Annotated in this window: 157 protein-coding genes, 2 tRNA genes and 1 pseudogene; 68 read left to right on the plus strand and 92 right to left on the minus strand. The window is 64.9% G+C overall.

The annotated features are described in order from the left end of the window. Positions 1–111 precede the first annotated feature (111 nt). Positions 112–624, minus strand: coding sequence for a DUF3145 domain-containing protein (locus M2432_RS16695; RefSeq protein WP_280827942.1), 513 nt, complete (start codon positions 622–624; stop codon positions 112–114). Positions 625–833: 209 nt separating this feature from the next. Between M2432_RS16695 and M2432_RS16700 the strand changes: the two genes are divergently transcribed. Continuing rightward, the gene (locus tag M2432_RS16700; protein ID WP_280827943.1) at positions 834–2,252 is read left to right on the plus strand and encodes an NCS2 family permease; all 1,419 of its coding nucleotides are present in this window, start codon (positions 834–836) and stop codon (positions 2,250–2,252) included. On the opposite strand, the gene M2432_RS16705 is transcribed toward M2432_RS16700, so the two are convergent. Continuing rightward, entirely contained in the window at positions 2,242–3,063 is an 822-nt protein-coding gene (locus M2432_RS16705) for a serine hydrolase domain-containing protein (protein WP_280827944.1), read from the minus strand. The two genes, M2432_RS16700 and M2432_RS16705, sit on opposite strands and share 11 nt — an antisense overlap. A 133-nt stretch (positions 3,064–3,196) precedes the next feature. Here M2432_RS16705 and M2432_RS16710 point away from each other — a divergent pair, with 133 nt between their 5' ends. Genes M2432_RS16710 through M2432_RS16720 form a run of 3 tightly spaced genes read left to right on the plus strand, consistent with a single transcriptional unit; the run spans position 3,197 to position 6,013 of the window. Continuing rightward, positions 3,197–4,285, plus strand: a complete 1,089-nt coding sequence (locus tag M2432_RS16710) for an S-(hydroxymethyl)mycothiol dehydrogenase (protein ID WP_280827945.1) — start codon at positions 3,197–3,199, stop codon at positions 4,283–4,285. After that, complete coding sequence (locus M2432_RS16715) at positions 4,282–4,905, plus strand: MBL fold metallo-hydrolase (protein WP_280827946.1); 624 nt, start codon at positions 4,282–4,284, stop codon at positions 4,903–4,905. Before M2432_RS16710 ends, M2432_RS16715 begins: the two co-directional genes overlap by 4 nt. 52 nt (positions 4,906–4,957) lie before the next feature. Beyond that, positions 4,958–6,013 carry an SAM-dependent methyltransferase gene (locus M2432_RS16720; RefSeq protein ID WP_280827947.1) on the plus strand — a complete coding sequence of 352 codons (1,056 nt, stop codon included), beginning with the start codon at positions 4,958–4,960 and terminating at the stop codon, positions 6,011–6,013. A 6-nt stretch (positions 6,014–6,019) separates the two neighbouring features. Here M2432_RS16720 and M2432_RS16725 read toward each other — a convergent pair whose 3' ends face one another. After that, a complete protein-coding gene (locus tag M2432_RS16725; RefSeq protein WP_348536314.1) occupies positions 6,020–7,048 on the minus strand; it encodes a dihydrodipicolinate reductase in 1,029 nt (342 codons plus the stop codon). A gap of 98 nt (positions 7,049–7,146) precedes the next feature. Next, positions 7,147–7,692: a hypothetical protein gene (locus M2432_RS16730; protein ID WP_280828084.1), complete on the minus strand. Its 546-nt coding sequence runs from the start codon at positions 7,690–7,692 to the stop codon at positions 7,147–7,149. Between the two features lie 52 nt (positions 7,693–7,744). Here M2432_RS16730 and M2432_RS16735 point away from each other — a divergent pair, with 52 nt between their 5' ends. Beyond that, the gene (locus tag M2432_RS16735) at positions 7,745–8,497 is read left to right on the plus strand and encodes an SDR family oxidoreductase (protein WP_280827949.1); all 753 of its coding nucleotides are present in this window, start codon (positions 7,745–7,747) and stop codon (positions 8,495–8,497) included. A gap of 74 nt (positions 8,498–8,571) precedes the next feature. Then, positions 8,572–11,064: a glycogen/starch/alpha-glucan phosphorylase gene (locus M2432_RS16740; protein WP_280828085.1), complete on the plus strand. Its 2,493-nt coding sequence runs from the start codon at positions 8,572–8,574 to the stop codon at positions 11,062–11,064. A 9-nt stretch (positions 11,065–11,073) separates the two neighbouring features. Here the strand turns inward: M2432_RS16740 and M2432_RS16745 are convergent, their stop codons facing one another. Further along, positions 11,074–11,418, minus strand: a complete 345-nt coding sequence (locus M2432_RS16745) for a DUF732 domain-containing protein (RefSeq protein WP_280827950.1) — start codon at positions 11,416–11,418, stop codon at positions 11,074–11,076. 299 nt (positions 11,419–11,717) lie between these two features. Here M2432_RS16745 and M2432_RS16750 point away from each other — a divergent pair, with 299 nt between their 5' ends. From M2432_RS16750 to M2432_RS16760, 3 genes are read left to right on the plus strand one after another with little or no spacing between them, the layout of a single operon-like run. Beyond that, a complete protein-coding gene (locus tag M2432_RS16750; RefSeq protein ID WP_280827951.1) occupies positions 11,718–12,146 on the plus strand; it encodes an MmpS family protein in 429 nt (142 codons plus the stop codon). Next, entirely contained in the window at positions 12,143–15,064 is a 2,922-nt protein-coding gene (locus M2432_RS16755; RefSeq protein ID WP_280827952.1) for an MMPL family transporter, read from the plus strand. The genes M2432_RS16750 and M2432_RS16755 overlap by 4 nt, the downstream gene beginning before the upstream one ends. A 29-nt stretch (positions 15,065–15,093) precedes the next feature. Continuing rightward, on the plus strand, positions 15,094–15,546 hold the full coding sequence (locus M2432_RS16760; protein WP_280827953.1) for a DUF5078 domain-containing protein: 453 nt from the start codon (positions 15,094–15,096) through the stop codon (positions 15,544–15,546). Here the strand turns inward: M2432_RS16760 and M2432_RS16765 are convergent, their stop codons facing one another. Further along, a complete protein-coding gene (locus M2432_RS16765; protein ID WP_280827954.1) occupies positions 15,547–17,016 on the minus strand; it encodes an acyl-CoA reductase in 1,470 nt (489 codons plus the stop codon). Further along, positions 17,013–18,449, minus strand: a complete 1,437-nt coding sequence (locus M2432_RS16770) for a hypothetical protein (protein ID WP_280827955.1) — start codon at positions 18,447–18,449, stop codon at positions 17,013–17,015. The genes M2432_RS16765 and M2432_RS16770 overlap by 4 nt, the downstream gene beginning before the upstream one ends. Before the next feature lie 125 nt (positions 18,450–18,574). On the opposite strand from M2432_RS16770, the gene M2432_RS16775 reads away from it, so the two are divergent. Further along, positions 18,575–19,150: a TetR/AcrR family transcriptional regulator gene (locus M2432_RS16775; protein WP_280827956.1), complete on the plus strand. Its 576-nt coding sequence runs from the start codon at positions 18,575–18,577 to the stop codon at positions 19,148–19,150. A gap of 12 nt (positions 19,151–19,162) precedes the next feature. On the opposite strand, the gene M2432_RS16780 is transcribed toward M2432_RS16775, so the two are convergent. Together M2432_RS16780 and M2432_RS16785 are read right to left on the minus strand one after the other, a co-directional pair. Then, the gene (locus tag M2432_RS16780; protein WP_280827957.1) at positions 19,163–19,729 is read right to left on the minus strand and encodes a helix-turn-helix domain-containing protein; all 567 of its coding nucleotides are present in this window, start codon (positions 19,727–19,729) and stop codon (positions 19,163–19,165) included. Beyond that, on the minus strand, positions 19,729–20,742 hold the full coding sequence (locus M2432_RS16785; protein WP_280827958.1) for a TIGR03617 family F420-dependent LLM class oxidoreductase: 1,014 nt from the start codon (positions 20,740–20,742) through the stop codon (positions 19,729–19,731). The genes M2432_RS16780 and M2432_RS16785 overlap by 1 nt, the downstream gene beginning before the upstream one ends. Positions 20,743–20,890: 148 nt before the next feature. Between M2432_RS16785 and M2432_RS16790 the strand changes: the two genes are divergently transcribed. After that, positions 20,891–21,787, plus strand: coding sequence for an SDR family NAD(P)-dependent oxidoreductase (locus M2432_RS16790; RefSeq protein ID WP_280827959.1), 897 nt, complete (start codon positions 20,891–20,893; stop codon positions 21,785–21,787). On the opposite strand, the gene M2432_RS16795 is transcribed toward M2432_RS16790, so the two are convergent. The 4 genes from M2432_RS16795 to M2432_RS16810 all read right to left on the minus strand — a co-directional run bounded on the left by M2432_RS16795 (position 21,784) and on the right by M2432_RS16810 (position 27,066). After that, positions 21,784–22,683: an alpha/beta fold hydrolase gene (locus M2432_RS16795; RefSeq protein ID WP_280827960.1), complete on the minus strand. Its 900-nt coding sequence runs from the start codon at positions 22,681–22,683 to the stop codon at positions 21,784–21,786. The two genes, M2432_RS16790 and M2432_RS16795, sit on opposite strands and share 4 nt — an antisense overlap. Then, the gene (locus tag M2432_RS16800) at positions 22,680–23,705 is read right to left on the minus strand and encodes an alcohol dehydrogenase catalytic domain-containing protein (protein ID WP_280827961.1); all 1,026 of its coding nucleotides are present in this window, start codon (positions 23,703–23,705) and stop codon (positions 22,680–22,682) included. The genes M2432_RS16795 and M2432_RS16800 overlap by 4 nt, the downstream gene beginning before the upstream one ends. Before the next feature lie 92 nt (positions 23,706–23,797). Beyond that, positions 23,798–25,516 (minus strand): hypothetical protein, encoded by a 1,719-nt coding sequence (locus M2432_RS16805; protein ID WP_280827962.1) that lies wholly within the window; start codon positions 25,514–25,516, stop codon positions 23,798–23,800. Positions 25,517–25,596: 80 nt separating this feature from the next. After that, positions 25,597–27,066: an alpha/beta hydrolase-fold protein gene (locus M2432_RS16810; RefSeq protein ID WP_280828086.1), complete on the minus strand. Its 1,470-nt coding sequence runs from the start codon at positions 27,064–27,066 to the stop codon at positions 25,597–25,599. A 154-nt stretch (positions 27,067–27,220) separates the two neighbouring features. On the opposite strand from M2432_RS16810, the gene M2432_RS16815 reads away from it, so the two are divergent. The 6 genes from M2432_RS16815 to M2432_RS16840 all read left to right on the plus strand — a co-directional run bounded on the left by M2432_RS16815 (position 27,221) and on the right by M2432_RS16840 (position 31,174). After that, entirely contained in the window at positions 27,221–27,607 is a 387-nt protein-coding gene (locus M2432_RS16815; protein ID WP_280827963.1) for a hypothetical protein, read from the plus strand. Between the two features lie 208 nt (positions 27,608–27,815). Further along, complete coding sequence (locus M2432_RS16820) at positions 27,816–28,160, plus strand: DUF732 domain-containing protein (protein ID WP_280827964.1); 345 nt, start codon at positions 27,816–27,818, stop codon at positions 28,158–28,160. Beyond that, a complete protein-coding gene (locus M2432_RS16825) occupies positions 28,157–28,504 on the plus strand; it encodes a DUF732 domain-containing protein (RefSeq protein ID WP_280827965.1) in 348 nt (115 codons plus the stop codon). Before M2432_RS16820 ends, M2432_RS16825 begins: the two co-directional genes overlap by 4 nt. A 144-nt stretch (positions 28,505–28,648) precedes the next feature. Beyond that, positions 28,649–29,011, plus strand: a complete 363-nt coding sequence (locus M2432_RS16830; RefSeq protein ID WP_280827966.1) for a hypothetical protein — start codon at positions 28,649–28,651, stop codon at positions 29,009–29,011. Positions 29,012–29,433: 422 nt separating this feature from the next. Further along, positions 29,434–30,831 (plus strand): ammonium transporter, encoded by a 1,398-nt coding sequence (locus M2432_RS16835; RefSeq protein WP_280827967.1) that lies wholly within the window; start codon positions 29,434–29,436, stop codon positions 30,829–30,831. 4 nt (positions 30,832–30,835) lie between these two features. Beyond that, positions 30,836–31,174: a P-II family nitrogen regulator gene (locus M2432_RS16840; RefSeq protein ID WP_280827968.1), complete on the plus strand. Its 339-nt coding sequence runs from the start codon at positions 30,836–30,838 to the stop codon at positions 31,172–31,174. A 177-nt stretch (positions 31,175–31,351) separates the two neighbouring features. On the opposite strand, the gene M2432_RS16845 is transcribed toward M2432_RS16840, so the two are convergent. Then, positions 31,352–31,615 carry a hypothetical protein gene (locus tag M2432_RS16845; RefSeq protein WP_280827969.1) on the minus strand — a complete coding sequence of 88 codons (264 nt, stop codon included), beginning with the start codon at positions 31,613–31,615 and terminating at the stop codon, positions 31,352–31,354. Positions 31,616–32,110: 495 nt separating this feature from the next. On the opposite strand from M2432_RS16845, the gene M2432_RS16850 reads away from it, so the two are divergent. Beyond that, positions 32,111–32,518 (plus strand): transglycosylase family protein, encoded by a 408-nt coding sequence (locus M2432_RS16850; RefSeq protein WP_280827970.1) that lies wholly within the window; start codon positions 32,111–32,113, stop codon positions 32,516–32,518. 22 nt (positions 32,519–32,540) lie between these two features. Here the strand turns inward: M2432_RS16850 and M2432_RS16855 are convergent, their stop codons facing one another. The 3 genes from M2432_RS16855 to M2432_RS16865 form a co-directional block, all read right to left on the minus strand. Further along, a complete protein-coding gene (locus M2432_RS16855; RefSeq protein ID WP_280827971.1) occupies positions 32,541–32,681 on the minus strand; it encodes a hypothetical protein in 141 nt (46 codons plus the stop codon). 504 nt (positions 32,682–33,185) lie between these two features. Further along, positions 33,186–34,412, minus strand: coding sequence for a hypothetical protein (locus tag M2432_RS16860; protein WP_280827972.1), 1,227 nt, complete (start codon positions 34,410–34,412; stop codon positions 33,186–33,188). Between the two features lie 990 nt (positions 34,413–35,402). After that, positions 35,403–35,476: transfer RNA gene (locus tag M2432_RS16865), tRNA-Ile, on the minus strand. Between the two features lie 566 nt (positions 35,477–36,042). On the opposite strand from M2432_RS16865, the gene M2432_RS16875 reads away from it, so the two are divergent. Then, positions 36,043–36,405, plus strand: coding sequence for a heme-binding protein (locus tag M2432_RS16875; RefSeq protein WP_280827974.1), 363 nt, complete (start codon positions 36,043–36,045; stop codon positions 36,403–36,405). An 11-nt stretch (positions 36,406–36,416) separates the two neighbouring features. Here M2432_RS16875 and M2432_RS16880 read toward each other — a convergent pair whose 3' ends face one another. From M2432_RS16880 to M2432_RS16890, 3 genes are read right to left on the minus strand one after another with little or no spacing between them, the layout of a single operon-like run. Then, on the minus strand, positions 36,417–37,682 hold the full coding sequence (locus tag M2432_RS16880; protein ID WP_280827975.1) for a divalent metal cation transporter: 1,266 nt from the start codon (positions 37,680–37,682) through the stop codon (positions 36,417–36,419). After that, the gene (locus M2432_RS16885) at positions 37,679–38,569 is read right to left on the minus strand and encodes a hypothetical protein (protein WP_280827976.1); all 891 of its coding nucleotides are present in this window, start codon (positions 38,567–38,569) and stop codon (positions 37,679–37,681) included. The genes M2432_RS16880 and M2432_RS16885 overlap by 4 nt, the downstream gene beginning before the upstream one ends. Positions 38,570–38,605: 36 nt before the next feature. Further along, positions 38,606–39,211 (minus strand): HdeD family acid-resistance protein, encoded by a 606-nt coding sequence (locus M2432_RS16890; protein ID WP_280827977.1) that lies wholly within the window; start codon positions 39,209–39,211, stop codon positions 38,606–38,608. A gap of 383 nt (positions 39,212–39,594) precedes the next feature. On the opposite strand from M2432_RS16890, the gene M2432_RS16895 reads away from it, so the two are divergent. From M2432_RS16895 to M2432_RS16910, 4 genes are all read left to right on the plus strand, one after another. After that, positions 39,595–40,248 carry a Bax inhibitor-1 family protein gene (locus M2432_RS16895; RefSeq protein WP_280827978.1) on the plus strand — a complete coding sequence of 218 codons (654 nt, stop codon included), beginning with the start codon at positions 39,595–39,597 and terminating at the stop codon, positions 40,246–40,248. Between the two features lie 21 nt (positions 40,249–40,269). Next, positions 40,270–41,040 (plus strand): hypothetical protein, encoded by a 771-nt coding sequence (locus tag M2432_RS16900; protein WP_280827979.1) that lies wholly within the window; start codon positions 40,270–40,272, stop codon positions 41,038–41,040. A gap of 78 nt (positions 41,041–41,118) precedes the next feature. After that, positions 41,119–42,363: a phytanoyl-CoA dioxygenase family protein gene (locus M2432_RS16905; protein WP_280827980.1), complete on the plus strand. Its 1,245-nt coding sequence runs from the start codon at positions 41,119–41,121 to the stop codon at positions 42,361–42,363. A gap of 34 nt (positions 42,364–42,397) precedes the next feature. Beyond that, positions 42,398–43,201, plus strand: coding sequence for a thioesterase family protein (locus M2432_RS16910; protein WP_280827981.1), 804 nt, complete (start codon positions 42,398–42,400; stop codon positions 43,199–43,201). A 3-nt stretch (positions 43,202–43,204) separates the two neighbouring features. Here the strand turns inward: M2432_RS16910 and M2432_RS16915 are convergent, their stop codons facing one another. Beyond that, the gene (locus M2432_RS16915) at positions 43,205–44,026 is read right to left on the minus strand and encodes a carboxymuconolactone decarboxylase family protein (RefSeq protein ID WP_280827982.1); all 822 of its coding nucleotides are present in this window, start codon (positions 44,024–44,026) and stop codon (positions 43,205–43,207) included. A 35-nt stretch (positions 44,027–44,061) separates the two neighbouring features. On the opposite strand from M2432_RS16915, the gene M2432_RS16920 reads away from it, so the two are divergent. After that, positions 44,062–45,087: a beta-eliminating lyase-related protein gene (locus M2432_RS16920; protein ID WP_280827983.1), complete on the plus strand. Its 1,026-nt coding sequence runs from the start codon at positions 44,062–44,064 to the stop codon at positions 45,085–45,087. Here the strand turns inward: M2432_RS16920 and M2432_RS16925 are convergent. Both M2432_RS16925 and M2432_RS16930 read right to left on the minus strand, forming a co-directional pair. Beyond that, a complete protein-coding gene (locus M2432_RS16925) occupies positions 45,071–46,441 on the minus strand; it encodes a metallopeptidase TldD-related protein (protein ID WP_280827984.1) in 1,371 nt (456 codons plus the stop codon). The genes M2432_RS16920 and M2432_RS16925 overlap by 17 nt on opposite strands. Then, complete coding sequence (locus M2432_RS16930; protein WP_280827985.1) at positions 46,438–47,958, minus strand: TldD/PmbA family protein; 1,521 nt, start codon at positions 47,956–47,958, stop codon at positions 46,438–46,440. Before M2432_RS16930 ends, M2432_RS16925 begins: the two co-directional genes overlap by 4 nt. Before the next feature lie 61 nt (positions 47,959–48,019). Between M2432_RS16930 and M2432_RS16935 the strand changes: the two genes are divergently transcribed. The 3 genes from M2432_RS16935 to M2432_RS16945 are packed head-to-tail and all read left to right on the plus strand — an operon-like array spanning position 48,020 to position 50,986. After that, complete coding sequence (locus M2432_RS16935) at positions 48,020–48,865, plus strand: sugar ABC transporter permease (RefSeq protein ID WP_280828087.1); 846 nt, start codon at positions 48,020–48,022, stop codon at positions 48,863–48,865. Next, a complete protein-coding gene (locus tag M2432_RS16940) occupies positions 48,852–49,664 on the plus strand; it encodes a carbohydrate ABC transporter permease (RefSeq protein ID WP_280827986.1) in 813 nt (270 codons plus the stop codon). The genes M2432_RS16935 and M2432_RS16940 overlap by 14 nt, the downstream gene beginning before the upstream one ends. Beyond that, positions 49,661–50,986, plus strand: a complete 1,326-nt coding sequence (locus M2432_RS16945) for a sugar ABC transporter substrate-binding protein (RefSeq protein WP_280827987.1) — start codon at positions 49,661–49,663, stop codon at positions 50,984–50,986. Before M2432_RS16940 ends, M2432_RS16945 begins: the two co-directional genes overlap by 4 nt. Positions 50,987–51,003: 17 nt before the next feature. Here M2432_RS16945 and M2432_RS16950 read toward each other — a convergent pair whose 3' ends face one another. The 5 genes from M2432_RS16950 to M2432_RS16970 form a co-directional block, all read right to left on the minus strand. Further along, positions 51,004–51,774, minus strand: a complete 771-nt coding sequence (locus tag M2432_RS16950) for an SDR family oxidoreductase (protein ID WP_280827988.1) — start codon at positions 51,772–51,774, stop codon at positions 51,004–51,006. Between the two features lie 46 nt (positions 51,775–51,820). Beyond that, positions 51,821–52,636 carry a mycofactocin-coupled SDR family oxidoreductase gene (locus M2432_RS16955; protein WP_280828088.1) on the minus strand — a complete coding sequence of 272 codons (816 nt, stop codon included), beginning with the start codon at positions 52,634–52,636 and terminating at the stop codon, positions 51,821–51,823. A gap of 14 nt (positions 52,637–52,650) precedes the next feature. Beyond that, positions 52,651–53,643 carry a hypothetical protein gene (locus M2432_RS16960; protein ID WP_280828089.1) on the minus strand — a complete coding sequence of 331 codons (993 nt, stop codon included), beginning with the start codon at positions 53,641–53,643 and terminating at the stop codon, positions 52,651–52,653. Between the two features lie 91 nt (positions 53,644–53,734). Further along, a complete protein-coding gene (locus M2432_RS16965) occupies positions 53,735–54,871 on the minus strand; it encodes a sulfotransferase (RefSeq protein ID WP_280827989.1) in 1,137 nt (378 codons plus the stop codon). Between the two features lie 3 nt (positions 54,872–54,874). Continuing rightward, complete coding sequence (locus M2432_RS16970; RefSeq protein WP_280827990.1) at positions 54,875–55,750, minus strand: SDR family NAD(P)-dependent oxidoreductase; 876 nt, start codon at positions 55,748–55,750, stop codon at positions 54,875–54,877. A 139-nt stretch (positions 55,751–55,889) separates the two neighbouring features. Here M2432_RS16970 and M2432_RS16975 point away from each other — a divergent pair, with 139 nt between their 5' ends. Beyond that, a complete protein-coding gene (locus tag M2432_RS16975) occupies positions 55,890–56,843 on the plus strand; it encodes a LysR family transcriptional regulator (RefSeq protein WP_280827991.1) in 954 nt (317 codons plus the stop codon). Between the two features lie 165 nt (positions 56,844–57,008). Here M2432_RS16975 and M2432_RS16980 read toward each other — a convergent pair whose 3' ends face one another. Beyond that, the gene (locus tag M2432_RS16980; protein ID WP_280828090.1) at positions 57,009–57,854 is read right to left on the minus strand and encodes an energy-coupling factor transporter transmembrane protein EcfT; all 846 of its coding nucleotides are present in this window, start codon (positions 57,852–57,854) and stop codon (positions 57,009–57,011) included. Then, positions 57,854–59,881 carry an ABC transporter ATP-binding protein gene (locus M2432_RS16985; protein WP_280827992.1) on the minus strand — a complete coding sequence of 676 codons (2,028 nt, stop codon included), beginning with the start codon at positions 59,879–59,881 and terminating at the stop codon, positions 57,854–57,856. The genes M2432_RS16980 and M2432_RS16985 overlap by 1 nt, the downstream gene beginning before the upstream one ends. Positions 59,882–59,985: 104 nt before the next feature. On the opposite strand from M2432_RS16985, the gene M2432_RS16990 reads away from it, so the two are divergent. Together M2432_RS16990 and M2432_RS16995 are read left to right on the plus strand one after the other, a co-directional pair. After that, complete coding sequence (locus tag M2432_RS16990; protein WP_280827993.1) at positions 59,986–60,465, plus strand: MarR family transcriptional regulator; 480 nt, start codon at positions 59,986–59,988, stop codon at positions 60,463–60,465. Between the two features lie 60 nt (positions 60,466–60,525). After that, positions 60,526–62,457 (plus strand): acyl-CoA dehydrogenase, encoded by a 1,932-nt coding sequence (locus M2432_RS16995; protein ID WP_280827994.1) that lies wholly within the window; start codon positions 60,526–60,528, stop codon positions 62,455–62,457. 44 nt (positions 62,458–62,501) lie between these two features. Here M2432_RS16995 and M2432_RS17000 read toward each other — a convergent pair whose 3' ends face one another. From M2432_RS17000 to M2432_RS17015, 4 genes are all read right to left on the minus strand, one after another. After that, positions 62,502–62,990, minus strand: a complete 489-nt coding sequence (locus tag M2432_RS17000) for an LppP/LprE family lipoprotein (RefSeq protein WP_280827995.1) — start codon at positions 62,988–62,990, stop codon at positions 62,502–62,504. 4 nt (positions 62,991–62,994) lie between these two features. Then, positions 62,995–65,895: an MMPL family transporter gene (locus M2432_RS17005; protein ID WP_280827996.1), complete on the minus strand. Its 2,901-nt coding sequence runs from the start codon at positions 65,893–65,895 to the stop codon at positions 62,995–62,997. Continuing rightward, on the minus strand, positions 65,892–66,323 hold the full coding sequence (locus M2432_RS17010; protein ID WP_280827997.1) for an MmpS family transport accessory protein: 432 nt from the start codon (positions 66,321–66,323) through the stop codon (positions 65,892–65,894). The genes M2432_RS17005 and M2432_RS17010 overlap by 4 nt, the downstream gene beginning before the upstream one ends. A 400-nt stretch (positions 66,324–66,723) precedes the next feature. After that, positions 66,724–66,796 (minus strand) — tRNA-Asn (locus M2432_RS17015). Between the two features lie 159 nt (positions 66,797–66,955). On the opposite strand from M2432_RS17015, the gene M2432_RS17020 reads away from it, so the two are divergent. Further along, positions 66,956–67,198: a hypothetical protein gene (locus tag M2432_RS17020; RefSeq protein ID WP_280827998.1), complete on the plus strand. Its 243-nt coding sequence runs from the start codon at positions 66,956–66,958 to the stop codon at positions 67,196–67,198. Positions 67,199–67,219: 21 nt separating this feature from the next. Here M2432_RS17020 and M2432_RS17025 read toward each other — a convergent pair whose 3' ends face one another. The 3 genes from M2432_RS17025 to M2432_RS17035 all read right to left on the minus strand — a co-directional run bounded on the left by M2432_RS17025 (position 67,220) and on the right by M2432_RS17035 (position 70,798). Then, on the minus strand, positions 67,220–67,501 hold the full coding sequence (locus M2432_RS17025; protein WP_280827999.1) for a hypothetical protein: 282 nt from the start codon (positions 67,499–67,501) through the stop codon (positions 67,220–67,222). 134 nt (positions 67,502–67,635) lie between these two features. Beyond that, the gene (gene dnaG, locus M2432_RS17030; protein WP_280828000.1) at positions 67,636–69,525 is read right to left on the minus strand and encodes a DNA primase; all 1,890 of its coding nucleotides are present in this window, start codon (positions 69,523–69,525) and stop codon (positions 67,636–67,638) included. Positions 69,526–69,529: 4 nt separating this feature from the next. After that, entirely contained in the window at positions 69,530–70,798 is a 1,269-nt protein-coding gene (locus tag M2432_RS17035; protein ID WP_280828001.1) for a deoxyguanosinetriphosphate triphosphohydrolase, read from the minus strand. Positions 70,799–70,893: 95 nt separating this feature from the next. Here M2432_RS17035 and M2432_RS17040 point away from each other — a divergent pair, with 95 nt between their 5' ends. Continuing rightward, positions 70,894–72,885 (plus strand): TPM domain-containing protein, encoded by a 1,992-nt coding sequence (locus tag M2432_RS17040; RefSeq protein WP_280828002.1) that lies wholly within the window; start codon positions 70,894–70,896, stop codon positions 72,883–72,885. A 21-nt stretch (positions 72,886–72,906) separates the two neighbouring features. Here the strand turns inward: M2432_RS17040 and M2432_RS17045 are convergent, their stop codons facing one another. Both M2432_RS17045 and M2432_RS17050 read right to left on the minus strand, forming a co-directional pair. Next, a complete protein-coding gene (locus M2432_RS17045; protein ID WP_280828003.1) occupies positions 72,907–73,746 on the minus strand; it encodes an SDR family oxidoreductase in 840 nt (279 codons plus the stop codon). Between the two features lie 58 nt (positions 73,747–73,804). Next, on the minus strand, positions 73,805–75,187 hold the full coding sequence (locus tag M2432_RS17050; RefSeq protein ID WP_280828004.1) for a glycine--tRNA ligase: 1,383 nt from the start codon (positions 75,185–75,187) through the stop codon (positions 73,805–73,807). A gap of 159 nt (positions 75,188–75,346) precedes the next feature. Between M2432_RS17050 and M2432_RS17055 the strand changes: the two genes are divergently transcribed. The 3 genes from M2432_RS17055 (at position 75,347) to M2432_RS17065 (ending at position 76,661) form a co-directional block, all read left to right on the plus strand. Beyond that, a complete protein-coding gene (locus M2432_RS17055) occupies positions 75,347–75,706 on the plus strand; it encodes a metalloregulator ArsR/SmtB family transcription factor (RefSeq protein ID WP_280828005.1) in 360 nt (119 codons plus the stop codon). Beyond that, complete coding sequence (locus tag M2432_RS17060) at positions 75,703–76,092, plus strand: Fur family transcriptional regulator (RefSeq protein ID WP_280828006.1); 390 nt, start codon at positions 75,703–75,705, stop codon at positions 76,090–76,092. The genes M2432_RS17055 and M2432_RS17060 overlap by 4 nt, the downstream gene beginning before the upstream one ends. 113 nt (positions 76,093–76,205) lie before the next feature. After that, positions 76,206–76,661: a hypothetical protein gene (locus M2432_RS17065; RefSeq protein WP_280828007.1), complete on the plus strand. Its 456-nt coding sequence runs from the start codon at positions 76,206–76,208 to the stop codon at positions 76,659–76,661. A gap of 71 nt (positions 76,662–76,732) precedes the next feature. On the opposite strand, the gene M2432_RS17070 is transcribed toward M2432_RS17065, so the two are convergent. From M2432_RS17070 to recO, 4 genes are read right to left on the minus strand one after another with little or no spacing between them, the layout of a single operon-like run. Next, complete coding sequence (locus M2432_RS17070; RefSeq protein ID WP_280828008.1) at positions 76,733–77,137, minus strand: NUDIX domain-containing protein; 405 nt, start codon at positions 77,135–77,137, stop codon at positions 76,733–76,735. After that, on the minus strand, positions 77,134–77,544 hold the full coding sequence (locus M2432_RS17075) for a hypothetical protein (RefSeq protein WP_280828091.1): 411 nt from the start codon (positions 77,542–77,544) through the stop codon (positions 77,134–77,136). The genes M2432_RS17070 and M2432_RS17075 overlap by 4 nt, the downstream gene beginning before the upstream one ends. 48 nt (positions 77,545–77,592) lie before the next feature. Beyond that, positions 77,593–78,480, minus strand: a complete 888-nt coding sequence (locus M2432_RS17080; RefSeq protein ID WP_280828009.1) for a decaprenyl diphosphate synthase — start codon at positions 78,478–78,480, stop codon at positions 77,593–77,595. After that, positions 78,425–79,270, minus strand: a complete 846-nt coding sequence (gene recO / locus M2432_RS17085; protein ID WP_280828010.1) for a DNA repair protein RecO — start codon at positions 79,268–79,270, stop codon at positions 78,425–78,427. The genes M2432_RS17080 and recO overlap by 56 nt, the downstream gene beginning before the upstream one ends. A gap of 79 nt (positions 79,271–79,349) precedes the next feature. On the opposite strand from recO, the gene M2432_RS17090 reads away from it, so the two are divergent. Next, positions 79,350–80,771: an amidase gene (locus tag M2432_RS17090; RefSeq protein WP_280828011.1), complete on the plus strand. Its 1,422-nt coding sequence runs from the start codon at positions 79,350–79,352 to the stop codon at positions 80,769–80,771. Between the two features lie 18 nt (positions 80,772–80,789). On the opposite strand, the gene era is transcribed toward M2432_RS17090, so the two are convergent. The 5 genes from era to M2432_RS17115 all read right to left on the minus strand — a co-directional run bounded on the left by era (position 80,790) and on the right by M2432_RS17115 (position 84,980). Further along, on the minus strand, positions 80,790–81,701 hold the full coding sequence (gene era / locus M2432_RS17095) for a GTPase Era (protein ID WP_280828012.1): 912 nt from the start codon (positions 81,699–81,701) through the stop codon (positions 80,790–80,792). Next, the gene (locus tag M2432_RS17100; protein ID WP_280828013.1) at positions 81,694–83,034 is read right to left on the minus strand and encodes a hemolysin family protein; all 1,341 of its coding nucleotides are present in this window, start codon (positions 83,032–83,034) and stop codon (positions 81,694–81,696) included. The genes era and M2432_RS17100 overlap by 8 nt, the downstream gene beginning before the upstream one ends. Next, positions 83,031–83,567, minus strand: a complete 537-nt coding sequence (ybeY, locus tag M2432_RS17105; RefSeq protein ID WP_280828014.1) for an rRNA maturation RNase YbeY — start codon at positions 83,565–83,567, stop codon at positions 83,031–83,033. Before ybeY ends, M2432_RS17100 begins: the two co-directional genes overlap by 4 nt. Positions 83,568–83,571: 4 nt before the next feature. Continuing rightward, complete coding sequence (locus M2432_RS17110) at positions 83,572–84,642, minus strand: PhoH family protein (RefSeq protein ID WP_280828015.1); 1,071 nt, start codon at positions 84,640–84,642, stop codon at positions 83,572–83,574. 140 nt (positions 84,643–84,782) lie between these two features. After that, positions 84,783–84,980, minus strand: coding sequence for a hypothetical protein (locus M2432_RS17115; protein WP_280828016.1), 198 nt, complete (start codon positions 84,978–84,980; stop codon positions 84,783–84,785). Positions 84,981–85,244: 264 nt separating this feature from the next. Here M2432_RS17115 and M2432_RS17120 point away from each other — a divergent pair, with 264 nt between their 5' ends. From M2432_RS17120 to M2432_RS17130, 3 genes are read left to right on the plus strand one after another with little or no spacing between them, the layout of a single operon-like run. Next, positions 85,245–86,942, plus strand: a complete 1,698-nt coding sequence (locus M2432_RS17120) for an EspA/EspE family type VII secretion system effector (protein ID WP_280828017.1) — start codon at positions 85,245–85,247, stop codon at positions 86,940–86,942. An 18-nt stretch (positions 86,943–86,960) separates the two neighbouring features. Then, positions 86,961–87,275: an ESX-1 secretion-associated protein gene (locus tag M2432_RS17125; RefSeq protein WP_280828018.1), complete on the plus strand. Its 315-nt coding sequence runs from the start codon at positions 86,961–86,963 to the stop codon at positions 87,273–87,275. 3 nt (positions 87,276–87,278) lie between these two features. Then, positions 87,279–87,914: a hypothetical protein gene (locus M2432_RS17130; protein WP_280828019.1), complete on the plus strand. Its 636-nt coding sequence runs from the start codon at positions 87,279–87,281 to the stop codon at positions 87,912–87,914. Between the two features lie 2 nt (positions 87,915–87,916). On the opposite strand, the gene M2432_RS17135 is transcribed toward M2432_RS17130, so the two are convergent. The 3 genes from M2432_RS17135 to hrcA are packed head-to-tail and all read right to left on the minus strand — an operon-like array spanning position 87,917 to position 90,895. Next, on the minus strand, positions 87,917–88,654 hold the full coding sequence (locus tag M2432_RS17135; RefSeq protein WP_280828020.1) for a 16S rRNA (uracil(1498)-N(3))-methyltransferase: 738 nt from the start codon (positions 88,652–88,654) through the stop codon (positions 87,917–87,919). 16 nt (positions 88,655–88,670) lie between these two features. Then, entirely contained in the window at positions 88,671–89,822 is a 1,152-nt protein-coding gene (gene dnaJ, locus M2432_RS17140) for a molecular chaperone DnaJ (RefSeq protein WP_280828021.1), read from the minus strand. Between the two features lie 41 nt (positions 89,823–89,863). After that, positions 89,864–90,895, minus strand: coding sequence for a heat-inducible transcriptional repressor HrcA (hrcA, locus tag M2432_RS17145; RefSeq protein WP_280828092.1), 1,032 nt, complete (start codon positions 90,893–90,895; stop codon positions 89,864–89,866). A 156-nt stretch (positions 90,896–91,051) separates the two neighbouring features. On the opposite strand from hrcA, the gene M2432_RS17150 reads away from it, so the two are divergent. Further along, on the plus strand, positions 91,052–91,378 hold the full coding sequence (locus M2432_RS17150; RefSeq protein WP_280828093.1) for a type II toxin-antitoxin system VapB family antitoxin: 327 nt from the start codon (positions 91,052–91,054) through the stop codon (positions 91,376–91,378). Between the two features lie 14 nt (positions 91,379–91,392). Here the strand turns inward: M2432_RS17150 and M2432_RS17155 are convergent, their stop codons facing one another. From M2432_RS17155 to M2432_RS17190, 8 genes are read right to left on the minus strand one after another with little or no spacing between them, the layout of a single operon-like run. After that, positions 91,393–91,605, minus strand: coding sequence for an MbtH family protein (locus tag M2432_RS17155; protein ID WP_280828022.1), 213 nt, complete (start codon positions 91,603–91,605; stop codon positions 91,393–91,395). Beyond that, positions 91,583–92,884, minus strand: coding sequence for an NADPH-dependent L-lysine N(6)-monooxygenase MbtG (gene mbtG, locus M2432_RS17160; RefSeq protein ID WP_280828023.1), 1,302 nt, complete (start codon positions 92,882–92,884; stop codon positions 91,583–91,585). The genes M2432_RS17155 and mbtG overlap by 23 nt, the downstream gene beginning before the upstream one ends. Then, positions 92,881–97,272 carry an amino acid adenylation domain-containing protein gene (locus M2432_RS17165; RefSeq protein ID WP_280828024.1) on the minus strand — a complete coding sequence of 1,464 codons (4,392 nt, stop codon included), beginning with the start codon at positions 97,270–97,272 and terminating at the stop codon, positions 92,881–92,883. Before M2432_RS17165 ends, mbtG begins: the two co-directional genes overlap by 4 nt. Next, a complete protein-coding gene (locus M2432_RS17170; protein WP_280828025.1) occupies positions 97,269–102,395 on the minus strand; it encodes a non-ribosomal peptide synthetase in 5,127 nt (1,708 codons plus the stop codon). The genes M2432_RS17165 and M2432_RS17170 overlap by 4 nt, the downstream gene beginning before the upstream one ends. A gap of 1 nt (position 102,396) precedes the next feature. Further along, positions 102,397–105,315 (minus strand): mycobactin polyketide synthase MbtD, encoded by a 2,919-nt coding sequence (gene mbtD, locus M2432_RS17175; protein ID WP_280828094.1) that lies wholly within the window; start codon positions 105,313–105,315, stop codon positions 102,397–102,399. Further along, on the minus strand, positions 105,315–106,631 hold the full coding sequence (locus tag M2432_RS17180) for a polyketide synthase (RefSeq protein ID WP_280828026.1): 1,317 nt from the start codon (positions 106,629–106,631) through the stop codon (positions 105,315–105,317). The genes mbtD and M2432_RS17180 overlap by 1 nt, the downstream gene beginning before the upstream one ends. After that, complete coding sequence (locus M2432_RS17185) at positions 106,621–107,355, minus strand: thioesterase domain-containing protein (protein ID WP_280828027.1); 735 nt, start codon at positions 107,353–107,355, stop codon at positions 106,621–106,623. The genes M2432_RS17180 and M2432_RS17185 overlap by 11 nt, the downstream gene beginning before the upstream one ends. After that, complete coding sequence (locus tag M2432_RS17190) at positions 107,352–110,855, minus strand: amino acid adenylation domain-containing protein (RefSeq protein WP_280828028.1); 3,504 nt, start codon at positions 110,853–110,855, stop codon at positions 107,352–107,354. Before M2432_RS17190 ends, M2432_RS17185 begins: the two co-directional genes overlap by 4 nt. Before the next feature lie 93 nt (positions 110,856–110,948). On the opposite strand from M2432_RS17190, the gene M2432_RS17195 reads away from it, so the two are divergent. Together M2432_RS17195 and M2432_RS17200 are read left to right on the plus strand one after the other, a co-directional pair. After that, on the plus strand, positions 110,949–112,577 hold the full coding sequence (locus M2432_RS17195) for an AMP-binding protein (protein WP_280828029.1): 1,629 nt from the start codon (positions 110,949–110,951) through the stop codon (positions 112,575–112,577). A 38-nt stretch (positions 112,578–112,615) separates the two neighbouring features. Continuing rightward, the gene (locus M2432_RS17200; RefSeq protein WP_280828030.1) at positions 112,616–113,332 is read left to right on the plus strand and encodes a VC0807 family protein; all 717 of its coding nucleotides are present in this window, start codon (positions 112,616–112,618) and stop codon (positions 113,330–113,332) included. On the opposite strand, the gene M2432_RS17205 is transcribed toward M2432_RS17200, so the two are convergent. The 4 genes from M2432_RS17205 to M2432_RS17220 form a co-directional block, all read right to left on the minus strand. After that, positions 113,316–114,206, minus strand: a complete 891-nt coding sequence (locus M2432_RS17205) for an alpha/beta hydrolase (protein WP_280828031.1) — start codon at positions 114,204–114,206, stop codon at positions 113,316–113,318. The two genes, M2432_RS17200 and M2432_RS17205, sit on opposite strands and share 17 nt — an antisense overlap. A gap of 65 nt (positions 114,207–114,271) precedes the next feature. After that, positions 114,272–114,655, minus strand: coding sequence for a DUF1330 domain-containing protein (locus M2432_RS17210; RefSeq protein WP_280828032.1), 384 nt, complete (start codon positions 114,653–114,655; stop codon positions 114,272–114,274). Between the two features lie 37 nt (positions 114,656–114,692). After that, complete coding sequence (locus tag M2432_RS17215; protein ID WP_280828033.1) at positions 114,693–115,775, minus strand: zinc-binding dehydrogenase; 1,083 nt, start codon at positions 115,773–115,775, stop codon at positions 114,693–114,695. After that, positions 115,775–116,335, minus strand: a complete 561-nt coding sequence (locus tag M2432_RS17220; RefSeq protein WP_280828034.1) for a 2,4'-dihydroxyacetophenone dioxygenase family protein — start codon at positions 116,333–116,335, stop codon at positions 115,775–115,777. The genes M2432_RS17215 and M2432_RS17220 overlap by 1 nt, the downstream gene beginning before the upstream one ends. A 167-nt stretch (positions 116,336–116,502) precedes the next feature. Between M2432_RS17220 and M2432_RS17225 the strand changes: the two genes are divergently transcribed. The 3 genes from M2432_RS17225 to M2432_RS17240 all read left to right on the plus strand — a co-directional run bounded on the left by M2432_RS17225 (position 116,503) and on the right by M2432_RS17240 (position 120,946). Then, positions 116,503–117,510: an AraC family transcriptional regulator gene (locus M2432_RS17225; RefSeq protein WP_280828035.1), complete on the plus strand. Its 1,008-nt coding sequence runs from the start codon at positions 116,503–116,505 to the stop codon at positions 117,508–117,510. Between the two features lie 99 nt (positions 117,511–117,609). After that, positions 117,610–119,022: an acyltransferase gene (locus M2432_RS17230; RefSeq protein ID WP_280828036.1), complete on the plus strand. Its 1,413-nt coding sequence runs from the start codon at positions 117,610–117,612 to the stop codon at positions 119,020–119,022. 739 nt (positions 119,023–119,761) lie between these two features. Further along, entirely contained in the window at positions 119,762–120,946 is a 1,185-nt protein-coding gene (locus M2432_RS17240) for an acyl-CoA dehydrogenase family protein (RefSeq protein ID WP_280828037.1), read from the plus strand. Positions 120,947–120,949: 3 nt separating this feature from the next. Here M2432_RS17240 and M2432_RS17245 read toward each other — a convergent pair whose 3' ends face one another. Together M2432_RS17245 and hemW are read right to left on the minus strand one after the other, a co-directional pair. Further along, positions 120,950–122,299 carry a salicylate synthase gene (locus M2432_RS17245; RefSeq protein ID WP_348536315.1) on the minus strand — a complete coding sequence of 450 codons (1,350 nt, stop codon included), beginning with the start codon at positions 122,297–122,299 and terminating at the stop codon, positions 120,950–120,952. Positions 122,300–122,397: 98 nt separating this feature from the next. Further along, on the minus strand, positions 122,398–123,549 hold the full coding sequence (hemW, locus tag M2432_RS17250) for a radical SAM family heme chaperone HemW (RefSeq protein ID WP_280828039.1): 1,152 nt from the start codon (positions 123,547–123,549) through the stop codon (positions 122,398–122,400). Positions 123,550–123,874: 325 nt separating this feature from the next. Between hemW and M2432_RS17255 the strand changes: the two genes are divergently transcribed. From M2432_RS17255 to M2432_RS17270, 4 genes are all read left to right on the plus strand, one after another. After that, a complete protein-coding gene (locus M2432_RS17255; protein ID WP_280828040.1) occupies positions 123,875–125,539 on the plus strand; it encodes a nitrite/sulfite reductase in 1,665 nt (554 codons plus the stop codon). Further along, on the plus strand, positions 125,536–126,276 hold the full coding sequence (locus M2432_RS17260) for a phosphoadenylyl-sulfate reductase (RefSeq protein WP_280828041.1): 741 nt from the start codon (positions 125,536–125,538) through the stop codon (positions 126,274–126,276). The genes M2432_RS17255 and M2432_RS17260 overlap by 4 nt, the downstream gene beginning before the upstream one ends. A gap of 8 nt (positions 126,277–126,284) precedes the next feature. Then, on the plus strand, positions 126,285–126,986 hold the full coding sequence (locus M2432_RS17265; RefSeq protein ID WP_280828042.1) for a sirohydrochlorin chelatase: 702 nt from the start codon (positions 126,285–126,287) through the stop codon (positions 126,984–126,986). Between the two features lie 310 nt (positions 126,987–127,296). Continuing rightward, positions 127,297–129,213, plus strand: a complete 1,917-nt coding sequence (locus tag M2432_RS17270; protein WP_280828043.1) for a potassium transporter Kup — start codon at positions 127,297–127,299, stop codon at positions 129,211–129,213. Between the two features lie 28 nt (positions 129,214–129,241). On the opposite strand, the gene M2432_RS17275 is transcribed toward M2432_RS17270, so the two are convergent. From M2432_RS17275 to M2432_RS17295, 5 genes are all read right to left on the minus strand, one after another. Then, the gene (locus tag M2432_RS17275) at positions 129,242–130,315 is read right to left on the minus strand and encodes a TOBE-like domain-containing protein (RefSeq protein ID WP_280828044.1); all 1,074 of its coding nucleotides are present in this window, start codon (positions 130,313–130,315) and stop codon (positions 129,242–129,244) included. A 22-nt stretch (positions 130,316–130,337) separates the two neighbouring features. After that, positions 130,338–131,150, minus strand: a complete 813-nt coding sequence (gene cysW / locus M2432_RS17280; protein WP_280828045.1) for a sulfate ABC transporter permease subunit CysW — start codon at positions 131,148–131,150, stop codon at positions 130,338–130,340. Next, a complete protein-coding gene (gene cysT, locus M2432_RS17285; RefSeq protein WP_280828046.1) occupies positions 131,147–131,980 on the minus strand; it encodes a sulfate ABC transporter permease subunit CysT in 834 nt (277 codons plus the stop codon). The genes cysW and cysT overlap by 4 nt, the downstream gene beginning before the upstream one ends. After that, the gene (locus M2432_RS17290) at positions 131,977–133,002 is read right to left on the minus strand and encodes a sulfate ABC transporter substrate-binding protein (RefSeq protein ID WP_280828047.1); all 1,026 of its coding nucleotides are present in this window, start codon (positions 133,000–133,002) and stop codon (positions 131,977–131,979) included. Before M2432_RS17290 ends, cysT begins: the two co-directional genes overlap by 4 nt. Before the next feature lie 345 nt (positions 133,003–133,347). Next, entirely contained in the window at positions 133,348–133,542 is a 195-nt protein-coding gene (locus tag M2432_RS17295; RefSeq protein ID WP_280828048.1) for a hypothetical protein, read from the minus strand. A 68-nt stretch (positions 133,543–133,610) separates the two neighbouring features. On the opposite strand from M2432_RS17295, the gene M2432_RS17300 reads away from it, so the two are divergent. The 3 genes and pseudogenes from M2432_RS17300 to mddA all read left to right on the plus strand — a co-directional run bounded on the left by M2432_RS17300 (position 133,611) and on the right by mddA (position 136,761). Continuing rightward, positions 133,611–135,647: a glycoside hydrolase family 15 protein gene (locus M2432_RS17300; RefSeq protein ID WP_348536313.1), complete on the plus strand. Its 2,037-nt coding sequence runs from the start codon at positions 133,611–133,613 to the stop codon at positions 135,645–135,647. 53 nt (positions 135,648–135,700) lie between these two features. After that, positions 135,701–135,865, plus strand: a pseudogene (locus M2432_RS17305) (aminotransferase class V-fold PLP-dependent enzyme); the annotation flags it as partial. Between the two features lie 128 nt (positions 135,866–135,993). Further along, entirely contained in the window at positions 135,994–136,761 is a 768-nt protein-coding gene (gene mddA, locus M2432_RS17310) for a methanethiol S-methyltransferase (RefSeq protein WP_280828049.1), read from the plus strand. A gap of 11 nt (positions 136,762–136,772) precedes the next feature. Here the strand turns inward: mddA and M2432_RS17315 are convergent, their stop codons facing one another. The 3 genes from M2432_RS17315 to lepA form a co-directional block, all read right to left on the minus strand. Beyond that, entirely contained in the window at positions 136,773–137,324 is a 552-nt protein-coding gene (locus M2432_RS17315) for a class I SAM-dependent methyltransferase (RefSeq protein WP_280828050.1), read from the minus strand. A 13-nt stretch (positions 137,325–137,337) separates the two neighbouring features. Continuing rightward, positions 137,338–138,093 (minus strand): 3-oxoacyl-ACP reductase family protein, encoded by a 756-nt coding sequence (locus tag M2432_RS17320; protein ID WP_280828051.1) that lies wholly within the window; start codon positions 138,091–138,093, stop codon positions 137,338–137,340. 117 nt (positions 138,094–138,210) lie between these two features. Further along, on the minus strand, positions 138,211–140,130 hold the full coding sequence (gene lepA / locus M2432_RS17325; protein WP_280828095.1) for a translation elongation factor 4: 1,920 nt from the start codon (positions 140,128–140,130) through the stop codon (positions 138,211–138,213). Positions 140,131–140,180: 50 nt separating this feature from the next. On the opposite strand from lepA, the gene M2432_RS17330 reads away from it, so the two are divergent. After that, a complete protein-coding gene (locus tag M2432_RS17330) occupies positions 140,181–140,783 on the plus strand; it encodes a type II toxin-antitoxin system PemK/MazF family toxin (protein ID WP_280828052.1) in 603 nt (200 codons plus the stop codon). A gap of 43 nt (positions 140,784–140,826) precedes the next feature. Here the strand turns inward: M2432_RS17330 and M2432_RS17335 are convergent, their stop codons facing one another. The 4 genes from M2432_RS17335 to M2432_RS17350 form a co-directional block, all read right to left on the minus strand. Then, positions 140,827–141,258 (minus strand): CBS domain-containing protein, encoded by a 432-nt coding sequence (locus tag M2432_RS17335; protein WP_280828053.1) that lies wholly within the window; start codon positions 141,256–141,258, stop codon positions 140,827–140,829. A 74-nt stretch (positions 141,259–141,332) separates the two neighbouring features. Beyond that, positions 141,333–142,172: a transglutaminase family protein gene (locus M2432_RS17340; RefSeq protein ID WP_280828054.1), complete on the minus strand. Its 840-nt coding sequence runs from the start codon at positions 142,170–142,172 to the stop codon at positions 141,333–141,335. Continuing rightward, on the minus strand, positions 142,172–143,149 hold the full coding sequence (locus M2432_RS17345; protein WP_280828055.1) for an alpha-E domain-containing protein: 978 nt from the start codon (positions 143,147–143,149) through the stop codon (positions 142,172–142,174). Before M2432_RS17345 ends, M2432_RS17340 begins: the two co-directional genes overlap by 1 nt. Next, entirely contained in the window at positions 143,149–144,717 is a 1,569-nt protein-coding gene (locus M2432_RS17350) for a circularly permuted type 2 ATP-grasp protein (protein ID WP_280828096.1), read from the minus strand. Before M2432_RS17350 ends, M2432_RS17345 begins: the two co-directional genes overlap by 1 nt. A 347-nt stretch (positions 144,718–145,064) precedes the next feature. Between M2432_RS17350 and rpsT the strand changes: the two genes are divergently transcribed. Then, positions 145,065–145,325 carry a 30S ribosomal protein S20 gene (gene rpsT / locus M2432_RS17355; protein ID WP_280828056.1) on the plus strand — a complete coding sequence of 87 codons (261 nt, stop codon included), beginning with the start codon at positions 145,065–145,067 and terminating at the stop codon, positions 145,323–145,325. Between the two features lie 110 nt (positions 145,326–145,435). Here rpsT and holA read toward each other — a convergent pair whose 3' ends face one another. From holA to M2432_RS17375, 4 genes are all read right to left on the minus strand, one after another. Further along, positions 145,436–146,413 (minus strand): DNA polymerase III subunit delta, encoded by a 978-nt coding sequence (gene holA, locus M2432_RS17360; protein WP_280828057.1) that lies wholly within the window; start codon positions 146,411–146,413, stop codon positions 145,436–145,438. A gap of 60 nt (positions 146,414–146,473) precedes the next feature. Continuing rightward, positions 146,474–147,844: a ComEC/Rec2 family competence protein gene (locus M2432_RS17365; RefSeq protein WP_280828097.1), complete on the minus strand. Its 1,371-nt coding sequence runs from the start codon at positions 147,842–147,844 to the stop codon at positions 146,474–146,476. Positions 147,845–147,930: 86 nt separating this feature from the next. Beyond that, positions 147,931–148,731 (minus strand): ComEA family DNA-binding protein, encoded by an 801-nt coding sequence (locus M2432_RS17370; RefSeq protein ID WP_280828058.1) that lies wholly within the window; start codon positions 148,729–148,731, stop codon positions 147,931–147,933. Positions 148,732–148,850: 119 nt separating this feature from the next. Continuing rightward, on the minus strand, positions 148,851–149,741 hold the full coding sequence (locus tag M2432_RS17375) for an SDR family NAD(P)-dependent oxidoreductase (RefSeq protein WP_280828059.1): 891 nt from the start codon (positions 149,739–149,741) through the stop codon (positions 148,851–148,853). Between the two features lie 156 nt (positions 149,742–149,897). On the opposite strand from M2432_RS17375, the gene M2432_RS17380 reads away from it, so the two are divergent. The 6 genes from M2432_RS17380 to M2432_RS17405 all read left to right on the plus strand — a co-directional run bounded on the left by M2432_RS17380 (position 149,898) and on the right by M2432_RS17405 (position 155,569). Then, positions 149,898–150,341 carry a nuclear transport factor 2 family protein gene (locus M2432_RS17380; protein ID WP_280828060.1) on the plus strand — a complete coding sequence of 148 codons (444 nt, stop codon included), beginning with the start codon at positions 149,898–149,900 and terminating at the stop codon, positions 150,339–150,341. A gap of 35 nt (positions 150,342–150,376) precedes the next feature. Next, positions 150,377–151,534: a sulfotransferase gene (locus M2432_RS17385; RefSeq protein WP_348536316.1), complete on the plus strand. Its 1,158-nt coding sequence runs from the start codon at positions 150,377–150,379 to the stop codon at positions 151,532–151,534. Beyond that, positions 151,534–152,787, plus strand: coding sequence for a hypothetical protein (locus tag M2432_RS17390; RefSeq protein ID WP_280828062.1), 1,254 nt, complete (start codon positions 151,534–151,536; stop codon positions 152,785–152,787). The genes M2432_RS17385 and M2432_RS17390 overlap by 1 nt, the downstream gene beginning before the upstream one ends. A gap of 1 nt (position 152,788) precedes the next feature. After that, the gene (locus tag M2432_RS17395; RefSeq protein WP_280828063.1) at positions 152,789–153,625 is read left to right on the plus strand and encodes an oxidoreductase; all 837 of its coding nucleotides are present in this window, start codon (positions 152,789–152,791) and stop codon (positions 153,623–153,625) included. Continuing rightward, positions 153,625–154,446 carry a mycofactocin-coupled SDR family oxidoreductase gene (locus M2432_RS17400; RefSeq protein WP_280828064.1) on the plus strand — a complete coding sequence of 274 codons (822 nt, stop codon included), beginning with the start codon at positions 153,625–153,627 and terminating at the stop codon, positions 154,444–154,446. The genes M2432_RS17395 and M2432_RS17400 overlap by 1 nt, the downstream gene beginning before the upstream one ends. A 73-nt stretch (positions 154,447–154,519) precedes the next feature. Continuing rightward, on the plus strand, positions 154,520–155,569 hold the full coding sequence (locus tag M2432_RS17405; protein WP_280828065.1) for a dihydrodipicolinate reductase: 1,050 nt from the start codon (positions 154,520–154,522) through the stop codon (positions 155,567–155,569). 1 nt (position 155,570) lies between these two features. Here M2432_RS17405 and M2432_RS17410 read toward each other — a convergent pair whose 3' ends face one another. The 8 genes from M2432_RS17410 to M2432_RS17445 form a co-directional block, all read right to left on the minus strand. Continuing rightward, positions 155,571–156,407 carry a DegV family protein gene (locus M2432_RS17410; RefSeq protein ID WP_280828066.1) on the minus strand — a complete coding sequence of 279 codons (837 nt, stop codon included), beginning with the start codon at positions 156,405–156,407 and terminating at the stop codon, positions 155,571–155,573. 2 nt (positions 156,408–156,409) lie between these two features. Continuing rightward, positions 156,410–157,207 carry a diglucosylglycerate octanoyltransferase gene (gene octT / locus M2432_RS17415; RefSeq protein ID WP_280828067.1) on the minus strand — a complete coding sequence of 266 codons (798 nt, stop codon included), beginning with the start codon at positions 157,205–157,207 and terminating at the stop codon, positions 156,410–156,412. Then, the gene (gene gpgP, locus M2432_RS17420) at positions 157,197–157,853 is read right to left on the minus strand and encodes a glucosyl-3-phosphoglycerate phosphatase (RefSeq protein WP_280828068.1); all 657 of its coding nucleotides are present in this window, start codon (positions 157,851–157,853) and stop codon (positions 157,197–157,199) included. Before gpgP ends, octT begins: the two co-directional genes overlap by 11 nt. Continuing rightward, positions 157,850–158,266, minus strand: coding sequence for a ribosome silencing factor (rsfS, locus tag M2432_RS17425; protein WP_280828069.1), 417 nt, complete (start codon positions 158,264–158,266; stop codon positions 157,850–157,852). The genes gpgP and rsfS overlap by 4 nt, the downstream gene beginning before the upstream one ends. After that, complete coding sequence (gene nadD, locus M2432_RS17430; RefSeq protein ID WP_280828098.1) at positions 158,263–158,877, minus strand: nicotinate-nucleotide adenylyltransferase; 615 nt, start codon at positions 158,875–158,877, stop codon at positions 158,263–158,265. The genes rsfS and nadD overlap by 4 nt, the downstream gene beginning before the upstream one ends. Before the next feature lie 147 nt (positions 158,878–159,024). Then, positions 159,025–160,473 (minus strand): VWA domain-containing protein, encoded by a 1,449-nt coding sequence (locus tag M2432_RS17435; RefSeq protein ID WP_280828070.1) that lies wholly within the window; start codon positions 160,471–160,473, stop codon positions 159,025–159,027. 42 nt (positions 160,474–160,515) lie between these two features. Continuing rightward, on the minus strand, positions 160,516–161,400 hold the full coding sequence (locus tag M2432_RS17440; protein ID WP_280828071.1) for a MoxR family ATPase: 885 nt from the start codon (positions 161,398–161,400) through the stop codon (positions 160,516–160,518). 51 nt (positions 161,401–161,451) lie between these two features. Next, positions 161,452–162,693 carry a glutamate-5-semialdehyde dehydrogenase gene (locus M2432_RS17445; protein WP_280828072.1) on the minus strand — a complete coding sequence of 414 codons (1,242 nt, stop codon included), beginning with the start codon at positions 162,691–162,693 and terminating at the stop codon, positions 161,452–161,454. Between the two features lie 55 nt (positions 162,694–162,748). Between M2432_RS17445 and M2432_RS17450 the strand changes: the two genes are divergently transcribed. Further along, positions 162,749–163,609, plus strand: coding sequence for a ribokinase (locus M2432_RS17450; protein ID WP_280828073.1), 861 nt, complete (start codon positions 162,749–162,751; stop codon positions 163,607–163,609). 32 nt (positions 163,610–163,641) lie between these two features. Then, positions 163,642–164,454, plus strand: coding sequence for an enoyl-CoA hydratase/isomerase family protein (locus M2432_RS17455; protein ID WP_280828074.1), 813 nt, complete (start codon positions 163,642–163,644; stop codon positions 164,452–164,454). A gap of 3 nt (positions 164,455–164,457) precedes the next feature. Here M2432_RS17455 and M2432_RS17460 read toward each other — a convergent pair whose 3' ends face one another. After that, the gene (locus tag M2432_RS17460; RefSeq protein WP_280828075.1) at positions 164,458–165,246 is read right to left on the minus strand and encodes a GntR family transcriptional regulator; all 789 of its coding nucleotides are present in this window, start codon (positions 165,244–165,246) and stop codon (positions 164,458–164,460) included. 86 nt (positions 165,247–165,332) lie between these two features. Here M2432_RS17460 and M2432_RS17465 point away from each other — a divergent pair, with 86 nt between their 5' ends. Genes M2432_RS17465 through M2432_RS17485 form a run of 5 tightly spaced genes read left to right on the plus strand, consistent with a single transcriptional unit; the run spans position 165,333 to position 169,971 of the window. Next, complete coding sequence (locus tag M2432_RS17465; RefSeq protein ID WP_280828076.1) at positions 165,333–166,745, plus strand: MmgE/PrpD family protein; 1,413 nt, start codon at positions 165,333–165,335, stop codon at positions 166,743–166,745. 11 nt (positions 166,746–166,756) lie between these two features. Next, on the plus strand, positions 166,757–167,623 hold the full coding sequence (locus tag M2432_RS17470; RefSeq protein WP_280828077.1) for an isocitrate lyase/PEP mutase family protein: 867 nt from the start codon (positions 166,757–166,759) through the stop codon (positions 167,621–167,623). 4 nt (positions 167,624–167,627) lie between these two features. Continuing rightward, the gene (locus M2432_RS17475) at positions 167,628–168,875 is read left to right on the plus strand and encodes an aconitase/3-isopropylmalate dehydratase large subunit family protein (RefSeq protein WP_280828078.1); all 1,248 of its coding nucleotides are present in this window, start codon (positions 167,628–167,630) and stop codon (positions 168,873–168,875) included. Beyond that, positions 168,872–169,432, plus strand: a complete 561-nt coding sequence (locus tag M2432_RS17480) for a 3-isopropylmalate dehydratase (protein ID WP_280828079.1) — start codon at positions 168,872–168,874, stop codon at positions 169,430–169,432. The genes M2432_RS17475 and M2432_RS17480 overlap by 4 nt, the downstream gene beginning before the upstream one ends. Continuing rightward, the gene (locus M2432_RS17485) at positions 169,429–169,971 is read left to right on the plus strand and encodes a YbhB/YbcL family Raf kinase inhibitor-like protein (RefSeq protein ID WP_280828080.1); all 543 of its coding nucleotides are present in this window, start codon (positions 169,429–169,431) and stop codon (positions 169,969–169,971) included. Before M2432_RS17480 ends, M2432_RS17485 begins: the two co-directional genes overlap by 4 nt. A 30-nt stretch (positions 169,972–170,001) precedes the next feature. Here M2432_RS17485 and M2432_RS17490 read toward each other — a convergent pair whose 3' ends face one another. Together M2432_RS17490 and M2432_RS17495 are read right to left on the minus strand one after the other, a co-directional pair. After that, complete coding sequence (locus M2432_RS17490) at positions 170,002–172,800, minus strand: CocE/NonD family hydrolase (RefSeq protein ID WP_280828081.1); 2,799 nt, start codon at positions 172,798–172,800, stop codon at positions 170,002–170,004. Between the two features lie 128 nt (positions 172,801–172,928). Further along, positions 172,929–173,588, minus strand: coding sequence for a hypothetical protein (locus M2432_RS17495; RefSeq protein WP_280828082.1), 660 nt, complete (start codon positions 173,586–173,588; stop codon positions 172,929–172,931). 51 nt (positions 173,589–173,639) lie between these two features. Here M2432_RS17495 and M2432_RS17500 point away from each other — a divergent pair, with 51 nt between their 5' ends. Then, positions 173,640–173,927: a hypothetical protein gene (locus tag M2432_RS17500; protein ID WP_280828083.1), complete on the plus strand. Its 288-nt coding sequence runs from the start codon at positions 173,640–173,642 to the stop codon at positions 173,925–173,927. The last annotated feature ends 32 nt before the right edge of the window (positions 173,928–173,959 follow it).

Below are 173,959 nucleotides of genomic sequence, written 5' to 3' on the forward strand. Positions count from 1 at the left end.
CGACTCCGTGCCCGATGTCGTCGGCTACCCGACTCCGTGCCCGATGTCGTCGGCTACCCGACTCCGTGCCCGATGTCGTCGGCTACCCGACTCCGTGCCCGATGTCGTCGGCTACCCGACTCCGCGATTCAGCCAGATGACCTCGCCAGTGTCGCCGCCGCCGCGGTAAGGCTCCAGCGCCTCATCCCACGCGGTGCCCAACACCGAATCCAGATCGGAAGCCAGCATGTCGGCCCCGGCTGACATCAACGACCGCAGACGCTGCTCGCCGATCATGGTGTCGCCGTTGGCGCTCATGGTGCCGCTCCACAGACCCAGCGTCGGGGTGTGACACCACCGGTGTCCGTCGACACCGGCGCTCGGGTCCTCGGTCACTTCGAAGCGCAGCACGGACCACGACCGCAACGCGCTGGCCAACTGGGCACCGGTACCGACCGGCCCCATCCAGTTGGTCACGGCACGCAGCTGCCCGGGCATGGCAGGTTGGGGCGTCCACTTCAGGTTCGCCCGCGACGACAGGGTCGACGAAAGTGCCCACTCCACATGCGGGCATACCGCCGCTGGAGAGGCGTGGACGTAGACCACGCCTGTCGTCGCGTCGGCGAATTGGTTCGACGCACGCATCATCTGCTCCTTCGGTTCCGCGAGGGACGTCTTCCCCAACGACCTGCAGATCCGATCAAGCATCACAAATTGTGTGCCGCGCGTGTCTATTGTGCCCTGTGGGACTGATGTTGCGCTAGTCTCCGCCGAATTCTCTCAGGACCAGCTCAGAAACGCCACGCCGAAACAATCGCCGGGCGCACCGGGTTGGGTCATTTTATGGTCTACGCGTGACTGCCCTGGACCGGTTCTTCGAGATCTCCGCACGGGGGTCGACCATCGCCACCGAGCTGCGCGGCGGGGTCGTGACGTTCATCGCGATGGCATACATCCTCGTGCTCAACCCGATCATCTTGTCCGGCACCGCCGATATCGCCGGCCACAAACTGGCCTTCCATCAGGTTTCGGCGGTGACGTCCCTCGCGGCCGGGGTCATGACCATCATCTTCGCCGTGGTCGCCCGGATGCCGTTCGCGTTCGCCGCCGGGCTCGGCATCAATTCGTTTCTGGCCAGTTCAGTGGTGAGCATTGTCACCTGGCCTGAAGCCATGGGCCTGGTGATCGTCGAAGGTCTCATCATCGTCGCACTCGCGCTCACCGGCCTGCGGCGGCTGATCTTCGACGCCGTGCCCATGCCGCTCAAGCTCGCGATCACCGCCGGTATCGGGTTGTTCATCATGTTCATCGGTCTGGTCGACGCTGGGTTCGTGGCCTCAACCGGTCATCCGTCGCCGCCGCTCGGTCTCGGCTCGCATGGGACCGGTTCGGTCAGCGCAGTGCCCACCCTGGTGTTCGTATTCACTCTGCTGGTGACCGGAATCCTGGTGGCGCGCAAGACGCGCGGCGCCATCTTGATCGGGCTGATCACCGGAACCGTGGTGGCTGCTGTCATCGAGGCGATCTGGCACCTCGGGTCGGTGACCGAGCATCCCGGCGGCTGGAGCCTGTCCGTGCCAACGCTCTCCGGGTCGCCGTTCGCCATGCCCGACCTGGCCCTGGTCGGACAGTTCAACCTGGACAGCTTCGAACGAATCGGTGTGCTGGCCGCCTGCATGTTGGTCTTCACCCTGCTCTTCACCAACTTCTTCGACGCCATGGGTACCTTCACGGGGTTGGGCCGACAGACGGGCCTGGCCGACGAGCACGGCAACTTCCCGCGACTGCAGTCCGCACTGGTTGTCGAGGGCACCGGCGCCGTGCTGGGCGGGGCGGCCTCGGCGTCGTCGAACACGGTGTTCGTCGAATCGGGCACCGGCATCGGCGAGGGTGCCCGCACCGGACTGGCCAGCCTGGTCACCGGCGGATTGTTCTTGGCCGCAATGTTTTTGACGCCACTGGCGGCTATCGTGCCGTCCGAGGTGGCCGCGGCCGCGCTGGTGATCGTCGGCACTCTCATGGTGTCGGTGCTGCACGATATTGATTTCTCGGAGTTCTCCGTAGCACTGCCGGTGGTGCTCACGGTCGCGGTGATGCCGTTGTCCTACTCCATCGCCAACGGGATCGGCGTCGGCTTCATCGCCTGGGCGGTGCTGAGGTCAGCATCAGGTAAAGCGCGTGAGGTCAGCCCGCTTTTGTGGATCGTGGCCGTCGGCTTCGTGTTCTTCTTCGCGCGCGGGTGGATCGACAACGTGATCGGTTTCATGCGCTGAATTCGGCCAGTACGGCCTCGGACAAATGCGGCCACAGCTGGTGCGTCCACTCGCCGAAGTCCCGGTCGGTCAGCACCACCAGCGCCAGGTCTGCCGCCGGATCAACCCAGATGAAGGTGCCGGACTGGCCGAAGTGCCCGAACGTCCGCGGCGAATTGTCGGTAGCAGTCCAGTGCGGAATCTTGCCGTTGCGAATCTCGAAGCCCAGGCCCCAGTCATTGGGTCGCTGTCGGCCGAATCCGGGCAGTACTCCGTCCAGACCCGGGAACTGCACGGAGGTGGCCTCCTCGTGCATCTGCGCCGAGACCAGGGACGGCCGGAGCAGCTCCCCAGCAAAGCGGGCCAGATCGTCGACGGTCGACTCACCGCCGTATCCGGCGGCTTCAGCACCGCCGATCAAGACCGACGACGCCATCTGCAGCGGTTCGAAGACCGCGTCGTTCAGATAGTCACCGAACTCGATACCCGCGGCTTGTTCCAGCGCGACGGCCAACAGGCTGAATCCGGCATTGGAGTAGATCCGCCGGGTTCCGGGTGCGGCGATCACGTCGGTGGACTGCATGGCCACCCCGGAGGCGTGCGCCAGCAGGTGGCGCACCGTCGATCCGGCCGGGCCGGCCGGCGTCTCGAGGTCGAAGACGCCCTCCTCCACCGCGACCTGCGCAGCGCGCGCGACGAGCGGTTTGGTGACGGACGCGAGCCGAAACCGGCGGGCGGTATCGCCGCGGGTCGCCAGCACGCCCGACGGCCCGGTGACCGCGGCCGCCACAGCCGGAACCGGCCACCGAGTCAGGGCTTCGAGCGCACTCACACGTGTAAATCTATCCAAGTCACGGCCAGTGAACTGGGGTAGGCAGCACCGGGGTTCCCGTTCGGCAACCCAGAAATCAGACATCAGTTTGGACACCATTCCAACTACGCGCGAGAGGCATTAAGTTATAGCCATGAGTCAGACAGTGCGTGGTGTGATTTCCCGGAACAAGAAGCAGCCCGTCGAGCTGGTCGACATCGTCATTCCCGATCCGGGACCCGGCGAGGTCGTGGTGGACATCATCGCTTGCGGCGTGTGCCATACCGACCTGACCTACCGCGAAGGCGGCATCAACGACGAGTACCCGTTCCTGCTCGGCCATGAGGCTGCCGGCACCATCGAGTCGGTCGGCGAGGGCGTAACCCACGTCGCGCCAGGCGATTTCGTGATCCTCAACTGGCGGGCCGTGTGCGGCGAGTGCCGAGCCTGCAAGCGCGGCCGCCCCCACCTGTGCTTCGACACCTTCAACGCCACCCAGAAGATGACGCTGACCGACGGCACCGAGCTGACCCCGGCGCTGGGCATCGGCGCCTTCGCCGACAAGACCCTGGTCCACCAGGGCCAGTGCACCAAGGTCGACGCCGCAGCTGACCCGGCCGTCGCGGGCCTGCTGGGTTGCGGCGTGATGGCCGGTATCGGTGCGGCCATCAACACCGGCAACGTCAGCCGCGACGACACCGTCGCTGTCATCGGCTGCGGCGGCGTGGGTGATGCGGCCATTGCCGGCGCGGCACTGGTCGGCGCTAAGCGAATCATCGCGGTCGACACCGACAACAAGAAGTTGCACTGGGCCCGTGAGTTCGGGGCCACTCACACAATCAATGCCAAGGAACTCGACGTCGTCGAGACCATCCAGGACCTGACGGACGGCAACGGCGCCGACGTGGTGATCGACGCCGTCGGCCGGCCGGAGACCTGGAAGCAGGCGTTCTACGCCCGCGACCTGGCAGGAACCGTTGTGCTGGTTGGCGTTCCGACTCCGGACATGACACTGGAGATGCCGCTGGTGGACTTCTTCTCCCGCGGCGGCGCGCTGAAGTCGTCCTGGTACGGCGACTGCCTGCCCGAGCGCGACTTCCCCACCCTGATCAGCCTGTATCTGCAGGGCCGGCTGCCGCTGGACAAGTTCGTCAGCGAGCGCATCGGCCTGGAAAGTATCGAAGACGCGTTCCATGCCATGCACGGCGGCGAGGTGTTGCGTTCGGTGGTGGTGCTGAAATGAGCGCCATCCAGCGCGTGGTCACCAGCGGCACGTTCACCCTGGACGGCGGCACCTGGGACGTCGACAACAACATTTGGCTGGTCGGTGACGACAAGGACGTCGTCGTGTTCGACGCCGCGCACACCGCCGCGCCGATCATCGAAGCGATCGACGGCCGCAACGTGGTCGCGGTGGTCTGCACGCATGGTCACAACGACCACATCACCGTCGCGCCGGAGCTGTCCAGCGCGCTCGATGCGCCGGTGCTGCTGCATCCGGCCGACGAGATGCTGTGGCGGGTTGTCCATCCCGACAACGACTTTCACATGGTCGCGGAAGACCAGGTGCTGACCGTCGGGGGCGTGGAGATCCGAGCCATCCACACTCCGGGGCACTCCCCCGGTTCGGTGTGCTGGCACATCCCGGACCTGGATGCGGTGATCTCCGGCGACACCCTGTTCCACGGCGGACCCGGGGCGACCGGCCGGTCGTTCTCGGACTTCCCGACCATCCTGGCGTCCATTTCGGAGAAGCTTGGCAAACTGCCCCAGGACACCGTCGTCTACACCGGCCACGGCGACACCACCACCATCGGCGGCGAGTTGGTCAACTACGACGAATGGGTGGCGCGCGGGCACTGATTCTGCCGCCGTTTCGACAGGTAACCGCCAGTCATCGGCGTTACCGTTGGGCATGCCGCAGTCCAGCGCGTTACCACCGCTTGAGCCGACCGACAGCTCACGATGGTTGCGCGCTGGATTGCGCACGGCGACCGCCCTTTTCGAGCAAGCCGCCGACGTCGTGCCCATCCCGACGCCGCCGCACCCGATCGTCGTCGCCGAGTACGGTGCCGGCGACGGGCACAACGGCCTGGCACCGATCGCGACGGGCGTCGCCGCCCTGCGTCGACGGACCCGTCCCGAGCACGCCATCGCGGTCATCCACACCGACACCGCCGATAATGACTTCACCGCGCTTTTCCATACCCTGCAACATCATTCGGACAGCTACCTGCGCACCGACCGGGCCACCTTCTGCTCAGCGGTGGGCCGGTCCTTCCTGACTCAGGTACTGCCGGCGGAGAGCGTGCACCTTGGTTGGTCGTCATGGGCCATCCATTGGCTCAGCCAGGTACCCGCACCGATCCTGGATCATCTGCAGGTGTCATTCAGCGCCGACCCCTCGGTCCGCGCTGCCTATGCCCGACAGGCTGCGCACGACTGGCACGAATTCATCGCGTTCCGGGGCCGCGAGCTGTGCCCCGGTGGCCGCTTGGTGATCCTGGCGATGGGTCAACACGAGAACGACACCTTCGGGCTGGGGCCGTTGCTCGATGCACTCACCGCGATACTGTCCGATCTGCGCACGCAAGGCCTGATCTCCGATGAGGAACGCCGCGCCATGAGCATCCCGGTGGTGGGCCGCTGCGAGCGCGACTTCCTGTCACCGTTCGCACCGTCCGGGCGGTTCGAGCGACTTCGGATCATCCACCTCGAGGTGACCGACGCTCCGGACCGGTTCTGGGCCCAGTACCAGATCGACGGTGACGCAGAAGCTTTCGCGACGAACTGGACGGCGTTCGCGCAAGCGGCCGTGTTCGGCACCTTCGGCGCAGCACTGGCGTCTCCCGAACAACGCGCCCATATCCTCCAGCGGGTGCAGACCATGCTCATCGAACGACTGGCGGCTGCACCCGAACCGATGCCGATTCCGATGGCCTACCTCGTGGTGGAGAAGCAGCCCCGCTGAATGCAGCTACCGGATGGTGCCGGCCCCCGCGATCAGCGGCAGATCCAGTGGGGTGACCCAGCCCGGCGGTAAGTCGTTGACCGCAGGCACTGCATTGAGTGCGCGCAGCCCGGTGGACAGGCAGCCGGCCGCGGCGGCGTCGCGCCCCGAGCCGTCGGTGAATCGGAAGGCGGTCTCCTGGAAGATGCTCGGGGTGCCCTCGATGTCCACGCGGTACACGTCATTGTCATTGCCTGAAGGCCAGTCCGGGGCGGCATCCTGGCCGATCCGGTTGACATGCTCCAGCTGAATTCTGGTTTCGCCCTTGTAGATACCGTTGATGGTGAACCGCACCGCTGCCACGTTGCCGGGCTCGATGACGCCCTTGACGGTCTTGCGCGGAGTGTCGGTCACCCACTTGTCCCAGGTGGTGGTGATCTCGTCGAGCTCGATGCCGGCGGCGTGTGCGATCATCGGAACCGTTGCGCCCCAGGCGAAAATCAAAACCTCGGGGGTCTGCAGCAGGGGCCGGTGCTCGGGCGGACGCCCGATGCCCATCTCGAACTCGTAGTCGCCCTCGTAATTGGTGTAGTCCAGCAACTCGGACGCGCGAACCTTCCGCACCTCCGAGCACAAGCCCATGAGCGTCATCGGGAAAAGGTCGTTGGCGAAGCCTGGGTCGATACCCGTTGTGAAACACGATGATTGGCCCTCCGCGCAGGCCTGCTCGATGGGCTGGGTCCAGACCGGCGGGTTCAGGTGCATGGCCGGCCACACCCACGGCGTCATTGCGGTGGAACATACGTCGATACCGGCCCGCAGGAATCGGGTGATCAGCTTGATGTTGTCATCGGCATGCGCGGCCGTCGGGCCATAGTGCACCAGGGCGTCGGGCTTGAGGGCGATCAGCGCATCGACATCGTCGGTGGCCGTGAGCCCCAAAGGTGCTCCCAGTGCACAGATTTCGCCGATATCGCGGCCTACTTTGTCAGGGTTGCTGACACCGACGCCGACCAGCTCGAACAACGGGTGCTTGACGACCTCGGCGATCACCATTTTGCCGACGAACCCGGTACCCCAGATGACAACTCTCTTCACGGCTTCACCCTAGGCCGGTAATCAACGCGCCGTTGGGCTTTCGCGACAGAGCACGATCAGCTGCAGCGGCGCAGCGCGTCGTCCGGCCGGCAGTACAGCGGGAATTTGTCGACGGGGATCGGCAGCGGCTCTTTGAAGGTCAGGGTGAACGGCACCTTCTTGATGGCAGGCTGCACGGCACCGCCACATTCTTCGGTGTTGGTGATGGTGCGGGTGCCCTGCCAGGTGGTGTCATCGAACGCATATGTCTCGGTGATGGCCGCCTTGCTACCGTCGGGGCAGGTCAGCCCGTCCCCCCGGGGCTGGGTGAACGTCCACAGCCCACCGGTCAGCCGGGCGTCGCCGCCGTTGACGAGTTCGCTGGGGTTAGGGGCGATGTGGATGGTGCAGCCCAGCGGCAGTTCGTAGTTGACGCGCAGGTCTCCGACCGTTTGCGCGCAGGTCGGGTAGATGGTCCACTCAACCGGCGGCAGACCGTCCTGGTGATAGGTGTAGACGCCCTGCACGAAATTCTCGGCGTGCGCGGGAGCCGCCGTCCCGAGGACCACTCCAGCGACAACACAGCCGACACCCGAAACCGCCGACACGGCGCGCTTGATCATCACTCGACGAGTATCGCAGGCGATGAATGTGCGACGTGAGAAAGTCGCGGGTATGGGTTCACTCAGTGGGAAAGTTGCATTGATCACCGGCGCGTCCGCGGGCCTGGGCGCCGCCACCGTCAAAGTTTTCGCCGAACGCGGCGCATCGGTCTTCGGTATCGCGCGCGATGCCGACCGCATGGCAGCCGTGTTCGCCGAGGCTTACGGCGATCAGCCCGGCGGCAATTATTCATCGGTAGACATCTCCACCGCGCAGGCCTGCCGTGACGCGGTCGACGCCTGCATCGACGCATTCGGACGGCTAGACGTCCTGGTCAACGTCGCGGGATTCCACGAGATGCGGCACACCGTATCGACGACCGACGATGACTGGGACCGCGACCTCGCCGTGAACCTCAACGGCCCGTTCTATCTGTGCCGGGCGGCGCTGCCGCACCTGCTGACCAGCAGCGGCAACATCGTCAACGTGGCATCGATCGCCGGAGTGGAGGGCGAGGTTTACTCAGCTGGTTACTGCGCCGCCAAGCACGGGCTGGTCGGCCTGACCCGCGCCTTAGCCGTCGAGTTCACCAAGGAAAAACTGCGGGTCAACGCGGTGTGCCCGGGCGGCATGCTGACCGCACAGGTCACCGATTTCGCCGCACCCGCAGATGCCGACTGGGACCTGATCATGCGCATCGCAGCACCGCGTGGATTCATGGACCCGCAGGACGTCGCGAAAGTCATCGCGTTCCTCGCCAGTGACGACGCCGCGGCGATCCACGGATCGGTGTACCGGGTCGACCACGGCAAGGGCGCAGGCTGACCGAAACCCGTCAGCAGACGTTCACGCGATAGACGTGCGGGCGAGGTTCAATCCGAAGGGTGACCGATTCCTGGTTGTCCGAATCCGCCCACACCCACACTGACTCGGTTGATGACGAGGACATTCGAACCGGATTGCGCACCGACGAGTTGCGCCAGGCGGTCGAGGACCACCTGCTCTACTCCATCGGCCGGCCCACTTCGGTGCTGACTCCCGAGCACTACTTCCGGGCACTCTCGCTTGCTGTGCGCGACCGCATGCAAGAGCGCTGGATGGCAAGCACGCATGCCTTCCTGGACCTCTCCCGCAAGGTGACCTGTTACCTGTCGGCCGAGTTCCTGATGGGCCCCCAGCTGGGCAACAATCTTCTGAACCTGGGCATCGAGCAGCAGGCGCGCGAGGCGTTGGCGGCGCTGGGCTACGACCTCGACGACGTGCTGGCATGCGAGCCGGAGCCTGGGCTGGGCAACGGCGGTCTCGGCCGTCTCGCAGCCTGCTACCTGGATTCACTGGCGACCCTGGAGCGCCCGGCCATCGGTTATGGCATCCGCTACGAGTTCGGCATCTTCAAGCAGGAGATCCACGGCGGCTGGCAGGTGGAGAAGACCGACAACTGGCTGGCCAACGGAAACCCTTGGGAGATCGCCAAACCCGATGTGAACTACCCCGTCAACTGGGGCGGCTACACCGAGTCCTATCTGGACGAGCACGGCAACTACCGGGTGCGCTGGATTCCCCGGCAGGTGCTCAAGGGCATCTCGTTCGACACTCCGATCCAGGGCTACGGAGTCAACACCTGCAACACCCTCACCCTCTGGAGCGCGCGGGCCATCGAGGCCTTCGCGCTGGACGCGTTCAACAGCGGTGACTACTACCGGGCCGTCGAGGACGAGGTGAAGTCCGAGACCGTCACCAAGGTGCTCTACCCCAACGACGAACTCGAGGCCGGAAAACATCTGCGGCTGCTACAGCAGTATTTCTTCGTGTCCTGCTCGCTGCAGGATGTACTGCACATCTTGGAAGATTTGGCGCACCTTCCGGCGACCGCCCTGCCGGAGCAATTCGCCCTGCAGCTCAACGACACTCATCCGTCTATCGCCGTCGCCGAACTCATGCGGCTGTTGGTCGACGAGCGCGGGCTGAGCTGGGACGCGGCCTGGAACATCACGGTTGCCACCTTCGGCTACACCAACCACACCCTGCTCCCGGAGGCGCTGGAAACCTGGCCCCTGGCGATGTTCAAAGAGTCACTGCCGCGGCACCTGGAGATCATCTACGAAATCAACCGCCGCTTCCTCGACGAGGTCGCCGCGAAGTTCCCCGGCGACACCGACCGGCTGCGCCGGATGTCGTTGATCGGCGAGGACAACGGCAAGAGTGTGCGCATGGCGCATCTGGCCACGGTCGGCAGCCACGCCATCAACGGAGTCGCTGCTCTGCACAGCGAATTGCTGAAATCTAGTGTGCTCAAAGACTTTTACGAGCTGTGGCCCGAGCGCTTCAGCAACAAGACCAACGGCGTGACGCCGCGCCGGTTCCTCGCCTTGTCCAATCCCGGGTTGCGCGAACTGCTCGACGACACCCTCGGACCGGGCTGGCTGACCGACCTGAGCAAACTCCGAGAACTGGAGCCCTACGCCGACGACCCCGGTTTCGGCGAACAATGGCGGGCGATCAAGCGGGCCAACAAGGCTCGGCTGGCGGACTACATCCGCACCACCACCGGCATCGAGCTGAATCCCGACTGGCTATTCGACATCCAGGTCAAGCGCATCCACGAATACAAGCGCCAGCACCTCAACGTGCTGCACATCGCCACGCTGTACCGCCGGCTCAAGGCAAACCCGGACCTGCAGATCGCGCCGCGGGCGTTCGTCTTCGGCGGTAAGGCCGCGCCAGGGTATTTCATGGCCAAGCGCATCATCCGGTTGATCAATGCGGTGGCCGACACGGTCAATGCCGACCCTGCGGTGAATCGCTGCCTGAAGGTGGCATTCGTCCCCAACTTCAACGTGCAGAACGCCCACCTGATCTACCCCGCCGCCGATCTGTCCGAGCAGATCTCCACTGCGGGCAAGGAAGCGTCCGGCACCGGCAACATGAAGTTCATGCTCAATGGCGCGCTGACCATCGGAACGCTCGACGGCGCCAACGTCGAGATGCGCGACGAGGTCGGTCCGGAGAACTTCTTCCTCTTCGGATTGACCGAGCAAGAAGTCGAGGCGGTCAAGCGGGGCGGCTACCGGCCCGGCGACTATCTGGAGAAGGACGCCGAACTGAGCTCGGCACTGAACCTGATCGCCGACGGCACGTTCTCCGGCGGCGACACCGACGTGTTCCGGCCCCTGGTCGATTCACTGCGGTTCAATGACCCGTTCCTGGTGCTCGCCGACTACGCGTCGTACGTGGCCTGCCAGGACCGGGTCGACGCCGCGTGGCAGAACACCGCGGCCTGGACCCGGATGTCGATCCTGAACACCGCGCGCAGCGGCAAATTCTCCTCAGACCGCGCGATCACCGAGTACTGCGACGACATCTGGGATGTCTCGGCAGTGACCGTGCGCTAACTCACAGCCCTAGTGGGCAAGGGCGGCCAGCATGTCGTGCCGCTCCGGACAGTAGGTGTTGAAGGCGGCGTTGACGAACTGATACGCCTGCTGCTCGCTGTTGCTGCTGCGCGGCAGCTGATTCTTCACGAACGCGGCGGAGTCGGTGGCGGTGTGGTCGACACCGTTGTCCAGACGCTGGCAGGTGATCTTGCCGATCCAGGCGTTGTAGTCCTTGGGCCCATAGATGCCGTAGGTGTGGAGTTCGTTGGCGAAATCGGTGTCCGGATCAGCGTGCGCGGGGATCGCCAGCGCGACCGCGGCCACCACAGCGCCTGCCGCACCCGCGGCCCTGACCAGCATGCTTGCCTTCATGCCCCGGATTGTATGCCAGCTCATGGCCATCTGCGTCAACTCCCTGAAACACTGTTTGTTCGACTGCTCAATGCTGTTGGACCGCTACGTATTTGGTCCGATCCGCTGCGCACCAGCGGACCAAGGTGCTAGGCGCCGCTCGCTTCGATAGGCTCCCGTGATTAACTTAACTGGTCTAATCTATCAGTTAAATAATCTAATCTGTCGCAGTTGGAAATTCAGAGGAACGGGGAACAGATGGTGGCGATGCGCCGCTTGCGCAAAGAGCGGACGACCGAATCCACCGGAGCGTCCGCCGCATGACCCACGTCATCAAGCGCTTGTGGATCCCACTGCTGATCCTGGTCGTGGCCCTGGTCGCCGGATTCACCGTGCAGCGCGTACGCACGTACTTCGGGCAAAATCCGGTCATCGTCACCCCGCGCAACTTCGCCGACGACGCGAAACCGTTCAAACCCAAGGTCGTCACCTACGAGATCTACGGCGACGGCAGCTACGCCGACATCAACTACCTGGATCTGGATGCCAAACCCCAGCGCGTCGACCACGCCCCACTACCGTGGAAGCTGACCTTGTCCACCACTGCCCCGGCCGCGTCCCCCAACATCGTCGCCCAGGGCGACGGTAGCTCCATCAGCTGCCGCGTGACCGTCGACGACGAGGTCAAAGACAACCGGACATCCAATGGCGTGCACGCCCAGACCTTCTGCCTGGTGAAATCTGCATGAGCGTCTACAGCCGTAACCACGCCGACGAACCGACCGTCACCTTCCCGAAGGCGGAGAAGCCGCCCCGTCCCGCGATCCCGCGGCTGATCCGCACGCTGGCGGTACCGGTCATCCTCGGCTGGATCGCCATCATTGCAGTGCTGAGCACCGCCGTCCCGACGCTGGACGCGGTCGGCAAGATGCGCTCGGTGTCCATGGCACCGGACCAGGCCGCATCGGTGATTGCCACCAAGCACGTCGGTGAGGTGTTCAAGGAGTTCAAGTCGAACAGCGCGGTCATGATCGTGCTCGAAGGCGAGCAGCCACTCGGGCATGACGCGCACGCTTTCTACGACGAGATGGTCCAGAAGCTCAACGCAGACACCAAACATGTTGAGCACGTCCAGGACTTCTGGAGCGACCCGCTGACCGCTGCCGGCTCGCAGAGCAACGACGGCAAGGCCGCCTACGTGCAGGTCTACCTGCGCGGAAACCAGGGTGAAGCGCTGGCCAACGAGTCGGTCGAGGCCGCCCAGAACATCGTCAAGGGCATCAAGACGCCACCCGGCATGAAGGCCTACGTCACCGGCCCGGCGGCGCTCGCGGCCGACCAGCACATCGCCGGTGACCGCAGCGTCAAGCTGATCGAGGCCGTCACCTTCGCGGTCATCATCCTCACCCTGCTACTGGTGTATCGCTCGTTCATCACGGTATTGCTGACACTGGTGATGGTGGTGCTGGAGCTGTCCGCGGCACGAGGTGTCGTGGCCTTCCTGGGCTTCTACAACATCATCGGGCTCTCGACGTTCGCGACCAACCTGTTGGTGACGCTGGCCATCGCGGCCGCGACCGACTACGCCATCTTCCTGGTCGGGCGCTATCAGGAGGCGCGCGGTGCCGGCGAGTCCCGCGAGGACGCCTATTACACGATGTATCACGGCACCGCACATGTGGTGCTGGGCTCGGGCCTGACCATCGCCGGCGCCACCTTCTGCCTGCATTTCACCCGGCTGCCGTATTTCGTCTCGCTGGGTGTGCCCCTGTCCATCGGCATGGTGGTCGTGGTGTTCGCGGCCCTGACCCTGGGCCCGGCAGTGATCTCGGTGGCCAGCCGGTTCGGCAAGACTCTCGAGCCGCGGCGTGCCATGCGGGTGCGCGGCTGGCGCAAGGTGGGCGCCGCGGTGGTCCGCTGGCCGGCTCCGATCCTGGTCGCCACCATCGCGCTGTCGCTGGTCGGCCTGCTGACCCTGCCCGGTTACGAGACCAACTACAACGACCGCAACTACCTGCCCAAGGATCTGCCGGCCAACGAGGGCTACGCTGCGGCCGACCGGCACTTCACGCAGGCCCGGATGAACCCCGAACTGATGCTCATCGAGAGCGATCACGACCTGCGCAACTCAGCCGACTTCCTGGTGATCGACAAGATCGCCAAAGCGGTATTCCACGTTCCGAGCATCTCGCGGGTGCAGACCATCACCCGCCCTGAGGGCAAGCCGATCGAGCACACCTCGATCCCGTTCATGATGAGCATGAACGGCGTCACTCAGAAGATGAACGAGAAGTACATGCAGGACATGATGGCCAACATGCTCAAGCAGGCCAATGACATGCAGGTCAACATCGACACGATGACCAAGATGCAGAGCATCACCACGCAGATGGCCGCCACCACACACAGCATGGTCACCAAGATGGTCGGCATGACGCTGGACGTCGCTGACCTGCGTGATCACATCGCGGATTTCGACGACTTCTTCCGTCCGATCCGCAACTACCTGTACTGGGAACCGCACTGCTACGACATCCCGGTCTGCTGGTCCATGCGCTCGATCTTCGACACCCTCGACGGCATCGACACCATGACCGACGACATTCAGAACCTGATGCCGGACATGCTCAAGCTGGACAAGCTGATGCCGCAGATGGTCGCTCTCATGCCCGACATGATCGCGACCATGAAGAACATGAAGCAGTACATGCTGACCATGTATCAGACCCAAAAGGGCCTGCAGGATCAGATGCAGGCAGCGCAGAACAACGCGTCGGCCATGGGCGAGGCGTTCGACGACTCGCGCAATGACGATTCGTTCTATCTGCCGCCCGAAGTCTTCGACAACGCCGAGTTCAAACGCGGCATGAAGAACTTCGTCTCGCCGGACGGCCACGCGGTGCGAATGATCATCTCGCACGAGGGTGACCCGATGACCGCCGAGGGAATCAAGCACATAGACGAGATCAAGAACGCCGCCAAGGAAGCCATCAAGGGCACGCCGCTGGAAGGTTCCAAGATCTATCTCGGTGGTACCGCCGCGACGTTCAAGGACATGCAGGACGGCGCGAACTACGACCTGCTGATCGCCGGAATTTCGGCGCTGGCGTTGATTTTCGCCATCATGTTGATCATCACCCGTTCGGTCGTCGCCTCCGCCGTCATCGTCGGAACCGTGGTGTTGTCCCTGGGCGCATCGTTCGGTCTGTCGGTGCTGGTGTGGCAGCACCTGATCGGCCTGAACCTGCACTGGATGGTCATCGCGATGGCGGTCATCGTGCTGTTGGCCGTCGGCGCGGACTACAACCTGCTGCTGGTGTCCCGGTTCAAGGAAGAGATCCACGCCGGCCTCAATACCGGCATCATCCGCGCCATGGGCGGCACCGGTTCGGTGGTGACCTCAGCCGGTCTGGTGTTCGCGTTCACCATGATGTCCATGGCGGTCAGCGAGCTGCACGTGATCGGCCAGGTCGGAACGACTATCGGTCTGGGTCTATTGTTCGACACGTTAATTGTGCGATCCTTGATGACTCCGTCGATCGCGGCCCTGATGGGTAAGTGGTTCTGGTGGCCGCAGGTAGTGCGGCAGCGGCCGCCACCCGAGCCGTGGCCGTCGCCCAAGAACACCGCGTCCACCAACGAGCTGCAGCCCAGCTTACGTATCTAGGAAACAGGAGAAGGACTATGGTCGAGATCATGCGTGGTCTTACCCGCGTCGGGGCCGCTGTGGCGGCCCTGGGCGCTTTCGCGACAACTCTCGCCGGCCAAGCAGCCGCCGATGCCACCGATGATTACCCGATTCCGCACCGGATCATCATCACGCAGTGCGACACCGAGCAGTACCTGGCCGCGGCGCGCGATACCAGCCCGGTGTATTACTCGCGGTACATGATCGACAAGAGCAACCGGCCCGCCGACATCCAGCAGATGGCAGAGGACCGGATCCACTGGTTCTTCTCCCTCGATGCCGCCGGACGTCGTCAGTACTCCGAAAACACCGCCACCAACGTGTACTACGAGCAGGTGGCCACCCACTGGGGTAACTGGGCCAAGATCTTCTTCAACAACAAGGGCGTCGTCGCCAAGGCCACCGACATCTGCATGAACTACCCTCGCGGCGACATGTCCGTGTGGAACTGGAACGGCTAGTCAGGGTTGAGCGATCTCGGCGAGGCGCCACAACGGGATGACCTCGCCGGGATCGCACTCTTCTTCGACAATCCACTTGCACATCCGCCGGATCGGCTCGATGGCATCCTGCGGCGCGGCCACCGCCACGCTGCACGCATAACCGAGGCTCGTCAGCCGCTGCGCACCAAATAATGGAAGTGTGTCGCGCAGTCGGCGTTTCAATGATTCCGGATAGATCCCGATGGTCTGGGTATAGGCGTTGACCGCGTCGGTGACCTTCTCGATCGAATCGACCGGCACAATGTTGGCCACCCGCCCGGACAGCATCGCCGAATAGTCCACGGGCGCATCGAACTGCGATACCACGATGGCCCCCTCTTGGCGTTCGCCGCCGATCACCCGGTAGAAATCCTCGGTGAGCCGGGACGCATCGAGATGCTCGAACAGCTCGCGGTTCGGGAAAAGCGGTGCGGTGCTGATGAATTCGGGTAGCGCGACGAGTTCCTGATAGATCAGTTCACCGAGCCGATTGGCATTGGCCAGGCCAGCTTCGTCGGTGCCGCTGAGCACGTAGATCACCCGGGCATTGGCGCAGCCCTCCTGGTTGGCCACCCCGATGTCGACGGCGGCCCTTTTCGCTACCTCGCGCGTCGTCTCGTCATCGACGAACGCCTCCGGGCCGATGATCGTGGCACTGCGTTTGGGGTCCAGTGCGATAAGTTCCAGGCCGGGCTGAATATAGCGGGTGACGTGTTTGACCGAGGCCAAGCCGCCCCAGGCAACAATCTTTTCGATGTTCTTGGGCTGGTAGAGCTGCTCTTCGACGGCGGTGTCTCCGCCCTTCCAGTACCCGACCGTCAGATGTCTGGTGATCGGATGGTCAGGTGCGACGTCGGCGAGCGTTCGGGCGATCGCGACCGCGGTGAGCGGATCGTTCGACGGCGCCTTGATGATGACGTCGCTGCGGGTGATCACCGACCGCAGGATGGTGACGGCGGAGACCAGTCCCCCATTGCCGGCCGGAATGTGCAGAGTGCGTGCACCGAATGCTCGGACACGAAGTTCCCGGCCGTCCCGCTGGCGCTGCGCCACCCAACCGTTCAGATACTCCAATCCCACTTGACTGTCGGCGATTTCGCGGACGTTGCCGCGGGCGAACAGCGGCTGCAGCACCCGATAACTGTTCTTGAGCATGTCCGCCGGCAGCACGTTGGCGACCAGCGAGGCCTCGTACGCCTCCTGCAGGTGGACATTGGTGTCGAAATCCAGTGCGCCGCCCAGGGCTTCGAGCACGTCCAGTATTTCGTCGAAGGGCAGCCGGTACAGGTCAGCCAGCTCGCCCGCGCTGCGGAGCGGCAGTCGGTCGACGTATCTGGCCATGTCGGGCGCCCGGAATTGCGTTTGACCCGTTCGGGTTTGGAAATCGATCAAGTTGTCGGTGATGACCTCGCCACGCAGGAACAGCGGAACGACGTAGGCGGCCGTCACAAGTAAACACCTTTCATGAAGTCGATGGCCTCGTTGTGCACTTCATGGGTGGCCGCGCAGGTGATCCGGTCGTCGTCGACGCCCTGCTTCTCGCTGTAGCGCATGATCGCATGCTCGAAGGCAACGCTCGTCTGCCCGCACGGACACTGCAGATCCCAGTCGATGGTCACCTCATCGCCCGAGATAGCGCCACCCCAATGCGCCTGCAGCAGAACGTCATACACCGCAGCCCTGCCGGTCTGCCGCCCGGTGCGGGGCAACGGCTCACTGGTCTGCGGATCGAGGATGAACGGAATCACCCACGGCTGAACGTGATAGCGGCCTTCAGTGCAGCCCCAGTGAAAGGCACTCTGTTCGGAGAACCCGTAGCCCTCTTGAATCCGTTCCACCCCAAGGAATTCTCGGATGACGTCCATGTAGTTGTCCGGCAGGACAAAGCCCTTGCTGCCGCCACCGGTGAGGATCGCCGAGTCTTTGGCGAAGACATTTCTGATGCCGCGGTCCAGCCCGGCTTTGGCGACGTCGTACATCAGGTTGTAGGTGCCGAGCATGAAAACCTTTTTGCCACTGAGCTTGTCGGTGATGGTGGCGAAGAACTCCTCCAGGTCCTGGGGCTGACGCATTTGGATGGCGATGAACTCGTCCTTGCGGGCGGCCAGCGCCGGATCGATGACCAACTTGTCCAGTTCGCCGCGCGAGGCCGCCGCGCGCATCTTGGACGCCAGGAACATCAGATCGGTCTCGATCGAGCCCGGGTACAGGGCATGGAATTTGGACTCGTCACCGCCGGTGAACCCACCGCGGATCATGTTCGCGATCCGCAGGTGTCCGAGCTTGCCGTTGGCGTAGTTGGGCCAGATGACGTCGACCTGTGGATTGAGCTGCTCGTCGGTGGGTTCGGTGCCGAACTGCTGAAACAGGCAGATCTTCCAGAGCACCATGCCTTCTCGCGCGCCGTGCTTGTCCTTCGGGATGATGGACACAGTGCCAGTGGTGCCGCTGGAGGTGATGACCTCCAGCGGGGTCTGTGCATCGAGTCGCTCGATCCAGTCGTCCAGTCCCTGACAGCCTTCGGTGTCGAGTTGAGAGAGATCGTGGCTGGTGAGGTTGGCCAGCCATTTGGTCAGCAGGTCGAAGCGCTTGTTGTCGATCAGCGCCGCCGGATACGACTTGTAGGCGGTGTGCGGCAGCAGCAGCGGGACGATGTCGTCGAATTGGGTGACATCGTCGACGCCGAGGCGATCGGTGAGTTTCTTTATGATGCCGATGGATTGGCGATGCTGGGCGAACCGGATGCGCATGGCCTGACGCTGCAGTTCCTCGAGTTCGGCCCGCGGCATGCTGTGCATCCGCGTGTAGGACTGGCCGAAGAAGTTGATCGGGTCGTTCATGAACTGCTCGACCGACTCCCGGTCCGTAACGGTGCTGCTCATCGCTCATCCCATCGCCTGTGGACCCATCCCCGTTGACGGCCCCAGTGCGCTCGACACTACGACGGTATGCACATTCACGCAATAATGCAGTTGTCTGCAAATCTTCGCGACTTATACTGCGGCACATGACCCGGACAGATCGTCGCAAGCAGGAGATGACTGCACGCATCCTCGACGCCGCGTTCGAACTGTTCCTGGACCAGGGCGTCGCGGCCACCACCATCGAGCAGATCTGCGAGCACGCGGACGTCGCCAACCGGACCTTCTTCAACCACTTCGCCACCCGTCAGGCCATGGTGCAGGCCCTGGCCGAACGACGCTTCTCCAACCTGCACGACGTTGTGTTCTCCCGCGAAGAACAGCCCATCCCCGAACGGATCGTCGGCGTATTCGACGACATTGCAACGTCATTGACGCAATCGAGCGATACCTACCGGGAGATCATCGGCGAGATGATGTCGACGGCACGTTATGGCGCGTACCGCGGATCCGGACTGCACGAAACGTTTCTTGAGCTGGTGCGCGACGGCATGGCCCGCGGCCAGGTCGGCTCCCGACATGATGCGCAGACCCTGGCCGACCTGATGGCCTCGATGCTCTCCGGCGGTATCGCCAACTGGGCCGTCGACAGCACCTACGACCTGGAACCCAACCTGCACAATGCCGCGGTCGCCCTCGCCGACCTGCTCACCCCAAGGTGATTCGTGCACTAATCACTGGTTGGCGTCGGCGCGGATGCCGGCCAGAATCCACTTGATCGTCATCGGAAAGTTGCGCTCGATGCGGGTCTTCTCCGACGCCGTGGCTGCCGAATAGTCGGGATCACGCAGAGCGCGAACCTCGGCGATGGTGTGGTTGATGGTCAGATTGACCAGTGAGCGCGCACCCTCGACCGCTAACCGGCGTGGAATCCCTTCCTGCAGAGTCACTTTGACCAACTCATTGATGTAATCGACCACCGCCTCGCGGTCCTCGATGCTCATCAACTCGGTCAGGTAGCGGTGCGCACGCAGGGTGTCATGCAATTCCATGCACCAGCGCAACGCGGTCTTCTCCCAGGTGTCGTATTCCTTGAAATCCAGCCGCAACTGGGAGAAATGCCGCGCTACCAGCGCGCGAATCAGCTGCTCCCGGTTACCGACCTGCTGATAGAGCGTCCGCGTCGAGATCCTCAGCTCGGTCGCCAGCCGCCTGGCACTGAGCGCGTCGGCACCTTCGGCGTCGAGCAGCTCCAGCGCCCGGTCGTAGATGACATCGGCAGCGATCAGCGGCCGGGCCATCACGGGACCCGGTGCAGTGCCGCAACCAGATCGCTGATATTCGATGCTCCGGGCTTGTAGCCCGGGAAATAGCAACACACTTCGCCCGCGTGGGCGCCGAACCGCCGACCGATCTCGGCCGCACACTCCTCCGGGGTTCCGACGATGCCTATGGTCCGCACCATCTCATCGGTGATCAGTGCCCGCATGCCGGCGTAATCGCCGACTTTGGACATGGTATTCAGAGAGGGCTGCAGTTCGGCCCAGCCTTCGGTCTGTAGCACCGGCACGTAGGCCGGCGTGGAGCCGTAGAAGGCGATCAGCGTTGCGACGCCGTTGATGGCTGCCGTCAGCTCCTCTTCGGTCCGTCCCACCGCCACCATCGCCTGGGCGATGATCTGCAGGTTCTCTGGTTTGCGGTCGGCCCGCTGCAACCCGTCGCGCACTGCGGCCATGGTGCGGTCTGCGAAATGCCGTGCGCTGTGGAACGGCATGACCAGAAGTCCGTCGGCTACCTCTGCGGCGGTACGGGTCATGATCGGCCCGAGCGCACCCATCAGAACCGCAGGTGGCCCATAGGGGTTTGGGCCTGGATTGAAGTTCGGCGGCATCAGGGTGTGGGTGAAGTGCCGGCCGCGGAAGTTCAACGGCGCTTTGCCTTCCCAACAATCGAAGATCGCCTTGATCGCGGTGACGGTCTCGGCCATCCGCTCGGCCGGCTTGGCCCACTGCGCCCCGTAGCGCTTCTCGATGTGCACCTTGATCTGCGACCCCAGGCCCAGCCGGAATCGTCCGCCGCTGTACTCCTGCAGGTCGTAGGCGGCGTGTGCCAGATGCAAGGGGCTGCGCGGACCGGCGATCGCCACATTGGTCATCATGTTCAGCTCGGTCTTTCCAGCGGCCGCGACCAGCGGCAGAAAGACGTCGTGCGGGCCTTCGAAGGTGAACACCCCGTCGACGCCAAGATCGGCGAGTTCGCGGGCATGGTCGGCCGCCCGCCGCGGGGCACCGTCAATCTGGAGTTGCACGCGCATGTCTGGACCCCTCATGGCCGGAAACAGAATCAGAAACCATTGTTTTTGTATCGCATCGACGGTGCCGCTGACAACTGCACCCCCGTCCTGATACGTTCAAAAAAACATCGTTGTTCGAAGCGATGCGTTCCGCAAGAGAGGTGGCTTGGTGTTCGGTCCGGAGAGTACCGCCGAAGACGTCCTTGCCGACATCGACCTGTCCGGCCGGACGGTCGTGGTCACTGGCGCCGCCGGCGGTCTGGGCCTGCACACTGCCGCTACCCTGGCCGGCGCGGGTGCTGAAGTCATTGCCGCCGTGCGAAATCCGGCCACCTTCGAACAGTCCCCGGAGTTCGCCCAAGTGGTGGCCCTGGATCTGGGATCGCTGGACAGCGTGCGCGCGGCCGCGGCCCAGATCGCCGCTGCTCATCCGCGCATCGACGTCCTGATCAACAATGCCGGCGTCATGTTCACCCCCCAGAACACCACCGCCGACGGTTTCGAGTTCCAGTTCGGCGTCAACCACCTCGGCCATTTCCAGCTCACCACTGCGCTCCTGCCCCAGCTGCGGGTCGCCGCCGCAGCGAACGGTCAGGCGCGCGTGGTGACGGTGTCCTCCGAGGCGCACCGGGCCTGGCCACTGGACATCACCGACCTCAACTTTGAACAGCGGCCCTACGACACGTTCCTGTCCTACGGGCAGTCGAAATCGGCCAACATCCTGATGACCATTGAGCTGCAAAATCGTTACGGGGGCGACGGCATCATCGCACTGGCGGTACACCCGGGCACCTGTGCCACCGACCTGATCCGCTACATGGACCGCGATACATTCAAGAAGCTGTTCGCCCTGCCCTCCCGCGGTGAACTCGCGCCGGAGAACCTCAAGTCCGTGGCGCAGGCCTCGGCCACCACCGTCTGGGCCGCCACCGCACCGCAGCTTCGCGCCAATGGCGGTGCCTACCTTGCTGATTGCCAGATCGCCACCGCCACTGATGCCGCCACCGATCCGGAGACGGCAGCTGCGCTGTGGAAGCTGTCCGAGCAGATGGTGAGCCCGAGCTAGCCGCCGATATAGTCCAGGATCGCCGCGGCCACTTCGGCAGGCCGATCGATCTGCAGGAAATGCCCTGCGCCGCTGACTGTCCGAACCACCGATCCCGCCGGCAGCACGTCCATCAACTGCTCGGTGTAACCCACCAGCATTGCGCCGTCCTTGACGCCATGCAGGTACAGGATCGGAATGCGCGGCAGCGCTTGCAGATTCGCATTGAGCTCGGCGTAGTCGGCTGCCACCGCACCCGGCCGTGCAATTGCTCGGTAGTACCCGATCGCGGCGGCCCGCTGCTCGGCAGTGGGCAGCGCCTCCAGAGTCCTTTCGACGTCGGCACTGACGTCGGTACCGCGTGGCGACCAGTCCTGCCAGAGCCGTGGGATGACCCGGTGCAGGGTGCGTTCCGGCAATACGGGCAGCTGGAAATAGATGATGTACCAACTCATCCGCAGCTGGATCAGGCCCATCCGGATGGTCCGCGCCAATCCGAACCGGGCCCGACTGATCGCCTTCACTGGTGGCACCGCCATGGCCACCACCGTCTTGAACGGCGAATCCGGATGTGCGGCAATGGCGTTAGCAGCAAACGCGCCCCAGTCGTGGCCCACGAGGACGGCATCGGTAGGTGCACCGAGCGCAACGTGCAGGTCCAGCGCATCGGTAGCGAGAGCACCCACGTGGTAGTCCCGGTCAGCGGGGATCTCGCTCGGGGCATACCCGCGCATGAATGGGGCCACTACTCGGTAACCGGCCTCGGCCAGTCGCGGACCGACAAGGCGCCAACCGTCCGCGCTATCGGGAAAGCCGTGCAGGCACAACATAAGTCGACCGTCAGCCGGGCCCCAAGCCAGCGCTTTCATGTGCAGCCGGGGCAGCGGCAGATCCAGAACCTCCGGCGCTGACGTCATGGCGTCAACGTCACCTTGATGCAGTCCGCAGTGCGTGCTGCCACCGCGGCGTAGGCCTGCGGCGCTTCGTCCAGCTTCATGGCATGGGTGAAGATGCCATTGACGTCAAGTCGTCCGGCCTGCAGCAACGGCACAAGCTCGGGCCAGGTCTGCTGCACCGGAGCGGTCGTCATCCGCAGGGTGATGCTGCGGATGAGCGACAGGGTGGCCGGGAACGGGAACGGATTCAGGTCGTGCACACCAACCACCGAGACCGTTCCACCCGCCCGCACGCAGGTCAGCGCGGTGGTCATGGTGGTGTCGTTGCCGACCGCGTCGATCACCGAGGCCGCTCCCCTGCCTCCGGCGGCCTCGTACACCATGCCGATCTGGTCTGGGGCGATCGCGATGGCACCGCTGCGGGCGGCCAGCTCGCGACGACCCTCGACCGGATCGACGGCATAGACCGCGCCGGCGCCCTGCGCGATGGCGCAGCGCAGCGCGCACAGCCCGACCGCGCCCAAACCGATCACTACGACGGTGCCGCCGAACGGAATGTCGGCACGCTTGGCTGCCGCCCACCCGGTGGCCAGGTTGTCGGTGAGCAGCAGAGCCTGCTCGGTGTCGATATCGCTTGGCAGTTTGAGCAATTGGAAATCAGCGGCGGGAACAGCCAGCAGTTCGGCCTGAGCGCCGCTGAGCGCGCCGGCCCCGAAGATCTGCGGTCCCGAGACGCAGGTGATCGGGTCGCGGGTGTCGCAGCCGACGCAGTGGCCACAGCCGGCCACCGACGAAATCAGTACCGCGTCACCGACTTTGACGTTGCGCACGTCGAGCCCGACCTCGACCACGGTGCCGATGGCCTCATGCCCCAGCGAGATCGGCGTGACCAGCGGGTAGTCGCCTTCGTAGAAGTGCAGATCCGATCCGCAGATCGCCGCCGTGGTCACCTGGACGATGGCGCCGTCAGGGCCGGGCAGCACCGGGTCCGGCACGGTACCGACGTACACGCTGCCAGGGGTGTCGATCAATACGGTTCTCAACGCTGTCCGCCTCCGGTCGGTGGCTCCGTAACGGTGTTACAGAGCCACCATACGGAGTGCCGCGACCATGCTGTCGGGCCCCCTCCCGAACGTCAGACCTCGCGGCGCCGACGCCCGATGTAGAAGCTCAGACCGACCGCTCCCAGGCTCAGTACGCCACAGGTCACCGCGGCGATGATCAGGTAGTTGGTGTTGTCGTCCAGGCCCTTCTGATCCGAGACCAGTTGCATCTTGTAGTCGCCGGGTAGCGGCGCCTCGCGAGGCTCGTCCAGGCCAGGGAACTGTTGCGTCTTGTGGACCTCGAATTGCCTTTCACCACTTGGGTTCTGGGTCCACTGTCCCCAAGCCGGGGTAACCCCGTCGAGTAGCACCTTGTGTTCGCCGTATTGGGTGTCGTCGCCGACGTCGACGATGCGCTGCACCCGGAACGGCTGGTAGGTGGCGTCCGAGTAGCGGACCTGAACCGGCACGTTGTCGTAGCGCAACACCGGCGGAGGCGGCGGGGGCGGCGGCATCCCGACGCCCGGGTAGTAGCCACCGCCGAAGAAGCTGCCCACCGCGACGTTCGCGGCAGTGTTGACGGCATTGACCACGACTGCGGTGAAGCTGTACGCCGCGAGATCGGCGACCTCCATCACGATGCGCTGCATCGGCGGGATATACACGATGCGCGGCTCGTTCCGGTACACGTACACCACTCGGACGGTGTCGTGGTAAGGGTTGCACAGCACTGGGCGGTAGTACTCGTCGTATTGCACCCAGTCGGGCTGCCACTGCCGGACGCGGTTGTCCCAGTCGTGGCGGTCCCAGTCCCGCCGATCATCGCGGTGGTCCCAGTCCGGCCGGTTGTCGTGCTGGAAACTGGCGACGTTGACCACCTTGGCCAAATCCCGCACGTCTTGTGCCGGTGCCGGCGGCGGCTTCAGTTCGACCGGCGGTGCCGCCTTGGCCACCTCGATGTCGGCGTGCGGCGCGTCGAGCGTCTGTGGCTTGAGAGTTTCGATCCGGCGGACCTCGCTGCCCGCCGTGGTCGGCCCGATGGTGGGCGTCGATACGTGGGCCGTCGGGGTCGATGCGCCGCCCGTCTCACCCGCAGGCTCGACCGCCGGATCATCGCGGGATGCGGTCGGCCGGTGCGGACGGTCGACATCGGCCGCAGGCGGTGCCGACGGAGACTCTGTTGACGGCGGCGCTTCGGCTGCGGTTCTCGTCGGGCTGATAGACGTGACTGTCGGGCTTTGGGTCGCCGAAGTAGAGGGGTGCATCGGCTCCGTCGGCTCCGCCGCCGGCGCCGAAGGTGTCGGCGCTTCCGCCTGCGCAGACTTCGTGGTCGGCACCGCAGCGTCGGGGGTCTTCTCGGGCGTCTTGGGCTCAGAGGCCTTAGTTTCAGGCGCTGCGCTTTCTTGCGCTTTGGTCTCCGGTGCTTTGGTCTCCCTGGTCTCAGGCGTCCGTGTTTCCGGGGGCGCCGCGGGCGGCTCAGCCGGCGGTTGGGCCCGCACGGCCGGTGCCTCCACTGGCGTCGGTTGAATCCGAGCATCAGCGTCCGGCGTGCGGTTCCGCTGCTTGGGTCCGCTCTGACCACCACCGCCACTCTGATCGGAGCCACCCTGGCTCGAGGAGTCCTGCTTGGACTGCGCGGGCGCCGGGGCCGCTGTGGTGCTCGGTGTGTCCGAGCCGCCGCCGCCAGGCTTGGCCGATACCGGAGCAGCGCCCACCGCAAGCGCAGTCAATGTCGTCGCCAGGCCGGCGGCGATCGCTCCTGCCGTCCGCCCATACCGGCGTCCCTGCTGTTCGTCTGTCTGAGTGCCCATTGCAATCGACTCCCTGCTGTGCCCCAACGATCTCACCCAGTCCATCTACTTAGACCAGCTTGGTGTTACAGAGAGGACTGCTAACGGCCCGGTGTCGGGCTCGGCCCGGCCGCCATCGATGTGGCGGGACTGCCGGAGGATGCCGGTGACGTGGACCCGGCCGGGAAGCCGACCTTCGGGACGCCGGGCGTCCCCACCTGGCCGGCCAGCCACGGCAGACTCGTTTGGAACGCCGTCACGGCGAATGGCCAGTCGTGTTTGCCCGGCTGCTTGACGATCGCGCAATCGATGCCCAGTCGGCTACCGAGTGTGCACAGCGAGTTGGCCGCTTCGGTCTGGTCACCCGGGTTGCCCGCACCGTCCCGGCCACCAAGCCCCACGGCGTCGGGGTGCGAATCGCCCCAATGCTGCTGCTTGGACGGAGCATCGGAGGAAATCGCAAACCACCCCGAAACACCTTGGTACGGGCCGTGTTTGGTCATGACCGTGGTCGGGTCGAAGGCCGCCCACTGGGCGGCATCGCCGCCGTAGAGCCGGGCGATGGTCTGGTCTTTGGTGCCCGCGTTGGGGCCCATGTCGCCGGCAATGTCCACGAAGGTGCTGAACAACTCGGGGTGCATGACGACGAGGTCTACGGAGCACGTGGCACCCATGGACCAGCCGACAATGCCCCAATTGGCCGCTGCGGCACTGACTCCGAACGTCGACGTCATATAGGGCACGACATCCTTGGTGAGGTGGTCGGCTACGTTGCCGCGCGGCCCGTTGACGCATTCGGTGTCGTTGTTGAACGAGCCGCCGGTGTCGACGAAAACGAAGACCGGGGAGCTTCCACCGTGCGTGGCCGCGAAGTTATCGGCGATGCTCGCAACGTTGCCGATGCGCAGCCAGTCCGCGGGGGTGTTGAACTCGCCGGCGATCATCATGATGGTGGGCAACGAAGGCGCGGTGTGCGCGAACCACGCCGGCGGCAGGTACACGATCTCGGTGCGGTGGTTGAAGCCCGAACCGGTGTCCGGGATGTCGACCTGGACCACCTGTCCATGCGATGGGACGGTGCCCGCGGTCTTCATGGCGGTGACGGTCGACATGTCGGTCTGATCTGTCAGCGGACCGGCCGTCAGCTCGCCCCACGCGGTCTGGACCGTCGGGAAGTATCCGACCCAATTGTTCAATGCCACGCCGGAGCCCAGCAGACACAGCGGGACAGCCAGCACCGCTACGCCACGCCGCCACCACGGCGCACCACGCCAGCCGAGCAACAGGACGCCGACGGCCAGGCCGGTCAGACCAACCCAAATCCACAACGAGTTCGGCGCCGGATTACCCGCCAAGCCCTGGGAGTTGGTGAACCAAATAGCCCAGGCTGCGGCGATCACACCGATGATGACCGCGACGGGCAGCCACAGAAAGCGCCAGCGCCGGCCGCGCCAGCCGATGGCCAGCAAGAGGACGATCGCAGCCACCGCCTGGATTGTTATCGGAAGCCAGCCGTAGAGCAGCGACAGTCCGTGGTGGTTGGGGGCAACCACCGGCGGAATCGCCGGCACGGCAGGGGCGTCGGCAAGAAACGTGATCGTCACAGAACTCGATGATGGTGCTGGTTTCTGTGAGCCAACTGTATTGAGCGTGTGTGGCCAATTTGTTCCCTAAGCCACCTGGGATATCCCCGGTAAATCCCGCACGTTTACGCACCAAATATGTGTGAGTTCCGCTCTGCCCACCGGGGTCATCTGGCACGCCAAACGCGTCCACGGCGCCGACGTGACGCTGGAGGACCTGACGCCGGAGCACCACCGGCGAGTGGTGAACGCCCGGCTCAAATACCTGCAGGCCAGCGCCGTCAAGGCGGCGCGGGCACGCCAGCGCAAGTGTGCGGAGAAGCTGCGTCAGCGCCTCGCCGCCATTGAGCAGGCGACGGACAACGAGGAACAGGCCGAGCGGGCAGCTGCGGGCGAAGACCCTTTGCCCCGAGCGCGGTGTCAACCACTGGTGCCACCAGTACGAGTCAGCCGCCCCTGGCGGGGGCAGCTGCCGCAACGGCAATATTTGCCTGTTTTTTCTGTTAATTACCGGATAGTTTCCGCATAAGTTTCCGTAAACACCAGCACATCACCACGTCGGTTGACGTAACCTCCAACTTCCGTTGAAGCAGCTGGGAGCAGCTGGACGAGGAGCACATGCACGCGGTGCTGGACAAGTGAGGCACCAAGTGGTCCGGCAGTGTGCCGGGCCACTTGGTGGAGGGGACACCGATTTCTCGAGGGGAAGACAAACCGATTTCCTGAGGAGAAGAACAATGGGAAAGACGACGGCCATCACTGTCGCCGGTACAGCGGCAGCGCTGCTGTTGGGAGCTGTGCCGGCCCATGCCGACACTGTCGGCTTCCTCAACGCCGCGCACAGAGACGGAATCACCGACTACTTCCATGGGGACGAAGCGTTACTGAATGGCGCAAACAGGGCCTGCGCCGGGCTCGACGTCGGGGTAACGCTCCGATCCATTCTCAGGGGGGTCATGAGAGACAACCCGGCGATGCCGCCCCAGCTCGCCGGCAACCTGCTGGGGGACACGATCACCTACCTCTGCCCCTCCCACATCTCGCAAGGGCTCGACGAAATTCGCAAGGCGGGTGTGACATGAGGAAGGCGAGGGCCATCGCTGTCGGCGGTACGGCGGCAGCCCTGATGTTGGGAGCCGCACCAGCACACGCTGACACGACGGATTTCATCAACGATGAGCACTGGCACGGACTCACCAACACCGGCGGGGACGAGGGCCTGGTCCGCAACGGATGGACCGTCTGCCGCAAGCTCGACCGCGGACTGACTCCGCGCTCCGTGCTCATGCAGATCACGGAGCAGTGGCCCCACCTGAGCGGCGACGGTGTTGCCAACATGGCCCACGACGCGGTGCACGACCTATGCCCCTTGCACAGTGCACAGGCCGTCGACGAGGTGCGCCCCAACTACGGAGCGGAGTACTGACATGGACTGGACCGACACCAGCACGCTGACGTGGACGTACTGGACGTATGTAGCCAGCTAGCCTCGCCACGGATCAATCCGGAAGCCATCGGAATGACTGGACACACCTGATGGTGAGCGGTACACGGGCGCGAGACTTATCGTTTGAAAAACTCATCCGGAGCCCATCGCCCAAAGGAGTCGGAGACGGCCAACGCAGGCAAGACCCCACCCACCGAACCGCTCACGGCTCGGGAACGCCGGACCGTGCTCTCGGTGATCGGCATCGTCGGCGCGACCCTGGTCGTAGCAGCCGCGGTGGCATTCGTCGTCGGCGAGCGGTCGCCCGATCCTGCGAACGCTGGTGACCAATGCGTGACGGTAGGCGTTGCCAGTTCGATGGGCGGCGGCGTCGAGCACAACTGTGGCGCCGCCGCCCGCGCCTGGTGCAGCGCGGCGTATCAGAAGCAAGATGTGCACGCCGAGGCCATCCGGCAAGCCTGCCTGGCCGCGGGAATCGGGCCGTAATCGGTCTATTTTCGACTGACCCGTTTTTCGAATATCCAGACTGCAGGTGCGGTTGCCGTCGCGAGCCGTACCCTCGAAATACCGCTGGCCACCGCACACGCCAAATTGGGCGACGACGTGTATTCGCGCGCGCGACCACCTCTACTTTGTGTAACGCGAGCTAACTGACCCGCTTAATAAGTTGCGCCACAGCATATTTGGCACGCCCGTACAGATCGCACCAACCCGCACATCTGGTGTGAAAATACTGTGCAATCGCCGACCGTTAGCCGTGTGAATTCCGACAGATTCCTGAATGCCAATACCCGCCAGTCCGAGAAATCTGAAATTAACAGCGGAAACATGCGGAAGAAACTATCCCGAGTGAATATTTTGCGACCCCAAAGACGGGTTACAAAATCGGCATCGAAGGGCGGTCCCGCATGAATCCATATCCGGACTGGCTTAATCCAGGAGACAACGCCTGGCAGCTCGTTGCTGCGACGCTAGTGGGCTTGATGAGCCTTCCTGGCATTGCAGTGCTCTACGCCGGCATCGTCCAGAAAAAGTGGGCGGTGAACACGATGCTGATGGCCTTTACCGGGTTCTCACTGGTGCTGGTGGTCTGGGTGCTGTGGGGCTTCAAGATGGGCTTCGGCGAACCCATGAAGCTCGGACCAGGCATCCTGGAATCGGCGATCGGCAAGCCGCGAAGCATTCTGGGCACCGCCAACCAGCACCAAGCGAGCATCCCGCTGCTGGACGGATTGATGCCCAAATTCAGATTCTCCGAGACCGCCCTGGCGTACTTCCAGTTCGTGTTCGCCGCGATCACGCCACTACTGTTTCTGGGCAGCGTGGTCGGCCGGATCAACTTCAAGGTGTGGCTGATCTTCGTGCCGCTGTGGACGACATTCGCCTACTGCGTCAACGCATTCCTCGTCTGGGGCGGTGGCTTCTGGGCCCAGGCGCACACGGGTGTAAGCAGCCTGTTCTCTACCGGTGCGCTCGATTACTCCGGCGGCTACGTGATCCACTTGGCGGCGGGCACCAGCGGCTTCGTCGCCGCGGCGGTTATCGGGCCCCGATTGAACCGCGACCGCGAACGCGCAGTGCCCAACAACCTGCCGCTGGCTGCGGTCGGTGCCGGAATTCTGTGGTTGGGCTGGAACGGATTCAACGGTGGTGACCCCTACTTCTCGGGCGCCAACGCATCGCTGGCCGTGCTGAACACCAACCTGGCCACCGCGGTTGCATTGCTGACCTGGGTGATCTGGGACATTTTCGCCAGCCGCGAGAAGAAGCCGACATTCCTCGGCGCGATCAACGGCATGATCGTCGGATTGGTCGGCATCACCCCCGCCGCCGGCTTCGTCAACAGCTTTGGCGCCATGATCATCGGCGTCGTCGCGTCATCCCTGGTGTGGATGTCGTGGAACTGGCTGGGGCGCACGAAGTTTTTCGCCAAGGTCGACGACACCCTCGGGGTGGTCCACACCCACGGCATCGCTGGGCTGATCGGCGGCCTGCTGGTCGGCGTGCTGGCCGACCCGAATGTCATCCAATACATCGGCAACGGCAAGGACGTCAGCGACGTCACCGCCGCCGGTTGGCTCTGGGGCCATCACCCGGCACAAATCCTGGTTCAGCTCTGCGCCGCGCTGACCATCATCGTGTGGGACGCCCTGGTGACGTTCGCCATCCTGAAATTCCTCAGTCTGTTCATGAAGCTGCGCGCATCCGAAGCAGACCTGGAACTCGGCGATATCGGCGTACACCAGGAAGAGGCCTACCCGGACGAAGCTCTGGTCGGCGGCCGTCTCGACACGGTGAAGGTGTAACGCGATGAAACTCATCACCGCCGTGGTCCAACCGTTTACCGTCTCCGACATCCGCGCCGCAGTAGACCTAGCCGGCTTCCACGGCATGACGGTCTCCGAAGCCCAGGGCTACGGGCGCCAGAAAGGGCACACCGAGGTCTATCGCGGCGCCGAATACAACGTCGATTTCGTTCCCAAGGCACGGGTTGACATCGTCGTCGACGACGATCATCTGGAAGCCGTGCTTGACGCCATCGTCGGCGCCGCCCGAACGGGCAAGATCGGCGACGGCAAGGTGTGGGTGACCAACGTCGAGTCGCTGACCCGGGTACGCACCGGCGAACAGGGCGTCGAGGCGCTCTAGGACTCAGATTCCGAAAGCAATAACCACTCCGAAGTCCAGGCGCCCGGGTAGAGATCGCACTCGTCGATCTCTATCCGGGCTCTGCGTATGGTCTGCCCAGTGGTTCAGGGCGTTACGAATTCGCCAAACGCCCAAGTGATGAAAGATCCCAAGTGATGAAAGATAGGGACCGAGGGCTCACATACCGAGCCCGATGCCCACTCCGAAGTTGAGCTCCGGCACCACATTCCAATAGGGCGGCCGATCTACCCCGCCAGGTTCGCCCGGATTGCCGACACAAACGTCCTCTTCCACGCCGTCGACGGTGCGACTGTGGCAGTTGGCCACGTCAGCCTTCGTGATTGAGGTGACCGGGTGCACCCAAGCTGCCAGCAGCCCCGCACCGATCAGCAGCAGCGCGGCGAAAAGAAGCCGCACCGCCCCGACAATCGGGACGCTCACCGTTCCCTCGGAGTGTGGTTTAACTCCATGGCGTCGCACCCTTCAGCGTCGGCTCGAAGTTTACGCCCAGACGTGCACAAACGTCCGGAATCTCAGTTCCGGTTTCACTCCAGTCACACCAGCAACAGAAATCCCACAGGCATCATTAATGCTGTTTAACAACTCAAACAACATTAATAACAATTACATCAATTGACGCTTTAGAAACACACCCATCAACCGAATCCCACGTCGCCCTGGTGGCAATAACCACTTCATAAACTCCACCTCCATGAGAATGCCCTGACCTGCGGTGATGCCGCAGTAAAGAGAGAACCCACCAATCCCATAAGTCACAGAAATATGCAGGAATACTAAATTTCCTCGAAGAATAACAATTAACTCATTAGCACGGCTGATTAACTTACTTCTCGTCTGTACAGTGGGCCCCACGAGCCAATTGCGAACCACCAACCGCAGGCCGGGCCAATCCCGCGCCACAGGATCGAGGTCGACATGAGCATGCGCACACTGCTTCGAGCAGTCGCCATTTCAGTCGTGCTCGAGTTCTCCCAACTGGCACTGGCAGCCCCAGAGGCCAGTGCCGAACCCAACTGGGACGCCATCGCGCAGTGCGAGTCTGGCGGCAACTGGGGGGCCAACACCGGCAATGGGTTCTACGGCGGGCTGCAGTTCACGCCGGCCACCTGGGCATCCAACGGCGGCATTGGCGCACCGAATCAGGCCAGCCGCGACGAACAGATTCGAGTCGCACGAAATGTGTTGCGAACTCAGGGATTAGGAGCGTGGCCGGTATGCGGCGGGCCGGCCGGACAAGCGAGCGGCATGTGCCATGCGCTGGCATTCATCCCGCTGTCCAACCTGCCATATCTATGCCGGACGGTGCTGCGGATCTTCAGCTGACGGCCTGAAGGAGCAGCACGGGCTACATGCCCAGAAGCGCCAACTCCTGCGGCGTCGCCAGCCGTTCCTTTTCCGCTGGATAGGCCCAACGGTCATCGTGGCGGCGGGCCAGAGCGGCGGCGAGTTTCGAAACGACGCGTTCGACCTTGTGAGCTGTAGACATGGGACCCTCCCAAACCACGGATTCAGTTACTTGATTGCACTCAAGTCACTCTGATCACACTGAATCACACGGGTCACATTTGGAACACGGCTGCGTCACATGTCGCACACTATGGCGCGCCTTGCGTGTTGCCCCGCGGTTGCTGTGAGAAGGTGCTCGGCCGTTTGGAGCCGCGGAGGACGCGCCCAGGCCAATACGCGGCTACGTGCGGCAAACTACATGCGAACCCCGACGGCATCCCGGCCGGCGCACTCGTATTCACCAGCGATCCCCGATTCGACAACGGCAATGGACACGTGATGCTCCTCCAGGGCGACGGCACCTATCTGACCGCGAATTACTATGTCGCACCGAAGATTCGGGTAGTTCCACTCAACTCCAACGATCGTCAAGACCGCTTTCTGGGTTGGGCGGTCGTCTGAACATGTTGCCGTACAACAATTTTCACGGAGCCGTGCTAGCAAATTGATTTGCGCCAAGGTGGCCTGGCGCCCTCCCTATGTGTCAGGGAACGTCGACAAACTGACTGAAGGATTGGAAGCGGGCGGCGACGATACCCGCCTCATGGCATAGCCGTCCGATGTTTCGCACGTTCGTCGGCGTCACCTCTGCGGCAACGGCCTCTTTGTAGGCTCCCGCCCACGAGATGACGGTACGTTCGATGTCGCACCCCCACGATGCGCCCACACAAAGTCCTGCTTCGTCGCCGAAGTTGTAAGGCTTCTCGGAGCCACCAGTCCACAGCCCATCTCGGCGTAAGCCCTTGAATTCGCCGTTGGCTTCCCCAACGACATTCAGAAGATATCCGCCACGAGCTTCGACTTGCTCTCTGATGAACGCTTTGGGCTCGCTGTCATCGATGATGACCTTGGACTGCAGGTCCAGTTCTTTGCCGGGGTCTATGACATCAAGGTCAATAGGACCCGTCACCGCGGAAACGATGATGTTCGCCTCGCGCAGGACACTAGCGACGTCTGCTGCATGTCTGAGACTCGGAGTTTCTGGCCGTTCGAGAAGCCTCTCTTCGAGAAGGCGACCGCGAACGTCGTACAGGAGGACCGGTACGTCATTGAAGGCGTCCTGCGCATTCACGACGGTGGACCATCCGATAGATCCTGCCGCGCCTACGATGCCGAGTGTTAGATGGCTATCGCGGAAGGTTGCGGTGGTGAGTAGTCCTCGGATGGTTTCAAGAATCAGGTGGACAGTCCCGGCGTGACCAGTTGTGGTGGCTAACCCCGACATGTCGAACTCCGGGTGATTCTTGAACCCAAGGCCGTACGCACTGATCTTCGGGAGGGTTGCGCCCAATCCGAGGACTCGGGCCCCGAGTCGAACATGTGCAAGCTCAGCCGCTCGCTGCATGATCACAGACACGGTGCGAAAGAGTTCCGCTCGGTTGGCGGGTGCGCCCGGCTGCGGGCCGAAATCTGCTGTCATTGTGGAGAACAACGGTACGAATAGCGTTGCTCCGCGTTCCCCTTCACGTTGACTCTGAAGGTTCGTCTCGATGACGCTCGGTGGAACACCCAGTACCGAGCGAAGTTGAATCTCGGGTGTCACTCCGAATTCACGACTCGCGAGTGGAAAGAACGCGTCGGTATCGGTGGCGTAGATATCGCTACGCCCGTCGGCGCGTAGCGGCACCGCGAAGACGCTATCGATCGGATACCCGAGGATCGCCTCGCCAACGAGGCCATAGGCCCGAAATGCCGCCTCGGCGAACCTCACGCTGGACTCATACGCGGCTTGCACAACCGCGGGATCTGAATCGGTCTCGCTCAGAATCGATTGGCACAGATCATCGAGTTGGCCAAACACCCTGCTGCGAGACATAGTCTCGTAGTTGCGCCGGCCAATCCAGAATCCCCCCTTTGACCTAAGGGAATTTGCCAGAGCAAATCTCTCCTGGTGCGTCCTCACCGGCGCCCTAGAGGCGGTACGTCGGATGATTGATCGCAATCGCGTAGCGTCACTCCGCCTGCGCAACTCGCCTTCAGGAGTGCAGCCTCTAGCTTATCCACCCCTGGGCTACCGCACGCCCAGGCAATCGGGTAGCACAAGTACCAGACGCCTCGCCCGATAACATATAGCGGATCAACCTTGGGCACCATCGGTTCCTCCGTTATCGCAGTCCTGAGCGGTGCGGGTGTGAAGTTTCACGCTGTCACCGACGGAGGTGAATTGCGATCCGCCGTTCGGCTGACAGTCGCCCTGAATCATGTTGGTAGACAGGTGATTTAGATCACAGACCGCCGGGCGTTTGGCATTGATCCGAAGGGCGCGAGTCGGCCAGCAGTCGTTCCCCGGCATCGGCCATTGCCGATCTAACGGCCGCTTAGCACGTGAGCCGCACTTCAGTCACTCGCATGTACCTTCCCATGACCTACTCGGCGCGGGCATCGAACACGTTACCCTCAGCAACTGCGGACACGACTCGACGCCGTGCTCCTCATGCAGCTGCCGGAGTCACGGCCAATTCACTGTCGAACCCACATTTAAGTGGCATCGAGGAAAATCCTCCGCACTGCCGCGGCCTGCTGACAGCAATCCGCCGTGCGTGCAGTCGTTGTCGTTCCGGGACTGCATCCGGAGCCGACCAACCCCACGACATGATCTAGCGTCACGCCGACCCCGCACCCGTTGAATAGTGCGCTGCCAGCCGTCCCACTGATACGCTGCAGACCGTTAACCTGCGTTTTTGTCACGTAGGCCTGTGTGTAGGGCGGGCGGGGCTCGAACCCGCGACCAATGGATTATGAGTCCACGGCTCTAACCGACTGAGCTACCGCCCCAGTGCGATGCCGAAGCAATCGCGGCCCCTAGTTTCCCATGCCGCCCCAGGGGCGCTCCCAGGGGCCGCCCGCTCCCGGCAAAAGGACGACTCACGAAGAAATAACGATCGCGGAATTCGCGATTTCCCTCCTGCAACACAGCGTCCAATTACGCTCTGCTGCATACTGTTCACGCGCATCGCCAACGGGCCGACCGCGCGGGACCACAAGCCAGGAGGTAGCAGTCATGCGGCTGAAGCGAAGTTGCCTGAGTTCGGTTCTGGTACTTGCGTTTACAGTCGGCGGCATCGAGGTCGCTTCGCCCGCGGCGGCAGACTGCGACGGCAACGGCGTAGCGACCGTTTGCGCCCAGGGCGACGTCCGCGGCGGTGGCCCCACTCCCCCAACCGCCGGGTACCCGTCATATTGCGCCGACCCGTGGTACTGCGACGACGGCTGGGGCCTCGACGTAATCGTTCCAGTGCCACCTCGGCCAATACGGCCCCGACCCCCGGGTGGCGGAGGTGGTGGCGGTATTGGACCACGCTGACTTTGACCCTGTTCACCTACGAGAATTGGAGCCTCACATGATCTTCCGTACCTTCATCGGCGCCGGCCTGATCGCCGGTGCGACGCTCGTGGGCAGCACAGCGACCGCAGCTGCCGATCCGCCGAACTGCACCGCCGCCGACCTCGCCGGGGTGATGTCCGGCGTCAACGCGGGGATGTCGTCCTATCTGTTCACCCACCCTGACGTGAACGCTTTCTTCACCAGCCTCAAAGGCAAGCCTCGGGATCAGATGCGCACCGAAGTCACCAACTACATGCAGGCCAACCCACAGATACGAGACGAGATTCGTGGGGTAAGGCAGCCCGCCGCCGACTTCCGGGAGCGCTGCAACGCACCCATGCCCGAGGGCGGGCCCATGGGTGATGGGCCTATGAGCTGACAGGCAGCGCGTCAGCCCAGACCGAAGACCGTCTCCACAAGGACGACGAAGGACAACAGCCCCACCACCGCGACGCACACAGTGGCAAGCGCTTTGAAGATGGGGCCGTTCTTCGCTGTCCCGAGGACGGTCGATCTGTTGGCGAGAATGAGGACGTAGGTCAGCAGTAGTGGCGTGATGATCCCGTTGAGCACTTGGGCATTGACGACGAGCGCGACCAAGTTGCCCGGCGCCAGCGCCACCGCCGCACCGACGATGATCTGCAGCGTGAAAACGCCGTAGAACAGCGGCGCCTGACGCAGGCTCGCCGATACCGAGCGGGGCGTGCCCGTCGCGTCAGCGATGGCGTACGACGTCGACAGTGGGACGATCGAGGCGGCCAACAGGGATGCGCCGAGCAGGCCGGCGGCGAAAAGGGCAGGCGCCGCTGGGCCAACGGCCGGCCGCAAGGCTTCTGCCGCTTGCGCCGCCGACTGCAGTGGACCGCTGCCGCCGATCGCGGCGGCAGTGGCGACGATGATGAAAATTGCGATCACATCGCTCCAGATCGCCCCACTGACGGTATCGATCCGTTCGCCGTGATAGTCCGCTGGCTTGATTCCCTTGTCCACCACCGCCGATGCCACATAGAACTGCATGTACGGAGTGATGGTCGTGCCGATCAACGCCACCGCGAGCACCAGATAATCGTGACTTCCGACAAAGTGCGGCCACACCAGGTTGGCTGCCACCTGCTTGCCGTCGGGGTGTCCGAGAAACGCCGCGACGGGGTACGCAAGAAACGCCAATGTCAGGATCATGAATAGCCGTTCGGCTCGGGAGTACGAACCGAGCACGGTCAGACACCACACCAGGATTGCCGCGATCGGCACCGAAATCGCCGGCGGCACACCGAAAATCTGCATTGCGGCACCAACACCGGCGAATTCACTGACCGTCAGACCCGCATTGGCGACGAGCAGCAGCAACAAGGCGATGAACGTGCTACGCGCAGAAAACTGTTCGCGGATCAGTCCACCGAGACCTTCGCCGGTATAGACGCCGAGCCGGGAGCACATCTCTTGGACAACGACCAACGCGACGGTCACCAGCACCATCAAAAATAGTGTGCGATAAGCGAATTGCGCTCCCGCGCTGGCATACGTCAGGATGCCGCCTGCGTCGTTGCCTGCGTTGGCGGCAATCAGTCCCGGTCCCAGAACCGCGAGCACCGCCAGTATGCGTTTGCGCCAAGGCTGCCCCGGCTGCTTCGTCACCTCACCAGCAGGAGCGGTCATGAGACCTCCTCAGCGAGCAGTGCGGTCAGCCGATTGCGGTCGTCCGCACTCAATTCCGCCAGGATGGCTTCGCGCTGAGCGGGTTCCAGTTCCCGCAACGCGCCGGCCGCGGCGGAAGGCTCGACGTGGGCGGCTACCTGGGCTTGTTGCTGGCGACCCAGCCCTTCCAACAACGACGCAATATCGGACGCGTGGAGTTTGGTCAATTCAGCTGCAGGACGGGACAATTGAACGCTGCCACCGATCTGTCCGGCAGCATCCGCCGGGCCCTCCGAATCGGTGTGACCGGAGTCCGGGTAACGCGGCACGAACGCTTGCAACTCCGCCCAGTCGATCACCCGATTGGGCGGCGGACAGTTACGGGCCTTGGGTAACAGCCGGCGGAGGAACGCCGTGACCCCCACGTCGACACCGCCGAGCTCCCAACCGGCGGCGCCGTTGAGCACGTAGACGTCGGCGGCCCGGACCACCTGGACCCCCGCGATATCGACCAGCTGATGGTCCAGAATGTCAGCCGCCAGTTCGACGTCGCCAGGCTGCCGAACCAGCCGCGATACGCGGTGCACATCTGAACGCAGACACACCTCATGCTGTTGCAGTGTCACGTCGGCACTGTCGACCAACACGTATCCCGCGCCGGCACGAACCAGAATTCCGGTAACCATGGGGTGGTCGGCGCCGGCGGTCCAACGCACCACAACATCGCTGACCCGCCCCAGCCTGGTACCGGCATCGTCGCGGACAGGTCGGCCGAGCAGGTGCGCTATTGACACGACTTGTCCGGCGATCGCCCGACGCGTGGCGATCTGCTCACTCAGCCGTGCCGATATCCGTAACCGATTACCGCGGTGCCGGTCATCATCGGACCGAGTGCGCTTGGCGGCCATGTCACTACCAGGTTGTGCGCACTCGGTCGACGCGCATCATTTGGACTCCGCCGGTTCACCTGTCGACACCAGCCCATGCAGCTTCTTCACATCGTGACGCATGCTCAAACCGCCGATCACCTCGGTGATTCCGAGCACGATCAACCAAACTCCGGTGACCAGCGCCAGCGTTGCGATCGAGTCAAAGGGATAGGCCAAAACCACAATTCCGGCAATGCCGCTGATGATGCCGAAGAAGATCGCCCAGCCGCGACCGGGAAAGTGCTTGTCGGCCAATGCCGCCGCAAATGCCGACACTCCGCGAAAGATGAATCCGATTCCGATCCAGATGGCCAGTAGCAGTATCGCGTAACCCTCACCGAAATGGCGAAATGCCAAGACCCCCAAGATAATTGAGATCGCACCGCTTAGAACGCTCAAGAATTTGCTGCCCGCAGAGGCCGGCAGGCTGAAGGCGGCGAAGATCATCACCACACCCGACACCACCAGGTACACGCCGAATACTGCGGCGGCGGTGACAATCGAAAGCCCCGGCCACGCCAGGATCAGGACACCAAGAATGATGGCTAGCACTCCGAACAGCACAGTCGAGGACCACACGCGGTGGATGAATCCCTCAACTGGATGGTGATTCTCGGTCATTGTCGCTCCTCAGCTGATGTGAGTTGTGGTGGACACGGATGCACATACAACAGTTCGATCATCGCCCAGACCTGGCTTAACGCCGTTGTATATATTGACAGGAATGCAGGTTCTGCGCTATCCCTTCTAACAATTCGCCGTTCGCGCGAAGGGTGTAGAAGGGCTGAAGGCAGACGGGACTGCGAAACGCAGCGCCGTCGATAACTTGGGTTTCGGATAGGTCGCTTTGTACGAACACGATTGGCGACCAAGGCGGTCAGAATCGGCGGACGAATGTTCCAGCCGCAGGCGATCAATCACAACATAGTTGCGCTATGTACCGATGAATGTAGAACGCGTCCAGTCAATCCCGGCGCTGCTTTTCACGGATTGGAGCGAATACGATGACCGCACGAGACTACGGCGGGGTTGGGGTAGACAACCGGACCCGCACTCTGTTCGGACAAGTCATGTGGTTCGTGGCCGCCACCGCCGGCTTTTTCGCACTCGGCTCCTATCTGGGCCGAAACCTCGCCGGCGGTTGGACCTTTGTGTTCTATCTCCTGGCGTTCGGCTGCCTGATCGGGATGCGGTTTGCCGTACGCAGCTCCCCCGCCGGTAGCGTCGCGCTGCTCTTCGGTGTCGGGCTGCTCCTCGGCCTGGCGATGTCGCCAACTCTGGTGTACTACGCCAACGCGGACCCGCAGGCGCTATGGGAAGCCGGAGGCGCCACCGCGCTGTTCATCGCCGGCTGCGGCGCGTTTGGCTACGCCACTCGTACCGATCTGTCGGGCCTTGCCCGGGTGGGCTTTTGGGCGCTGATCGCACTGATCGCGTTCGGCGTTGTCTTGATCTTCGTCCACATCCCGGGCGGTGCCGTCATCTACTCGGTCTTGGGTCTGGTTGTGTTCGCAGGCCTGACGATGTACGACTTCCAACGCCTGCGCCGAACCACCGATCTCGATTCCGCGCCGTTCATCGCCTCGTCGATCTTTTTGGACGCACTCAACGTGTTCTCGTTCTTCCTACAGCTTTTCGGCGGTCGAGGCCGAGACTGATCGCCGACGGCAGGCAAGCACGTGATAAATCCAGACCCCAACCGGCTCGGCGGACTCGAATGGGCCCGGCGGACCCGCGGTGCTCTGACCTCGGCGGAGCGGCGCCGATTGATCGGCGCAATCGCGGTCAGTCAAGTCGCCAACCTCATTGGTCGGACGAAATTGGCGCTGGGAAAGCTGCCCGAAGGCGCGACAGACGTCGATGTGCGCGACTTCGAGGCGCCCGACTCGCAGCTGGCACGTGAGGCCGAAGCAGCCTGCGCCGAGCAGTCCGATCTGCTTGCCGCACACTCATACCGGACCTGGCTGTGGGGAATGGCACTGGCTGCCGTAGATCGCCAGCGGCTCGATCGAGAGCTGTTCTACTGTGCCGCGTTGGTTCACGACTGGGGAGCCACGACCACCGTCGTCGGCGAGGACTTCACGATTCGCGGCGCAGAGCGCGCGCTGGCCTGCGCCGATGCAGCGGGCATCGATCCCGCCCGGGCCAATCTGATCGCCGACGGCATCTGTTGCCACACCACGCCTGGGGTGACCGTCGAGAGGGACGGCGCGATCGCGTACTACGTGCAATACGGCGCTATGGTCGATGGCGCCGGCTTACGTGCGTGGGATGTCGCGCCCCACAACATCAAGGAGACCCTTCGGCGCCATCCCCGCGGGCCCGGCTTCAAGCGCGGACTTAGTGACATCGTCAGAGCTGAGGCGCGTGCGATGCCGGAAGGGCGTTTTGGACTGGCCCGGCGATATGGCATGACGCTCGCCGTGCACCTGGCGCCGTTCGACAGCTGATCGGCTTGATGGCCGTTACTGTGCCTTCAGTGCGGGTCGGTGTGGGCCGTATCTTTGGCTGTAACGCGAAGGGACAGAATGGCTACCGACGAGTTAGGCACTGGACTGCCGTGGGTCGATGCCATCGCGGCGTCGTTTCCACAGCATTCGTTTGATGAGTTCCACACCCGCGAACTCCCCGCTCTCAGCGCACGGCACGGTGCCCTCGTCATCGAAGACCTTGCCGGGGTACCGCCACTTGCCTTCCAGTTCCCTGACGGCACCACCTACACCTGGCGCGCGACGCCATCGGGTGTGGAGGCAAGCCGCGGCGACAGCGACGCCGCCACCTTGGTCGAGCTCGACGCGACCACCTTCTCGGCGTTCCTGAACAGACTGCTGTCCGCATCCGGCGCCGTCCGCACTGACCGGGCGCGGCTGCATCGCGGAACCCTGCAGACCTGGCAACGCTGGGAGCCCGCCATCCAAACCCTGCTGACCGGAACCCCGATCTACACCGCCGCGGTGCGGGACAGTCTCGTTGACCGTGCCGGCAAGCCGCTCGATCTGCACCAGACATTCACGGTTGACGACGATCTCGAAACGATGCGCCACTTTTTCAATGTCGCCGGCTACCTGCATATCAGTGGCGTCTACAGCCCCGCCGAGATCGCCGCGTGGGGCGCGGAGGTTGAAAAAGTACGCACCATGAGTTCCCCCGGTGACCCGTTTTCGTGGTGGTCGTTGAACTCCAGCGGTACCGAAATCGTCACCCGCATCAACTATCTGGGCCGCTACTCCACCGTCCTGCAAGCGTTGTGTACAGAACCACGAATGACCGCGTACGCCCGACTCGCGGGCCCCGAACTTCGGGTCTGCGACGACCGGCTCGACGGGCCAATGGTTTTCATCAAGAACTCCGATGTGGTCAAAGGCGACGGCGATCTGGGCTGGCACGTCGATGACGGCATCGGCGGACACCCCGTCATGTGCCCACTGATCCAGGCGGGCATCCAACTCGATTACGCAAACGCGGCCAACGGCCAATTGATGGTTCTGGCCGGGTCGCATCGCTACACCAAGCACTGGGTCCAATGGGGGCAAGAGGGCGACCTACCCGTCGTCAAGCTGGATACCGAACCTGGCAATCTGACACTGCATTACGGCGACATCATGCACAGCACTCCCCCGCCGACCGCGCCTAATGCCGGGCGCAGAGTCTTGTACTACAAGTTCGCCGAAGAGAAGACCTTCGGATGGGTTCCGGCGGGATGCCACTACAACGATGCGCTCTTCCGCGTCGATGCCGCCGGCAAGGTATCCAGCCGGGCGGCGACGCACTGAGGACACCCGACCAACACGAGGCATCATGTTGAGCGTGACCGGCACTCACTCGTTCGATAAAGCCCTGCAACTGCAGCCCGTCGATGACACCCGCATGCGTGGCAGGACTCAGCCGGAATGGGCGAACATGGTCGGCCCATTCGGCGGGGTCACTGCGGCGACACTACTGCGCGAGGCAGAGATGCGGCCGGATCGCATCGGTGAACCGCTGGCGCTCACCGTCAACTTCGCGGCGCCCATCGCCGACGGCGAGTTCGACATCTCGCTTCGACCCGCCCGCACCAACCGGACCAACCAGCACTGGATCGCCGAACTCAGCCAACAAGGCGACGTCACGACAACTGCCACCATGGTCTTCGGCGTCCGTCGAGACACGTGGTCGGACAACGAGACCCGGATGCCGACCGTGGTGCAACCCGAGGGACTCGCAACCAGCGGCCCTCCACTGACGTGGGTCAGCCAATATGACACGCGGTACGTCGAAAACCCTTTTCCGGCAGAGGGTTCCGCGCCCGGTCAGTCATCCAGGACGACGTTGTGGGTGCGTGACGCCCACCAGCGCGGCCTTGACTTTGCCGCGCTCGCTGCGATGTCCGACATCTTCTATCCTCGCGTTTTCCTACGGCGTGGCCAATTTTCCCCGGCCGGGACAATTTCGCTCACCACGTACTTTCATGCCAACGGGCAGGAGCTCGAAGAACTCGGCGGTGACTTCGTGTTAGGCAGTGCACACGCAAACCGCTTCTCAGACGGGTACTTCGACCAGAGCGCACATGTTTGGGCCCGCGACGGCGCGCTGTTGGCCAGCACCCATCAGCTCGTGTATTTCAAGAGCTGAAGCTCAGGAGAACACCGGCTGGCCGTCCGCACCCAGCAGATAACGCTCGGTCCCTTCAGCCACACGTGGCGCGTCCCCGCCTAGCGCCACGGCGATCTTGTTGATGGCGTTGCGCATGACGTCGAGCGTGATCTCCGTGGCCTCGGCGTCGGAGAAATGCGCACGCACGCCGGCGACCACATCCGCCGAAATCTGCCACGGCGTCCAGACCAGCGCGTCGACGTAACGAAGCGCGGCCTTGTGCCGCTCGTCCAGCAACTGCGATGACTCGTACAGCTCGATATCGGAGTACATCGACTCGTTGCCACCCGCATCCAGCGCGGTGCCCTCGCGCAGCGACTTGCACAGCCGGCAGTTGTGCGCCGCGGCCCCGCGCAAGCGCACTACCTCGGTCATCACCGGGTCCAACTCGCGGAGCGCGCCGACGGTGCTCGCGAACCGATTCAGCAGCAGGTCCGTCGGATCGGTGTCGCGGTCCCAATCACCCGGATCGGAAACCGGCGGCAGCCCCAACGCAGCGAATCCAGCACGAACCCGTGGCACGAAGTCGGCGATGAACATCAGCGCTGCCACACGAAAAGCATTGCGGCCCAGCGCTGCCAAAAATTCCTCGCGCTGAGCGGCGGTGATCGCCGACACGTCAGTGCTGAACTGTTCGGCGAACTCGGCGACCAGCGGCTCCAAGTCAGCGGACGGACCGACCGCCACTTCATGGGGCAGTGCCACCAACCTCAGCGTCTTTGCCGATTTCTCACGCATCACTGCATTGAGCCGGCGATCAGCAGATGGTGACAACGCGATCAGAGACGTCAGTAGCTGCTCCACGCTCCGGATTATCGCCTTGATGAGACCATCGACGCATGGGTTCGACCATCTCGGCCGCATTCGCATCGGACAACGCCGCCCCGGCCCACCCTCACGTAATCGAAGCCATCATCAGCGCCAATCAAGGCGCCGTGAGCTCTTATGGAGCCGATCCCAGCACCGATCGTGCTGCGTGTGCCCTCCGAGAGGCATTTGATGCGCCCGATGCCGAGGTTCTTTTCGCGCTGACCGGTACCGCTACCAACATCATCGCGCTGGGCGCCGCGGCGCAACCCTGGCAACAAATACTGTGCAGCGACATCGCGCACTCGTTGCTAGACGAAGCCGGCGGCCCGGTCCGGCTGTCCGGTGCACAGTTGACGCCGCTGCCCAGTGACGATGGCCTCATCGCACCGCAGTCGCTGGATCAGCACATCGCCCGTCGCGGCGATGTACACCACTCCCAGCCACGTATCGTCACCATCACCCAGTCCACCGAGAACGGCCGCGTCTGGTCTCCCGGCGCACTGGCCGAATTCATCGATTACGCCCACAGTCACGACCTGCTGGTGCATGTGGATGGTGCCCGCCTGGCCAATGCCATTGCTGCGCTGGGCGTGCATCCTCGCGATGCCGTCGGCGACGCCGATATCGTCACAGTCGGCGGCACCAAGAACGGTTTGTTGTTCGGTGACGCAGTGGTGGTCCGCCGGCCCGAACAATTCCGTGGAATTCGCTTCCTGCAGAAGCAGATCGGCCATCTGGCCAGCAAACACCGGTTTGTCTCGGCTCAGTTCGAAGCGATCTTGCAAGACGGCCTTTGGTTGCAGACCGCGGCCCACGCCAACCGCATGGCAGCCGCATTGAGCGACGGAATGCGGGCGGCAGACGTGCGACTGGCCGCCCCGACGGAGGCCAACGAAGTGTTCGTCGTCCTTGATGCGCAGACCGTGGCGCGAGTCCGAGAACACTTCGCCGTGCACGCTCCCGACCCACTGCTACCGGTGATCCGATTCGTCTGCTCCTGGGCTACCACCGAGGAGGATGTGGCAGCTGCGCTGAGCCTTATTGCGCCTGGCTGACCGACGACATGTGAAAGTCCGGAATCCGCAGCGTCGGCATCTGCGCGCGGGTCGCCCAGTCCCCCCATTCGCGGGGCAGGGTCTGCTCGCTGATGCCGGCCTCGGTGGCCCGACGCAGCAGGTCCAAAGGGCTCTCGTTGAACCGGAAGTTGTTGACCGCTGCCGTCACTTCGCCGTCCTCGATCAAGTAGACCCCGTCGCGGGTCAGCCCGGTGAGCAGCAGCACGGTCGGGTCGACCTCGCGGATGTACCAGAGCGTGGACAACAACAGCCCACGCTCGGTGGCCGCGATCATATCGGCCAGCTCGGCCGTGCCGCCGGTCATCAGCAGGTTGTCGGCGGGCACCGCGACGGGTGCACCGAATTCCACTGCGGCAGAACGCGGATAGGCCAGGGCATTGATCGCGCCATCGCGAATCCAGTCCACCCGGCCGATGTCAAGGCCGTTGTCGAACACCGACACCCGTTCCGACGAACTCGATGTGGCCACGAACGGCTGGCAATTCAGCCCTGCGGCAAGGGGATCCGAGTACAGCGTCAGCCCCAGGTCGGTCAGCTTCTCCCCCACCCGGGTACCCCCCGGCGCCGACAACGCGGTGCGCCCTTCCTGCGCGCCACGGCCGTCCATGCTCCAGCCCAGATAGATCATCATGTCGGCGACGGTGGACGGCGGCATCAGGGTCTCGTAGCGGCCAGCCGGCAATGCCACGGTGCGCGACGCCCACCCCAACCGCAACGACAGGTCATCGAGCATGGAATCGATTGGCACATCAGTGAAGTCGGCAGTACTGACACCGACCCAGGCGCTCGCGCCATTGCGTTTGGCATTGATTTCCACCGACCCCGTCGGCTGGCTGAACCGCCGCCGAATGCCTCCAGAGGTAGCGAGGTAGACGGTGTCAAGTTCGTGCCGGGCGAAGCCGTACAGGGCGTCGGCCCCCTGAAACCCGGCGGCCAAACCGTTTGCGACACCGCCGAATACCCCGGCACCGGTCAGTGGCGAGGGCGCGTCCCAGTCATCGGGGCATTCCGCACCGGACAGCGCAGGCGCGCTGTCCCGCGCCTCCGGCGCCGACCGAGCCGACTCCTGCGACGCGGCAACCAGCCCGGCGATGGTGTCCGGATCCACTTCACTGGACTTCACCGAGCCGACATGTGCCGCATTCTCTTGGCGGACAATCGAGATGACCGTGGTTTCCCGGCTGACAGATTCGCCGTTTGTGGTCATCGAGTTGCCGGCCCAGCGCAGCGACGCGGTAGACCGGTCGGTCACCAGCACGATGGTTTCGTCGACGCCGCCGCGACGGACAGCCTCAGCCAGCACCAGTTCGACGACCTGTGGTGCACTGATCATGAACGCCCCGATTCGGTTCGCGTGTTGAGCACATTGATGCCACGGAACAACGCCGACGGACAGCCGTGACTGACCGCGGCTACCTGACCGGGCTGAGCCTTGCCGCAGTTGAACGCCCCGCCTAGACGCCAGGTCGACTGTCCGCCAACGGCTTCCATCGACCCCCAGAAATCCGTGGTGGTTGCCTGGTAGGCGACGTCGCGGAGTTGCCCGTCGAGCTTGCCGTCGCGGATGCGGAAGAACCGCTGCCCGGTGAACTGAAAGTTGTACCGCTGCATGTCGATTGACCACGATTTGTCGCCGACGATATAGATGCCGTCCTGGACCCTCGAGATCAGGTCGTCGGTGCTCAGGTCCTCGGGGCCGGGCTGCAGTGAGACATTGGCCATCCGCTGAATCGGGACGTGGTGCGGGGAGTCGGCGTATGAGCAGCCGTTGGACCGAGCCACCCCGAGCTTGGGTGCGAATACTCGATCCAGTTGGTAGCCCACGAAAACTCCGTCGCGCACCAGGTCCCAGCTCTGCGCGCGCACACCCTCGTCGTCAAATCCGATGGTGGCCAGGCCGTAGTCGACCGTGCGATCGGCAGTGACGTTCATTATCGGCGATCCGTACTGCATGGTCCCGAGTTTGTCCGGAGTGGCGAATGAGGTGCCCGCGTAGGCCGCCTCGTAACCGATGGCACGATCGTATTCTGTTGCGTGACCGATGGATTCGTGGATGGTAAGCCACAGGTTGGTGGGGTCGATAACCAGGTCGGTCGGCCCGGGTGTCACGCTGGGCGCCTTGACCTTCTCAGCCAGCAGTGCCGGCAGCTGCGCCAGTTCTGTTGTCCAGTCCCATACCTCGTCGCCTGCAACGGCCTCCCAGCCGCGTGCAGTCGGCGGGGCCAGGGTCTGCATGTTCTCGAAGCTGCCTGCATCGGTGTCGACGGTGACGGCCTCCAGCGACGGCATCACGCGGACCCGCTGCTGGGTAATCGACGAGCCGAACGCGTCGGCGTAGAACACCTGCTCCTTGACCGCTTGCACGCTCGCCGATACGTGATTCACTCCGTCGGCCGCGAGCAGACGGCCGGTGTATTCGCCCAGTACCGCGATCTTGTCGGCGGTGGGTACGTCGAACGGATCGATGCGGTAGTCCGACACCCACAACACATCGCTGTACACCGGCTCGGGTGCCAGCTCGATGCGTTCGGCATTCAGCGGCGCCAGTGAGACCGCCACCTGCACCGCACGCCGGGCGGTCTCGGCGGCCACGGCCGGGCTCAGCTCAGCATGCGATGCGAAACCCCAGGTGCCGTCGACGATCACCCGCACCGCCAGACCGATCTCCCGGGTCACCACCGAAGTCTCCAATTCGCCGTCGCGCAACTGGATCAGTTCGGTGGTGATGCGGTGAATCCGCAGGTCGGCGTAGCTCGCACCAGCCGTCAATGCAGCCGACACCGCGGCCTCGGCCAGCTCATGACGCGGTAATGCCAGGAAATCGGCGTCAACCCGCCTCAGCACAGTCACGGCTCCACCGTAGTGGGCGCGCTTTAATTAACTCGTGCAGCACCACCGGTTTCGCGACACCATGACTGGCTATGCGCTGCTCGCACCCAGCCTGTTCGGCGTGGCGCTGTTCCTGCTGCTGCCCATGCTGGTCGTCGGCTGGCTGAGCCTGCAACGCTGGGACCTGTTGGGGCCCATCCGGTTTGTCGGACTGGATAACTGGCATTCGGTGTTGACCGACCCCACCTTCGGCCGGTCCATGGCTGTGACACTGACATTCGTCGCAATGGTAGTGCCGGTGCAGACCGTGTTGGGGTTGCTGGCCGCCGCGCTGTTGGCGCGTGGCCTGCCGGGCACCGGGTTCTTCCGCACGCTGTACGTATTGCCGTGGATTTGTTCCCCGTTGGCCATCGGTGTGTTGTGGCGCTGGATTCTGGCCCCCACCGACGGTGCGGTCAGCACGGTGTTGGGCCATCGCATCGAATGGCTGACCGACCCGGGGTTGGCGCTGCCGGTGGTCTCGGCGGTGACGGTGTGGACCAACGTCGGATACGTGACGCTGTTCTTCCTGGCGGGCATCCTGGCCATTCCGCATGACGTGCACAACGCGGCCCGGATCGACGGCGCTACCAGTTGGCAGCGGTTCCGTCGAATCACCCTGCCGATGCTGCGACCCACCATGTTCTTTGTGCTGGTGACCGGCATAGTCAGTGCCGCGCAGGTTTTCGATACCGTCTACGCGCTGACCGGCGGCGGTCCGCAGAACCGCACCGATCTGATCGCGCATCGCATCTACACCGAGGCATTCGGCACCGCTGCGGTGGGTCGCGCCGCGGTAATGGCATTGATCCTGTTCGTGGTGCTGCTCGGGGTCACCGTTGTGCAGCATCTCTACTTCCGCCGACGGGTCAGCTATGACCTTACGTAACGGACTGATCTACACGGCACTTGTACTCGGGGCCGTCGTCACGCTGTTGCCGTTCGGTCTGGGGCTGATGACATCGTTCACCACGGCGCAGCAGTTCAACACCGGCTCACCGCTGTCGCTGCCGGACCCGCCGACGCTGGACAACTACACCGCACTGGCCGACGCCGGATTCGGCCGCGCAGCCCTGGTCACGGCGCTGATGACAGCGGTGATCCTGGTGAGCCAGATGACCTTTTCGGTGACGGCCGCCTACGCGTTCGCCCGCCTCGAATTCCCCGGTCGGGAGGTGTTGTTCTGGCTGTATCTGGCCACCCTGATGGTGCCGGCGACGGTCACCGTAGTGCCGCTGTATCTGATGATGGCCGAGGCCGGCCTGCGAAACACGTTCTGGGCCCTGGTGTTGCCGTTCATGTTCGGCTCGCCATACGCGATCTTCCTGCTGCGTGAGTACTTTCGGTCGATCCCAGAGGATCTGCTGCGGGCGGCCCGTATCGACGGCGCCGGGACGGCCGACGTCATCGTGCATGTGGTACTGCCGGCCAGTCGGTCAATCCTGGTGACGCTGGGTCTGATCACCGTTGTCTCACAATGGAACAGCTTCATGTGGCCGCTGGTGATCACCAGCGGCCAACACTGGCGGGTACTGACGGTAGCCACCGCCGGTCTGCAGTCCAGATTCGACGCGCAGTGGACGGTAGTGATGGCGGCGACGACCGTGGCGATCGTTCCACTGGTGGTGGTGTTCAGCGCGCTGGGCCGGCACATCGTCCGCTCGATCGTGGTCACCGGCATCAAATGAAGTTCTCGACGCGAATCCTCGCCGCACTGGCTGCGTTGATGACCGTGCTGCTGGTGGCTGCGGTGCTGTTGGGCCGTTCCGATGAACCGTCCGGCAAAACCGTTGTGACGGTGCGGCTGTGGGATGAACAGGTCGCCGCGGCCTACCGGGATTCCTTCGCTGAGTTCATGCACCGACATCCCGATATCGAGGTTCGGGTCAACGTGGTGGCGTTCGCGTCGTACTTCGACTCGCTACGCACCGATGTTGCCGGTGGCGGCGCCGACGACATCTTCTGGCTCTCGAACGCGAACCTGGCCGGCTATTCCGACACGGGCCACCTGCTCGACATCGGAAAGTTGATGGGTCCCGATGCCGCGGACGGCTGGGACCGATCGGTCACCGAACAATTCACCCGGGACGGAGTGCTCTGGGCCGTGCCGCAGTTGACCGATGGTGGCATCGCCGTGTTCTACAACGCCGATCTGCTCGCTGCTGCCGGTGTGGACCCCGCCGAATTGGACACCATGCATTGGTCCCCCGACTCCGACGACACTCTGCGCCCGCTACTGGCCCGGCTGACCGTCGACCGTAATGGAAACCAGGCAGGTACAACGGGTTTCGATCCTGGACAGATCCGGCAGTGGGGCTACAACGCGGCCAACGACCTGCAGGGCATCTACCTGAACTACATCGGCTCGGCCGGTGGGGTGTTCACCGACGGTGACCGATTTGCGTTCGACAACCCGCAGGCGCAGCAGGCTTTCGGTTACCTGGTCCAGCTGATCAACACCGACCATGTGGCCCCGTCGGCCGCTGACACCAACGACAACGGCGACTTCTCCCGCAACCAGTTCCTGGCGGGCCGGATGGCGTTGTTCCAGTCGGGCACCTACAACGTGGCCGCGATCGCCGACCAGGCGCGGTTTCGCTGGGGTGTCGCCATGCTTCCCGAAGGCCCGCGTGGACGGGTCAGTGTCACCAATGGGATTGCCGCCGCAGCCAATTCGGCCACCCGATATCCGGGCGCGGTGCGGGCAGTACTGGACTGGATGGGCCGCGAAGACGGCAATGCCTTCTTGGGCGCCGGAGGCTCGGCGGTGCCCGCGGTGCTGGCCGCGCAGCAGGTCTACTTCGATTACTGGGCTCGGCGCAACATCGATGTGCAGCCCTTCTTCAAAGTGCTTGATGGGCCACGCATCGCGGCACCCGGCGGTGCCGGATTCCCGGCCGGATTCCGCGCCCTCAAGCCATATTTCGACGAGATGTTCCTTGGCCGGGCCGAGGTGGCGACGACGCTGGCCGAGGCGCAGCGGGCCGCCAATGCGGCGGCGAGCCGCTGACCTGGCATCAGAACCGCCTACTGGCGCATGTGTGAAGCGCCGCCGATGTACCACACCTGTCCGTTGATCCATTCCGCTTCGTCGGACAACAGGAACGCGGCGACGGCTGCCAGGTCGCTGGGCCTGCCCAGGCGCGTGGTTTTGGCCGCCATCAGAAACATCTGCTGCATTCGTTGATCGTTCTGACGTTCCTGTGTTTCACCCATGACCAGGCCGGGCATCAGTCCATTGCAGCGAATCCCTTGGCTGCCATAGTTATTGGCGATATGGCGAGTCAGCTGGTTCACTGCAGCTTTGGCGGCGTTGTACGCCACGTGCATCGGGTCGGTGCCGAGTGATCCACCCGACGACGTGTTGACAATGCTGCCGCTGCCCTGGGCCAGCAGGTGCGGCAGCACCGCGCGACTGGTTCTGACATAGCCGAGGAGGTTTACGTCCAGGGTCCGCTGCCAGACGTCGAAGTCGGTGTCCAGCAGGGTGGTATCGCGGCCCAGGTTGTGCTCGGACAGATCCGCTCCGACGTTGTGCAGGCCATGTACGCCGCCGAACTCCGCGATCGCCGCATCGACCAGGTCGCGGACTGAAGCGTCGTCCGACAAGTCGAACTCGACGGCGATCGCCCGGCCGCCGGACGCTGCGATCCCGTCAGCTGTCTGCTTGGCACCGGCGATGTTGATGTCCCCTATGGTGACCAAAGCACCTTCGGCGGCAAGCCGTTTCGCGGTTCCGGCGCCGATACCGGTCGCGCCCCCTGCGACGATGACGGATTTTCCAGCCAAGCCCTGCATGCGTTGTCCTCCTGAAGTAGCCGGTCGTGAGGTAGACGAAGTGGGGTCAGCAGTACCCGATGCCGATGTCGACCGAGATTTGTGATCCCGTCACGAATTTCGACTGACCCGAGGCCAACCACGCCACGGCATCGGCGATGTCTTCAGGCATGGCGATTCCGTCGGGCAGCAGCGGGGTATGCAGATCACGCAGGTGCGGGTTTGTGTCAGCGGCATCCTGCATGGCTTGTCTCATGCCTCCGGTGGTGACCATCGGGCTGGCGACGGCACCGGGGTGCAGACTGTTGACCCGGATGTTGTGCGGCCCGAGCTCGGCGGCGAATGCTCGCGCCATGCCGGTGATCGCGTGCTTGCTGGCGGTGTAGTGCACCATGAAGGCCTGCATCCTGACTCCGGCCGCCGAGCCGATCAGGATGATCGAACCGCCGTTGCCGGAGGCGATGACGTGTGGTGCACTGGCCATCACCGTGTTCCAGGTGCCGACGACGTTGGTGTCGATGGTGTCCCGAAAGGCCTGCGCGGTGATCTGATCCCACGGTGCGGGGCAACAGATTCCGGCGTTGGCCACCACGACGTCCAGGCGGCCCAGCTCCGTTACGCCGGCTTCGACGGCGTCTCTCATCGCATCAAGGTCTCGGGTGTCCACGGCGGCGGCAACCACGCGCTGGCCGTTGGACTCGACCAGGCGCGCCGTTTCGTCCAGATCGTCCTGGGTGGCCGACGTGTAGGGCACGCTGGGCGGCAATGGTCCCGCGATGTCGACGGCGATAATGTCAGCGCCTTCGGCGCTCAAGCGTTGGGCGTGGGCCCGACCCTGGCCGCGGGCTGCGCCGGTGACAATGGCGACTTTGCCGGCCAGCAATGGTGTGCTCACGGCTAGTTCCTGCTGATCTTCTCGATCGGGTTGGAGCGCTCGAGCATTCCGTAGGTCTCCTCGCCGTCCCAACGGTAGCGGACACCGGCCTGTTGCAGCGCAGGAAAGCTCGGCATCTCCTGACGCATGGCGTGCACCGAATAGGAGTCGTCGTCGTGGTGGATGTCGTGCGTCGAGAAGACGGTCTCGCCCTCGATGTGCACAGTGCCGTCAGCGGTTTCGAGCACCAGGGACACGTCTTCACCCAGTGCCTGCAGGCGGGTGAGCCACGGCGCCTGCACCACGCGAGCCGGAATCAGCGGGCCGTCGCCGGTAAAGATGTAACCCTCATTGAAAGTGGGTTGGCCGTCGTCCCGTGGCGGGTAGGCAATGTAGCCGAAGGCTTTTCCGCTGGGGAACACCGCGGACTGCCAGGCATGGCCCCAGAACCCAGAGAGCTTGCGGACGCCTTGACGGCGGATTCGCAGGCCCGATCCGGTGAACTTTTCGGTGCTGACACCATCGATGGTGATGCTGCCGGTGGCCCGGAACAACTGTTCGTAGCGGGGGCCGCCCATGAGGTCACCCTCGATGGATTCCTTCAGTTGCTGCCGTGCATCAGCATGCAACGCGCCTTGAATCCACGGTGGAACAGCCATTGTCGCCTCGACTGTGAAGTTGACGTCCACCAGCGGTCCGTCTTTCTTGCCGGCAGCCAGATCGGCCGACGAGGTCTGCACGGCCTTGCCCGCATAGGTCATGGTCCAGACCTCGAACGGCCGCACGCACTGAAATGCCAGCCCGCCCGCACCCAGGATCGATGGGCGACCCTCGGTATCGAGCGCGGGCAGTGAGGCGCCGTTCTCCCGCAGCCGGTAGGCGCGCCCGTCGGGAAAGGCGATGTTGACCTGGATGTCGTGGTTGTCCCAGTTCGCAGCGACGGCCTCCACACCAATCCGGGGCAGGCCAACCCTGCCCCGGTCATCGACGACCCAGAAGCTCACCGAATCGCGCATCTCTGGGTTGTCGGGTCGTTCGGCGAATACGTACTCGCGGTCGGCCGGAAGCCCTCCGGTCAGGTCGACTGTCATCGAATCACCCTGTCTGTTAAGTGGTTTGGTGAGTTGTCCATGAATGTGCCTGTTCCACGTAGCGTCCGAATCGGGGCCGGACGGTGTCGAAGTCGATACCGAAAGCAACCGGATCAGCGTGGCTGGCGGGTTCGCGTTCAGCGGCGGCTTCGGACCACCAGCTGTCCATCCGGTCGGCGAACTCGTCGCTGACCGGTTGGCCCAACCAGCGATACAGGCCGGTGACCTCCCCGATCGGATCGCCTTGCATGGCGCGGAAGTCAATGTCATAGAACCGATCATCGGCGCCGGCCTCCCTGAACTGCAGGGCGCGATCCATGCCTGCTGACCAGTGCTCCACATTGAGCTGACCGATGTAGGGCCGGTCGATGTGGTCGGTGAAGGAACCGATGATGTCCGCGTACAGGTCGGCCACCGACAGGATCACGTCGGTCGGATCACGATGGGTCATAACGAATTTCGCATCGGGAAAGACCGCATTGAGGGCATCGAGCCAGAGTACGTGCGACGGACACTTGAGTCTCCAGGACCGGGTCGGCTCACCCCAGGCCAGCAGCTTCATCACCCGGCGCTGGTAGTGCAGCGTGGCACCGAGGTCGGCGTCGTTGATCAACCACTTTGAGTACGTGGGGATCTGGGCGAGTGATTGAAACAGGTGAGAGGCGAAATTCAGGGCCATCAGCTCGTGGCATTCCATCGGGCCGTGAGTGGACGCCGGCACGTGATAGCGGGTGCCGATCATCTCGCCCTTGCCATGCGGGATGCGCGGATCGACGCCCGTCACTGTCGACGGTGGCGGGCACGGCTCGGTGGACTCCCAGCGGCGCAGGTAACGCACGTCGGGGTCTTGGGCCAGCAGCATCGACAGCGCCGTCGACCCGGTGCGGGGCAGGCCGAGGCCGATCAACGGCTCGGTGACGGGCACACCGTCGATCTCGGGGTGGCGCCGATACCAGTCCTCAACTTGCAAGCGCTGCACCAGGTATCCCGTGATGCGCGGGTAGATGAAGGCCTCGCCGCGAGCATTGAGCTGCGCCTCGCTGTGCAGGGACTCCAGCAAGATCGCCAGACCCTCGCGGTACGAGGCGTCACCGAAGTCGTCCAGTCCGGTCTTTTCCCGCGCGGCGTTCTCTATTTCGTTGACAGTGGCCATGTTTCAGCCCATCCACTGGCCGCCGGCGACATCAATGGTCTGGCCGCACATGTAGCTGGCGGCCTCGGAGGCCAGGTAGGCGACCATGTTCGCCGCTTCCTCGGGCAACGAGGCGCGTCCCAGCTGCACCTGAGTGGTGATGGCCTCCAGGATGGCTCCTCGCCCGGCCCGGTGCTGGTCGTTCTGCGGTGCGTACAGGTACTGCTTCATCTGCTCTTTGATCATGATTCCGGGAGCCACGCAGAAGACGTTGACCCCGCGCGAGGCCACCTCGTGGGCGAGGTTGCGAGTGAATCCGATGACTCCGGCCTTGCAGGCGTTGTAGGCAACCAGGCCGCGCTGCTGGATACGCCCGCCGACGGAACCGATGTTGATGATGGTGCCCGAGCCTTGCGGCAGCAGGTATTCCAATGCAGCGTGCGCGCCGTACATCATCATGGTCAGACTGCCCAGGACCGTGTAGTCGATGTCTGCCTTCGTCTGATTCTCGAACGGGCCGGCGGCCACCATCACCGGGTTGTTGATCATGATGTCCAACCCGCCGAGTTCCTCATGGGCTTTGCGGACACCGTCGTGCACCTGGTCCCAGTCCGACATGTCGGCCTGGATCGGGACCGTGTTGACGCCCCAGCGCTCCTTGATCTCTTTGGCCCTGCGCTCCAGCGGTTCAAGGGTGCGGCCGACCAAAGCGATATCGGCGCCGGAACCGGCGAGGCGGTTGGCGATCGCGTGCCCCAGCCCGTCACCGCCCGCGCCGGTGACGAACGCCTTCTTGCCGGTCAGATCCAACAGGTCGGCCAGTCGTTTGTTGATGATGTGGGTGGGCAACTTGTCCAGATTCAGCGCGCGGACCGCGGCTTCGTCATCGAATGTCGTCATCGGAGCTCCCTCTGCTCGACCACCGACCGTCATGCCGATGGCGCATGGCGTAAGGCTATGGAGCAAAGCAATTGGTGCGGTAATACCAATCTCGGCATTCAGTCATGCCGAATTTTGATACCTGGTTAGCTGGGAGCCGATGGACACCCACCGGCTCAAGTATTTCCTGCGTATCGCCGAGGAAGGCTCGATCACCCGCGCGGCGCGCTCGTTGGGTATTGCTCAGCCGGCACTGAGTCGCCAAATCCGACTGCTCGAAGAGGACCTCGGGATCACCCTGTTCCGGCGCACACGCCGCGGTGTCGAACTGACCGCCGAGGGCGAACGGTTGCGGGCATCGACGGCCAGTCCGCTGCGGATGCTCGAGTTGGCCGTGCAGTACGCTGCATCCCCCTTGGCTCGCCTGGAGCGGGGCATCCGCGTGGGTCTGATCGACACCGCAGTCGACGTCCTGGCCGGTCCGTTGATCGCGAGCCTGTCGGCGGCGTTCCCGGCAGTGACGTTTGCCATCGCCACCGGCAGCACCGAGACCCTCATCGAGGCGATGCTCAAGGGCGCAGTCGATCTGGCGCTGATCAACCCCGTCGCCGATGACCGGCTGTTCTATCGTGATCTGATCACCGAGGATCTCTATGTCATCGGCTCTGCGACAGCAGATTTCGATCGCGACAAGGCAATCCCGTTCACCGACATAGCTGCACTGCCGTTGATAGTTCCACGCTCGTCGGCGGGTATCGGGGTCGCCCTCGAAAACGCGGCACTGCGCACAAAAGTGGCCATCGACCACCGGATCACCACCGATTCTCTTGCTGTCACCAAACGCCTGGTCGAGGCCGGCCTCGGATATGCCGTCCTTCCGCTGTCTGCGTGTATGGCTGAGATCAATCGTCAGCAATTGCGCTGCGCCCCAACAGGTGAGCCGGCGCTGACCCAGGCGCTCGGCGTCGCCGCGACCGCGCAGCTGGAACTGCCCCGCGAACTCGGCCAGAAGCTGGGCGACATCCTGCGCAGCGAAGTGGTGCACCTGGTCACTGCGGGAAATTGGCCCGCGCGATTGGTATCGCCCCAGCCCTGGGACCCGTCTCGCCCCTGAACTCCAACAGCGGAAGACGGCTACCTCAAGGTCACCAAGCTAGAATCACCAGCGGTCGCACGCCACGCTTGTCGAGTTCCCCGGCCTGGGGCACGCGCCTCAGATACAGAACCCTCAGGCCTTTCACAAAGCACTACTCGCGGGGCTGGCCGCCCCGGTGCACAGCTAGTGCGCGCTGGTCGCGAGCGGGGTGCACACCTCCACCCAAATCGCCAACGCGCACATCACCGTGACCACAGCCAGCGCCACGAGGTCGGACCTGCCCGGACGAGAAGGATGCGCCGAAATCTGGCCGGTACCACCGCGTGCGGTGATGGCATCACCCATCTCGTCACCGCGACGCAGCGCCACTGTGATGGCGGCGGCGGCGAGGTCGACGATCTCGGTGGCCCACTGCTTGCGACGGGCACGGCGGGTGTCCGGACGATCCCGTGGACGTAACCGACGGGCGGCGAACAACACTCGGTACTCGTCGATCAACATCGGGAATGCGCGCAACGCCAACGCAAGTGCGACCGCCCATTCGTCGACCGGGACCCGCAGCCAGCGCAGGGGACGACCCAAAGTGGCTACCGCAGGGGCGATTTCAGCGACATTAGTCGTCCACGACACCAGGGCACCGAGCCCGAGCAGCACGATGGACAGCACCGTGATCTGCAAGAAGTTCAGCAGGCCACCCAACCCGAGGTGCGTCGACCCGACGGTGACAAACGGCTTACCCCCGGCCAGCGCCGCGGTAACGGCGCCGAGCAGCAATAGAATCCAGACCGCACGAGGTATCGACGGCAGCGCGCCACGCGGAATCCGGGCCAGCCACGCCGTCACCAACACCACCAGCGCCACCAGTGCGATGGGAACCCAGCCCGGGTAGATGGTCAGCACCACTCCGATCAGCGCGACCACAATCAGCTTGGTACCCGCCCACAGCTGGTGGATCACCGAAGTGCCCGGAATCGGTTGCAGGAGCACCACAGACCGACGCGGGCCGGCCGGCTTGGTCGCAGTTCGCATCATGCGCGTCCTCCCGCAGCGATCGGCGCGTCGACCAAATGACCGCGGTGCAGCCGCAGAATGCGCGGGCAGAGTTCGTCGAGCCCGGCGAAGTCATGCGAGATGACCACGACGGTCAACCCGGTGGTGCGGCGCAATTCGGCGAGCAGCTTCACCAGACCGCGCTGGCTGGCGGCGTCAAGCCCGGCCAGCGGCTCGTCCAGAATGAGCGCCCGCGGACGACCGGCCAACAGTCCGGCCAGCACCACCCGGCGCATCTGACCGCCGCTGAGCTGATCGATGCGGCGGTCGGCCAGGTGCGGGTCCAGGCCGACCATGGTCAGCGCCTCGGCGATGCGTGCCCGGTCACGCCGGGAGAAGCCGGCGGCTGACGCAATCTCGTGGCCCACCCGCGAGCGCATCAACTGAAGGCGCGCCGCCTGAAATGAAATGGCGACCGCACCGACCTGATCGGACACGGGTGACCCGTCGAGCAGGCAGCTGCCGGTGGTGGGCACGGTCAGTCCGGCCATAATCCAGGCCAGCGTCGACTTGCCGGAGCCGTTGAGCCCGTGGATCAGCACGCCTTCACCCTCGTGCACGGCGAAGCTGATGTCACTCAAAGCGGTTGATTCCCAGGGTGTTCCGCTGCCGTACCGATGGCCGACGCCCCGCACGTCAAGGACGACCGCGCCGTGCGGTTCAGCTCCGACCGCCGCCACCGGGACCGCGGCGGTCTCGACCATCTCGACATTGTCGTGAGCACCGGAAAGGAGGACCACCCGGTCGGCCGAATCGGCTTCGTCGGTGTAGTGCGTGATGTGCACCAGAGAAGTGCGGTGATGCCGGCTCAGCCCGGACAGCACCGACAGCAAGCTGTCGCGGCCTTGCTGATCAACCATGCTGGTGACCTCGTCGGCGATCAGCAGCGCCGGCTCGCGCGCCAATGCGGCGGCCACGGCGAGCCGTTGCAACTCACCGCCGGACAGCCCGCCGGTGTCGCGGTTGGCCAGTCCGTCCAAGCCCACCTCGGCCAGCAGTCGCTCGACGTCAATGGTCTGACCGGGTGGCAGGCCCCAGACCACGTCGTCAGCCACCCGGCTGCCCAGGACCTGACTCTCGGGGTGCTGCATGACGACCGCGGTGCCACCGGGATGCCCCAAGCCGACCGCGCCCGGCCGCTCGATGGTGCCCGCGGTGGGGGCACGGCCGGCGAGCATGAGCATCAATGTGGTCTTGCCCGAGCCGTTGGCACCGGTGATGGCGACGTGCTCGCCTTCGTCGACGGTCAAGGTCAATGGGCCGAGGGCATCGCGATCCGTGCCGGGATAGCGGAATCTGACGTCGCGCAGACGGGTCGGGACCGGTGACACGACCGCATCCGATTCGACGGCATCGAGCTTGTGGACATCCGGGATGCCGAGCAGTCGGGTCAGCACCCGGGACAGCGCCCACCAGCCGATCAACGTGACGATCACGATGTGGATGACCACTGACAGCATCACCGGCACCGGCCAGTAATGCAGGAAGGCGGAGAATCCGGTTCGCATGTCGTGCGCCATACGCTCGCCGCCGGGCAGTACCGCGACAGCGTTGGCCAACCCGTTGATGTTGGCGGTCATGGACGCGAAAATCAGCTGCCGCAAACGCGACACCAGCAACAGGAAGCCGATGATGTACGCACCGAACACCACACCGGCACCGATCGCCGCCCAGATGACGGCGTGAACGCCGCGCCCTTTACGCTTGACGATGCCGGTCAGCCCGCCGATATAGGCGCAGAACACCACGGTCATCAGGCCACCGAGGCCGGCGATGAGAAACGCGATGGCGCCGCCCGCAATGGTCGCAGCGAGCAGCGCCCGCAGTCGGTACCGATACGCCAGCAGTCCCATCGGGACGGTGCCCAACATGCCGAGCCCCGCAGCAAACGGAACCACGATGGCGATGATGGCGGTGGCCGCGCACAGCGCCGCCATGACCGCGGCCTGGGCAAGCTCACCTGGATTGAGGGCGCCGGCTGAACGATGCGGGCCGGCTTCAGTCATTTCACAATTCTGCCAGCGTTTCCCGGCAGTAGGCTTGTACGTACTGTGAGCGCCACCACCCGGTGGCGCGACCTGCATAGAAGGTCTATGCAATTATGGCCACCATGTCTCCAAGCGCCGCGTCGGGCACGTCAGCGGAATCCGCGGTCGCGGCCAACCCGACGCTGGCCGCAGATCTGCTCTCCGTGGTCGCTCGGCTGAACCGCTTGGCCAACCAGCGGGTGCGGCTGCCGTTGCCAGTCGCCCAGGCCCGGCTGCTCTCGACCATCGACGACCAAGGCGAGGCTCGGATTTCCGATCTGGCCGCACTGGACCACTGCTCGCAGCCGACCATGACCACTCAGGTGCGCCGCCTGGAGGACTCCGGGTTGGTGTCACGCTCGACCGACCCCGATGATGCGCGCGCCGTGCGGATCAGAATCACGCCAGAAGGCGTGGCTGCGCTGGCGCAGGTACGTGCCGATCGCGGCAAAGCCATCGACCCTTATCTGGAACGCCTCGACGAATCCGACCGCGACACCCTGGCTACGGCCATCGGCATCATGCGCAACTTGCTGCGTGAGGCACACCAACAGCACCGCTGACTGGCATCCGGTTCGCCGGGACCAACGCGCGGATCAGCCTGAGGGGTTAGCGTCGGAACCATGGCCCAGTCCACTTACACATCCCTTTCCGACCACCTGCGCGACACCCTCGACGGTCGCTGGCACGACGCGAAAAACCGGATGCGCGAAGTGCTCTCGAATGAGATCTTCCGGCCGCACTACACACCCAACACGGTCATCGCCCGAACCAAGGTGGCCGAACAACTCAAGATCATGGCGGCCAAAGGTGCCGCCGAGGACGGTTTCGCCAAGGCCCATGGCGGTACCGGGGACGTCGGCTCTGCGGTCACCATGATCCAGATGTTGGCAATGAGCGATCTGTCCCTGATGGTCAAAGCCGGCGTGCAGTGGGGGCTGTTCGGCGGCGCCGTCGAGAACCTGGGAACCGCACGCCACCACGAGGCATACGTCCGCCGGATCATCGACCTGGAGCTACTCGGCTGCTTCGCCATGACCGAGACCGGGCACGGCAGCGATGTGCAGTCGCTGGAGACCACCGCCACCTACGATCCGGCCACGCAAGAGTTCGTGATCGACTCCCCCACTCCCACCGCGCGCAAGGACTACATCGGCGGTGCCGCCGAAAGTGCGACGGTGGCAGCGGTTTTCGCCCAGTTGATCACCGGCGGCGAAAGCTACGGCGTGCACTGCTTCGTGGTACCCATCCGCGACGCCGACGGCAACGACCTGCCCGGGATCAGCACGTCGGACTGCCATTACAAAGGCGGCCTACCCGGGGTCGACAACGGCCGCATCCAGTTCGACCACGTCCGCGTCCCGCGGGAGAACCTGCTCAACAAATACGGCGATGTCAGCACCGACGGCACCTACAGCTCACCGATCGAGAGCACCGGCAAACGCTTTTTCACCATGCTCGGCACCCTCATTCGCGGCCGGGTGTGTGTCGGCGGCAGTGCCGCCCAGGCCGCGCGGGTGGCGCTGGACATCGCCACCCGATATGCGTTGCAGCGCAGGCAGTTCGAGGAACCAGAATCTGATGAAGAGGTGCTGATCATGGATTATCTGGTGCATCAGCGGCGACTGCTGCCGCTGATCGCCGAGTCCTATGCACTGCAGTTCGCGCAGAACGAGCTGGTGACCAAATTGCACGAATTGCAATCCATCGAGGACCCGGACGCCGAGGAGCAACGGGAACTGGAATCCCGCGCGGCCGGTCTGAAGGCCGCCAACAGTTGGCATGCCTCGCACGCCATTCAAGAAGCCCGCGAGGCCTGCGGCGGTGCCGGGTATCTGGCCGAGAACCGCTTGATCGCGCTGCGCGCCGACACCGACGTGTTCACCACCTTCGAGGGCGACAACCATGTGCTGACCCAATTGGTGGCCAAGGAACTGCTGACCGCCTACGCCGATGACATCAAGGGCATGAGCCCATTCGAGTGGGTTCGCTTCGCCGCCAACACCGTTGGTGACCGAGTGCTCAAGCGCACCGCCGCCGAGACCATCATCCAGACCGTCCTGGACACCCGTCAGGACAACGAGGAAGAGGGCAGCCTGTTCAACCGCGGCACCCAGATCACCATGTTCGAGGACCGCGAAGAATACCTGCTCAGTTCGCTGGCGCGGCGCATGCAGGCCAAGTTCAAGGAGATGTCTGCATTCGAGGCGTTCAACTCGGTGCAGGACCACGTGCTGCACGCGGCGTCGGCACATATCGATCGAATTGTGTTGGAGGCCTTCGTCGCCGGTATCTCATCGTGTCAGGACGAAGAAGCCGGCAAGGTGCTCTCGATGGTGTGCGACCTCTATGCACTCTCGGTGATCGAGAAAGACAAAGCCTGGTACATCGAGCACCGGTACCTGTCCACCGAGCGGGCCAAGGCCGTCACGCGCGGTATCAACGACGTGTGCCGGCGGCTGCGCTCCTATGCCGAGGCGCTGGTCGACGGCTTCGGTATACCTGAACAGCTGCGATACGCCGAGATGCTGCATCCGGAACACATCGCTGATTGATCGGTTGATCGAACGTGCGCACGTTGGCACGTTCGACGGAGTGACTACGGCCCCGGAATCGGGTCGAGTGCCTTGAGCTTGCCGTCGGCGACGGTGAACCGGACCGAGCCGATGCCGGTCGGCCTGCCCGGCTGGTCGCTGGCCTGCTGCCACTGGTACTGCACCGTGGCGGTGTCAGGGGTGGCCGTGGTGACCGTGATGTACGGCCGCGGGTTGGGTGTCGCCGTGCCCAGCGGGGTGTTCTTGTTGAAGAACAGCACCTGCTGCAGGCTGTCGGGCTGCGCATCCGCAGGGCCGACCTGCACCCAGTACAGCGCACAGTTCGACGTGTGACCGCTGGCCTTCTGCACCCACGATCCGGATGGCAGGGCCTTGATCGCGCTGCTGACGACGTCGGGCGCCGGTGCGTCGGCAGTGGTGCAGTTGTCGGGTTGCCGCGGGCCGGGGCCGTGCGGGCTCCAGCCGCAGCCTGCGGACAGCAGCGCGGTAGCTGCGGTGAGGGTCAGGGCAGTTGTAACGCTGGTGTGGCGCATGGTGTCAGCCTACGGATTGGCCACCCACGGACCCAACCGCGACGTCTGTTCGCGTCAGGTCCACTCTGGAATCCGGAAGCACGTTGTGTGCGCGCTGGGGAACCGCGGGCCGGGTACGCACCCGCAGCGGCCACCAGAACCAGGGTCCGAGCAGCGCGGCGACCGATGGCGTCATCAGGGACCGCACCACCAAGGTGTCGAACAGCAGCCCGAGGCCGATGGTGGTGCCGGCCTGGCCAATAGAGCTCAGACTACTGGCGGCCATCGACATCATGGTGAAGGCGAAGACCAGGCCCGCAGTGGTGACGACGCTGCCGGTTCCACCCATCGAGCGGATGATGCCGGTCCGCAGGCCCGCGCCGATCTCCTCCTGGAACCGCGAGACCAGCAACAGGTTGTAGTCGGATCCCACGGCGAGCAGAATGATCAATCCGAAAACCGGTGCTATCCAGTTCAATTCGAGGCCGAACAGATGTTGCCACACCAACACTGAGAGCCCGAACGCCGCACCCAACGACAGCAGTACGGTGCCCACGATCACCACCGAGGCGACGAGCGCTCGGGTGACGATCAACATCACGACGAAAATGAGTGTGAGAGCCGCGATCCCGACAATCAGCAGGTCGTATTGAGAACCCGACTGGATGTCACGGTAGATCGCGGCAGTCCCCGCCAGGTAAAACTTGGCATCGGTCAGGCTTGACCCCTTCACAGCGTCATGTGCGGCATCCAGTTCCGGCTCGACAGCAGCGATACCGGCTGGGGTCGCCGGGTCTGCGGCGTGGGTGATGATGAACCGCGCGGCCTTGCCGTCGGGGGAAAGGAAGAGCTTCAGCCCACGCTGAAAGTCGGGGTTGTCGAACGCTTCCGGAGGCAGGTAGAAGTAATCCCCGCTCTGAGCTGAGTCGAAGGCCTGCCCCATGGCGCTCGCAGTCTCGGTCATCGTCGACATCTGTTTGACCAAGCCGGAGAAGCTGCTGTGCAGGGTCAACAAGGTCCCGCGCATGGAATCCACCACGGCGATCATCGACGGGAACTGTCCCGCCATCTGCGGCAGGATCGCGTCAGCGCCGTCCATGTCGTTGGCGAGCGCATTGATGTTGTCGCTGAACGTATCCACGTTGTCGATTGCGTCGAACACCGAACGGGTTGCCGAACAGACCGGTATGTCGAAACAGTGTTGTTCCCAGTAGAAGTAGTTGCGCAACGGCCGGGCGACATCATCGAAGTCCGCCAGGTGGTCTCGCATCTCCTTCATGGTCGACTCCATGACACGGACATCACCGGCCATGCGATGCGTCGCGTTGCTCATCTGACCCACCAGGGTCTGCATGCGCTTCATCGATCCGCTCAACGCACCGAGATCGTCACTCATGGTGAGCATGTCTGCCATTCGATCTTTCATGAACTGCAGGTTCTGCTGGATCGGAATCGACTGCGCACTGATCTGGAACGGTATGGAGGTGTGCTCGGTCGGTCCACCGAACGGCCGCGTGATGCCCTGCACCATCGCGATTCCGCGGAGCTGAAAGATGTTCTTGGCCAACCGGTCCAGGATGATCATGTCCGCCGAGTTCCGCATGTCGTGATCGCTCTCGACCATGAGAATGTCGGGATTCATTGTGGCAGCGCTGAAATGGCGCTCTGCGGCTTCATATCCGGCATTGGACGGCAGGTCACGAGGGATGTAGAAACGGTCGTTGAAGCTGAGCCTCATGCCCGGCATGATCAGGATGCCGACGAGGGCCATCGCCAGCGACGCCACGAAAATCGGTCCGGGCCAGCGGACTGTGGCCGTTCCCAGTCGCCGCCAGCCTCGGGTCTTGATCTGCTGTTTCGGGTCCAGCAGAGCTCGGCGAGTGGCTACCGCGACGACCGCCGGCGCCGCGGTCAACGCTCCCGCAACGACGACAACCAAGCCCACCGCAGACGGAATGCCCAGCGCCTTGAAGTACGACAACCGCGCCAGATGCAGACACAACGTGGCACCGGCGATGGTCAGCCCGGAGCCCAAGATGATGTGGAACGTCCCGCGAAACATGGTGTAGTACGCGGCTTCCCGGTCCTGTCCGGCCTGCCGCGCCTCCTGGTATCGGCCGACGAGGAAGATCGCATAGTCCGTACCCGCCGCGATCGCCAACGAGGACAACATAGCGACGACGAATGTCGAAAAACCTAGTAGGCCATGGTCTCCGAGAAGCGCCACCAGTCCCCTGGCCGTGCCCATCTCGAAACCGACCATGACCAGAATCAGCAGAACCGTGCTGGCGGAACGGTAGGCGAGCGCCAGCATGATGATGATGACCACACCGGTCACGCCCATCATGGTCAGCATGCTCTTGTCCGCTGCCTCGTTCATATCCGTGGTCAGCGGTGCCGGACCGGTGACGTAGGCCTTGAGTCCGCTCGGCGGCGCTGACTGGTCGACGATGTGTCGAATCGATTCGACCGACTCGTTGCCCAGCGTGCTGCCCTGGTTGCCGGCCAGATTCAGTTGGACGTACGCAGCTTTGCCGTCTCGGCTCTGCACACCAGCGGCGGTGAGCGGATCGCCCCACACATCGTGAACGTGCTGCACATGCTTCGAGTCGGCCTGCAGCTTTTTCACCAGACCGTCGTAGTAGCGGTGAGCTGCGTCGCCGAGTTCCTTGTCGCTCTCCAGGACGATCATGGCGATGCTGTCCGAGTCTGACTCGTGGAACACCGCGCCGATCCGGTTGGCGGCGATCATGGCCGGCGCATCTTGCGGCGACATGGTGACGGCGTGGTTTCTCGCCACTGATTCAATCGGCGGCACAAAGACGTTCAGCGCAACGGTGAGCAGCAGCCAGCCGATGATGATCGGCCAGGCGAACCGGTAGACGAACCGCATGAATGTGGGGCGGGCCTGTTTGTCGGTGCTCATGCGGCCTTGACCAGACACGACGTTTGGGCATGCCGACCGGTAGCGGCCTGCTGGTCTCGCACCTGGTCGTTGACGGTGATGCGGCACCCGATGTTGTTGCTGTTGCCCTGCGCGACCACGTTGGCAAGCACGGCCGACACCGTTGTGGTGATTGTGTAGGTCCAGGGCAGGCGGGTGAAGCTCGCCTGTTCCGGCTGCGCGTTCTGGTTCAGGTAGCTCACGCTGCCGGCGGTGTCGCCGGGCCCGTAGATCTCGTAGGTGACCCGCTTGACGTAGGTGGGCGCCAGCGGTTTGGCGGTGCCGCCGGTCGCGGTGAAGATCACCTCCGAACCGAAAGCGTCACGAAGCTGCACGACGGCGACCCCGCCGAGGGCAATCGCGACAACAACAACGACCGGTATCCAAATTTTTTTGAGCACAGTCGGCATCGGCTTGCCCCTTTCCGCACATCCAAAAATACCCCTTGGGGTATATGAAGCCTACGGTAGATGCGTTGCGCGGTCAAAGGCGACAGCCGGAGCGGGCATCCCGATTACGCTCCTGATGCGCGAAAGTTGTTACAGACCAGCAAGATTCCGGGAGCGGACCTGAAGCGCGGTGCCTCGACAGCGCGTCGGGGCAGGCATGGCATGTGCGACGTCGAACTGGGCCCAGGCGACGAGCAGATTGGCCGCGCCCCGTCGCGAGCCAAGCATCGCCCAGCCCCAGGCGACATTTGCGCACATCTGTTCGATGATGGTCAGGCGGGCAGCAGCCGGGCGGGGCATTTTCGATTGACAACTACCCCAGAAAGCAGTGTGACCAGCACTTACGTGCTGGTCACTGTTGCTCCCCCGATTGGACTCGAACCAATAACCGCCCGATTAACAGTCGGGAGCTCTGCCAATTGAGCTACAGGGGAATGCTCTCGGCTCCGGGATTTACTCCCTGAACCGAAGCAAGACTCTAGCGCACGAACCGCCAAACCTTTGAATCGGGTGGTACCGGCACCCGTCTGACGCATGACACCGCCATCGTGAGGCAGGATAGAGACAAGCACCGTCTTTCCGGGAGGGGTTCTGTGATCCGCACCGTCGCCGTTATGGCCGTTGGCTACGTATTGGGCGCCAAGGCCGGCCGTCGCCGCTACGAGCAGATCGCCGCCACCTATCGCGCCATCACCGAGAGCCCACGGACCAAGGCCGTGCTGGATGCCGGGCGGCGCAAGCTCGCCGACAAGGTGTCACCGGACCCGAATATGGTGCGGTTGACGGCGATCGACACCAAGACCACGGTGCTGCACCCCGAATCGGTCAACGACTGACCCGGGTTCAGCACTCGACGGTCAGTTCAGGGGCTGGTTCCAGGTTTGACCAGGCAGCAGCGGGCCGGTATTGATTCCACCGCCGCTGGGTCCCCAGATGCCCCACGGCGTTCCGGCGTTGATCGGCTGACCGTTCGACCGGCCCACGCAGTTGCCGTCGTCCTTGTTGCCGATCCAGGCCAGGCAACGACCGTCAGCCATGTGCTGCTCGCCGGGAGAGCTGAAAGCAACCATGACGGGCACAGCCGCCGCGGCGGCCGCCAGCGCGGCAGCAACACACAGTCGGGATGCTCGGATGGTCATGGTCGGTCCTCCCCTACGCGTTTGGTACCGCCCTCACCATAACGTGTGCAGTGAACCCGCGTGGTCGTCCAGATCGACGAAATGGCCGGATCTACTCGCACAAGGCGGCCCGTTAGTCCGTTTGGGCGGAGATTTCAGGTGATGTCGTCACCGCTGGCCTGCTGCAACAGGCTGCGTCGGTACTGCTCCATGGCTACCAGATCGCCGAACAGCGCGTGATAGTCATCGCTCTGCTCAACGGGCGACATGCGCTGCAGCTTGGACTTCAGCTCGGCGATCTCGCGGCCCACCCAGACTTCCTGCAGCCGGGCCAGCACACTGGCGATGTAGCGGGGCAGGCGCTCTTCATCGACCTTGAACGCCTCGACGGACAGTTCGGTGATCAGGGCCCCGGCGGTCGACGTCGCATCACGCACGACGTCGATCCATTCGGCACCGCCCAATCCCCGTGCGGTACCCCCGGCTGTGGTGATCGCCTCACGCACCGCGGCGTAACCGGCGTGGGTGAAACTCTCGGGCGGCAGCGCGTCGAACACCGGGCCGGCCATGGCCGGGTATTGCAGGGCCGACTTGAGCGCCTCGCGCTGCGGCCACAGCGTGGGGTCCCGCGGGTCAGGCCGGCCGACGGCCGGTGCGGCCGCCACCGGCGCCTTGCGAGCCGCGTCGCGCCGCGGTGCACCCGATCCGGACTTGGCGGTCTCCCGGACCCGCGAGATCACCTGCGCCACGTCGTCCCAACCGACCCAGCCGGCCAACTGGCGAGCGTACTCGTCGCGCAGGGTGGAGTCTTTGATTCGGGCGACCAACGGCACACAGCGGCGAAGCGCGGCCACCCGGCCCTCGGCACTGTCCAGGTCGTGGTCCTCCAACGCGGTGCGAATCACGAACTCGAACAACGGAGTTCGGCGTGCCACCAGATCACGCAGCGCGCCGTCACCGGACTTGAGCCGCAGATCGCACGGGTCCATGCCGTCGGCAGCCACCGCCACGAATGACTGCCCGGTCAGATTCTGTTCGCCCTCAAAGGCTTTCACCGCAGCGGCGCGCCCAGCTGCGTCACCGTCGAACACGTAGATCAGCTCGCCTCGAAAGAAATTGTCGTCCATCATCAAGCGCCGCAACATGGACAGGTGCTCATCGCCGAACGCGGTGCCGCAGGACGCCACGGCCGTGGTCTCCCCGGCCAGGTGCATGGCCATCACGTCGGTGTAGCCCTCGACCACGATGGCCCGATGCGACTTGGCGATGTCCCGTTTGGCCAGGTCCAGCCCGAACAGCACGTGAGATTTCTTGTACAGCACCGTTTCCGGTGTGTTGACGTACTTGGCCTCCATCTGGTCATCGTCGAACAGCCGGCGCGCACCGAACCCGATCACCTCACCCGTGGCACCCCGAATCGGCCAGAGCAGCCGGCGGTGGAACCGGTCCATCGGCCCCCGGCGTCCTTCGCGCGAGAGCCCGGCAGCTTCCAGTTCCTTGAAGGTGAAACCTTTGCGCAGCAGGTGCTTTGTCAGGGTGTCCCAGCCCGACGGGGCGAATCCGCAGCCGAACCGTTTGGCCGCCTCGGCGTCGAAGTTCCGGTCGACCAGGTACTGCCGGGCAGCGGCAGCCTCCTCGGACTGCAGCGCTGCGGCGTAGAACTCCTGGGCCGCGGTGTTGGCGGCCAGCAGCCGACTGCGGCTGCCGCGATCGCGCTGCACGTTCGCAGCCGACGCCCCCTCGTAGCTGACGGTGTAGCCGATGCGGTCGGCCAGTAGCTCCACCGACTCCACGAACGACACGTGCTCGATCTTCTGCACAAAGGCGTAGACGTCGCCGCCCTCGCCGCAGCCGAAGCAGTGGAACTGACCGTGATTGGGCCGGACGTGGAACGACGGCGACTTCTCGTCATGGAATGGGCACAGGCCCTTGAGCGAATCGGCCCCGGCCCGCCGAAGCTGCACGTGCTCGCCCACCACGTCCTCGATGCGGGTGCGTTCACGAATGGCCGCGATGTCGCGATCAGGGATGCGGCCGGCCGGCATCGACTCAGTCTAGGGGCCGAGGCGTGCGCGCTTCGTGCACCCGCTCCAACCGGCTCTCGGTGTACGACGCGATCTGGTCGACCACCACCCGCAGCCGGGCACCGTCATCGCCCGCGGCATCGAATTCCGCCGCGAATTGCGGGTCCAAGCTCGCCGGCGCCTGCCCCCACAGCGCCAGCGCGACCTCATGGATCAGGGTGCGTTGGTCCGCCTGAATCTGCAGGTGCCGATGGTCGGACATGATGAACTGCAACGCCAGCGTCTTGAGCAACACCACCTCGGCGCGCACCAGCGGCGGCACGGCCAGATCGGCGGCAAAACGCTGCAACGGCCCGTCACCGGCCCGCGCCCGGGTCGCCGTGATGGCCGCGTTGGCGAACCGGCCCACCAGCTCACTGGTCAGTCGCTTGAGGGCCACCGATGTGGCCAGGCTGCCGTCGTACGGACCAACCGCGGCCACGACCGGCAACTGGGACAGTCGGTGCGCGGCGGCCAGCAGATCGTCATGTGCCACCTTGGGATACGAGCCTGCACCCAGTCGGGCCAAGGTCTCGGCCGCGTCCGGGTCGGCCAGCACCCGCAGGTCGATTCGCCCTGAGATGACGCCGTCCTCCACGTCATGCACGGAATAGGCGACATCGTCGGCCCAGTCCATCACCTGGGCTTCCAGACACAGCCGTTCGGCTGGAGCACCGTCGCGCACCCACCTCGCGGCCGCGAGGTCGTCGTCGTAGAAGCCGAATTTCTTGCGCTCGCCGCGCTGCCACGGGTATTTGGTCACCGCATCCAACGCCGCCCGGGTCAGGTTCAACCCCGCCGAACGTCCTTCGCGGTCAAGGGCTTTGGGCTCCAGCCGAGTCAGAATCCGGAAGTTCTGCGCATTGCCCTCGAAACCGCCGAATGGGTTGGCGATCTCGTTGAGCGCGCGTTCTCCGTTGTGTCCGTAAGGCGGATGGCCGATGTCGTGTGCCAGCCCGGCCAGGTCCACCAGGTCGGCATCGCAACCGAGCCCGATGGCCATGCCGCGCCCGATCTGCGCGACCTCCAACGAATGGGTCAGCCGCGTGCGCGGGTTCTCACTCTGCCGCGGCCCCACGACCTGGGTCTTGTCGGCCAGTCGACGCAACGCAGCGCTGTGGAGGACGCGGGCCCGATCCCGGGCGAAGTCGGTGCGGTGGTAGGTGACGGTGCCGGGCAACGTGGCCACCTTGGCACCCTCTTCGACCAGCCGTTGCCGATCGAAGTCGCTGTACCCGTCGCTTGCAGTGCCCACCGGCCGACAGTCTGCCAGCCACGCGGACAAATCCGTGCAGCGGCATGTGCATATCAAGCCGCGCGGCCCGACCCCGGGTCACTAGATTGGTGAGCATGCGCATTGTGCGATTGCTTCTGTTGCTGATGTCGGTTCTGACGGCGGCAACTCTGCTCGCCCCTTCGGCCGTCGCCGATCCCCCGATGCGGCTACACGACTACGTCACGGACAACGCCGACGCGTTCACCTCGCAGCAGCACACGCAGGTGACCCAGGCCGTCCAGCTGCTGTACGGCCAGCGCGGAACCCGGCTCTGGGTGGTGTACGTCAACGACTTCTCCGGCTCGGACGCCCAACAGTGGGCCGAAAACACCTGGCGCCGGAGCGATCTGGGTGACCATGACGCCATCCTTGCGGTGGCGACCCAGGACCGGGCCTACGCACTGCTGGTGCCCACAGCCGCCGCCGGCCGCGTGGACGTGAACCAACTGCGCCGCAGCGCCGTCGAACCCAAACTTCACAACGGCGATTGGGCCGGAGCTGCCGTGGCCGCGGCCGACGGACTGCGCACGCCCGCGGCGAACACCGGCGCGGCGAACACCGGCGCGGGGGGCAGCGGCGGCTTCGGATGGGTCGGACTACTGATCGCGCTGGCGATCATCGGCATCGTGCTGGCCGTGCTGTTCTGGTGGGTACGTCGGCGACGGAATCAACGACGGGAAGCCAGCCTGGCCGCCGCCAAGAACGTCGACGCCACCGATCCCGGCGCCCTGGCCGACATGCCGCTGGACACCCTCGAAGACCTCTCCAAGTCCATCCTGGTCGAGGTGGACAACGCGGTGCGCACCAGCGACAACGAACTGTCCCTGGCAGTCGGAGAGTTCGGTGACCGCGACACCGCACCGTTCACCGCAGCCGTGGAGAACGCCAAAGCTGCACTGGCTCAAGCCTTCACGGTGCGTCAGACGCTCGACGACGCCATCCCTGAAAGCCCTCAGCAGCGCCGGGACCTACTGACCCAGGTGGTCGTCTCGGCCTCCCGAGCAGACAAGGAACTGGAGAACCAGCGCGCCGCGTTCCACCAGATGCGCGATCTGGTGATCAACGCGCCGACGCGACTGGACGCGCTGACTCAGCAGATGGTCGGCCTGACCGCGCGGGTCGACCCGTCGCAGCAGACCTTAACCGGGCTGCACTCACAGTTCTCCGATACCGCGCTGGCCTCGATTGCCGGCAACGTCGACACTGCCAAGCAACGGCTCGCCTTCGCCGACCAGAACATCAGCACCGCCCGCGGCCTGGTCAGCAAACCCGCCGACAGCCAGGGAGAGCTGGTCAACGCCATCCGCGCCGCCGAATCCGCACTGGGCCAGGCCCAGAAGCTGCTGGACGCGGTCGACAGCGCGTCCGGTGACATCAACCACGCCGTCGCGGCGTTGCCCGCGGCCATTGCCGATATCCAAAACGGGATCAACGCCGCTGCGGCGCAGCCCGACGGGCCACATGCAGCAGCGTTGGCGAAGGCCAAAGATGCTGCGGTACAAGCAGTTTCACTCGCCAAGTCATCGGGTGCCACCGATCCGCTGGGCGCCTTCAACCAGCTCACCGCGGCCGACGGCGACTTGGACAAGCTGCTGGCCACCATCGCCGAGGAGACCGCCGCGGCGCAGCGCTTGCAGCAGTCGTACGACCAGGCGCTGATGGCTGCGCAGTCGCGGGTGCGCGGGGTGTCTGATTTCATCGACACCCGCCGCGGCAGCATCGGCTCTGAGGCACGCACCCGACTGGCGGAGGCCAAGCGTCATCTCGATGCCGCACAGGCCGCGGTGGGCACCGACCTGCCGGGCGCCATCAACCACGCGAACAGCGCCGCCGACCTGGCCGCCCAGGCCCAGTCACTGGCCGACGACGATGTCCGGTCGGCTCAACGCGCCTACGCCGACATGCACCGCGGATCGGACAACGGTGCGATGCTCGGCGGCATCATCATCGGCAACATCTTGTCCGGCGCCATGCGCGGCGGTGGTGGAGGCGGCGGGGGCGGTTGGAGCTCAACGACGTTCGGTGGTTCCAGCGGCGGGTTCTCCGGCGGCGGCGGCCGGTTCTAGCCGCTGCGCGAGCAGGAAAAATCAGCCCTTCGCCGCGGCAACCCGGGCACGTTCCCGGATCGAGGCGATCACGCCGCCGTCGTTGAGGATGTCGGTCCCGGTCAGGTACGCGGCCTGGTCGCTCACGCAGAATGCGAACAGCGCGGCCATCTCCTCGGCCTTACCCCAGCGCGGCACCGCGGCGTCGACGACCATCGCACCGGCTCCGGCGTCCGCCTCGAGGCGGCCCATCTCGGTGTCCACCGAACCCGGGGAAACCGAGACGATACGCAGGCCCTTGCCATTGAACCGTTCGGCCTGTGCGCTGCTGTACCACTTCACGAAGTTCTTGCTGATCGAATAGGCCAACCCGGAGCGCATTTCCTCGGGCGCTATCTCGCACGCTGCCAACAGGTCGGCCAGGAACGCATCCTGGTCGGTGAGCGCCAGTGGGAACTTGGCCGTCGGGATGATCTCGTCGGGCAGCATGTGCGCCGCCATGGATGCCACGTTGACGATCGCCGACCCGTCGGCGGCGACATCGAAGAAGGCCTCGTTGACATTGACAGTGCCGATGGCATTGGTACGCATCACGTAGTCGGCCGCACCCATGCTGGGGCTCACGCCAGCGGTGTGGATCACTGACGCGATCTGCCCGAGACCCGTTGCGGTCTGGAACAATTGGTCTACCGCAGCCCGGTCGGTGACATCGGCGTTGACGATCGTCGCCGTGATGCCGAGCCCTGCCAACTCAGCCGCAGCGGCATCGAGTCGCTCCTGGCGGACGTCAGCAAGCACCAACGTATGGTCCCGCCCGAGGATCTTGGCCGTCTCCACACCCATACCGCCGGCGCCGCCGGTGATCACCGAAACCCGAGTCATACCGGCACCGTATACCGAAAGCCCAACGGGATACGCCACGGGGGTCGATGTCAGGCGCTCAGCAGCCCTTGAGGCGCACCGCGAGGTAGTCGCTCACCGCGTCGATGGTCACGCGCTCCTGCGTCATGGCGTCGCGCTCGCGGATGGTTACGGCGTGGTCTTCGAGCGAGTCGAAGTCCACGGTGATGCAGTACGGCGTACCGATCTCGTCCTGGCGGCGATAGCGCCGGCCGATGGCGCCGGCGTCATCGAACTCGACGTTCCACGACTGCCGCAGTTCGGCAGCCAGGTCGCGGGCCTTCGGCGACAGGTCGGCGTTACGCGACAGCGGCAGCACCGCGGCCTTGACCGGAGCCAGGCGCGGATCGAGCTTGAGCACGGTGCGCTTGTCCACACCGCCCTTGGCGTTGGGAGCCTCGTCCTCTGTATAGGAGTCGACCAGGAACGCCATCAGCGAGCGGGTCAGGCCGGCTGCCGGTTCGATGACGTACGGCACGTAGCGAGTGTCGCTGGCCTGGTCGTAGAACGACAGGTCGACGCCGGAATGCTCTGAGTGCGTGGACAAATCGAAGTTGGTGCGGTTGGCGATGCCCTCCAGCTCACCCCACGGGTTGCCGGCGAAACCGAACTTGTACTCGATGTCGGTCGTGCCGGCGCTGTAATGCGACAGCTTTTCCAACGGATGCTGGTACAGCCGCAGGTTCTCCGGGTTGATACCCAGGTCGATGTACCACTGCAGCCGGGTGTCGATCCAGTACTTGTGCCACTCGGGGGCCGTGGAGGGCTCGACGAAGAACTCCATCTCCATCTGCTCGAACTCACGGGTGCGGAAGATGAAGTTGCCCGGGGTGATCTCGTTGCGGAAGCTCTTGCCGATCTGGCCGATGCCGAACGGCGGCTTCTTGCGCGCGGTGGTCACCACGTTGGCGAAGTTCACGAAAATGCCCTGCGCAGTCTCCGGGCGCAGGTAGTGCAGTCCCTCGTCGGACTCGATGGGGCCGAGGTAGGTCTTGAGCATCATGTTGAAGTCACGCGGCTCGGTCCACTGACCCTTGGTACCGCAGTCCGGGCAGACGATGTCGCTCATCGGCACGTCGTCGGGGTCGCCACCCTTCTTCAGGGCGACGGCTTCCTGCATGTGGTCCTGCCGGTGCCGCTTGTGGCAGTTCAGGCACTCGACCAGCGGGTCGTTGAAGACCGCGACGTGGCCGGAGGCCACCCAAACCTGGCGCGGCAGGATGATCGCGGAGTCCAGGCCGACCACATCGTCACGGCTGGTGATGACAGACCGCCACCACTGCCGCTTGATGTTCTCCTTGAGCTCGACACCGAGTGGCCCGTAGTCCCACGCAGACCGGGTGCCGCCGTAGATTTCGCCGGACTGGTAGACCAGGCCACGGCGTTTGGCCAGGTTGGCAACGGTGTCGATGAGGGACGCCACGATGTTCGAGCACTCCTGTGTCAGGTGGATGCAACCTGAACAGCCTAATGGCGGGCCATCTACCGATAGATGTCGCACCCACCGACGAACCCTTTGACATGCGTAACCGCGCATGCAAAGCTAAATGAAAATAGTTTCCAATAACGGGGAGGGTACCCAGTGCAGTCTGCCGCCGCCGCTCATGACGAGTCCGGCCATCAGCACCGCGATGTCACCTACCCGCCGTCCCCACCGCGGGAAGTCCTCGACGCCGCCGGTGATCTGCTGCGGGCCCTCGCCGCGCCGGTGCGCATCGCGATCGTGCTGCAACTGCGCGAGTCGCAGCGCTGCGTGCACGAATTGGTCGACGCGTTGGACGTCCCGCAACCGTTGGTCAGCCAGCACCTGCGGATCCTCAAGTCGGCCGGCGTGGTGGCCGGTGAGCGCGCCGGCCGCGAGGTGATGTACCGCCTGGTCGACCACCACCTGGCCCACATCGTGGTCGACGCCGTCGCGCACGCCGAGGAAGAGCGTCCGTGAGCGCGCCCACCCGGTCCACCAAGCAGCGGGCCGCCATCGCCGCGCTGCTGGACAGCGTCGAAGAGTTCCGTTCGGCCCAGGAGTTGCACGACGAACTGCGTCGCCGCGGCGACGGCATCGGACTGACCACGGTGTACCGCACCCTGCAGTCGATGGCCGCCGCCGGCCAGGTCGACAGCCTGCGCACCGATACCGGCGAATCGCTGTACCGGCGTTGTTCGCAGGAGCATCACCACCATCACCTGGTGTGCCGGCAGTGCGGCGCCACGGTCGAGGTAGCCGGGCCCGAGGTCGAGACCTGGGCCACGGAAGTGGCTGCCGCACATGGCTTTTCCGACGTCAGCCACACCATCGAGATATTCGGGGTGTGCGCGAAGTGCGGTTGACCCGCTAGTGACTAACGGCCGTCTGCGGCTTGCCGCTGGTCTGCGGGTCCCCGCCGATCGACAGCATTTGCCGCGGGCCCGTGTACCCGTTACAAGCCCACCAGACGGAGTAATTGCCGGCCGGCACGTTGGTCATCGTGAAAGTGATGGTGCTCTGCGGAGCGGTCGTCGTGTACGGGGTGTCGTACTCCGAGAATCCGTACAGCCGCGCACCGCAGCTCGTCGATTCGTCGCGATGGTTGGTGATGCTCACGACGGCCGTGTTCGGATTCGGCGTTGAAATCTCCACGGTCGGTGTCGTGGACGCCTGTGCGACGGCGCTGCCCATCGTGAGCGCGGCACTGACTGACGAGACGACGACGGCCGCGCGGGTGGCGTTGCGCATGGCGAGCTTCCTTCCGGTGACGGTAATATTTGCTGCACTCAAAGTGAGCAAGCACGAAGGTATTGCACACAAGGCCCTCTCACCATGCAGTAAAGCCAAATTCAACCGTTTGACTGACAGTCAGCAATCGCCGGGGTGGTTCGCCATGTACGGCGTTCAGGCTGCGTTGAGCTTGTCGGCCTAACGATTGAAGATCTTGACGAGATCACCAAGCTGATCCACAGCGCGTGGCCAGAATCTATTCAACGCTGGAATTCAGCCGTTCGACCGACAACCGCCGCGCACCCAATCCAACACAGCCTCCGCAGTCAGCGGAGCCAGCACGATGTCGCCGGGATTGTGCGGATCGATCCACACCATCTCCTCGATTTCCGCCTGCACGGCCGGTGCACCGGCCAACTCCACGGCGAACAGTTCAGCGTCAACCGTGTGCCCCGGCTCGTTGGCCGCCACCGCGGTGTGGTACCCCAACTCCCGCACGTCGACGACGCCCACGCCGAGTTCCTCACGAACCTCGCGGACCAGTGCGTCTGCCGGCGTCTCCCCCGGCTCGATCTTGCCGCCGGGCTGCATGAACGCCGTCGTGCCACGCTTGCGGACCACCAGCAGCAGCCCGTCGGCATCAAGCACCACGGCGGCCACGATCCGGATGACGGTCACATCAAGTCGCGACGGATGTCGGCCCCGGTCGAGAGCACCAGCGTTATCAGCGTGCTCAGCGCGTCGTCACCGAGTCCGGCGGCCGGGAAGTTGTACCGCAGCATCACATCGGCGACCTTCTTTACCGACGATCCATTGGCCCGCGCGTCGGCGACCCGCTCCACCAGCACCACGGTGCCCAGCATGGTGCGTCCGGCGTGCCTGGCCACCCGGTCTCGAATCTTGTTGTCCAACTTCAGATCCCAGGCCAGCGGCTGGGTCAGCGAGACCAGTTCCAATCCTTCGGCGATGGTCACCACCCGCAGCGAGGCCACCGTCCCATCGTGCGTCACGGTCAGGGCGTCGTCCTCCTCCTCGACGACGCTCATCACCTCGCCGAGTACGGAAGCCAAGCGCTGCAACAACATCAGGCCCTGCCCCTCAGGCACATCATTCGGCCCTGCCCCTCAGGCACATCATTCGGCTCTGCCGAAACGTCGATTGCGGTTGACGTATTCCTCGCACGCCGCCCACAGGTCGCGGCGGTCGTAGTCAGGCCAGAGCTTGTCCTGGAACACGTATTCGGCGTAGGCCGCCTGCCACAGCATGAAGTTGCTGGCCCTCTGCTCGCCGGAAGTGCGGATGAACAGATCCACATCGGGGATGTCGGCCCGGTGCAGATGCTTGGCGAAGGACGCCTCGGTGATCCGGCTCGCGTTGATCTTGCCTTCGGCAGCTTGCTCGGCGAGTTCCTTTGCCGCCTCGACGATCTCGGTGCGCCCGCCGTAGTTCACGCAGTAGTTGACGGTGATGACGTCGTTGCCGACCGTCATCTGCTCAGCGATGTCGAACTCCTTGATGACGCTGCTCCACATCCGCGGCCGGGAACCGACCCAGCGCATGTTGACGCCCATGGCGTTGAGATTCTCCCGCCGCCGGCGCACCACCTCACGGTTGAAGCCCATCAGAAAGCGCACCTCTTCGGTGCTGCGTTTCCAGTTCTCGGTCGAGAACGCGTACACGGACAGATGCTTGATGCCCAGTTCGATGGCACCGCAGGTGATGTCGATCAGCACCGCCTCGCCCATCTTGTGGCCTTCAGTACGTCCCAGTCCGCGCTGGGTGGCCCAGCGGCCGTTGCCGTCCATCACTACGGCGACGTGATTGGGCACCTGGTCGGCGGGGATCTGTGGCGCGGCGGCCTTGGACGGATGCTGCGGCGGCCGGGCGAAGCGGCCGTTGGAGTTCGGTGGGAGTTCGGGAAAGACCACCGGCCACGTCGAGGTGTCCGGGAACACCGGGTAGTCGTCAGGCGCCGGTGGCAGCTGTGGATAGCTGGTCTTGCGCGCCCGGTTGAGTGCCATGGGCAACATCCTGCCTGAACGCCGCCGCTCGCTGGCTGGCGACCGCGGGATCAGGCCGATAAACCCGCTCCACCAGAGGCAGTGTTCGCAGCTGACGCTCCAGATGCCACTGCAGGTGCGCCGCCACCAATCCACTGGCCTGGCTGCGGTGACCCGCCGGCGAAGCTTGCGCGAACTCCCAGTCACCGTCGTGCAGCGCGGCCATCAAGTCCAGCACTCCCTGCGGCGGTGTGACCGACCCTGACGGCCGGCAGTGCACGCACACGCTGCCGCCGGCGGCCACATGAAATGCCCGGTGCGGACCGGGCGCAGCACATCGGGCACACTCGGTGATCGCCGGCGCCCAACCCGCGATACCCATGGCCCTCAGCAGGTACGCGTCGAGCAGCAGCTCCCGCGGCCGACTGCCGTCCGCAACCGCGCGCAGCGCACCGATGGTGAGCCGGTGCAACGCCGGCATCGGATTGCGTTCCTCACCGGCGAGACGTTCGGCGGTTTCCAGAATGGCGCAGCCACAGGTGTAGCGACCGTAGTCGCTGACAATGTCGCTGGCGAACGCATCAATGGCCTGGACCTGAGTGACGATGTCGAGGTTTCGCCCCGGGTGCAGTTGCACATCGATGTGGGCGAACGGTTCCAGTCGAGCACCGAATTTGCTGCGGGTACGCCGTACGCCCTTGGCCACCGCACGGACCAGACCGTGCTCACGGGTCAGCAAGGTGACGATCCGGTCGGCCTCGCCGAGTTTGTGCTGGCGCAGCACTACTGCTCGGTCTCGGTACAACCGCATCACAGTATTGTTCCATTGCTATCCGACAACACGGGTTAAGCAGCGCCTGGCGTTTTGCCGATCTATTCTCAGAACCGTCATGGCCGCGCCCTCACCGACACCACGCTTCGACACCCTGACCCAGCAGTTGTACCGGCTCGCCAGCCGCGCGACCACGTCCCAGCAACTTGTCCAAAAGTCGCTGGACGCCATCGCCTCCAGCCAGCCGACGCTCAACGCGTTCAGGGTGGTCTTCACCGAACAAGCACTCGCCGATGCTGCAGAGGCAGATCGATTGCGTGCCGCCGGCAAACAACTTCCGCTGCTCGGCGTGCCCATCGCCATCAAGGACGATGTCGACGTCGCCGGGGTGCCCACCCACTTCGGCACGGTAGGTCCGGTTGCGCCGGCCACCGAGGACGCCGAGGTGGTCCGGCGGCTGCGGGCCGTCGGCGCCGTCATCGTCGGCAAGACAAATACCTGTGAACTCGGGCAGTGGCCGTTCACGAGCGGCCCGGGGTTCGGGCACACCAGGAACCCGTGGTCACGCGAGCACACCCCGGGTGGCTCGTCCGGTGGCAGCGCCGCGGCCGTCGCGGCCGGATTGGTTACCGCGGCGATCGGCTCGGACGGTGCCGGCAGCGTGCGCATCCCCGCGGCCTGGACCCATCTGGTCGGCATCAAGCCGCAGCGCGGGCGCATCTCTACCTGGCCGCTGCCGGAGGCCTTCAACGGGATCACGGTCAATGGAGTGCTGGCCCGCACCGTGACCGACGCGGCACTCCTGCTGGACGCGGCGTCCGGTAACGCTGTCGGCGACCTGCACCAGCCGCCGCCGATCCAGGCGGCCCAAGCACTCGGCCAGGCACCGGGACCGCTACGCATCGCGCTATCAACCACGTTCCCGTTCACCTTCTTTGGGGCTCGGTTGCATCCGGAAATCTATGCCGCCATGAAAACCGTTGCGGGACATCTCGAAGAGCTCGGACACACGGTGCGGCCGTCCGACCCGGACTACGGGTTGCGGTTGTCGTGGAACTTTCTGGCCCGCTCGACGGCGGGCCTGCTGCCGTGGCATTCACGGCTCGGTCCGGACGTGATGCTGGACAAGCGAACCAAAAGCAACATCCGCACCGGGTGGCTGTTGTCCGAGTACGCATTACGCGACGCACGCAAGCGGGAGGTCGAGAGCCAGCGTCGAATCGGCTGGATTTTCAACCTGGCCGACGTGGTGCTGGCCCCGACCACTGCCCTGCCACCGCCGCGAGTCGATGCGTTCGACCGCCTCGGCTCGGTCGGCACCGACCGCGCGACGATCGCGGCCTGCCCGGGGTGCTGGCCGTGGAATGTGTTGGGTTGGCCATCGATCAACGTCCCGGCCGGCTTCACGTGCGACGGCCTGCCGATCGGCTTACAGCTGATGGGACCGGCCAACAGTGAACCGCTGCTGATCTCGCTGGCCGCCAGCCTGGAAGCGATCGGCGGCTGGGCCGGCAAGCAGCCCGACAACTGGTGGTCGTGACTGCTGCCTGCAGGCGGCTCAAAAACCAAGCTTGCCAAGCTGTTTGGGGTCACGCTGCCAGTTCTTGGCGATCTTGACCCGCAGGTCCAGATAAACCTTGGTGCCGAGCAGTTTTTCAATCTGGGTACGTGCGGCGGTACCGACCTCGCGCAGCCGGGAACCGCCCTTACCGATGACGATGCCCTTCTGGCTGTCGCGTTCGACGTAGATGATGGCGTGCACATCGACCATCTCACCCTGCTCGGGCGTGCGGCCCTGGCGTTCGCTGATCTCGTCGATCACCACGGCCAGCGAGTGCGGCAGCTCGTCGCGCACCCCTTCAAGCGCGGCCTCGCGGATGAACTCCGCCATCAGTACTTCTTCAGGCTCATCGGTCAATTCGCCATCCGGATAAAACGCCGGGCCCGGCGGCAGCTTCCCGGCCAGCACGTCGATCAGCACATCGACCTGCTCACCCTTGACCGCCGACACCGGAACGATCTCAGCGCTGCCACCGGTGAGTTCGCTGACCGCCAGCAGCTGCGCCGCGACCCGATCGCGCGGCACCTTGTCGGTCTTGGTGACCACCACCAACAGCGTGGTTCTCGGTGCGACAGTACGGATCTGCTGATAGATCCAGCGGTCACCCGGGCCGATGTTCTCGTCGGCCGGGATGCACAAGCAGATGACATCGACCTCGGAATAGGTGTCCTTGACCAACTCGTTGAGCCGCTGCCCGAGCAATGTCCGCGGGCGGTGCAGACCAGGGGTGTCCACCAGAATGATCTGGAAATCCTCGCGGTGCACGATGCCGCGGATGGTGTGTCGAGTGGTCTGCGGACGGTTCGAGGTGATGGCCACCTTGGTGCCCACCAGTGCATTGGTAAGCGTGGACTTGCCCGTATTGGGCCGGCCCACCAAACAGACGAAGCCGGAATGAAATTCACTCATCGGTCTCTCCTTCATCCACGGCCTCAACAGGTTCCGGCTCTACCGGGGTCACCAGGACCGTGCCGATGCGGACCCGGCCCCGGTGATCCCGGCCGCCCTCTGCACGCAACTGCACGTATTTCCCCTCCGGGGATCGTTGCGACGGGAAGGACACCGTGACCTCGGCACCCGGCAGCGGCACCCGGCCCAACTCGTGCGCGAGTAGGCCGCCGACGGTATCCATGTCCAGGTCATCATCGAGTTCCAGCTCGTAGATTTCGGCCAGATCCTCCAGCGGCAGCCGGGCTGCCACCCGAAAGCGATTGTCGCCCAGTGCCTCTATCGGCTGCACTTCGTCGGTGTCGTATTCGTCGGCGATCTCACCCACGATCTCCTCGAGCACGTCTTCGATCGAAACCAGCCCGGCGATCGCACCGTATTCGTCGACCAGCAGCGCCATATGGTTGTGGGTGCGCTGCATCTCGTTGAGCAGATCGTCGAGCGGTTTGGAATCCGGCACGAACACCGCCGGCCGCATCAGTTCGGCGACCATGGTGCCGCGGCCACCGTTGGTCGAGTAATAGGTCTGTTGCACAAGGTCTTTGAGATAGACCACGCCGACGACGTCGTCGACGTTCTCGCCGATCACCGGAATCCGGGAGTGGCCGCTGCGGACCGCGAGCGAGGTGGCCTGCCCGGCCGACTTGTCGCTTTCGATCCACACCATCTCGGTGCGCGGCACCATGACCTCGCGGGCCGCCGTGTCGCCGAGTTCGAACACCGACTTGATCATTCGCCGTTCGTCGTCGGCCACCACGCCACGCTGCTGAGCCAGGTCCACCACCTCCAACAGCTCGATCTCGGAGGCGAACGGGCCGTTGCGGAAACCACGACCCGGAGTCAGCGCGTTGCCGATGAGCACCAGCAGCCGGCTGATCGGGGTCAACAATACCGAAATGGCCTGCAGCGGAAGCGCCGACAGCAATGAGACGGAATACGCGTGTTGCCGACCCAGGGTTCGGGGTCCCACACCCATCGCCACGAAGCTGACCACCACCATGATGGCCGCCGCGGCCAGCAACGCCGATCCTCGACTGAGCAACCCGTCGAGATAATCGACAAGCAGCACCGTCGCCGTTATTTCGCAGGAAATACGCAGCAGCACAACAAGATTCACATACCGCGGACGTTCGTGGACGATCCGCGCCAAGCGGATTGCCCCCGGTCGTTCCTCGCGGATCAGCTCATCGACTCGAGCGATGGACACCGTGCTGATGGCGGCGTCGATCGCGGCGAACAGCCCGCCGAGGCCGATCAGCACGAGGGCGCCGATCAGCGGCGTCAATCCGGTCACGGCTGGTCGAAGAACCGCGACTTATCCAGCAGCTGACGGTCTTTCTCGGTCTGCCGGTCCTTGTGGTAGGCGTGCACCTGATCGGCCACCCACTCCTCGAGCAGTTGCCGCTGCAAGGCGAACATCTCCTTTTCCTCATCCGGCTCGGCGTGGTCGTAGCCCAGCAGATGCAGCACACCGTGCACGGTGAGCAGCGCCAGCTCGTGACCGAGTGAATGTCCTGCTGTTTCAGCCTGTTTCGCCGCGAACTCCGGACACAGCACAATGTCACCGAGCATCGACGGCCCCGGCTCCGGCGCATCCGGACGACCGCCCGGTTCCAGCTCGTCCATCGGGAAACTCATGACATCAGTGGGACCGGGCAGGTCCATCCACCGCATGTGCAGATCGGCCATCGCGGATTGGTCCACCAGGACCATCGACAGCTCAGCTGCCGGGTTGACGTCCATCTTGGCGATGACGAACCGCGCCACACTGATCAGTTCGTCCTCAGATACGTCTACACCGGACTCGTTGGAAACCTCGACCGTCACGCTGTTACCGCCTCGTCCGGCCGCCGGCTCGGCGCTGCGAGCGGTTGGCCAGACCGTGCTCGCTCATCTTGGCTTCCGCGGCTTCGTATGCATCGACGATCTCCGAAACCAGCTTGTGCCGCACCACATCTGCGCTGGTGAGTTCGGCGATGTGGATGTCCTCGATACCGTCGAGGACATGAATCGCCGCCCGCAGCCCCGACCGCGCCCCACCGGGCAGGTCGATCTGGGTCGTGTCACCGGTGACGACGATCTTGGTCCCAAAACCCAAGCGAGTCAGGAACATTTTCATCTGCTCAGCGGTGGTGTTCTGCGCTTCGTCGAGGATGACGAAGGCGTCATTAAGGGTCCTACCACGCATGAATGCCAGCGGCGCAACCTCAATGACCCCGGCTGCCATCAGCTTTGGGATCATCTCCGCGTCCATCATGTCGTGCAATGCGTCGTACAGCGGCCGCAGATACGGATCGATCTTCTCGTTGAGCGTGCCCGGCAGGAAGCCCAACCGCTCCCCGGCCTCAACCGCCGGGCGGGTCAGGATGATCCGGCTGACCTGTTTGGTCTGTAATGCGCTGACCGCCTTGGCCATTGCCAGATACGTCTTGCCGGTGCCCGCAGGCCCGATACCGAAGACGATGGTGTGCGCGTCGATCGCATCGACGTAGTGCTTCTGATTGAGCGTCTTGGGCCGAATAGTCTTGCCGCGCCGCGACAGGATGTCCAGGCTCAGCACCGCGGCCGGCGACTCCGTCACCGGGCCGGTTAGCATGCCGACACTTCGGCGGATGACGTCGGGGGTCAGCACCTGGCCGCTGGCGACGATCGCGACGAGCTCGCTGATGGCGCGTTCCGCCAATGCCACTTCGGCGGGCTGACCGGACAACGACACAGCGTTGCCACGCACGTGGATGTCCGCTGCGAGCAGGTTTTCCAGGGCCCGCAGATTCTCGTCGGCGGAACCCAACAGGCCCACCACGAGGTCAGGCGGAACATCAATGCTGCTTCGAACCGATGAATCGGGGACATCGTGCTCAGATGAGCGCGACGAGGCAGCGTTCGTCTCGCGGGGCGTCACGTGGTTTTCGTAGCCTGCTTTCTGGGGTTGTGCTGAGGGCGTTCAGTCTACCGCCGAGGCGCCGCGGCGCCCAACGAGTTCGCTGGTCATACGCAATGCGGGCGGTACCGATCCGGTACCGCCCGCGTGTTCGTCGAAGTTCACCGACTCTGGTGCACGGTGGTGTCGACCTTGGGTGCCTTCGCCTGGTAGTGGATCTCATCCAGCCAGTTCAGGTTAGAGACGCTGGCCTTGACGACGACCGTTTGCGAGGGTGCTGCTGCAGCCGGGATGGCCAAACCCACTGCGCCTGCCACCAGGCCACCAACGACCACTGCTGCGTACCCGAAATTCTTCATTACCGACTCCTACTAACGTTTCGCGCCCAACACTCGTCGGCCTGTTCCTGCCGACATAGGGTGAAACATAGGTATCCGGCAAATAATTCCGGCCATCCGAAATCTCTTCGACGATGACTAGAAATCAGGTGTTTCGTATCCGCGTCTGCGACCACAACGCGGCCGAAATTGCCGCAGATCGGGGCTCCTTGGCGCTGTTAGAGTCATGTTCCGACCGGCGAGGGTCCGCCGCGAATCGATTGTCTTTACCGGGGAGGGTCCTCTGTGCCACCGATAACACCGCCTCTCAAGGGTGGCACCCCCTCAGGTAGCCACGGTGGCGGCAACCACGGAGCACACCCCGCACCACAGCACCCGTCGACACCACCACCAGCCCCACACCCCGCACCACAACACCCGTCCGGACCACCACACTCACAGACGCCGCCGCGTCCGCAGACCTCACCCCACCCGCAAAACCCAGCGCACCCCAAGCCCCACCACGATGAGGACTCCAAGCCCAAGGGCCCCCTCGGCAGAATCAAGGAGGCCGCCGGCAAGGTCAGAGACCTCGTCGACAAGGCCGGTGAGGCGCTCGACACTGCCGAGGACATCGCCGGGAACGTCAAGAAGCTGATGGAAGGCAACCCGATGGGTGCCGTCGGGTTGCTGAACGATGCAGGCCAGCTCGCGCAGCTGCTGGCACCGGAGGCCCTCGAGACCCCCATCATTGCGGCGGGCCTGTCGACTCTTTCGGTGATGTCAGAAGGGTTCGGAGAGGGCAACCCCGATGATGGCCAGGCATTCTCCGACGGCGCCGGGCAGTTCCAGGCAGTCGGCGACGGGCTCAGCGGCGCATACCCCAACGAGTGGCACGGTACCGGTTCTTCGGCGTACTCCAATAGAAATGCCGACCAGATCGGTAGCGCCGAGCAGCTTTTGCAAGCGGACAACCTGGTTGTACAGATCCTGAGCACACAGGCTCAGCAGGTTGGCGCCGGCCGGGATCAGATGGACACCATCTCCACCGCTCTGGGCGCGATGGTTCCGATCTGCTTTGCGCTAGAACTCGACATTTTCGGCGGCACCGAAGCATCCCTTGTGCTACAAGGGATTTCAGTTGCCACCGCTCTCGCGGCGGCCGGTGTGACGATGAATACCATGATTTCTGAATCATCAAGCAACGCAGCGCAATTGCAGCGTGCGGCCACCATGTATCGAACCGCATCGGAGGCCCCGCCGTTGAACACCATGCCTCCCCCACCGACCTCTGGCAACAAAGGGGGCACCGGCGAACCGTCCAGCCCTTCCGGACCCGGCGGTAGGTCGGAGAACGGCTCCGGGAACGGATCATGTGCAGGTACCGGTGGCGGATCCAGTCCTGGCGCCGGATCTGGTGCGGGCGGTGGCAGCGGCAGCGCATCAGGCGCGGGTGGCGGGTCCGCACCAGGTGCGGGGAACGCACCGAGCATGCCGTCGATGCCACAAACGCCCAGCATCCCTACCGGAGCGAGCACCGGCGGGGGCATGGGTGCCATGCCCTCCCTACCCCAGATGGGTGGCGGTTCCGGTAGTGGTTCAGGTGGCGGTTCAGGAGGGGGGCTGCTCAGCAGCCTCGCCGGGATCGCAAGTCAGGCAGTTCAGGCCGCGACGCAGGCGGCACAGCAGGCCAAGCAGCAGGACACCACCGCGCAAGACCCGAACGCACAAGACCCGAACGCGCAGGATCCAGACAGGGACAAAGCCGTCGACCCAAGCGCCGACACAGAGGATTCAGAAGCGCAACCCGGTGACCCGAACCATTCGGGAGCTTCGGCAGGGACGGCATCGCAGGCTGGCCGTGCCCCCATCCAAGTCTCGTTCGACGACGGCGCCCGCCACGTCGAGATTTCCGTTGTTCCCGAGACGGCCAGGGGTCCCGTTCATGTGAGTCTCGATCCAGCGAACCTCTCCGCGCCACCGCGCATCACGACTGAAACGTAAGTCCGAAAGGAGCCACGAATGTCCGGTCAACTCCAGGTGATAACCTCGGAGCTAGGCGAGCTGTCCACCAAACAATCCGATGCCGCCGCGGGATTCAGCGCGGCCGGGGACACGACTTCCTATGTCGAATGGAATGTGCTGTCCACCCATGGGTTGTTGTGCATCTCGGCGCAGCAGGCCCTGTGCGCGGCCAACGAGGCCCGTAAATCTGCCTGCGAGAAAATGATGAACAAGTCCAACGATCTGGCCCAGAACCTGACCACGGCTGCGTCGCAATACGATCAAACCGACTCGCAAGAAGCGAGCGACCTCAGCAAGCGGATGAATATCTGATCAATGCCTGACAATTCTTGGGACGGCCCCGACGGCGAGTATTCAGACAGCGATCCAGATTTGTTCGGCTACCTGCCGGACTCCGACGCGGAAGACGAAAACGAAGGCGCGTCGGACCTCGACGTGTTCGGCGGCCACGCAGCCGCCGAGACAACGGCGGGCTACGACGACACTCACGAATTCGAAGATCGAAGTGGCACTGAACATTTCGACGCACATTTCAGCCTGACGCTGGACACCGATTCGTGCGCTGAGGCACTCGAGGCGCATGACACCGCATCGGCAGCCGAGGACCAGTCGCCCGGTCCGGTGTTGTTCGCGGTAGCCCATCCGACGGGCACCATCACGGCCCAGGCCACCATTGCCGGCGCCATTCGACGTGTCACGCTTACTCCGCAGGCCACTTCGATGTCCGAGGCCGAACTAGCCCGCAACATCATGGTCACGGCGAAGCTGGCCAACATGAAGGGCCGAGCGGTGCAGCGCGCGCTGATCGAAGGAATCCTGGAGTCCCAGGGCCTCGATCACGAAGAAGTCGAGGCCCTTGTCGAGATGAACGCCGCCGGCCTGCCGACGCCGCGCCAGGCTGACGCCGCGGTGGCCGAGGCCGAGGCGGCTCACCTGCGTGGCGAGTATTGACCTCAGACCTGCCAGCGGCCGGTCAGCACACCTAACGCACCCAGAGCCACTGCCGCTGCGGTGGATGTCCGCAGCACCGACGGCCCGAGCCGCACCACGATTGCGCCTGCAGAAACCAGGGCCGTCACTTCACCATCGGTGATGCCACCCTCTGGTCCGACGATCAGAGTCACCGAATCAGCTTGTGCCACAGGTATTTCAGTGAGTGGTACGGTGGCCGACTCATGCAGGACCAGCGTCACGCCGGAGCCTATAGAGGCGACCAACTCGGCGGTGGACACCGGACCCGAGACGGTCGGTACGTGCGGCCGTCGCGACTGCCGCGCCGCTGAGCGCGCTACCGCGCTCCATCGCCGCAAGCCCTTGTCCACCTTCGCGGCGCCGTCCCAGCGCGCCACGCAACGATCCGACTGCCACGCCACGAATGCGTCCGCACCGGCCTCGGTGGCCAATTCGATTGCCAGTTCGGATCGTTCGGACTTGGGCAGCGCCTGCACCACTGTCACCGACGGAACGGGAGGCGGAACTGAAGCCAGCGACAGCACCCGCGCGGTCAGCCGGCCCTTCACCGCGTCCTCAATGACGCAGTGCGCCAACGCTCCTGCACCGTCCGACAGGTCGAGTTCCTCGCCGGGACGGATGCGGCGAACCGTCGCCGCATGAAATCCCTCGTCCCCCTCGACGGTCACCAGCTCACCGGGGTCCGGTAGGGAGTCGACGTAGAACAGCGCGCGACTCACTAGACGCCCCGAAGACTCAACGCCCGCTGAATGTTTCGCGTAGGCGGCTGAACAGTCCGCCGCTGGCCGCAGCGGCCCGGGTCGACCGAACCTCCGTCACATCGCGAACCCGCTGCTCTTTGAATTTGCGCAGCAGGTCCATGTCGCGGCTCTCCAGTCGTGACGGGACCACGACGTCGATGTGCGCATGCAGATTGCCGCGTACGCCGGAGCGCAGATGCGGCAGGCCCTTGCCGCGCAGCGTGGTGACCGAGCCGGGCTGAGTGCCGGGAGCGATGGTGATCTCGGTCGGCCCGTCCAAGATTGCGTCGACGGAGATGGTGGTGCCGAGTGCAGCGTCGACCATCGGTACCGACACGGTGCAGTGCAGGTCATCACCGTCGCGTACGAAGATGTCGTGCTGCTGTTCATGCACCTCGACGTACAGGTCGCCGGCCGGGCCGCCACCGGGGCCGACCTCACCCTGGGCAGCCAGTCGCACCCGCATACCCTCGCCGACACCCGCCGGGATCTTGACGCTGACCTCGCGGCGCGCCCGCACCCGGCCGTCGCCGCCGCAGCGGTGGCAGGGATCGGGGATGACCTCGCCGACACCGCCGCACACCGGACACGGTCGCGACGTCATCACATTGCCCAGCAGGGAACGCTGGACGCTCTGCACCTCGCCCCGGCCGTGGCAGGTATCGCAGGTCACGGGCTTGGAGTCCGCGTGGGTGCCCTTGCCTTGGCACAGATCGCACAGGATCGCGGTGTCGACGGTGACCTGCTTGGTCACGCCGGTCGCGCAGTCCTCCAAATCGAGGCGCATCCGCAGCAGCGAGTCCGAACCAGGCCGCACCCGGCCGATCGGCCCGCGCGACGTGGCGCCGCCGCCGAAGAACGCCTCGAAGACGTCGCCCAGGCCCCCAAAACCGGAGAAGCCGGCTCCAGCCCCTGCGCCCCCGCCGGCACTTTCCAGCGGATCGCCGCCCATGTCGACGATGCGCCGCTTATCCGGGTCACTGAGCACCTCGTAAGCGGTGCTGATCTCCGCGAAGCGGGCCTGCGCGCCCTCGTCAGGGTTGACGTCGGGGTGCAGTTCCCGGGCCAGCCGCCGGTAGGCCTTCTTGATCTCCGAATCGCTGGCGCCCTTGCTCACGCCGAGCAGCCCGTAATAGTCGCGTGCCACGCCTAAAACCTTGCCTAATCTCTCGAAGCCACCGCGCGCCCTTATCGGGTGCCCAGGACTTCACCTATGTACAGGGCAACAGCCGCGACGTTGGCAATGGTTCCCGGATAGTCCATCCGGGTGGGTCCCACCACGCCCATACCGCCGTAAACCTTGCCCGAGCTGCCGTAGGTCGTGCTCACGACGGACGTTCCTGCCATCTGCTCGGCCTCGGTTTCGTGGCCGATGCGTACGGTGACTTTACCTGCTTCCTGCTGGGCAGCCAGCAGCCGCAGCACCACTACCTGCTCCTCCAGCGCCTCCAGCACAGACCGCAACGATCCACCGAGATCGGCGCTGTTGCGGGTCAGGTTCGCGGTGCCACCGAGAAGCAGCCGCTCTTCATGGTGTTCGACCAAGGTCTCGACCAGCACCGTCGCCGCGCGACCCACCGCGTCACCCAGGCCGCCGTGGCCGTCCAGCTGGGCTGCCAGGTCTGCCACAGCAACCGATGCCGCGGACAAGGGTTTGCCTTCCAGCGCCGCTGCGAGCCGCTCGCGCAGCTGAGATAACTCGTGGTCATTGATAGCGTCACCAAGCTCGACCACACGCTGATCGACACGGCCGGTATCGGTGATGACCACCAGCAGCAACCGCGCCGGGGTCAGGGCGACGACCTCCAGGTGCCGCACCGTCGAGCGGGACAACGTCGGGTACTGCACGATGGCGACCTGCCGCGTCAGCTGAGCCAGCAGGCGCACTGCCCGCCGCAGCACGTCATCGAGGTCAACGCCGGATTCCAGGAACTTCAGGATGGCTCGCCGCTCGCTGGATGACATGGGCTTGACGTCATCGAGGCGGTCGACGAATTCGCGGTAGCCCTTCTCGGTGGGCACCCGGCCCGAGCTGGTGTGCGGCTGGGTGATGTAGCCCTCGGCCTCCAGCACAGCCATGTCGTTACGCACGGTGGCACTCGAAACGCCGAGGTTATGGCGTTCGACGAGGGCCTTGGAACCGATCGGTTCCTTGGTGGAGACGAAGTCCGCGACAATGGCGCGCAGTACCTCGAAACGACGGTCGTCGGCACTACCCAATTCGTCACCTCCCAATCACCCCCATTTTACTGTGACGCCACAGTTAGACAGGCCGGAGTGCTCAGGTGTGGCCGCAATTACAGCGCCAAGCCGTTAGTGTCGAGGAATGCCGATGCAGTCATCGCGGACCCGATCGGCCTCACCGGAGCCCGCGACATGATCTTCAAAGGGGTCCGCGACGGGAAACCCTATCCCGATCACGGGCTGACACACCGTGAGTGGGCCCAGATTCCGCCGCGCCAACTGCGGCTCGACGAACTGGTCACCACCACCACAGTGCTGGCCTTGGATCGGTTGCTGTCTGAGGACTCGACGTTCTACGGCGACCTGTTCCCGCACGCAGTCAAATGGCAGGGCGACATTTACCTCGAAGACGGCCTGCACCGTGCAGTGCGGTCGGCCCTGCGGAACCGCGTCGTGCTGCACGCGCGGGTGTATGACATGGATGTCCCTCTGGCCCAGCAGATTTCGGATGCGACGTAGTTATACGCGGTGAATCAGCAGCGCAGCGAATCCCGCAGTGTCTTGGGCCGGATGTCGGGCCAGTTCTCCTCGACGTAGGCCAGGCAGTCGGCTCGGGTGCCCTCGCCGAACACCACCCGCCAACCGGTCGGCACCTCGGCGAACACCGGCCATAGGCTGTGCTGTTCCTCGTCGTTGATCAGCACGTAGAAGGTGCTGTCCTCGTCATCGAACGGGTTGGTGCTCATCGATTCTCCTGTTGGTCGTGGTGGTCGGTGTGGACAGGTGAGCGCCCAGCACCCGGTCACTGAGCAGGCCCAGGCAACTCAGGTTGGGGAAACCTGGCCCCTGGGTGAGCCAGGACAGGCTGGGCAGGAACAACTTTGGTGTGACGCCGCTGACCGACAGGTCATGGCCGATGGATCGCTGCAACGCATCGGAGGTCAGTGGCTGACCGATGCCCAACTCGAGCAGGTCAAGAGCGTCCTGGCTCAGCAACGGTGCGAACCACATCGCGTCGGCACCCGAGCCGTCGATCACCAGATCGAAACCGTGGACCGTCTCCAGACATGCTGTCTCGCGTTCGGTCTGCAGGGTCAACCGAATTCTGTCCTTTAGTGGCACGGCGTGGGCGACGCGTCCGCGCAGATGCCGGATGCGGTCGTCGGCCAGCAGCGACTCCTGCACCCGGGACGAGAACACGCCCCGGTCGGTGCGGGCCATGGCATCGCGGCGCTCGGTCAGGGTGAGCCCCGCCCAGCCGGTGGGGTCGGAGAACAGCGTGTTCTCGAAGTAGCCTTCGCCCCGGGTGAACAGCGTAACCTGCGGCGAGATCACCGTGATGGTCGAAACCCGGTGTGAGAAGAGTTCATCCAGCATGGTGGCCGCAGTCTCGCCGCCGCCGATCACGGCGACCCGCTCGGCGCTGACGCGTTCGTCTTGGGCGACCCGATGCCAGAACTGGGCGATGGACAGCACCCGCGGATGTCCGGGCAGGATGGACCGTTCAGCCTGGCCCGGGCCGGTGATCATCACCCCGTCGGCGCGCACCTGCCGTCCTCGGGCGTGCAGCATCCATTGGCCACCGTCCAGCGACAGCCGGGTGACTTCGTCTGTAACCACCTGCATACCAACGGTTTCGGCGACCCAGCTCAGGTACTGGCTCCACCTGCGATGGGTGGGCGCCGGTCGGCCACGGTCTACCCATTCCGCGAACTGGCCTGTGCTGATCAGGTACGACTGCCAGCTGTGCCGCATCATCCGCTCGTCCAGTTCGGCGTTGCGACGCGGTACCAGCGCTGACCGGTACGGGAACCCGACATCTTTCTCCGGGCCAGTACCCAATCGATGACGGCCGTCGGTCCACCCACCGGCGGCCTGCCAATTCGCCCCGATGCCAATGCGTTCCACTGCAACGACGTCGGGTGCTTCGACTCCCATGGCACGCAGTTCTGCGGCCTTGGCGGCGACCGCGACCGCTTTGGCCCCAGCTCCGATTATGGCCAAAGTGTTTCGAGCCTTGGTCATTTCACCACTTCCCTGAGCTGTTCGTGCCAGAGCTGTTGCAGCCCGGCCACGTCATCGGCGCTGAGAATGTCTGGCAGCGTGCGCCACTGGACGCCAAGGGCGGAGCCGCCCTCGGAGTCCATGACGGCGGCCATCAGGGTCAACTCATGCCGTACTGCGTTGTTCGGCTCAGGCACCGGTGACAGCTTGTTCAGCAGCGCACCGTCGAGGCGCAGTGCGTCTGCACTGGCTCCGAGATGAACCCGACCCAGATAGTTCAGGAGCACCTGCGGTTCCGGATGCGCTGACAGTTTTTCGGCGGTGTCAGCCCGCAGATAGCGCAGCAGCCCGAAGTCGATGCCGCTGCCGGGAATAGCCGCGATCTCGGCGCTGACCTGATAGGCAGACTCAGAACCGATCCGGACCGGATAGATGGCGCTGAACAGCCCGACCGTGTCACCGGTGTCGATATCGTGGTGCGGCCCAGCCGATACCGCCGTGTCTGCGCGGCCATGGGTTTCCATGGCCAGCAGCGGCGGCGGGGTCGGCTGTCCTCGCCGTTGCCGCCACCGGGTGACGGTGCGTGCTGTCGCGACGGCCAGCAGGTCGGTGACCGGAAGGTCCGCAGACAGCAGTCGGGCAGTCAGATCGGTGTCGACGATCGTCATCGACACCACCACATCACCGCAGCGGTCCGTCGCTGGGGCCAGCCGGCGGTTTCCAATCAGCGGATCAGGGCCTGCGATCTGCCGCGCCCAGAAGTCGGCGCTGTCCAGCCCCCGGGCCCGCTCGGCCAGTAGGCGCGACCATCGACGATAGCTGGTGTGTTCACGCATCGGTGCCGGTTCATGTCCTGATGCTATTGACTGCCAACCATTTTCAATCTCGCCGAGAATGATGCGCCAGGACGCCGGGTCGGCACCCAGGACGTGCGCGCTGAGCACGAGGACCTTCTGGTCGGGTGTATGCAGCAGTACGGCCTGCAGCATCCGACCGTGCTGCGGGTCCAGCTTTTCGACGACCAAGTCGGTTTGCTCGGCGATCGCGGTCGTGAGGTCGCCGGCGACGATGACCTCTGTCAAAGCCGCTGACGTCAAGTCCCCCACCGCGTGCTCGACCAGCGTCATGGTGGCGCGGTCCAGTCGGCTGCGAAGCGCCGGATGTCCGGCGATGACATTGTGCAGCAACGTGCTCAACTGCTCGGCGGTCATGGCGTCAGGCAGCCGCAGAGCCTCGGTCTGCGCAAGCCGCCTCGGATCACCGTACTGATACAGCCAGTGCACGTTCGGCAGCACGGGCACCGGGCCGGATTCCTCGAAGCCGGCCACGTCGACCTGGTTCTGAGTGTCCAACTGGTGGGCCAGCTCGCGAATGGTCTTGCAGTCCAGCATCATCCGAGCTCGGAGTGCGAACCCGCGGCGGCGTGCGAGTTGCACAACCGACAGCGCCACGATGCTGTCCAGTCCAAGGTCCAGGAAATCCGCTGTGACGTCGACCCTTTTCACATCGGCGATCTGCAGTAGGTCGGCGATCAGTTGCGCCACTGCTGTTTCGGTATCGGTGGCTGCGGTCTCCGGTACTCCAGCCACGCCGATGTCGACGGTCGCCAGGGCGGCGTCATCGACCTTGCCGTTGATGGTCAACGGAATCTCGTCCACCGTAATGATGTGGTGCGGCACCAGGTATTTGGGCACCCGATCCGCGAGCATGCTGCGCAATTCGGGCACCGCCACGGTTCCCGCGACATAGGCGACCAGGCGCGGACCGCTGCAGTGGTGACGAACTGTTACATGCGCTTGCCGCACCCCCGGGTGTTTACGCAGGATAGCGGCGACTTCGCCTGGTTCGACCCGGAAACCCCTGATCTTCACCTGATCATCCGAGCGGCCTTGGAACAGCAGGCCGCGGGTGGTCGGGTCGCGCCGCACCACGTCGCCCGTGCGGTACATGCGGGCACCGGCTACGAATGGGTCGGCAACATAACGGGACGCGGTCTCGCCGGGGCGCCCCAGATAGCCGCGAGTCACCTGACCGCCGGCGAGGTACAACTCACCGGTGACTCCGTCGGGTACTGGCCGGAGCCACGCGTCGAGCACGTATGCCCGCGTCGAGTCGGTCGGATATCCGATGGACGGCGTCTGGTGCTGGGAGAATGCGGCAACAACAGCTTCGACGGTGGTTTCCGTTGGGCCGTAACAGTTGTAGGCCGCCATATCGTTACGGTGGCATTCGCCGCGGATGGCTGCCCAGGTGGCCGGGTCGACCGCTTCACCGCCTAGCGCCAGCGCCCGCAGCGGTACTGCGGTCAACAGTCCCTCAGCTTGCAGCTGGGCGAACATCGACGGTGTGGTGTCGATCAGATCGATGCCCTCGCGGCCGATGGTGGCCACCAAATCGGCAGCATCGCGCTGTGATTCGTCATCGACGATGTGCACCATGTGACCGTCCAGCAGGGCGGCCAAAGGTTGCCAGGCGGCGTCGAACGTGAACGACCAGGCATGGGCGACCCGCAGGGGTCGACCCGCTTTCGTCGCAGCAGGTCGCAGTACCCGAGCGGCATGGTCGGCGGCGTAAGTCAAGACGGCGCTGTGGGTGCCGACCACTCCCTTGGGCTTACCGGTTGTCCCGGAGGTGAATACGACGTAGGCACCCTGTGCAGGATGGGTTGGTACCTCAAAGAATTCTGTGTTTCTTGCCGCGGCCACCATGAACGCGTCGTCGATGACGATGTCAGCCCCAGTCTGACGACGAATCTCAGCAATGCGTTCGGCGGGCATGGCCGGATCGAGCGGAACGATCAGCCCACCGGTCCTGAGCACGCCCAGCATCGCCGCCACATAATCCGGCCCACGGCGCAACAGCACCGGTATCGGCGTCTCGGTACGCACGCCGCGCAGTGCTAATTCGGCCGCCACCTGCCCGGCGGCTGCGTCCAGTTGGCGGTACGTCAGCTGTCCACCGGTGTAGGTCAGCGCGACGTCGTCTGGGCGGAGTCGTGCTGTGTCGCTGAATTTTTCGTGTATGCCGCCCTGGTGCTCCGGATGCGGTGCGGCGAGGATCGCAGGACGGTCAACCATCACGACATCGCGCAGCGGCCGGTCCCAGCACGCGATCAGCCGGTGCATCACCGTCAGGAGCCAGCGGCCCACCGCGTCTGGGCTCAGCAATCCGGTTGCGCCATCCTTGGTCTCGACCAGCAGTGTCAGTTGTTCGTCGATGACGTGCGCGGCGATGGTGACCGGGAAGTGCGCCAGACTTTCCAGCGCCTTGGGCCGGAAGGTCACGCCCTGGATATCGAACCCGGCGTTGCCGACCAGGACGCCGGCCGGGAAGTTCTCGTAGACCAGGAGTGTGTCGAACATTTCGCCGACTCCGCCGAGCGTGCGTAGCTCGGCATGCGGCAGGTATGAGTGGTCGCGAAGGGCCGCGGCGTCGCGCTGCAGGGCCAGGCATTGCACGCCAACCCGTTGCCGCGGGTCTAGTTGCACACGCAGTGGCACGGTGTTGATGAACAACCCGACCATTGACTCGACACCAGACAGCTCGCCGGGACGGCCGGACACCGTCACTCCGAACACCACGTCGCGACGATCAGTGATCACCGATAAGATTGCGGCCCAAGCCATCTGGACCAGGGCGTTCAGTGTTATGCCCCGCGTGCGGGCCGCGTCCATCAGCTGGACGGTCTCTTCGCGGGCGACCGGAACTGCGGTGCGCCGGGGTAGACCGTCGCCGAGTTCGCCGGCCCCGAGCGCCGGAGCCATCAACGTCGGACCATCCAGCCCGCATAGATGTTCCTGCCACAGCGCGCGACTGGCCCCTTGGTCCCGCTCAGCCAGCCAGCCGATGTAGTCCCGGTACGGGCGCGGTGCGGCCGGCAGGGCGGCGAGGTTGCCGCCCGCGGCGTACAGGGCGACCAGTTCGCCGACGAACAAGGGCAATGACCAACCATCGATCACGATGTGGTGCGCGACCACCACGAATCGCCAACAGTCGCCGGGCATTTCGATAAGCAGGAAGCGGATGGCCGCGCCGCGTTCGAGTGTGAACGGCCGGCGACGTTCCTCTGCCTCTAGAGCGTCGGCATCGTCAGTCGAGGCGGCCCTGACCTGCCGCCATGGTAGTTCGACGGCACTCGGGATCACCTGCACCGTGTGGGTGTTGGCCTGCACGAACCCGGCCCGTAGGTTCGGGTGACGCACCAACAGCGCTGCGGCAGAGTCCCGCAGCAATGTCGTGTCGACATCGCCGTCGATGTCGGCGGACATGCCAATCAGATACGGATCGTGATCGGTGGCTCCGGTCAGGCTGGCCATCGAATACAGGCCCTGCTGCATCGGGCTCAGGGCCAACACGTCCTCGATTGTTGGCGGGACCGTCGCCCGTGCGGCCTTCTCGACAGTTGTCACGGCATCTCCTGCGCAGCGGTCCACGACGCGGTCAGTTCGGCCAGATCATCGGCAGAGAGCCCCGACACACTCATCGGCTCGTGGTGGGCGTCGCCCGGCTGTGGTCCGGAGTCGGCCAATCCATCCAGTACCGAGGCCAGTTCGTGAACCGTCGGGTGTTCGAACACCATGCGCGCAGTCAGTCGCAGTCCTGCATCGCGGGCCCTGGCAGCAACCTGCACGGCCTTGATGCTGTCGCCACCGAGGCTGAAATAGTCATCGTTGCGGCCGATCTCGGTGCCCCTGTCAGTGTCGAGCACCTCAGTAAGCAACGCAACCAGCGTCCGCTCGGTGTCGGTGCGCGCTGGTTCGGCTACCGCAGGACGGGATGCACCATTGCGCAGCGGAGTCTCCTGGATGAATTCCAGCTGTCCGTCGGTCCGCCAACGGCCACGCTCACCGGTCCGGTACAGCCACGAGTCCTGTTGACCGGAGAGATGATCGGCGACGAATCGATCGGGTTCGCCGGATTCGGCGCCCGGTCGGTCAGCAGCGTAATAGACCTCGCCTACGATGCCGACTCCCACGGGTTGGAGCCACTCGTCGAGTACGTACACGCCATCGGTGCCCGCCGTGGGCGGGTCCATTCGCAGATCCCGCAGATGCTGATCGGAGTCCTCGGCGAACGCGGACAGCACCCGGACCAGCCGGTCGGCCAGCCGCCGAGCGGTCGTTTGCTCATACAGATCCGTGCGGTAGATCAGATGGCCGCGGTAACCGCCCTGGGCACCAAAGAAATTCACGGACAGATCTGCGTGCGCCACATCGAACGTCGGTTCCCGGGCGGTGAACGCACTGTCGCCGTCCGGTCCCGAATCGATCACATGGTCGGTAGGCAAGCCCTCGCGGACGTGGACCACGACGCCGAACAAGGGATTGCGCGCCAGGGACCGTACCGGGCTCACCGCGTCCACGACGTGGTCGAAGGGCAGGTCCTGATGCGCGTACGCAGCCAACGCCGTGTCCCGGCCCCGGCGCAGCACCTCGCGCAGGGTGGGGTTGCCCGATAGGTCGTTCCGCAACACCAGAATGTTGATGAAAAAGCCCACCAGCGAATCCAGTTCGGGCTCGGTCCGGCCGGCCACCGGCGTGCCCAGCGGAATATCGAATCCCTCACCCGAGGCCGATAGTGTGACCGCGACCGCGGATTGCAGCAGCATGAAATCGGTGACGCCGAGCTCACGAGTCAATGCCGTCAGCCTGGCCCAGGTGTCGGCATCGATGGCGAAGGGTTCCGAGGCGCCTTCACCAGACAGTACGGGCGGTCGCGGAAAGTCCGGCCGCAGACCAGGATCTGCGGGTGGTTCGGCGAGCTGACCTCGCCAATAGTCACGTTGGGCTGCAATGGTTCCCGACTCGGCTGCCAGCAGCCCAGCCTGCCAGGCTGCGTAATCGGTGTACTGCACCGGCAGCGGGGTGAAGTCGGGCTCCTGCCCAGAGCGGCGGGCGCGGTATGCGGCAACCAGATCAGCGAACAGCACCCCGCCCGACCAATGGTCCGCGGCGATGTGGTGCACCACGACGGACAGCACGTGCTGGCCGGGGATGGACAGGACCGCGGCCCGAATAGGCCACTGGGCCTCCAGGTCGAACACGTATCGGCGTTCGTTGTCGAGCTCGGACTGCAGCCACTGCTCATCCGCACCCCGGGCGCGGCGTACCGGCAGCGGCGCAGCATCATCGACGAACTGGTATGGCACACCGTCTATTTCGCGGTAGCTGGTGCGCAGCACGTGGTGCCGCCCGACCACGTCAGCCAGCGCGGCGACGAAAGCATCGACGTCACACGGACCAGTGATCCGTGCGGCGAAGGGAATGTTGTTGACAGGGCCGGGACCATCGATCCGGTACTGAAACCATTGGCGCAGCTGCGATGCCGACATCTGACGCGGACCGTCAGTGTCGATTGGGACCAGCGGTGGGCGGTCGGGGTCGCGCGGTGAACCGCTGTCGATCCGTGCCGCGATCTGCGCGACGGTGCCCAGCTCGAAAATCTCCCGCACCCCGAGCTCCGCGTGGCAGCATGCCCGGATACCGGCAACGAGCTTGGTGGCCAACAACGAATGACCACCGAGTTCGAAGAAAGAATCGTCGGCGCCCACTCGATCCACGCCCAGCAGGTCGCTGAACATCTGCGCGACCCGCCGCTCGGTCTCGGTATCCGGCTCCTGGAATGCGTTGCGTGACTGGATTTCCGGATCAGGCAGCGCGGCGCGATCGATCTTGCCGTGCGCGGTGATCGGGATTTCATCGAGCACGACGTAACCGTCCGGCACCATGTACTCCGGTAGAGCGGCAGTAATGCGGACCCGGATCCGTTCCACATCAACCGATTCCAGATCACCGTGCTCGATTGGGGTCAGGTACCCGACCAGTCTCTTGCCCAATCCGGGCAGGTCGCGGACTGCCACGACCGCCTGACCCACACTCGGGTCAACCGTGATGGCAGCGGCAATCTCACCCAATTCGACCCGGAAACCGCGAATCTTGACCTGTTCGTCGGCACGGCCGACGAACTCGATGTCACCGTCGGCGTTCAACCGGGCCAGATCACCCGAGCGATAGAGCCGGCCACCCGGGCTGTTCGGGTCGGCGACGAACCGCTCGGCGGTCAGTCCCGGCCGCCGATGGTAGCCGTATGCGACATGTGTTCCGCCGATGTAGATCTCACCGATGACCCCGACCGGTACCGGTCGCAGCGCATCATCGAGCACGTGGATCTGGGTGTTGATCTTGGGCGTGCCGATCGGCACGATCCGGGTGCCCTGCGCGCCTTCGACGCGGTACCGGCTGGCATTGATCACCGTTTCGGTGGGGCCGTAGAAGTTGTGCAGCAATGCGTCGAAGGTGGCGTGGAACTTGTCGGCGATCTCGCCGGGCAGAGCCTCCCCACCGATCGGTACCCGTTTTAGGCTGCGCCACTCGTTCACGCCTGGCAGCGACAGGAACAACCCGAGCAGTGAGGGCACGAAGTGCATCGAGGTGATGCCCTCGGTGCGCAAGAGTTCGGTCAGATAACCGATGTCGCGAAGTCCGTCAGGACGCGGAATCACCAGGCGCGCACCACAGGCCAGCATCCCGAACACCTCGGCGATCGAGATGTCAAAACTCGGCGAGGCGACCTGCAGCAGCCGTTCGTCGGCGTCGATCTGGTACTCGTCGGCGAACCACACGAAGTACTCGGCAACCGGTCTGTGCGGCACGGGTACTCCCTTGGGCAGACCGGTGGAGCCTGAGGTGTAGATCAGGTAGGCGGTATTGGCTGGGGTCAGTGTGCGCAACCGGTCCGCGTCGGTCGGGTTGTCACTGGGTTGCCCACCCAGTCCGGTAACCGGTTCGCGGATAACCAGTTTCGGATCGGAGTCGCCCAGGATGAACTCCAGCCGATCAACCGGGTAAGTGGGGTCGACTGGAACGTAGACGGCTCCCGCTTTGATCACGGCCAACGCTGTGATCACCAACTCGGGCGACTTGTCCAACAGCACAGCGACCCGGTCCTCGGTGCCGATGCCTTGCCCGATCAGCCAGTGCGCCAACTGGTTCGCCGCGGCATTGAGTTCCCCGTAGGTATAGCGGCGCTCCTCATACGCCACCGCGACTGCCTCCGGTGTACGGGCGGCCTGGGCTTCAACCAACGCTGTCAGCGTGGTGTCCGGCACGCTGAAGTGCTCGCCAGCGGCAACTTGCCGCAGCCACGCATTATCTTGCTCGTCCATCAGATCGAGTTCAGCCAGGGATTTGTCGGGCGCGGTCAGCACGCCCTGCAGCAGTACGCCGTAGTGCCGCAACAACTGCCGGACCGCCTGGGCGTCGAGAATCTCGATGAGGTACTCGGCCTCGACCAACGCGCCGGCGTCGTCGAACTCGATCATGAACCCCAGGGGCAGCTGGGTCAGATGTCCGCGGAACTCGGCGCGTTGGCAGCTGATCCCGGGCGGGCAAAACCCGGCGGCATCAGCGCTACGGGCGCCGAAGCTGACTCGGGTCATCCGCTCTGCACCGTACCGACGATCCGGATTCAGTTCGCGCACCACGCGATCCAGATTGATCTGCTGATGGGCGAATGCCCCGTGCGTTGCGTGCGTTGCCTGGTCAAGGAATTCACGAAAGCTCGCCCGGGCCCGCGGCCGTAGCCGTATCGCCACGGTGTTTCCGTAATAGCCCAGGGCTCCTTCGGTGCCACCCGCCCGGTTCAGCACCGGTGTGGCAACCAGGAAATCAGAGGCGTGGGTGTAGCGGTGCAGCAATGCCCCGAAAGCCGCCAACAGCACCGTGTAGGCCGTTGACCCGGTACTGCGCGCCAACTCAGTCACCTGGGTCATGACATCCGTTGTCAGTCGCAGGGATTCGCGTTGTGTCCGCCAGGCGATCGGTGACGCCGAACCGTTGGGCCCCGGAAGCTCCAGCGGTTCAGGCGGATCGGCGAGCGCGCCGCGCCAGTAGTCCAGTTCCGCGTCGTACGACGATGTCGGCTCTTCAGGCGGGATGATCTCTGGCAGTGTCTCGCCGCGGTATGCCCGGGTCAGATCGTCGAAGAACACCTGCCAGGACGCGTCGTCCCAGGCGATGTGGTGGGCGACCAGCAGCATGATGTGCTCGTCCGGTGCAACGCGAATCAGATTGAGCCTCAAGGGCGAATCTGCGGTTAGGTCGAATGGTGCGGAGAACTCGCGTTGCGCCAGTACCTCGAGGCGAAGCGTGCGCGCGTGGTCGGTCAGGTCGGTCAGGTCGTGGGTCACCCAGCCCGGCATGAGGTCGGCATGCACGGTCGGGCCGGGCTCGCCGGCCGCGTCCGCGTGGTAGGTGGTCCGCAGGACGCGGTGCCGGTTGGCGACCGCGGTCACCGCATCGCGCAGTCGCTGCAGGTCCAGTTCACCGGTGAGCGCGAAGGACACGCAGACGTTGAGCAGGGCCCCCGACGGATCGGCGCTCTGCACGAACCACATTCGGCGCTGGCCGTCGGACAGAGCGGGAACCGCCGCCGGTGCCGGGGATTGCCGGTTCTGCAGGCCACGCTCGGCAAGTTTGTGACGCAACAGTTCGAGCCGCGCATCTTCGCTCGCCCGGATATCGGTATCAGTCATGCTAGGTATCCACCTTTTCTGATCGATCGGTTGCATCGGCTTCGAGCAGTGCGACCAGTTCCGTGCCAGTGATGCCGCCCAAGAGGTCAGCCAGTGGCAAGGACCGCCCGCAGGCCCGTCGTAGTCGTTTGCGGAGGTCGAGAGCCAGCAGGGAGTCCAGTCCAAGGTCGAACAGCGCTGCCGTCAAGTCGATTCCGGCCGGATCGGGATGCCTGAGTACCGCGGCAAGCTCGGAACGGGTAAGACTTTCCGCGTCAAGTGGACCGTTCTGCGGGTCCGGAGCCGCTTGTGGCTCGTCACCGCGTGACTCGTCGCCGAGGAACGTCCGCAGTCGCGCAGCGTCCGCACTGAACACCAGCGGGTCCTGTAGATGGTCCCGTAGCGCCGCCTCGATTGCCGCGTCGGCATCCATCGCCTGCAGGCCGGCTCGTTCGATTCTGGCCACTTCGGTGGAGTCGGCGATACCAGCGCCGGACCACAGGCCCCAGCGCACCGCAATGGCGGCTTGTCCATTGGCGCGCAACTGTCCGGCCATCACGTCCTGCATCCGGTTCACCGCTGAGTAGGCGGCGTGGCCACGACCACCCCACAAGCCGGAGACCGACGAGCACAAGAGGATTCGGCCTTCTGGTCGAATCGGCCACAGCGCGGTGATCCGGGCCAGGCCATTGAGTTTGGCGGCCGCGGTGTTGGCGAATTCTTCAGGGCTGACGGTGGTATCGAAGGTGACGGCCCCGGCAGCGTGGATGACCAGCGTCGCGCCGTCGCCGCCGTGCGCTGCGGCCGCCGCGGCGAGTTGGTGCGGCGTGGTTATATCGCAAGGCACGGAAAGCACTTCGGTGCCGCTGAATTCGGCGAGCGTGGCGTCGTCAACCGGATTGCGGCTCAGCAGCACGATGCGGCGCGCCCCGGATGCGACCAGGTAACGGAGGAAGTGCATTCCCACAGCACCGTTGCCTCCGGTGATGACGACATCGTCGAACGACGACCTATCCCAAGGCGCCGGTTCCGGCTCCTCCCCCAGCGCACGAAGGTGCCGGACCGAATCCCGAAGCGCCACTTCGGTACCTGGGCACAACATGGTGTCGATGGCCGCCATTGCGGCACTCTCGTCCAGTTCCCAGGAGGACAGATCGAGATGTCTGAACGCGAGTTCTGGATGGTCGAAGCCGATGCTGCGATGCGCGGCGCCCAAGGCGGCCTGAGCGGGCAAGGCGACTGGTTCATCGGCGCTGGCCTGCTCGCCACCGACGGTCACCAACCACACATCACGGCACTGCGGGCCAATGGCATCGGTATAACCGAGTAACCCACTGCCGATCAGTTCGGCGATGTCGGCCACGGCCGATTCCACGTCAGGATGGTCCAGCATCGGCGCGACGACAACCAGCAGGTCTGCGTCGGCTTCATCGGCCGGCAAGGTGCTCGGGTTGGCGCGGACCGCGGCACGCAGTTGATCGGCCAGCCCGCTGCCGGGGCCGGGCAGCTCGATCACCCAGACTTGTCGAATGATTAGCGGGACAGCGGTTTCCGGCTGTGCCACCCACTGCTCAACGGCCGTGGTCAAGCCGACGATCTTCGGCAACGGCTGCGGATATGCCCACAGGTGGGTGGCGTTCATCGGAGCATTCGGGAAGCCACGCAACAACGACCGGCCGGGCTCCAGGTATCGGGCCCAATCGTATTCGGGGTCGGCCAGCGCAATCGAAGCGACGTTGCTGGACAGCACATCCACCAGGGATTCGTCGCGACGTCCGGAGCCGCTCAGCACCGCCTCACCCTCGGCCGCACCATCTGCGAGCGCGAACAACAATGCCGGGTGCGCCGACATCTCGACAAAGGCGTTGGCCCCCATGTCCCGTACCGCCGTCGCGGCCCGGTCGAATCGCACAATGTGCCGCAAGTTCCGGTACCAGTACTCACCGAAGTCGGTGTCAGGGCTGACCACATCCGCGGTCACCGAACCGACGAAAGGCACCGTCGCGGGCTCGAACCGACCCTCGGGCAGGCCCGCCAGCAGCCGGTCTCGCAGGGGTTCCAGTGCGCTGGTGTGCGCCGGGAAGTTCATCGCGATGACTCGGGCGAAGCGGCCGCCCGCAGCCACGTCGGCAACCAGGTCGGTGACTGCACTCCGGTCACCGGAGACCACGACAGATGCGGCGGCGTTCACCACCGACAATTCCAGCCAACCCCGTGCTGTCGAAATCCGTTGCTGCGCTTCGTCCGGTGTCATTCCGAGGGTGGCCGCGGCATAGTCGCCGGCCAGGCTGTCCAGTGCGCCCGCCCGGGCAATAACGACAGCGACCGCGTCGCTCAGGGTCATAGCGCCGGCCAGGTACGCGGCGGCGATCTCACCGAGGCTGTGACCCAGCGTCAAACTCGGCATGACTCCGAGCGACTGCCACACCGCGGCCAGTGCCACCGCATGAGTGAACTGTGCGCTCTGGCTGTGCATTTGGGACCAGATGCGGTCGCCGCCATCGTTGAGGAAGATCAGTGGTGATTCGATACCGGCGGCCATGAACGCCAATGCGCACTGATCAGCGTGGTCGCGGTACACCGGTAGCAGTCGGTAGGCGTCGTCGCCCATTGTGGGCCATTGATTTCCGTTCCCGGGAACCACGAAGGCCGTACGCAAGGGCTGTGTGTGCGACGACCGCGCGACCAGCGGGTGGTCGGCGCCGCCGGCCAAGGCCCGCAAGCCCGCACGCAGTTCAGTACAGTCTGCGGCCCGGACCATCGCGCGGTACCGGCGCCGACGGCGCAATCGCAGTAGCGTGCCCCCCACCGCCGCAACGTCCGAAACTGATTGCTGGTCAAGATAATCAGCAACCGAGATCGCCTCAGTGGACAGTAAGTCTTCGGTGTGGGCACTCAACAGCACCGGAACCCGATTATCAGGGAATCGAAGTGCAACCATCATGCCACCACCCCGTCGGGGATGGCCACAATGACGTGCGCGTTGGTGCCGCTCATGCCGAATGCCGACACCGCGGCCAGTCGTTCACCGGCTACCGCAGGCCACGGCGTCACATCGGTGGCCAGCCGCAGTCCCTGGGCATTCCAGTCGATTTCATCGCTTGCCTGCTCGGTGTGCAGGCTGGCGGGAATGGCACCGTGTTCTGCCGACAGCAGCACTTTGGCCAGGCCGAGGGCTCCGGCCGCGGCCTGGCTGTGCCCGATATTCGACTTCACCGAGCCCAGCACGGCGCCATTGCCCGGCAATGTGGCGCCGTAGGTCTGTGCCAGAGAATTCAGTTCGGTGCGGTCACCGAGTGTGGTTCCGGTGCCGTGTCCTTCGATCATGCCGATCTCATCGCACTGGGCGCCGGCGATGCTCAGTGCCTTGTTGAACAGCCGGGCCTGTGCGGCGCCACTGGGTGCGGTCAGCCCGGTGGTGCGGCCATCCTGATTCAGGCAACTGGCGCGGACCTCGGCCAGGATCGTCCGCCCGGCCCGCACGGCCGACGACTTGCGTTCCAGGGCGAATGTGCCTGCGCCTTCGGCCCATACCGTGCCACTAGCCTGGGCGCTGTAGGGCCGGCAGTGGCCGTCATCGGACAACGCGTGCTGTTTGGAGAACTCGACGAAGTACCCCGGAGAACCCATTACGCAGACGCCGCCGGCCAGCGCCATCGAGCAGTCACCGGTGCGCAGCGCTTGTACCGCGGCATGCAGTGCGGCCAGCGCCGATGAGCAGGAGGAGTCGATTGTCAGCGCCGGACCGTCGAGGCCCAGCAGGTAGGAGATTCGCCCGGAGATCACCCCCAGTGAGGTGCCGGTGATCAGATGTCCACTCAGATCGCAGTACTCGGCCAGATCCGGGCCGTAGCCGGTGCCAGAGGCGCCGATGTAACAACCCACGTCGTGACCCGACAGGTCATCAGGGTTGATCCCGGCGTTCTCCAACGCCCGCCAGGTCACCCGCAGCGCAACGCGCTGCTGCGGGTCCATGGCAACGGCTTCCCGGGGCGAGATTCCGAAGAACTCCGGGTCGAACAGCGCTGCACCGGAAAGGAATCCGCCGCGATCGTGAATTCGTTTGAAGCCCTCCCGGCGAGAACCGGCCAGCAGCTCACGCACCGGCCAGCCACGGTCGGTCGGAAACGGTGTGAGCGCCTCGCGTCGGGACACCAGCAGGTCCCAGTAGCCCTGCGCGGTATCCACGCCGCCCGGAGCCTCCACCGCCATCCCGACGATCACCACCGGGTCCTCCCGGTGGCCGTCAGCAGTCATCGACCAGGCCTGCAATGGTGTCCAGGTGGTCGTTCAGATAAAAGTGCCCGCCGTCGAACTCGGTCACCTTGAATGCGCCGGCAGTGTGGGTTTCCCACCGCCGCAGCATGTCCCGGGTGATCCGATGGTCACTCCGGCCGCCGAGCGCGTGTACCGGCGCGGTGATCCGGCCACCGCCGGTGTAGCGGTTGAGAGCCTGGTAGTCGGCGCCGATCGCGAGCAACAACAGCTCGACGAAATCGATGTCGGACAGTAGCCGTGGGTCGGTGCCACCTAGGTCGACCATGTCGGCGAGCATGTCGCGCGGTTTGGTGGGCAACGGCGGCGATTGCACCACGTCGCACGGCGCCTGGCCGGCTGACGCCCAGAGGCTGTGCACCGGAACCCCATTGCTCTCCGCGACAGTCGCGAACTCAAAGGCCACCAACGCACCCATGCAGTGCCCGAACAGCTTTAGCGGTCCGGCCTCCTGCCATTCCCCGGCCGCGAACAGATCGACGGCCAACTGCTCCACACTCTCGTGTGCCGGATGCGCCAGCCGGTCGGCCCGCCGTGGATATTGGACGACGTAGGTATCGATTCCCGTGTCGGCCAAAGCTGTTGCCAGCCCCCGGTAGGCCACTGCGGCACCTCCGGCATGTGGGAAGATCACGGCTGCACCGGGCCCGCCGGAGCCAGGGTAACGCTTGACCCACGGCGCGAATCGCACTTGCGGCACGGTCATGAGGCCTCCGAACCAGACGCAGAATCAAGCACCGAATCAAGCTCGCCGAGCACCTCGACGTAGTCCATATCGGCAACCTCCAGATACAACTGGGCCACGAGTTCCAGCCGCTCGCTGGCGTTTTCGCGGTCGATCATCCGGCGGGCCAGGGCATGCACGGTCCGGGTGGCGAAGATGTCCGGCACGCCCACGGTCGGGGTGTCCAGCCAGGTACGGATACGCGTCACCACGGCAGTCGCCCGCACCGAGTCGCCGCCGAATTCGAAGAAGTCATCGTCGGTACCCATCGGGGTGTCGGCATTGAGCACCTCGGCGACGATGGTCGTCAGCGCCCGCTCCAGGTCTGTTTCCGGCAGGCACCGCTGCTCTCTGTTACCGGCGGTCAGAGCGGCCAACTGCGCCGCGGCGGCCCGCCGGTCGGTCTTGCCGCCGACGGTGAACGGGATCGCATCGACCAGTGCAATATTGCGCGGAACCATATGCGGCGGAACAAATTCAGCCATCGCGGAACGAATCTGCGACTCGCTAACAGTGTGGTCGCCGAGGCTGACCAATGCCGCCAACATGTCGCCACGCCGCGATTCCGATGACGGCAGCACACCTGCAACCGCAGCACGAACGCCCGGAATGCGTTGCAGCGCCGCTTCGACGTCACCGAGTTCGATGCGGTACCCGCTGATCTTCACCCGGTGGTCGGCCCGCCCGACGAATTCCAGTGTGCCGTCTGGCCGGTAGCGCGCCAGGTCACCCGAGCGGTACCAGGTGCGTCCGGCATAGCGGACAAACCGGTCCGCAGTCAGCTCCGGCCTGCCCCGGTAACCCGACGCGATGCCCCGGCCGGCGACCCACAATTCACCCGGCACCCAGTCCGGGCAGTCCTGGCCCGACGCGTTGACCACTCGGCACGCGTTGTTGGCGAACGGTACACCGTACGGCACCGCCGAATAGTTCTTCGGTAGCTCGCGGGCCTCGTACATCGTTGCGTGGATGGCAGTTTCGGTGGCGCCGCCGAGGCCTGCCAGCCGCACACCGGGCGCCTGGGCCTGCAGTCGTCGCACCATGGCGGCACGCACCCAGTCGCCGCCGGTCAACACGACGCGGACGGTGTCCAGCCGCCCGGAGCCGACCTCGACCAGCATCTCCAGCCAACCCGGCAGGAAGTTCAGCACCGTCACGCCATGCTGGTGAATCAGGCCGGCCCAGTGGTCGGGGTCGCGCCGGTGCACCTCGTCGACCACAACGATGGTGCCGCCGGTGCCCAGCGTGGCGAACATGTCGAGAACCGACAGGTCGCACTCCAGGGTTGCCAGGGCCAGGCACCGGTCACCCGGCCCGATATTGAAGTGTTCGTAGAGGAATTCGGCGGTATTCATCGCCGCGTCGTGCGTGACCTCGACGCCCTTGGGTTCGCCGGTGGAACCTGACGTGAACAGCACGTAGGCCAGCGCGTGCGGGTCGGTGGCGACGGGGACGAAGGGTCCATCGACGCCCCTACCGATACGCAGCGCCTCGGTGATCGACAGTGCTGGCATCTGCGGCGGTTCGGTTTCGCCGCAGCACAATGCCATCCGGACCCCGCCGGTGGCAAGGATTTTCGCGGTGCGCTCGGCCGGTTGATCGATGCCGATCGGCAGGTAGACAGCACCCGCGGCCAGAATCGCAAGCAGGGCAATGATCTGTTCGGCACCCTTGGGGCCGAGCACCGCGACCGTGTCACCTGGCGTGATGCCCTCCAGCTGCAGAGCCGCGGCAACCCATGAAACCTGCTCGCGCAGTTCGGCATAAGTCCACTGGGTGGACAGGTCGATCATGGCCGTGGCGCGCGGTCGGGCCTGCGCGGTGCGGAAGAATCCGGTGTGCAGCGCCGCGCCGCTCGGCGCGGCGGTGCTGCTGTTGACGAGGTCGCGCACCGCCCGCTGGGACACCGAGAGCGGTTCGGGGGTCGGCGACTCCCAGGCTGCGTCATCGGTGGCGAGGCGCTGCAGCTCGCCGAGGTGACGGGCGAACATAGCGTCGATCACGCCATCCGGGAACGCGTCCTCGCGGACGTCCCAGTTGACCAGTACACCGCCATTGAATTCGGTCACCTGGGCGTCCAGCAGCACCTGCGGCCCTTGGGAATTGATCCATCCGGGCGTACCGAACGACTCGGTGACAGCCGTCCCGAACAGCTCACCGAGGCCCAACGCACTGGTGAATACCACGGGCGCCAGCACCTGCGTCCCACGGTGGCGACTGAGGTCGCGTAGCACCTCCAGCCCCGAGTAGCCCGAATGCGCAGCCGCACTGCGGAATGCCTCCTGCACAACACCGCAGCGCCGGGTCGCGGTGCCGGCACCCTCGAAATCGATGTCGAGCAGCAGCGACGAGGTGAAATCGCCCACGAGCCGGTCGACATCCGGGTGCCGCTGCTCGCGTCCGAACAGCGGCACGTTCAGGAGGAACCGCTGCGCGGTCGACCAGCAGGCCAGGGCATCTGAGAACGACGCGGCCAGCGCCATCGCCGGGGTGATCCCGCGTCGGCGGGCAGCCGCAAACAGCGCGTCGCGGACCTCGGGGGCCAGCCAGTGCCAGCGCCGGGTGGTGTGGCGCGGGTCGCTCTGCTCGGCGAGCGGCACCATGGGCAGCTGCGGCGGGTCGGGCAGTTCCGGCAACCGATCGGCCCACCACCGTCGGTCAGCATCCGCTGAGGAGTCAGACGATGGTGCGGCCATTCGGTATTCGCGATAGGTGTACGTCAGCGGCGCCAACTCAGTGCCGCTGTACAGGTCGGCCAGGTCGGCCATCAGGGTGCGGTAGCTCATCGCGTCCGCAGCCTGCATGTCCAGGTCGACGTGCAGTCGGGTGGCACCGCCCGGCAGCAGGGTCAGGGCCAGCTCTAAGACCTGCCCATTCAACTGCTGGTGGGCCTTGCTGACCTGAGTGTGGGCCAGTTGTTCGCCGATCTGGTCGGCCGGCACATCACGCAGATCGATGACAGTCACGGGAAAAGCGTTGGTAGCCGGGATGATTTGTTGGGTGCCGTCGGGCAGGAACTCGACCCGCAGCATGGGGTGCCGGACTGCCAGCGCGGTAGCGGCGGCAGTCAGCCGCTGTGGGTCGATGCCGTGGCCGTCGAATTCGACGTAGAGATGCCCGGCAACGCCGCCGAGTTGTTGGTCGGCTTCGCGGCCGACCCACATCGCGTGTTGCATCGGGGCCAGCGGGAATGGTTGATCGTGGTGTGAATCATCCTGTGGCGCAGTTTCTTCCGCGCGGGCCAGGCGGCCGGACCCGGACAGCAGCTCGGACCAGGAACGAACCGACGCCGCCGCGGCCAGTGCGGCGAAGTCGATGTCGATGCCCTGCTTGCGCCACCGACCGGCCAGCGACATCATCCGAATGGAGTCCAAGCCCTGGCCGACCAGATCGGAATCGATGTCGACAGCGTCAGGGCCGATACCGAGCAATTCGGCGACCTCGGCACAGATGGCCCCCGAATCCACGGTAACGATGTCCACCACATCCCCCATCTCATAAACACAGGCTGTCCTAATTTTGCTTAGGCTACCCTATATTGCACAAACGGTAGCGCCTACCCCGAGGGACCCCACGTGACACGCACCTATGCCGAGACCGATTTGCTGGACGGCTTCACTCCGTTCTCTGTCGAACGCGCCTACGGCTACCGCACCGCAGGTTACTGGGCTGGAAAACCACTGTGCAGCCTGCTGACTGAGGCCGCAGTGCGGTGGCCATCGCATACCGCGGTCGTCGATCAGACTCAATCCCATACCTTTGCCGAACTCGACAGACTGGCCGATGCCGCCGGCGCCGGGTTCGCTGCACTCGGCATCCGGCCTGGCGACCGGTTCCTCCTGCAATTGCCCAATTCGGTCCGGTTCGCCATCACTCTGTTCGGCCTGCTGCGCGCCGGCGCGGTGCCGGTGATGTGTCTGCCCGCGCATCGTCACGCTGAACTCAGCCACTTCGTCGCGGTCAGCGGCGCCGTGGGACTGGTCATCGCCGACCAGGCAGCTGGATTCGACCACCGCGAACCTGCGCGCACACTGGTTGCCGAGCACCCCGGGCTGCGTCATGTGATCGTCGATGGCGATGCAGCCGAATTCATCAGCTGGTCTTCGCTTTTCACCGACGGAACCGCGAAACCACCGGTGCTCCCGATCGATACAACCGAACCCGCTCTGCTGCTGGCATCCGGCGGCACGACCGGCGCACCCAAGCTGATCCCCCGCACCCATGACGACTACCTGTACAACGCGACCGCCAGCGCCCACGTGTGCGAAATGTCGCACCGAGACACATATCTCGTCGTGTTGCCGGCGGCACACAACTTTCCACTTGCCTGCCCGGGACTGCTCGGCGCGATGTCCGCCGGCGCTACCACTGTGTTCACCGCCGACCCCAGCCCGGAGTCATCCTTCGCGGTCATCGCCCGTCACGGGGTGACCGCCACCGCCCTGGTGCCCGCGCTGGCCAAGTTATGGACCCAGGCCTGCGACTGGGAGCCACAGCGCCCCAGCACATTACGACTGCTTCAGGTCGGTGGTGCCAAGCTCGCAGCGACAGATGCTGCAGCCGTGCGTGACACCCTCACCCCGGGCCTGCAGCAGGTGTTCGGAATGGCCGAAGGCTTGGTCAACTACACCCGCCCGGGCGACTCAGTCGACCTGTTGGACCACACCCAGGGCGCGCCGCTGTGCCCCGCCGACGAACTGCGGATCGTCGATGAGGATGGGACCGAGGTCGCCCCAGGCCAGGAAGGCGAGCTACTGGTCCGCGGGCCGTACACACTCAACGGCTACTACCGTGCGCCACGGGAGAACAAACGCTCATTCAGCCCCGACGGGTTCTACCGCACCGGAGACCGGGTACGACGCCTTACCAACGGCTATCTGGAGGTCACCGGCCGGATCAAGGATGTCATCCACCGCGGCGGCGAGACCGTCTCGGCACCGGACATCGAAGAGCACTTACTGACACATCCCGCCATCGCGGCAGCGGCGGCCGTCCCGGTACCCGATCCGTACCTCGGCGAAAAGATTTGTGCGGCCGTAGTTTTCCGTGGCCCATCGGTCGACCTGCCCGAACTGCACAGCTACCTCGACGGCCGCGGCCTGGCCCCGCACAGTCGGCCCGACACGCTGCTGGCGCTGCCGTCGCTGCCGCTCACCGCGGTCGGCAAGGTCGACAAGAAGGCCATCATCGCAACCCTGAGCTGACCACCCCCAGCCGAATAAACCACAGGAGGCACCGCCCCATGTCCGACTCCCCGAAAACCTTGGCCGAATACGTCAAGAACACCGCGATCAACACCCTTCCCCCGCTGGCGGCGTATTACCTGCTGCGGGCCTTTGACCTCGCGCCTTACCTGGCGTTGGTCGGCGCCATCGTCACCGCAGCCGCTCAGGGCCTGTTGACCGTGGCACGCAAACGCACCATCGAACCGGCGAACATCTTGGTGCTCGTCGGTTCGGCATGTTCCCTGACCATTGCGCTGGTCACCAAGAACCCGCGTGTGGTGCAGTCCCTCGAACTCGTTCCCATGTCGCTACTGGTGTGGTCGTTCTTGCTGAGCGGCCTACTGCGCAAACCGAATTCGAAGAAGGTTGCCGGGGTGATCTCGCCGGCGCTCGCCGATTCGGCGCTGCCGCAACGCGGTTGGACCGAACAAGACATCCAGGACTGGCATCAGCTGCACACCCGGCTGTGCGTCTGGCTCGGGTTACTGTGCGGTCTCTACCCGGCATTCGCGTTGTTCATGATCTTCAACTTTCCGGTGGACATCTCGCAGATCGTCATCGTCGCTACCGGCCCCACACTGGTGGTTCTGTCCATCGCCGGGGCCGTGACAGTGCTACGCGGCTTTGTCCGGCAACGCGACCAGCTTGCCTCCGGACGCTCCGAGGACCTCACCGGTGTGAGCGACGAAGGCCTTGGGGCCGTTGATGACACGGAGGTCAGGCACGTTCGCTGAGGAGGCTGCTAAGTTCGGCCAGCACCAACTCTGGCTCTTGTTCGGCAATCCAGTGGCCGACCCCGGGTGCGAAGTTGAGTTTGAAGTCGTCGACTCGACCGACAAGTCGACGCAGCAATACGGGTGTGATCACCGGGTCGGCACTGCCGTGCAGCCAGCGGACCGGAACCTTGACGTGTTCGTCGGCAAATTCGCCACGCAACCATCGGTAGAATTCTCGACGGAGGAAGGTTCGATACCACCGTGACCCGGCTACGGCGTGGCTCTGATCCTGCAAGATACCTGCATACAGTTGGAAGTCGTGCTCTGGCAACAGATATCCTGCGCCCACCCACTTCACGACCAGCCGAAGGTAGCGCGCCTTTGGGTCAGCGATGATGCGGGGTCCGACGATCGGAAGTGCCAGGGGTATCTGATACCAGAACCGCCACAGATGCCGGATCAGCGGTCCGTCCATACTCACCCATGGTGCGCCGGTATTGAGTCCGAGGAAGCCTGCGACCTTTGCCGGGTGGCGCAGCATCATGATGAATGCCACGAACCCGCCCCAATCGTGGGCGACCAGAGTTACCGGACCCGAGTTCAACCGATCGAGCAGGGTGGCTAGATCGTCGGCCATGTCGTTTTTGCGGTACGCGTCCGCCGGCGCGGAACTCCAGCCCGCGCCGCGCAGGTCAGGACAGAACACGCGATAGCCGCCGGCGGCCAACGGGCCGATGACTTCTCGCCACTCCCACCAGTGCTGCGGGAAGCCGTGGACGAGCATCACGGGCCGGCCGTCGGCTGGTCCTGCCTCTGCGACGTGGATCGTGATGCCGTTGCCAAGGTCAACGAAACGGTGTGTGACACCGTCGAGTTCGGGAAGCGCCGTCATTGTTTGTGTCTTTCGGAGATGCGCGGTGATGACTGGATGGCGGGCTGATGACCGCGAGCGCGGCGCTAGTCCCCGATTGACCACGTCGACGTCGCAATCAGATCACCGCGGTCCAGTGCCGCAGCGCGGTGCTTGTGGACCGCGGCGTAGGACTCGGAGGTCACCATGTCGATGAAAGCTGCCGGCGTGGGGTACTCGACGATGAGAATGGCATCCCACCATGGACGTTCGCCGTCGCCGATGATGTTGGCCGGAGCAGTCCCGCCGTACCGGATGGTTGCGCCGACGCGCTCCAGGTGCGGGGCGACCTCCTCGCCGTACTGCAGGTAGCGCTCCCATCCGCCGTCCTGCTTGAACTTCAGCAGGTTGACCATCACCACCGGTGCGTCGGTGGGCCGCGACATGAGGGCAGTAATCTGTGCCGGGGTGGTTTCGAAAGTGGTGCTCATGTGTATCTCCTTGTCTGGGTTAGTGGTTGAGCCGTAATTACCGGGTTGGGTCGAGCAGAATTTTCGCGTCAGAGGGTGAGTTCGCCAGTCGGTCGAATGCATCGGCCACCTCGTCCATGCCGACGGTGCCGGTGAGCAATGGCGCGACGTCGAAATCGCCGGCCGCCAAGCGGGCGAAGGTTTCGGCGAATTCCGCTGCGGAGTACATCATCGCAAAGCGGACGTCGATTTCCTTGAGCACGGCCTGCGCCGGGTGGATGGTGTCGGCCGTCATGCACAGACCGGGCACTACGATCCGCGAACCGGGCGGCGAGCCGGTGATGATCTGGTCGATAACACCAGGCGCGCCAACGCATTCGAAGGCCACGGTTGGGCACAGCGGCAATTGACCGGCCGCCGGAGTGGGTGGCGCCATGATCGTCGAGTCGTCCGTCACCGCTGCCGAAAGCCATGCCGCATAGGGTGACTCGACTGCCGGGTCGACGACGATGTCGGCACCCAGTCGCCTGGCCAGCGCGCGGCGCTCGGGCGAGAAGTCGGCGGCCACGATCCGCCGGTCGTCGCGCAGTCGCAGTACCGCGATCACCGCCAGTCCGATGGGGCCGCACCCTACGACCAGCGCAACGTCGTGATCACCGAGGTCGGCCTTGCCCACCGTCCGATAGGCGACGGCGAGTGGTTCGGTCAGCGCCGCAATGTCAGTGGGTAGGTGATCGGGAACCTGGATCATCAGCGCCTCGGACAACAGGATTCGCTCGGCATAGGCGCCGGGGATTTCGGGACCGCCGAAGCCCAGGAAGGTGGTCTGCCCGCGCAGCAGCGCGGGCATCGCGACCACGCGACTGCCGACCGGGATGTCTTGGGAGGTACCGGGACCGTAGGCCGCGACGCGTCCAACGAACTCGTGACCGAACACCACGGGGCGAGACAGATCCATCAGCTCCACGCCCAGTGCGACGCTGGTGGCGGCATTGAGGTCTGGGGCATGGGCGAGGCAGTGCAGATCGGAACCGCATATGCCGCAAGCCAATACGTCCACGAGTGCTTCACCCGGGCCGGGAACCGGCTCGTCGATCTCCTCGACGCGCAGCTTGGCGTCCTGCATTACCACGGCGCGCATCACGCCTGCCGCGCCATGAATCCGGCGGCGCCACCGCCGAGGAAATCGACAGGCCCGGCGTGCTGGGCCTCGCCGATGACCGAAACGAGGTGGCGGATCGTCACCGCGTCAAGGACGGAGTGGAACTGGCCGTCTTCGGTGAAGTTGATGTTGGCGCCCTCGACGCGGATGAAGATCACGGTGTCCTCAGTGTTGGACTCCGGACAAACGAATGTGTGAACGGACCCTGCGGGCTCGTAGAGGTAGGACCCGGCGGTCTGTGGTTGGTCCGGGTACTCGAGGTAGTGCCAGCTGCCCGAGATTGTGTATCCCTCAGCAACACCGGTGTGGTAGTGCAACGGCAGACGAGCACCGGGGCTCAGCACCGCCAGCACGGCCCAGGTACCGGCCTCCATGTCGATCCGGAGCGGCTTGAAGTGCACGCCCGGACCCAGTGCATCGCGCAGCAGGGGGTTATCGGCTTCGTTGATCGTCAGCAGCTCGCCTTGGGGAAGGGCCACTAGCGGCAGTGGCGCGCCGGAAAGCGTCGTCGTGCCCGTGGGCTCGGCGGTGAGGGTCATCGTTCTTCCTTGGTTCGCAACAACTTCCGTCGTAATTCGGCGGAAGCGCGGGTGGATAACCGCTGATACAACGATGTCGGTCGGCGGGTACCGAAGTCTTGATCGATTGCGACACCCTTTTAGCTTTTGGCGACATTTCACTTGAAGTCCGATTAGCATGCGTGGACATGTCGCTGGTGCGGGGCACGGCGCTGTCGAACTATCCGAGTCTGGTCAAGACGCTTGGCGCCGACCCGGCGCCGCTGCTGCGTAAGGCGGGTATCCGCCCGCAAGACATCGGACAGTACGACGTGTTCATCTCCCTGCGGGCTGCGATTGATGCGGTGGAGTCGGCTGCTGAGGCGACCGCCACAACGGATTTCGGTCGCCGTCTCGCGCAGCGGCAGGGCATCGAAATCCTCGGTCCGGTCGGGGTGGCCGCACGCACGGCCGCAACTGTGGCCGATGCGATGGAAATCTTCGCGAACTTCATGTCCGCTTACAGCCCAGCTCTGTCGGCCCGCGTCGCACCGCTGACCGCGCGACCCGATTGTTCGTTCTTCGAGTTCAGCATTCAGCTGGAGCGCGTGCCACCGCACCCTCAAACGACTGAGCTTTCCCTCGGTGTCACGCTCAAAGTGCTGAGGCTTCTGCTCGGAGCGCCGTACAACCCGCTGTCTGTGCATCTGCCTCATAAGCGCGTCGCCGCCGTCGACGAGTACTCCGAATATTTCGGTTGCCAACCCCGATTCCAGGAACCAGCGGCCGGATTCACCATCCGAACCGCCGAACTGGGCCGACCGCTTAGCCATGACGAGCTGGCACATCGCGCTGTCGTCGAGTACCTCACCAGCCTGATCGGACAACAGGGACCGACGATGAGTCAGTCGGTTCGTACGATCGCACGACAGCTGCTGCCCACCGGGGCGGCCGGCCTCGATGTGATTGCCGCACAGTTCAACATCCACCCCAAAACCTTGCAACGGCGCCTAGCCGCTGAGGGCACAACGTATTTCGCGCTTGTCGACAGCCTGCGCCGCGACACCGCAGAGCATTATCTGCGCGCCACCGACATCGATCTTTTGCACCTGACCCGCGAACTGGGCTACACCGAGCAAAGCGTGCTCACCAGGTCGTGCAATCGGTGGTTCGGGACCGGGCCCGCCGCGTACCGCCGCGCCGCCCGAGTCCCCTGACCGTCCCCTGTACCGGCCGATGACTAGGTGAATTCGACACATTGGTTGACTAATGACGACACTCAACCGCAGCGCCCCGATCTCGGGCATGCTTGAGGTATGCCGAGACTGCTGCCCGCCCTCAGCACCGTCATCGACGGCACCGCGCCGGACCGTGACCGCAGCATCGACGTAGCGCGCCTCAGCGCGCTGCTGGTGGTGATGTTCGGCCACTGCGCCATGCTGCTGGCGACCATCGACGCCGATGGCGTCCACATCGGCAACACCCTCGGCGCGATACCCCGGCTGGCACCAGTCACTTGGGTGCTCCAGGTGATGCCGTTGTTCTTTTTCGCCGGGGCGGCCGCCGGTATCTTCAGCTGGCGGGCCGGGATGTCCTGGGGCAACTGGCTTTTCACCCGGTCCCAGCGATTGTGCCGGCCGGCGTTTTGGTACCTGGGCGCGTGGACGGTGGCGCTGATTGCGGTGCGACTCGTCATGGGAGCTGAGTCTGCTGCGGCATTGGGCAATGAATCGGTTGCGTTGTTGTGGTTCCTTGGCACGTATCTGGTGGTGCTGGCGTTCGTTCCGGCACTGGCCCGGCTGCGGTCGGGTCGCTCGGCGGCGCTGGTGGTCGCTGTGCTCATTGCGGTCGCGGCCATCGGCGACGTGGCCCGGATCGCCACTCACAACGCAGCGGCTGGCGCGGCGAATCTGCTTGTGGCGTGGCTGATCCCGATGGTCATCGGCGCGGCCTATGCCCGCCGGCTGGTCACGGTCCGCGCTGCGTTGACGGTGGCTGCCGTCGCTCTGGCCGCCCAGGTGGCGCTCGCGGTCTTCGGCCCGTACGACGTGTCGCTGGTGGTGACCGGCGCCGAGCGGATGTCCAATGTGACCCCGCCAACGCTTCTGCTTGCGCTGCAATGCATCTGGATGCCCGCGGTCTTCATCGCAGCAGCCGGCACGGTGCGCCGCTGGGTGCAGTATCCCTGGGTGTGGTACCTGGTCGCGGTCGGCAACGGCGGCGCCATGACGTTGTATCTGTGGCATATCGCCGCTATCGCGATCGCCACCTTCAGCCTGCATGCAGCGCATCTGGATGCCTACGACCCATCTGCGCCGTATTTCTGGCGCAACCTGGCCATCCGTGCGCTGGTCTTCGCCGTGGTGATGGCGGTGATGTTCGTGCTGCTATCACCGCTCGAACACCGCAGGTTGCCCTGGTGGGACGACCGGATGAGCGCCGTCGGCGCCTGGTCGACGGCCGCTGGTGTGCTGGTCTGTGCCGCCGGGGTTGCGCTCCTACTGATGGCCAAGAACGGACTCGGCACCGACTCCGGCTGGTCGTTGCTGGCGCTCTTCGTTGCGGCACTGCTCGGCGCGCGGATCAGCGCTGGACGGTCCTCAGTGCGCACTGACGAAGGTACCGGCGGCAACGCCGCTGGGCGCGACGGGCGCAGCGGAGTAGGCGAACATGTAGGTCTCCCGACCGGTCGGGTACCCGCCCCCGTTCGTCGCGATGTGGACATGTGAGAAGTGGTTGGCGTCGGGGCCGCCGTAATCAGGCAGCGCCTGCGCAGGGCTGCCCGGCATGTACAGCACCCGGCGCCAGATCACATGATTCAGCGCGAACGGTCCCGCGTTGGCCAGCGCATAGGCCACGATTCGATCGCCGAGTGCCTTGCCAGCGGCCGATTCGTAGTTCGGGATCATCACATCGAGCGCCAGTCCTTCAGGGTGCCAACGCAGTGAATCCGGCCGCACCCCACCGATGTTGCGAATCTCGGGAAACAGCACGCTGATCGCGCGCGCGAGAAGAATCGTGTCGATCTGCAATCCTCGCTCGGGCGCGACGCCGACCCGCAGCACGATGCCGCGCACCATCGAACGACTACTTGTCATAGCCAGTGCAGCATCGGATTTCGGCACGCGCATCGGTGTCGAGAGCGGTACCGACACCGGCGCTTCGGCGCAGCACGACCCCTCGGCCTCGACGTGCTGATAGATCCCGCCGGCCGCGGTGACCAGGGCGGATGCGGAGATGACGGCACCGGCAAGTGCCAGTGGCCGCCGGTTTCGGTGCCACAGGTTATCGGCTAACTCGTGCCAGCCCATGGGGTGCACCATACCGCGCAGGTCACGGCCAGATAACGGGGTTTGACGAAACGACTGCGGTAAATATGGCCCCACCGCCTGGTCACTCCCCCGTATTCGGCCGAACCGAACGCCGCATATGGTGTCCAGTGATCCACACCACACAACGGAGGCACTGATGACGAGTACCACCGAGTCCGCCGGCCAGATCACCGCAATGGCCCGGGGCATGCGCGATCTGGTCGCGTCTGAGGCCGCCGCCAGCGAGCAGCAGCGCACGCTGACCACCGCCATCGTCGAGGAGATGTGGCACAGCGGTCTGATGCCGGCGCTCAACCCGGTCGAGGCGGGAGGCCGCGAGCCGGGATTCGCCGAGATGATCGACACCTGGATCGAAATGGCTTGGCAGGACGGCTCATTCGGCTGGGTCGGCATCGCCAATCTGCCCTCGTCGTTCGCCGCCGGCGCCTACCTGCCCGACGACGGTTTCTCAGAGGTGTTCACCGCCAACGACAATCACGTCACCATGGGCGGCCAGTTCTTTCCAAACGGGCAGGGCGTGGCCGTCGACGGTGGTTTCCGGCTCACCGGCAAGTGGAGCTTCGGTTCTGGTACCGGCCACGCGCAGTACATCGCGGCCGGGTTCATCCCTATGCACGACGGCGAGATCCGCTGGATCAGCGAAGGATTGCCCGAGATGCACGTCGCGATCCTGCCCCGCGACCAAGTCACGTTCGACGACGGATGGTTCGTGCAGGGATTGAAGGGCACAGGCTCGTACGACTATCACGTCAAAGACCTGTTCGTCCCGGTCCGACGCACCTTTCCGCTGTTCACCACCGAGCCGATGCGCGGCTCCTCGCCTGCATTCAGGATGGGCATGATGCCGGTGACCGCGGCCGGGCATGCTTCCTGGGCGCTCGGCGTGGCCAAGAGCATGCTCGACGACGTCGAGGAACTTGCTGCGACCAAATTCCGGATGAGCGACATGGCCGCGCTCGCAAGCCGCCCGACATTTCAGAAGGGGTTGGCCCATCACGTCGCCGCCTGGCGTGCAGCCAGGCTGTTGGTGCTTGACGCATTCACCACAGCCGAAGCCGCCGTCGGGGCCGGAAATCCACTCACCCCGCGACTGCGTGCGGACATGAGGGTGGCCGCCGTCTACGCCACCGACACCGCGCGGGCCGCCGCCGAATGGGCGCACCTGGTGGCGGGTACCAGTTCGATCCGCGAGGGTTCGCGGCTGGAGCGCGCATTCCGTGACATCTATACCGGCACGCAGCACGCCTTCATCAGCGAGAAGGTGGCCATGGACGCCGCGCAGATCTGGCTGGGCCTGATCGAGGACCAACCAGGTTTGTGAGCGTCAGTCCCGAGCCACCAGATATGGAGCGAGGCTGCCCAGCTTCTCGCAGGTCTCCTCGAATTCCCGCTCGGGCGTCGATTCGGCGATGATGCCGGCTCCGGCCCGCAGCCACGTGTGTCCGTCAGCCTCGTAAGCCGACCGCAGCGTCAGCGCGGCGTCCATGCCGCCATCGGCTGAAAACATCACCACCGCACCGGAATACAGCCCGCGCGGCAACTCGTCCAGCCGCAGGATGGCCTCGACGCTCTCGGCCTTGGGGATGCCCGACGCGGTCACCGCGGGAAACAACGCCTCCAGCGCATCCATCCGGTTCATTTCCTCAGAGAGCAGCCCACCGACAGTCGAGCCGAGGTGCTGGACGCTGCCCCGCTCCCGCACAGTCATGAAATCGCTGACGACGGTGGTACCCGGCTGAGCCACCTCCGCGATCTCCTGCAGCGAGCTGCGAACCGAAATAGCGTGCTCGACAATCTCTTTCGAATTCGACTCGAGGTCGTCCCGGGCCGCGCGGTCGCGGTCGCGCCCCCGGCCGAGGGCGCGGGTGCCGGCCAGCGGCTCGGTGATCACCATGCCGTCGTCGCGTACCGCGGCAACCAACTCCGGGCTGAATCCGAGCGCGCGAATACCGCCCAGCCGCAACAGAAACGACCGTGCCGGCGTGTTGTGCGCGCGGCCCACGCGGTAGGTCGCCGGGAAGTCGAGCGCGAAGGGCACATCAAACCGCCGGGACAGGATCACCTTCTGGTACCGGCCCGCGGCGATCTCGTCGACGGCGGTGGCCACCCGGGTCGGGTAGTCGGTGCGGTCGACGCTGACGTCGACGGCGGTCGGAGCCGGAGTTGTCGGTATTCCGGCGGCAATCAGCTGCCGCACCACATCGGAGACGTGCTCGTCGGACCCGACAATGCGGACCTCCGCATCGGTCACCACCATCTCGGTGTGCGCACTGAACACCCGCGCCAGCGGCGTTCCCGGGGCCACACGCTGATGCAGCCCGAACCGGTAGGCACCGAACTCGAATGCGACCCAGCCGAACAGCCGATCAGCCTCCAGCAGCAGACGGTCGACGGCGTCGCCGAGCACCTGACCCGGCCGGCCGCTCCACACCTGACGGGAAACGCATCCGTCGGCGTCGATCAACCTCAGCTCATCACTGTCGAGCTCGATCGCCGCGCGTACCCCGACCGCCAGCACCCACTCACTGCTGCGCTCATAGACGACGTACGGCTCGCCCAAACGCTCCGGCAGCTCGACGGCCAGCTGCGCCACCAGATCGGCAGGATTCACGTTGTTCGACAACGCAATTCGGGTCACGAAAGCAGTGTCAGTCGCTTCAGCAGTCACCTTCAGCACCCTAGTTAATTTAGCCTAACCTCACAAAAGATGGGCCAACCTTAACCGGCGATCGGTCCGCCCGGGGCGCTACCTCGTCCCGAGTCGTCTAGATCTCAATCCAGAACGGTGCGCACCACCGCGTCGGCCAGCAGCCGCCCCCGGTCGGTAAGGACCAGTTGGCGGTCCTGAACCTGCACCAGCCCGTCGGCCACTGCGGTATCGGCCCGCTCCCGTTCGCCTGGGGTCAACGCGTCCAACGGAAATCCGGTTCGCAGGCGCAGCCGCAGCATCACGTCCTCGACGTGCCGGGCGTGGGCGTCGAGGTCCTCGAAGTCCGCGACCGGCAACCGCCCCTGCGTGAGCTCCTCGGCATAAGCGTTGGGGTGCTTGACATTCCACCACCGACGCGACCCGACAAAGCCGTGTGCGCCCGGCCCGGCACCCCACCACTGGCCCCCGTCCCAGTAACCCAGGTTGTGCCGGCACTCGCCTCCAGGCCGGCTCCAGTTGGAAACCTCGTACCAATCCAGACCGGCCGCCGCCAAGTGCGCGTCCAGCAACTCGTAGCGCAAGGCCAGCACGTCGTCATCGGGCGCGGCGATCTCGCCGCGGCGCACCCGCCGGGCCAGCGCCGTGCCGTCCTCGACGATCAGCGCGTACGCCGAGACGTGATCGACACCCGCCTCGATCGCGGTGTCCACCGAGCGACGCAGATCGTCGTCGGTCTCCCCCGGCGTGCCGTAGATCAGGTCGAGATTGACGTGCTCGAAGCCGGCGGCCAACGCCTCGCGCGCCGCGGCCGGCGCCCGTCCCGCCGAATGCGTCCGGTCCAGCACGGCCAGCACGTGCGGAGCCGTGGACTGCATACCGAGCGACACACGCGTGTAGCCCGCCGCCAACAGATCGGTGAAGAACTCCGGCGATGTCGATTCCGGATTGGCCTCCGTGGTGACCTCGGCTCTGGGGGCTAGCCGGAAAGATTCGCGCACCGCTTCCAGCACCGCAGTTAGCCCGGACGCGCCAAGCAGGGACGGAGTTCCGCCACCGACGAACACCGTGTCGACCGGCAGGTCGACCTGCTCGCCCGCCAGCGCCAGCTCGGTCCGCAACGCCGCCAGCCACCCGTCGGGATTCGAACCACCCAGCTCACCGGCGGTATAGGTGTTGAAATCGCAATACCCGCACCGCGTCGCGCAGAACGGTACGTGGATATAGATGCCGAACGGATCTCCGGTGGAAGCGGCGCGCCGTTGATCGGAGGTCATGTCCAACAGTGTCCCACCAGGCCGTGGAGGGTTTTGCTCACGGTGCGCCGATGTTTGGGCCGGTTAGGGCCGATGCCGCTGGTCATGGCACAATGACCAGTGTGTTCACTAGCCGCAACTGCACCCTCGGTACCGTGTTGGTGAAACGGCGGCATGTCGACTTCAAGCGCGTCTGTAGCTGTTGCTGTCAGCCGTGATGCCAGCTTGATGCCGTAAGGCCTATCCACCTGAAATTTCAGCTGGCCGCCGGATCTGCGCTGCCGGTCAGCCACCGGGGTAGCGCCATTCCGAAGGCCGGTTCCTTGTCCGAAGGAGCCCCCAACCCGTGACTACCGCTAAGCCGGTCAAAACCCGCGACGAAGGCCAGTGGGCCCTGGGTAGCCGTGATCCGCTGAACCCCAACGAGGTGTTCAAGCTGGAGGATGACGCGCTCAACGTTCGCGACCGCATCATCAACGTCCACTCCAAGCAGGGTTTCGCCAGCATCCCCAAGGAGGATCTGCGCGGTCGGTACCGCTGGATGGGCCTATACACCCAGCGCACCGAAGGCTACGACGGCACCTTCACCGGTGACGACAATGCCGACCTGCTCGAGGCCGAGTACTTCATGATGCGGGTGCGATGCGACGGCGGCGCGCTCAGCAGCCAGGCACTGCGCACCATCGGTGAAATCTCAATCGAATTCGGCCGTGACACCGCGGACATCACCGACCGCGAAAACATCCAGTACCACTGGATCCGCATCGAGGACGTCCCGGAGATCTGGCGCCGCCTGGAGTCGGTCGGCCTGCAGACCACGGAAGCGTGCGGCGACTGCCCGCGCGTCGTGCTCGGCGGCCCGCTGTCCGGCGAGTCTCTCGATGAGGTGCTGGACGCCAGTTGGGCCGTCGACGAGATCGTCCGTCGGTACATCGGCAGCCCGGAGTTCTCCAACCTGCCGCGCAAGTTCAAGACCGCCATCTCGGGGCTGCAGGACGTTGCACACGAGATCAACGACGTGTCGTTCATCGGCGTCAACCACCCCGAGCACGGACCCGGCCTGGATGTCTGGGTGGGCGGCGGCCTGTCCACCAACCCGATGCTGGCCCAGCGCCTGGGCGTGTGGGTGCCGCTCGATGAGGTGCCCGATGTTTGGCACGGCATCACCTCGATCTTCCGCGACTACGGCTACCGCCGACTGCGGTCCAAGGCCCGACTGAAGTTCCTGGTCAAGGACTGGGGCGTCGAAAAATTTAGGGAGATTCTCGAAACCGAATACCTGAAGCGTCCGCTGATCGACGGCCCGGCACCCGAGCAGGTTCCGCACACCATCGACCACGTCGGGGTGCAGAAGCTCAAGAACGGTCTGAACGCCGTCGGCGTCGCGGCCATCGCGGGCCGGTCGTCGGGCACGCTGCTGACCCAGATCGCCGACCTGGCCGAAGCCGCGGGCTCCAACCGGGTCCGGCTGACTCCGTACCAGAAGCTGATCATCCTCGACGTCCCGGACGACAGGGTCGAAGAACTAGTCTCCGGTTTGGAGGCCATCGGTCTGCAGACCCGCCCGTCGATGTGGCGCAAGAACCTGATGGCCTGCACCGGAATCGAGTACTGCAAGCTGTCGTTCGCCGAAACCCGGGTCCGCGCACAGACTTTGGTGCCCGAGCTGGAAAAGCGCATGGCAGATTTGAACGCCGCGTTGGACGTGCCGGTGACCATCAACCTCAATGGCTGCCCCAACTCCTGCGCCCGGATCCAGATCGCCGACATCGGCTTCAAGGGCCAGATGATCGACGAGGGCAATGGCCCCGAGGAGGGCTTCCAGGTGCATCTGGGCGGCAGCCTGGGCCTGGACAGTGGTTTCGGGCGCAAGCTGCGTCAGCACAAGGTGCTGGCCAGCGAGCTCGGCGACTACATCGAGCGGGTGGTGCGCAACTTCACGGAACAGCGTGAGCCCGGCGAGCGTTTCGCCCAGTGGGCCATTCGAGCCGACGAAGCGGAGTTGCGATGAGTAGTGGGACCACAGCCACCTATGGCGTCGAGGAACTGAGAGCGATCGCCGAGCGCGGCGCCGCCGAGTTGGCCGACGCCAGCGCCGAAGAGCTGCTGCGCTGGGTCGATGAGAACTTCGGCGGCGCCGGCGGGCCGGCCGATCGATGTGGCTACGTTGTCGCTTCGAATATGCAGGACGGCGCGCTGGTCGAGATGGCCGCCAAGGTCCGCCCCGGGGTCGACGTGCTGTTCCTGGACACCGGCTACCACTTCGCCGAGACCATCGGCACCCGCGACGCCGTCGAGGCCGTCTACGGCGTGAACGTGGTGAACGTGACTCCCGAGCACACTGTGGCCGAGCAGGACCAACTGCTGGGCAAGGACCTGTTCTCCCGCGACGCCGCGCAATGCTGCAACCTGCGCAAGGTGCAGCCACTGTCCAAGGCGCTCAAGGGATATTCGGCCTGGGTCACCGGCATCCGCCGGGTCGAGGCGCCGACCCGCGCCAACGCTCCCCTGATCAGCTTTGACGAGGCGTTCGGTCTGGTGAAGATCAACCCGATCGCTGCGTGGAGCGATGAGGACATGCAGGCGTACATCGACGCCAACGGCATCCTGGTCAATCCGCTGGTGGACGAGGGCTATCCGTCGATCGGCTGCGCGCCATGCACCAGCAAGCCCGCCGAGGGTTCCGACCCCCGCAGCGGTCGCTGGGCCGGCCAGGCCAAGACCGAATGCGGTCTGCACGCGTCGTAAGGCTGTCCATGCAACTCATCGTCACCGCACACGGCAGCGCCGACCCGCGGTCGGCGGCCAACGCTCGCGAAGTGGCCCGCACGGTAGCGGCGTTGCGCCGCGACGTCGACGTCAAATTTGCGTTCTGCGAACAGAATTCACCGAACTTGCGCGACGTCCTGGTCGACGCTCCGGCCGACAGCGTGGTGGTGCCGTTGCTGCTGGCCGACGCATATCACGCCCGCGTCGACATCCCGGCGATGATCACGTCCGCGGGTTCGGCGGTCCGCCAGGCGAATGTCCTCGGGGAGGACGACCGGCTGATCCATGTACTGAGCCAGCGCCTCACGCATTGTGGGGTGTCACGGTTGGACTCCAGAGTCGGTGTCTTGGTGACCGCGGTCGGCTCATCGTCGGCGGCGGCCAACGCCCGCACCGCGTCGGTCGCCGACCACCTGGTCACCGGCACGCACTGGCGCGCGGCAACGGCCTTCGCCGCAGGTCCGCGCCCGAACCTCGACGAGGCCGCCCAGTTGCTGCGCCAACAGGGCGCCACCCGGCTGATAATTGCGCCGTGGTTCCTGGCACACGGCCGGATCACCGACCGGATCACCGAGTTCGCCCGGGCCAATGACATTCCGATGGCGCAGCCGTTGGGCGTGCACCGTCTGGTCGCCGACACCGTCCTGGACCGCTTCGACGAGGTGGTGGCCGCCCGTCGCGCCGCCTGAGGCGTTCTGATCCCGGCAAGACCGCGCCGCCCGGCGTCAGGATTTCGTATAGAAGTCCCATGCACCTTCAGCGCGGGCGTTGAATCGACGGCATGCGAAACCCCGGGGTGGCAGATGTCTGACCTGCTGCAACTCATGTCCATGCTGGCCCTGCCGGCGTCGGTGCTGCTGACCTGCCGGCACCTCAATCGGCGCGACCTGCCCACAGCCGCGGTAAGGCACTAACCAACCAAACACATCTGCGTGGCCTACCATCCGGATCGTCGGATTTCATTGCTGATGACGACCCGGATATGAGGAGGCTCCGCCCGTGGGCACACACCCCGAACGCGGCACACAGGGATTCGGAGTCGGACTGGCCGTCAGCGCTCTCGGTGTCGTCTTCGGCGACATCGGCACCAGCCCGATCTACACCCTGCAGACGCTGTTCAATCCCGATGACCCGCATCCGGTGCCGATCAGCCAGGACAACATCTACGGCGTGGTCTCCCTGGTGTTCTGGTCGGTGATGCTGATCGTCACGATCACCTACGTGACACTGGTCATGCGGGCCGACAACGACGGCGAGGGTGGCGTGATGGCGCTGATCACCCTGGTGAAACGATCGTCGAACAAGCTCGGCAAACGCACCGCGACGATTTTGGCCGGGCTCGGGATCCTCGGTGCCGCACTGTTTTTCGGTGATTCGATGATCACGCCAGCCATCTCGGTGCTATCCGCTGTAGAAGGCGCGAAGACCATAGACCCCCTCCTGGCTGAATGGGTGGTGCCGATCACCGCCGTCATCATCGTGGCGTTGTTCAGCGTGCAGCGCCATGGCACCGCGGTCGTCGGCCGGTTCTTCGGCCCGGTGATGATCCTGTGGTTCACCGTGATCGGCGCGTGCGGCGTCGTGGGGATCACCAAGAACCCCGACATCCTGCGGGCACTGAACCCCGGGTACGCCTTGGGCTTCCTGGCGGGCCACTTCGGCGTCGCGTTCTTCGCCCTGGCTGCCGTGGTGCTGTCGGTCACCGGCGCCGAGGCGCTGTATGCCGACATGGGCCACTTCGGCCGCAAACCCATCACCCTGGCTTGGCTACTGCTGGTGTTCCCGGCCTGCACGCTGAACTACTTCGGGCAGGGCGCGCTGCTGCTGAAGAACCCTGACGTCCACGACGCGCCGTTCTTCCTGCTGACGCCGGATTGGGGACGGCTGCCGATGGTCGTCCTGGCAACGGCCGCCACTGTGATCGCGTCCCAGTCGGTGATCACCGGAGCGTTCTCCGTCGCCTCGCAGGCCGCGCAGCTCGGGTACCTACCGCGACTACGGATCCTGCACACCTCCGAGTCCACCATGGGTCAGATCTACGTACCGTGGATCAACACCTTCCTGATGATCGCGGTGCTGACCCTGGTATTTGCCTTCCGCAGCTCCTCCGCGCTGGGGTACGCCTACGGGATGGCGGTGACCGGCACCATCACCATCACCACCATCCTGTTCCTCAACATCGCGCGCGCCAGGTGGAACTGGCCGCTGTCGTCTGTGATCGCGATCGGGGCCCCGCTGCTCACCGTGGACCTGCTGTTCTTCGCCGCCAACCTGACCAAGCTGGTGCACGGGGCCTGGCTGCCGCTGTTGATCGCGATGATCGCATTCACCGTGATGACCACCTGGCAGAAGGGCCGCGACGTGGTCACCCGGGCACGTGCCGAGGCCGAAGGCCCGTTGCGCGAATTCGTCGACTCGATCGTGACCAACGACCCACCACTGACCCGGGTTCCGGGTACCGCCGTATTCCTCAACCGCGGTATCGAAACGGCGCCACTTGCCATGCGCGCCAACGTCAAATACAACCGGATGCTGCACGAGCACGTCGTGGTGCTGTCGTTGATCACCGCCACTGTGCCCCGCGTCCCCGATACCCAACGGCTACAGACCGACGACCTCGGGTACACCGACGACGGCATCATCCATGTGACCGCGACCTACGGCTACATGGATCGGCCCAACGTCCCGGCCGCTCTGCTCCTACTGGACGCCGAAAGCACCGAGGGCCCGATAGACCTGGCCGGCGCTGCCTACTTCCTGTCCAAGGTCGACCTGGTCGCGGGCTCACCGCCGTCGATGTCCCGTTGGCGGACAAGGCTTTTCATCACCACGTCGTACATAACGTCAGACGCCGCAGCGTATTTCAAACTGCCGGCCGACCGGACGGTGATCCTGGGATCACGTATCGAAGTGTGAGTGCTGCGCCCGTCCTCGCTTGGAATGCCTACGCGCCGGACAGCACGGCCGAAACGACGGGCGCAATCTCCTGCGCGACGTTCGGCGGTACCCGGGTGGCCCGGACGTACACCGTGTCGCCCTCGCGCAGCTGCAACGCCTCGGCATCGCCGCGGGTGATCTGCGCGGTGAACGAGGTGTTGTCTGCGGCGGTGGTCAACTCCACGCGAACCTCGAAGCCCAACATGACAACCCGGTCCACGGTCGCCCGTAGCACTCCGGTAGCCGCCACCGAATCCTCGGCCTGAGCGATCGCCATGTCGGGATTGCGCCCGACGCGGATGTCGTGCGGGCGCACCAGCGTTCCGTTCAGCGTGGACACCGCGCCGAGGAACGACATCACGAACGGGTTGGCCGGGCTGTCATACACCTCTGTGGGTGAGCCAACCTGCTCGATCCGGCCACGGCTGAGCACCGCGATGCGGTCGGCGACGTCGAGCGCCTCAGCCTGGTCATGGGTGACCAGCACCGTGGTGACGTGCACCTCGTCGTGCAACCGGCGCAGCCAGGTCCGCAGATCGTCGCGCACCTTGGCGTCCAGCGCGCCGAACGGCTCGTCGAGCAGCAGCACCTGCGGGTCCACCGCGAGCGCCCGGGCCAGCGCCATTCGCTGACGCTGACCGCCAGACAACTGGCTGGGATAACGGCTCTGAAAACCGCTGAGCCCCACCACTTCCAGCAGGTCGTCGACCTTGGCCTTGATCTCGGCCTTGGGCCGCTTGCGGATCTTGGGGCCGAAAGCGACGTTCTCCCGCACAGTCAGGTGCTTGAACGCGGCGTAGTGCTGGAACACGAAGCCGATGCCGCGCTGTTGCGGCGGCACGCCGGTGACATCGTTGCCCTTGATGGTGATGGTGCCGGTGTCCGGGGTATCCAGGCCGGCGATGGCCCGTAGCAGGGTCGACTTGCCAGAACCACTGGGCCCCAGCAGGGCGGTCAGCGAGCCGTCGGGCACGTCGAAATCGATGTTGTCCAGCGCCACGAAGTCGCCGTATCGCTTGCAGGCGCCGCGCACGGTGATGGCCGCGGTGGAGCCAGAGCCCTGCGTGTGCTCGTCAGTCATGTTCGCGTTCTTCCTATCAAGCCTATTTTCCAGCCCGGGCGCGCCGGGCGTCGAGGACCACCTGCACGATCAGCACGATCACAGCGACTGCCATCAACACCGTGGACATGGCATACGCGCCGTACTCGGCGCCGCGGCTGTATCGGTCTGACACCAACAAGGTCAGCGTTTGAGATTTGCCGGGCAGGTTGGACGACACCATGATGACGGCGCCGTACTCCCCCAGCGTCCGGGCGACCGTCAGCACAATGCCGTAGGTCAGACCCCAACGGATGGACGGCAAGGTGATCCGCCAGAACGTCTGCCACCACTGCGCACCAAGCGTCGCGGCGGCTTCCTCCTGGTCGGTACCCAACTCGTGCAACACCGGTTCGACTTCGCGGATGACGAACGGCACAGTCACGAAAATGCTGGCCAACACAATGCCCGGCAATCCGAAGATGATCTTGAAACCCCAACTGTGCTCGACGAATCCGAGCAGACCCGCCGAACCCCAGAGCAGGATCAGCGCCACACCGACCACCACCGGCGACACCGCGAACGGCAGGTCGATCACCGCTTGCAGCACGCTCTTACCGCGGAATCTGTTGCGAGCCAGCACCAGTGCGGTAGGCACCCCGAACAGCACGTTGAGCGGCACCACGATCGCAACGACCAACAGCGAAAGGTCCAGTGCCGCAATTGCCGCGGGCGTGGTGATCTCCCGGACAAAGCTGGACCAGCCCGGCGCGAATGTGCGCCACAGGATCAGTCCAACCGGGACGATGACCAGGATGCCGATGTACGCCAGTGCGGTATACCTCACCAGCCGCCGCGCCACCGGGGACAGAGTCATCCGGCCAACTCCTCACGTTTGGCTGCGCGCGAACCGATCACGCGCAGAACCAGAAGCACCAGGAACGAAAGCACGAGCAGCACAATCGAAATGGCCGCGGCACCGGTTGGGTCGTCGTTCTCGATCAAGGTGCGGATCCACTGCGAGGACACCTCGGTCTCACCGGGAACCGCGCCGCCGATCAACACCACCGAGCCGAATTCGCCGATGGCTCGGGAGAAGGCCAGACCCGCCCCCGACAGCAGTGACGGCAACAGCGCCGGCAGCACCACCCTGGTGAAGATCACGAAGTTGTTGGCCCCCAATGACGCAGCGGCCTCCTCGGTCTCGGTGTCCAACTCCAGGAGCACCGGCTGCACCGACCGCACCACGAACGGCAACGTGACGAACAGCAGCGCGATGCCCACGCCCCAGCGGGTGTGCTGCAGATGCAGCCCCACCGGGCTGGCCGGCCCGTACAGCGCCAGCATCACCAGGCTGGCGACGATGGTCGGCAGCGCAAACGGAAGGTCGATGACGGCATCGACCAACCGCTTGCCGGGGAATTCGTCGCGTGCCAGTGTCCAGGCCACCAGCAACCCGAACACCAGGTTGGTCACCGCCACCACAGCCGAAATACCCAGTGTCACTTGGAATGACGCGATAGCCGAGTTGGAGGTGATGGCCGACCAGAACGCTTTCCAACCACCCTGCGCCGACTGCACCAGAATCGCGGCCAGCGGCAACAGCACGATGATCGATAGCCAGATGCTCGCGGCGCCGACCCGCAGGGAGGTACTGCCTAACCTGCGGTTCGGCGTCGCGCGCGGTGCCTCAAGGGTCGTTGTCACCCGGTGGCCTTCTTGTAGATCTTGGTGATGCTGCCGTTGTCCTTGTCGAACAACGCCGGATCGACGGTCGACCATCCCCCGAGATCGGCGATGGTCCACAGTTTCTGGGGCGCGGGGAAGTCGGCGCTGAAGTCTGCGGCTACCGCCGGGTCAACCGGGCGGAATCCGGACTGGGCCCAGGCCTTCTGCCCTTCCGGGGTGTACAGGAAGTTCTTCAGCGCGGTCGACTTGTCCAGATGCGAGCCGGTGGTGACGACTGCGACCGGATTCTCGATCTTGAAGGTCTGCGGCGGGTTGATGTGCTCGACGGGCTTGCCCTGCCGCTCGGTGTTGATCGCCTCGTTCTCGTAGCTGATCAACACGTCACCGGTGCCCTGCAGGAACACGTCTGTTGCCTCCCGGCCGGAGCCCGGACGGGTCTTGATGTGCTCGGAGACCAGCTTGTGCACGAAATCCAGGCCGGCGGCGGCATCCTTGCCACCGTCACTCTTGACCGAGTACGGCGCCAGCAGATTCCACTTGGCGGATCCGGAGCTCAGCGGACTGGGGGTGACCACCTCGATGCCCGGTTTGAGCAGATCGTCCCAGTCCTTGATGCCCTTGGGATTGCCCTTACGGACCACGAACGTCACCACAGAGGTGAAAGGGATGCCCTTGGTGGCATCGGTGTTCCAGTCCTTGCTCACCTTGTTGGCCTTGACCAGGCGGGTCACGTCCGGCTCGACGGAGAAGTTCACGATGTCGGCGGGCTTGCCGTCCACCACGCTGCGCGACTGGTCGCCGGAGGCGCCATAGGAGGTCGTCACCGCGACGCCCTTGCCTTCGGGGCTGGCCGCGAACGCGGGCAGCACCTTGCTCCAACCGGGTTCCGGCACGGAGTACGCCACCAGCGTCAGCGTGGTGTCCGCGTGGCCGCTGGTGCCGCCGGCGACGTCGCTGGCTCCGCCACCGCAGGCGGTCAGCAGAGTCGCGGCAGCGAGGATAGCGGCAGCCGGCCGCCAGCTTGTGGTGATGTTGTTCATGTGGCCTTCCTTGCGGTGAACAGATGTTCTGGACTGGGCTTACTGCGACCCGTCACACGGCAAGGTGCTGAATCAGCACGTAGGCACGACAGCAGCCTGCGCTGACCCCGAAAACCGCGGACGGAATGGGATCAACGACAACAGGCGACATCAGCAACAGCGCGGGCACCCACGGCAATGAGGGCCAAGATGTGGCCCTCGGTGTTGCCGGACGCTGCATGCATGGCCCGAAGGATAACAGAGGTTGGTTCTCAGCGACTGCTCAGCGGGTAAGTAACCACATCACAAGGACCAGCACCACCAACAACACCAGGATCAACGTCACGCGGGAACGCGGCATCGGGTTCACAACGCATCCTCCTCGACGTGGCGCGCATGCTGCAGCAGTTTGATGGCGTTGCCCAAGGCGCCGTCCAGCAGTACGGCCAGACCGTACGCAAGTACCAGCACCACCGGCATCACGATGATGGTCTGTACGACAAACGACAGCCCGGACAGCCATAGCTCGACGCTGTCCCACCAATTCAGAAAGCCGTACATCGAGTCCAGCCTACGGTGTCGGCCGCACGGGTAGACGCCGGGCGCAAATGCAGTCGATGATGTCCGACATGGTGCTGCCACACACTGATCAGTCCACACAGCCCGGGCACTCAGACGAGTCGACGACCAACGGGCAGCCCCGCATCGCGCACGACGCAGCCGCCACTTCGCACGGGACATCGCACGGGGCAACCGGAATCCTGCGAAACCCGTTTCCGCCCATTGCCGACTACGCATTCCTGTCCGACTGCGAGAACACCTGTCTGGTGTCGTCCGCCGGATCTGTCGAATGGCTCTGCGTGCCTCGGCCGGACTCCCCCAGCGTTTTCGGTGCCATCCTGGATCGCGGCGCCGGTCACTTCCGGCTGGGACCGTACGGGGTGACGGTGCCCGCGGCGCGGCGGTACCTGCCCGGCAGCCTGATCCTGGAAACCACGTGGCAGACCAACACCGGCTGGCTGATCGTGCGGGACGCGTTGGTCATGGGGCCCTGGCACGACATCGAAACCCGGTCGCGCACCCATCGCCGCACCCCAATGGACTGGGATGCCGAGCACATCCTCCTGCGCACTGTCCGCTGCGTCAGCGGCACTGTGGAGGTCGTGATGGGCTGCGAGCCGTCCTTCGACTACGGCCGGCAGAGCGCCAGCTGGGAGTACTCGGCCGCGGCCTACGGCGAAGCCATCGCCCGGGCCACCAAGGACCCGGAGGCCAGCCCGACGTTGCGGCTGACCACCAATCTGCGGATCGGCCTGGAAGGGCACGAGGCGCGGGCGCGCACCCGGCTCAAAGAGGGTGACAAGGCGTTCGTCGCACTGTCCTGGTCCAAGCACCCGGCACCACAGACCTTCGACGACGCCGCCGACAAGATGTGGAAGACCAGCGAAGCGTGGCGGCAGTGGATCAACGTCGGCGATTTCCCGGACCATCCGTGGAAGACCTACCTGCAGCGCAGTGCGCTGACGCTCAAAGGCCTGACCTATTCGCCGACCGGCGCGCTGCTCGCGGCCAGCACCACCTCGCTGCCGGAAACGCCTCAGGGCGAACGCAATTGGGACTACCGCTACTCCTGGATCCGGGACTCGACATTCGCGTTGTGGGGTCTGTACACCCTGGGCCTGGACCGCGAAGCTGACGACTTCTTCTCATTCATCGCCGATGTGTCCGGAGCCAACAACGGTGAACGCCATCCGCTGCAAGTGATGTATGGGGTGGGCGGCGAGCGCAGCCTGGTGGAAGAGGAGCTGCACCACCTGTCCGGGTACGACTACTCGCGCCCCGTCCGCATCGGCAACGGCGCCTACAACCAGATGCAGCACGACATCTGGGGCACCATGCTCGATTCGGTGTACCTGCATGCCAAGTCCCGTGAGCAGATTCCCGAGATGCTCTGGCCGGTGCTCAAGAATCAGGTCGAGGAGGCGATCAAGCACTGGAAGGAGCCCGACCGCGGCATCTGGGAGGTGCGCGGCGAGCCGCAGCACTTCACCTCCAGCAAGATCATGTGCTGGGTGGCACTGGACCGCGGTTCCAAGCTCGCTGAACTGCAGGGCGAGAAGTCCTACGCACAAACCTGGCGCGAGATCGCCGAGCAGATCAAGGCCGACGTGCTGGCCCACGGCGTGGACAAGCGTGGCGTGCTGACCCAACGTTACGGCGACGACGCACTCGATGCGTCATTGCTGCTGGCGATCCTGACCCGTTTCCTGCCATCGGACGATCCGCGGGTACGGGCCACGGTGCTGGCCATTGCCGACGAACTCACCGAAGAAGGTCTGGTGCTCCGGTACCGCACCGAGGAGACCGACGACGGTCTGGCCGGCGAAGAGGGCACCTTCACCATTTGTTCGTTCTGGCTGGTCTCGGCCCTGGTCGAGATCGGCGAGGTGAGCCGAGCCCGGCACCTATGCGAGAAGCTGCTGGGGTTTGCCAGCCCGCTGCATCTGTACGCCGAGGAGATCGAACCGCGCACCGGACGGCACCTGGGTAACTTCCCGCAGGCGTTCACCCACCTGGCTCTGATCAATGCGGTGGTGCACGTGATCCGCGCCGAGGACGAAGCGGACAGCAGCGGGGTCTTCCAGCCCGCCAATGCGCCTATGTAGCAAGTGATTTCGGCCCCCGGCCCGGGCGGGTCTGCGAGGTGGTCGCCCCGACCGCCGAGGGCATTGCGGTGCGGGCCGGGCACCACTGCGCGCAGCCCATCCTGCGGCGGCTCGGGCTCGAGGCCACGGTGCGGCCGTCGTTCGCGTTCTACAACACTTTCGAGGAGATCGACGTGTTCATCGACGCGGTGCGCAGGATCGCGGCAAACAGCGGCTGATTCGCCAGAGGTATTTTCACGTTCCCGTTAACGATTTATCGTTAACGGGTGACCAGGTGCCCCGGCGCCAAACGTGACACTTCGCCGCTGCACCTTCGGCCATGCCACCCCCTGCGTCGGAGGACAAGATGAAGCGCTACCTCACACTCGGTTACGGCGCGCTGTGTTATGCGGCGTTTCTCGCCTCGTTCCTGTACGCCATCGGCTTCGTGGGCAATCTGCCGCTGCCCCGCACGATCGACAACGGCATCGCCGCGCCCATCGGTGAAGCCGTGGCGGTCAACCTGGTGCTGCTGGGACTGTTCGCGGTGCAACACAGCGTCATGGCACGTCCGGCGTTCAAAAGATGGTGGACCCGGTTCGTGCCGGCTTCGGTCGAGCGCAGCACCTACGTCCTGCTGTCCAGCCTGCTGCTGGCCCTGTTGTGCTGGCAATGGCGGACCATGCCACAGGTCATCTGGGACGTGACCGCTCCGGCAGGGCGGTTCGTCCTGCAGGCGTTGTTCTGGTTGGGCTGGGTCGTCGTGCTGACCTCGACATTCATGATCAACCACTTCGATCTGTTCGGGCTCCGGCAGGTGTACCTGGCCTCGCGCGGCGAGCCCTACAGCGACTTGCCGTTCCGCACCACGCTGTTCTACCGGGTGGTGCGTCATCCGATCATGGTGGGATTCATCGTGGCCTTCTGGGCGACGCCCACCATGACGGCCGGTCATCTGCTGTTCGCGCTGGCTACCACCGGCTACATCCTGGTCGCGGTGCGGTTGGAGGAGCACGACCTGACAGCGGCCCTCGGCGACCCCTACCGGCACTACCGCACGCAGGTTCCGATGATGGTTCCGGGCCTACCCCGGCACAGCGGGCACTCTGCAGCGGGGCCACACCACGCGGTCTGATTTCCCGACGATCAGGTGTTGACCGGCGCCTGCGCAACCAACCAGGCTTCTCCGTCGCCTTCGTGTGCAGCGAGCAGGTCGAGGCTGCCAAATGCCGCCTCGAGTTCGCCTGCAACAGCCCGGAACCGGCCTGCCGTCGCGCCGACCTCGCTGAGCACACAGATGGCCAGCAGGCCGCCCGGTCGCAGCCGGGCGGTCAGTGCCGGGTACAGCCCGCGGTCGCGGAAGCGATGGCACAGCACCACATCGACCGGCGGCCCGTCGGGCAAGCCGTCGTCGAGATCAACCACGTCGAATCGGCAGCGTTCGGCCACGCCATGGCGTGCTGCCAACTGCCGCGCCTGGGTGATCGCCACGGGTGAGACGTCCACACCCCAAGCCTGTAATCCGCGGCGCGCCAACCACACTGAACCGAGGCCGGCTCCGCATGCGACGTCGAGTGCGGAGCCAGTCACGGGAAACCGCTCAGCCTGGCTGATGAACGCCGGTGGCAGCGCAGGTGTCGGGTCGGACGAGCGATCGGTGTACGTCGCGTCCCAGCGGGCGCGGTCCTCGTCGCTCACCGGGACCAGCCGATCAGAGGGTGACCCCGCCGTCGATGTTCCAGTTGGCGCCGGTGACGAAACCAGCTTCGGGTAGCGCCAGGTAGGCCACTGCGCTGGCGATGTCGCGCGGCTGGCCGTAGTGGCCGAGGGCGCTGAAACCCTTGAGGGTATCGGCGAACTCGCCCTCATCCGGGTTCAGGTCGGTAGCCACCGGACCGGGCTGGATGTTGTTCACGGTGATGCCCTTGGGGCCGAGCTCACGTGCCACCGCCCGCGTCAGGCCCGCGACCGCAGCCTTTGTCATGGCGTAAACCGCGATGCCGCTGACCGGTGCCCATTCGGAGTTGACGCTGCCGATGGTGATGATGCGGCCGCCCTGGCCCAAGTGTGGGATCACCCGCTGGATGGCCGCGAATACGCCGCGCACGTTGATGGCCACCAGCCGATCGAATTCGGGCAACGGATAGTCCGCAATGTCACCGAAGGTCGCCACACCCGCGTTGTTGACCAGGATGTCCAGGCCGCCCAACTGCGCGACGGTGTCATCGACAGCAGCGGCTATGGCGTTGGCGTCGCCGCTATCGGCCTGGATCGCAACAACTTTCGCTCCGCCCGCCGCGGCATCAATGGCCACTTTCTCGGCATCGTCCGGCGATGAGTTGTAGGTGAACGCCACGTCGGCGCCATCGGCGGCCAACCTGCGCACGATCGCGGCACCGATGCCGCGTGAACCTCCGGTCACCAACGCGCGTCGGCCCGCCAACGGGGATGTCTCGGTAGTGCTCATTGCTGTCCTCCGATCGGTCGCTACCGTCGGATCAAGCTACCAGCGGACCGAAACATTCCCGGCTCAGTGATTTGTGCACGAAATAGGGCGCTGGTGCACCTTTTCGGGCACAAATCGCTACTTCTTGGGCTTGTCGCTGGCAGCGTCGGTGGACAGTGCGGCGACGAAGGCCTCCTGCGGGACCTCGACCCGCCCGATGGTCTTCATCCGCTTCTTGCCCTCTTTCTGCTTCTCCAACAGCTTGCGCTTACGGGTGATGTCACCGCCGTAGCACTTGGAGAGGACGTCCTTGCGGATGGCCCGGATGTTCTCGCGCGCAATGATTCTCGAGCCGATGGCGGCCTGCACCGGCACCTCGAACTGCTGGCGTGGGATCAGCTCTTTGAGCTTGGTGGTCATCTTGTTGCCGTAGGCCGAGGCGCTGTCCTTGTGCACGATGGCACTGAACGCGTCGGCGGCCTCGCCCTGCAGCAGGATGTCAACCTTGACCAGGTCGGCCTCCTGCTCGCCGGCCTCTTCGTAGTCCAGGCTGGCGTAGCCGCGGGTGCGGGACTTGAGCGAGTCGAAGAAGTCGAAGATGATCTCGCCGAGCGGCATGGTGTAGCGCAGTTCGACGCGCTCGGGCGACAGGTAGTCCATGCCCTGCAGTTCGCCGCGCCGGGACTGGCACAGCTCCATGATGGTGCCGATGAACTCGCTGGGCGCGATCACCGTGGTCTTCACCACGGGCTCAAAGACGCTGCGCACCTTGCCTTCCGGCCAGTCCGACGGGTTCGTCACCACCATCTCGGTGTTGTCGTCCTTGATCACGCGGTAGACCACGTTGGGCGATGTGGAGATCAGGTCCAGGTTGAACTCGCGCTCCAGGCGCTCGCGGGTGATCTCCATGTGCAGCAGGCCCAGGAAGCCACAGCGGAAGCCGAAGCCGAGTGCCACAGAGGTTTCCGGCTCATAGGTCAGCGCCGCGTCGTTGAGCTGCAGCTTGTCCAGGGCATCGCGCAGGTTCGGGTAGTCCGAACCGTCCACGGGATACAGGCCCGAGTAGACCATCGGCTTGGGCTCGCGGTAGCCGGTCAGCGCCTCGGTGGCGCCCTTACGGGCCGTCGTCACCGTGTCACCGACCTTGGACTGGCGGACGTCCTTCACGCCGGTGATGAGGTAACCCACCTCGCCGACGCCCAGCCCCTCCGAGGCCTTGGGCTCGGGCGACACGATGCCGACCTCGAGCAGTTCGTGGGTGGCGCCGGTGGACATCATGGCGATCTTCTCGCGCGGGGTGATCTTGCCGTCCACCACGCGCACGTAGGTGACCACGCCGCGGTAGATGTCGTAGACGGAGTCGAAGATCATGGCGCGGGTCGGCCCGTCCGGGTCGCCGGTCGGTGCCGGAATCTGCCGGACCACCTCGTTGAGCAGCTCGGCGACGCCCTCGCCGGTCTTGCCCGACACCCGCAGCACGTCGCTGGGCTCGCAACCGATGATGTGGGCGATCTCGCCGGCGTACCGGTCGGGGTCGGCGGCGGGCAGGTCGATCTTGTTGAGCACCGGGATGATGGTCAGGTCCCGGTCGAGCGCCAGGTACAGGTTGGCCAGGGTCTGCGCCTCGATGCCCTGCGCGGCGTCGACCAGCAGCACGGCGCCCTCACAGGCCTCCAGTGCGCGCGACACCTCGTAAGTGAAGTCGACGTGGCCGGGCGTGTCGATCAAGTGCAGGACATGCTTTTGTTCAACGCCGTCTTCGCCCTTAACCATCCAGGGCAGCCGCACATTCTGGGCCTTGATGGTGATGCCGCGTTCCCGCTCGATGTCCATGCGGTCCAGGTACTGCGCACGCATCGACCGGTCGTCGACGACACCGGTGAGCTGCAGCATCCGGTCGGCCAACGTCGACTTGCCGTGGTCGATGTGGGCGATGATGCAGAAGTTCCGAATCTGCGCCGGCGCAGTGAACGTCTTGTCGGCGAAACTGCTGATGGGAATCTCCTGGTGACGATGGGTCTGAGCGCTTCGCGCGCCGCTATCAGGGTATCGAGCCAGGCCCCCGCCAGCACAATCGCAGGCACCCGAACTCCCCTATGCTCGATGTCATGGCGTCGCAGTGGAGGACGTTCCAGCGTCTTGCGGAACAGTTGGTGTTCAACGAGGCGCCCAAATTCATCCGTAATTTGCAGCAGCCTGATGCCCTGTCGCGCACCATCCAGCAGGGCATCCGGTTCGGCATCGAAGCGGGCCTGACCGCCCTGGGAGCCATGCCTGCGGAATCCTCGACGGCCATCACCGCGGGCCGCCCCATCACCAAGACCATCGTCCCGACGGCCCAGCGCGCCCGCCGCGTGATGTACGCACCGGATTTGGACGGCAAGGCTGATCCGGGCGAGATCGTGTGGACCTGGGTTGTGTACGAGGACGATCCGACGCGCGGTAAGGACCGCCCGGTACTGGTGGTGGGCCGCGATCGCGACACGCTCCTAGGCCTGATGCTGTCCAGCCAGGTCCATCACCAGAGCGAATCCGACTGGATCGGGATCGGCGCCGGCAGCTGGGACTACGAGGGTCGCGCCAGCTGGGTACGTCTGGACCGGGTGCTCGACGTGCCTGAAGAAGGCATCCGCCGCGAGGGCGCAATCTTGGAACGCGACAAGTTCGAGGTGATAGCGGCCCGGCTGCGCGCCGGCTACTCCTGGTCCTGACCGCGTCCTGCCTCGGCCGTCGTCACGCCGGAGTCAGACTCGGTCAGCCGCCTTGCGTGATGTAGTCCTGCAGGTGCTGCTGTTCGGTCTCCAGCTCTTCCATCCGGATTTTGACGATGTCGCCGATGCTGACGATGCCGACCAGTCGGCCGTCGTCGAGAACCGGCACGTGCCGCACCCGGTTCTGTGTCATCAGCACGGCCAGGTGATCGACGGTGTCGCGCGGAGTGCAGGTGGCGACAACCGTCGTCATGATCTCCGATACCGGCTGCCCCAGCAGGCTGCCGCCCCGCTCGTGCAGTTTGCGCACCACGTCGCGCTCCGAGACGATGCCGGCCAATCCGTCAGGACCGGCCACCACCATGGCACCAATGTTCAACGCGGCCAGGCTGGCCAGCAGCTGAGTCACCGTGGCCGCGGGGGCGATGGTCGCCACCGCCGCTCCCTTGCTGCTCAGCACGTCTGCGATCCGCATAGCGCGCCTCCGATCGTGATCCGCCTCACACCATGGTAGTCGGATGTCAGCAGCGCGAAAGGAATTCGTGTGGGTCAGGCCAGGCGGGTGATCTCCACGACCACGTCCAGGTCGGTCGAACCCTCACCCGAGTAGATGCCCTTCAGCGGCGTGACGTCTGAATAGTCCCGCCCCACACCGACACTGACGTACTGCTCACTGATCTCGTTGTCGTTGGTGGGGTCGTAGTCCCACCACCCACCCGTCCAAGCCTGTACCCAGGCGTGGCTCTGCCCTTCGATGGTGTCACCGACCTCGGCCCGCCGCTGCGGGTGCAGGTATCCCGAAACATAACGAGCCGGAATCCCCATGCTGCGCAACAAGATCAATGTCAGATGAGCGAAGTCCTGGCAGACGCCCTTGCCCTCACCCAGGGCGTCGAGCCCGGACGAATGCACCCCGGTGGTGCCTTTCACGTATTCGAGTTCGGTGTTCACCCAATTGGCAGCGGCGACCACCGCTTCCTGCGGGTCGTAGTACTTGGCGATGCGCTGCCCTACCCGCTGAATGCGCTTGCTGGCCGGCGTGTACCCGGTCGGCACCAGGACCTCGTCGAAACGGTCCAGGACCGCCTCGCCGGCCAGATCGCTCCAGCTCACCAACCGCGAAGGCAATTCCCCCTTGTCGGTCTCCACTACAGACGATGACGTCACTTCCAACTCGGTGTGTGGGGCGTGCAGGTCGAACGCGGTCACCGCGGTACCCCAGTAGTCGACGTACCGGTACGAGCGGGTGGCGGGGGCGGTCTCGACGCGATTGAGCACGACGTTCTGCCGGGAATCCGACCGCGGCGTCAGCCGAGCCTCATTGAACGACGCGGTGACCGGGGACTTGTACGCGTAGCCCGTGGCGTGGATGACCCTCATACGCCACATCAGACCTCACCCTCCTCGATGACCGCCACGGCATGCCCGGCGTCAGTCCATGCCACCCACGGTGCCGCGTGGAAATACTCCAGCGCCAATGCTTCTCCAACCTCACGGCAGGTCCGTTGCAGACCGGCCAACCGTTCTTCCAGCGATTCCAGCAGCACGCCCGGGCGCAGGAACTCCAACTCGCTACGGGCTCGGCCGAGCAGCCGCTGCGCCTCGCCGGTGGCGCCGACCCGGTCGTGCGGGCGGTGGTGCAGCTCATCCAGATTCTGCTCGGCCACCCGCAGCGAATAGAACACCGAGCGCGGAAAGAGCCTGTCCAACAACATGAATTCGACCACCCGTCCGGCGTCCAACGCCCCGCGATAGGTGCGCAGGTAGGTGTCGTGGGCGCCGGCCGAACGAAGCACCGTGACCCAGGTCGGCGAGGCTGCACTGTCACCGACGCGCGCCAACAGCAGCCGAACCGTCATGTCGACTCTCTCGATGGCCCGGCCGAGCAGCATGAAGCGATATCCGTCGTCGCGGGACAGCGTGGAGTCCGCCAGGCCGGCGAACATCGCAGCCCGACCTTCCACGTAAGCCAAAAACTCATGTGGCCCAAGCCGTTTGGCGGTACGGACCCGATCAGCCAACGCGTTGTAGGTGGTGTTGAGGCATTCCCACATCTCAGTCGAGGTGACTTCGCGCGCGCCCCGGGCGTTCTCCCGGGCCGCGGATATCGAGTCGACGATGGAATTGCCGCCGCTCTGCAAGCCTCGACCGAAGGCCACCAGCTCCGACAACGACCACATATCCAGCGGTGACGACGGAGGCTCAATTCCCAAGACCCGCAACAATGTTCGCGACGCCTGGTTTGGGTCGACGCTCGAGTCCTCCAGCAGTTGGTGCACCGTGACGTCCAGAATGCGCGCGGTGTCGTCGGCACGTTCGACATAGCGGCCGATCCAATACAGCGATTCAGCATTGCGCGCCAACATCACAGCCCCCTCTTCGCGCAAGCGCTCATCGGCCGTCCGTCCGCCGCCTGCTGCTGTTGCTGCTGCGCCGACTGAACGGCTTGCTGGTGCGGCGCCGTGTCGATGGCCTTGTCAGCTGTTTGCCCGTTCCGCGGCAGCGATCGAACCACTTGGGCGGCAGCCAGTTCCCGATCGGCGGCCGACGCCCGCGACGCCAGCACCCAGGTGTCCTTCGATCCCCCGCCCTGGCTGGAGTTGACCACCAGCGATCCTTCCGGCAGCGCCACGCGGGTCAGCCCGCCGGGCAGCACCCAAACGTCGTCCCCGTCGTTGACTGCGAAGGGCCGCAGGTCGACGTGCCGCGGGGCGAGCGTGTTGTCGATCTGAGTGGGCACCGTCGACAGCTGCACCACTGGCTGGGCGATCCAGCCCCGCGGGTCGGCGCGAATCTTCTTGGAGATCGCCGCTAGTTCTCGTTCAGAAGCATCCGGCCCGAAAACGATGCCGTAACCGCCGGAGCCCTCGACCGGCTTGATCACCAGCTCGTGCACGCGGTCGAGGACTTCCTCGCATTCCTCGTCCAGCCAGCACCGGAAGGTGTCGACGTTGGCCAGCAGCGGCTTCTCGCCGAGGTAGTACTCGATGATGGTGGGCACGTAGGTGTAGACCAGTTTGTCGTCGCCGACGCCGTTGCCCACTGCACTGGAGATGACGACGTTGCCGGCGCGTGCGGCGTTGAGCAGACCCGCGACCCCGAGCATCGAATCCGGCCGGAACTGCATGGGGTCCAGGAAGACGTCGTCGATGCGGCGGTAGATGACGTCCACCTGCCGCTCGCCCTCGGTGGTCCGCATGTACACCACGTTGTCGCGGCAGAACAGGTCTCGGCCCTCGACCAACTCGACACCCATCTGCCGGGCCAGCAGTGAATGCTCGAAGTACGCCGAGTTGTAGACACCGGGGGTGAGCACCACCACGGTCGGATCGGCCTCATTGGACGCCGCCGCGTTACGGAGCGCGCGCAGCAGATGCAACGCATAGTCGCCGACCGCCCGGACCCGGTGAGTGGCGAACAGGTTCGGGAAGACTCGGGCCATCGTCCGCCGGTTCTCCATCACGTATGACACCCCGGACGGCGAGCGCAGGTTGTCCTCCAGCACCCGGAAGTCGCCCTTGTCGTCGCGCACCAGATCGATACCGGCTACGTGGATGCGGACCCCGTTGGGCGGGACGATGCCGGCGGCCTCCCGGTGGAAGTGCTCACACGAAGTCACCAAACGGCGCGGGATGACGCCATCGCGGAGAATTGCCTGCTCACCGTAGATGTCGTCGAGGTACATCTCCAATGCCTTGACGCGTTGGGTGATGCCTTTCTCCAGCTTCGACCACTCCGCGGCGGAGATCACCCGGGGCACCAGGTCCAGCGGAAACGGCCGCTCCTGACCGGACAGCGAGAACGTGATGCCCTGATCGATGAAGGCGCGGCCGAGCGCGTCGGCGCGACCTGCCAGTTCGGAGGCGTCCGACGGCGCCAACTCGGCGAAGATGCCTTTGTACGGCACGCGGACGTTGCCCTGGGCGTCGAACATCTCATCGAATGCGTCCGCGTAAGTGCCGACGCTGTTGTAGCCGTCAAATACCCCGGTGTGGCGTTTTGCCGCGGTGCGTTCGGTGCGCGCAAACCGTGCGGTGGCGCTGGGCGTGGTCCGTGGTGTCACCCCTGACATGCTGCACCAAACACGGCATTTCGGCAGGACAGAGAGCAATCCCGCGATATGCTCGTGCCGGTTCGATCCCGCTTCCCGAGCGGCGGCGGCATGCTGCGCTTTGGGGAATTGGCGTGTGCGCTGGTAACCTGAACAGTCGCTGCCCGCCGACGGGCGCACACAGACTTAGGTAAGACAAAAAGCATCACGAAATTAGAAGGAACTGACGCGTGGCCAACATCAAGTCGCAGGAAAAGCGCATCCGCACCAACGAGCGCGCCCGTCTGCGCAACCAGTCGGTGAAGTCGTCGCTGCGTACGGCCATCCGCAGCTTCCGTGAGGCCATCGAGGCTGGCGAGAAGGACAAGGCCGGCGAGCTGCTGGTGGTGACCAACCGCAAGCTGGACAAGGCCGCCACCAAGGGCGTCATCCACAAGAACCAGGCCGCCAACAAGAAGTCGGCGCTGACCCTCGCGTTCAACCAGCTCTGAGCCCAGCTTCGTAGTCTTTCAAGACCGCGGTCCGGTAACCCGGGCCGCGGTTTTGTTGTGTATGAACCGACCGCTCTGACCGCTCAGCGGTCGGTGCCAAATCTGACCGCTCAGCGGTCGGCCAACTCCGCGACCCGACGCACCGCCGACTCCAGCGCATAGTCCGCGTTGGCCGCGGCACCCTTGACGTCGGCGTTCAACGACGCGACCACCCGCAACGCCTCCGCGACGGTGTCTCGGTTCCAGCGTCTGGCCTGCTTCTGCGCCTTCTGCACCCGCCACGGCGGCATGCCGAGCTCCCCCGCCAATCGGTACGGGTCACCGGACTGACCACCGACCCGCGCGATCGCGTGCACGGCCTCGGCCAGCGCGTCGGCCAGCACCACGTGCGGCACCCCGCCGGTCATCGCCCAGCGCAGCGCCTCGGTGACACCGCTGACATCGCCGGTGACGGCCTTGTCTGCAATGTCGAAGCCGTTCACTTCGGCCTTACCGCTGTGGTAGCGACGCACCGCGGCGACATCCACATGGCCGCCGGTGTCGGCGACCAATTGCGAACAGGCCGCGGCCAATTCACGGATATCCGAGCCGACCGAGTCGAGCACCGCGGTGATCGCATCGTCGCTGACCTTGACCTTCAGCGACCGGAACTCCTTGCGGACGAAATCCGCACGTTCGGCGGGCTTAGTGAGCTTCGCGCATGGATGCACTTGGGCGCCAAGCTTTTTGAGCTGATCAGCCAACGCTTTGGCCCGGCCTCCGCCGGAGTGCACCACCACCAGCATGGTGCCACCGGGCAGGTCTGCCGCGGCATCGGCGATGAGAGCGACGGCGTCCTTTCCGGCCTCGGCGGCCGACTCCAACACCACCACGCGTTCCTCGGCGAACAACGACGGGCTGAGTAACTCGGCCAGCTCGCTGGTCGACACCTCACCCGCGCGCAACCTGTCGACCGGCACGTCATTGTTGACGGCCCCGGCCTTACCGGCCCGCTTGCGCGCACCGCGGAGCACCTCGGCCACCGCCCGCTCGACCAGCAGTTCCTCGTCGCCCAGCACCAAGTGCAGCGCCTCGGTCGAATCACTCACGGGTTGATCGTTTCATGACGGTCTGACCAATGTTGTGCCGGTACAAACGGCACGTCACCATCACCCACCAGCACGCCTGCGCCGCCACCACACCAGCGCCAACGTCAACCCCGCTGACGCCGCAACCAGCACCAGCGCACCAGCCCAACCGTCGGGCACCTGCACAACCGCGCCAGGTGCCGCCGCGCTCCACCGCGCGACGTGCAGCAGCCACCACAGCTCCGGGCCGGTGAACCGAATCAACAGTTGCGCGACCCCTGGCCAGGCCCAACCCACCGCCGCGGCCGCAGTACCCAGGATGGTGATCGGCGGAATCACCGGAGCCACAAGAAGATTGGCCAGTACTGACACCAGACTCAGCTGACCCGAGATGGCCGCTATCAACGGCGCGGTCACCAACTGCGCAGCGCCCGCGACACTTACCGCATCAGCGAGCACTTTGGGCCAACCACGGGCCACCAACCACCGCGACCACACCGGACCGATCAGCACCAACCCGGCGGTTGCCGCGACCGACAGCGCAAAGCCAACGTCGACCGCGAGCTGCGGCGAGATGACCATGAGCACCAGCACGCTGGCCGACAGCGCCGGAATAGCCTGGCGCCGCCGGTGCGCCAGGATAGCCAGCAGCATCACCGAACCCATTGCGGCAGCCCGCAATACGCTCGGCGACGGTTGTACCACCACAACGAACGCGAACAACGCCACCGCGGCCAAGCCGACCGCCACGCGCGGGCCGACCAATAGGGCGCTGAACAGCACGGCCCCACACACGATGGTCACATTGGCACCCGACACCGCGGTGAGGTGCGTGAGACCGGATCGCTTGAACGCGGCCGTCGTGTCGGCCTCCACCGCCGAGACGTCACCGAGCACCAGCCCCGGGAGCATCGCGGCCTGATCCGGTGGCAGGCTCAGCCGCGCGGCATCGGCGAAATCCGCACGGACTCGGGCCGCCCCGCGTTGCCCGGTTGACGCGGTGCCGAACCGCGGCTCCCCCACCGCGGTCAGCACGGCCACCGATAGATCGTGCCGCTTGGGCCGGGCAACGCGGGCCCGAAACGCCATGGGGCGGCCCGCGCTGGTCTCCGAGAACCCAGCGGCGGGTGCGAAAACCATGATGCGACCGGATGATTCGGCGTCCTGCAGCTTGCGCAGCGATGCCGAGAACATCAGCCGGCCACCTTTGATCGGCCGCGGCGACTCGCTCGGGCTGAGCACGACCGCGACGGTGGACCCGAATCGTGAAGCCAGCGGGTGGGTTTGGACGGCATGCACCCGTAGTGCCACCGAGATCGCGAATGTCACACCCACCGCCGCGACCGCCAGTACTGCGGGCCAGCGCACCGCCCCGGCCCAGCGCCCGGCGACAACCGCCGCTACGACAGCAACTGCAACCATGATGACCGCGGCCCACGGCGCCCAGGTCATACCGACCGCCGTCACCACCCAGCAGGTCAGCGCCGCCGGGACCAACCGCAGGTCGACACCCGCGGTCGCCGGCTCGACCGGCGCACTCACACTTTGACCAGAGCACGCAATTTCTCCAACCGGCCCGGTCCTATGCCGTCGACTTCGCCCAACTGGTCAACGCTGGTGAAGCGGCCGTGGCTACCGCGCCAGCCCACGATCGCCTGGGCAGTCACCGGCCCAACCCCCGGCAGCACATCGAGTTGCTCGGCGGTGGCGGTATTCAGGTCGACCAATTCCTTTGGTCCGGAAGCCTTTCCGGTGGTCGTCGGAGCCGTGGTTCGATTCGGGGCCGAACCGACCGAACTGTGCACCGACGATGGCGCGCCCAGCGGCGCGGTGATGCCCACCAGGATCTGTTCGCCGTCCTCGACCCGGCGCGCCATGTTCAGGCCGACCAGATCGGCACCGCCCAGCGCACCACCGGCCGCGGCAAGCGCATCGGTTATCCGAGATCCGGCAGGCAATGTCACCACACCGGGCTTGTGAACCAGTCCGACGACACTGACCACCACGGGTTCAGCCTTGGGAGCCGGTGCGGCGCCGGTTGTACTGGACGAAACCATTTGGACTGGTGGCAGTTTCGCCGCCGTGACCGGTGGCTTGTCGTCACCCAGGACAGCGACCACAGTGACCAGCACCGCGACCACCCCAAGCACCGCGAGGGCGATAACTCCGGCGCGACCAGGATCTGCCCGGACAGTAGCCAGCCACCCCGGTCCGGTCGGCACCGACTCCGGCAACCATCGCGACAGCGAGGTGTCGTCGTCACCGTCGGCGGCGGACTCTGGGTCAGGCTCCGCACCGATCCGGCGGGTGAGCCGCTGCGTGGGTGATTCGATGTCCATATCCCGAAAGTAGGCAACTGCACCAACACAATTCGGCAGTGCGGTGTGAAGCCGGCGCTGTCTGTGGATGAATCCGCGACTGTGGATAACCGCTCCCGTCGCGACCGCAGACCAACGAACTAGACCGGAAGCGTTGTGCCCGTCTCTTTTTCTGCGAAGTCGATCAACCGCCGAGCCACTTCGTAGTCGCAGGCCACCGCTGCCCGACCACTTAAAGTCGGACCGCCTTTGAGCCCGAACCTGCTGTCGATGCCCACGTAGCTGCCCGGTGGAATCGGCTCGCTGATGCAGTAGAGCGTCGGGGCGGCGCCGGCATCGATGTCATTGGCCAGTGCACCGGCCGCAGCCTTGACCACCGAATGGAACGCCGACATCACCCGGGTGTCCGACACATTGGACAGGTTCGACGCCACCCAGCCGGGATGGGTCAGGTAGCTGGTGATCGGCGAGCCCGCCGCGCGCAGCCGACGGTCCAGCTCGAGCCCCCACAGCATGACGGCGAGCTTGGACCGGCCGTACGCCGGGTACGCCGACCACTTCTGGTCGCGCAGATGCGGATCGTCAAGGGCAAAGGCTGCCGACTTGTGCGCATCAGAAGCGACGTTGATGATCTGTGATCGCACCCGGTCGAACAACAGATTGGTCAGCGCGAACGGTCCGAGGAAGTTGGTCGCCAGCATGGTCTCGAAGCCATCAACCGTCTCCGACCGATTCTGAACGACCACACCCGCGTTGTTGATCAGAATGTCCACGTCACCGCCGACACGATCCGGAAAAGCCTGCACCGACGCCTGATCGGCAAGATCGAGTTGAGCCACTGAGGTGTGGCCGCCCATCTCGGATGCCCGTTGTGCCCCCAGTTCGACATTGCGGACGGCCAAGACCACATGGGCACCCGCGCGGGCCAGTGCGCGTGCGGTGGCCAGCCCGACGCCGTTGGTGGCTCCGGTCACGATGATGCGCTTGCCGGTGAGATTGCCGAGTCGCGACTGGTTCCACTGTGACGTCACGGCCCGAGGTTAACCGCGTCGTCGAACCCATGTGGCCGGGACGCCCAGCCCCACTGGGAACAACCGTTGACATCACCGGGGCCGACTGTTAGTTCTGGAATCGCCCTGATTCCGGTCAGGGTTACCAACATCGGTTCGACGAGGAGCCAGTTGCGCGTGATGGACAGCGCCCGCGAGATCGAAAACTTGCTCTACATCTATGCCGAGCGGATCGACGCGGGGGATCTGGACGGCGTCGCCGCATTGTTTGAGCACGGCCGGATCTGCGGCGTGGAGGACGGCCCGCCGGAAACGGTGTTCACCGGCGTCAAGGGCGTCCGGCAGATGTACGCGATGGCCACGCGGCTGTACGAGGACGGCACGCCGAAGACCAAGCATCTCACCAGCAATGTCCGCATCGACGTCGACGAAGACGCGGGAACTGCAGGCAGCACCGCCAATTATCTGGTCACCCAGGCAACGGCGGACCTACCGCTGCAGGTGATCATCACCGGCCACTATCGCGATACGTTTCACCGCGTCGACGGCGCGTGGTGGTTCGACACCAGGATCATGTTCGTCGACCAGGTCGGCGACACCAGCCACCATCTGAAGTTCTGAGCGCGGTGGGAAGCCCGTTCAGTGCGGCCGCACTGATGGCTGCGGCCGAGCAGAAAGAGGGCCTGCACGACTGGGGCTCGATGCCATTCCGGGAGCCGCTGGCGGTGCTCGCCGATGCCTATGCCGCAGCAGATCTCAACGACATAGGCGTGCACGTGCTGCGCTCAGGTCTGGTCCACAGCCTGCGAATGCGGCTGCGGGCTCAAGAGTGGACGAACCGGCATCCAGAGATCACCGAGGAGAAGATCGCCGCACCGATCGTGGTCGTCGGGATGATGCGCAGTGGAACCACTCTGTTGCAGCGCCTGCTGGCCGCCGACGATCGCGTGCACTGCGCCTACGGGTGGGAGGTCGTCGAGGTCGCACCGAAGCTGGAGCACCACTGGTCCACCGACGCGGATCCCCGGATCGCCATCAGCGAGAAACGCGAGGCCATGTCGCGCGAGTTGGCTCCGGAGTTGTTCGCCATCCATCCGATGTACGCGCGCGAACCTGAAGAGGAGATCGTCTTCCTGTCCGACGCCTTCCTGTCCCACGTGCCCGAGTCAGGAGCACACGTGCCGACGTATCGGCACTGGCTGGACAGACAGGACTTCACCCCCGCCTACGTGTACCTGCACCGGATGTTGCAGTTCCTGCAATGGCAGAAAAGACGAAGCGGTAGGACGGCCCAACGTTGGGTGCTCAAGTCCCCGGCCCATCTCGGCTACCTGGACGCACTGCGCGCACAGTTTCCCGACCTGCACATCGTGCACATGCACCGCGATCCGCGCGAGACCATTCCCTCGGGCGCCAGCCTCAACGCCACACTGCACGCCATGCACACCGATCGCGTGGACCGCGACCGCATCGGCGCGCAGTGGCTGCAGCGCATGGGCTGGACGAACGACCGAGCGATGGCCACCCGAGCTGGCTGGACCGACGACACCACCATCTGCACCGACATCGAGTTCGCCGATGCGGTGCGCGATCCCATGGGACAAGTGGCCCGGGTGTATGACGCCGTCGGACTAGACCTGACCGACGGCACAGAAGCGGCGATGCGTCGCTGGCTAGCCGACCGCCCGCGAGAACAGGCCCGGCCGTCGTACTGCCCGGCTGATTTCGGTCTCAGCGACGCCCAGATCGACGCCCGGTTCGCCACCTACAACTCCCGATTCCGCTCGGGCACAAAACCATTGAGGAGTGTTTGATGGCCGAGTTCACCGGCAATCCCGTCGCCACCGAATCGCAGCACGAGCAGGAATTGGCAGCGCTGGAACTGATGGAACATCCGACGGTACGAGCGGCCTACCGTAGTGTGGCCGACACCTGGCTGAGCCGGGCCAAAGCCTCCGATGCCATGCGGACGGTCTTCGACCAGGCCTTCGCCGAGGTGATGTTCTCGGCCGCAGTATGGTCGTCCAACCAGGACAAGCTGCGGCCGAAGGTCAGTTGCATCACGCGGTTGGCTCACCCGGTGGCCGGTCGATCGATCCCCGGATCACGTTGGGGTATAGACAATCCCGACACTGTATATCGGGTCATTCCGATTTCGGGCGATGAAGGTTATGAGATACGCGGTCGGGTCGGCGCCAACCGCATGACCGAGAATTATTTCACCCTGTGGGACGCCAACATGGGCACCGTCGCGGTGCTCAACGGCCGCACGATGGAGGTGGAATCTGACGGTACCTTCACCATCAGCGTGGACAGCGATCCAGCCGGCGGGCGACCCAACCACGTGCAGTCCACCCCCGAGGCGCATGAGTTCTACATCCGTGACGTCCTACTGAACTGGGAGCGCGACGACCCTAATCATCTAACGGTGCGACGGCTCGGATCAGCTCCGTCGAGCCCGGCCCGAACACTTGATGAGCAGGCCGAGGCCACCGCCGCCATGATGGCTCACTTCGCGGACTTCACCGGCAAGCTCAGCCACGGCGTGTACAAGATGGCGCCCAACAACTTCAACCTCGCGTGGTCGGCCGACCGAGTCGGCGCGATGCGCAACCAGGTATACGTGATGGGCCGATTCGACCTGGCGCCGGGCGAAGCGTTCGTCGTCGACGTCAGCGACGGCGGCGCTGAATACTTCACCGTGCCGTTGAGCAATATCTGGGGCACCACACTGGAACTCGTCGACCGCACCGGCAGCCTGAACAAGGCGCAGTCGACACCCAACGACGACGGCACGTACACCTACGTCATCTCCCCAACCGACCCGGGGGTCGCGAACTGGATCGACTCCGACGGGCTGATGGAAGGCATCCTGACCCTCCGCATGGCCGAATTCGGCGCCGACGGACCAACCGAAGACCTCGGCGCCCGCGGCCGCGTCGTGAAGCTCGACAACCTTGAGACGGATGCGCCGGCACTGCACCGAGTGTCCGAGAAGGACCGGGCGACCCAAATCGCCGACCGACGCGCGGCGTACCTGCGCCGCCTGCCAGAAGGAACCCACTGACATGGCGCATTGGTTGATAACCGGATGCTCGACCGGCATCGGCCGCGAAATAGCCCGCACCGCTTTGGAAGCCGGCCACTCTGCGACAGTGACGGCCAGACGGACCGAGACTATTTCCGACTTCGCCGACGACTTCGGCGAACGAGCCCAGATCGTGGCGCTGGATGTCACGGACAAAGACCAGATCGTCTCCGCCGTCCGAGCCGCTGACGAATCATTCGGCGGTATCGACGTACTGGTCAACAACGCGGGCAACGGCTACCTGTCGGCGGTCGAAGAGGGCGAGGACGACAAAGTCCGGAAACTGTTCGACACCAACTACTTCGGAGTGGTCGACACCATCAAGGCCGTGCTCCCCGGGATGCGCGCCAGGCAGTCCGGGCACATCGTCAACATATCCTCGATGACCGGACTGGTTGCCAATCCGCCGAACGCGTACTACTCATCGACGAAGTTCGCCCTCGAGGCGTTGACCGAAGCCCTGGCGCAGGAAGTCGGGCCGTTCGGCATTCGGGTGACGGCAATCGAGCCCGGCGCGTTCCGGACCGACTGGGCGGCGCGGTCGATGTGGGAATCGTCTACTCCGATAGGCGAATACAACGACAACGTGGGCGCCCGCAAAACAATGATCAAGGAATTCGCCAACCACTTGCCTGGTGATCCGCGAAAGGTCGCCGAGGCGGTGCTGATGGTGACGACGCTCGACGAGCCGCCGCTGCGCCTGCTACTGGGCCGCGACGTGCTCGAGGCCGTCCGTGACAAACTCGCGGCGTTCTCCGAGTCGATCGACCGGTGGGAAGCCGTCACCAAGGACGTCAACTTCCCCAGGCCACAATGATGGGCGGTTCCCTCGAAGGTCAGGTGGCCTTCATCACGGGTGCCGCCCGCGGCATGGGTCGGGCGCACGCCGTCAAGCTCGCCGCCGAGGGCGCCGACATCATCGCTGTCGACGCTTGCACGGAATTCGACTCCACCGACTATGCCGGCGCTACGACCGAAGACTTGGCCACCACGGCGAAAATGGTTGAAGACCAAGGTCGTCGAATCATGGCCCGCCAGGTCGACGTTCGGGACGGTGACGCGGTGGACACCGCGGTCACCGACGGGGTGCGCGAGTTCGGCCGACTCGACATCGTCATCGGTAATGCCGGGATCATCCGGTTGAGCGACACCGATCAGCGTCGGCAGACATTCCGCGACATCATCGAGGTCAACCTGATCGGGGTCTGGAACACCGTTGACGCGGCGATCCCGGCACTGATCGCCGGCGGGCGCGGTGGGTCCATCGTGCTGACGAGTTCCAGCCAGGGCATCAAAGCCTCGGGCACCGAGCGCCCAGGCCTGCAGGCATACGCGGCGTCAAAACGTGCGCTGGTGGCACTCATGCAGGGGTGGGCGCTGCAATTGGCCCCGCATTCGATCCGGGTCAACACCATCCATCCCAGCGGCGTCGCCACCGACATGATCATGAACGAGACGACCATGGCGCTGGCCGCTGCCGGTGACCCCTGGTTGCTCAGTCAGCAGAACGCCCTACCTGTCGCCCTCGTAGCGCCCGAGCAGATCGCGGCTGCGGTCGCCTGGCTGGTCTCCGACGCCGGGTCGTTCATCACCGGCACCTCTTGGCCACTCGACGCGGGGTTCACCTTGAGGAGCTGAGCGATGGTTTTCGGCATCAATGGATATGTGACCCGGGTTACGTCGATGAACACTCTGCGAATAGTGTCGGCCCATGACAACCAAGGCTCCGATCCGTGTCATCCAGTGGACCACCGGCAACATCGGCAAACGCTCGCTGCACGCGATCATCGGCCGCGACGATATGGAACTGGTCGGGGTGTATGCCTACGGCGCGAACAAGGTCGGCGTGGACGCCGCCGATCTGGCCGGCTGGCCCGAGCCCACCGGTATCAAGGCCACCAACGACATCGAAGAACTGATCGCCCTCAAACCCGACGCCTGCTGTTACAACCCGATCTGGCCCAGCATCGACGAGTTGGTACGGCTCCTGGAGTCAGGCATCAATGTGTGCTCCAGCGCAGCCTGGATCACCGGCGGCAAGCAGACGCCCGAAGATCGGGAACGCATCGAAAAAGCTTGCCAGACAGGTAATTCCACGATCTTTGGCAACGGCGCGCACCCCGGTCTGACCAACATGGTCGGCATGGTGCTGTCCGGCTCGTGCGAGCGGGTCGACGAGATCCGGATCACCGAGTCGGTGGACTGCTCGACCTACGAGTCGGCGGGCACCATGATCGCGATGGGCTTCTCGCAGGATCCGGAGACCCCGGGCCTGGCCGAGAGCGTGCGCCGGGAGAGTGAGGTGTTCGCCGAGTCGGCGGCAATGATGGCCGACGCGATCGGCGCCACGCTCGATCGGATCACCTTCGACGTGCAATTCACCGCCGCCACCGCTGACTCCGACCTGGGCTTCATGCAGATCCCCAAGGGCACCGTCGGCAGTGTCTTCGGCTACCACCGCGGCTGGGTGGGCGACAAGAACGTGGTCAGTGTCGGATTCAACTGGATCATGGGCCGCCACGTCACCCCACCCAAACCGGTGGCGCACGGCCATGTGATCCAGGTGTTCGGGCTGCCCAACATGCGCACCGTGATCAATTGCCTGCCGCCGAAGGACTGGAACGAGCCGAACCTCAACGGCCTGGGTTCGATCTACACGGCGATGCCGGTGACCAATGCGGTGCCCGCCGTGGTGGCGGCCGAGCCCGGCATCATCACGCTCAAGGATCTGCCGCCGATCACCGGCCGATTCCACGGGTGAGCTAGTCGGCCGCGCTCACGATCACCCCGACCGCACCGGAACCGACATGGACCGCAAGCACCGGTCCCATGTCGGTCACCGTCAGCGAATCCACATGGGGCAGAAGGGAACTCAGCGACGCGGCGATCTCGTCGGCGCCATCGCTGTTGGCGACGTGGTGAACGGCTATGGTCGCGCGTCGATCACCGACCGCCGCGACCACTCGGTCGATCATCGCGGCATGCGCCTTGGTGACCGTGCGGACCCGTTGATCAAGCACCAGCCGGCCGTCGATATCAAGCTTGAGCAGCGGCTTGAGTGACAGCGCCGTACCCAACCACGAAGCCGCAGTGCCGATCCGCCCACCACGGCGCAGATTGTCCAACCGGTGCACGACGATGTAGGCGTGCTGGCGACCAACCTCGTCACGGGCCTGCGCCACGACCGCGTCCAGGTCGGCCCGTTCGGCCGCAGCCCGTGCCGCGGCCAACGTCACGAATCCGACGCCCATGGCTGCCGAACGTGAATTCACCACTCGCACAGACGGACCCAGCTCGCGCGCTACTGCCGTCGCCGAACTGAAGGTGCTGGACAGCGCCGCCGACAAATGCACCGCGACCACACCGTCTCCGCCGCTGTCGGCGAGAGCCTGCAGGTAGATGTCCCGCAGATCTCCGGGCGCCGCACCAGAAGTCGACACATGCGAACGATCCTGAATGTCCGAGGGCACCGAGTCGACACCGTCACGCATATCAGCACTGTCCTGCAGAACGTGCAACGGAACGACTCGAATATCCCAGCGCTGCAAGTCTTCAGGGCTCAACCGAGAGGAAGAGTCGGTTACCACCACCACAGCCATGGCTAGCCGTCGGCCCCCTGCGCCAGCACACCGGCCTCGGCCAGACCCTTGAGCATGAGCTCGGCAACCGCGCGATGCGCTTCGAAGTTCCAGTGGATTCCGTCAGGGTTGGCCCGCCCGGACAGCACCTCGTCGCCGACCGCGGCCTTCAGATCGACCAGCGGAACATCGTGTGCACCAGCCCATTCGGTGATGGCCGCGACGGTCGCATCGCGCCACCGGTGCGAGCTGCCGTAGGTCTCGGCAATATGCACCGAAGGGAGCGTGGCCACGAACGGAATGCCGGGCCGATTGAAATCGATTGCCGCACGGGTCTCTTCGAGATACTCGGCGGTCAGGTGCGGCGGCAGTGCCGGCCGGGCCACCGGCGACAGCCGGGGTTGCAGCCAGCCGTAACCGTCACGGACCCAGCGGCGCAGCCGTGACGGCCGCACATAGCGGATCAATTCACGCAGCGCCGTCGGCAACGGCGACGGGAGCGAATCCATGCCGCAGGTTGCGAAAACGACTGCGCCAGCCTTGGGCAGCGCTGCCCATGACCGCGGGTCCTGGGTGGCCGCCCACCACACGTCGCGGCAGGTCCAGCCGATCCGCCCGATCAGCTCCAGGTCCCAACCAAGCTGGGAAGCAACGATATTCGGCCAAATCCGGGGATCGTCAGACGGCAAGCCACCGGTGGGGCCGTAGTAGGACAGGGAGTCGCAGAAAACCAGCAGGACGGGTCGGCGGGCTGGGGGCACCTCCCGCTCGCGGGGGAGAGCGGAGCGACCCGGGGAGGATGATGCGGGCTTAGAGGACATCATTGGCCACCTGAGCCGAGGCGTTCCACACTTCCAGACGCCACTTCACCGAATCACCTTCACCTTGCCCCGCCAGCTGCACCCAGCTGGCGTTGCCCATGCTGCCCAACACCGGCCAATTGTCCACCGGCAGGTCCAGCAGCGCAGCGGTCAGCGCGGCCATCAGCCCGCCGTGCGCCACCAGCACCACCGGACGATCGGCAGCATCGATGCCCCACTCAGGCAGGTTGCGAATCTGTTCTTCCACTACCGGCATGCTTCGACGGGCCACATCGACGCGGCTCTCGCCGCCGTGTGGCGCCCATCGGGCGTCGTCACGCCAGGCCAGCCGGGCGCCCGGCGCGGCAGCGTCGACCTCGTCGTGTGTCAACCCCTGCCAGTCACCCAGGTGGGTTTCGCGCAATCTCTCATCGACGGTCACCGGGACCCCGGCCCGCTCGCCCAACGTGGTGGCGGTGTCCAGCGCGCGGCGCAGATCCGACGAGATGATCACCAGCGGCTGACGCTTGGCCAGCACCTCAGCGGCCGCCACCGCCTGCTCGCGACCGAGCTCGCTCAGTTCGGTGTCGAGCTGGCCTTGCATCCGGCTGGTCGCGTTATAAGTGGTCTGGCCGTGCCGCAAAAGCAGGAGTCTGCGATTCCTCACTCGACGTCCTCTGCGAAATCATCGTCGGCATCGGCCGGTTTGGCGGGCAGCTCCCCATTGAGGTCGACCGACAGCACCGGGCAGTCCCGCCACAACCGGTCCAACGCGTAGTACTCGCGCTCCTCCTGATGCTGAACGTGCACCACGATGTCGATGTAGTCGAGCAGCACCCAGCGTCCTTCGCGGGTGCCCTCTCGACGGGCCGGCTTGTGGCCCGCCCAGCGCATCTTCTCTTCGACCTCGTCGACGATGGCACCGACCTGACGATCGTTGGACGCCGAGGCGATCACGAAGAAGTCGGTGATGACCAACTGCTCGGACACGTCGATGACGATGATGTTCTCCGCAAGCTTGGTCGCGGCCGCGCGGGCGGCGACGGTCGCCATCTCAAGGGCTTCTGGTGAGGCCGTCATGGTTTCTCCTGGTTGTGCGTGGCCTGATAAAGCCCACGCTTTGACACGTACTGGACGACGCCGTCGGGCACCAGGTACCAGATGGGTCGGTTGGCCTCAGCCCGGCGCCGGCAGTCACTAGATGAGATGGCCAGTGCCGGCACCTCGACCAGGGTCAGCGCGTCGGCCGGCAACTCCTTGCGGGCTGCGGCAATGTGCTTGCCGTCCAGCTCGTAGCCGGGCCGGCTGACCCCGACGAACCGGGCGGTGGCGAACATCTCTTCCCAGTTCTGCCAGGACAAGATGGAAGCCAGCGCATCGGCGCCGGTGATGAAGAACAGGTCGGTGTCCGGGTTCTGCGCGGCCAGATCGCGCAGCGTGTCCTTGGTGTACGTCGGGCCGCCGCGGTCGATGTCGACCCTGCTGACCGAAAAGCGCGGGTTGGCTGCGGTGGCGATCACCGTCATCAGATAGCGGTCCTCGGCGGCACTGACATGCTGGTCCCGCTTCTGCCACGGCTGACCCGTGGGCACGAAGACCACTTCGTCCAGATCGAACAGATCAGCGACCTCACTGGCCGCAACGAGGTGACCGTTGTGGATGGGGTCAAACGTCCCACCCATTACGCCCATCCTGCGTCGATTCACGATTGGCCAGCTTACGGCAGTGCCCCCAGGAGCCGAGACCGACGACCTGCGGTAACGCCGGCCCACGCCGAAATCTACGTTCTGGCCGCTTTTACTCGCACTTTGTGGCCCGGTTGTCCGTTTGGGCGGAAATTAGACGGGGAGCAACTGGTCGATCACCGAGGCAAGCTGCTTGGCAGAGCGGCACTCATGCATGGTGATGACGTCCTGGTACTTGGGCACCGCAGAGTCGCCGCTGCCCCACAAGTGCTGGGGCTCGGGATTGAGCCAGTGCGCGTGCCGGCTCGCGTCAACCATCCGGGCCAGCAGATCGGTCTCCGGGTTGCGGTAGTTGTTGCGGCCGTCGCCGAGCACCAGCAGGGCGCTGCGCGGCGAGAGCACGTTGGGCCATTTGTCCATGAACGAGACGAAGGCATGGCCGTAATCGGAATGTCCGTCGCGCGTGTAGACCGCAGCTTCGCGGGTGATCTTCTGCACCGCGACCGCCAGATCGGCGTCGGGGCCGAACAGCTCGGTGACCTCGTCGGTGGTGTCGATGAAGGCGAAGACCCGCACCCGCGAGAATTGCTGGCGCAGGGCATGCACCAGCATCAGGGTGAAACTGCTGAAACCCGCGACCGAACCGGACACATCGCACAGCACCACCAGTTCGGGACGGGCCGGGTGCGGCTTCTTCAGCACGACGTCGATGGGCACACCGCCGGTGGACATCGATTTGCGCAGTGTCTTGCGCAGGTCGATCTGGCCGGCGTGAGCACGCCGGCGCCGGGCGGCCAGGCGGGTCGCCAAGGTGCGGGCCAACGGAGCCACCACATTGCGCATCTGGCGCAGCTGATCGCCTGAGGCCCTGAGGAACTCGACGTTCTCGGCCAGCTGCGGAATGCCGTAGGTCTGTACGTGGTCGCGGCCGATCTGCTCGGCGGTGCGCCGCTTGGTCTCGGCCTCGACCATCTGCCGGAGCTGCGAAATACGCTTGGCAGCAATGGCTTTGGCGATCTGTTCCTGCGTGGGCGAGGGTTCGTCGCCGTACGGTGCCAACAGCCCGGCCAACAGCTTGCCCTCGAGTTCGTCCAACGCCATCGACTTCAGGGCCTGATACGACGAGTACGACGGACCACGGCTGGAGTTGTACCGGCCGTACGCCTCGACGATCTGCGCGATCATCGCCATCAGCCGGTCGTCCAGACTGGCCATGTCAGAGTCGGCCAGCATGTCGAGCAACGCCGAGCGCATGGCCTCCACGTCCTCGGGCGGCAACCGGTCCGGGCTGTCCTCCGAGTCCTCGTCGGCTTCCAACTCCAGGATCGCCCGGTCCCCCATGGCCGCCGGGAACCAGAGGTCAAACATCGCGTTGTAGGTGTCGCGATGGTCGGGCCGGCGCAGGACGGCGCAGGCCAATCCCTCACGCAGGACTTTGCGGTCACCGAGGCCCAGGGTGGCCATCACCCGTCCGGCGTCGACGGTCTCCGAGGGGCCGACGTTGATGCCGACCTTGCGCAGCGCTTCGACGAAACCCACCAGGTGGCCCGGAATGCCTTGCGGGGCAAGGGGTTGGGTGGGACGGGTGCGGCGGACGACCATACTGAATCATCTCCCCTTCGCGCGAGCGCTCATCGGTGATGCCTAGTTGAGCTTCAGCTCGCCGGCTGCGCGCTGCTGGTCGGACTGGTGCTTGAGCACCACCCCGAGGGTCGCGGCGATCATCGAGTCGTCGATGGTGTCCATGCCGAGCGCCAAAACCGTGCGGCCCCAGTCGATGGTCTCGGCCACCGACGGCAGCTTCTTGAGCTGCATGCCGCGCAGCACGCCGATGATCCGGACCAGTTCGTCGGCGATCTTCTCCGGCAGTTCGGGCACCCGGGACAGCAGGATGCGCCGTTCCAGATCGGGGTCCGGGAAGTCGATGTGCAGGAACAGGCAGCGACGCTTGAGTGCCTCAGACAGCTCGCGGGTGGCGTTCGAGGTCAGCACCACCAGTGGGGTCTGCTGGGCCTTGATGGTGCCGAGTTCGGGCACGGTGACCGCAAAGTCGGACAGGATCTCCAGCAGCAGGCCTTCGATCTCGATGTCAGCCTTGTCGGTCTCGTCGATCAGCAGCACGGTGGGTTCGGTGCGCCGGATGGCGGTCAGCAGCGGACGGCTCAGCAGGAACTCCTCGCTGAACACGTCCATCTTGGTCTGGTCCCAGTCGCCGCCGGCGTTATGCCCGGACTGGATGCGCAGGATCTGCTTGGCGTGGTTCCACTCGTACAGCGCGCGGGCCTCGTCGACACCCTCGTAGCACTGCAACCGGACGAGTTCCGAGCCGGTGCACTGCGCGATGGCCCGGGCCAGTTCGGTCTTGCCGACGCCGGCCGGTCCTTCGATCAGCAGCGGCTTGCCCAGCCGGTCGGCCAGGAAAACCGCTGTGGCCGTTGCGGTGTCGGGCAGATAGCCGGTTTCGGCGAGCCGCTTGGCCACATCGTCGATGTCGGCGAACAGCGGTGCCGAACGGGCGGGTGTACTCACAGGTTTAATCTCCCTCTAAGCGCGAGCGCTCATCGAGCGCCACGTCTGGTCTCAAGCCGGCCGGGTGTGGCCGTCGCCCCACACAATCCATTTGGTCGACGTCAGCTCGGGCAACCCCATGGGGCCACGGGCATGCAGCTTCTGGGTCGAGATCCCGATCTCGGCGCCGAAGCCGAACTGCTCACCGTCAGTGAAGGCGGTGGAGGCGTTGACCATCACCGCCGCAGCATCGACTCGCTCGGAGAATCTTTGCGCCGCAGCCAGATTGGTGGTGACGATGGCTTCGGTGTGCCCGGTGCCGTACTCGTTGACGTGCTCGATGGCACCGTCCACACCGTCGACGACCGCCACCGCGATATCCAGCGTCAGGAACTCCGCACGCAGCTCGTCATCGCTGGGGTCCAAGTGCACGGTGACACCGGCCTCCTGCAGCGCAGATACCAAGCGCGGCAACGCGGTATCGGCGATGACACGGTCCACCAGAAGCGTCTCGGCCGAGTTGCACACGCTGGGCCGACGGGTCTTGGAGTTCAGCAGGATGCGTTCTGCCACATCCAGATCGGCCGCCTGATCGACGTAGACGTGGCAGTTACCGACGCCGGTTTCGATGGTCGGCACGGTGGCGTCCCTAACCACGGCATCGATCAGCCCGGCGCCGCCCCGCGGGATCACCACGTCGACCAGGCCGCGGGCCTGGATCAGATGGGTGACGCTGGCGCGGTCCTCACTGGGCAGCAGCTGCACCGCGTCCTCGGGCAGTCCCTCGGCGGCCAGCGCCGAGCGCAGCGCGGTGACCAGCGCCAGGTTGGAGCGTGCCGCCGACGAGCTGCCGCGCAGCAGCGCCGCATTGCCGGACTTCAGCGCCAAGCCGAAGGCGTCGACCGTCACGTTGGGCCGGCCTTCGTAAACCATGCCCACCACGCCGAGTGGCACGCGCTGCTGCCGGATCTGCAGACCATTGGGCAGGGTGCTGCCGCGCAGCACTTCACCGACCGGGTCGGGCAGTCCGGCGACCTGACGAAGCCCGGCGGCAATGCCGTCCAGACGCTGCGGGTTCAGGGCCAACCGGTCGAGCATTGCCTCGGCGGTGCCGGCGGCGCGGGCAGCGTCCAGGTCCTCGGCGTTGGCCGCCAAAACGTCGTCAGCCGCGGCCAGCACCGCGTCGGCAGCGGCGTGCAAAGCGCGGTTCTTGGTCTCGGTGGTCAGGGTGGCCAATACGCGCGCGGCAACGCGGGCCCGGCGGGCGGCGTCGTGGACCTGCTGACGCAGGTCGGCAGGTGCTTGCACACTCATTAGCCCAGCTTAACGAGGTATCGGCAATGCGGCCCGGGCGGGTTACGGTTACCCGATGGCTCGGGTGACCGTGGTGGGCAGCGTCAACATGGACCTGTTCCTAGAAGTGGCCCAACTACCCAGTCCCGGGCAGACCGTATTGGCGTCGGCATCGCGCTCCGAGCCCGGCGGAAAGGGCGGCAATCAGGCGGTCGCTGCGGCGCGCGCCGGTGCCGATGTGCAACTGGTGGCCGCGATCGGCACCGACGCGTCCGGCATCGCATTGCGGAAACATCTGCAGGACAACGGGGTTGGCATACAGGGTTTGACGGAGCTGCCGGTTCCGAGCGGCACAGCAGCGATCATGGTCGGCAGAACTGCGGAGAACATGATCGTCGTGGCTCCGGGCGCCAACACTCATCTGACCCTGGACTCGGCGTTGGCCCGCCGACTCGCCTCCGACTGCGATGTGATGTTGCTGCAGTTGGAGATTCCACTGCCCACCGCGCTGGCCGCGGCGCGTCAGGCCTGCTCCGCTGGTGTGACGGTAATGGTCAATGCCTCCCCCTCTGGTGCCGATCCGGAGGCCCTCGCCCAGTTGGCCGCCGTCACCGACGTGGTGATCGTCAACGAAACCGAGGCCGCGGAGTGGAATTGGCCGACACCCCATCTGGTGATCACCCAAGGTGCGGACGGCGCCACCTATCGCAGCAGCGCCGGCGAAACCCACACCGCGGCACCAGCAGTCGAGGCGGTCGACACCACCGGCGCGGGTGATGTCTTCGCCGGTGTGCTGGCAGCGGGCTGGACCGCCGACCCCCAACACGCCCTCCGCCGGGCTGTGACCGCCGGCGCGCTGGCCACCCTCGTGCCGGGCGCAGGCAATTGCGCGCCGACCGACGAGGCGATCGAAGACGCCCTGGGGAGCCCCAACTGAAGCGCCAACAGTAGGCGTTATAGTCGGTGGCCATGACAGCGCGACCGCCCGAAGGCGACTGGCTCGGCACTCCCTACCTGCGGTTTGAGCGACAGGGACCGTTCGCGGTGGTGACCCTGGATCGCCCGCAAGCGCGCAACGCGATGACACCGGCGATGTACTTCGGCATCCGCTACGCCGTCGGGCATGTCGACGCTGATCCCGATCTGGCCGGGCTTCTGATCACCGGCACCGGCGATGTCTTCGCGCCCGGCGGCGACCTGGGCGGCGGAGACGGCGTCGACGACTGGATGACCTTCGGTGCGGCATTGAACATGGATGTGACGCCGTTCGAGACACTGCGCCAGTCGGTCAAGCCGGTGGTATCAGCAGTCAACGGCTTATGCCAAGGCGGCGGTCTGCAGATCGCGCTGTGCAGTGATATGGCAGTGGTCAGCGACCGCGCCACCTTCCGGGTGCCTGAGCTGTACCGCGGTATCGCCGACACCTACTACGCCCAGACCCTGACCCGGATCATCGGCCCGGTGCGGACCCGGGACCTGATGTTCACCGGCCGGGTACTGACCGCGCAGGAAGCCGCCGACTGGGGCATGGTCGCCCGGGTGGTGCCGCACGAGGAACTGGACGCCGCGGCCCGCGAGGTGCTCACCGCGTGCTGCCGGACGGCGCCGAGGGCGCGGGGTGTCGTAAAGTCCAGCATCGACAACTACCTGGGCCTGTTCGACCGGATCGGCATGAAGGCGAGTTACAGCGGCGATGAAGCCCGCCAAGGGTTCGTCGCGTTCAAGCAGCGCCGCTCCCCCGACTGGGTGCACCCGGACCTGCGCAGCGACGGGCGGCTCTAAAGCTCAACGCCGAACGTCGTGGGCGATGGCCAGCCCGCTGTCGTCATCGACCATGGACTGGCTGATCAGCACCCGACTTCGGCTGGGCGACATGGTGATTGACAGGTAATGGTGTGGCCGGCCGGCTGCACCCTTGCTTGCGTAGGCCACCCGGTTGACGCGGATCAGCGCCGAACCGATGGCCACCTCCAGTAGTTTGGCGGTCACCGGCGTCGCGATCTCCGCCGTCATCTCGTGCACCATTCGCCCGATCTTCACGCCCGCATCGGCCAACAGGTCATAAAGTGCGCGCTCGGTCAGCGAGACCGGCGAAACGGGTTCGGCGAGGTCGGCAGGCAGCCAAGCCTCGGTGATCATCAACGGCTCACCGGTGCGGCGCTCTCGTCGGACTCGCAGGATGTGCAGCATTTCGCCATCGGCACCGAGCGCCTCGGCGACCGCGGCCGGGGCCGTGCGGGTATCGAACTCCACCACGTCCACGTCGGTTTCGAACTGGGTCTGACGCAGCTCATCGGTGTACGACTGCAGTTCGGGCGGTCGCGTTGAACCACTCTGTCGCACAAAAGAACCCACGCCGTGACGTCGCTCGATCAGGCCATGGTCAGCCAGGTCGGCCAGCGCCCGGCGCACGGTGATCCGCGAGACGCCGAACTGTTCACCGAGCGACTGCTCGCTGGGTAGCGGATCGCCGGGCGCCAACGCTCCGCGGGCAATCTCGTCGTGCAGCACCAAGAACAGCTGACGATGCAGTGCCACACCGGCATCAGCTGTCACGACTTTGGTATCCCGCACAGCGTCATGGTTTCACATACCTCCTTGTCGCACGCTCGATTACTTGTTATATGTATATAACAACAGGATGACACAGGGAGAGAGCAGTGAGCGGACCCACGGACCCCGGCGGTCCCACTGGCGCCCTGGCCAATTGGGTCGCCGACCTGGCCTTGGACGATGTTCCCGAGCCGGTGCTGCAGCGCGCCAAGCATCTTCTGCTCGACGGCATCGGCTGCGCGCTGATCGGCGCCGGGCTGCCCTGGTCGCGGGTGGCCACCGATGCCGCGCTCGGTCTGGAACCAGCAGGCGACGCGGCGGTGATCGGCACCGGCCGCACCACCAGCGCCGTCGGAGCCGCTATTCTCAACAGCACATTCATTCAGGGCTTCGAGCTCGACGACTTCCACCCGCTTGCTCCCCTGCACAGCTGCTCGTTGGTGATCCCCACACTGCTGTCCACGGCACAGATGCACGGATCGGTCACCGGCGCTGACTTCCTATTGGCGGCCATCGCGGGTTTCGAAGTGGGTCCCCGGGTCGGTTACACGCTGCACGGCAGCCAAATGCTGGACCGTGGTTGGCATTCCGGGCCTGTGTTCGGCACCCACACCGCCGCCATGTCGTCCGGCAAACTGCGTGGGCTCGACGCGGCTCAACTCGAAGACGCCCTCGGTTTGGCGGCGACCCAGTCGTCGGGCCTCATGGCGGCGCAGTACGAAGCGATGAGCAAGCGCATGCAACACGGGTTCGCCGCCCGCAATGGCCTCTACGCTGCGGGCCTCGCCGCGGCCGGGTACACCGGGATCAAGCGGGTCTTCGAGCGTGAATACGGCGGATTCCTCAGCGTTTTCGGTGAAGGCCACCAGCCCGACCCAGCGCCGCTGACCAACGGACTGGGCCAGTGGTGGGAGACGTCCGTCATCATGGTCAAGTCCTACGCCGCAATGGGCGGGTTGCACGGCGCCATCGATGCTGCCCGCCGCATATACGATGACATTGCTGGCCAACAAGTTTCACATGTCGACATCACCGTCGGCGAAACCGTCTACAAGCACGGCTGGTGGGTTCCGCAGCGCCCGCTCCCGCCGATCGGCGCGCAGATGAATATCGCCTACGCCGTTGCCGCCGCGCTGCTCGACGGCAACGTGCTGCCCGAGCAGTTCACGGCGGCCCGCCTCGACGCGGACGATATCTGGGATCTGATCGACCGCACCGAGGTCCATCTCGACGAATCCCTCAGTGGCGCACCCATCACAGAACGCTTCCGCACCGATGTCGTGGTCACCACGGGCGACGGTCACGAGCATCGGGTACGCGTCGACCAACCGCACGGCGCACCCACCGATCCGGTGACCAATGCCGAGCTGGTTGCCAAGTTCCACGCGCTGGCCGACCGGGTGACCGACCGCTCCCGGGCCCAGGCGATCGAGCAGGAGGCGCTGGGACTCGAGACCTCAGACGGGATCGATCACCTCGTCGAATTGTTGGCAGAGCCGGTCTCCGGCGCCCTGGACTGAAACGGACCACCATGACCACACCACGAAAAGCGTTGCGGGAACTGCTGAAGCGCGGCGAATTGATCGTCGCGCCAGGGGTTTTCGACGGCATCTCTGCTCAGCTGACCAAACGCACCGGCCATGCCGCCGCATACATGACGGGAGCCGGAGTCGCGGCCTCGGGCTTTGGCCTGCCCGACATCGGCTTGGTCACCCAGACGGAGATGGCCGAGCGGGCCCGGATGCTGGTCGACGCACTCGATGGCGTGCCACTGATCGCCGACGCCGACACCGGGTATGGCGCCCCGCTGAACGTCGTGCGCACCGTGCGGTTGTTCGATCTGGCAGGGGTTGCCGCGATTCAGCTTGAGGATCAAGCGTTTCCGAAGAAGTGCGGGCATCTGCCCGACAAGCAGGTGGTCGATGCCCGCGTGTTCGAGCAGACGCTGGCAGCGGCCCTCGACACCCGCTCTGACGAGGATCTGCTGATCGTGGCGCGTACCGATGCCCGAGCTCCGCTGGGTCTGGACGCCGCGATCGAGCGGGCCAACCGGTATGCGGCCGCTGGAGCCGACGTCATTTTCGTCGAGGCACCGCAGGGTGTCGAGGAGATCGAACGCATCGCCCGCCAAGTCGAGGCACCCCTGCTGATCAACCTGGTGCTCGGCGGACTCACCCCATTCGAATCGGCCGACAGGCTCCGACAACTGGGCTACGCCATCGCCATCCATCCCGGAAACGCCCTGGCCCGTGCCGCCTTTGCCATGTTGGAGGGGTTATGCGAACTCAACGGGACCACCGCCGCCGAGTTCGTTCCCACCAGCCCGGCCGAATTCTTCAACCTCTTCGGGATGGCGGACTGGGCCGCGCTCGACACCAAGCTCGCCGAAAAGGAGTAATGCCATGGGCCTGACCATCATCGAGAAAATCCTGGCCCGCAAGGCCGGACTGGACACCGTCTCGCCGGGCGACACCGTAGTTGTCGACGTTGACATGACAGTGCTGATCGACCTGCAATTCGCCACCATGTGGATTCCGCCCAGCCGGATCAACGACCCAGACAAGCTGGCCATCGTCATGGACCACGCGGTGCCTGCTCCGACCCTCAAGGACGCCGCCGGTGGACCACATGCCCGGAAGTTCGCCGCCGACTTCGGCATCGAGCGCTTCTACGATGTCGGCCGACACGGCATCTGCCACCAGGTGATCGCCGAGAACGGGCTGGCCCGGCCTGGAGAAGTGTTGGCCTGCACCGATTCTCACACCTGTGCCGCCGGCGCCTTCAACACCGCCGCCCGAGGACTCGGCCCGGCCGAGGTGTACTCGATCATGTGTACCGGCAGCACCTGGTACCAGGTGGCTCCGACCATCCGGTACGAGTTCGAGGGCACCAAGCCTGACACGGTCAGCGGCAAGGACGCCTTCCTCTACATCGCCGACCGCTACGGCGACGCGGCGAATATGAATCTGGAGTTCGGCGGTCCGGGGCAGGTATCGATCCCGATGCATGACCGCCGGACCATCGCCACCCAGTGCGCCGAGGTGTCTGCGGATTTCGCCACCTTTGAGGCCGACGACGTTCTGGTGAGCTACCTGGCCGAACGTGGCGTCACTGACTACCTTGCCGCCCAGCCGGATTCCGATGCGCGCTACGCCGAAGTCCGCAGCGTCGACCTGTCGACGCTGGAACCCTACGTGGCGCGGCCCGGCACGGTGAGCCGCAACGGTGTTCCGGTTTCGCAGTTGGAACGCCAGAAGATCGACCAGGCGTTCGTCGGCTCGTGCGCCAACGGTCAGCTCGAAGATCTGGAGATCATCGCAAAGGTGTTGCGCGGCAATACCGTCGCACCCGGCGTGCGCCTGCTGGTCACCCCGGCGTCGCAGGCGGTGTACCGGGAAGCGATGCGATTGGGCTACCTGCAGGACATCGCCGATGCCGGCGCGGTGGTCACCAATTCCACCTGCGGCGCCTGCTTCGGCTACCACATGGGGGTCGTCGGTCCCGGCGAGGTCTGCCTGACCTCCAGCACGCGCAACTTCACCGGCAGGATGGGCAGCACCGAGGCGCACATCTTCATGGCCTCTCCCGCGACGGTAGCCGCCTCGGCGATCGCCGGATACATCACCGACCCGAGGACAGTGACCGCATGACCATCAGTTTCACCGGACGCGTATGGGTTTTCGGCAACGACCTGAACACCGATGCGATGTACCCGGCGTTCGCCATGAAGATGGATCCACCCGAGGCGGCCCGGCACATCTTCTACGAGGTACGCCCCGGTTGGACCGACGAGGTACAGCGCGGCGACATCGTGATGGCGGGCCGCAACTTCGGGGTCGGGTCGTCTCGGCCGGTGGCAGCACTGTTCACCGAACTCGGGGTGGCCGGCCTGGTCGCCGAAGAGTTCAACTCGTTGTTCTTCCGCAATGCCGTGAATTCCGGGCTGCCGGCAATGACGCTGCCCGGCGCCACCGAGCTGTTCACCGACGGTGACACTGGGACGTTCAACCTCACCGACGGTACGTGGCGCAACGACAGCACCGGCGCAGCCGGGCAGGTGCCGCCGCTGCCCGATCTGCTACTGGACATCATCGCCAGCGGTGGGGTGATGCCCAGGCTGGCCGAACAGGGTTATCTGCCAACCGAACTCGCCGGATTGCTGCGATCCTCGACGGTGGCCATGCGCGGCGCCGGGAGCGGCGCATGATCGCCACCATCGGCCGGCTGCTGCGGCCGCTGCGCGCCGACCCAGCCCGAAGCCCTTTGGCTGCAGCAGGATTCGACGCTCCGCAGACCATCGCGGTGTCCAGCCCCGAATTCGTCGAGGGCGGCCACATGCCGTTCAGCAGCGCGGGCCACGGTGTTGGCGACAACGTCTCGTCGGAACTGAACTGGACCGGCATCCCCGAGGGCACGCGGCAGCTCGTGCTGATTCTCGACGATGTCGACGTGCCGCTGCGTACGCCATTGATCCACAGCGTGGCGATCCTGGATGCCGACGCCAAAGGCCTTGCGGCAGGGGCGTTCACGTCGGCCACCACCCGCATCGTCCCGACCATGCTGAGCAGGCAGGGTTACGCCGGGCCGCGGCCCATCCCCGGACACGGCCCGCACCGCTACCGGTTTCACCTGCTGGCGCTGGACTGCTCATTACCCGCGGACACCCCATCGGTCCCCTCGGTGCTCCGGGCAGCCTCAGGGCATGTCATCGCACGGGGCACACTGACCGGTCACTACCAGCGCTGACCCTGCCTTTCGACTGAGTGCGTCTCAGGGTTAGGCAGCCGCAGCAGCGGCACTGGTGACCGGCATAGCGTCGGCCCCAGCTCCCACGGTCGGCAGCGTCACGCCCACATCGGAGATGTTGATGTACCCGAACGAGGTGAAGCTCTGGTACGGCGTGGTCGAGGCGACCAGCTGCAGAGTGAGGGGATCACCCGCTGGTGCCGTGGTCGGGTCGTAGGTGTAAGCGATGTCCTCCAGATTGACCGTCACCTGATGCGTCTGTCCATCCAGGGTCACCGGAATCGGCGTCACCACGTTGCCAACGACTTGGCCGGTGGCGTTGTCGATGATCTGACCATAGACGAACCGGCTGGTCCCGAGTCCCGAGTAGGTCAAGGACACCGACGGCGCCCCGACCACTTGGGTGGTGCCAGCCGTCGGCAGAACCAACGGGACGTTGATCGCGTTGGTCGCCTTCGTCGGGACTACCAGCGAGTACGGCAGCGCCACCTGTGCTCCGTCGGGACCCGAACCCCCGATGATCGGCACGATCGGCAGGAACCCGCCACCGGTACTGGTGTCGGTGATCGGGGTCCCATAGAAGCTCGACGACGTCGGGAGCGTGTCCGCCGTGTAGAACTGGCCGGTCTGATCGACCCACTGGAAGGTCGGCAAGGTATCGGCGGAGGTTTCGCCTTTGAGGTAGGTGTTCATCCAGTCGAGCGTCGCGTTGGTCAAGATGGTGTTCTGCTGGGTGCTGTCGACCGGATCGAGGCAGACACCGTGGCCACCGCAGTACCAGATCATCTTCACGTTGGGATTACCAGCCAGCGTCAGCAAGTTGGCGTTGGTCATGGCCTGCTGCAGCGTGAACAGATCATCAACGGTGCCTTGGATGAGCAGCGTGGGCGCGGTGATGTTGCTGACCGTTTGGGCCGGCCCGCTGCTGGTCAACAGGTCCTGCTGACTCTGGGTTAGTACGCCGAACAAGTCACCGAGCACGACGCCCGAGTACAGCTGGGGGTTGATCCGCGCGCCCGTCTGCACCAGATCCAGCAGCAGCAGGGATGCCCACGAGGTCTTGAACGCCCCATCCGGATACAGCGCCTCGTTGAGCGAATTCCACGCGATGGTCGGCACGATAGCGTCGATGCGCGGATCCTGAGCGGCCGAAACCCATTGGATGCCACCGCCATACGAGCCGCCGATCATACCCAGCCGCGGATCACCCGGATTGTCCAGTTGCACGCCGTTCTGGTAGGCGATCCAGCTGATGACGGCCGAAACGTCCTTGCCCTCATAGGCCGGATTGTCGAGCTGCAGCACTCCGCCGGAGTCGTATTCGCCGCGGGGATCCCAGGTGACGACGTTGTAGCCGGCGTCCCTAAACGTGCCGACACCGACCGGGCCGGTCGAATTAGGGTTGGTATCGCCGGCGTTGCCCAGCCCCGGGCCGTCCATGATCGTGGGCGCCACATCTCCGGCCTGCAAGCCTGAGGCCGGGAAGAAGTTGGTGCTGATGAGCGTGCCGTCGAACGAGGCCACCTTGTAGGTGTAGGCCACCGGGGTGCCAGCGGGAGCCAGGGTGGCCAAGTCAACGTTGACCGGCACCACCTGCGACGATCCGATGATCTGGGCCAGCAGCTGACCCAACACCGGAGCCTGGTAGACGGTCACCAGCAGCTGCGGCACGAAGGAGCCCACCAGCGGTATGGATTCGAGCGCCGTGTCGAACGCGGTCTGCTGGGCGACCAGCACGCTGAAGTTCTCCGGCGTACCCGAGGTGACGTCGGACAGGTACGGCAGATAGGTGTATGTGCCGGTCGACGTATTCAGGTTGATCTTCGCGCCACCGGTCGGCCCGCTGACGACTGTGTACACCAGGGTCCCGGTGAACGGAGTCCCGATTGAGCCGTTGATGATGCCGTCGGTAATCGTAATGAGCGGGGTCGGGACAACGAGCGGGTTCACTGCTGCAGTACTGGCCACAGTCGGGGTGACGGCAGTCAGGCTGGTGGTAGTCGACGTATTGGCAACCGAATTCGATGTGACAGTGCTACCTGTGCCGGTATCGATGCCAAGCTCGCGACGGACCGCGGCGAGCAACACCCAGGCGGCCGTCGGCTCGACGGGGGCGTTGGGTGTCGAGCCGACGAACGGCTTGAGCAGGTCGGCGACCACCTGTGCCAGCGGCTGCACGACTACCGACGTGGTTGCAGTAGATGTCGTGGTGGTCGCGGCAGCTGTCGTGGGTACGACAGCGGCGACCGACGCCACAGCTGGTGACGAGGACGGCGCACTCTGACCCGACGCCGTGCTGGATGTGGCCGGTGTGGTCGACGCGACCGCTCCGGTGGCCGTGGTCTGGGAGACCTGCGACGTGGCTGACGTGGCCGGCGCGACTGCCGTAGCCGACTTGGCCGACTTGCCTGGCTTGCTCGCGCCCGCAGAGTTTCCTGAAGCCGCAGTTGCATTGAGTGCTTGCGTCAACTGCTGTTTGATCGCGTCCCGAATGGCGTCCACCGGATCAGCGGACGCGGTGGTTCCGCCAGCGCCACCGCTGGTGGTCCCCGCGGCTCCAGAACCGTTGCTGGGCGCGGTTTTTGCGTCAGAACCCCCTGAAGAGCCCGCCGAACCCTTCGAGCTCTTGGGTTTCAGTCCCTTGCCCTGCTGACCTTGGCTACCTTGGTTGGAGGTCGATCCGCTGCTTTGGTTGTCGTGCGACGCCCCCGACGATCCCGAGGCGTTCGGGGCAGCATTGGCCACACCGCCACCGAGAACGATCGCTGTTCCCACTCCGAGTGCGACGGCCAGTCCCCCGACTCGACCGATGTAGCGTGCTGCAGGCACGGGTGCCTCCTCCGTTGTTGGCAATACCCCTTTGACTCCAGCCTGGAAGCTACTCCTCTGCAAAAAGCCGCACTGACGCTTTCGTCAATAGGGTGCAAACCCCTTGTCCCCCAGCGGGCAACGCTTTGTTACCCGGCGCCCGCGGCTGTGCTGTTGTCTGGCGCGACCGTAGCTCCCACCGTCGGCAAGGACACCCCGACCGACGACACGTTGATGAACCCGAATGAGGAGAAGCTCTGGTACGGCGTAGCCGAGCCGACCAGTTGCAGTAGGAGCGCGTCACCCGGTTCGGCCGTGTACGCGATGTCCTCCAGGTTGACCGTGACATCCCGGACCTGGCCGTCAAGCGTCACCGGTATGGGCGTCACCACATTGCCGACCACGCGCCCGGTGTTCTTGTCGACAATCTGGCCGTAGACGAACCTGCCGGTCCCTAGCCCTGAATAATGCAGCGTCACGACGGGCGCGCCAACCACCTGGGTCGTTCCGGCCGGCAGATCCAGCGGAACATTGATGGCATTCGACGCCTTCGTCGGGATCGGCAGCGAATTCTCCAGCGCCAGCGGATTTCCGTACGGGCCCGACCCACCGATGATCGGCACAATCGGCATGAACCCGCCGGCCCCGGTGTCATTGATCGGCGTGCCGTAGAAACCCGGATCGGTCGGCATCACGTCCGACGAATAGAACGCGCCACGTTGATCAACCCATTGGAAGGTCGGTCCCGTATCGACCGACGGGTCCTTCTTGACGTAACGGTTCAGCCAATCGAGCGTCTCGCTGGTCAAGAGGGCATACTAATGCGCGGTTTGGGCACTATCAAGGTCAAGGCAGACACCGTGACCGCCACAGAACCAGATCATCTTCACCGGCACCGGGTTGCCGTTCGCATCGGTATTACCGGCGAGCAGGTCGACATTCGTCATCGCCTGATGCAGCGTCACGAGGTCGTCGACGGTGCCCTGAATGATCAAGGTAGGCACAGAGATCTTGTCCACGAGATCGCCGGGACCACTGCTGGTCAGCACATCCTGCTGGCTCTGATTGAGGATGCCCAGCAGATCGGGTCTGCTGCACGATCAGGTGACAGTTTTCTCACGCGGCTTGTCTGGCCGGTGCGGTCATGATTGCTTCGAATTCGATCGGGGTCAACCGGCCT

Source organism: Mycobacterium sp. OTB74, from assembly GCF_029892685.1.
Lineage (GTDB): Bacteria > Actinomycetota > Actinomycetes > Mycobacteriales > Mycobacteriaceae > Mycobacterium.

Coding starts and splice junctions, on each gene's coding strand:
- M2432_RS16750 (WP_280827951.1), top strand. CDS start 11,718: ATGACCCACGTCATCAAGCGCTTGTGGATCCCACTGCTGATCCTGGTC.
- M2432_RS17010 (WP_280827997.1), bottom strand. CDS start 66,323: ATGCCGACTGTGCTCAAAAAAATTTGGATACCGGTCGTTGTTGTTGTC.
- M2432_RS17410 (WP_280828066.1), bottom strand. CDS start 156,407: ATGGCTGTGGTGGTGGTAACCGACTCTTCCTCTCGGTTGAGCCCTGAA.
- M2432_RS16975 (WP_280827991.1), top strand. CDS start 55,890: ATGGACACCCACCGGCTCAAGTATTTCCTGCGTATCGCCGAGGAAGGC.
- M2432_RS17115 (WP_280828016.1), bottom strand. CDS start 84,980: ATGAAGAATTTCGGGTACGCAGCAGTGGTCGTTGGTGGCCTGGTGGCA.
- M2432_RS17090 (WP_280828011.1), top strand. CDS start 79,350: ATGGCCGCGCCCTCACCGACACCACGCTTCGACACCCTGACCCAGCAG.
- hemW (WP_280828039.1), bottom strand. CDS start 123,549: ATGACCTCCGATCAACGGCGCGCCGCTTCCACCGGAGATCCGTTCGGC.
- M2432_RS17230 (WP_280828036.1), top strand. CDS start 117,610: ATGCCGAGACTGCTGCCCGCCCTCAGCACCGTCATCGACGGCACCGCG.
- M2432_RS16965 (WP_280827989.1), bottom strand. CDS start 54,871: ATGGCCACTGTCAACGAAATAGAGAACGCCGCGCGGGAAAAGACCGGA.
- M2432_RS17390 (WP_280828062.1), top strand. CDS start 151,534: ATGGCCGAGTTCACCGGCAATCCCGTCGCCACCGAATCGCAGCACGAG.
- M2432_RS16950 (WP_280827988.1), bottom strand. CDS start 51,774: ATGCAGGGCTTGGCTGGAAAATCCGTCATCGTCGCAGGGGGCGCGACC.
- M2432_RS16925 (WP_280827984.1), bottom strand. CDS start 46,441: ATGATCAGTGCACCACAGGTCGTCGAACTGGTGCTGGCTGAGGCTGTC.
- M2432_RS17370 (WP_280828058.1), bottom strand. CDS start 148,731: ATGGACATCGAATCACCCACGCAGCGGCTCACCCGCCGGATCGGTGCG.
- M2432_RS17385 (WP_348536316.1), top strand. CDS start 150,377: ATGGCTGCGGCCGAGCAGAAAGAGGGCCTGCACGACTGGGGCTCGATG.
- M2432_RS17470 (WP_280828077.1), top strand. CDS start 166,757: ATGACCACACCACGAAAAGCGTTGCGGGAACTGCTGAAGCGCGGCGAA.
- M2432_RS16735 (WP_280827949.1), top strand. CDS start 7,745: ATGGGTTCACTCAGTGGGAAAGTTGCATTGATCACCGGCGCGTCCGCG.
- M2432_RS17215 (WP_280828033.1), bottom strand. CDS start 115,775: ATGCGCGCCGTGGTAATGCAGGACGCCAAGCTGCGCGTCGAGGAGATC.
- M2432_RS16785 (WP_280827958.1), bottom strand. CDS start 20,742: ATGCGCGTGCAACTCCAGATTGACGGTGCCCCGCGGCGGGCGGCCGAC.
- M2432_RS17330 (WP_280828052.1), top strand. CDS start 140,181: ATGGCGTCGCAGTGGAGGACGTTCCAGCGTCTTGCGGAACAGTTGGTG.
- M2432_RS17365 (WP_280828097.1), bottom strand. CDS start 147,844: ATGACCTGGGCGCCGTGGGCCGCGGTCATCATGGTTGCAGTTGCTGTC.
- M2432_RS17320 (WP_280828051.1), bottom strand. CDS start 138,093: ATGAGCACTACCGAGACATCCCCGTTGGCGGGCCGACGCGCGTTGGTG.
- M2432_RS16960 (WP_280828089.1), bottom strand. CDS start 53,643: ATGCGCGATTCGGTGAGCTTCTGGGTCGTCGATGACCGGGGCAGGGTT.
- M2432_RS16775 (WP_280827956.1), top strand. CDS start 18,575: ATGACCCGGACAGATCGTCGCAAGCAGGAGATGACTGCACGCATCCTC.
- M2432_RS16850 (WP_280827970.1), top strand. CDS start 32,111: ATGAGCATGCGCACACTGCTTCGAGCAGTCGCCATTTCAGTCGTGCTC.
- M2432_RS17455 (WP_280828074.1), top strand. CDS start 163,642: ATGACAGCGCGACCGCCCGAAGGCGACTGGCTCGGCACTCCCTACCTG.
- M2432_RS16695 (WP_280827942.1), bottom strand. CDS start 624: ATGCGTGCGTCGAACCAATTCGCCGACGCGACGACAGGCGTGGTCTAC.
- M2432_RS17210 (WP_280828032.1), bottom strand. CDS start 114,655: ATGAGCACCACTTTCGAAACCACCCCGGCACAGATTACTGCCCTCATG.
- M2432_RS17220 (WP_280828034.1), bottom strand. CDS start 116,335: ATGACCCTCACCGCCGAGCCCACGGGCACGACGACGCTTTCCGGCGCG.
- M2432_RS16880 (WP_280827975.1), bottom strand. CDS start 37,682: ATGACCGCTCCTGCTGGTGAGGTGACGAAGCAGCCGGGGCAGCCTTGG.
- M2432_RS17240 (WP_280828037.1), top strand. CDS start 119,762: ATGACGAGTACCACCGAGTCCGCCGGCCAGATCACCGCAATGGCCCGG.
- M2432_RS16820 (WP_280827964.1), top strand. CDS start 27,816: ATGGGAAAGACGACGGCCATCACTGTCGCCGGTACAGCGGCAGCGCTG.
- M2432_RS17130 (WP_280828019.1), top strand. CDS start 87,279: ATGCCTGACAATTCTTGGGACGGCCCCGACGGCGAGTATTCAGACAGC.
- M2432_RS16945 (WP_280827987.1), top strand. CDS start 49,661: ATGAAGTTCTCGACGCGAATCCTCGCCGCACTGGCTGCGTTGATGACC.
- mddA (WP_280828049.1), top strand. CDS start 135,994: ATGAAGCGCTACCTCACACTCGGTTACGGCGCGCTGTGTTATGCGGCG.
- M2432_RS17485 (WP_280828080.1), top strand. CDS start 169,429: ATGATCGCCACCATCGGCCGGCTGCTGCGGCCGCTGCGCGCCGACCCA.
- M2432_RS16730 (WP_280828084.1), bottom strand. CDS start 7,692: ATGATCAAGCGCGCCGTGTCGGCGGTTTCGGGTGTCGGCTGTGTTGTC.
- M2432_RS17045 (WP_280828003.1), bottom strand. CDS start 73,746: ATGACTCGGGTTTCGGTGATCACCGGCGGCGCCGGCGGTATGGGTGTG.
- mbtG (WP_280828023.1), bottom strand. CDS start 92,884: ATGACCAAGGCTCGAAACACTTTGGCCATAATCGGAGCTGGGGCCAAA.
- M2432_RS16720 (WP_280827947.1), top strand. CDS start 4,958: ATGCCGCAGTCCAGCGCGTTACCACCGCTTGAGCCGACCGACAGCTCA.
- M2432_RS17205 (WP_280828031.1), bottom strand. CDS start 114,206: ATGACGGCGCTTCCCGAACTCGACGGTGTCACACACCGTTTCGTTGAC.
- M2432_RS16885 (WP_280827976.1), bottom strand. CDS start 38,569: ATGGCCGCCAAGCGCACTCGGTCCGATGATGACCGGCACCGCGGTAAT.
- M2432_RS17340 (WP_280828054.1), bottom strand. CDS start 142,172: ATGTGGCGTATGAGGGTCATCCACGCCACGGGCTACGCGTACAAGTCC.
- M2432_RS17155 (WP_280828022.1), bottom strand. CDS start 91,605: ATGAGCACCAACCCGTTCGATGACGAGGACAGCACCTTCTACGTGCTG.
- M2432_RS17185 (WP_280828027.1), bottom strand. CDS start 107,355: ATGACCGTGCCGCAAGTGCGATTCGCGCCGTGGGTCAAGCGTTACCCT.
- M2432_RS16895 (WP_280827978.1), top strand. CDS start 39,595: ATGACCGCACGAGACTACGGCGGGGTTGGGGTAGACAACCGGACCCGC.
- M2432_RS16920 (WP_280827983.1), top strand. CDS start 44,062: ATGGGTTCGACCATCTCGGCCGCATTCGCATCGGACAACGCCGCCCCG.
- M2432_RS17350 (WP_280828096.1), bottom strand. CDS start 144,717: ATGTTCGACGCCCAGGGCAACGTCCGCGTGCCGTACAAAGGCATCTTC.
- M2432_RS16725 (WP_348536314.1), bottom strand. CDS start 7,048: ATGGTGATCGCCGAGGTCGTCAAGCACCCGTTGTTCGAGCTGGTCGGC.
- M2432_RS16710 (WP_280827945.1), top strand. CDS start 3,197: ATGAGTCAGACAGTGCGTGGTGTGATTTCCCGGAACAAGAAGCAGCCC.
- M2432_RS17475 (WP_280828078.1), top strand. CDS start 167,628: ATGGGCCTGACCATCATCGAGAAAATCCTGGCCCGCAAGGCCGGACTG.
- M2432_RS16835 (WP_280827967.1), top strand. CDS start 29,434: ATGAATCCATATCCGGACTGGCTTAATCCAGGAGACAACGCCTGGCAG.
- M2432_RS16875 (WP_280827974.1), top strand. CDS start 36,043: ATGATCTTCCGTACCTTCATCGGCGCCGGCCTGATCGCCGGTGCGACG.
- M2432_RS17000 (WP_280827995.1), bottom strand. CDS start 62,990: ATGCGCCACACCAGCGTTACAACTGCCCTGACCCTCACCGCAGCTACC.
- M2432_RS16715 (WP_280827946.1), top strand. CDS start 4,282: ATGAGCGCCATCCAGCGCGTGGTCACCAGCGGCACGTTCACCCTGGAC.
- M2432_RS17025 (WP_280827999.1), bottom strand. CDS start 67,501: ATGACCATCCGAGCATCCCGACTGTGTGTTGCTGCCGCGCTGGCGGCC.
- M2432_RS17170 (WP_280828025.1), bottom strand. CDS start 102,395: ATGACTGATACCGATATCCGGGCGAGCGAAGATGCGCGGCTCGAACTG.
- dnaG (WP_280828000.1), bottom strand. CDS start 69,525: ATGCCGGCCGGCCGCATCCCTGATCGCGACATCGCGGCCATTCGTGAA.
- M2432_RS17125 (WP_280828018.1), top strand. CDS start 86,961: ATGTCCGGTCAACTCCAGGTGATAACCTCGGAGCTAGGCGAGCTGTCC.
- M2432_RS17200 (WP_280828030.1), top strand. CDS start 112,616: ATGTCCGACTCCCCGAAAACCTTGGCCGAATACGTCAAGAACACCGCG.
- rsfS (WP_280828069.1), bottom strand. CDS start 158,266: ATGACGGCCTCACCAGAAGCCCTTGAGATGGCGACCGTCGCCGCCCGC.
- mbtD (WP_280828094.1), bottom strand. CDS start 105,315: ATGGTTGCACTTCGATTCCCTGATAATCGGGTTCCGGTGCTGTTGAGT.
- M2432_RS16825 (WP_280827965.1), top strand. CDS start 28,157: ATGAGGAAGGCGAGGGCCATCGCTGTCGGCGGTACGGCGGCAGCCCTG.
- M2432_RS17395 (WP_280828063.1), top strand. CDS start 152,789: ATGGCGCATTGGTTGATAACCGGATGCTCGACCGGCATCGGCCGCGAA.
- M2432_RS17295 (WP_280828048.1), bottom strand. CDS start 133,542: ATGTACGGCTTTCTGAATTGGTGGGACAGCGTCGAGCTATGGCTGTCC.
- M2432_RS17080 (WP_280828009.1), bottom strand. CDS start 78,480: ATGGCACTCAACCGGGCGCGCAAGACCAGCTATCCACAGCTGCCACCG.
- M2432_RS16855 (WP_280827971.1), bottom strand. CDS start 32,681: ATGTCTACAGCTCACAAGGTCGAACGCGTCGTTTCGAAACTCGCCGCC.
- recO (WP_280828010.1), bottom strand. CDS start 79,270: ATGCGGTTGTACCGAGACCGAGCAGTAGTGCTGCGCCAGCACAAACTC.
- M2432_RS17040 (WP_280828002.1), top strand. CDS start 70,894: ATGCGCATTGTGCGATTGCTTCTGTTGCTGATGTCGGTTCTGACGGCG.
- M2432_RS17265 (WP_280828042.1), top strand. CDS start 126,285: ATGCAACTCATCGTCACCGCACACGGCAGCGCCGACCCGCGGTCGGCG.
- M2432_RS16770 (WP_280827955.1), bottom strand. CDS start 18,449: ATGAGCAGCACCGTTACGGACCGGGAGTCGGTCGAGCAGTTCATGAAC.
- M2432_RS17275 (WP_280828044.1), bottom strand. CDS start 130,315: ATGACTGACGAGCACACGCAGGGCTCTGGCTCCACCGCGGCCATCACC.
- M2432_RS17400 (WP_280828064.1), top strand. CDS start 153,625: ATGGGCGGTTCCCTCGAAGGTCAGGTGGCCTTCATCACGGGTGCCGCC.
- M2432_RS17150 (WP_280828093.1), top strand. CDS start 91,052: ATGATCTTCAAAGGGGTCCGCGACGGGAAACCCTATCCCGATCACGGG.
- M2432_RS17335 (WP_280828053.1), bottom strand. CDS start 141,258: ATGCGGATCGCAGACGTGCTGAGCAGCAAGGGAGCGGCGGTGGCGACC.
- M2432_RS17005 (WP_280827996.1), bottom strand. CDS start 65,895: ATGAGCACCGACAAACAGGCCCGCCCCACATTCATGCGGTTCGTCTAC.
- M2432_RS16805 (WP_280827962.1), bottom strand. CDS start 25,516: ATGGGCACTCAGACAGACGAACAGCAGGGACGCCGGTATGGGCGGACG.
- nadD (WP_280828098.1), bottom strand. CDS start 158,877: ATGGGCGTAATGGGTGGGACGTTTGACCCCATCCACAACGGTCACCTC.
- M2432_RS17480 (WP_280828079.1), top strand. CDS start 168,872: ATGACCATCAGTTTCACCGGACGCGTATGGGTTTTCGGCAACGACCTG.
- M2432_RS17290 (WP_280828047.1), bottom strand. CDS start 133,002: ATGAACAACATCACCACAAGCTGGCGGCCGGCTGCCGCTATCCTCGCT.
- M2432_RS16970 (WP_280827990.1), bottom strand. CDS start 55,750: ATGACGACATTCGATGACGAAGCCGCGGTCCGCGCGCTGAATCTGGAC.
- M2432_RS16780 (WP_280827957.1), bottom strand. CDS start 19,729: ATGGCCCGGCCGCTGATCGCTGCCGATGTCATCTACGACCGGGCGCTG.
- M2432_RS17260 (WP_280828041.1), top strand. CDS start 125,536: ATGAGTAGTGGGACCACAGCCACCTATGGCGTCGAGGAACTGAGAGCG.
- M2432_RS16985 (WP_280827992.1), bottom strand. CDS start 59,881: ATGACTGAAGCCGGCCCGCATCGTTCAGCCGGCGCCCTCAATCCAGGT.
- octT (WP_280828067.1), bottom strand. CDS start 157,207: ATGTCCTCTAAGCCCGCATCATCCTCCCCGGGTCGCTCCGCTCTCCCC.
- M2432_RS17180 (WP_280828026.1), bottom strand. CDS start 106,631: ATGACTGCTGACGGCCACCGGGAGGACCCGGTGGTGATCGTCGGGATG.
- M2432_RS17435 (WP_280828070.1), bottom strand. CDS start 160,473: ATGGTCGTCCGCCGCACCCGTCCCACCCAACCCCTTGCCCCGCAAGGC.
- M2432_RS17450 (WP_280828073.1), top strand. CDS start 162,749: ATGGCTCGGGTGACCGTGGTGGGCAGCGTCAACATGGACCTGTTCCTA.
- M2432_RS16760 (WP_280827953.1), top strand. CDS start 15,094: ATGCGTGGTCTTACCCGCGTCGGGGCCGCTGTGGCGGCCCTGGGCGCT.
- M2432_RS16980 (WP_280828090.1), bottom strand. CDS start 57,854: ATGCGAACTGCGACCAAGCCGGCCGGCCCGCGTCGGTCTGTGGTGCTC.
- era (WP_280828012.1), bottom strand. CDS start 81,701: ATGAGTGAATTTCATTCCGGCTTCGTCTGTTTGGTGGGCCGGCCCAAT.
- M2432_RS16890 (WP_280827977.1), bottom strand. CDS start 39,211: ATGACCGAGAATCACCATCCAGTTGAGGGATTCATCCACCGCGTGTGG.
- M2432_RS17345 (WP_280828055.1), bottom strand. CDS start 143,149: ATGTTGGCGCGCAATGCTGAATCGCTGTATTGGATCGGCCGCTATGTC.
- M2432_RS16905 (WP_280827980.1), top strand. CDS start 41,119: ATGGCTACCGACGAGTTAGGCACTGGACTGCCGTGGGTCGATGCCATC.
- M2432_RS17075 (WP_280828091.1), bottom strand. CDS start 77,544: ATGTTGTTGCAGCGCTTGGCTTCCGTACTCGGCGAGGTGATGAGCGTC.
- M2432_RS16940 (WP_280827986.1), top strand. CDS start 48,852: ATGACCTTACGTAACGGACTGATCTACACGGCACTTGTACTCGGGGCC.
- M2432_RS16755 (WP_280827952.1), top strand. CDS start 12,143: ATGAGCGTCTACAGCCGTAACCACGCCGACGAACCGACCGTCACCTTC.
- M2432_RS16990 (WP_280827993.1), top strand. CDS start 59,986: ATGTCTCCAAGCGCCGCGTCGGGCACGTCAGCGGAATCCGCGGTCGCG.
- cysW (WP_280828045.1), bottom strand. CDS start 131,150: ATGACTCTGTCCCCGGTGGCGCGGCGGCTGGTGAGGTATACCGCACTG.
- M2432_RS16935 (WP_280828087.1), top strand. CDS start 48,020: ATGACTGGCTATGCGCTGCTCGCACCCAGCCTGTTCGGCGTGGCGCTG.
- M2432_RS17405 (WP_280828065.1), top strand. CDS start 154,520: ATGACAACCAAGGCTCCGATCCGTGTCATCCAGTGGACCACCGGCAAC.
- M2432_RS17445 (WP_280828072.1), bottom strand. CDS start 162,693: ATGAGTGTGCAAGCACCTGCCGACCTGCGTCAGCAGGTCCACGACGCC.
- M2432_RS16995 (WP_280827994.1), top strand. CDS start 60,526: ATGGCCCAGTCCACTTACACATCCCTTTCCGACCACCTGCGCGACACC.
- M2432_RS16745 (WP_280827950.1), bottom strand. CDS start 11,418: ATGAAGGCAAGCATGCTGGTCAGGGCCGCGGGTGCGGCAGGCGCTGTG.
- M2432_RS17225 (WP_280828035.1), top strand. CDS start 116,503: ATGTCGCTGGTGCGGGGCACGGCGCTGTCGAACTATCCGAGTCTGGTC.
- M2432_RS16795 (WP_280827960.1), bottom strand. CDS start 22,683: ATGACGTCAGCGCCGGAGGTTCTGGATCTGCCGCTGCCCCGGCTGCAC.
- M2432_RS17300 (WP_348536313.1), top strand. CDS start 133,611: ATGGTGCTGCCACACACTGATCAGTCCACACAGCCCGGGCACTCAGAC.
- M2432_RS16840 (WP_280827968.1), top strand. CDS start 30,836: ATGAAACTCATCACCGCCGTGGTCCAACCGTTTACCGTCTCCGACATC.